Origin of the sequence: Pseudoxanthomonas mexicana (genome assembly GCF_014397415.1) — a bacterium.
Lineage (GTDB): Bacteria > Pseudomonadota > Gammaproteobacteria > Xanthomonadales > Xanthomonadaceae > Pseudoxanthomonas_A > Pseudoxanthomonas_A mexicana.
Window position 1 is genome coordinate 1287384 of record NZ_CP060731.1, and the last position, 222155, is coordinate 1509538.

General features: G+C 66.2%; 226 protein-coding genes, 2 tRNA genes and 1 pseudogene (2 of these 229 cut by a window edge). 120 read left to right on the top strand and 109 right to left on the bottom strand.

The annotated features are described in order from the left end of the window. The 4 genes in view from IAE60_RS05775 to IAE60_RS05790 are tightly spaced (at most 60 nt apart) and all read left to right on the top strand, a layout consistent with a single transcriptional unit that may run on beyond the window. A protein-coding gene (locus IAE60_RS05775; protein ID WP_187574207.1) for a DUF4136 domain-containing protein crosses the window boundary here: on the top strand, positions 1 to 206 show its final stretch. The gene continues 394 nt to the left of window position 1, outside the view; 206 of the gene's 600 nt are visible here — the last part of the coding sequence; the start codon falls outside the window, past its left edge; the stop codon is at positions 204 to 206. Then, on the top strand, positions 203 to 370 hold the full coding sequence (locus IAE60_RS05780) for a hypothetical protein (RefSeq protein ID WP_175502053.1): 168 nt from the start codon (positions 203 to 205) through the stop codon (positions 368 to 370). Before IAE60_RS05775 ends, IAE60_RS05780 begins: the two co-directional genes overlap by 4 nt. A gap of 16 nt (positions 371 to 386) precedes the next feature. Continuing rightward, entirely contained in the window at positions 387 to 1076 is a 690-nt protein-coding gene (locus IAE60_RS05785; protein WP_187574684.1) for an ion channel, read from the top strand. Positions 1077 to 1136: 60 nt separating this feature from the next. After that, positions 1137 to 3017, top strand: coding sequence for a sulfotransferase (locus tag IAE60_RS05790; RefSeq protein ID WP_187574208.1), 1881 nt, complete (start codon positions 1137 to 1139; stop codon positions 3015 to 3017). A 60-nt stretch (positions 3018 to 3077) separates the two neighbouring features. Here the strand turns inward: IAE60_RS05790 and ppa are convergent, their stop codons facing one another. Then, a complete protein-coding gene (gene ppa, locus IAE60_RS05795; protein ID WP_093295280.1) occupies positions 3078 to 3632 on the bottom strand; it encodes an inorganic diphosphatase in 555 nt (184 codons plus the stop codon). A 155-nt stretch (positions 3633 to 3787) separates the two neighbouring features. Here ppa and IAE60_RS05800 point away from each other — a divergent pair, with 155 nt between their 5' ends. The 3 genes from IAE60_RS05800 to IAE60_RS05810 all read left to right on the top strand — a co-directional run bounded on the left by IAE60_RS05800 (position 3788) and on the right by IAE60_RS05810 (position 5667). Next, on the top strand, positions 3788 to 4573 hold the full coding sequence (locus IAE60_RS05800; protein WP_187574209.1) for a lytic transglycosylase domain-containing protein: 786 nt from the start codon (positions 3788 to 3790) through the stop codon (positions 4571 to 4573). A gap of 88 nt (positions 4574 to 4661) precedes the next feature. Next, positions 4662 to 5165, top strand: a complete 504-nt coding sequence (locus IAE60_RS05805) for a hypothetical protein (RefSeq protein ID WP_187574210.1) — start codon at positions 4662 to 4664, stop codon at positions 5163 to 5165. Between the two features lie 37 nt (positions 5166 to 5202). Beyond that, the gene (locus IAE60_RS05810; RefSeq protein ID WP_187574211.1) at positions 5203 to 5667 is read left to right on the top strand and encodes a DUF4920 domain-containing protein; all 465 of its coding nucleotides are present in this window, start codon (positions 5203 to 5205) and stop codon (positions 5665 to 5667) included. Positions 5668 to 5678: 11 nt separating this feature from the next. On the opposite strand, the gene IAE60_RS05815 is transcribed toward IAE60_RS05810, so the two are convergent. Beyond that, a complete protein-coding gene (locus tag IAE60_RS05815) occupies positions 5679 to 6314 on the bottom strand; it encodes an NAD(P)H-binding protein (protein ID WP_187574212.1) in 636 nt (211 codons plus the stop codon). Between the two features lie 144 nt (positions 6315 to 6458). Here IAE60_RS05815 and IAE60_RS05820 point away from each other — a divergent pair, with 144 nt between their 5' ends. The 6 genes from IAE60_RS05820 to IAE60_RS05845 all read left to right on the top strand — a co-directional run bounded on the left by IAE60_RS05820 (position 6459) and on the right by IAE60_RS05845 (position 9585). Then, positions 6459 to 6854 (top strand): hypothetical protein, encoded by a 396-nt coding sequence (locus tag IAE60_RS05820; RefSeq protein WP_162108078.1) that lies wholly within the window; start codon positions 6459 to 6461, stop codon positions 6852 to 6854. 205 nt (positions 6855 to 7059) lie between these two features. Continuing rightward, the gene (locus IAE60_RS05825) at positions 7060 to 7437 is read left to right on the top strand and encodes an EF-hand domain-containing protein (RefSeq protein WP_187574213.1); all 378 of its coding nucleotides are present in this window, start codon (positions 7060 to 7062) and stop codon (positions 7435 to 7437) included. Between the two features lie 131 nt (positions 7438 to 7568). Next, on the top strand, positions 7569 to 7889 hold the full coding sequence (locus IAE60_RS05830; protein WP_187574214.1) for an EF-hand domain-containing protein: 321 nt from the start codon (positions 7569 to 7571) through the stop codon (positions 7887 to 7889). Positions 7890 to 7913: 24 nt separating this feature from the next. After that, positions 7914 to 8231: a hypothetical protein gene (locus tag IAE60_RS05835; RefSeq protein ID WP_162108015.1), complete on the top strand. Its 318-nt coding sequence runs from the start codon at positions 7914 to 7916 to the stop codon at positions 8229 to 8231. Positions 8232 to 8360: 129 nt separating this feature from the next. Next, positions 8361 to 9083: an HAD family hydrolase gene (locus tag IAE60_RS05840; RefSeq protein ID WP_187574215.1), complete on the top strand. Its 723-nt coding sequence runs from the start codon at positions 8361 to 8363 to the stop codon at positions 9081 to 9083. 43 nt (positions 9084 to 9126) lie between these two features. Next, on the top strand, positions 9127 to 9585 hold the full coding sequence (locus IAE60_RS05845; RefSeq protein ID WP_185895086.1) for a hypothetical protein: 459 nt from the start codon (positions 9127 to 9129) through the stop codon (positions 9583 to 9585). Between the two features lie 53 nt (positions 9586 to 9638). On the opposite strand, the gene IAE60_RS05850 is transcribed toward IAE60_RS05845, so the two are convergent. The 8 genes from IAE60_RS05850 to IAE60_RS05885 all read right to left on the bottom strand — a co-directional run bounded on the left by IAE60_RS05850 (position 9639) and on the right by IAE60_RS05885 (position 17634). Then, on the bottom strand, positions 9639 to 10763 hold the full coding sequence (locus IAE60_RS05850) for a GDSL-type esterase/lipase family protein (RefSeq protein WP_187574216.1): 1125 nt from the start codon (positions 10761 to 10763) through the stop codon (positions 9639 to 9641). Between the two features lie 110 nt (positions 10764 to 10873). Then, positions 10874 to 11632 carry a 2-dehydro-3-deoxy-D-gluconate 5-dehydrogenase KduD gene (kduD, locus tag IAE60_RS05855; protein ID WP_187574217.1) on the bottom strand — a complete coding sequence of 253 codons (759 nt, stop codon included), beginning with the start codon at positions 11630 to 11632 and terminating at the stop codon, positions 10874 to 10876. A 116-nt stretch (positions 11633 to 11748) separates the two neighbouring features. Further along, the gene (gene kduI / locus IAE60_RS05860; RefSeq protein ID WP_187574218.1) at positions 11749 to 12597 is read right to left on the bottom strand and encodes a 5-dehydro-4-deoxy-D-glucuronate isomerase; all 849 of its coding nucleotides are present in this window, start codon (positions 12595 to 12597) and stop codon (positions 11749 to 11751) included. A gap of 233 nt (positions 12598 to 12830) precedes the next feature. Continuing rightward, entirely contained in the window at positions 12831 to 13886 is a 1056-nt protein-coding gene (locus IAE60_RS05865; protein WP_187574219.1) for a LacI family DNA-binding transcriptional regulator, read from the bottom strand. A gap of 83 nt (positions 13887 to 13969) precedes the next feature. After that, positions 13970 to 15253 carry a TRAP transporter large permease gene (locus IAE60_RS05870; RefSeq protein WP_187574220.1) on the bottom strand — a complete coding sequence of 428 codons (1284 nt, stop codon included), beginning with the start codon at positions 15251 to 15253 and terminating at the stop codon, positions 13970 to 13972. A gap of 3 nt (positions 15254 to 15256) precedes the next feature. After that, positions 15257 to 15775: a TRAP transporter small permease gene (locus tag IAE60_RS05875; RefSeq protein ID WP_187574221.1), complete on the bottom strand. Its 519-nt coding sequence runs from the start codon at positions 15773 to 15775 to the stop codon at positions 15257 to 15259. Positions 15776 to 15784: 9 nt separating this feature from the next. Further along, positions 15785 to 16780, bottom strand: a complete 996-nt coding sequence (locus IAE60_RS05880) for a TRAP transporter substrate-binding protein (protein WP_185895094.1) — start codon at positions 16778 to 16780, stop codon at positions 15785 to 15787. Further along, complete coding sequence (locus IAE60_RS05885; protein ID WP_187574222.1) at positions 16777 to 17634, bottom strand: 2-keto-4-pentenoate hydratase; 858 nt, start codon at positions 17632 to 17634, stop codon at positions 16777 to 16779. The genes IAE60_RS05880 and IAE60_RS05885 overlap by 4 nt, the downstream gene beginning before the upstream one ends. Positions 17635 to 17785: 151 nt before the next feature. On the opposite strand from IAE60_RS05885, the gene IAE60_RS05890 reads away from it, so the two are divergent. Next, complete coding sequence (locus tag IAE60_RS05890; RefSeq protein WP_187574223.1) at positions 17786 to 19138, top strand: pectate lyase family protein; 1353 nt, start codon at positions 17786 to 17788, stop codon at positions 19136 to 19138. A gap of 708 nt (positions 19139 to 19846) precedes the next feature. Here the strand turns inward: IAE60_RS05890 and IAE60_RS05895 are convergent. After that, on the bottom strand, positions 19847 to 22645 hold the full coding sequence (locus tag IAE60_RS05895; protein WP_187574224.1) for a TonB-dependent receptor: 2799 nt from the start codon (positions 22643 to 22645) through the stop codon (positions 19847 to 19849). A gap of 232 nt (positions 22646 to 22877) precedes the next feature. Between IAE60_RS05895 and IAE60_RS05900 the strand changes: the two genes are divergently transcribed. The 17 genes from IAE60_RS05900 to IAE60_RS05980 all read left to right on the top strand — a co-directional run bounded on the left by IAE60_RS05900 (position 22878) and on the right by IAE60_RS05980 (position 47347). Further along, positions 22878 to 23894, top strand: coding sequence for a sugar kinase (locus IAE60_RS05900; RefSeq protein WP_187574225.1), 1017 nt, complete (start codon positions 22878 to 22880; stop codon positions 23892 to 23894). Between the two features lie 132 nt (positions 23895 to 24026). Next, positions 24027 to 24875, top strand: a complete 849-nt coding sequence (locus IAE60_RS05905) for an HpcH/HpaI aldolase/citrate lyase family protein (RefSeq protein WP_187574226.1) — start codon at positions 24027 to 24029, stop codon at positions 24873 to 24875. A 71-nt stretch (positions 24876 to 24946) separates the two neighbouring features. Further along, on the top strand, positions 24947 to 27316 hold the full coding sequence (locus IAE60_RS05910; RefSeq protein WP_244966671.1) for a sodium:solute symporter: 2370 nt from the start codon (positions 24947 to 24949) through the stop codon (positions 27314 to 27316). A 70-nt stretch (positions 27317 to 27386) separates the two neighbouring features. Continuing rightward, on the top strand, positions 27387 to 28262 hold the full coding sequence (locus tag IAE60_RS05915) for a LysR family transcriptional regulator (RefSeq protein ID WP_187574228.1): 876 nt from the start codon (positions 27387 to 27389) through the stop codon (positions 28260 to 28262). A 243-nt stretch (positions 28263 to 28505) separates the two neighbouring features. Continuing rightward, a complete protein-coding gene (locus IAE60_RS05920) occupies positions 28506 to 30797 on the top strand; it encodes a TonB-dependent receptor (protein WP_244966672.1) in 2292 nt (763 codons plus the stop codon). An 89-nt stretch (positions 30798 to 30886) separates the two neighbouring features. Further along, a complete protein-coding gene (locus tag IAE60_RS05925) occupies positions 30887 to 32101 on the top strand; it encodes a serine hydrolase domain-containing protein (RefSeq protein ID WP_187574229.1) in 1215 nt (404 codons plus the stop codon). After that, entirely contained in the window at positions 32098 to 33042 is a 945-nt protein-coding gene (locus IAE60_RS05930; protein ID WP_187574230.1) for a ribokinase, read from the top strand. Before IAE60_RS05925 ends, IAE60_RS05930 begins: the two co-directional genes overlap by 4 nt. Positions 33043 to 33063: 21 nt before the next feature. Then, a complete protein-coding gene (locus IAE60_RS05935; protein WP_187574231.1) occupies positions 33064 to 35253 on the top strand; it encodes an SUMF1/EgtB/PvdO family nonheme iron enzyme in 2190 nt (729 codons plus the stop codon). Further along, the gene (locus IAE60_RS05940; protein WP_187574232.1) at positions 35250 to 37094 is read left to right on the top strand and encodes a glycoside hydrolase family 127 protein; all 1845 of its coding nucleotides are present in this window, start codon (positions 35250 to 35252) and stop codon (positions 37092 to 37094) included. Before IAE60_RS05935 ends, IAE60_RS05940 begins: the two co-directional genes overlap by 4 nt. 122 nt (positions 37095 to 37216) lie before the next feature. Further along, positions 37217 to 38404 (top strand): CaiB/BaiF CoA transferase family protein, encoded by a 1188-nt coding sequence (locus tag IAE60_RS05945; protein WP_187574233.1) that lies wholly within the window; start codon positions 37217 to 37219, stop codon positions 38402 to 38404. A 123-nt stretch (positions 38405 to 38527) separates the two neighbouring features. Continuing rightward, complete coding sequence (locus tag IAE60_RS05950; protein ID WP_187574234.1) at positions 38528 to 39250, top strand: TorF family putative porin; 723 nt, start codon at positions 38528 to 38530, stop codon at positions 39248 to 39250. A gap of 120 nt (positions 39251 to 39370) precedes the next feature. Next, a complete protein-coding gene (gene kdpA, locus IAE60_RS05955; protein WP_187574235.1) occupies positions 39371 to 41074 on the top strand; it encodes a potassium-transporting ATPase subunit KdpA in 1704 nt (567 codons plus the stop codon). A 10-nt stretch (positions 41075 to 41084) separates the two neighbouring features. Further along, a complete protein-coding gene (gene kdpB, locus IAE60_RS05960) occupies positions 41085 to 43151 on the top strand; it encodes a potassium-transporting ATPase subunit KdpB (protein WP_187574236.1) in 2067 nt (688 codons plus the stop codon). Positions 43152 to 43160: 9 nt separating this feature from the next. Beyond that, complete coding sequence (kdpC, locus tag IAE60_RS05965) at positions 43161 to 43763, top strand: potassium-transporting ATPase subunit KdpC (protein ID WP_187574237.1); 603 nt, start codon at positions 43161 to 43163, stop codon at positions 43761 to 43763. Positions 43764 to 43769: 6 nt separating this feature from the next. Then, complete coding sequence (locus tag IAE60_RS05970; RefSeq protein WP_185895111.1) at positions 43770 to 43925, top strand: hypothetical protein; 156 nt, start codon at positions 43770 to 43772, stop codon at positions 43923 to 43925. A gap of 57 nt (positions 43926 to 43982) precedes the next feature. Further along, positions 43983 to 46628, top strand: a complete 2646-nt coding sequence (locus IAE60_RS05975; RefSeq protein ID WP_187574238.1) for a sensor histidine kinase — start codon at positions 43983 to 43985, stop codon at positions 46626 to 46628. Further along, positions 46625 to 47347, top strand: a complete 723-nt coding sequence (locus tag IAE60_RS05980; RefSeq protein ID WP_187574239.1) for a response regulator — start codon at positions 46625 to 46627, stop codon at positions 47345 to 47347. Before IAE60_RS05975 ends, IAE60_RS05980 begins: the two co-directional genes overlap by 4 nt. Positions 47348 to 47377: 30 nt before the next feature. Here the strand turns inward: IAE60_RS05980 and IAE60_RS05985 are convergent, their stop codons facing one another. Next, positions 47378 to 48982, bottom strand: coding sequence for an FG-GAP repeat domain-containing protein (locus IAE60_RS05985; RefSeq protein WP_187574240.1), 1605 nt, complete (start codon positions 48980 to 48982; stop codon positions 47378 to 47380). Between the two features lie 216 nt (positions 48983 to 49198). Between IAE60_RS05985 and dusA the strand changes: the two genes are divergently transcribed. From dusA to IAE60_RS06010, 5 genes are all read left to right on the top strand, one after another. Beyond that, complete coding sequence (gene dusA / locus IAE60_RS05990) at positions 49199 to 50197, top strand: tRNA dihydrouridine(20/20a) synthase DusA (RefSeq protein ID WP_187574241.1); 999 nt, start codon at positions 49199 to 49201, stop codon at positions 50195 to 50197. 3 nt (positions 50198 to 50200) lie between these two features. After that, positions 50201 to 51124 (top strand): arginine deiminase-related protein, encoded by a 924-nt coding sequence (locus IAE60_RS05995; protein ID WP_187574242.1) that lies wholly within the window; start codon positions 50201 to 50203, stop codon positions 51122 to 51124. 148 nt (positions 51125 to 51272) lie between these two features. Continuing rightward, complete coding sequence (locus IAE60_RS06000; RefSeq protein ID WP_187574243.1) at positions 51273 to 51659, top strand: hypothetical protein; 387 nt, start codon at positions 51273 to 51275, stop codon at positions 51657 to 51659. A gap of 74 nt (positions 51660 to 51733) precedes the next feature. Next, positions 51734 to 52420 carry a response regulator transcription factor gene (locus tag IAE60_RS06005; RefSeq protein WP_055937106.1) on the top strand — a complete coding sequence of 229 codons (687 nt, stop codon included), beginning with the start codon at positions 51734 to 51736 and terminating at the stop codon, positions 52418 to 52420. A 28-nt stretch (positions 52421 to 52448) separates the two neighbouring features. After that, on the top strand, positions 52449 to 53900 hold the full coding sequence (locus IAE60_RS06010; RefSeq protein ID WP_187574244.1) for an ATP-binding protein: 1452 nt from the start codon (positions 52449 to 52451) through the stop codon (positions 53898 to 53900). Between the two features lie 33 nt (positions 53901 to 53933). Here IAE60_RS06010 and IAE60_RS06015 read toward each other — a convergent pair. Both IAE60_RS06015 and IAE60_RS06020 read right to left on the bottom strand, forming a co-directional pair. Next, positions 53934 to 54738 (bottom strand): annotated as a pseudogene (locus IAE60_RS06015) (M90 family metallopeptidase). Continuing rightward, positions 54705 to 55025 (bottom strand): hypothetical protein, encoded by a 321-nt coding sequence (locus tag IAE60_RS06020; RefSeq protein ID WP_162108016.1) that lies wholly within the window; start codon positions 55023 to 55025, stop codon positions 54705 to 54707. Before IAE60_RS06020 ends, IAE60_RS06015 begins: the two are co-directional and overlap by 34 nt. A 192-nt stretch (positions 55026 to 55217) precedes the next feature. Between IAE60_RS06020 and IAE60_RS06025 the strand changes: the two genes are divergently transcribed. The 10 genes from IAE60_RS06025 to IAE60_RS06070 all read left to right on the top strand — a co-directional run bounded on the left by IAE60_RS06025 (position 55218) and on the right by IAE60_RS06070 (position 62232). After that, complete coding sequence (locus IAE60_RS06025; RefSeq protein ID WP_187574246.1) at positions 55218 to 57038, top strand: DegV family protein; 1821 nt, start codon at positions 55218 to 55220, stop codon at positions 57036 to 57038. A gap of 30 nt (positions 57039 to 57068) precedes the next feature. Further along, the gene (gene plsY, locus IAE60_RS06030; protein WP_187574247.1) at positions 57069 to 57695 is read left to right on the top strand and encodes a glycerol-3-phosphate 1-O-acyltransferase PlsY; all 627 of its coding nucleotides are present in this window, start codon (positions 57069 to 57071) and stop codon (positions 57693 to 57695) included. Then, on the top strand, positions 57692 to 58654 hold the full coding sequence (gene birA / locus IAE60_RS06035) for a bifunctional biotin--[acetyl-CoA-carboxylase] ligase/biotin operon repressor BirA (RefSeq protein WP_187574248.1): 963 nt from the start codon (positions 57692 to 57694) through the stop codon (positions 58652 to 58654). The genes plsY and birA overlap by 4 nt, the downstream gene beginning before the upstream one ends. Next, positions 58651 to 59400 (top strand): type III pantothenate kinase, encoded by a 750-nt coding sequence (locus tag IAE60_RS06040; protein ID WP_187574249.1) that lies wholly within the window; start codon positions 58651 to 58653, stop codon positions 59398 to 59400. The genes birA and IAE60_RS06040 overlap by 4 nt, the downstream gene beginning before the upstream one ends. A 19-nt stretch (positions 59401 to 59419) precedes the next feature. Next, entirely contained in the window at positions 59420 to 60088 is a 669-nt protein-coding gene (locus IAE60_RS06045; protein ID WP_187574250.1) for an SPOR domain-containing protein, read from the top strand. Between the two features lie 13 nt (positions 60089 to 60101). Continuing rightward, positions 60102 to 60177: transfer RNA gene (locus tag IAE60_RS06050), tRNA-Thr, on the top strand. Positions 60178 to 60271: 94 nt separating this feature from the next. Next, positions 60272 to 61195 (top strand): arginase, encoded by a 924-nt coding sequence (rocF, locus tag IAE60_RS06055; protein ID WP_162108121.1) that lies wholly within the window; start codon positions 60272 to 60274, stop codon positions 61193 to 61195. A 146-nt stretch (positions 61196 to 61341) separates the two neighbouring features. Continuing rightward, on the top strand, positions 61342 to 61494 hold the full coding sequence (locus tag IAE60_RS06060; protein ID WP_056879413.1) for an entericidin A/B family lipoprotein: 153 nt from the start codon (positions 61342 to 61344) through the stop codon (positions 61492 to 61494). Between the two features lie 176 nt (positions 61495 to 61670). Beyond that, complete coding sequence (locus IAE60_RS06065; RefSeq protein WP_162108122.1) at positions 61671 to 61805, top strand: entericidin A/B family lipoprotein; 135 nt, start codon at positions 61671 to 61673, stop codon at positions 61803 to 61805. 205 nt (positions 61806 to 62010) lie between these two features. Further along, complete coding sequence (locus IAE60_RS06070; RefSeq protein ID WP_187574251.1) at positions 62011 to 62232, top strand: CsbD family protein; 222 nt, start codon at positions 62011 to 62013, stop codon at positions 62230 to 62232. A 61-nt stretch (positions 62233 to 62293) separates the two neighbouring features. Here IAE60_RS06070 and IAE60_RS06075 read toward each other — a convergent pair whose 3' ends face one another. After that, positions 62294 to 63100, bottom strand: a complete 807-nt coding sequence (locus IAE60_RS06075; protein WP_187574252.1) for a hypothetical protein — start codon at positions 63098 to 63100, stop codon at positions 62294 to 62296. 191 nt (positions 63101 to 63291) lie between these two features. On the opposite strand from IAE60_RS06075, the gene IAE60_RS06080 reads away from it, so the two are divergent. From IAE60_RS06080 to IAE60_RS06100, 5 genes are all read left to right on the top strand, one after another. Then, positions 63292 to 64587: a tryptophan--tRNA ligase gene (locus IAE60_RS06080; protein ID WP_187574253.1), complete on the top strand. Its 1296-nt coding sequence runs from the start codon at positions 63292 to 63294 to the stop codon at positions 64585 to 64587. Positions 64588 to 64590: 3 nt separating this feature from the next. Beyond that, the gene (locus IAE60_RS06085; protein WP_187574254.1) at positions 64591 to 64890 is read left to right on the top strand and encodes a hypothetical protein; all 300 of its coding nucleotides are present in this window, start codon (positions 64591 to 64593) and stop codon (positions 64888 to 64890) included. Positions 64891 to 64982: 92 nt separating this feature from the next. Beyond that, positions 64983 to 65912: an MBL fold metallo-hydrolase gene (locus IAE60_RS06090; protein ID WP_187574255.1), complete on the top strand. Its 930-nt coding sequence runs from the start codon at positions 64983 to 64985 to the stop codon at positions 65910 to 65912. Between the two features lie 187 nt (positions 65913 to 66099). Then, a complete protein-coding gene (locus IAE60_RS06095; protein ID WP_187574256.1) occupies positions 66100 to 67746 on the top strand; it encodes a M28 family metallopeptidase in 1647 nt (548 codons plus the stop codon). Positions 67747 to 67818: 72 nt separating this feature from the next. Beyond that, on the top strand, positions 67819 to 68253 hold the full coding sequence (locus tag IAE60_RS06100) for a BLUF domain-containing protein (protein WP_187574257.1): 435 nt from the start codon (positions 67819 to 67821) through the stop codon (positions 68251 to 68253). A 6-nt stretch (positions 68254 to 68259) separates the two neighbouring features. On the opposite strand, the gene IAE60_RS06105 is transcribed toward IAE60_RS06100, so the two are convergent. From IAE60_RS06105 to IAE60_RS06135, 8 genes are all read right to left on the bottom strand, one after another. Then, positions 68260 to 68646, bottom strand: coding sequence for a VOC family protein (locus tag IAE60_RS06105; protein WP_187574258.1), 387 nt, complete (start codon positions 68644 to 68646; stop codon positions 68260 to 68262). Beyond that, a complete protein-coding gene (locus IAE60_RS06110) occupies positions 68643 to 69293 on the bottom strand; it encodes a hypothetical protein (RefSeq protein WP_187574259.1) in 651 nt (216 codons plus the stop codon). The genes IAE60_RS06105 and IAE60_RS06110 overlap by 4 nt, the downstream gene beginning before the upstream one ends. 62 nt (positions 69294 to 69355) lie before the next feature. Beyond that, positions 69356 to 69487, bottom strand: coding sequence for a hypothetical protein (locus IAE60_RS18915; protein ID WP_276509856.1), 132 nt, complete (start codon positions 69485 to 69487; stop codon positions 69356 to 69358). Beyond that, positions 69484 to 70851 carry a dihydrolipoamide acetyltransferase family protein gene (locus IAE60_RS06115; RefSeq protein WP_187574260.1) on the bottom strand — a complete coding sequence of 456 codons (1368 nt, stop codon included), beginning with the start codon at positions 70849 to 70851 and terminating at the stop codon, positions 69484 to 69486. The genes IAE60_RS18915 and IAE60_RS06115 overlap by 4 nt, the downstream gene beginning before the upstream one ends. Next, positions 70848 to 71216, bottom strand: coding sequence for an SH3 domain-containing protein (locus IAE60_RS06120; RefSeq protein WP_187574261.1), 369 nt, complete (start codon positions 71214 to 71216; stop codon positions 70848 to 70850). Before IAE60_RS06120 ends, IAE60_RS06115 begins: the two co-directional genes overlap by 4 nt. Further along, a complete protein-coding gene (locus tag IAE60_RS06125; RefSeq protein WP_187574686.1) occupies positions 71216 to 72247 on the bottom strand; it encodes an alpha-ketoacid dehydrogenase subunit beta in 1032 nt (343 codons plus the stop codon). Before IAE60_RS06125 ends, IAE60_RS06120 begins: the two co-directional genes overlap by 1 nt. 8 nt (positions 72248 to 72255) lie before the next feature. Then, positions 72256 to 73341 (bottom strand): pyruvate dehydrogenase (acetyl-transferring) E1 component subunit alpha, encoded by a 1086-nt coding sequence (pdhA, locus tag IAE60_RS06130; RefSeq protein ID WP_162108133.1) that lies wholly within the window; start codon positions 73339 to 73341, stop codon positions 72256 to 72258. Between the two features lie 262 nt (positions 73342 to 73603). Continuing rightward, entirely contained in the window at positions 73604 to 76849 is a 3246-nt protein-coding gene (locus IAE60_RS06135) for a lamin tail domain-containing protein (protein WP_187574262.1), read from the bottom strand. A 212-nt stretch (positions 76850 to 77061) separates the two neighbouring features. Here IAE60_RS06135 and IAE60_RS06140 point away from each other — a divergent pair, with 212 nt between their 5' ends. The 3 genes from IAE60_RS06140 (at position 77062) to IAE60_RS06150 (ending at position 80307) form a co-directional block, all read left to right on the top strand. After that, on the top strand, positions 77062 to 77922 hold the full coding sequence (locus tag IAE60_RS06140) for a tryptophan 2,3-dioxygenase (RefSeq protein ID WP_187574263.1): 861 nt from the start codon (positions 77062 to 77064) through the stop codon (positions 77920 to 77922). Between the two features lie 3 nt (positions 77923 to 77925). Further along, a complete protein-coding gene (locus IAE60_RS06145) occupies positions 77926 to 78564 on the top strand; it encodes an energy-coupling factor ABC transporter permease (protein ID WP_187574264.1) in 639 nt (212 codons plus the stop codon). Between the two features lie 210 nt (positions 78565 to 78774). After that, positions 78775 to 80307: a peptide MFS transporter gene (locus IAE60_RS06150; protein ID WP_187574265.1), complete on the top strand. Its 1533-nt coding sequence runs from the start codon at positions 78775 to 78777 to the stop codon at positions 80305 to 80307. Positions 80308 to 80488: 181 nt separating this feature from the next. On the opposite strand, the gene IAE60_RS06155 is transcribed toward IAE60_RS06150, so the two are convergent. Then, the gene (locus IAE60_RS06155) at positions 80489 to 80962 is read right to left on the bottom strand and encodes a MarR family winged helix-turn-helix transcriptional regulator (RefSeq protein ID WP_162108139.1); all 474 of its coding nucleotides are present in this window, start codon (positions 80960 to 80962) and stop codon (positions 80489 to 80491) included. Between the two features lie 76 nt (positions 80963 to 81038). Here IAE60_RS06155 and hppD point away from each other — a divergent pair, with 76 nt between their 5' ends. The 3 genes from hppD to hmgA all read left to right on the top strand — a co-directional run bounded on the left by hppD (position 81039) and on the right by hmgA (position 83961). Continuing rightward, on the top strand, positions 81039 to 82136 hold the full coding sequence (hppD, locus tag IAE60_RS06160) for a 4-hydroxyphenylpyruvate dioxygenase (protein ID WP_162108140.1): 1098 nt from the start codon (positions 81039 to 81041) through the stop codon (positions 82134 to 82136). 111 nt (positions 82137 to 82247) lie between these two features. Next, entirely contained in the window at positions 82248 to 82637 is a 390-nt protein-coding gene (locus tag IAE60_RS06165; protein WP_244966673.1) for an endonuclease domain-containing protein, read from the top strand. A 16-nt stretch (positions 82638 to 82653) separates the two neighbouring features. Next, positions 82654 to 83961, top strand: coding sequence for a homogentisate 1,2-dioxygenase (gene hmgA / locus IAE60_RS06170; protein ID WP_187574266.1), 1308 nt, complete (start codon positions 82654 to 82656; stop codon positions 83959 to 83961). Between the two features lie 6 nt (positions 83962 to 83967). Here the strand turns inward: hmgA and IAE60_RS06175 are convergent, their stop codons facing one another. After that, positions 83968 to 84501 carry a hypothetical protein gene (locus IAE60_RS06175; RefSeq protein WP_187574267.1) on the bottom strand — a complete coding sequence of 178 codons (534 nt, stop codon included), beginning with the start codon at positions 84499 to 84501 and terminating at the stop codon, positions 83968 to 83970. Between the two features lie 123 nt (positions 84502 to 84624). Here IAE60_RS06175 and IAE60_RS06180 point away from each other — a divergent pair, with 123 nt between their 5' ends. From IAE60_RS06180 to IAE60_RS06220, 9 genes are all read left to right on the top strand, one after another. Continuing rightward, positions 84625 to 85245, top strand: a complete 621-nt coding sequence (locus tag IAE60_RS06180) for a lectin (protein ID WP_187574268.1) — start codon at positions 84625 to 84627, stop codon at positions 85243 to 85245. 51 nt (positions 85246 to 85296) lie between these two features. Continuing rightward, positions 85297 to 86247, top strand: a complete 951-nt coding sequence (locus tag IAE60_RS06185; RefSeq protein WP_187574269.1) for a calcium/sodium antiporter — start codon at positions 85297 to 85299, stop codon at positions 86245 to 86247. Between the two features lie 91 nt (positions 86248 to 86338). After that, on the top strand, positions 86339 to 89170 hold the full coding sequence (locus tag IAE60_RS06190) for a monovalent cation/H+ antiporter subunit A (RefSeq protein WP_187574270.1): 2832 nt from the start codon (positions 86339 to 86341) through the stop codon (positions 89168 to 89170). After that, the gene (locus IAE60_RS06195) at positions 89170 to 89592 is read left to right on the top strand and encodes a Na+/H+ antiporter subunit C (RefSeq protein WP_185895145.1); all 423 of its coding nucleotides are present in this window, start codon (positions 89170 to 89172) and stop codon (positions 89590 to 89592) included. The genes IAE60_RS06190 and IAE60_RS06195 overlap by 1 nt, the downstream gene beginning before the upstream one ends. Next, a complete protein-coding gene (locus IAE60_RS06200; RefSeq protein ID WP_187574271.1) occupies positions 89589 to 91154 on the top strand; it encodes a monovalent cation/H+ antiporter subunit D in 1566 nt (521 codons plus the stop codon). Before IAE60_RS06195 ends, IAE60_RS06200 begins: the two co-directional genes overlap by 4 nt. 2 nt (positions 91155 to 91156) lie before the next feature. Continuing rightward, positions 91157 to 91657, top strand: coding sequence for a Na+/H+ antiporter subunit E (locus IAE60_RS06205; RefSeq protein ID WP_187574272.1), 501 nt, complete (start codon positions 91157 to 91159; stop codon positions 91655 to 91657). Then, entirely contained in the window at positions 91654 to 91938 is a 285-nt protein-coding gene (locus IAE60_RS06210) for a K+/H+ antiporter subunit F (RefSeq protein WP_187574273.1), read from the top strand. The genes IAE60_RS06205 and IAE60_RS06210 overlap by 4 nt, the downstream gene beginning before the upstream one ends. Next, on the top strand, positions 91935 to 92306 hold the full coding sequence (locus tag IAE60_RS06215) for a Na+/H+ antiporter subunit G (protein WP_185895149.1): 372 nt from the start codon (positions 91935 to 91937) through the stop codon (positions 92304 to 92306). Before IAE60_RS06210 ends, IAE60_RS06215 begins: the two co-directional genes overlap by 4 nt. Beyond that, entirely contained in the window at positions 92299 to 93171 is an 873-nt protein-coding gene (locus tag IAE60_RS06220; protein ID WP_187574274.1) for an SDR family oxidoreductase, read from the top strand. Before IAE60_RS06215 ends, IAE60_RS06220 begins: the two co-directional genes overlap by 8 nt. A 79-nt stretch (positions 93172 to 93250) precedes the next feature. Here the strand turns inward: IAE60_RS06220 and IAE60_RS06225 are convergent, their stop codons facing one another. Both IAE60_RS06225 and IAE60_RS06230 read right to left on the bottom strand, forming a co-directional pair. After that, complete coding sequence (locus IAE60_RS06225) at positions 93251 to 93730, bottom strand: Mpo1 family 2-hydroxy fatty acid dioxygenase (protein ID WP_185895151.1); 480 nt, start codon at positions 93728 to 93730, stop codon at positions 93251 to 93253. 173 nt (positions 93731 to 93903) lie between these two features. Further along, positions 93904 to 94830 carry a phosphoribosylaminoimidazolesuccinocarboxamide synthase gene (locus IAE60_RS06230; protein WP_187574275.1) on the bottom strand — a complete coding sequence of 309 codons (927 nt, stop codon included), beginning with the start codon at positions 94828 to 94830 and terminating at the stop codon, positions 93904 to 93906. A gap of 198 nt (positions 94831 to 95028) precedes the next feature. On the opposite strand from IAE60_RS06230, the gene IAE60_RS06235 reads away from it, so the two are divergent. From IAE60_RS06235 to IAE60_RS06260, 6 genes are all read left to right on the top strand, one after another. Continuing rightward, a complete protein-coding gene (locus IAE60_RS06235) occupies positions 95029 to 95358 on the top strand; it encodes a J domain-containing protein (protein ID WP_162108152.1) in 330 nt (109 codons plus the stop codon). 8 nt (positions 95359 to 95366) lie between these two features. Beyond that, complete coding sequence (gene rpe, locus IAE60_RS06240; protein WP_187574276.1) at positions 95367 to 96044, top strand: ribulose-phosphate 3-epimerase; 678 nt, start codon at positions 95367 to 95369, stop codon at positions 96042 to 96044. Between the two features lie 283 nt (positions 96045 to 96327). Further along, on the top strand, positions 96328 to 97266 hold the full coding sequence (yegS, locus tag IAE60_RS06245; protein WP_187574277.1) for a lipid kinase YegS: 939 nt from the start codon (positions 96328 to 96330) through the stop codon (positions 97264 to 97266). 145 nt (positions 97267 to 97411) lie between these two features. Further along, on the top strand, positions 97412 to 98884 hold the full coding sequence (gene trpE / locus IAE60_RS06250; protein WP_187574278.1) for an anthranilate synthase component I: 1473 nt from the start codon (positions 97412 to 97414) through the stop codon (positions 98882 to 98884). After that, the gene (locus IAE60_RS06255; protein WP_187574279.1) at positions 98884 to 99975 is read left to right on the top strand and encodes a threonine aldolase family protein; all 1092 of its coding nucleotides are present in this window, start codon (positions 98884 to 98886) and stop codon (positions 99973 to 99975) included. The genes trpE and IAE60_RS06255 overlap by 1 nt, the downstream gene beginning before the upstream one ends. Before the next feature lie 186 nt (positions 99976 to 100161). Next, positions 100162 to 101442, top strand: coding sequence for a tyrosine-type recombinase/integrase (locus IAE60_RS06260; RefSeq protein WP_003060765.1), 1281 nt, complete (start codon positions 100162 to 100164; stop codon positions 101440 to 101442). A gap of 83 nt (positions 101443 to 101525) precedes the next feature. Here IAE60_RS06260 and IAE60_RS06265 read toward each other — a convergent pair whose 3' ends face one another. Continuing rightward, the gene (locus IAE60_RS06265; RefSeq protein ID WP_020307796.1) at positions 101526 to 102173 is read right to left on the bottom strand and encodes a substrate-binding domain-containing protein; all 648 of its coding nucleotides are present in this window, start codon (positions 102171 to 102173) and stop codon (positions 101526 to 101528) included. Between the two features lie 106 nt (positions 102174 to 102279). Between IAE60_RS06265 and IAE60_RS06270 the strand changes: the two genes are divergently transcribed. Then, entirely contained in the window at positions 102280 to 102573 is a 294-nt protein-coding gene (locus tag IAE60_RS06270) for a helix-turn-helix domain-containing protein (RefSeq protein WP_003050003.1), read from the top strand. 18 nt (positions 102574 to 102591) lie between these two features. Here IAE60_RS06270 and IAE60_RS06275 read toward each other — a convergent pair whose 3' ends face one another. The 19 genes from IAE60_RS06275 to IAE60_RS06365 all read right to left on the bottom strand — a co-directional run bounded on the left by IAE60_RS06275 (position 102592) and on the right by IAE60_RS06365 (position 128609). After that, positions 102592 to 103482, bottom strand: a complete 891-nt coding sequence (locus tag IAE60_RS06275; protein WP_003050005.1) for a LysR family transcriptional regulator — start codon at positions 103480 to 103482, stop codon at positions 102592 to 102594. 187 nt (positions 103483 to 103669) lie between these two features. Continuing rightward, positions 103670 to 105187, bottom strand: a complete 1518-nt coding sequence (locus IAE60_RS06280; protein ID WP_020307800.1) for a thymidine phosphorylase family protein — start codon at positions 105185 to 105187, stop codon at positions 103670 to 103672. Continuing rightward, positions 105184 to 106542: an MBL fold metallo-hydrolase RNA specificity domain-containing protein gene (locus tag IAE60_RS06285; protein ID WP_026320714.1), complete on the bottom strand. Its 1359-nt coding sequence runs from the start codon at positions 106540 to 106542 to the stop codon at positions 105184 to 105186. The genes IAE60_RS06280 and IAE60_RS06285 overlap by 4 nt, the downstream gene beginning before the upstream one ends. A 35-nt stretch (positions 106543 to 106577) precedes the next feature. Beyond that, positions 106578 to 108956, bottom strand: coding sequence for a phosphoketolase family protein (locus tag IAE60_RS06290; protein WP_187574280.1), 2379 nt, complete (start codon positions 108954 to 108956; stop codon positions 106578 to 106580). 38 nt (positions 108957 to 108994) lie between these two features. Then, positions 108995 to 109891, bottom strand: a complete 897-nt coding sequence (locus IAE60_RS06295) for a ribose-phosphate pyrophosphokinase (protein WP_003050021.1) — start codon at positions 109889 to 109891, stop codon at positions 108995 to 108997. Positions 109892 to 110094: 203 nt separating this feature from the next. After that, positions 110095 to 111168: a lipid A deacylase LpxR family protein gene (locus IAE60_RS06300; RefSeq protein WP_187574281.1), complete on the bottom strand. Its 1074-nt coding sequence runs from the start codon at positions 111166 to 111168 to the stop codon at positions 110095 to 110097. Next, on the bottom strand, positions 111165 to 111659 hold the full coding sequence (locus tag IAE60_RS06305; protein WP_018715727.1) for a universal stress protein: 495 nt from the start codon (positions 111657 to 111659) through the stop codon (positions 111165 to 111167). The genes IAE60_RS06300 and IAE60_RS06305 overlap by 4 nt, the downstream gene beginning before the upstream one ends. 87 nt (positions 111660 to 111746) lie before the next feature. Further along, positions 111747 to 113498, bottom strand: coding sequence for a PHA/PHB synthase family protein (locus tag IAE60_RS06310; protein WP_187574282.1), 1752 nt, complete (start codon positions 113496 to 113498; stop codon positions 111747 to 111749). A 143-nt stretch (positions 113499 to 113641) separates the two neighbouring features. Beyond that, the gene (gene gltS / locus IAE60_RS06315; RefSeq protein ID WP_187574283.1) at positions 113642 to 114847 is read right to left on the bottom strand and encodes a sodium/glutamate symporter; all 1206 of its coding nucleotides are present in this window, start codon (positions 114845 to 114847) and stop codon (positions 113642 to 113644) included. Beyond that, complete coding sequence (locus IAE60_RS06320; protein ID WP_187574284.1) at positions 114844 to 116082, bottom strand: acetate/propionate family kinase; 1239 nt, start codon at positions 116080 to 116082, stop codon at positions 114844 to 114846. Before IAE60_RS06320 ends, gltS begins: the two co-directional genes overlap by 4 nt. A gap of 79 nt (positions 116083 to 116161) precedes the next feature. After that, a complete protein-coding gene (locus tag IAE60_RS06325; RefSeq protein ID WP_018715730.1) occupies positions 116162 to 116914 on the bottom strand; it encodes an SDR family NAD(P)-dependent oxidoreductase in 753 nt (250 codons plus the stop codon). Positions 116915 to 116957: 43 nt separating this feature from the next. Then, positions 116958 to 118379 carry a bifunctional enoyl-CoA hydratase/phosphate acetyltransferase gene (locus IAE60_RS06330; protein WP_187574285.1) on the bottom strand — a complete coding sequence of 474 codons (1422 nt, stop codon included), beginning with the start codon at positions 118377 to 118379 and terminating at the stop codon, positions 116958 to 116960. Further along, positions 118376 to 120880 carry a DUF3141 domain-containing protein gene (locus IAE60_RS06335; protein ID WP_187574286.1) on the bottom strand — a complete coding sequence of 835 codons (2505 nt, stop codon included), beginning with the start codon at positions 120878 to 120880 and terminating at the stop codon, positions 118376 to 118378. Before IAE60_RS06335 ends, IAE60_RS06330 begins: the two co-directional genes overlap by 4 nt. Before the next feature lie 85 nt (positions 120881 to 120965). Continuing rightward, on the bottom strand, positions 120966 to 121712 hold the full coding sequence (gene phbB / locus IAE60_RS06340; RefSeq protein WP_088137971.1) for an acetoacetyl-CoA reductase: 747 nt from the start codon (positions 121710 to 121712) through the stop codon (positions 120966 to 120968). Beyond that, positions 121702 to 122163: a phasin family protein gene (locus IAE60_RS06345; RefSeq protein ID WP_003050047.1), complete on the bottom strand. Its 462-nt coding sequence runs from the start codon at positions 122161 to 122163 to the stop codon at positions 121702 to 121704. The genes phbB and IAE60_RS06345 overlap by 11 nt, the downstream gene beginning before the upstream one ends. A gap of 47 nt (positions 122164 to 122210) precedes the next feature. Continuing rightward, positions 122211 to 123209 carry an ABC transporter permease gene (locus IAE60_RS06350; RefSeq protein WP_425504458.1) on the bottom strand — a complete coding sequence of 333 codons (999 nt, stop codon included), beginning with the start codon at positions 123207 to 123209 and terminating at the stop codon, positions 122211 to 122213. Positions 123210 to 123342: 133 nt separating this feature from the next. Next, on the bottom strand, positions 123343 to 126108 hold the full coding sequence (gene rbbA / locus IAE60_RS06355) for a ribosome-associated ATPase/putative transporter RbbA (protein ID WP_151606183.1): 2766 nt from the start codon (positions 126106 to 126108) through the stop codon (positions 123343 to 123345). Positions 126109 to 126111: 3 nt separating this feature from the next. Continuing rightward, entirely contained in the window at positions 126112 to 127191 is a 1080-nt protein-coding gene (locus IAE60_RS06360; RefSeq protein ID WP_018715737.1) for an HlyD family secretion protein, read from the bottom strand. Positions 127192 to 127205: 14 nt separating this feature from the next. Continuing rightward, positions 127206 to 128609 carry an efflux transporter outer membrane subunit gene (locus tag IAE60_RS06365; protein WP_244966674.1) on the bottom strand — a complete coding sequence of 468 codons (1404 nt, stop codon included), beginning with the start codon at positions 128607 to 128609 and terminating at the stop codon, positions 127206 to 127208. Between the two features lie 535 nt (positions 128610 to 129144). Between IAE60_RS06365 and IAE60_RS06370 the strand changes: the two genes are divergently transcribed. From IAE60_RS06370 to IAE60_RS06395, 6 genes are read left to right on the top strand one after another with little or no spacing between them, the layout of a single operon-like run. Then, positions 129145 to 129783 carry a TetR/AcrR family transcriptional regulator gene (locus IAE60_RS06370; RefSeq protein ID WP_151606187.1) on the top strand — a complete coding sequence of 213 codons (639 nt, stop codon included), beginning with the start codon at positions 129145 to 129147 and terminating at the stop codon, positions 129781 to 129783. 8 nt (positions 129784 to 129791) lie between these two features. Then, positions 129792 to 130826, top strand: coding sequence for an Lnb N-terminal periplasmic domain-containing protein (locus IAE60_RS06375; RefSeq protein ID WP_013520791.1), 1035 nt, complete (start codon positions 129792 to 129794; stop codon positions 130824 to 130826). After that, complete coding sequence (locus tag IAE60_RS06380; RefSeq protein ID WP_013520790.1) at positions 130823 to 132763, top strand: esterase/lipase family protein; 1941 nt, start codon at positions 130823 to 130825, stop codon at positions 132761 to 132763. The genes IAE60_RS06375 and IAE60_RS06380 overlap by 4 nt, the downstream gene beginning before the upstream one ends. Before the next feature lie 55 nt (positions 132764 to 132818). Further along, a complete protein-coding gene (locus IAE60_RS06385) occupies positions 132819 to 133025 on the top strand; it encodes an IS66 family transposase (RefSeq protein ID WP_199917100.1) in 207 nt (68 codons plus the stop codon). Beyond that, a complete protein-coding gene (locus IAE60_RS06390; RefSeq protein ID WP_003050070.1) occupies positions 133022 to 133291 on the top strand; it encodes a hypothetical protein in 270 nt (89 codons plus the stop codon). Before IAE60_RS06385 ends, IAE60_RS06390 begins: the two co-directional genes overlap by 4 nt. A 47-nt stretch (positions 133292 to 133338) precedes the next feature. After that, positions 133339 to 133821, top strand: a complete 483-nt coding sequence (locus tag IAE60_RS06395; protein ID WP_013520789.1) for an AAA family ATPase — start codon at positions 133339 to 133341, stop codon at positions 133819 to 133821. Between the two features lie 50 nt (positions 133822 to 133871). Here IAE60_RS06395 and mobH read toward each other — a convergent pair whose 3' ends face one another. Next, positions 133872 to 135734 carry a MobH family relaxase gene (mobH, locus tag IAE60_RS06400; RefSeq protein ID WP_003050081.1) on the bottom strand — a complete coding sequence of 621 codons (1863 nt, stop codon included), beginning with the start codon at positions 135732 to 135734 and terminating at the stop codon, positions 133872 to 133874. Positions 135735 to 136049: 315 nt separating this feature from the next. Between mobH and IAE60_RS06405 the strand changes: the two genes are divergently transcribed. The 3 genes from IAE60_RS06405 to IAE60_RS06415 all read left to right on the top strand — a co-directional run bounded on the left by IAE60_RS06405 (position 136050) and on the right by IAE60_RS06415 (position 137765). Then, positions 136050 to 136676, top strand: a complete 627-nt coding sequence (locus IAE60_RS06405) for a hypothetical protein (RefSeq protein ID WP_003050085.1) — start codon at positions 136050 to 136052, stop codon at positions 136674 to 136676. 12 nt (positions 136677 to 136688) lie between these two features. Next, positions 136689 to 137321: an RES family NAD+ phosphorylase gene (locus IAE60_RS06410; RefSeq protein ID WP_003050087.1), complete on the top strand. Its 633-nt coding sequence runs from the start codon at positions 136689 to 136691 to the stop codon at positions 137319 to 137321. Between the two features lie 84 nt (positions 137322 to 137405). Further along, the gene (locus IAE60_RS06415) at positions 137406 to 137765 is read left to right on the top strand and encodes a DUF3742 family protein (protein WP_013520788.1); all 360 of its coding nucleotides are present in this window, start codon (positions 137406 to 137408) and stop codon (positions 137763 to 137765) included. 6 nt (positions 137766 to 137771) lie between these two features. On the opposite strand, the gene IAE60_RS06420 is transcribed toward IAE60_RS06415, so the two are convergent. The 55 genes from IAE60_RS06420 to IAE60_RS06690 form a co-directional block, all read right to left on the bottom strand. After that, positions 137772 to 139295, bottom strand: coding sequence for a conjugal transfer protein TraG N-terminal domain-containing protein (locus IAE60_RS06420; protein ID WP_003050092.1), 1524 nt, complete (start codon positions 139293 to 139295; stop codon positions 137772 to 137774). A 15-nt stretch (positions 139296 to 139310) separates the two neighbouring features. Beyond that, complete coding sequence (locus IAE60_RS06425; RefSeq protein WP_003050094.1) at positions 139311 to 139658, bottom strand: hypothetical protein; 348 nt, start codon at positions 139656 to 139658, stop codon at positions 139311 to 139313. Continuing rightward, positions 139655 to 141049: an integrating conjugative element protein gene (locus IAE60_RS06430; protein WP_003050095.1), complete on the bottom strand. Its 1395-nt coding sequence runs from the start codon at positions 141047 to 141049 to the stop codon at positions 139655 to 139657. Before IAE60_RS06430 ends, IAE60_RS06425 begins: the two co-directional genes overlap by 4 nt. Before the next feature lie 10 nt (positions 141050 to 141059). After that, positions 141060 to 141977, bottom strand: coding sequence for a TIGR03756 family integrating conjugative element protein (locus tag IAE60_RS06435; protein WP_199917180.1), 918 nt, complete (start codon positions 141975 to 141977; stop codon positions 141060 to 141062). Positions 141978 to 142003: 26 nt separating this feature from the next. Beyond that, complete coding sequence (locus IAE60_RS06440) at positions 142004 to 142450, bottom strand: TIGR03757 family integrating conjugative element protein (protein ID WP_013520787.1); 447 nt, start codon at positions 142448 to 142450, stop codon at positions 142004 to 142006. Between the two features lie 163 nt (positions 142451 to 142613). After that, positions 142614 to 143108: a JAB domain-containing protein gene (locus IAE60_RS06445; RefSeq protein WP_003050103.1), complete on the bottom strand. Its 495-nt coding sequence runs from the start codon at positions 143106 to 143108 to the stop codon at positions 142614 to 142616. A 176-nt stretch (positions 143109 to 143284) separates the two neighbouring features. Next, the gene (locus tag IAE60_RS06450) at positions 143285 to 144049 is read right to left on the bottom strand and encodes a DsbA family protein (RefSeq protein WP_003050104.1); all 765 of its coding nucleotides are present in this window, start codon (positions 144047 to 144049) and stop codon (positions 143285 to 143287) included. A 24-nt stretch (positions 144050 to 144073) separates the two neighbouring features. Next, on the bottom strand, positions 144074 to 146956 hold the full coding sequence (locus tag IAE60_RS06455) for a conjugative transfer ATPase (protein WP_003050106.1): 2883 nt from the start codon (positions 146954 to 146956) through the stop codon (positions 144074 to 144076). Continuing rightward, positions 146956 to 147405, bottom strand: a complete 450-nt coding sequence (locus tag IAE60_RS06460) for a TIGR03751 family conjugal transfer lipoprotein (protein ID WP_003050109.1) — start codon at positions 147403 to 147405, stop codon at positions 146956 to 146958. Before IAE60_RS06460 ends, IAE60_RS06455 begins: the two co-directional genes overlap by 1 nt. Continuing rightward, positions 147386 to 148804: a TIGR03752 family integrating conjugative element protein gene (locus IAE60_RS06465; RefSeq protein ID WP_013520786.1), complete on the bottom strand. Its 1419-nt coding sequence runs from the start codon at positions 148802 to 148804 to the stop codon at positions 147386 to 147388. The genes IAE60_RS06460 and IAE60_RS06465 overlap by 20 nt, the downstream gene beginning before the upstream one ends. Next, positions 148794 to 149708 carry a TIGR03749 family integrating conjugative element protein gene (locus IAE60_RS06470; protein WP_013520785.1) on the bottom strand — a complete coding sequence of 305 codons (915 nt, stop codon included), beginning with the start codon at positions 149706 to 149708 and terminating at the stop codon, positions 148794 to 148796. Before IAE60_RS06470 ends, IAE60_RS06465 begins: the two co-directional genes overlap by 11 nt. Beyond that, positions 149705 to 150397 carry a PFL_4703 family integrating conjugative element protein gene (locus tag IAE60_RS06475; protein WP_013520784.1) on the bottom strand — a complete coding sequence of 231 codons (693 nt, stop codon included), beginning with the start codon at positions 150395 to 150397 and terminating at the stop codon, positions 149705 to 149707. The genes IAE60_RS06470 and IAE60_RS06475 overlap by 4 nt, the downstream gene beginning before the upstream one ends. Then, positions 150394 to 150804 (bottom strand): TIGR03750 family conjugal transfer protein, encoded by a 411-nt coding sequence (locus IAE60_RS06480; protein ID WP_013520783.1) that lies wholly within the window; start codon positions 150802 to 150804, stop codon positions 150394 to 150396. The genes IAE60_RS06475 and IAE60_RS06480 overlap by 4 nt, the downstream gene beginning before the upstream one ends. 11 nt (positions 150805 to 150815) lie before the next feature. Continuing rightward, on the bottom strand, positions 150816 to 151175 hold the full coding sequence (locus IAE60_RS06485; protein WP_013520782.1) for a TIGR03745 family integrating conjugative element membrane protein: 360 nt from the start codon (positions 151173 to 151175) through the stop codon (positions 150816 to 150818). A 16-nt stretch (positions 151176 to 151191) separates the two neighbouring features. Beyond that, positions 151192 to 151425 carry a TIGR03758 family integrating conjugative element protein gene (locus tag IAE60_RS06490; protein ID WP_013520781.1) on the bottom strand — a complete coding sequence of 78 codons (234 nt, stop codon included), beginning with the start codon at positions 151423 to 151425 and terminating at the stop codon, positions 151192 to 151194. Continuing rightward, entirely contained in the window at positions 151422 to 151805 is a 384-nt protein-coding gene (locus IAE60_RS06495; RefSeq protein ID WP_013520780.1) for an integrative conjugative element protein, RAQPRD family, read from the bottom strand. The genes IAE60_RS06490 and IAE60_RS06495 overlap by 4 nt, the downstream gene beginning before the upstream one ends. Before the next feature lie 98 nt (positions 151806 to 151903). Then, a complete protein-coding gene (locus tag IAE60_RS06500; protein WP_013520779.1) occupies positions 151904 to 152665 on the bottom strand; it encodes a TIGR03747 family integrating conjugative element membrane protein in 762 nt (253 codons plus the stop codon). Next, complete coding sequence (gene traD, locus IAE60_RS06505; RefSeq protein ID WP_013520778.1) at positions 152662 to 154854, bottom strand: type IV conjugative transfer system coupling protein TraD; 2193 nt, start codon at positions 154852 to 154854, stop codon at positions 152662 to 152664. The genes IAE60_RS06500 and traD overlap by 4 nt, the downstream gene beginning before the upstream one ends. A 4-nt stretch (positions 154855 to 154858) precedes the next feature. Continuing rightward, a complete protein-coding gene (locus IAE60_RS06510) occupies positions 154859 to 155407 on the bottom strand; it encodes an integrating conjugative element protein (RefSeq protein WP_013520777.1) in 549 nt (182 codons plus the stop codon). Beyond that, positions 155404 to 156006: a transglycosylase SLT domain-containing protein gene (locus IAE60_RS06515; RefSeq protein ID WP_013520776.1), complete on the bottom strand. Its 603-nt coding sequence runs from the start codon at positions 156004 to 156006 to the stop codon at positions 155404 to 155406. Before IAE60_RS06515 ends, IAE60_RS06510 begins: the two co-directional genes overlap by 4 nt. Continuing rightward, the gene (locus IAE60_RS06520; RefSeq protein WP_013520775.1) at positions 155988 to 156713 is read right to left on the bottom strand and encodes a TIGR03759 family integrating conjugative element protein; all 726 of its coding nucleotides are present in this window, start codon (positions 156711 to 156713) and stop codon (positions 155988 to 155990) included. Before IAE60_RS06520 ends, IAE60_RS06515 begins: the two co-directional genes overlap by 19 nt. A gap of 14 nt (positions 156714 to 156727) precedes the next feature. Beyond that, positions 156728 to 157372 (bottom strand): hypothetical protein, encoded by a 645-nt coding sequence (locus IAE60_RS06525; RefSeq protein WP_013520774.1) that lies wholly within the window; start codon positions 157370 to 157372, stop codon positions 156728 to 156730. Next, complete coding sequence (gene pilL2, locus IAE60_RS06530; protein ID WP_013520773.1) at positions 157369 to 157968, bottom strand: PFGI-1 class ICE element type IV pilus protein PilL2; 600 nt, start codon at positions 157966 to 157968, stop codon at positions 157369 to 157371. Before pilL2 ends, IAE60_RS06525 begins: the two co-directional genes overlap by 4 nt. A 137-nt stretch (positions 157969 to 158105) precedes the next feature. After that, the gene (locus IAE60_RS06535) at positions 158106 to 160385 is read right to left on the bottom strand and encodes a helicase-related protein (RefSeq protein WP_013520772.1); all 2280 of its coding nucleotides are present in this window, start codon (positions 160383 to 160385) and stop codon (positions 158106 to 158108) included. A 132-nt stretch (positions 160386 to 160517) separates the two neighbouring features. Then, a complete protein-coding gene (locus IAE60_RS06540; protein WP_013520771.1) occupies positions 160518 to 160823 on the bottom strand; it encodes a hypothetical protein in 306 nt (101 codons plus the stop codon). 89 nt (positions 160824 to 160912) lie between these two features. Beyond that, a complete protein-coding gene (locus tag IAE60_RS06545; RefSeq protein WP_003050315.1) occupies positions 160913 to 161233 on the bottom strand; it encodes a hypothetical protein in 321 nt (106 codons plus the stop codon). Between the two features lie 49 nt (positions 161234 to 161282). Next, positions 161283 to 162392 (bottom strand): DUF6094 domain-containing protein, encoded by a 1110-nt coding sequence (locus IAE60_RS06550; RefSeq protein WP_013520770.1) that lies wholly within the window; start codon positions 162390 to 162392, stop codon positions 161283 to 161285. 64 nt (positions 162393 to 162456) lie between these two features. Continuing rightward, on the bottom strand, positions 162457 to 163104 hold the full coding sequence (locus tag IAE60_RS06555) for a hypothetical protein (RefSeq protein WP_054667822.1): 648 nt from the start codon (positions 163102 to 163104) through the stop codon (positions 162457 to 162459). Between the two features lie 77 nt (positions 163105 to 163181). Beyond that, entirely contained in the window at positions 163182 to 163442 is a 261-nt protein-coding gene (locus IAE60_RS06560) for a hypothetical protein (RefSeq protein WP_018715755.1), read from the bottom strand. 16 nt (positions 163443 to 163458) lie between these two features. Next, on the bottom strand, positions 163459 to 163866 hold the full coding sequence (locus tag IAE60_RS06565) for a hypothetical protein (RefSeq protein ID WP_018715756.1): 408 nt from the start codon (positions 163864 to 163866) through the stop codon (positions 163459 to 163461). A gap of 103 nt (positions 163867 to 163969) precedes the next feature. Beyond that, the gene (locus IAE60_RS06570) at positions 163970 to 164308 is read right to left on the bottom strand and encodes a hypothetical protein (protein ID WP_113639715.1); all 339 of its coding nucleotides are present in this window, start codon (positions 164306 to 164308) and stop codon (positions 163970 to 163972) included. Between the two features lie 94 nt (positions 164309 to 164402). Further along, a complete protein-coding gene (locus IAE60_RS06575; RefSeq protein WP_003050344.1) occupies positions 164403 to 165092 on the bottom strand; it encodes a DUF3275 family protein in 690 nt (229 codons plus the stop codon). A 94-nt stretch (positions 165093 to 165186) separates the two neighbouring features. Then, on the bottom strand, positions 165187 to 166014 hold the full coding sequence (locus IAE60_RS06580; RefSeq protein ID WP_003050347.1) for a DUF932 domain-containing protein: 828 nt from the start codon (positions 166012 to 166014) through the stop codon (positions 165187 to 165189). A gap of 144 nt (positions 166015 to 166158) precedes the next feature. After that, positions 166159 to 167064, bottom strand: a complete 906-nt coding sequence (locus IAE60_RS06585) for a DUF3577 domain-containing protein (protein WP_003050351.1) — start codon at positions 167062 to 167064, stop codon at positions 166159 to 166161. 228 nt (positions 167065 to 167292) lie between these two features. After that, positions 167293 to 167829 (bottom strand): XF1762 family protein, encoded by a 537-nt coding sequence (locus IAE60_RS18745; protein WP_026320720.1) that lies wholly within the window; start codon positions 167827 to 167829, stop codon positions 167293 to 167295. Positions 167830 to 167979: 150 nt separating this feature from the next. Then, on the bottom strand, positions 167980 to 168333 hold the full coding sequence (locus IAE60_RS06595; RefSeq protein ID WP_003050357.1) for a DUF3085 domain-containing protein: 354 nt from the start codon (positions 168331 to 168333) through the stop codon (positions 167980 to 167982). Between the two features lie 124 nt (positions 168334 to 168457). Further along, a complete protein-coding gene (locus IAE60_RS06600; protein ID WP_003050359.1) occupies positions 168458 to 169282 on the bottom strand; it encodes a hypothetical protein in 825 nt (274 codons plus the stop codon). A 288-nt stretch (positions 169283 to 169570) separates the two neighbouring features. Further along, entirely contained in the window at positions 169571 to 169849 is a 279-nt protein-coding gene (locus tag IAE60_RS06605) for a hypothetical protein (RefSeq protein WP_003050361.1), read from the bottom strand. 96 nt (positions 169850 to 169945) lie between these two features. After that, on the bottom strand, positions 169946 to 170677 hold the full coding sequence (locus tag IAE60_RS06610) for a DUF5983 family protein (RefSeq protein WP_018715758.1): 732 nt from the start codon (positions 170675 to 170677) through the stop codon (positions 169946 to 169948). An 83-nt stretch (positions 170678 to 170760) separates the two neighbouring features. Then, on the bottom strand, positions 170761 to 171447 hold the full coding sequence (locus IAE60_RS06615) for a hypothetical protein (RefSeq protein ID WP_003050366.1): 687 nt from the start codon (positions 171445 to 171447) through the stop codon (positions 170761 to 170763). Between the two features lie 180 nt (positions 171448 to 171627). Beyond that, entirely contained in the window at positions 171628 to 172020 is a 393-nt protein-coding gene (locus tag IAE60_RS06620; protein ID WP_003050375.1) for a hypothetical protein, read from the bottom strand. A gap of 21 nt (positions 172021 to 172041) precedes the next feature. Further along, positions 172042 to 172263 (bottom strand): hypothetical protein, encoded by a 222-nt coding sequence (locus IAE60_RS06625; RefSeq protein ID WP_003050378.1) that lies wholly within the window; start codon positions 172261 to 172263, stop codon positions 172042 to 172044. Between the two features lie 333 nt (positions 172264 to 172596). Beyond that, a complete protein-coding gene (locus IAE60_RS06630; RefSeq protein ID WP_003050381.1) occupies positions 172597 to 173154 on the bottom strand; it encodes a hypothetical protein in 558 nt (185 codons plus the stop codon). 929 nt (positions 173155 to 174083) lie between these two features. Continuing rightward, positions 174084 to 176129, bottom strand: coding sequence for a DNA topoisomerase III (locus tag IAE60_RS06635; protein WP_187574287.1), 2046 nt, complete (start codon positions 176127 to 176129; stop codon positions 174084 to 174086). 276 nt (positions 176130 to 176405) lie between these two features. Further along, positions 176406 to 176858 (bottom strand): single-stranded DNA-binding protein, encoded by a 453-nt coding sequence (locus tag IAE60_RS06640; protein WP_003050391.1) that lies wholly within the window; start codon positions 176856 to 176858, stop codon positions 176406 to 176408. Positions 176859 to 176931: 73 nt separating this feature from the next. After that, positions 176932 to 177459: a DUF3158 family protein gene (locus IAE60_RS06645; protein WP_003050393.1), complete on the bottom strand. Its 528-nt coding sequence runs from the start codon at positions 177457 to 177459 to the stop codon at positions 176932 to 176934. After that, a complete protein-coding gene (locus IAE60_RS06650) occupies positions 177456 to 178250 on the bottom strand; it encodes a PFL_4669 family integrating conjugative element protein (RefSeq protein WP_003050396.1) in 795 nt (264 codons plus the stop codon). Before IAE60_RS06650 ends, IAE60_RS06645 begins: the two co-directional genes overlap by 4 nt. A gap of 419 nt (positions 178251 to 178669) precedes the next feature. Further along, the gene (locus tag IAE60_RS06655) at positions 178670 to 179902 is read right to left on the bottom strand and encodes an STY4528 family pathogenicity island replication protein (RefSeq protein ID WP_003050398.1); all 1233 of its coding nucleotides are present in this window, start codon (positions 179900 to 179902) and stop codon (positions 178670 to 178672) included. Positions 179903 to 179905: 3 nt separating this feature from the next. Further along, positions 179906 to 180466 carry a DUF2857 domain-containing protein gene (locus IAE60_RS06660; RefSeq protein ID WP_003050401.1) on the bottom strand — a complete coding sequence of 187 codons (561 nt, stop codon included), beginning with the start codon at positions 180464 to 180466 and terminating at the stop codon, positions 179906 to 179908. A gap of 14 nt (positions 180467 to 180480) precedes the next feature. Next, positions 180481 to 182154, bottom strand: coding sequence for a ParB family protein (locus tag IAE60_RS06665; RefSeq protein WP_187574288.1), 1674 nt, complete (start codon positions 182152 to 182154; stop codon positions 180481 to 180483). Beyond that, positions 182147 to 182416, bottom strand: a complete 270-nt coding sequence (locus IAE60_RS06670) for a hypothetical protein (protein ID WP_003050422.1) — start codon at positions 182414 to 182416, stop codon at positions 182147 to 182149. The genes IAE60_RS06665 and IAE60_RS06670 overlap by 8 nt, the downstream gene beginning before the upstream one ends. Next, positions 182400 to 183275 carry a ParA family protein gene (locus IAE60_RS06675; RefSeq protein ID WP_003050424.1) on the bottom strand — a complete coding sequence of 292 codons (876 nt, stop codon included), beginning with the start codon at positions 183273 to 183275 and terminating at the stop codon, positions 182400 to 182402. Before IAE60_RS06675 ends, IAE60_RS06670 begins: the two co-directional genes overlap by 17 nt. 42 nt (positions 183276 to 183317) lie before the next feature. Next, positions 183318 to 183530: an AlpA family transcriptional regulator gene (locus tag IAE60_RS06680; protein ID WP_003050427.1), complete on the bottom strand. Its 213-nt coding sequence runs from the start codon at positions 183528 to 183530 to the stop codon at positions 183318 to 183320. Positions 183531 to 183649: 119 nt separating this feature from the next. Then, the gene (locus IAE60_RS06685) at positions 183650 to 184396 is read right to left on the bottom strand and encodes a hypothetical protein (RefSeq protein WP_003050429.1); all 747 of its coding nucleotides are present in this window, start codon (positions 184394 to 184396) and stop codon (positions 183650 to 183652) included. A gap of 228 nt (positions 184397 to 184624) precedes the next feature. Next, positions 184625 to 184978, bottom strand: coding sequence for a hypothetical protein (locus tag IAE60_RS06690; RefSeq protein WP_128457255.1), 354 nt, complete (start codon positions 184976 to 184978; stop codon positions 184625 to 184627). A gap of 540 nt (positions 184979 to 185518) precedes the next feature. On the opposite strand from IAE60_RS06690, the gene IAE60_RS06695 reads away from it, so the two are divergent. The 5 genes from IAE60_RS06695 to IAE60_RS06715 all read left to right on the top strand — a co-directional run bounded on the left by IAE60_RS06695 (position 185519) and on the right by IAE60_RS06715 (position 189133). Then, the gene (locus IAE60_RS06695; protein WP_187574289.1) at positions 185519 to 186100 is read left to right on the top strand and encodes an anthranilate synthase component II; all 582 of its coding nucleotides are present in this window, start codon (positions 185519 to 185521) and stop codon (positions 186098 to 186100) included. Positions 186101 to 186165: 65 nt separating this feature from the next. Further along, positions 186166 to 187212: an anthranilate phosphoribosyltransferase gene (trpD, locus tag IAE60_RS06700; protein WP_187574290.1), complete on the top strand. Its 1047-nt coding sequence runs from the start codon at positions 186166 to 186168 to the stop codon at positions 187210 to 187212. Position 187213: 1 nt separating this feature from the next. Beyond that, complete coding sequence (locus IAE60_RS06705) at positions 187214 to 187573, top strand: antibiotic biosynthesis monooxygenase family protein (protein WP_187574291.1); 360 nt, start codon at positions 187214 to 187216, stop codon at positions 187571 to 187573. A gap of 46 nt (positions 187574 to 187619) precedes the next feature. Next, on the top strand, positions 187620 to 188414 hold the full coding sequence (gene trpC, locus IAE60_RS06710; protein WP_187574292.1) for an indole-3-glycerol phosphate synthase TrpC: 795 nt from the start codon (positions 187620 to 187622) through the stop codon (positions 188412 to 188414). Next, on the top strand, positions 188411 to 189133 hold the full coding sequence (locus tag IAE60_RS06715; protein ID WP_187574293.1) for an HAD-IB family phosphatase: 723 nt from the start codon (positions 188411 to 188413) through the stop codon (positions 189131 to 189133). The genes trpC and IAE60_RS06715 overlap by 4 nt, the downstream gene beginning before the upstream one ends. Positions 189134 to 189145: 12 nt before the next feature. Here the strand turns inward: IAE60_RS06715 and IAE60_RS06720 are convergent, their stop codons facing one another. The 3 genes from IAE60_RS06720 to IAE60_RS06730 form a co-directional block, all read right to left on the bottom strand. Then, the gene (locus IAE60_RS06720; protein WP_187574294.1) at positions 189146 to 189478 is read right to left on the bottom strand and encodes a hypothetical protein; all 333 of its coding nucleotides are present in this window, start codon (positions 189476 to 189478) and stop codon (positions 189146 to 189148) included. A gap of 120 nt (positions 189479 to 189598) precedes the next feature. Further along, positions 189599 to 191269 carry a type IV secretory system conjugative DNA transfer family protein gene (locus IAE60_RS06725; RefSeq protein ID WP_187574295.1) on the bottom strand — a complete coding sequence of 557 codons (1671 nt, stop codon included), beginning with the start codon at positions 191267 to 191269 and terminating at the stop codon, positions 189599 to 189601. A 56-nt stretch (positions 191270 to 191325) separates the two neighbouring features. Next, positions 191326 to 192015 (bottom strand): hypothetical protein, encoded by a 690-nt coding sequence (locus IAE60_RS06730; RefSeq protein ID WP_187574296.1) that lies wholly within the window; start codon positions 192013 to 192015, stop codon positions 191326 to 191328. A gap of 519 nt (positions 192016 to 192534) precedes the next feature. Between IAE60_RS06730 and IAE60_RS06735 the strand changes: the two genes are divergently transcribed. From IAE60_RS06735 to IAE60_RS06835, 21 genes are all read left to right on the top strand, one after another. Continuing rightward, the gene (locus IAE60_RS06735; protein ID WP_162108165.1) at positions 192535 to 192951 is read left to right on the top strand and encodes a TcpQ domain-containing protein; all 417 of its coding nucleotides are present in this window, start codon (positions 192535 to 192537) and stop codon (positions 192949 to 192951) included. A gap of 13 nt (positions 192952 to 192964) precedes the next feature. Further along, a complete protein-coding gene (locus IAE60_RS06740; RefSeq protein WP_187574297.1) occupies positions 192965 to 193894 on the top strand; it encodes a VirB8 family type IV secretion system protein in 930 nt (309 codons plus the stop codon). Between the two features lie 14 nt (positions 193895 to 193908). Beyond that, complete coding sequence (locus IAE60_RS06745; protein ID WP_244966675.1) at positions 193909 to 194655, top strand: TrbG/VirB9 family P-type conjugative transfer protein; 747 nt, start codon at positions 193909 to 193911, stop codon at positions 194653 to 194655. Further along, positions 194652 to 195860: a TrbI/VirB10 family protein gene (locus IAE60_RS06750; RefSeq protein ID WP_187574299.1), complete on the top strand. Its 1209-nt coding sequence runs from the start codon at positions 194652 to 194654 to the stop codon at positions 195858 to 195860. Before IAE60_RS06745 ends, IAE60_RS06750 begins: the two co-directional genes overlap by 4 nt. A 12-nt stretch (positions 195861 to 195872) precedes the next feature. After that, the gene (virB11, locus tag IAE60_RS06755) at positions 195873 to 196910 is read left to right on the top strand and encodes a P-type DNA transfer ATPase VirB11 (protein ID WP_187574300.1); all 1038 of its coding nucleotides are present in this window, start codon (positions 195873 to 195875) and stop codon (positions 196908 to 196910) included. A 159-nt stretch (positions 196911 to 197069) separates the two neighbouring features. After that, on the top strand, positions 197070 to 197837 hold the full coding sequence (locus IAE60_RS06760) for a lytic transglycosylase domain-containing protein (RefSeq protein WP_338052638.1): 768 nt from the start codon (positions 197070 to 197072) through the stop codon (positions 197835 to 197837). 87 nt (positions 197838 to 197924) lie between these two features. Continuing rightward, entirely contained in the window at positions 197925 to 198284 is a 360-nt protein-coding gene (locus IAE60_RS06765) for a TrbC/VirB2 family protein (RefSeq protein ID WP_244966676.1), read from the top strand. Beyond that, positions 198277 to 198591: a VirB3 family type IV secretion system protein gene (locus tag IAE60_RS06770; protein WP_185895169.1), complete on the top strand. Its 315-nt coding sequence runs from the start codon at positions 198277 to 198279 to the stop codon at positions 198589 to 198591. Before IAE60_RS06765 ends, IAE60_RS06770 begins: the two co-directional genes overlap by 8 nt. A gap of 4 nt (positions 198592 to 198595) precedes the next feature. Continuing rightward, complete coding sequence (locus IAE60_RS06775) at positions 198596 to 201109, top strand: VirB4 family type IV secretion/conjugal transfer ATPase (protein WP_187574303.1); 2514 nt, start codon at positions 198596 to 198598, stop codon at positions 201107 to 201109. A gap of 21 nt (positions 201110 to 201130) precedes the next feature. Beyond that, complete coding sequence (locus IAE60_RS06780) at positions 201131 to 201907, top strand: hypothetical protein (RefSeq protein ID WP_187574304.1); 777 nt, start codon at positions 201131 to 201133, stop codon at positions 201905 to 201907. Positions 201908 to 201967: 60 nt separating this feature from the next. Then, entirely contained in the window at positions 201968 to 203047 is a 1080-nt protein-coding gene (locus tag IAE60_RS06785; protein WP_187574305.1) for a TrbL/VirB6 family protein, read from the top strand. Between the two features lie 183 nt (positions 203048 to 203230). Beyond that, positions 203231 to 203548 carry a DUF4189 domain-containing protein gene (locus tag IAE60_RS19005; protein ID WP_187574306.1) on the top strand — a complete coding sequence of 106 codons (318 nt, stop codon included), beginning with the start codon at positions 203231 to 203233 and terminating at the stop codon, positions 203546 to 203548. 86 nt (positions 203549 to 203634) lie between these two features. Further along, the gene (locus IAE60_RS06795; protein WP_187574307.1) at positions 203635 to 204054 is read left to right on the top strand and encodes a hypothetical protein; all 420 of its coding nucleotides are present in this window, start codon (positions 203635 to 203637) and stop codon (positions 204052 to 204054) included. Between the two features lie 185 nt (positions 204055 to 204239). After that, on the top strand, positions 204240 to 204557 hold the full coding sequence (locus IAE60_RS19010; RefSeq protein ID WP_187574308.1) for a DUF4189 domain-containing protein: 318 nt from the start codon (positions 204240 to 204242) through the stop codon (positions 204555 to 204557). A gap of 82 nt (positions 204558 to 204639) precedes the next feature. Beyond that, positions 204640 to 204861 (top strand): hypothetical protein, encoded by a 222-nt coding sequence (locus tag IAE60_RS06805; RefSeq protein ID WP_187574816.1) that lies wholly within the window; start codon positions 204640 to 204642, stop codon positions 204859 to 204861. A 74-nt stretch (positions 204862 to 204935) separates the two neighbouring features. After that, complete coding sequence (locus IAE60_RS19015; RefSeq protein ID WP_425504465.1) at positions 204936 to 205373, top strand: DUF4189 domain-containing protein; 438 nt, start codon at positions 204936 to 204938, stop codon at positions 205371 to 205373. Positions 205374 to 205677: 304 nt separating this feature from the next. After that, positions 205678 to 206034 carry a hypothetical protein gene (locus IAE60_RS06815; protein WP_187574310.1) on the top strand — a complete coding sequence of 119 codons (357 nt, stop codon included), beginning with the start codon at positions 205678 to 205680 and terminating at the stop codon, positions 206032 to 206034. Positions 206035 to 206101: 67 nt separating this feature from the next. Next, positions 206102 to 206971: a hypothetical protein gene (locus IAE60_RS06820; RefSeq protein WP_187574311.1), complete on the top strand. Its 870-nt coding sequence runs from the start codon at positions 206102 to 206104 to the stop codon at positions 206969 to 206971. 96 nt (positions 206972 to 207067) lie between these two features. Then, complete coding sequence (locus tag IAE60_RS06825) at positions 207068 to 208903, top strand: peptidoglycan-binding protein (protein WP_187574312.1); 1836 nt, start codon at positions 207068 to 207070, stop codon at positions 208901 to 208903. Between the two features lie 242 nt (positions 208904 to 209145). Further along, the gene (locus IAE60_RS06830; protein WP_187574313.1) at positions 209146 to 209703 is read left to right on the top strand and encodes a hypothetical protein; all 558 of its coding nucleotides are present in this window, start codon (positions 209146 to 209148) and stop codon (positions 209701 to 209703) included. A 2-nt stretch (positions 209704 to 209705) separates the two neighbouring features. Next, positions 209706 to 210926: a Tle-like phospholipase domain-containing protein gene (locus tag IAE60_RS06835; protein WP_187574314.1), complete on the top strand. Its 1221-nt coding sequence runs from the start codon at positions 209706 to 209708 to the stop codon at positions 210924 to 210926. Positions 210927 to 211176: 250 nt separating this feature from the next. Here the strand turns inward: IAE60_RS06835 and crp are convergent, their stop codons facing one another. Further along, positions 211177 to 211863, bottom strand: a complete 687-nt coding sequence (gene crp, locus IAE60_RS06840; protein WP_185895178.1) for a cAMP-activated global transcriptional regulator CRP — start codon at positions 211861 to 211863, stop codon at positions 211177 to 211179. Positions 211864 to 212050: 187 nt separating this feature from the next. On the opposite strand from crp, the gene speD reads away from it, so the two are divergent. Both speD and sugE read left to right on the top strand, forming a co-directional pair. Further along, on the top strand, positions 212051 to 212845 hold the full coding sequence (gene speD, locus IAE60_RS06845) for an adenosylmethionine decarboxylase (protein WP_185895179.1): 795 nt from the start codon (positions 212051 to 212053) through the stop codon (positions 212843 to 212845). Between the two features lie 181 nt (positions 212846 to 213026). Next, entirely contained in the window at positions 213027 to 213347 is a 321-nt protein-coding gene (gene sugE, locus IAE60_RS06850) for a quaternary ammonium compound efflux SMR transporter SugE (RefSeq protein ID WP_187574315.1), read from the top strand. Positions 213348 to 213457: 110 nt separating this feature from the next. On the opposite strand, the gene coq7 is transcribed toward sugE, so the two are convergent. Beyond that, on the bottom strand, positions 213458 to 214099 hold the full coding sequence (gene coq7, locus IAE60_RS06855; RefSeq protein WP_187574316.1) for a 2-polyprenyl-3-methyl-6-methoxy-1,4-benzoquinone monooxygenase: 642 nt from the start codon (positions 214097 to 214099) through the stop codon (positions 213458 to 213460). 187 nt (positions 214100 to 214286) lie between these two features. Between coq7 and rplM the strand changes: the two genes are divergently transcribed. The 6 genes from rplM to maiA all read left to right on the top strand — a co-directional run bounded on the left by rplM (position 214287) and on the right by maiA (position 217842). Then, entirely contained in the window at positions 214287 to 214715 is a 429-nt protein-coding gene (gene rplM, locus IAE60_RS06860; RefSeq protein ID WP_055936916.1) for a 50S ribosomal protein L13, read from the top strand. 2 nt (positions 214716 to 214717) lie between these two features. Then, positions 214718 to 215110, top strand: coding sequence for a 30S ribosomal protein S9 (rpsI, locus tag IAE60_RS06865; protein WP_162110517.1), 393 nt, complete (start codon positions 214718 to 214720; stop codon positions 215108 to 215110). A gap of 33 nt (positions 215111 to 215143) precedes the next feature. Then, a tRNA-Gln gene (locus IAE60_RS06870) sits at positions 215144 to 215218 on the top strand. A 76-nt stretch (positions 215219 to 215294) separates the two neighbouring features. Then, positions 215295 to 216032 (top strand): 2OG-Fe dioxygenase family protein, encoded by a 738-nt coding sequence (locus tag IAE60_RS06875; protein ID WP_187574317.1) that lies wholly within the window; start codon positions 215295 to 215297, stop codon positions 216030 to 216032. A 62-nt stretch (positions 216033 to 216094) separates the two neighbouring features. Then, positions 216095 to 217084: a fumarylacetoacetate hydrolase family protein gene (locus tag IAE60_RS06880; protein ID WP_187574318.1), complete on the top strand. Its 990-nt coding sequence runs from the start codon at positions 216095 to 216097 to the stop codon at positions 217082 to 217084. A gap of 98 nt (positions 217085 to 217182) precedes the next feature. Then, the gene (gene maiA, locus IAE60_RS06885) at positions 217183 to 217842 is read left to right on the top strand and encodes a maleylacetoacetate isomerase (protein ID WP_187574319.1); all 660 of its coding nucleotides are present in this window, start codon (positions 217183 to 217185) and stop codon (positions 217840 to 217842) included. Between the two features lie 47 nt (positions 217843 to 217889). On the opposite strand, the gene IAE60_RS06890 is transcribed toward maiA, so the two are convergent. Then, positions 217890 to 219026 (bottom strand): PilT/PilU family type 4a pilus ATPase, encoded by a 1137-nt coding sequence (locus IAE60_RS06890; protein WP_162110521.1) that lies wholly within the window; start codon positions 219024 to 219026, stop codon positions 217890 to 217892. 95 nt (positions 219027 to 219121) lie between these two features. Between IAE60_RS06890 and IAE60_RS06895 the strand changes: the two genes are divergently transcribed. From IAE60_RS06895 to IAE60_RS06910, 4 genes are all read left to right on the top strand, one after another. Then, positions 219122 to 219517, top strand: a complete 396-nt coding sequence (locus IAE60_RS06895; protein WP_185895185.1) for a DUF4398 domain-containing protein — start codon at positions 219122 to 219124, stop codon at positions 219515 to 219517. Then, entirely contained in the window at positions 219514 to 220401 is an 888-nt protein-coding gene (locus tag IAE60_RS06900) for an OmpA family protein (RefSeq protein ID WP_187574320.1), read from the top strand. The genes IAE60_RS06895 and IAE60_RS06900 overlap by 4 nt, the downstream gene beginning before the upstream one ends. A gap of 356 nt (positions 220402 to 220757) precedes the next feature. Then, a complete protein-coding gene (locus IAE60_RS06905) occupies positions 220758 to 220976 on the top strand; it encodes an HP1242/YdcH family protein (protein WP_162110524.1) in 219 nt (72 codons plus the stop codon). A gap of 115 nt (positions 220977 to 221091) precedes the next feature. Then, a protein-coding gene (locus IAE60_RS06910) for a pyridoxal-phosphate dependent enzyme (RefSeq protein WP_162110525.1) crosses the window boundary here: on the top strand, positions 221092 to 222155 show its 5' portion. 307 nt of this gene lie beyond the right edge of the window; only the first 1064 of its 1371 coding nucleotides appear in the window; it begins with the start codon at positions 221092 to 221094; its stop codon lies off the right edge, out of view.

Consider the following 222155-nt stretch of genomic DNA (forward strand, 5'->3'; position numbering starts at 1 on the left):
ACGTGTACAAGTACACCGAAGGCACCCTCAACGTGGATCTGGTGGATGCCAAGCAGAACCGCCTGGTCTGGACCGGGGTTGCCGTGGGCCGCGTCGGACGAACCAAGCCCGAGGAGCGGGGCGCGAAGATCGATGCCGCCATCGCGGACATCTTCATGCGCTACCCGTATCGCGCGGGTGCCGGTACGCCGGCGGTGGCGCCGTGAAGGGCAGCGGCAGCGGCATCGCCAAGGCGGGCATCGGGTTCGGTACCGCCCTTGCGATCACCATCTCCTGGAGCGCCAACAAGTCGCTGCTGTGGGCGGTGATCCACGGCGTGCTGTCATGGGTCTACGTGGTGTATTACGCACTGGTCTACCACTTCAAGTGATGCGCGCCGCATGACGATGCCGATCGCCTGGCTGCGCTGGCTGGTGACGCTGCGCCGCCATCCCTCCGCCTTCCTGCTCATCGTGCAGTTGGCGGGCATCCTGCTGTACCCGGTGATGGAGGATACCCAGGCCGGCCGCGCGCTGTTCGGCGCGTTCGGCATCCTGGTGCTGTCGCTGGCGCTGTGGGTAGTCAACCGAAGCGCGGCGGTCAACTGGATCGCGTGGTCGCTGGCGGTGCCTTCCGTGCTGCTGTCGCTGTCGGCGGCGCTGTTCGATCAGCCTTCCCTGGGCATCTACGCCCATTTGCTGGAAAGCGCGCTGTACTTCTACACGGCCGGCAGCCTGATCGCCTACATGCTGCAGGACCATGCCGTCACCAGCGACGAACTGTACGCCGCGGGCGCCACATTCACGCTGCTGGCGTGGGCGTTCGCGTTCGCCTTCTCGGTGTGCCAGCAGTGGTATCCGGGCAGTTTCACCGCCGCGGTTGACCCAACCTCCGCACGCAGCTGGATGGAGCTGCTGTTCCTGAGCTTCAGCCTGTTGTCCGGCGTGGGCCTGAGCGACGTGGTGCCGATCCTGCCGCAGGCGCGCGCGCTGGTGATGCTGGAGCAGTTCGCAGGGGTCATGTACATCGCCGTGGTGGTGTCGCGGCTGATCGGGCTGACCATCCTCAGGGTCAAGCCGGCGCCGCCTCGCGACTGAGCCGGTGCCGGTATCATTCCCGGGCAGCCGCCATGCTGCTTCGATCCCGGACACCCTCCCATGAAATTGCAGGTCCCGTTCATCCAGCTCCCCATCACGTTCGATGCCGCCGCGTTGCTGGCCGAGGTGTCCGCGATCGAGGAAAGCGCTTGGCGGGGGCGGACATCACGGGACGACGGCAACAGCGCCCTGACGCTGATCACGACGGAAGGCGACCCTGCCAGCGACGCGCTGTCCGGCCGGATGCGGCCGACGCCGTGGCTCGAGCGGTGCCCTTATCTGGGCCAGGTGCTTGAAGCGATCGGCGCCACCTGGGGGCGGGCGCGCCTGATGCGGCTCAACGGCCAGGCGGAAGTGAAGGCGCACGTCGACATCAATTACTACTGGCGCGAGCGCATGCGCGTTCATGTCCCCATCGTCACCACGCCGGGCGTGCGCTTCCAGTGTGGGGATGCCGAGATCAACATGGGCGCGGGCGAATGCTGGATCTTCGATACGTGGCGCAGGCACCGGGTACTCAACGAAGGGAGTGCCCAGCGCATCCACCTGGTCGCAGACACCGTGGGAGGCGAGCGATTCTGGGATCTGCTGTCCGAAGGCCGTGCGCCGGGCCAGGCGTATCACGGCGAGTGGCGCCCACGTCTGCATCCACCGGTGGCCGGAAAGCAGGCGAAGCTCGACTTCGAACAGGTCAACGCACCCGCGGTCATGTCGCCCTGGGAAGTACGCGAGCACATGGTGTTCCTGCTCGGAGAGTGCGTGGCGGATCCCCGGCTTGGCGCGATCCAGGCCGCGCTGCTGCGCTTCTCGCGCCGATGGCAGGCGCTGTGGGCCTGCCATGGCGAGGATGCCGCCGGCCGCCCCCGCTACCAGGCGTTGCTGGATGCGACCAGGCGCGAGCTGCTGGGCCTCGGTGCGGACCGCATCGACCTGCGCAACAACGTGGGTTTCTGGCATGCGCTGAATTCGCATGTCTTCGACATGGCGCTCTCCGACGAGAGCCGACCGGCCCAGACCGATGTCCATGGCCAACCCGAGGTGCATGCGGGTGCCGTGGTGGTGCCGGAACCCGCCGCGCCCAAACGCAGCGGGGTTTCGTCCTCGCGTGTCGGGCCGGCGCTGGAGCGTCCGGTCTTCATCGTCAGCCCGCCCCGATCCGGGTCCACCCTGCTGTTCGAAACGCTCGCGGGCGCGCCGCAGGTCTACACGATCGGCGACGAAAGCCACCAATTGATCGAGGGCGTGGACGGGCTTTCGCCCGCGCAGCGCGACTACCATTCCAACCAGTTGGGTGCGGACGACGCGACACTTGCGGTTGTCCAGGAACTGCAGAGTCGTTTCCGGAATGCGCTGCGTGATCGCGAAGGTCGCGTGCCGGAGCGCGAATCCGCGGTCCGCATGCTTGAGAAGACCCCCAAGAATGCACTGCGCATCCCGTTCCTCAAGGCGGTGTTCCCGGATGCGAAGTTCATCTACCTGCACCGCGACCCGCGGCAGGTCTGGGGCAGCATGATCGACGGATGGATGTCGGGCCGGTTCCGGATGTACACGCTGCCGGGATGGCAGGGGCCGACCTGGTCGTTCCTGCTGACGCCGGGCTGGCAGGCGCTGAACGGGCAACCGCTCGGCGAGATCGTGGCGCGGCAATGGGAAACCGCCACGCGCATCATGCTGGATGACCTGCAGGCGCTGCCCGCGGACGACTGGGCGTCCATCGACTATGGGCGCTTCCTCGCCGATCCCCAGGGCGAAGCCCTCCGTCTCAGCGCATGGGCCGGTTGGCCCTGGGACCGGGAACTGGGGGCCCAGCTCCCGCTGTCGCGCTACACGCTGTCGCAGCCGGACCCCGACAAATGGCGCCGGCATGCAGCCGAGATCGAGCCGCGCCTGGCGCAGTGGCGCGCTACGCTCGATCGCGCGGCCCGCGCCGCCGGCCTCTGACGACGCAACAAAAGAAAGGCCGCCCCTTGGGCGGCCTTCGTCACTGACGCGCAGGCGCGCTCAGAACTTGTGCTTCTCGTCTTCCGGCTGCGCGGCCTGGCGGGCGATGGCGTCGACCAGGACGGCCTTGGCTTCGGCCGCGTTGCCCCAGCCGTCCAGCTTGACCCACTTGCCCTTCTCCAGGTCCTTGTAGTGCTCGAAGAAGTGGCCGATGCGCTCCAGCCAGTGCGGGCTGACCTGGTCGATGTCGCTGATGTGGCTGTAACCGGCGAACACCTTGTCCACCGGCACGGCCAGCAGCTTCTCGTCGCTGCCGGCTTCGTCGCTCATGCGCAGCACGCCGACCGGACGGCAGCGGATCACCGAGCCGGGGATCAGCGGCAGCGGCAGCACCACCAGCACGTCGGCCGGGTCGCCGTCGCCGCACAGGGTGTGCGGCACGTAGCCGTAGTTGCAGGGGTAGCGCATGGGGGTGGAGAGGATGCGGTCGACGAAGATCGCGCCGCTTGCCTTGTCCACTTCGTACTTCACCGGCTCGGCGTCCTTCGGGATCTCGATGATGACGTTGATTTCGTCCGGCGGGTTCTTGCCGGCGGTGACCAGATCCAGGCCCATTGCGTGCTCCGAAGGGGGTGCGGTGAGTGAGGGCCGGCATTTTACGCGCTTGGCTGCTGCGGCGCAGCAGGAGCGGGCCAGGACTGGCCGGCCGTCGGCGCCCGGCACGTGATTCAGGCTGTCTTACAGCTTCCGGGCCCTAGAATCCGCCGCCCATGCATCCTCTCCGACCCGCCGCCGGCTTCCTCCTGGCGGTGCTGGCCCTGGCCAGCGCCGACGCCGGCGCGCGCACGGTGTACCGCTGCGTGCAGGGTGGGACGGTCAGCCTGGCCACCGCGCCGGAGCCCGGCTCGAAGTGCACCGCCAAGGAGATCGACGACAACGCCGTCAGCACCCCCAACCTGTGGGGCTCGATGGGCGTGTTCAGCGGCACGCTGTACGAGCGCGAGCAGGACGGCCAGAAGGTCTATTCCACCCGCAACCTGCCGGGCTCCACGCCGTATCTGAAGTTCACCGTGCAGACGCCGCCCGGCGAACCCGCGCATCCGGGCCTGGGCAAGGTGGGCAAACCCCGGCTGGACCGCTACCCGTCCGAGTTCAAGGCCGCCGCGCGGCAGACCGGCGTCGACGATGCCTGGCTGCGTGCCGTGGCGCACGCCGAAAGCGATTTCGATGCGAAGGCGCTGTCGCCGAAGGGCGCCATGGGGGTGATGCAGCTGATGCCGGAGGTGGCGAAGGAATACGGCGTCGCCGACCCTTACTCCTCCGCGCAATCGATCAATGCCGGCGCGCGTCACCTCCGCGCGCTGATGCACCGCTACAAGGGCGACCTGACGCTGGTCGCGGCCGCCTACAACGCCGGCATCGGCACGGTGTCGCGCTATGGTGGGGTGCCCCCGTACGCGGAGACGCAGGAATACGTCTCCAAGGTCACCGCGCTGTACGAGCTCTACCTGCGCGCACTGGGACGCAAGCAGGTGCCGGAACGGCCCGCGCTCTAGGCTGGACCCGTGTTCTTCACCCGGCGCTCCCATGGCTGGGCCTACGGTGTCGCCACGGCCGGACCCACGCGCCGGCCAGGAGACCGCCATGAAGACGCGACGCGTATTCAGCGCCCCGGATATCGGCACCGCCGAAGCGGCGCTGCATGTAGCCCTGCACATGGGCATCCAGCCGGACCACGCCGCCCTTGTCGGCCGTCCGGAGATCGAGATGACGCAGATGCCGGATGACGAGAAGGAAGGCTCTCCCACCGACTTCATGCCGGCCGCCATGCGCGGCCTGATCGGTGGTGGCGTGGTCGGCCTGGTGGTCGGCCTGCTTGCGATGGCCATCCCTGCGGTGGGCATTCCGCTGGTCGCCGTCCTGCTGTGCACGCTGGTCGGCGCGCTGGTGGGTGGTTGGGCCGCGGCGTTGGCCGGTTCGTCCGTACCCAGTGAGGTCCGCCGCGATTTTCGCAGCGAGATCGAAGCGGGCAAGGTGCTGGTCGTGATCGACGACCAAGACGAGCGCCTGCTGGAGCGGGCGAGCGACGCCATCACCGCCGCCGGTACACAGCGTCTCCGCCTGGTCCATCACGGGTTGCTGCACTGAGCCACTCCGCCGGCGCACGGCTATGATGCGGGCTTTCATGGAAAGGGGACGTGCGATGCGTCGTGTGCTGGTGATGGGCCTGATGGTGTCCGCGGCTGCCGTGGGCGCGAAGGACGCCGCATGGGAGAAGTTCGGTGCCGACGTGCCCGCCGGGCCGGTGGTGCCGCTCGCACAGGCGTTGGCCGATCCCGCCGCGCACGAAGGGCAATCGCGCATCTTTAGCGGCCGCGTGGTCGACGTGTGCCAGAAGAAGGGGTGCTGGGTGATGCTGGAGGACGCGGGGCAGGGCGCGCGCGTGTTGCTGGGCGACCACGACTTCTACGTGCCGAAGGATGTACGCGGCCCCGCCCAGGTGCATGGTGTGCTGGTGCGGGCGACGCTGTCGCCCGCCGCCCGTGCGCATACCGCTGAAGAGACCTCCACGACTGCGCCGGTGCCGGAAGTCGAATACCGCATCCTCGCTGACGGGGTGCAGGTGCTCGCCGACGATCCCGGCGCCTGAGTCGCCCCTGCTCAGTCGAGCAGCTGTTCCGACGACACCACATGGTGTCCCGGGCGTGCCTCCAGCGCCGCATCCAGCAGGACCGCCGCGACGCGCTCCGGCGGCACCACACGGTAGCGGCGCGGGAGCGCGGGCCCAAGCGCTCCCAGAAGCCGCTGCGCCCAGCGCTCGCCCGCGCGGTGCTGCGTGCGGCGGCCTCCCAGCAGCCCGGGCCGCAGCAGGGTCAGCGAGTCGAATCCGATCCGCCCCAGCGCCTGCTCCACTTCACCCTTGGTGCGCGAATAGAACACGCGTGATGCCGGATCCGCGCCCAGCGCCGACACCAGGGCGAAGGCTTGCGCGCCATGCGCATGGGCATGGCGTGCGATCGCCAGGCAGTAGTCGTGGTCCACGCGCCGGAACGCCTCCCGCGAGCCTGCATCGCGGATCGTCGTCCGCAGCGCGCAGGCCACCGCGTCCACCTGCCACCACGCGGCATCGCCCGGCAAGGCGTCGAAATCGACCACCGGGTTGAGCAGCTTCGGATGCGCTGGCAGTGGACGCCGTGTCGGCGCCACGACCTCACTGACGGCCGTCGAAGCGAGCGCCCGTTGCAGCGTCGCCTGTCCCACCAGTCCGGTCGCACCGGCCAGCAACACACGTTTCATGGGGGGCTCCGGATACGTCGGTCGGTGCATGATGCCAGCCGGACCGCCGATACCATCGGTTACGCTGTACCGGCAGGCGCCGCCATGGTGCCTTGGAGCCCCATCCATGCCCTGCCGCAGGCAATCCTTCACGGTCATCGCGCGATGAACCTTCCGCTCCACTACGGCGTGCTGGGCGCGCTCGAAGCCGGCCTGATCGCGCTGCTCATCGGCGTGCTGTGCTTCTGGGTGTGGAACGCGGTCTGCCACAGGGCGAACGCCGCGATGGGCCATGCCATCGGCTGGGCCTGCGTATCGGCCGTGATCCTCGGTGCCGGCGTGGACCTCTGGAACATGTTCTACCTGGGCATTTCCCGGCTGGAGTCGCCCCTGTATGCGCGCCTGGCCCTGAAAGGCATCCACGATCCCGATGGTTTGGGCGCACGGGTGGTGCTGGAAGTCGCCGGTGCACTGGCGGGCGTCGTGATCGGTTGGCAATGGTTCAGGAAAAAATCGGCGGATGGAACCACGCGCAGTGGTGCTGAAAAAACGGATCCCTAACGCCGAAGCCTGCGCGCCGTCACGCATTCCACGCGCGGCCCACATCGCGATCACGAGCCGCTAACACCGGGCTAGCCGAAGCCGGTAACGGCGTGGTTAAGCATGCGTGCACGTTCATTTCGCCGCGCAAATTTCGTTCAGATGCCGGGTTGCAAGGTGGGGCCGTGCGCAATCGGACGCACTCCCTACGGAACGGAGCACACCCATGAAGAACAACACCCGCAAGCCGCTGATCGCCCTGGCCGCACTGAGCGCCGCGCTGGCCATGCCGCTGGCATTCGCCCAGGAGAAGGCCGAGGACGCCGCTGCACAGGCGCAGACCCAGCAGAGCGAACCGACCGCCGAGCAGGCGACCGGTTCCACCACGCAGAGCCCGACCCAGAGCACCCAGTCGGCCACGCAGGGCAAGCAGGGATGGGCCGACGTCGATACCGATGGCGATGGCGCCATCAGCAAGCAGGAAGCCACCGCCAACGCCGGCCTCAGCCAGGTGTTCGACCAGGCCGATGCCAACGCCGACGGTTCGCTGAGCGCCGACGAGTACAAGGCGTTCGTCAGCAAGAACTACGGCGAGCAGAAGTAAGCATCGCCGCCCGGTGGCGTGACGGCGCGATCCGGCACCCCACGCAAGCCGAAGAGGCGGCCGCGCGCCGCCTCTTCCTTTTCAGGTCCGGTCTCACTGAGAACGTTGCCGTGCCGGATCAAGGAGGTTCCATGACGCACACGACACCACGCAGCATCCTGCCGTTGGCCACCGCCTGCATGTTGATGGCTATCGCGGCATCGTCTTACGCACAGGCGCAGCGCACCCCCCAGGTCACTGACGGTGCGCAGGCCACGTCACCGCGTACCGCACCCGCGCCCTCTTCCCCCAAACCGTTCGAAGACCTGGACACGAACGGAGACGGAGCGATCAGCAAGGATGAGGCCGCCGTCGATCCGCCCCTCGCGCAGGCCTTCGGCACGCTGGATACCGATGCCGATGGTCGCCTGACCCCCGAGGAATACGCGGTCTACGCGCAGGGCCAGTCCTGATCCCTTTCCCTTCTGGAGAACACCATGAACACGCGCATTCATCGACTGCTCGACAAACCGCTGCTGCTTCTGGGCACGGCCGTGCTTGGCGCGGGCCTGCTGACCGCCTGTGGTCCCAAGCCGGACGAGATGCCGGCCGCTGCGGCGCCGGAACCGGTCGAAACCACGCCGCCGGCCGACGTTGCGCCGCCACCCCCGGCACCGACCGATCCGACCATGCCCACGGATCCCAATGCTCCCCCCAGCGATCCGAACCTGCCGCCGCCCGCGAATCCCAACGCGCCGGAAACCACTCCGCCGCCGACCGACGACAGCACCACGCAACCTGCCAGCGGCGGGTAAGCCCGCACCGCACGGCGATGAGCAAACGTCGACCACGATGGCCGCTTTCGGGTGGCCATCGTGGTGAGGCGTCGAAAAGTCCGGGCTGCTATCCTGCGCGCCCCTCCAGCAACGACGGCAGGCTTCCGCATGGCGCGCATCCAATGGGTCGGCTTCGACGGCGACGACACGCTGTGGAAGAGCGAGGATTACTACCGCCAGGCAGAAGCGGACTTCGAAGCGATCCTCGCCGCATACATCGACCTGGCCGATCCGCGCACGCATGGCCAACTGCTGGAGGTGGAGCGTCGCAACCTGAAGATCTTCGGTTACGGCGTGAAGGGCATGACCCTGTCGATGCTGGAAACGGCGATCCAGCTGACCGACGAACGCATCAGCGCCCGCGACCTGCATCGCGTCATCGAGATCGGGCGGGCCACGCTGCAGCATCCCGTCGACCTGCTGCCGGGCATCCGCGAAGCGGTGGCGCAGATCGCCTCGGATCATGAGATCGTGCTCATCACCAAGGGCGATCTGTTCCACCAGGAAGCCAAGATCGCGCAGTCCGGTCTTGCCGACCTGTTCCACCGCATCGAGGTGGTGTCGGAAAAGGACGAGGCCACCTACGCGCGGGTGCTGCGTGAACTCGACGTGGCGCCCGGCGCGTTCGCGATGGTCGGCAACTCGCTGCGGTCGGACATAGAACCCGTGCTCGGCCTGGGCGGTTGGGGTATCCACATGCCGTACCACGTGACGTGGGCACTGGAGGCCGAACACGGCGTCGCCCACGACGCGCCACGCCTGCGCGTGGTGGAGAGCGCCGGCCAGCTGGCTGCCGCGCTGGCGGCGATCGAAGCGACCCCCGTCGCCTGACGACGATGAAGCGTGCGCGACGGCCCTGCGGCACAATGGCGGCATGAAGCGCGCGCTGCCCGTCCTGGTTTTGCTGGCCTGCCTCGCGATCACCGCGCCTGCCGGTGCGCAGGATGCCGCGGCCTACACGCCCGCGACGGGCGACCCCGCGGTGGATCGGCACCTCGCCGACATCAACGAGTACGCCGCGCGTTACCCCGCCGCTTTCGCCGACGAGATGTCGCGCTACTACGCCGTACCGCGTGCGTATGTGGAAGCGATGCAGCAACAGCCGGACTGGACCGCCGGCGACATCTTCATGGCGTGCGCGCTGGCGCAGATCGTCGGTCAGCCGTGCCGTGCCGTCGTGCGCGAATGGTCGCGGGACCATGAAGGCGGCTGGGAAGCGGTTGCCGGCCGCCTGCAGGCCGAGCCGGGCAGCCCGCAGTACCGGCGACTGCGCAGCGCGCTGGAAGCGACCTACCGGCGGTGGGACCGGCCGGTGCCTGAGGGCGAGAAGTGAGTGGAAGGGAGTGAGGAGCGGGAGGGGCCGCGCTTCTGCTCACTCCTCGCCGCTCACTGCTGCTTCTTCCCGTACATGATCAGCAGCACCAGATCCTCTTCGCCGTCCTGGCGGATGGCGTGGGTGCTGCCGGGACGGGTCAGCATGGCGTCGCCGGCCTGCACCGCTTGCGCGGTGCCATCCAGCTCATACACGCCGCGACCGCCGAGCACATAGTAGATCTCGTCCTTGTGGTGCTGGTGCAGGCCGATGCCGGCGCCCTTGTGCAGCACCCGCTTGCGGAACTCGAAGCCGAGCGCCGGCGCGTCGCGGAAGAACGGGTAGGCCGTGGTGGTTCCCGCGCCGCCGTGCGGGCCGGACTGCTGCACTGCGATGTCGTGTTCGTGCACTATCAGGGATGGATTCGGCTTCGCCTTGCGGTCGGCCAGCGCGGTGGCCGGTGCACCACAATCCGTATCGCGGACCACGTGCGCCGCGAGCGCAGGATCGATCTGCTTCCAGCCTCGCACCACCAGGCACGCCACCATCACCGCGCCACGTCGCTGGAAATGGGTGTCGTCCTGCTGGTCCTGTTCCGGCACATGCATGAAGTACGCCTTGCTGGCCTCGTCGCCGGCCGCGCGCAACCAGTCCATGCTCAACGCCGTGAGGTCGATCAGGCCCACGTTCTCCCGCGACGCAAGATCACGCACGGCCTGCGCGTACAGCCCGTGCGTGTCGAGCAGCTGCCCATGGTCGAACTTTCGGCGCGCGACCGGCGTCACCAGGATCGGCGTGGCGCCCTTTGCGCGGGCGAGTTCCACATAACGCATCAGCCATTCGGGAAACGCGCGCAGCGGCTCGTTGTAGCGGCTGGGGTCTTCGATCTTCTCGTCGTTGTGGCCGAACTGGATCAGCAGCACATCGCCGGAACGCATGTCCTTCGCCATGCCGTCGAACCAGCCCTCGGCGATGAAGCTGCGTGAGCTGCGTCCGCTCTGCGCATGGTTGCGGACCACGTAGGCGTCGTCGTCGAGGAAGCCTTGAAGCTGCTGGCCCCAGCCCTCGCGGGGCGCGCGCTCGGGGCCGTAGTGGCTGGCCGTGGAATCGCCGGCGATGAAGACCTGGCGCGGCGGTGTTCCGGCCGCCGTCGGCGCACAGCAGGCGAAAATCGCCACGAGGATGAACATGCGCGCCATTGGCAGTCTTCTCCGTGCCCTTGTGGGAGCGACGTCAGTCGCGATGACGGATCGGAATGCTCATTTCGCGACTGACGTCGCTCCCACAGCATCCCGTGCGGAGGCGCGCGTCAGCGCGCCAGCCATCCGCCATCGACGGGGATGACCGCGCCGTTGACGTAATCCGACGCGCGCGAGGCCAGGAACACCGCGGTGCCGCCGAGGTCGGAAGGCTCGCCCCAGCGACCGGCCGGGATGCGGTCCAGGATCGCCTTGTTGCGGTCTTCATCGGCACGCAGCTGCGCCGTGTTGTCGGTGGCCATGTAGCCCGGCGCGATGGCGTTGATGTTCACGCCCCTGGCGCCCCATTCGTTGGCGAGCAGGCGGGTGATGCCTGCGATGCCGCTCTTGGAGGCCGTGTACGACGGTACGCGGATGCCGCCCTGGAACGACAGCATCGAGGCGATGTTGATGATCTTGCCGCTGCCCTGTGCGATGAAGTGGCGACCGGCGGCCTGCGACATGAAGAACGCCGACTTGATGTTGACGTTCATCACGTCGTCCCAGTCCTTCTCGCTGAAGTCCACGGCGTCGGCACGACGGATCAGCCCGGCGTTGTTCACCAGGATGTCCAGCCCGCCCAGGCCGGCGACGGTTTCCTTCACCAGGCGTTCGACCGGATCGATGCTGATCAGGTTCGCCTCCAGGTTGAGGAAGCGGCGGCCGAGCGCACGCACCTTCTCGCCGGTTTCCGTGGCTTCCACGATGCCGGCTGCGGCGATGTCGGCGCCGGCTTCGGCCAGCGCCACGGCGATGCCCTGGCCCAGGCCGGTGTTGGCGCCGGTGACCAGCGCGATCTTGCCTTCGAGACTGAACGGGTTGCTTGCCATCGTGGATTCCCTCGGTGTGGTGCGCTTCGGGTAGAGCGGAGCGTGCTCCGCTGCGCGTGCTGTATCGAATTCTGTTGGCGGTTCAGCCGAGCAAGCCCGGCTCTGCATGGCGTGGGTTACTTCAGCTGGCAGATGTCCAGCACGTGCATGTCGGTGTAGTCCAGGTTCTCGCCGCCCATCGCCCAGATGAACGCGTAGTTGCTGGTGCCTGATCCCATGTGGATCGACCATGGCGGCGAGACCACGGCTTCGTCGTTCTGCACGACGATGTGGCGCTGGGCGTCCGGTTCGCCCATGAAGTGGTAGACGCGGTCGTTATCGCCCAGGTCGAAGTAGAAATAGACCTCGCTGCGGCGGTCGTGCAGGTGCGGCGGCATGGTGTTCCACACGCTGCCGGTCTTCAGCACGGTCAGACCCAGCAGCAGCTGCGAGGACTGGCAGGTCGCCGGCACGATGAACTGGTAGATCGTGCGCTCGTTGCTGGTTTCCAGCGCGCCGCGCTCGAGCGCGACGGCGTCCTTGATCGAGAGCTGCTTGGTCTCGAAGCGCGCATGCGCCGGTGTCGAGGTCAGGTAGAACTTGGCGGGGTTGGCCGCCTCATCGGATTCGAACGCCACGTCCGCGCTGCCCATCGCCACGTACAGGCCATCCTTCGGGCCCAGCGCATAGGTCGTGCCGTCGACGGTGACCTTGCCGGCACCGCCGCCGACGTTGATGACGCCCAGCTCGCGGCGTTCCAGGAACGGCTTGCCGGCGGCCGAGGCGGGCTCGGTCTGGCGCGGCAGGTCGACCTTCTTCGACACCGGGGCGGCGCCGCCGATCACGAAGCGTTCGTTGTGCGAGTAGTTCAGCTGCACCGTGTCGGCGACGAACAGGTTGCCGATCAGGTAACGGTCGCGCAGCTGGTCGTTGCTCGCGCCGTCCATCATGTCCGGGTGGGTGGCGTGGTAGGTCTTGCAGAACATGGGCGGGGCTCCGTCGGTGCGGACGCCCGTGGACCGGGGCGTCGGGATAGGTCGTGGGTGATTCTACGGCCTTTTGGTAACCGGTGTCATTTTGCGGTGCGGCAGGGGACGGAGCGGGACCAGGGAATGCGGAATCCGGGAATGAGGGGCGGCGAGGGCGTCGCGCGCGGGGACTCTCCGGGGGCCATAGGTTTCAGGGAGCGATCATCCCTATCCCCCGCTTTCTATCCCCGCTACTCCGGCGGCTGCGAAGAATCCCGGATGACCAGATGCGGCCGGATGCTGGCGGCGGCCAGCATCGGTGTGCCCTCGGGCTGGATCAGCATGGCGGCCGCGGTGCGGCCGGTGTCGCGGGTGTTGCGGCGGACCGAGGTCAGCGAGGGCCACAGGCGCGAGGCCAGCGGACTGTCGTCGAAGCCTACCACCGACAGCTGGCGCGGGATGTTGATGCCCGCGCGCATGGCGACCTTGTACACGCCGGCGGCCATTTCGTCGTTGCCGGTGAAGATGGCGGTGGGGCGGTTCTTGCCGGACAGCAGCTTCTCGGCCGCGACCACGCCGGATTCGAAGGTGTAGCCCGCTTCGATGATGCGCGACTTCGGAATCTCCAGGCCCCGCTTGGCCAGTGCCTGGACGAAGCCGTCCGTGCGCTCGATCGAAGAGCGGTACGCGCTGGGGCCGGTGATCAATGCGATGTCGGTGTGGCCGAGCGAGAGCAGGTACTCGGCCGCTTCGGCCGCGCCGTCGCGGTCGTGGGTGACCACCATGCGCGAGGGCTCATCCATCGAAACCGACGCAATGCGCGAGTAGCGGCAGCCGATCTCCGCCAGCATGTCGGCCAGCGCCTGGTCTTCCGAGGCGCGCGGCACCAGCATCACGCCGTGCAGCTTCTGCTGCTGGACGAAGCGGCGCACGCCGTCGATGTAGCCGGGGCTGCGGCTGTCGCAGGGATGCACCACCAGTTCGAAGCCGGAGTCGCGCAGGGCATCCAGTGCGCCGTACTGCATGTTGACGATGTACTGCGCCGTCGGGTTGTCGTAGACCATGCCGATCAGGAACGAGCGCCGGAACGCCAGCCCGCGGGCCATCGGATCGGGGGAATAGCCGACCTCGCGCATCAGCGCCTCGACCTTCTCGCGCGTGTCCTTCCGCACCAGCGGCGAGTGGTTGATGATCCGCGACACCGTCTTCTTCGAGACGCCGGAGAGCCGTGCGATGTCGTTGATGGTCGCGGCCTTGCCACCGGTGGGCAGGCTGGCAGGGCTGTCGGGCTTCTTGCGCGCGGGCATGGGGCGGTGCGGGTCCGTTCGTCGTTTCGGGGGATTCTAGCGGCTGGGGGTGGTCCTGGCGTGCGGTAGCGCCGATTACGGAATCATCCCTCCAGCGCCTTCGGCAGCCACAGCGAAAGCTCGGGGAACAGCGCCACGACCAGCAGCACCGCCAGCCCCGCCAGCCAGAACGGCCAGATCGTGCGCATGCTCTGCGCGATGGTGATCTTGCCGATGGCGGTGCCGATGAACAGCACCGAGCCCACCGGCGGTGTCACCAGGCCGATGCCGCCGGTCAGCACCAGCACCAGCCCGAAGTGGATCGGATCGATGCCGTAAGCCCTCGCCACCGGCAGGAAGATCGGCGTGCAGATCAGGATCATCGGCGCCAGGTCCATGAACGTGCCCAGCACCAGCAGCACCAGGATGATCAGCAGCAGCACCGTGTACTTGCTGTGGGCGATGGACTGCAGCGCCTCGACGGCCGCAGCGGGCACCTGCAGGTAGGCCAGCAGCCAGCCGAACACGGCTGCGGTGGCGATCACGAACAGGATGACGCCGGTGGTGCGCGCGGCATGCGTCACCGTGGCGAAGAATTCCTTCAGCGAGAGCTGGCGATACAGCACGCTGGTCACCAGCAGCGCGTAGACCACCGCGATGGCGGCGCTCTCCACCGCCGTGAAGATGCCGGCACGGATGCCGAAGAAGATCAGGCCCACCAGTCCCAGTCCCGGCAGCGCGGAAACCAGCCGCAGCAGCACCGCCTGCAGGCCCGGGAACGGTTCCGTGCCATAGCCGCGCTTGCACGCCACCGCCCAGCCCGTGAACATCAGCACGATCGTCATCAGCAGCGCGGGCACGATGCCGGCAGCGAACAGGTCGGCGATGGACAGGCCACCGCCGGCCGCTGCGGAGAACAGGATCAGGTTGTGCGAGGGCGGCACCAGCAGCGCCACCAATGCGGCGGTGATGCTGACGTTGACGGCGAAATCACGGTCGTAGCCGCGCTTGACCATCTGCGGGATCATCGTGCCGCCCACCGCCGACACGTCGGCGATGGCCGAGCCCGATACACCACCGAAGAACAGCGAAGACAGGATGCTGACCTGGCCCAGTCCGCCGCGCAGGCGGCCGACCAGCGACGCTGCCAGGCTGATGAGACGCTCGGAGATCCCGCCGCGCAGCATGATCTCGCCCGCGAAGATGAAAAGCGGAATCGCGATCAGCGATGCCGACCCGGTGCCCGATGAGATCTGCTGCACCAGCACGATGCTGGGCAGGTCCAGGTAGAGCAGTGTGGCCAGCGACGCCGCCGCCAGTGCGTACGCGACCGGCACGCCGATCAGCAGCAGGATCGCGAAGATCGAGAAGAGCAGGGTGATCGCCATGGGTCAGCGGGCCTCGTCGGTCGGCGGCGCGCGCAGCACCAGGAACAGGCGGTACAGGGCGAACACCACCATCAGCAGGCCACCCAGCGAGAGCGGCAGGTAGCCGATGCTCTGCGGCATGGGCGCACCGGCGATGCGGATGTCCAGGCCGTCGAACAGCAGCACCGCGCCCCAGTACGCCATCACCGCGCCGATGGCGGCGATCACCAGCGGCGAAACGGCATGCAACGCCTTCTTCAGGCGCGGACCCGCCGCATCGGCCAGCAGGAAGAAGCCAAAGTGCCTGTTCGTATGCACACCGGCTGCGGCGCCCAGGCTCATGGCCGTGGTCAGCAGCAGCACGGTCACCGGTTCGGTCCAGCTGGGCGAGTCGTTGATGACGTAGCGGGCGATCACCTGCCAGCCCTGCACGACCACCAATCCCAACAGCGCGGCGACCGCGACGGCGATGGCTACGTTGGACAAAGCATCCATGCCGCGTTGAAGTGGCGTGGCGGGAGCAAATGCGGCTTCTTCTGACATCGTCGGTCCTCAGGCCAGGTCGCGGATGCGGCGGTAGAGCGCGTCGATCGCCGGATCCTTGCGGTATTCGGACAGCAGCGGCTGCGAGGCACGCGCGAACGCGGCAAGGTCGGCTTCGTTATGCTCCACGCCCGCGGCGAAGACCGCTTCGCGGGCCTTCGCTTCGGATGCATCCCAGAGCGACCGCATCACGCCCACCGACTGCCGGGCGGTTTCGACAAGCAATTCGCGGTCGCGCGGTTGCAGGCCATCCAGCGTGCGCTGCGACACCAGCAGCACGTCAGGTGCGTAGGAATGGTTGGTCTGCGACCAGTAGCGCGCGGCTTCGAAGTGGCGGCTGGAATGGAAGCTGCGGATGTTGTTCTCCGCCCCGTCGATCATGCGCGTCTCCAGCCCCGAGAACACCTCGCCCAGCGACAGCGGTGTGGGATTGGCGCCGAACAGGCGCAGCATGCGGATGAAGATGTCCGATACCGGTACGCGGACCTTCAGTCCATGCAGGTCGGCGGGCACGCGGATCGCGTGCTGGGTGTTGTAGAAGCAGCGCGCGCCCGAGTCGTAGATCGCCAGGCCGACCAGGCCGCGCTTGGCGAAGCCTTCCAGCACCGCCTTGCCCACGCCCTCGTCCATCGCGCGACGCATGTGCGGCACCGAGTCGAACACGTAGGGCAGGCACAGGGCCTGGGTCAGCGGGAACGCGTTGTTCAGCGCGCCCGCGTACACGCGGGTCATGTCGATGGCGCCGAAGCGCGCCATGTCGATGGCCTCGGACTCGCGGCCCAGCTGGCCGGAGTGGTACTGGCGCAGGGTCACCCGGCCGCCCGTCTCGCGCGCCATCGTCTCGCCGATCCAGCGGACCGCCTCGACGGTGGGATAGTCCTTCACGTGCACGTCGGTGGCGGTCAGCACGTGCCTGCCCTCGTCGGCCAGCACGTGACTTCCCGCCAGCGGCATGGCGGCCGCGGCCCCGACACCGGCGGCCAGGAAGCGACGACGGTTCATCATGCGCGCCAGTCTCCTTCGTCCTTCGGGCTGGCCGCCACGGCCAGCGCCTCGATGCTGCCATGGCCGTGGAACTCGATGCGTGCCTGCTGCCCCGGCAGAATGTCGTGGATGCCGGTCGCGTTGCCGGTGGCGATCAGGTCGCCGGCTTTCAGCGGACGGCCGCGGCGGGCAGAGCGCGACAGTGCGAACGCGAAGGCCGCCCGCAGGCCGCCGGGCAGCGTGGTGGCGCCGCCCTGGCCGACCTGCCGGCCGTCTATCGAGGTGGTGCAGGTCAGCGAGGCGTCGCTGCGGTCGGTCCAGGCCGGGATTTCGGCGCCCATCACCAGGCCATTGTTGTTGCCGAAGTCCGAGACCACCACACGCGGGCCGAGCTGGTTGATCGTCGCCAGCGGGCTGCTGGCCACTTCCATGCCGATGAACAGGGTCGACGGTACGGCAGCGGCTTCGGCCGGCGTCCAGTCGGTCTTGTCCGCAGGCACGTCGACCTCCAGACGCAGCACGTATTCGGCTTCCACCGCGCCGAAGCCCCCCGAGAACACCTCGAACGTGGGCTGACCACCGGTAGCCAACTGCAGCTGGCGCGCGAAGATCGGGCCGAGCAGGCGCTCGTCGCCTGATATGTCGCGCCGTTCCGGTGCGATGAAGCCCACCTTCCACCCGACCACGCGGTCGGGCCACTGCGCAATGGCCAGATCCTGCACGCGATACGCCGTAACCAGGTCGTCGGGCACCTCGCCGGGAAAGCCGGGCAACGCCCGGCCCTGGCGGCGCGCGCCGACGAAGCCGTCCGCGATGGCAGCCAGCGCGGGCGCCGCGGAACGCGCGTCGGCGAGGGCGTTTGGGTCGTTACTCAAGTGGGTTCTCCCCGCTGCGTTTTGTTGCACTGCCGAGTGACAGCGCAGGTTGATGGCCTGTATATGGTAAACCGGTGTCATTGACAATGTGCACTGCCGCAAAATCCATCCCGATGCCACGATGCGTCGATCCACTCCTGGGAGGGAGCCAATGTTTCACGACCGTTTCCCCACGTGGGCGCGCGCCCGCGGGCTGAGTCGCGGCCTGGCCGCGATGCTGGTGCTCGCCATGGCGCCGGTGCTCGCCACCGATACCCGTCCGCTCGCATTTCCTGGCGCCCAGGGCGCGGCGGCGCACACGCCCGGTGGGCGCGGCGGCAAGATCGTGCGCGTGACCACGCTGGCGGCCGACGGTCCCGGATCGTTCAAGGAAGCGGTCAGCACCAAGGGGCCGCGCATCGTGGTGTTCGAAGTGGGCGGCGTGATCGACCTGGGCATGAAGGAGCTGCGCATCGACGAGCCGTTCCTGACCATCGCCGGCCAGACCGCGCCGCATCCCGGGGTGACGATCATCAAGGGCGGCCTGACCATCGCCACCCACGACGTGGTCATCCGCCACCTTCGCATCCGGCCGGGGGATGGCGGCCTGCCCAAGCGCTCCGGCGACATCGACGCCATCACCACCGTGCGCGGTGCGCACGACGTGATCGTGGATCACTGCTCCCTCACCTGGGCCACCGACGAGAACCTGAGCGCGTCCAGCACCCGCTTCCATGGCGAGAACGAGGCCGAATGGATGGCCAACGCCTCGCGCCGGATCACCTACAGCAACAACATCGTCGGTGAGGGACTGGCCAATTCGATCCATGCCAAGGGCGAGCACTCCAAGGGCTCACTGATCCATGACCATGTGAACGACGTGCTGATCGTCGGCAACCTGTACGCGCACAATTACGAGCGAAGCCCGCTGTTCAAGGGCGGGGCGCGCGGCCAGGTGATCAACAACCTGATCTACAACCCCGGACAGCGCGCCATTCACTACAACCTGATCGCGGAAGAGTGGTTGGGCCATCCCTATTCGAAAGGCCAGATGGTGGTGCGGGGCAATGTCATGCGCGCCGGCAGGTCGACCGAGCCGCTCGCTTTCCTGATGATCGGTGGTTCGGGCGACCTGGACCTGTATGCGCATGACAACCTGGTGGTCGATCGCATCGGCAACCAGAGCATCCAGGAAACCGGCAGCTACACCACCGCGCCGGTGAAACTCAATCGCGTCAAGACCGCGCCCGCGCTGCCGTTCGGTGTCGCGCTGTTGCCGTCCGCCCAGGTACAGGATGCGGTGATCGAGAACGTGGGCGCCACGCCCTGGAACCGCGACCTGATCGACCGCCGCATCGTCGCCGATGTCATCGAAGGGCGAGGCGAGATCATCGACAGCCAGGAGCAGGTGGGCGGCTATCCGCGGTACAAGGAAGTCCGCAAGCCCTTCGTCGAGAGCAAATGGAACCTGGACGTGATGGAGCCGAAATCGGGCAGCTACCCGCGCGGTGAACCGCTGCGCTGACGCGGCGCGGCGCGGCGTTTGAAGTCTTGATTTCTTCTGGGGCGCCCCCGCTGCTGGCAGGGGCGCATCCGTCCAGCGACATGCACCCGCCTGGCCGGGGTGGTCGCGCGCTCCATCCTGGGCAGGAAGCGTTAGCGCCGGAGCCCGTTCGAGTCGCATGGACAGACGTGTGGGTTCCTGCAGCGGGTGCATGAGCGCGCCGGTCGGCCGAACCGGCGGCCGGACTCGATCCCACGCATGATGCGGGCTGGCACAAGCCTCTCTGCCTCGGGAAGAGGGCAGACCATCCCCCTCGACCTCCGCTTCGCACGCTCTTGATCGAGAACCCCGGCACGAGGCGTCTGCGGGTCGCGCGGATCCGGGACTGCAGTTCGTAAGCGCCAGTAGTCCTCCCCGAGCGGCCGGGATGGCGGATCGCGTGCGAACAGCGGCATGCGGAAGGGCCGGGGAGCGGTGCTGGCTCGAGTGCGCGGCATGGGTGCCGTGCTCTTGACACATCGGGATCCGGCTTTGGCGGACGACACGCGGTCGCTCCCGTATACGGCTGTCGATCGGACCATCCCGCACTTCCATGGCCTTTATGCCCAGCGCACTTGGGGTGTGGCGCCACGTTCGACACGGCTGCGCTTTGCGCCAAAAGAGAAGCCCGGCCGGGAGAGGCGGCCGGGCTTCGGTGCACCCCGGTGAGGGTGCGGTACAGTCAAGTCATCAGAACTTGTAACGCAGGCCCAGCAGGTACTGACGGCCGGTCTCGCTGTACTCGAGAGGCAGTTCTACGGCGGGGTTGGACACCCAGGACTCCTGCGCCTCGTTGGTCAGGTTGCTGCCTTCGAGACTGACCTCGAGCCTGTCGTTGATCTTGTACCGGATCGACGCATCGAGCACGGTAGTGCCGCTCTGCCCGTGCACGCCGTTGGCCGCGCTGTTGAAGCCCGCTTCAGTGCCGGGCACCTGGATCAGGTAGTCGGAACGGTTGGTGGCCGAAATCCGTCCCGAAAGGCGCTCGCCTTCGTAGTACAGCGAGGCGTTCCAGCTCCGCCGGGAGGTACCTGTCAGCTCTTCCTTCTGCGCCAGGGCACCGGAGGACAGCAGGTACTGCACTTCCGAATCGACGTAGGTGTAATTCAACTGCATGCCGAAGTCGCTGAGGAAGCCGGGCAGGAAGGTGAACGGCTGCGTGTAGTTCAGCTCGACGCCGCGCAGTGCACCGCCCGGGGTGTTGATCGGAACGGTAAAGACGAAATCATCCGTAGGCAGCGCCGTGGTGCCATCCAGCAGGCTGTTGGGCAGGCCGCTGGTGTTGTAGGGGCGGGTTTCGCGCGTGTTCTGGATGAAGCTGTCGATGTCCTTGTAGAACAGCACGGCACCCAGCATCGCGCCTTCGTTGAAGTACCACTCCAGGCCCAGGTCGTAGGTCTTCGCGCGTTGCGGATCCAGCAGCGGGTTGCCGGCCGAGACGGTCCTGGCGGAACCGCTGACGCTGACGGTCACGCCCGGGCTCAGGTTGCCGAGCGGCGGACGCGCCATCACCTTGGCGGCGCCGAAGCGGATCAGGAAATCGGGCGTGATCTCGGCCACCAGATTCAACGATGGGAGCGTATCGCTGTATTCCCGGTCCACGGTGATCACGGTCGGCGTGCCGTTGACCGTGCCGACGCCGGTCGAGTTCTGATTCGTGCGCACGTAACGCACGCCGAAATTGCCGGAGAACGGTACCGGTCCCAGGTCCGTGCTGAACTCGCCCATCAGGTAGACGCCGCGATCCTGCTCGCCGACGCTCTGGTCGCTGGGGTTGTAGTTGGCCATCGTGAACGTGCCGCTGTCGCTGAAGATGCCGTACATGTTGGCGATGGCGTCGAAGTCCGGCACCACCCACGTACCCGGCGACCCGCTGACGCCGCGGAGCCTGGCCAGGACGATCTGGTCCGTCGGCAACGGCACGGGCGAAGTGGACGTGCCGCCGGTGGTGTTGGTCGGCACGATGGTCTCGGTGGCGGCGCGCCGGCGCTCGCTGGACACGAAGCCGAAATTCTTGGCCTGGATGCCGCCCTTCAGGGTGAAGCTCGGCGACACGATCCAGGAGAAATCCAGCTGGCCGGTGTCGTAGTCGTTGGTGACGTAGTTCTCGCGAAGCCGGATGACCGACAGGTTCCATCCGTTCGGATCGGTCGGATCGATGCCGTAGTTGAAGACGGGGAGATTGCGGTTTCCGCGATAGTCGTAGCTGTAGCCGTTCACCCCGTACCGATCCATCATGACCGTCGCCTGGATCGGGTTGCGGTGTTCGGATTTCGAGGTGCCGACCTTGCCGCTGATGCGGAAGCTGTCGCTGAAACGGTGTTCGCCGTCCAGGCTGATCTGCCTGAACGTCGTTTCCCATTCGTCATGGCGGTTCTCGGCGCGCAGGCCGACGTTGTCCATTACCGCGTAGACCAGCGCGCCGTTCTCGATCACGCCATCGATCACCCGGATGTCGTTCTTCCTGCCGGCACCGCTGGACTTGCTCAGGCTGTTGGCCTCGATGTAGCGCTCGTCGCGAACCGCGTCGATCTTCGAGTACAGCGCGTCCAGGCTGAACGTGGTGTCGGACGAAGGTTTGAACTGCAGCGCACCGGTCACGCCAAGTCGCTTCTGATCGTGCTCCATCAGCGTATAGCGCGGGAAGCGGGGCGCGTAGACGTCGGCAGCCAGCGCCGGCGTGAAGGGCGAGGCCGCATTGAATCCGCCGTTGGTCGTTCCGCCGGCCCAGCGCACGGTTCCCGACCCCTCTTCCACGGTGTCCCGCTCGGAATAGGCGACCGAGAGCAGGGCGCCGAATCGGCCATCGGCCCAGCTGTTCGAGATCAGGCCGGCGAAACGCGGGCTGGTGGTTTCCGCAGCGTCGTTGAAGCTGCCCTGCAGGTTGCCCGTGGCGGTGAAGCCATCGAAATCGAAGGGGCGTGCCGTACGCAGGTCGACCGTCGCACCCAGCGATCCCTCCTCGACATCGGCCGAGGCAGTCTTGCGTGCGATCAGCTGCGAGAACAGGTCGGATGCGAACACGTTGAAGTCGAAGCTGCGGCTGCGGTTGGCGCCGCCCTGTCCGTCGCTGCTGCCGACCGAGCTCATCGCCTCAAGGCCGTTCAGGCGCACGCGGGTGAACTGCGGGCCCAGGCCGCGCACGGTGATGTTGCGTCCCTCGCCTGCATCGCGGGTGATCACCACGCCCGGAATGCGCTGAAGCGACTCGGCGAGGTTGAGGTCGGGAAACTTGCCGATGTCCTGCGCGACGATGGCGTCGACGATGCCTTTCTCGCCGCGCTTGATGTCGAGCGCTCTCTCGAGACTGGCGCGATAGCCGGTCACGCTGATCGTATCCAGCGTGGTATCCACGTTTTCCTGTGCGTCTGCGTCGGCGGATGGCTCGGTCTCCTGAGCATGCGCCGCGGCACCCAACTGCAGAGCCAGACCGATCGAGACGGCAAGTATGGTAACCGGTGTCTTCCGGCGATGATGGCGTACTGGCATGTTCCTCCCCTCCTCAAGGGACCATGGCCGCATGGAGCGAAAATTTGTTGGTAAAAAAGCGTGTTTTCCGTGCTGTGACCCTGTCCAACTGATAAAATGACACCGCTGGTCAAAAACAACGCTAACAGAGTGTGCGCTGCAACAACAACTGTCAGATGAGCCGGTTTATCTTGTCCCATGGACAAGGCCTGGCGGGTGGCGCGCGGCATCCACGCACGGGAGGAGAAGGGGAATGGGAACCATCGTCTGTTTCGGTGAGCTGCTGCTGCGGCTGGGTGCGCCCGGCCGTCAGATGCTGTTGCAGTCGCCGGTGCTGGATGTCCACGTCGGGGGCGCGGAAGCGAACGTGGCCGTGTCGCTGGCGCGCTTCGGCCATGACGCGCGCATGGTCGGCGTGGTCGCCGACAATGCGCTGGGCGAAGCCGCGCTTGGCGAGCTGCGCCGGCATCGTGTCGACACGCGCGCGGTGCAGCAGGTTGCGGGACGCATGGGGCTGTACTTCCTCACGCCCGGCGCGATCCAGCGGCCGAGCGAGGTGCTCTACGACCGCGCGGACTCGGCCTTCGCTCGGGTCGGCGGCGGCACCCACGACTGGCCTGCACTGCTGGCGGGCGCGGACTGGCTGCACGTCTCCGGCGTGACGCCCGCGCTGGGCCAGCGGGCGGCGGATGTTGTGCTGGCGGCGGTCAGGGCCGCGCGCGCCGACGGGACGAAGGTGTCCTTCGACGGCAACTTCCGGCCGAAGCTGTGGGAGGCCTGGGGGGGCGATGCGCCCACGATCCTGCGCGCGCTGATGGCCGAAGCCGACCTGTTGTTCGCCAGCCATCGCGACCTGCAGGTGGTGCTGGGCCTGGAGTTCCCGCAGGCGACGCCGCAGGAGCGCTTCGCTGCCGGCGCGGCCGAGGCTTTCCGGGCGTTTCCGCATCTGCGCCAGATGGCGGCCACCGTGCGCGTGCAGCGCAGCGTGGACCACCATGTCATCTCCGGCATCACAGCCTTGCGCGATGGCGCGCTGCATACCACGGCCGCGCGCGACGTCTCGCCGATCGTCGACCGCATCGGCACCGGCGATGCCTTCGCGGCGGGTGTGCTGCACGGCGGCCTGACGGGCCTGTCGGCGCAGGAAGCCCTGGACTTCGGCGTGGCGGCGGCCTGCCTCAAGCACTCGCTGCCGGGCGACTTCAACCTGGTGGGTGCGGACGACGTGCATGCGCTGCTGGGCGAGAACGCCCTGGACGTGAAGCGCTGATCGGTCCGGAATGCAGGGAATGCTGCGTTGCGGCATCTTCGGACGCAGGAAAAACTATCGTTTGAAAATGCCCGCACGGGCTTTGCCCTCCGCACGATTCCCGCAGACTGCGCGGCATGAAGAGTGCCGTCCATGCGTAGCAAGCTGTTCGTCCCCGGTAACCGGCCCGCGTTGTTCGCCAAGGCACTGGCGAGCGCGGCCGAGATGCTGTCCTTCGACCTGGAAGACGCCGTGGCCGGCGACGACAAGGGCGCGGCACGCGCGCAGGTCGCCGCCTTCCTGCGCGGCGTACCGCACCGCGCTGCGGACAAGCAGGTCGTGGTGCGGGTGAATGCATGGCACACCTCCGGCTGGGAAGACGATCTGCGCGCGATCCTGCCGCTGGACATCGACCTGCTGAACCTGCCCAAGATCGAATCGGTGGAACAGCTTCGCCAGGCGATCGGCGAGATCGAAGCGGTCGAGCTGCAGCTGGGCCTGCGCCGGGCCGTCGGCCTGCTGATCAACATCGAGACACCGCGCGCCCTGCGTCATGCCGCGCAGATCGCCCGGGCGCATCCGCGCGTGCGCGGCCTGCAACTGGGCCTGGGCGACCTGTTCGAACCGCACGGCATCCGTCGTGCGGACCTGCGCAATGTGCACGCCGCACAGTACGCGCTGCGGATGGCGGCCGCGGAAGCCGGCGTGTTCGCCTACGACGCCGCATTCCCCGGGCTGGACGACGAAGCGGGCTTCATGGCCGAGGCCGATTCGGCGCGTGCGCTGGGTTTCGCCGGCAAGAGCTGCGTGCATCCGCGCCAGGTGGCCTGGGCCAACGCCGCGTTCTCGCCGTCGGAAGAGGAGATCGAGGCCGCCCGTCGCATCGTCGGCGCGGCGACGGCGGACGGAAGCGCGTTCGCGGTCGATGGCCGGATGGTGGACGCGCCTTTCCTGGCGCGCGCGCGGGCGGTCCTGGCCACGCTGGACCGGGAGCCGCGGTGATGCAGGGCGGAACGGTCCGATCCTGGGCGCGAGGACGTGGGCGCCGCGCGTCGCATGCGATCTACCTGTTGATGCTGGTCGTGCTGGCGATGGCGTACCGTCCCGCGATGGCGGAGAGCCTGACGCGGCTGAACGCGTCCACGTTGCCTGCGCCACCGGAGCCCGTGCGGGGCCTGTACACGCTTGACGACACCCTCCTGGCATCGGGCGATGCCGGGGCATCATGGTGGGATCGCACAAGCTCGCGCTGGCGTCCGCTGCGGGTGCCGCCCGTGTCCGCGGGCGAGGGCGCGTGGCGCAACGCCGCACCGGGACGCCTGTATCGACTGCAGCGCACGCGCGACGGCACCGACATGGCCGGCCTGGAGCGTGCATCGCGAACCGGCGACACGCTGGTATGGCGCGCGCTGCCTCCCTTCCCACGGCACCTGCGGCACGTGCAGGTCGCCGAAGGCGGAGACACGCTGTATGTGTCCGGGCAGGATGGTGCCGGGCATGTGCTGTTCCTGCGGCGTGCGGTGACCACGGACACGGTGCCTTGGGAGGCATTGCCGCCCTGGCCAGGCACGGGCGTGCCCGCTTCGCTGGTCGCGCAGCGCGGCGAACTGATGACCACCGTGTCGGGTGCGGCGGCTGATGTGCTGTGGCGCTGGTCGCGCGACGGCGGCTGGCGGATGTTGCCGCCGGTGCCGGGGAAGCTCGTCGCCGATGGCCCGGCGCGGGCGGTCGGCCAGGCGCACGTGCTGTATGCGTTGCAGTCCCACGACGATCCGGCGGCGGCCCACCTCGCCACCTTCCATACCATCACCGGCGCGTGGGCCGAGCTGGATCCGCCCGATGGGGGACTGCCCGCTTCGATGACGGCGTGGGGCGATGGCGTGGCCGGCGTGGACGCCCGCACCGGCGCCGTGCGCACGGTGGCGCTGGTCGGCAACACCTACCTGCTCAAGTGGCTGGACTGGCTGGTCATCGTGGTCTACCTGGCGGCCATGGTCGGCATCGGCCTGTACTTCTACCTGCAGGAGAAGCGGGCCTCCACGGCGGACTTCTTCGTCGGCGGACGCAGCATCCCTTTCTGGGCCGCGGGCGTCAGCCTGTATGCCACCAACACCAGCTCCATCAGTTTCATCGCCATCCCGGCCAAGGCGTTCGAGACCAACTGGCAGTACCTCACCAACAACCTGATCGCGGTGCTCGGCCTGATGTTCGTCGCGGTGTGGATCGTGCCGCTGCTGCGCCGGCTGGACCTGATGTCGGTGTTCTCCTACCTGGAGAAGCGCTTCCATCCGGCCATCCGCATGCTGGCCAGCGCGTTGTGCATCGCCATGCAGATCGGCAGCCGGATGAGCGTGATCCTGTTCCTGCCGGCGCTGGCGATCGCCACCATCACTGGCATCGACGTGGTGTGGAGCATCCTCATCATGGGGGTGTTCACCATCCTCTACACCACGCTGGGCGGCATGAAGGCGGTCATCTGGACCGACTTCGTGCAGGTCTTCGTGATGTTCGGCGGCGCGATCTTCGCCATCGGCTTCATCATCTACCACCTCAACGGCGGCGTGCCGGAGTTCGTCCAGGTGGCGATGGCCGAGGACAAGACCCGGCTGTTCGATTTCAGCTTCGACCTGACCAAGGCGACCGTCTGGGGCTTCATATTCCTGGTGCTGTTCGACGTGGTGCTGACGTTCCCGAAAGACCAGGTGCTGATGCAGCGCGTGCTGTCCACCAAGTCCGACAAGGAGGCCGGCCGCTCCATCTGGACCTTCGCAGCCATCATGATCCCCGGCGGGTTCTTCTTCTACGCCATCGGCACCGCGCTGTACGTGTACTACCAGTCGCACCCGGAGCGGATGAATCCGCTGCTGCCCATCGACGCCACGTTCCCGCTGTTCATCGCGGCGGAACTGCCGATGGGCGTCACCGGCCTGATCATCGCCGGCATCTTCGCCGCCGCCATGTCCACGCTGTCCAGCATCATCAACAGCGTGTCGACGCTGGCTTCGGTCGACTTCTACGAGAAGCTGGCCCGCAACCCGACGCCGAAGAAGAGCGTGCTGTTCGCGGAAATCATGGGCGTGCTGGTCGGCCTGGCGGGCATCGGCATCGCGCTGCTGCTGTCGCGCTACGACATCCATTCCCTGTTCGACGTGTCGATCGAGCTGGCGGGCCTGCTGGGCGGTGGATTCGCCGGTGCATACACGCTGGGCATGTTCACCCGCCGCGCGAACGCGCAGGGCGTGGCCATCGGCATAGGCGGCAGCATCGCGCTGACCCTGCTGGTGTGGTCGATGGACCTGGTGCATCCGTACTTCTACCTGGGCATCTCCATCCTGCTGTGCATCGTCATCGGCTACGCCGCCAGTTGGCTGTTCCCGCCGCCCGCGCAATCGCTGCAGGGCCTGACCATCCATCGCCAGGATGCGGTGGCTGCGTCGGGGTGAGCGCATGGGCCATCGGTCCTGTCGCCGCCACCGGTCGGCTCGTGTAGCCTGAAGACGACAGGGGAGACGCGTGGATACCCAGTTCCTGAATACCTTCGTGGTGGTGGCCGACCGCGGCTCGATGGCCGCGGCCGCACGCGTGCTGAACATCACGCCGGCCGCGGTGGCGCAGCAGATCCGCACGCTGGAGCGCGAACTCGGCGCACCGCTGATTGCGCGCGCTGGCCGCACCGTCAGCCTGACCGAGGAAGGCTCGCGCATCCTGCAGCGTGCCCGCGACCTGCTGCGCGACGTGGCCGACATGCGCAGCGTGGCCAACGACAGCGAGGTCTCCGGCGAACTCCGCCTGGGCGCCTGCCCCACCGCGCTGGCCGGCATGCTGCCGGACATCCTGGCGCGGATGGTGGAGGCCTTTCCGCAGATCAACGTCTACATCCGGCCGGGCTACTCGGCCGAGCTCTACCGCGCGGTGGAAACGGGCGAACTGGACGCCGCCGTGGTGCTGCAGGCGCCGTACAACCTGCCCAAGACCTGTGACTGGCAGCTGCTGCGCGAGGAACCGCTGGTGATGATCGCGCCGGCGCGCCTGGCCGGGCGCGACCCGCACGAACTGCTGCGCACCGAGCCCCTGATCCGCTACGACCGCAACCAGTGGGGCGGGCGCGTGGCGGACGACTACCTGCGCCGCGCCGGCATCGTGCCGCGCGAGCGCTTCGAACTGAACGGACTCAACGCCATCGCGGTGATGGTCGACCGTGGCCTGGGCGTGTCGCTGGTGCCCGACTGGGCCAAGCCCTGGCCGGAAGGCCTGGACCTGGTGCGCATTCCGCTGCCGCTGCCCAGCGAGCCACGCCGGATCGGCATGGTGTGGTCGCGTTCGACCGTGCGCATCCGCCTGGTCACCGTGCTGCTGCAGGAGAGCCGCGCCGCCACCGGCCACGCGTGAGCCTTCGCCGCGGTGGCAATGTTGCAGTGCACGCTACAAAAACTAGCCTGTGAACATATCCGCGGGCGATTCCTCCGCGACATGCGCTTGCCTAGGCTGTGGCCATCGTCGGGTTCGAGCGTCTGGGAGGAACGCTGGGCACGCCGGCCGTCGTCGCGGCCTTCTCGCACACACATCCTTGTCAACGGAGCGGGCGCCTGGTGCGTGGCCGCACCGTCCACCGAAGCATTCCGAGAATCGATCATGAAACAGGTACCCGCCGCGTTCGGCGTTTTCCTGCTGGCCGCCGCCGTGAGCGCCAGCGTCAAGGCCCAACAGAACACTCCACCGCCGCCGCAGGACGCAGCGAATGAAGAAGAACGGGCGAAGGACGCCGTCGACCTGGACCAGGTGATCGTCACCGGTGTGCGCGCGCCGAAGGCCGTGGACAGGATCCCGGGCGCGGTGTCGCTGGTCAGCAAGGAAGAGATCGCGCATACGCTGCTGGTCACCGAGGATGCCACCGCCGTGCTGGCGCGCACCGTGCCGGGTTATGCGGAGGCTTCGCAGGCCATGAGCAACAGCGGCGAGACGCTGCGCGGCCGCGTGGCGCTGCGCCTGTTCGACGGCGTGCCGCAGGGCTCGCCGCTGCGCGACGGCAGCCGCAATGCGACCTTCACCGACATGGGCATCGTGGGCCGCGTGGAAGTGATCAACGGCCCGTCCGCGTCCGAGGGCATCGGCGCGGCGGGCGGCATCATCAACTACATCTCCGCCGTGCCGACCAAGGAGGGCAGCGAGTTCCGCTTCCTGTCGCGCTACTCCACCCAGTTCAAGGACGACAGCGCCGGCTGGAAGCTGGGCCTGAACTACGCCTACAAGCAGGACAACTACGACCTCATCGCCGGCGTGGCGCAGATCGACCGCGGCATGGGCTACGACGCCGATGGCGTGCGCCTGGGCATGAATACCAGCGGTTCGGTCAACGATTCGGTGGCACGCAATGTCTTCGTCAAGGGTGGCTTCAATTTCGGCGAGGATCTGGAAAAGCGCCTGCAGCTGAGCTACAGCCATTTCAAGATCGAAGGCAACGGCAACTACATCCAGGTCGACGGCTGCCGCTACGAGCCGGGCTGGTGCGAGGACCCGCGCCCGAACACCTCCGAACGCGGCCAGATCTTCGGCAGCAAGGCCGAGTTCAACGACTTCCGCCAGGTCAACCTGCAGTACACCGATGGCGACTTCCTCGGCGGCACGCTGAACCTCAACGCCTACTGGGCCGACCAGGCCATGCGCTATCCGCCGGAGAACGGCAGCGACCGCCAGGATCCGCTGATCCCGCCGAACGGCCCCGACGGCCTGATCTGGGACCAGTCGGAGATCAATTCCGACAAGGTCGGCTTCCGTCCTTCGTGGGTGCGCGGCGAGCTGTTCGGCGTGCCCGGCCTGGAACTGCGCACCGGCGTGGACTGGGTGCGCGACAAGGCGGACCAGCGCCTGGCGTTGACCAACCGCGTGTGGGTGCCGCCGATGGAGTACGAGAGCATCGCGCCCTACGCGCAGCTGAGCTGGGACATCGGCCCGGTGACGCTGAGCGGCGGCCTGCGCCGTGAAGACGGCGAGCTGAGCGTGGACGACTACACCACCACCTGGTTCCGCGACCGCCGCTTCGTGCAGGGCGGCAAACTGAGCTACCAGGAGAACCTGGTGAATTTCGGCGCCATCTGGCGCATCACCGAGCAGTGGTCCGTGTTCGGCGCCTACGGCGAGGGCTTCGGCCTGCCCAACGTGGGCATTCCGCTGCGCAACATCTCCTGCCCGGACGACCCCAACGACACCAAGCCGGATGGCTGCCCCGGCGATCCGCCGGTCTCGGTCGATTCGACGTTCCGCGAGCTGTCCGCGGTCGTGGTCGACAACCGCGAGGTCGGCGTCAACTGGCGTGGCGATACCACCTCCTTCAGCGCGTCGTACTACGACTCGCGTTCCGACTACGGCACCTCCTTCGCCATCGATCCTGCCACGAACGACTATGTGCTGTTCCGTGCGCCGACCCGGATCAAGGGGTTCGAGTTCTCCGGCGACTGGAACATCAACGAGGACTGGAAACTCAGTGGCCTGTACTCGCGCATTCGAGGCAAGACCGCGTTCTGGACGGAGGATCCCGCCGGCCGGTTCGGCGCGGGCGGACTCAACAAGCCGATGGGCGCGCTGGACATCAATCCGGACAAGATAGGCCTGTCCGTGCGCTGGAAGTTCAACGAGGCCGGCGATGTCACCCTGGGCTCGACCACGCTGCTTTCCCGCGACCTGTCCGGCAGCGACGTGCGCGAATTCGACAACCGTACCTTCAGCTACGAAGAGCATACGACGGGTTACACGCTGTTCGATCTAGGCATGAACTATCGGGTGGAGAAGTGGGGACGCTTCTCGCTGGGCATCGAGAACCTGACCAACAAGCAGTACATCCTGACCTGGTCGCAGGTGCCGGGGTTCCGCAACTACTGGGCCGGCCGTGGCCGCATGTACTCCTTCACCTACGAGTACACGTTCTGATCCACCATCCGCGGATGCCCGCACTCTCCCACGTTGCATCCACCCGCGCCGTCCCCTCTCCAGGGCGGCGCGGGCTCTGGATGGTCCTGATGCTCTCGCTCGCCGCCTGCGCGACCGCCGCTCCGACCCCGAAGGCGCTGCCGCCTGCGCCGATGGATGCGGTGCTGGCGGATGCCGTGGGCCCTGAGGGCTACCTGGGCACCGTTGCCGTGGTCGCCGAGCGCGGAACCGTGGTGTACCGCGGTGTGTTCGGCCATGCCGACCTGCAAGGCCGGCAGCCGCTGCGCGAAGACGCGATCTTCCGCCTCTATTCGATGAGCAAGCCCGTCACCTCCGTGGCGGCGCTGATGCTGGCGGAGGAGGGCAGGCTGCAGCTCGATGCTCCGGTCGCCACTTACCTGCCGGCATTCGCCGGCCTGCAGCGCGTCGCCGGCGGCAGCGTCGAGGCGCCTGAACTCGTCCCGGTGCAGCGCGTGCTCACCGTGCGGCACCTGCTGACCCACACCGCCGGATTCGCCACCGGTGGCGACGATATCCGTGTGGCCTCGGCCCTGCTGCAAGCCGAGGCGCCGGAAGATGCCACGGACCTGGCCGGCTACGCGCAGCGTGTCGCACGCGCGCCGCTGGCGACCGAACCGGGCACGCGCTTCCGCTACGACGGCGTCAACACCGAAGTCCTCGCCCGCGTGGTCGAAGTCGCTAGCGGGCAGCCGTTCGATGTCTTCCTGCGTACACGCATCTTCCGGCCGCTGGGGATGCACGACACCGGATTCGAAGTGCCTCTCGCGCAACGTGGCCGCATCATGGCGCTGACCACGCGCGATGCCGAAGGTCGGCGCGTGCTGGCCGATACGCCGTCCGCACGCGAACCCGGCATCCGGCTGCGCGCCTACACCAGCGGAGCGGGCGGTCTGTACTCCACCGCGGCCGACTACCTGCGCTTCGCGCGCATGCTCGCGGAAGGGGGCGCGCTCGAGGGCGTCCGCCTGCTGCGCGAGGACACCGTGGCGATGATGATGTCCGACCAGCTGGACCGCTTCGATCCGCCCGTGCCCGCGCCCGAGCCGGGCGAGGGCTTCGGTCTGGGCGGTTACGTCGTCACCGATCCGGCCGTCGCCACGCGGCCGGGATCGCGTGGGCAGTTCGGTTGGTCCGGCGCGGCCTCCACCTATTTCACCATCGATCGGGAGCGGGGCCTGGTGATCCTGTTGATGTCCCAGCACCTGCCCACCGAGGGCGCGCCGGCCCCGCCCAAGCTGGCCGCGCCGTTCTATCGCGCCGTCTATTCGGCGGTGACGCGATGAGCCGCGGGCAGGAAGGCGTATTGGTGGCGGGATCGGCCAACCTCGATTTCGTGGTTCGCGCCGACCATGTACCGGCGCCGGGCGAGACCGTACTCGGGCGCGACTTCGCCACGTTCCCGGGCGGCAAGGGCGCCAACCAGGCCGTGGCCAGCGCGCGCGCCGGCGGCGTACCCACGCGCATGCTGCTGGCCCTGGGCGACGATCCCTACGCCGTGGTGCTGGAAGCCGCGCTGGCCGATGCCGATGTCGCGCTGCATATCGTGCGCGTGCCGGACGCCGCCAGTGGCACCGCCTTCATCTGCCTGTCCGACGACGCGGAGAACGCGATCACGGTGGCACCCGGCGCCAACGCGGGCCTGCGGCCGCACCACCTGCCGTCGTTGCGCGGCATCGCTTATCTGCTGCTGCAACTGGAGACACCCCTGGACAGCGTAGCCAGCTATGCGCGACTGGCCCGCGAGGCTGGCGTGCGCGTGGTGCTGAATGCCGCACCCGCCGCCGCGCTGCCGCCGGGCCTGCTGGACAGCATCGACGTGCTGGTCGTCAACGAAGGCGAACTGGCCACGCTGGCGGGCGAGGGCGGCGTGGCGGCGCAGGCCGCGCGCCTGCCGGTGCCCTGCGTGGTCGTGACCCTGGGCGCGCGCGGCTGCTTCGCGCGGCGCGGTGCGGAAATCTTCCTGCAGCCCGCGTTTCCCATCGAGGCCGTCGACACCACCGCGGCCGGCGACACCTTCTGCGGCGCGCTGGCGGCGCGGCTGGCCGAGCATGCGGGGCTGGAGGACGCGCTACGCTTCGCCAGTGCGGCGTCCGCGCTGGCCTGCACCCGCCTGGGCGCGCAGGCCAGCATCCCGATGCGCGCAGAGGTCGAGGCCTGGCTGGCCGGGCATGCCGATGAACCCGCGCGGCGGGCCGCCCTGGCGGCCTACTGCGGCCTTTCCTGATCCCGATCAAGATCCTCACCCATGAACACCCCCGTTCCCCCCGGTTCCCACGCAGCGCCCGAGCGCGACGATACGCCGCACGTGGTGAAGACCGAATACAAGTTCTCGCACGTCACCACCCAGCGCTACCTGCCCACGCCGGGCAAGGCGCCGGGCTGGCCGTTCGCCGACATCGGCCAATGGAAGATCGACGCCAACGCCTCGGCCGACGACTGGGTCGCCGAGTTGAAGGACTGGCGACGCGAGCACCTCACCCGCATCGGCTACGACGACGCCAACTACCGCCGGCCGGAACTGCAGTGGGCGCAGCGCAACTTCGTGCATGCACAGGTGATGGTGGAGGACCGCTATCTCTACGATCCCGCCGCCGCCCGCTACACCGTTGATCGCTACCTCGATGATCTGGAAGCGCGCTACGGCGGCCTGGACAGCGTGCTGCTGTGGTGCGTGTACCCCAACATCGGCGTGGACGACCGCAACCAGTTCGACCTGGCCCGCAGCCTGCCGGGCGGGCTGGAGGGCCTTCGCGGCGCGATCGACGATTTCCACCGCCGCGGCGTGCGCGTGTTCCTCACCACCATGCCGTGGGACAACGGCACCCGCGACGAAGGCGAGCCCGACTGGCAGGCCATCGCGAAGATCGTCAAGGCGGTCGGCGCGGACGGCATCAACGGCGACACCTACAACGGCGTGCCGCGCGCGTTCTTCGATGCCTGCGATGCGCTGGGCCATCCCGTGGTGGTGCAGCCCGAGTCCACGATCAGCGCCGAGGAGCACCTGATCTGGAACGTGCAAAGCTGGGGCAAGAAGGCGCCGAACGAAGTCGTGCCGCCGGTGGCGAAGTTCAAGTGGCTGGAACCGCGCCACATGATCAACTATGAGAACCGCTGGGGCCGCGACCGCATCCACGACCTGCAGTACATCTTCTTCAACGGCGTGGGCTACAACGCGTGGGAGAACGTGTGGGGCCTGTGGAACCAGCTGACCCCGCGCGATGCCGAGTCGCTGCGCCGCATCGCCACGATCTACCGCCGGTTTCCTTCGCTGTTTGTCAGCCTGGACTGGCGCCCCTACGAGCGCACGTTACAGGCCGGCATCTTCGCCAGTCGTTTCCCGGGCGAGGGCCGCACGCTGTGGACGCTGGTCAACCGTCACGAGTACGTGATCGGTGGCGAGCAGCTTGCCGTGCCGCATGTCGAGGGCACGCGCTATTTCGACCTGTGGAACGGCACCGTGCTGGAGCCACGCATCCTCGACGGCCGGGCGATCCTGGAGACGACGCTGGAAGGCCGTGGCTTCGGCGCATTGCTGGCGCTGCGCGAAGGCGTGGAGGAAGCCGACCTGGAGGCATTCCTGGCGAAGATGGCGGAGTACGCGGCCACGCCGCTGGCCTCGTTGTCGGCGCACTGGAAAGCCCTGCCGCAGACGCTGCAAGCGATCGCGCCGACCGCGCCGCAGGCCGTTGCGCCCGACGGCATGGTGACGATCCCGGCGGGCGAATTCCTGTTCGCCGTGCAGGGCATCGAGATCGAAGGGCAGGTGTGGGAAGGCGTCGACGTGCAGTTCCCGTGGGAGCCGACCGCGCGCCGCCACCATCGCCACCGCATGCAGGTGGCAGCCTTCCACATCGATCGCCATCCGGTGACGAACGCGCAGTTCAAGGCGTTCGTCGACGCCACCGGGTATGCGCCACGCGATGCGCTGAACTTCCTCCGCGACTGGCGCGACGGTGCGCCGCAGACCGGCTGGGAGAACAAGCCGGTCACCTGGGTGTCGCTGGAGGACGCGCGCGCCTACGCTGCCTGGGCGGGCAAGCGCCTGCCGCATGGATGGGAATGGCAGTATGCCGCGCAGGGGACCGACGGCCGCCTGTATCCCTGGGGTGATACGTGGCGGGAGGATGCCGCGCCACCGGTGTTCCGCGGCCGCACGTTGCCGCCGCCGGCCGATGTGGGCATGCATCCCGCAGGGGCCAGCCCGTTCGGGGTGCAGGATCTTGTCGGCCATGTCTGGCAATGGACGGACGAATTCCACGACGAGCACACGCGTGCGGCCATCGTGCGCGGCGGCAGCGATTACGAGCCGCGCACCTCGCACTGGTATTTCCCGCAGGCCCGGCGGCTGGACCAGCACGGCAAGCTGCTGCTGATGGCGCCGGGCAAGGACCGCTCCGGTCGCATCGGCTTCCGCTGCGTGGTGGATGCCGCATGACGACGGTCGCCGCCACTGCGTCGTCGTCGGTCGTGCTTGGCGGCCTCCTCGGCGCTGCGCTCGACGCCAACCTGCGCGGCCGCCTGTCGCACTTCATCACCGCGCCAGACAGCCCCGCCATCGCGCTGTTCTCGCCGGAACACCGCGCACGCAACACCGAAGGCGACTGGTACGGCGAGCACGCCGGCAAGTGGCTGTCGGCCGCGGCCCGTGCGTTCGTCCGCAGCGGCGATGCCACGCTGGGCGACCACCTGCGGAAGGTCACCGATTACCTGCTCTCCGTGCAGGAAGCCGACGGCTACCTGGGCACGTACGCGGAAGAACGCCGCTTCACCCATCCACAACCGCCGAAGCCGCCGAGCTGGGACGGCGCCCCGGCGCTGCGCACGTGGGACATCTGGGTGCATGCCTACCTGATCCTCGGCCTGGTCGAAACCGCGCGCGCATTGCAGGACGTGCGCTACACGCGGGCCGCCGGACGCATCGCCGACCTGTGCGCGCAGGCACTGGCGTCGGGCATCGACATCACCACCCTGGGCAACCATCACGGCATGTCGGCCACCGTGCTGATGGATGCCGCGCTGGAGCTGCACGAGGAAACCGGCGAGCCGCGCTTCCTCGCCCTCGCGCAACGCGTGCTGGAGCAGGCCAACGCGCATCCCGCACTGCGCCTGCTGCCCGCGCTGGAAGCCGGTGCCGACGCCTCCGAGATCGCCACCGGCAAGGCTTATCAATTGCTGTGGAACATGGTGGCGCTGGTGAAGTTGTGCCGCGTCACCGGCAACGGGGACCTGCGCGACACGCTGGAACGCATCTGGCAGAACATCCGCGATCATCACCTGACCCTGGGCGGCGGTCCGTGGGGCGGCGTGGCGCACCGTTCGCGCGAAGTGTTCAACGCGCGTGGCAGCTTCAGTCCTAACGCCTACGTGGAAACCTGCTCGCTGCTGTCGTGGATCCAGTTCAACCGCGAGCTGCTGCGGCTCACCGGCGAGGCGCGTTTCGCCGAAGAGATCGAGCGAACCGCCTACAACGACCTGATCGGCGCGCAGGCGCCGGATGGCGAGGACTGGTGCTACTACTCGTTCCCGAACGGGCGCCGCGTTCATACCACCTACTGGCGCTGCTGCAAGTCCAGCGGTGCGATGGCGCTCGAGGAACTGCCGGCGCTGGCCTATGCCGTGGAGGGCGAAGCGGTCCGCGTGCAGCTGTACGGTCAGGGCGAAGCGCGACTGGCGCACCCCCGGGCCGGAACGGTGGCGCTGCGCCAGCACACCGGCTATCCGTTCGACGGCGAGGTGTCGCTGGACGTGCGTCCTGAACACGAAGCGACCTTCGACCTGCACCTTCGCATCCCCTCATGGGCCGAGGGCGCTACCGTGTCGGTCAATGGCGAGCCTGTGGACGTCGCCGTTGTTCCCGGTGCCTTCCTCATCCTGCGCCGCCTGTGGCGTTCCGACGACCATGTGCAGCTGGCGTTCCCGCTGCGGCCGATGCTGCACCGGCAGGTGCTGCGCAACGTGCAGGAATCGCGCGCGCCGGACGGTTCGGAGGTCCACCAGCAGGTGCTGGATCTGCACTACATCGGCCTCACGCGCGGCCCGCTGGCGTATGCCACCGAGCTGATCGACGGCTTCAAGACCGAAGAGACCATCCGCTTGCCCGACGGTCCGCAGGACGACTGGCTGCAGGTGCTGCCGGTGACCGACGATGAGGAGGGCCCGGCCATCTCGCTGCAGCCCGCCAGCCGGCCTCCGCTGCTGTTCTGGCCGTACTACCGCGCCGGTGGACGGCATGATGGCGCTTGGCGCCTGACCTGGCTGTCGCTGCCGCCGCCATGACCGCCTGCGCGCTCGCAAGAATTTGTGGCAGCAGAAGTTACGGCCGCTGGCTGTATCGCGCCCGCCACGTGGCACAGACTGGCCACCGCCCTTGCGGCGACGGCTGAAGGAGCCTCTTTCCCATGGACAATCCGTCTCCCTTCCGCTCGCGCCTGCGCACCGGCCCTGCCGGTCCGTTGAACGGGGTCAAGGTGCTGGACCTGAGCGCCTACATCGCCGGACCCTACGGCTGCACGCTGCTGGCCGACCAGGGCGCCGACGTGATCAAGGTCGAGCCGCCCGATGGCGACAACCTGCGCCAGTACCCGTCCACGCTGGAGCGCGAGAGCCGCGCCTTCCTCGGCGTGAACCGCAGCAAGCAGGGCATCGCGCTGGATCTCAAGCAGCCGGCCGATCATGCGGCGCTGCTGCGCCTGGTGCGCGAGGCCGACGTGCTGGTGCACAACTTCCGTCCCAGCGTGCCGAAGCGGCTGGGCATCGATTTCGACCGCCTGTCGCTGATCAATCCGCGCCTGATCTACTGCGCGGTGACCGGCTACGGCGAAACCGGGCCTATGAAGGACAAGGCCGGCTACGACCAGGTGCTGCAGGCCATGACCGGCATGTGCACACTGCAGGGCAAGCGTGGCGGCGCGCCGGAGATCATCTACGGCTCGGTGGTGGACTACTACGCGGCGGCGCTGCTGGCCGCGGGCGTGTCATCGGCGCTGTATGAGCGCGAACGCAGTGGGCGCGGCCAGTTCGTCGGCATCTCGTTGCTGCGCAGTGCGCTGACCATGCAGTCCGCGCGGATGATCTGGGCCGAAGGCGAAGCGCTCGACATCGGCCGCGACATGCGCTCCGGCGGCGTCACCGGCATCCATCCGGCGCGCGAGGGTTACCTGTACCTGTCCGCCAACACGCCGCGGTTCTGGAAGGCGCTGTGCCGGCTGACCGGCCTGGATGTGCTGGCCGACGATCCGCGCTACGACAGCGTGCGCAAGCGGGCCGAGCGTGCGGCCGAAATCGTGCCCCAACTGCACGCCGCGCTGCAGGCCCGCACGGCCATGGAGTGGGAAACCCACTTCGGCGACGAGGTGCCCTGCGCGGCCGCGCGACGCGTCGAGGACATGTTCGAGCATCCGCAGGTGCTGGCCGAGGACATGGTGGCGGAGATCGCGCATCCCGTGGTCGGCAGCTACCGCGGCGTCACCCGGCCGATCGCCTTCGGGCGCACCCCCGGGCCGGTGCCGTTCGCGGCGCCCACGTTCGATCAGGATGCCGAGCACGTACTGGGCACGCCGTCACCGCAGGCGCGCACGGCCGGCTGACGCGGGGCGCGCGGCGGCTTTACGCCGAATTTACGGCGGTGCGCGGGAAGCGCATGGCGGCTTTACGCGGTGCAGGACCAGACTTTCGCGGTCGGCGGAACGTCTTCCGCCTGGATCGCACGCATGTCTTTCATTTCCTTCGCTTCACGCAGGCGCGTGCCTGCGCTCGTCGTTTCTTCCCTCGCCGCCGGCCTGCTGTTGGCCGCCGTCTCGTCCGCCACGGCTGCCACCTTCACTGGTTCCGGCGCCATCAGCACCGACTACGTGTGGCGTGGCACCACGCAGACGCATGGCGATCCCGCGGTGCAGGCGGGCTTCAAGGCCGCAGCCGACAACGGTCTGTACGGCGCGATCTGGGGCTCGAACGTCGAGTTCGCCCCGGAAACGAAGGCCAGCAGTGAGATCGACGTCGCCGTCGGCTGGGGCGGGACGCTGTCCGAGGACTGGGCGCTCGACGTCAACCTCACCCACTACCGGTATCCCTCCACGACGGTCGACCTCAACTGGACCGAGGCCATCGGCACGCTGACCTGGAAGCAGAACTACTGGGCGCAGCTGGGATACTCCACCGAAGCGCTCGCCACCGACGAAGCGGGCGCCTACGCGCAGCTGGGCGCCAGGTTGCCGCTGAGCGAACAGGTCCGCCTGGAAGCCGCCGCCGGCTACTACTGGCTGGACGACGCCTACGACGACAGCTACGCACATGCCCAGCTGGGCGCCGTGTGGGCGTTCAAGGCGCCGTTCGAGCTGCGCGTTACTGCGCACGCCACCGACAGCAGCGCGAAGACGCTGTTCCCGGGCCTGGCCGGCTCGCGCGTGGAAGCGGCGCTGCAGGCCTCGTTCTGACGGCGGCCGTGCTCGCGTCCTTTCTCTGCATGTTGCTGGCGCTGGCGGGTTTGCTCGCCGGCGCCGGCCTTCTGTTCCTGCTGATCACGCGGCGCGCACGCACGCCGATGGATGACTCCCATGACTGAATTCCTTCTCGTTTTCGCGCTTGCGATCGCACTGGGCTGGCCTTTGGGCCGCTACCTGGCCGCGGTGATGCGCGGTGCCCCGATGCGGGGCGACCGGCTGTTCGGCCTGATCGAACGCCCCCTCTACGCGCTGCTCGGCGTCGATCCTTCGCGCGGCATGGGCTGGAAGGTCTACGCCAAGGCCTTCCTGCTCAGCAACCTGGTGCTGGGCGTGATCGTATGGGTCGTCCTGATGACCCAGGCCTGGCTGCCGCTCAATCCCAACGACATCCCCAACATGCGCTGGGACCTGGCGCTGCACACGATGGTGTCGTTCCTCACCAACACCAACCAGCAGCACTACTCCGGGCAGGCGCAGCTGTCGTACCTGGCGCACGCCAGTGCGATCGTCGGCCTTCAGGTGGTCACGCCGATGATGGGCCTGGCGTTGGTGGCGGCGACGCTGCGTGGGCTGTTCGGTGGGCGCGAAAAGAACGCCACTCCCGTGCGCGACGGCGCGGAGGCCGATGTCGGCAACTACTGGGCCGACGTGATCCGTCCTGCCGTGCGCTTCCTGCTGCCGCTGTGCCTGGTCTGGTCGCTGGCGCTGACCAGCCAGGGCGTGCCGGCCACGCTGCAGGGAGGTCCGGTGGCGACGCCGGTCGATGCTTCGGCGCAGATGGCGGAACAGAAGATCCCGCTGGGTCCGGTCGCGCCGATGGTGGCCATCAAGCAGCTGGGCACCAACGGCGGCGGCTGGTACGGCCCGAACAGCGCCGTACCGCTGGAAAACCCCACGCCGTTCTCCAACCTGCTGGAAACGCTGGCCCTGATCCTGATCCCCGTCAGCATCGCCTTCATGGTGGGCAGCTTCACCGGGCGCAGGAAATTCACCGCGCTGGTGTTCGGCACCATGCTGACGATGTCGCTGGTCTCCTCCGGCACGGCCGTGTGGTCCGAAAGCCTGTCCGGCACGTCCAGCGACATCGCGCTGATGGAGGGCAAGGAAGTGCGCTTCGGCGCCGCGCCGTCCGCGCTGTGGGCGGCCTTCACGACGCAGACGTCGAACGGCTCGGTCAATGCGATGCACGACTCGCTGGCGCCGCTGACCGGCCTGGTGACGATCAGCAACATGCTGGTGAACGCGATCTGGGGCGGCGTGGGCTGTGGCCTGCAGCAGTTCCTGGTCTATCTGCTGCTCAGCGTGTTCCTCGCCGGCCTGATGACCGGCCGCACACCGGAACTGTTCGGGCGCAAGATCGAGGCGCATGAGGTGAAGCTGCTCGCCGCACTGGTGCTGCTGCAGCCGCTGGCGCTGCTGACCTTCACCGCCATCACGCTGGCGGTGCCCTCGATCACCGGCAACTCCAACCCGTCGTTCCACGGCATCAGCCAGGTGTTCTACGAGTACGTCTCGGCGTTCGCCAACAACGGTTCCGGCTTCGAAGGCCTGGGCGACGCGACCCACTGGTGGAACCTCAGCGCCTCGCTGATGCTGGCGCTGGGCCGTTACCCCCCGCTGATCATCCCGCTGGCCATCGCCGGTTCGCTGGCGCGCAAGCGCGCCACCCCCGAAGGCACCGGCACCCTCAAGGTGGAAACCCCGACCTTCGCGCTCACCCTGATCGCCGTGGTCGTCATCCTGACCCTGCTGCAGTTCATGCCCGTGCTGGTCCTCGGCCCCGTCGCCGACCACCTGGCCCTGAGCGCGCTCTGAGAACACCGACATGACCCATTCCACATCTTCCGCACGCCACGCCGGCCGGGCGCCGGCCCTGCTCGACAGCGCGGGCTTCCGCGCCGCCGTGATCGGCTCCTTCACCAAGCTGGCCCCGCAGCACGCCTTCCAGAACCCGGTCATGGCCGTGGTCTGGCTGGGCACGCTGCTGGCCGCCGGCCTCACCCTGGCGGGCACCACCACACCGGGCATCGGCGGGTCGGCGACCGCGCTGCTGTTCGTCACCGTGCTGTTCGCCAACTTCGCCGAAGCCGTCGCCGAAGCGCGCGGCCGCGGCCAGGCAGCATCGCTGCGCCGCGCCCGCAAGGACCTCGTCGCGCGTCGCATCGACACGCCGCTGGGCGGCGCCGAACGCCGGCTTCCGGCCGCCGAACTGAAGCCGGGCGACTACGTCATCGTCTCCGCGGGCGAGCAGATCCCGGCCGACGGCGAAATCGTCAAGGGCCTGGCCACGATCAACGAATCCGCCGTCACCGGCGAATCCGCCCCCGTGCTGCGCGAAGCCGGCACCGACCGCAGTGGCGTGATCGGCGGCACCAAGGTGCTGTCCGACGAGATCGTGGTGAAGATCACCGCCGAGCCCGGGCACAGTTTCCTGGATCGGATGATCTCGCTGGTCGAAGGCGCCAACCGGCAGAAGACGCCGAACGAGATCGCCCTGGGCCTGCTGCTGCTGACGATGACGCTGACGTTCCTGATCGTCGTCGTCACGCTGCCCTTCATCGCCGGTTTCGTCGGCGCCAAGCTTGATCCGATCCTGCTGGTCGCGCTGCTGGTCTGCCTGATCCCCACCACCATCGGTGGCCTGCTGCCCGCCATCGGCATCGCCGGCATGAACCGTGCGCTGGCCGCCAACGTGCTGGCCAAGTCGGGCAAGGCGGTCGAAGTCGCGGGCGACGTCGATGTGCTGCTGCTCGACAAGACCGGCACCATCACCCACGGGGACCGCCAGGCCACGCTGTTCCATCCGCTGGCCGGCATCGACCGCGAGCAGCTGCGCGACGCGGCCATGCTGTCCTCGCTGGCCGACCCCACGCCGGAAGGCAAGTCGATCGTGAAGCTGGCGCGCGAGCAGGGCGCCACGTTGGTTGAGCCCGCGCGTGCCCAGTTCGTCGCCTTCACCGCACAGACCCGCATGTCCGGCGTGGACCTGCCGGACGATGGCCGCGGCCACGCGCGCCTCATCCGCAAGGGCGCAGCCGACGCCATCCTCAAGCACGTGCAAGCCCATGGTGGCGCCGCGCCGGCCGAACTCGCCGCACGTGTCGAACAGATCGCCCGCAACGGTGCCACCCCGCTGGTCGTCAGCGACGGCAGCCACGTGCTCGGCGTGGTGGAACTGTCCGACGTGGTCAAGCACGGCATCAAGGAGAAGTTTGCCCACATGCGCGCCATGGGCATCCGCACCGTGATGATCACCGGTGACAACCCGTTGACCGCCGCCGCGATCGCCGCCGAAGCCGGCGTGGACGATTACATCGCCGAGGCGCGCCCCGAGGACAAGCTGGCGCGCATCCGCCAGGAACAGGCGGGTGGCCGCCTGGTCGCCATGGTCGGCGACGGTACCAACGACGCGCCCGCGCTGGCACAGGCCGACGTCGGCCTGGCGATGAACTCCGGCACGCAGGCGGCGAAGGAGGCCGGCAACATGGTCGATCTCGACTCCGATCCGGCCAAGTTGCTGGAGGTCGTGGAGGTCGGCAAACAGCAGCTGATCACGCGCGGCGCGCTGACCACGTTCTCGCTGGCCAACGATGTGTCGAAGTACTTCGCCATCCTGCCGGCGCTGTTCGCCGGGGCGATCCCGTCGATGGCCGCGTTGAACGTCATGCAGCTGTCCAGCCCGACCAATGCCGTGCTGGCGGCGCTGATCTTCAACGCCCTCATCATCCCGCTGCTGATCCCGCTGGCGCTGCGCGGCGTGCGCTTCCGTCCGTCCGGCGCCACCGTGCTGCTGCGCCGGAACATGCTGGTCTACGGCGTGGGCGGCGTACTGCTGCCGTTCGCCGCGATCAAGCTCATCGACCTGTTGCTGGCCGCCGTCATCGGCGCCTGAGGACTTCCCATGACAATATCTTCTCCTTCTTCCACCGCCGCCGCGCCGGTCTGGCGCCCGGCTCTCGCGCTGGCGGGCGTGTCGCTGCTCGGGTTCGGTCTGCTGTACTCGCTGGCCGGCGTCGGCCTGGGTTCGGTGCTGTTCCCGCACCAGGCCGGCGGCAGCCTGATCGAGCGCGACGGCAAGGTCATCGGCTCCTCGCTGGTCGCCCAGCCGTTCGCCGACGACCGCTATTTCCAGTCTCGCCCGTCGGCGGCGCGCTACGATGTGATGGCGCTGGCCGGCAGCAACCAGGCCCGTACCAACCCCGACCTGCGCAGCCGCATCGATGAAGCGCGGGCCGCCGTCGTCGCGCGCGAGGGCGTGGCGCCAGATACCGTGGCCAGCGACCTGGTGACCCAGTCCGGCGGGGGCATCGACCCGCATCTCTCCCCAGCCGCCGTGCGGATCCAGATCGCCCGTGTCGCCCGCGCGCGCGGGCTGCAAGTGGACGAGGTCGAGCGCCTGGTCGCCGAGCACACCGCGGCGCCTCAGTTCGGCCTGCTCGGCGCACCGCGCGTCAACGTGCTGGAACTCAACCTGGCCCTGGATGGGGCCGGAAAACCGGAGTAATGCACCATGGACCACGACCGATGTCCCAAGGGCCTGGCCGGCCATAAACGACGCCTCGGCGCCTGGCGCCGCGAGGTGGCGTTCCGGACCATCCTCTTGATGGCCGCCATCGGCTATGCCGTGGTGGTCGTGGCGCTGGCTCACCATGTGCCACTGCGCTGACCGCATTCCGGACGCGGCGCGCGGTGGACGCATGACGACAACAGGCAGAATAGGCCCATGACCGACGCCCGCGAACGCCAGGCCGATGCCCTGATCGACCACCTGCAGCGAGAGCAGGGCGGGCGGATGACGATCTTCCTCGGCGCGGCGCCGGGCGTGGGCAAGACCTACACCATGCTCTCGCGTGCCCGCGAACTACGCCGCCAGGGCCGCGACGTGGTGGTGGGCATCGTGGAAACGCACGGCCGGGGCGAGACCGCCGCCCTGACCGAGGGGCTGGAGATCCTGCCGCGCAGGCGCATCGCCTACCAGGGCCGCTGGCTGGAGGAAATGGACCTGGATGCGCTGCTCGCCCGGCGCCCGCAGATCGCGCTGGTGGACGAGCTTGCCCACCGCAATGCGCCCGGCAGTCGTCACGAGCGGCGCTGGCAGGACGTGATCGAACTGCTGGACGCCGGCATCGACGTCCACACCACCATCAACATCCAACACCTGGAGAGCCTCAACGACGTCGTCCACCGCATCACCGGCGTGCGCGTCAGCGAGACCGTGCCGGATGCCGTGTTCGACCGCCTACGCGACATCGTGCTGGTGGACCTGCCACCGCGAGAGCTGATCGAGCGACTGCACCAGGGCAAGGTCTACCTGCCGGAGCAGGCATCGCAGGCGCTGCAGGCGTTCTTCTCGCCGTCCAACCTGATCGCATTGCGCGAACTGGCCATGCAGACCGCGGCCGATCGCGTCGACGCCGATCTGCGCGAGGACCAGGCGGCGCGCGGCCTGCCGGGCATGCCGCTGCGCCGGCGCGTGCTGGTGGCGATCGACGGTCTGGGCCAATCCGAGTACCTGGTGCGCGCGGCACGCCGCATTGCCGAACGTCGCGACGCACCGTGGAGCGTGGTGACGGTCCAGGTGTCCGATACGGTGGACGAGGTACGCCAGCGCGAAATCGACCAGGCGTTCGCGCTCGCGCGCCGGCTGGGCGCGGAGACCGACGTGCTGCGCGGCACGCGCATCGCCGACGCGCTGCTCGATCACGCCACTCAGAACGGCACCTCGACCCTGGTGCTGGGGCGAACGCGCGAGCGGCCCGTGGCGCGCATGTTCAACCGCACCCTGACCCAGCAACTGCTGCAGCGTGGCGCGCACTACGAACTGGTCATCATCAGCACGCCGGAGGCCCGGGCCCGCGCGCGCCGTGGAGGTCCGCGGCCCTGGGACCTGCTGGGCCGGCACGATCTGACCTTCGCCTTGATGGCGTCGATGCTGGCGGTCGGCGTGGCGGCGGTCGCGGAGCGCTGGGTCGGCCTGGACGATCTGTCGATGGTGTTCATCGTCGCGGTGGTGCTGGTGGCGGCGCGCACGCGCATGACGGCTGCGATGGTGGCCGCGCTTCTGAGCTTCCTGGCGTACAACTTCTTCTTCATCGAGCCGCGCTTCACTTTCAACATCGGCGCGCGGCAGGGCGTGACCACGGTGTTCCTGTTCCTGGTGGCGGCGCTGGTCGCCGGGCGCCTGGCCTCGCGCCTGCGCATGCAGGTGGTGGCGTTGCGCGCGGCCAATGCGCAGGCCACTGCGTTGCAAGCGCTGGGCCGGGACCTGGCGGGTGCGGCGGACCTGGGGCAGGTGCTGGCCGCCGGTCGCAAGGCGCTGGCGCGCGCGTTGTCGGCCGAGGCGTGGCTGCGGGTGCAGGGGCGGGAGGAACCGGACGGCGTCGCGTTGAGCGAGCTCGACCGCGCCGCCGCCGACTGGGCGCAGCAGCATGGCCAGCCTACCGGGCGCCATACCGACACGCTGGCCGGCGCGGGGCGCTGGTTCCTGCCGCTGCGCGGCGATCGCGGCAGCCTGGGCGTGCTGGGACTGCGCTTCGACGACGAGGCGCGCCTGCTGCCCGAGCAGCGCCGGCTGGCCGAGGCGATGGCCGAGGACATCGCGCAGGCGGTCGTGCGCACGCGCCTGGTGGCCGAATTGGAAGACGCGCGCGTCGGTGGCGAGACCGAACGCCTGCGTTCGGCGCTGCTGTCGTCGGTCTCGCACGACCTGCGTTCGCCCTTGGCCTCGATGATCGGCTCGGCCAGCAGCCTGGCCAGTTATTGGGACGCGATGAGCGGAGACGACCGGCGCGCCCTGCTGGAGACTATTCAGCAGGAAGGTGAGCGGCTGGACCGCTACATCCAGAACCTGCTCGACATGACCCGCCTGGGCCATAGCGGGTTGACGCTCAACCGCGACTGGATCGGCGTGGACGAACTGCTGGGCTCGGCGGTGCAGCGCCTGCAGCGCTACCAGCCGGGCGTACAGGTGCAGACTACGGTGGCGCCGGACCTGCCGGCGATCTGGGTGCACCCGGCGCTGATCGAGCAGGCGGTGTTCAACGTGCTGGAGAACGCTGCGAAGTTCTCGCCGCCGGATGAACCGGTGCGGATCGATGCGAAGCTCATCGACGGCGTGCTGCGCATCGACGTGAGCGACCGTGGGCCCGGCATTCCGGAAGACGAACGCGCGCGCATCTTCGACATGTTCTACAGCGTGGAGCGCGGCGACCGCGGTCGGCAGGGTACCGGCCTGGGGCTCGCGATCTGCCAGGGCATGGTGGGCGCACACGGCGGCAGCGTGCAGGCGCTGCCGGGGCCCGATGGCCGCGGCACGGTGATCCGGATTACCCTGCCGCTGCTGACGCCCCCGCCACAGGAATCGGTTTGACCTACAGCGCGCCACCGCCCGCATCCGCACCGCCGCCCCGCGTCCTGGTGATCGACGACGAGCCGCAGATCCGGCGCTTCCTCGACATCAGCCTGCGTGCGCAGGGGTACGTGGTGGCGCTGGCCGAGAGCGGCCATGCCGGACTGGCCGAGCTGGCGGCGCACGGCGCCGACCTGGTCGTTCTCGACATCGGCCTGCCGGACCTCGACGGCCACGACGTGCTGGCCGAGTTGCGCCAGTGGTCGCAGGTGCCGGTCATCATGCTGACGGTGCGCGACGGCGAAGCCGAGAAGGTCGCCGCACTCGACGGTGGCGCCAACGACTACGTCACCAAACCCTTCGGCGTGCAGGAACTGATGGCGCGCATCCGCAGCCTGCTGCGCGCGCGCATCGCCCCGGCGGATACGGCGATGGCGCTGTTCGACGACGGCCACCTGCACGTGGACCTCGGCCGCCGCGAAGTGACGCTGGACGGCGAGCCGGTGGCGCTGAGCCGCAAGGAGTTCGCCCTGCTCGCCCTGCTGCTGCAACACGCCGGCCGCGTGGTCACCCAACCGCAACTGCTGCGAGAACTCTGGGGTCCCACCCACCAGGACGACACGCATTACCTGCGCATCCTCGTCGGCAAGCTGCGGCAGAAGTTGGGTGATGATGCGACGGCGCCCAGGTATATCGCGACAGAGCCGGGAGTGGGGTTGCGTTTTGTGGGGGCGGGGTGAGGCACTAGCCTGTGTCCTTGCCGGGCGCAGCTACGGAGTCAGAACCGGTACGTGCGCCCGCTTGTGGAGGAAATCAGGCGTGCCGCGCTCGTTGCGTCCGGGGCGCGGTCCAGCACCGCGGACCAGATCTCCTCCGCCGTTGTCGCCCACTTGGTTGTTGGGGCGTACCAGCGGCAATGCCGGCCTCGTAGCGCTGGGTGTGGGACCCTCCATGAGGATTGGCTGGGAGCAGCAGGCGACCACTCGTGGAGGCGCACATCCTTGGCCATACAGAAGCACGGGCGATTGACTCCATCGAGCGATCGCCAGATCGACACATCCGTCCTGGTTAAGGTCGCCCGCGGCGAAGTAGTCCTTCCTGCCCATCCTCTGATAGGCATTGATGAGAACTTCGGGGGCCAAGCCGTAATTGGTCTGAAGGTAGTAGCCGATGTAGCTCCATCCCGTGTGTGCGGTCGCCAGGTCGGTCCGCCCATCGCCATCGAGATCCGTAGCAATCAGGGGGCCGGAGCTCGAATACCTGGCGATTTCGATGCTGGGGGCGAGATTGCCCTGCCCGTTCTGGAGATACAGGCGGAGGTTCGCTGAGTTTCTCGCTTCATCCAGCACCAGATCCCCGCGGCCGTCCGAGTTGAAATCTCCAACGACGAGCGATGCCGTGGGGTTGGATCCCAATGGCAGGGAGAGCACGATCGGTGAGGCATACCCGCCTCTGGCCATTGCCGGGTAGATCCGGAACTCCTCCAGTGGCCTGTTGAAGATCGTGCCAAGAATCAGATCGTCCAGACCGTCTCCTGTGACATCGCCGGTCGTTCGGGCGGCGGCCGAAGGCAATGGCAGCGTCGATACGCGGTCGAATGCGCCGTGGCCGTCGCCATGGATCACCGTAGCCGACATGTCGCTGGAATCGACGAGAACGTCGAGGTAGCCGTCCCGATCGACATCGGTGGCCACGATGTCATACGGATCGCCGGCCGCTGTCGTCTTCGATGCGAACGTACCATCCGCGTTCAAGCGGAGAATCATGATGCCGGTTCCGGTGGAGGTGATGATGTCGCCCACGCCGTCACCATCCAGGTCGGCGATCAGGAGCTGGTAAGCGAGATTGTTACCAGACTCTCCAATCTTGACGGCCGCATCCAGGTGACCATCGTCACCCTGATAAATGGCGTAGATCTCCATGCGGTTATTTGCCGGATTGGGGGCGTAAACCAGCGACAGGAACACGATGTCGTCCCGACCGTCGCCGGACACATCGCCCACGGCAATGGAGCGCGCCTGAGCGGTTGCCGGATCCGACAGGAAAACCGGTGCAGACATCGAATAGGTCTGCTGAGTCACGGCCATAGGGGGCATTGTTGCAAGCGGCGCGCCTACCCGGTCAGGCGAGGGGGCACTCGACCGGCCCGTCCGAACGCTGGCCCAGAAGCCGGAGGTACGGCGACTAAAGGTCGACGGGATGGCGGCCTCTTCCTGTTCGTCGGCGCGCGCGTAAATGAGAGCGCTTGCCGGAGCGCTGGACCAAAGGCGGGGAGAACGGTGGATGACGTCGCCCAGACTCTGCGACACCCAGAGTGCGCCCGCGCACGCCCCGCCAGCCACGATCATCAGCACCGCACTCGATCGCTTGTGCATCTCCTTCCCCTGCCCCTGTCCTGTCCGTGCGGAGTATATCGGCGATCAGCGGTTTCCTAGCTGCAGCGCGATAGGTTGGGCTGAGCCTGCGATGCCTAACATATGGATGTGCGATGCGTACGGTGTTGGGCTTCACTTCGTTCACCCCAACCTATGAGGCGGCAGGCCCGGCCTTGTCGGAAGAAGCGGAAAATGGCGGCGCGGTACAATGGCCGCATGACGTCCCCCCCGATTCTCCACGAAACCCTGCGCCTGTCCGTCGCCCCGATGATGGACTGGACAGATACGCATTGCCGCGTGTTCCACCGGCTGCTGGCGCCGAATGCGCGCCTGTATACCGAGATGGTGCACGCGCAGGCGGTGATCCATGGCGACCGTGATCGGCTGCTGGGCTTCGATACCGTGGAGCACCCCGTCGCCGTGCAGCTGGGAGGCAGCGAGCCGGCACACCTGGCGCAGGCGGCGCGTATCGCCCAGGACTGGGGCTACGACGAGGTGAACCTCAACGTCGGCTGCCCGTCGGACCGCGTGCAGGCCGGGCGTTTCGGTGCCTGCCTGATGAAGGAGCCCGCGCTGGTGGCCGAGTGCGTGGCGGCGATGATCGATGCCGTCGACATCCCTGTCACCGTGAAGTGCCGCCTGGGCGTGGACGAGCAGGAGGACTACGACCTCTTCCGCGCCTTCATCGATACCGTGGCGGCCACCGGCTGCAACGTGTTCTTCGTGCACGCGCGCAAGGCCTGGTTGCAGGGCCTGTCACCGAAGGAGAACCGCGAGATCCCGCCGCTGCGCTACGACTGGGCCTACCGGCTCAAGCGCGAACGACCGGAACTGACGGTGGCGATCAACGGCGGCATCACCACGACCGCGCAGGTGCACGAGCACCTCCAGCACAGCGATGGCGTGATGATCGGCCGCGCGGCGTACCACGAGCCCTACGTGCTGCACGAGATGCAGGCTTCGCTGTTCGGTGGCGAGCCCGCGCCGCGCGCGGACCTGCTGCGCGCATGGCGCCCCTACGTCGAAGCCCAACTCGCGAAGGGTGTGGCACTGAAGCACCTGACCCGTCACGTGCTGGGCCTGTTCCATGCACAACCGGGCGGTCGCGCGTTCCGGCAGGTCCTCAGCGAAGGCGCACACAAGCCCGGTGCGGACTGGTCGCTGGTGGAGCAGGCACTGGCGGCGACCCAACGCGAACTGCGGCCGGCGGCCTGAGCGATGATCACGCGCGACATCGACGCTTTCATCGCCGTTGCGTGCACGTTGAAGCCGGACTTCGGCCCCGCGACGGCGCGGGCGGCGTTCCTGGTGTCGCCGGACGGCTTCGTCCGGGCGGAGCAGTCGGCGCAGGACAACCGCTACATGGCCGACCCGGGGGCGTTCGACGCGGACGCCGCGTTGCGCGAGCACCATGCGCTGCACCGCGCGCTGTCGCAGGAACTGCCCGTGGTCTGCTTCCCGGGCAGCGAGGCCACGCCGGACGCGGTGTTCCCCAACAACGTCTTCGCCACGACCCAGGTCGATGGCGAGCCGCGGCTGATCGTCGGCCGCATGCGCCATCCTGTACGCCAGCGGGAAGCGGAACGGCCGGACATCCGGGGTTACTTCCGCGACCTGCTGGGCTATGCGGAGACCGACCTGTCCGGCCAGACACACCCCTGCGAGCTGACCGGCGCGCTGGTCATCGACCGCGCGCGCGGTATCGGCTTCTGCGGCCTGTCCGAGCGCTGCGACGAAGCCGGCGCGGCGCTGATGCATGCGGCGTTCGGGCTGCGGGTCACGCTGATGTTCGACCTGGCGCCCGGGGAGTACCACACCAACGTGCTGCTCGCCGTGCTGGCCGGCCGGGCGGCCCTGGTGTGTCCGCACGCGCTGCAGGGCGATGTCTCCCGCGCCCTGCATGCGCTGTACGGGCCGCATGTCGTGACGCTGTCGCGGGCCGAGCAGGCGGCCTTCGCCGGCAATGCGATCGCCCTGACGGACCGGTCTGTCTGGATGAGCCGGCAGGCTCACCACCGCCTCGCGGAAGCGTCCCGCCGCCAGTTGGAAGAGGGCGCGGGTTTCTCGGTCCGCAGCGTACCGCTGGAGGCCATCGAGGCCGGCGGCGGGTCGCTAAGGTGTTGTGTGGCCGAGATTTTCTGACCATTCAGCTGCCTGAATGGGGCCCTCCGGGCTGTGGATAAATTCAGAACGGATTCACCGCCGGGGGCCAAGACTCTGCCTCCATATCCACAGAGGCGGTTTCGGGCTTCGTTCAGTTTCGCGATCCCAGTTCCGTTACGATTCCGTTATGCGCTTTCGTACTCCCCTTCTCGCCGCTGTCGCCCTGGCCGCCCTCGTTTCCGTCGCTGGAGCCGCGGGTGCGTGGGCGCAGGATGAGCAGGGTGGCCCGCCCTCGCGCGAGCGGGCGTTCCCGCGGGCCGAAGAGCGCGCGCATCGTTCGTCGATGTCCGACTCGGTGCGGCGCGTACGCAACGAAACCGGCGGGCAGGTGCTGAGCGTCGAGCGCATGCAGTACGACGGTCGCGAGATCAACCGGGTGAAGTACGTGGACGACCGCGGACGGGTACGTGTCATGGACGATGCCGGCCCCGCCCGACGCGGTGCCGATGCGCCGGCGCGTCCGCGTCGTGACATGACCCCGCCTCCACGCGGCGATAACCCCCCGCGCCCGTAGTCTTACGTAGAATCACGGCTCACACGAGCACGTCCCGCGCGGCCTGGCGCCGCGCCGCATTCCAAGGAGAGTCCATGCGTATCCTGCTGGTCGAAGATGAAGCCCCCCTGCGTGAAACCCTTGCCGCGCGCCTGAAGCGCGAAGGCTTCGCGGTGGACGCGGCCCAGGACGGCGAGGAAGGTCTGTACATGGGTCGCGAAGTGCCGTTCGACGTGGGCATCATCGACCTCGGCCTGCCTAAGATGTCGGGCATGGAGCTCATCAAGGCCCTGCGCGACGAGGGCAAGAAGTTCCCGGTGCTGATCCTGACCGCGCGCAGCAGCTGGCAGGACAAGGTCGAGGGCCTGAAGCAGGGCGCCGACGACTATCTGGTGAAGCCGTTCCATGTCGAGGAACTGCTGGCCCGCGTCAACGCGCTGCTGCGTCGCGCCGCCGGCTGGAGCAAGCCCACGCTGGAATGCGGTCCGGTCGCCCTCGACCTGGCGGCGCAGACCGTCAGCGTCAACGGCAGCAACGTGGACCTGACCAGCTACGAGTACAAGGTGCTCGAATACCTGATGATGCACGCGGGCGAACTGGTCTCGAAAGCCGACCTGACCGAGCACATCTACCAGCAGGATTTCGACCGCGATTCCAACGTGCTGGAAGTCTTCATCGGCCGCCTGCGCAAGAAGCTGGACCCGGACGGCGAACTGAAGCCGATCGAAACCGTGCGCGGCCGCGGCTACCGCTTCGCCATCCCGCGCAGCGGCGAAGGCTGATGCATCGCGCCGGCATCGCCTGCACTTGATGCCCGCGCCCCCCGCCGGCGCCGCAGCTTCCGCCCCCGTCGGCCGTGACCGGTTCGACGGGTGGCGGCCGCGTTCGTTGCGTGCGCGCCAGTTGCTGGCGGCCAGTCTGGCACTGCTGGCGTTCCTCGCCCTGGCCGGTTACGCGCTGGACCGCGCCTTCGTGGATACCGCCGAAGACAACCTGCGCCAGCGCCTGAAGAGTTACGCGCTGTACTACACCGACAAGGTGGAATTCGGCCGCAACGGCACGCTCATCCCGCCGTACAACACGCCCGATCCGCGTTTCGACATGCCCGACAGCGGCATGTATGCGCAGGTGGTGCTGCAGGGCGTGCCGCCGTGGGGGTCCAATTCCACGCTCGGCCCCGAGCTTCCGGTGCCGCAGCTGCTGGGAGCGCTGGAGGAGTCGTTCGAGGGGCCGTTGCCGATCCGCCGCGCCGACGGCAGCGAGAGCCAGGCCTACCGGTACGGCGTGGGATACGCCTGGCCTGCGACCCACCAGCACGCCGAGATCCCCTACAGCATCTATATCCTGGAGGACGCGCAGGCGCTGAGTGCACAGATCCGCGTGTTCCGCGGCTCGCTGTGGGTCTATCTGGGCGGCGCGGGCGTCATCCTGCTGCTGCTGCAGATGCTGGTGCTGCGCTGGAGCCTGCGTCCGCTGCGGCGCGTGATCTTCGAACTCAGCCGCGTGCAGCGCGGCGAACTGTCCGGGATGACCGAAAGCCATCCGCGCGAGCTGGAGCCGCTGACCGACAGCATCAACGCCTTCATCGAGAGCGAACGCGAGAACCTGGAGCGCCAGCGCAACACCCTGGCCGATCTGGCGCACAGCCTGAAGACACCCATCGCGGTGCTGCGCACGCAACTGGACAACACCGCCGATCCGGATGCGTTGCGGCAGGAGCTGGACGTGCAGCTCAAGCGGATGAACAACCTGGTGTCGTACCAGCTGGCGCGTGCGGCTTCCAGCGGGCACAAACTGTTCTCCGCGGCGGTCGAGATCGAGCCCCACGCCGAAGAGATCGTGCGCGGCCTGGAGAAGGTCTACGCGTCAAAGGGTGTGATCTGCGAGTTCGAGATCGACCCGCGCGCACGCTTCCACGGCGAGACCGGCGACCTGCAGGAACTGATGGGCAACCTGCTGGAGAACGCCTTCAAGTGGGCGCGCTCGCGGGTGCTGCTGACGGTGGAGGTGGGTGCTACCGCACCGCAACGGCGTGCGGGCCTGTTCCTGGCGGTGGACGATGACGGTCCCGGCATCGCCGAGGACGATGTGGCCAAAGTGCTGCAGCGCGGCGTGCGCGGCGACGAGCGCGTGCAGGGTCACGGCATCGGCCTGTCGATCGTGCAGGACCTGATCCGCGACTACCGCGGCGAGCTGCAGGTGAAGCGTTCGGAAGAACTGGGTGGCGCCCGCTTCGAGGTGCGCCTGCCGCCGGGTCTGTAGGGGTGCCGCGGAGCGCCTGCGGCGCGTCCGCGATCAGGCGGCGAACGGCGACGGTCCGTAGAACCTGCGCAGGTGCCCGGCTACCGCCGGCATCGATCCGGCCAGCACGTCCGGGGCGGAGAAGTGGTACTCGGTGACGACCGCGAAGAACTCCTCGGGCGCTTCGGCGGCATACGGATCGATCGCGGTCTCGCGCCCCAGGTCCACCTGCATGCAGAAGTCGTCGTAGGCGCGCTGGAAGTCGCGCGCCCAACGGCCGTGCCAGGCGTCGGGCAGCGGCGGCGTGCCGTCGAGTTCGCCGTCCAGCACATCCAGCTTGTGTGCCATCTCGTGCACGGCCACGCAGAAGCCCGCATCGGGCTCGGCCAGGTCGGCCTGCACGTCGGCCCAGGACAGGATCAGCGGCCCCTGGTCCCAGGCTTCGCCGGCCAGGTCGTCTTCCCATTCGTGGAGGACACCGGCCGCATCGGTGTGCGTGCGCCGTACGCGGAAGGCGTCCGGGTAGACGATCAGCTGCGACCAGCCGCGCAGTCCCGCTTCGCCGAACTCCAGCAGCGGCAGGCAGCACAGCGCCGCCAGTTGCAGGCGTTGACCGTCGTCCAGGTCCAGCCCGGCCAGCGGCGTGATCGTCTTCTGGTGCAGGAAGCGTGCGGCCAGCCCGCGCAGGCGATCCGCGCGGGCGTCGTCGAGGGCCGATACCCAGGGCGTTCCGGCGCGCATGGCGCGCCAGAGGGTTTCGTCAACGGACGGGGCGGGGCGCCGCAGGCGGCGCAGCAGGCCGATCACCGGGTGTTGCCGTCCGCGTCAGCGGAACATGCCCGGCAGGAAGCTGTGCCACTTCGAACCACGACTGCGCGGCAGCGGCGTCTCGTCGTCGTCGCCACCTCCGCGCGGGGACGGGGACAGCACGGCGGCAGGGGCGGCGTACTTGCTGCGGACCGCCGTGGCACGCGCCCGACGCGCATCCGGCGCGGCCGGTATGGTGTCGGCTGCGCGCTCAGGGACCGCGCGGTCGCTCAGATCCTGGCAACTGGTGGACGCGTCATTGGCGATGCCGCGGCCGTTCTGGGCGAGCACGGCCGCCGAGGCACCGAGAAGCATCAGGGCAAGGCTGGCGCGAAGCATCGGAGGGACTCCTGTCGGTCGGGTACAGCGGCCAGGGAACACCGCCGACTATAGCCTGAATGGCATCCGCCGGCACCCATCCGACCGTTCCGTGCGACGAAACGCGGGCCTGCGGCGACGGATCGAGGAAAAGCCGGCATCGGCTGCTGCGACGCAGCAGCTGGGTCGGACCGCTTGCGGCAGACTGCGCGCATGCCCGAACCCCAGAACCGCCCACTGACCGCACCCGCCCTGCGCCTGGCGCTGATCGCCGGCGCCAGGCGGGTCATCGCCGCGCGCGACGGACTGAACCGCATCAACGTGTTCCCCGTGGCCGACGGCGACACCGGCAACAACCTTGCATCGACCCTGGGCAGCGTGCTGAACGGGGCGCTCAGCCAACCCAGCCAGCACGCCGGCGACCTGCTGAGCCGCGTCGGCAACGATGCCATCGACGGTGCGCGCGGCAACTCCGGCGCGATCCTGGCGCAGTTCCTGTATGGGGTGGCCGAGCGCGTGCGGACCCTGCCGGAGCTGGACAGCCGCTCGCTCGCCGCGGCCGTCCGCCAGGGCGCGCAAAGCGCCCGCCAGGCCTTGGCGCAGCCGGTGGAAGGCACCATCCTCAGCGTCATCTCGGCGTTCGCCGACGAACTGGAGGCCGCCGCGGGCGAAGTCGATGCCCCGGCCGATACGCGCAGCGGCTTCGCACGTGCGCTGGACCGTGCGCGCCGCGCGCTGGCCGACACCCCACGGCAGATGGCGCTGCTGCAGAAGGCGGGCGTGGTGGACGCGGGCGCGCAGGGATTCGTCGACCTGCTCGAAGGCATCGCCGAGTTCGTCGAGGGCGGGCCCCGCGCCGTGCGCATGCGCGGCAGCGCGCCACCGGCCGCGAACGATGCCACCGATCCGCTCGGTCATGACCACGACATCGATCCGGCGCGTCGCTGGTGCACCGAATGCCTGCTGCTGGGCGAAGGACTGGACCGGGAACGTCTTCGTACCGCATTGGAAGCGGTGGGCGCGGACTCCATCGTGATCGCAGGCGGCGCGTCGCGGTTGCGCGTGCATGCGCATACGGGATCGCCGCAGGCATTGTTCGACGCCTGCGCGGCGCAGGGCCAGGTCGAAGGCATGAAGGCCGACGACATGGTCCGCCAGCAGACCACCGCCGGATTGGCCCAGTCGCTGGTGATCGTCACCGACAGCGCGGCCGACCTGCCGGAGGACATCGCCGAGCGCTACGCCATCGGCGTGGTGCCGGCGCGCGTGGATCTGGATGGGCGCGACTACCTGGACAAGGTGGGCCTGTCCACGGCCGAGTTCTACCGGCGCATGGCGGCCTCGCGCCAGCTGCCCCGCACCAGCCAGCCGCCGCCGGGGGATTTCCGTCGGCAGTTCGAGCTCTCGCTCGCGCACCATGCGCGCGTGCTGTACGTGGGCCTGTCGCGCGCGCTGTCCGGCACGCTTCAGTCGGGCGAGCACGCCGCGGCACGCGACCCCGGAGCGCGCGTGCGCGTGTTCGACACCGTCAATGCCGCATGCGGGCAGGCGCTGCTGGTCTGGCGCGCGGCGGAACTCGCCGCACAGGGGCAGGGCGAGAGCGAGGTGGTGGCGGAACTGGAGCGCCTTCGCCCGCTCACGCGGATGTGGGCGATCGCGCCGGACATCTCGCACGCGGTGCGTGGCGGACGCATTCCGCGCTGGGCCGCGCCGATCGCACGCCTGACGGCGTTGACCCCCATGGCGAAGATGAGCGCGGACGGCCGGATGGTCGTGGCGGGTCTGCTGCTCACGCGTGCGAACGCGCCGGAAGCGTTCGCACGGCGGGTCGCACGGGCATTGCCGGGCGGCCGGCGCTGGCGTCTGATCGTGGGCCACTGCGATGCGCGGCCGGATGCGGAGCGCCTGCTGGCCGCGTTGCGCACGCGTCTGGATATTTGCGAGGACCGGTTGGTGGAAACCGGCGCGGCCATCGGCGCGCATGCGGGACCGGGTGCGCTGATCGTGGCCGTGCAGCCGGCCCCGGATGGCTGAGCGCGCCGGCACCTGGCCCATAATGGCGCCATGCTGATCGTCTGCTTCCTGTTGCTGCTGGCCTACCTGTCGGGGTCCGTCTCCGGCAGCCTGACCCTGGGCCGCCTGCGTGGCGTGGACATCCGCACGCAGGGCAGCGGCAACGCGGGTGGCACCAATGCATTCCGTACCCAGGGCGCGAAGTTCGCCCTGGGTGTGGTGCTGATCGACATCGGCAAGGGTGCGCTGGCGGCGTGGCTCGCGCTGCGGTTCGCGCCGGCGGAGGGTGTGCTGCCCGTGCGCACGGTCGCGTGGCTGGCCGTTCTGGCGGCCGCGCTGGGCCACGTGTGGCCACTGTGGCACGGGTTCCGCGGCGGCAAGGGTGTGGGTACGTTGCTGGGTGGCGTTGCGGTCCTCTGGCCGGTCGCGTTGTTGCCGTTGTTCCTGGTGTGGGTGTGCGTGCTGGTCGCCAGCGGTTACGTCGGGCTCGCCTCCATCATCGCCACGGCCTGCCTGCTGCCGTTGGCCGTGTGGCTGAGAGCGGATGTCGCCACGCAGGCCTTCGCGGCAGTGGCGGCGCTGCTGGTGCTGTTCACCCATCGCGCCAACGTGCAGCGTCTGCGCGCGGGCACCGAGTCGCGCTTCGAGCGCGTGCGCTTCTGGCGCCGTCGCGCATGAGCGGCGAGCGCGACCTGCTGGTGCGTCTTGCGGAAGGACCGGTCTCCGGCGATGCGCTAGCACGTGCCGTCGGGCAGACGCGCGCGGCGGTATGGAAGCGTATCGAAACCCTGCGCGAGGGGGGTGTACGCATCGATGCGCGGCCGGGCCGGGGCTACGCTCTCGCGGCGCCGGTCGAACTGCTGGAATCGCAACGCATTCTCGCGCGGATGCGGCAGGCAGGTTCGGTGTCGGCCCTCGACGTGGCATGGTCGCTGGACTCCACCAACAGCGAACTCCTGCGCCGCAAGGCGCCCGCGCAGGGCGCCGCGGTGTTGCTGGCCGAACAGCAGACCGGCGGGCGCGGACGACGCGGCCGGCATTGGGCATCGCCGATCGCGGCGAACCTGTACCTGTCGGTGTCCCGGCAGTTTTCTGGCGGCCTCGCACGGTTGGGCGGCCTGAGTCTGGTGGTCGGTGTGGCCGTCGCCGAAGCGCTCCGGCAGGCGGGCTACGACGGCGTCGGCGTGAAGTGGCCCAACGATCTGCTGGCCGGTGGCGCCAAGCTGGGCGGCATCCTGGTGGAAGGCGGGGGCGAGCATGCCGGGCCGGCGCGCGCGGTGATCGGCATCGGCCTGAATGTGCGCATGCCTGCCGACTTCGCCGCCACGATCGACCAGGCCTGGACCGATCTCGCGCGCCTGGGTGTGGATGCGCCTTCGCGCAACGCGCTGGCCGCCTGCCTGCTGGATGCCTTGCTGCCGGCGCTGGACCTGTTCGACGACGAGGGTCTGTCGCCCTTCCTGGCACGCTACGCCGCGCTCGATGTGCTGGCGGGTCGCGCCGTGACCGTGCATGGCGCGCAGGGCGACGAACACGGGATCGCCGACGGCATCGGCGAGGATGGCGCGCTGCGCGTGCGCATGGGGCAGGCCGTGCGCCGGGTGCATGCGGGCGATGTCAGCGTGAGGGCCTCATGACGCAGTGGGTATTCGACCTGGGCAACTCCCGGATGAAATGCGCGCCGCTGCAGGCGGACGGTCGCCTGGGCGAGGTGCGGGCGCTCGGTTACGGCGACGACGTCGCGGGCGCACTCGATGACGCCGTTCCCGCCGCGGTCACCGGCGAAGCGGCCTCCGCCGTCTTGGCCAGCGTCGCGTCGCCAGCGCGCACGGCGGCGGCGGTGGACTGGCTGACCCGCCGTTTCGGCTGCATCTCCATCGTGCGTACGCAGCCGACGCTGGCGGGCGTGCGTATCGCCTATGCCGATCCTGCGCGCCTGGGCGTGGACAGGCTCCTGGCCTTGCTGGCTGCGCATGCGCGCGGCACGCGGGCCTGGCTGGTGGTCGGCGTGGGCACCGCGGTGACCATCGACCTGCTGGACGCGCAGGGTCGTCATCACGGGGGGCGCATCGCGCCTTCCCCCCGGCTGATGCGCGAGGCGCTGCAGCAGGCGGCGGCGCAGCTGCCGGCCCAGGGGGGCGACTATCTGGAATTCGCCGCCGACACCCGCGATGCGTTGGCGTCCGGCTGCGAGGGGGCGGCGCTGGGGTTGATCGAACGTAGCCTGGCGCAGGCCGAACAGCGGCTGGGCGAGCGCCCCGCGTTGCTGCTGCATGGCGGCGGCGCAGGGGAGCTGGCGTCGCACCTGGACCACGCCATGCTTGCGCCTTCGCTGGTGCTGGAAGGCGTGGCCCTCTGGGCACGGCTCGGTGCCGACGGCTGAGCACGGCTAGAATCGGTGCATGCTGATCCGCGCCCTGATCGTCCTGTTGGTGGTGTTGAACCTGGGAGCTGCCGCCTGGTGGCTGACCCGTCCCGCGCCGACGCCGCCAGCAGAGCCCGCACTGCCCGCGGGTGTGGCTCGCCTGCAACTGGTGAATGAAGCCCCGTCGATGCCGACGCAGGCGCCGGTCCCGCAAGCGCGCGATGCGGTGCCGCCTGCCGCCCTGGCCGCATGCTTCAGCCTGGGGCCCTATACCCGCGAGTCCTCGGCCCTGCAGGCACAGGCGGCCCTGGCCGGCCGGCTCCTGCACGCGCGCCTGCGCGAAGTTCCCGGCGCCGGCACCGGGGGATACCAGGTGGTGATGCCGCCTGCGGCATCGCTGGAGGAAGCGCAGGCGACGGCGGGCCGCATCGGCGCGGCCGGCTTCGACGATTTCCTGGTCGTGCGCCAGGGCGAGCAGGCCAACGGCATCGCCCTGGGCCGTTACCGCAGTCGCGAAGCGGCGGAACGTCGCCTGACGCAGTTGCTGGCCGCCGGTTTCCCCGCGCAGATGCAGCCCGTGGGACGTGCGGGCCCCAGCCTGTGGTGGCTGGATGCGGGCGCGGCCGCCGGCGCAGACGTGGACGCGCTGGCGCGCTTGGCATCCAGCGGCGCGCCGCAGCCGCTCGAATGCGCTGCGCTGCGCTAGAATTGCCGCCCACGCCGCTTTAGCTCAGCTGGTAGAGCAACCGCCTTGTAAGCGGTAGGTCATCCGTTCGATTCGGATAAGCGGCACCATCAAGACCTGCCACGCGCTCCGCGTGTTGCGATGCCACAGGGCCGTCATCGCCTCCGGCTTAGACTGTGCGCCTGTTTTCCGCAGGACGTATCCATGAGTCGAACCTTTCCCCCCGTGTCCCTGATCGGCGTGCCCACCGACGTCGGTGCCGGCCATCGCGGTGCGCGCATGGGACCCGATGCGTTGCGTATCGCAGGTCTGGGCGAGGCGCTGCTGGCGCGCGGCGTGGATGTGATCGACACCGGCAACGTGCAGGGGCCGGCCAATCCGTGGACCGGGCCGGTCGACGGCTATCGCCATCTGGATGAAGTCGTGGCCTGGAACCGCGCCGTCATGGACGCGACGGCGGCCGAACTGGCACGTGGACGCCTGCCGATCATGATGGGCGGCGACCACTGCCTGGCGATGGGCTCGATCACCGCCGTGGCGCGCCATTGCCGGCAGGCCGGCAGGAAGCTGCGCGTGCTCTGGCTGGACGCGCACTCGGACTTCAACACCAGCGAGGTCACGCCGTCGGGCAACATCCACGGGATGCCCGTGGCCTGCCTGTGCGGCATCGGCCCGGATGCGCTGACGAAACTCGGCGGCGACGCCCCGGCCATCACCCCGGCGATGGTCCGGCAGATCGGCATCCGTTCGGTCGATCCCGAAGAAAAGAAGCTGATCAAGGACCACAGGGTCGACGTGTACGACATGCGCTACATCGACGAGGTCGGCATGAAGCGCACCGTGGAAGCCGCGCTGGAGGGCATGGATGCCGACACCCATCTGCACGTCAGCTTCGACGTGGATTTCCTGGATCCCAGCATCGCGCCGGGCGTGGGCACCACGGTACCCGGCGGTCCCAATTACCGCGAGGCGCAGCTGGTGATGGAGATGATCGCCGACACCGGCCTGATGGGCTCGCTGGACATCGTCGAACTCAACCCCGTGCTGGACCGGCGCAACCGTACCGCCAAGCTCACGGTGGACTTGGTGGAGAGCCTGTTCGGCAAGTCCACCCTGATGCGCGACTGAGTCGGGCGGGGCAGGAAAACTGCGACTGAACGGGTCGCTGCGGACTTCACGCGCCCTATACGGCGCCGCGTCGAAGGTGGACGCACACGCCGCCGCGGAGTGGGACGCACCCGCGACGGCACCGCTATCCACCAAGGAGAAGACCCATGAAGCGTGCGATGACCCTGCTGATGCTGGCCCTGTTCTCGACGGCCGTCCTGTCCGGTTGCAACACCATGGCCGGCGCCGGCAAGGACGTCCAGAAGGTCGGCGAGAAGGTCGAGGACAAGGCCCAGGACTGCAAGGACGGCAAGTGCTAAGCCGGCGGACCTGACGCCTCGTCCGCGACAGCCTGAGCAAGGGCCGGGGTAGCTCCCCGGCCCTTGTTCGTTCCTGCGTGGTCAGCCGCCAGCCAGTATGGTTGAATCAGACTGCGCGGCCGGTCCGGTGCGGACCGCCGGCCGCTGACCGTGAATACCGTCCACAGGAGTCGCCCATGAAGCGTTTCGTCGCGTTGATGCTGTTGTCCCTGTTCTCCGTCGCCGTGCTGTCCGGCTGCAACACCGTCAAGGGGTTCGGCAAGGACGTGCAGAAGGTCGGCGAGAAGGTCGAGGAATCCTCGGGCAAGTGACCCGCGGCTTCCGGTGAATGGACGGGCCGCATCGCGGCCCGTTTCCATTTCAGCGCGTGTCAACCGTCCTGCGCCTCGTCATGCCGCTGAACCATTCAGCGTCTTCTAATGGCGCGTTGACGCGCAGTTGATCAGATGGGAACGCACGGCCTGCGACGCTGCGCACGCGGCAACCCCCTGCCGCGAAACACGAAGAGGAAACGCCATGAACCAGGACGTCATCGCCGGCAACTGGAAGCAGCTGAAGGGCAGGATCCAGGCCAAGTGGGGCGATCTCACCGACGACGATTTCAAGGTGGCCCAGGGCAATGCGGAGTATCTGGAGGGCCGGTTGCAGGAGCGCTACGGCTACGACCGTGATCGCGCGCATACCGAAGTCGAGGATTTCCAGCGCACCTTGCGTTCGGACAAATCCATGAACCATTGACCGGCTGATGCCGCGTCGAGCAGGACGGGCCGCCTCGCGCGGCCCGTCTGCGTTTTCGCGCTCAACGATAGCGCGGCGGATCGGCGACAAAGCCGCCGGGGAACGCGGAAGGCGCGTTCTCGCGCCAGATCGGACCATGGCGCCGCGGTACAACGCCGAGCGCCACCAGGCGACGATAGTCGTCGTAGCGCACTTCGCTCACCTGCTCCGGCTGGCGGGTCGCGCGTTCGAAACCCGTGCGCGAGGTCGGGGCCCATTCGCGGTCCCCGTGCCCGGTGCCGATGCTCTGCTGGCGCATGGATTCTTCGGCCGCAAGGCCACGTGACGTGTCTGCGGGCGCGGCGGCGGCGTCATTGGCTTCGCCACGCTTCTCCATCCGTCCACGCGCGATCGGCGGCGGCGTGTACTGCGGATAGTGGGTGCGGGCTTCGCGGAACGCCGCTACGCCGATCACACCGACGTTGCGCGGCCGGCCGGTACGTGCGGCGTAGCTGTCGCCGAGGTCGGTGAAGACGAACTGCGCCACGTCGTGCATCGACTTGCGCCAGCCGTTGATCTCCGTTGTTTGCCACGGTTCCAGCACGTAGCCGGCCTGCGAGGGGTGCGCAGTCTGGCCCGTGATCGCGTTGACCCCATCGACCGACAGCACGACGAGCACGCGCTCGCCGGTGGTGTTGGTCAGGCGGACGCTGTAGCGATGGCCGGGCGAACCGGCCACCCAGACATCGCCTTGGTGGGGATGTTGGGACAGCCATTCGCCGGTGTCGCGGTCGACCACGCTGACGTCCACTAGGGGGCGGGCATGGGACGGGGCGCACGCGGCGAGCAACGCCAGCGTGGCCAGGGAAGCAAGGAAGCGATGCAGCATGTCCGTTCTCCAGGTGGGGACGATGCTGGGAACGGACGGCCCATGGCAGTGGGGTTGCCGGGGACGGCGACATCTACGCCGGTTAAGCGGCCAGTGGAGCGTGCCTGCGACGCCGTGTCGCACGGCCCCGCCGGCAACGCCTGGCCCCAGCCGGTAAACTTGCCCCTTTCCCGCATTCCCCAGCTTCGCACATGACCACCCGCGTCCTTACCGGCATCACTACCTCGGGCACCCCGCATCTGGGCAACTACGTCGGCGCCGTGCGCCCCGCCGTGGCCGCCAGCCGTGCCGCGGACACGGAGAGCTTCTACTTCCTGGCCGACCTGCACAGCCTGATCAAGGCCCAGGACCCGGCGCGCACCCAGCGCTCCACGCTGGAGATCGCGGCGACCTGGCTGGCCTGCGGCCTGGAGCCGGACAAGGTCTGGTTCTACCGCCAGAGCGACGTGCCCGAAATCACCGAGTTGACCTGGTTCCTGACCTGCGTGGCGGGCAAGGGCATCCTCAACCGTGCCCACGCCTACAAGGCCGCGGTGGACAAGAACGTCGCCGAGGGCGAAGACCCGGATGCCGGCGTCAGCGCGGGGCTGTTCATGTATCCGGTGCTGATGGCGGCGGACATCCTGATCTTCAACGCGCACCAGGTACCGGTGGGCCGCGACCAGATCCAGCACATCGAGATGGCGCGCGACTTCGGCCAGCGCTTCAACCACGTCTACGGCAAGGCGTATTTCACCCTGCCGGAAGCGCTGATCGACGACAACGTGGCCACGCTGCCCGGCCTGGACGGGCGCAAGATGAGCAAGAGCTACCACAACACCATTCCGCTGTTCGCACCACGCGAGGAACTGAAGAAGCTGGTGTTCTCCATCCTGACCGACTCGCGCGGCCCCGGCGAGCCGAAGGACACCGAGGGTTCGGCCCTGTTCCAGCTGTACCAGGCCTTCGGCAGCACCGAGGAAACGCGCGCGTTCGCGCAGAAGTTCGCCGACGGCATCAGCTGGGGCGATGCCAAGCAGCAGCTGTTCGAACGCATCGATGCGGAAATCGCGCCGCTGCGCGAGAAGTACGAAGCGCTGATGGCCAGGCCGGCCGACATCGAAGCCATCCTGCGCGATGGCGCCCGTCGCCTGCGCGAGCGCTATGCCACGCCGCTGCTGGCCGAGCTTCGCCATGCGGTGGGCCTGCGTGACCTCTCGCAGCAACCGGTGGTCGAGGCGAAGGCCACGGCATCGAAGGCCGCGCTGCCGGCGTTCAAGCAGTACCGCGATACCGACGGCCGCTTCTACTTCAAGCTCACGGACGCCGAGGGCAACGTGCTGGTGCAGAGCAACGGCTTCGATTCGCCGAAGGACGCCGGCAAGCTGATCGGCGTGCTGAAGCAGGCCGAGCAGGCCGATGCGATGGAGACGCCGGAGATCGTGCTGCAGGTTCCCGCCGGCGACGTGCTTGCGGCGTTGGCCGCGTTGCGCGCCGCGGAGGCCTGAGTCATGCCTTACCTCGCGGTCATCCTGTTCCTGCCCTGGTTCCTGTTGCTGGGATCGTTGTACTGGCTGTTCCCGCGCCAGCCGCGCACCGCACGCCGCAAGGGCTTCGATCTCGCGGCGCTGGTGGTGGCCTTCGTGCTCAGCTTCATCGGCATGCAGTGGGGGTATGCGCTGGGCGCGTCCGACGTCGGCACGGGCGCCATCTGGAAACAGGTGCTGGCCACGCTGGTGGCGTACGGCGCCTTCCTGTTCGTGCTGACACTGGCGGTACCGCTGCGCGGCTGGTGGCTGTCGCGCGGCTGAGCCGCGAGGACGGCGTGTTCCACCAAAGGCGGGTCGTGCCGGTGCGACGCGGGGACTAGAATCGGTCCATCCGTTCCCACACAGGCCCGCGGATGAGCCTCCACGGCATCCACACCATCGACACCGCGTTCCAGCGCGACCACTTCGACGCCGCCTACCTGATCGTCGAGGAAGGGCGGGGCGCATTCGTCGATTGCGGCACGAATCATTCGGTCCCGCACCTGTTGGCAGCCGTGCAGCAGGCGGGCATCACGCCCGCGGACATCGACCTGCTCATCGTCACCCACGTGCACCTGGACCATGCGGGCGGGGCTGGCTTGCTCATGCAGCAGTTGCCGAACGCCACCCTGGTCGTGCATCCGCGCGCCGCGCCGCACCTCATCGACCCGGAAAAGCTCATCGCCGGCGCCACCGCCGTCTATGGCGAAGAGGAAATGCAGCGCAGCTACGGCACCCTCCAACCCGTGCCGGAGGCGCGCGTGCGCGTGGTGGAGGACGGCGAGAAGGTGATGCTGGCGGGCCGCGCGCTGGAGTGCATCGATACGCCGGGCCACGCGCGCCACCATCACTGCATCTGGGACGCGCGCAGCCGCAGCTGGTTCACCGGGGACACGTTCGGGCTTTCGTATCGCGAGCTGGACGGGCCGCAGGGTGCCTTCATCCTGCCCACGACCACACCGGTGCAGTTCGAACCGCAGGCCCTGAAGGCCAGCATCGCGCGCATGGTGGAGCGTGCGCCCGAGGCGATGTACCTCACCCATTACGGGCCTGTATCCGATGTACCGCGCCTGGCGCAGTCGCTGTACGAACAGATCGATGCGATGGTGGCCATCGCCGACGCCTGCGACGGGCGCGCGGATCGCCATCGCTGCATCGCTGCCGCATTGTCGGCGCTGTACCTCGAGCGCGCCCATGCCCAGCAGGTGCCGCTGGCAGACGAGGACGTATTGCGCCTGCTGGCGATGGACATCGAGCTCAACGCGCAGGGCCTGGGCGTGTGGCTGGATCGTGGGCGGCCGTGAGGTGCTGCGCCTACCTGTAGGAGCGACGTAAGTCGCGACCGGAAGGAAAGGTGGCCTTGGCCTTTACGAAAGGCGCCGCGTCTTGCGCATCTTGCCAACCGTGTTCGCAGGGCCTGCGGTCGCGACTTACGTCGCTCCTACAGCGATCCTTTAGACTCGGGGCGCTGATCGAATGAGGGGGAGTTCCATGAAACGCGCCGTTCCTTTTCTGCTCCTGCCACTGGGCTTCCTTCCCGCCTTCGCCGCCGACATCCCCGGCGGAGGCATCAACCCCGACCATCTGTCGCGGCATGTGCGCGTGCTGGCCTCGGACGCGTTCGAAGGCCGGGCACCGGCTACGCCCGGTGAAGAGAAGACGATCGCCTACGTGGTGGACGAGTTGAAGAAGGCCGGCGTTCAGCCCGGTGGCGAACGGGGCACCTGGACCCAGGACGTGCCGCTGGTGCGTGCGCAGGTGGAGGGCGCGGTGAGCGCATCGCTGCGCATCGGTGGCGAAACGCAGACGCTGACCAACGGCGATGACGTAGTGCTGCAGAGCCTGAGCCCGGTCGATCGTGTCGCTCTGGTGGACGCGCCCCTGGTGTTCGTCGGCTATGGCATCACCGCACCTGAGCGCGGTTGGGACGATTACAAGGGCGCCGACCTGAAAGGCAAGGTCGCCGTGGTGCTGGTCAACGATCCGGATTTCGAGACCGACGCGCCGGGCGCGTTCGACGGGCGCGCCGTGACCTACTACGGACGCTGGACCTACAAGTACGAGGAGCTCGCGCGCCAGGGCGCCGCGGGCGTGCTGATCGTGCACGAAACCGTACCGGCCGCCTACGGGTGGGCGACGGTGCGCGCCTCGGGACTGTCGCCGGTGTTCGACATCCCGCGTCCCGACGCGCCGACGTACCACACGCTGCTGCGGGGCTGGATGCAGCGCGATCTGGCCGTGTCGCTGTTCAAGCGTGCGGGGCTGGACTTCGAAGTGGAGAAACGTCGCGCGCAGACGAAAGCGTTCACCCCTGTGCCGCTCGGCGACGCCACGTTGTCCGCCGCGTTCGACGTCGAGCGCGACCAGGTGGTCACCCGGAACGTCATCGGCCGGCTGGAGGGGGCGCAGCGCCCCGACGAGACCGTCATCTATTCCGCGCACTGGGATGCGTTCGGCATCGGCGAGCCGGATGCCGTCGGCGACGCGGTCCGCCACGGCGCCGTCGACAACGCCACCGGTGTCGCGGCGGTGATCGAACTGGCGCGCGTGTTCGCCGCCGGCCCGCGGCCGCGGCGCACGCTGCTGTTCATGGCGCTGACCGCGGAAGAGAAGGGCTTGCAGGGTGCGGCGTTCTACGCGGCGAATCCGCTCATGCCACTGGCGAAGACCGCGGCCGTGCTGAACATCGAAATGCTCAGCCCCGATGGTCCCACGCGCGATATCGCCTCCTGGGGCAAGGGTCGGGTCTCGCTGGAGAACGACCTGAAACGCGTGGCGGAAGCCCATGGGCGCACGTATTCGCCGGATCCCAACCTGGAGGCCGGCTTCTTCTACCGTGCGGACCACTTCGCCTTCGCGCGCGCCGGTGTTCCCGCGATCACCGTGGGCGCGGGACTCGACCGGATCGATGGCGGTGTCGCGAGCGGAAAGGCGCTGCGCGATGCCTACTTCGCCCGCTGTTATCACCAGCCTTGCGATGCCTGGACAGCGTCGTGGGACGCCCGCGGCCAGGCGCAGGATGTCGCGCTGCTGTACGCGCTTGGCCGCGAGATCGCGGACAGCGATGCATGGCCGCACTGGCTGAACGGTTCAGAATTCAAGGCCGTGCGCGAACGCAGCGAGACTGAACGAAAATAACGGCGCGGGCGCACGCCGTTCATGGGATCCGCTGCGCTATGCTGCGCTTCCTTTCGCGCTACCGGAACGCACGTGGCCCCTCTGCACGCCCTGGTCTATCAGAGCCAGGCCACGCGTCCGCTGGATGCGAACGACCTCGACCGGCTGCTGCTGGATGCGCGTGTGGCGAACGAGCTGGCCGACGTGACCGGTGCACTCCTGCATGGCGGTCAGCGCTTCGTGCAGTACCTGGAAGGAACGCGCGCGGACGTGGAGCAGATCTACGCCCGCATCGCGCGCGCCAGCCAGCACCATCGGCTGGAGATCCTGGAGCAGGGCAGGGTGGAAAAGCGCCTGTTCCAGCGCTGGCACATGGGCTTCGCCACCGCACCGCAGACGCTGGTGCAACAGCTCAGCCAATCGCAGTGGCGTCGCGAGATTCCGTGGCTGGAAGACGAGTCCGCTGCGTCCTCGGGTCTGACGCGCCTGCTCGCCTTCTGGAAAGAGGAAGCCGTGCTCGCGCACTGAGGCGAGTCAGGGCCAGCGGTTGGGTTTGCCGCGGGTACTGTCCTCATCCATCGGCACCACGCAGAAGCGGTGGCCGGTGGGCGCTTCCATCACCCACCAGCGGTTGCGCACGTGCTGGACGCGCTTGGCGCCCAGCGCTTCCAGGCGCGCGACTTCCGCTTCGATGTCGTCGGTCTCGATGTCCAGATGCACGCGCGCGTCGTGCTTCACCTTCTGCACTTCGATGTGCAGGCCGCCCGGGCCGGGTTCGAACTTGTCGTAGAGCCCAAGGTCGCCGTCATCCGGGTGCGTGACCTTCAGTCCGAGCGCGGCGCTCCAGAACGCCGACGCGGCATGCAGGTCGTCGACCTGGCTGTCGATGATGAATCCAGCCAGACGGCTGCGATGGCTCATGGCGCGGGATCCTTCTCGTCCTGCGTGTAAGGAAAATGCTCGAGTTGTGGCGCATCAGGCGAGGGGCCGTGCCAGTAGGCGGTCTGACCCGCAATCATCAGACACTTGCCGACTCCAACATTCGTCAGTACCACCGTAATGCCACTACCTTCCCTCTGATAGATGGAGACTCCATCCTCGGGTTTGGAAGAAAGCTCGTACTGCCGAAGCCATTCGGATTTCCGGTGCAGGCGGTCGCATGATGTCCGCCAGACGCGGGTTGACGTCCACTTGGCGAAGCACTTCCCGGATCCATCCAGTCCGGCTGATACATCCGAGTGCACAGCGTCGCCATCCTCCATGAAGATCACCGTAGCGTTAGCAGTGCGTCGATCCGTTTCATCCCGAGACCACCCGGTGAACGAAAAATCCTCGCGCCCACCCGTGGCATGCAGGATGGCGTCTTCCATGAGGTTGCGGCAGGTGCCGAAGCCCGCCGCGAGTATCTGGTCCAGAGCGGCAGACTTCTTCCCGCTCACGTGGAGCGCTTCCCAATCGGTGTCGTCCTTGAAGTAGGTGGACGAACAGCCCGCCGCCAGGAGGGAGGCGGCAACTATCAGGGGGACAAGACTTGTCCGCGCAGGTGTAGGAAATGACACATCGTGCATGCCGGTCTCCCGTGGCGCATGAAGGATAGCGGACAGTCTCCGTGACCTGCCAGCCACAGGGCCTAACGGACCGGGGTGCCGAACTGCAGCAGGTGGCCGTTGTTGTCGTAGATCGCGAACTCGCCCATGTCGTAAGAGAAGGTCTCTGGTAGGTCCGGCGTACGCAACATCGGCGTCAGCCCTCGGAGGGTCATGCCGGCAGAGCCAGGTCGTCGATCAGCGCCTTCAGGAAGCGCGCCGCCTCGCCGCCCGTGCAGGCGCGATGGTCGAAGGTCACCGACAGCGGAATGACCTTGTGCGATTCGAATCCGCCCATCACCGGGGTGACCTGGTGGCGGGCGCGACCGGCGGCGACGATGGCCACGCAGGGCGGTACCACCACGGGGGTGGCGTACCGGCCGGCGAACATGCCGAAGTTGCTCAGCGAGATGGTGTAGCCGGTCAGTTCGGACGGCGGGATGCTGCGGTCTTCCACCTGCGCGCGCAGGCGGTTGATGCTCTCGCGCACAGCGCCGGCTTCGAGCAGGTCGGCGTTGCGGAGTGCCGGCACGAACAGGCCGTCATCGGTATCCACCGCGATGCCGATGTCGACATGCGGGTGCAGCGTGCGGGTCAGCTTGTCGCCGTCGAACCAGGCGTTCATCGCCGGCACCGTCTTGCAGGCGCGCACGATGGCGCGGACGAGACGGCCGGTGACGTCGTTGCCGGGCGTCCAGGCGTGGATGTCGGCGTCGTCGCTGAGCGTGGTCGGCACGACCTTGGCATGTGCATCGGCCATCACGCGCGCCATGTTCCGGCGCACGCCCTTGAGCTGTTCGGGCTGGCCGCTGACGGACACGCCCGGCGGCTGCGTGCGCATCGGCTTGCCGGTGGCGGACAGTGTGGTGCGCTGCGGGTTCACGACCGGTGCCGCCGCGGCGACCGGCGCGGTGGTGCGTGCGGGTGCGGCGGTCGTGGTGCCGTGCGCGGACCCGTCTGCGGCGGCCTGCTTCACGTCCTGCATCGTCACTGCGCCGTCGGCGCCGCTGGCGCGCACGCGCGACAGATCCACGCCCAGCTTCTTCGCCATCGCGCGCACGGCCGGCATGGCCTTGACGCCCCCCACGGCGATCGCCTGTTCGGTGTGCACCGCATTGGACGACTGCATGGCACCGACCACGGTGCCGGCGTCGGCCTCCGTGGGAGCGACGTCAGTCGCGACGGGCGATGTGTCGGTAGCAGCGTTCGCGACTGACGTCGCTCCCACGACAGCGGATTTCGGCGGCCCGTGGTGGTGGCCGGTGTCCTGGCCTTCCGCGCGCTGCGGCAGCTTGGCGTCGGGCTCGAACACGGCCAGCATGCTGCCGGTGACGACGACATCGCCCGCCGCGCCGGCCAGCTTCACCACCTTGCCGGACACCGGGGAGGGCACTTCGACCACGGCCTTCGCGGTCTCCATCGATACCAGCGGTTCGTCCAGGCGGATCACGTCGCCTTCCTTGACGAACCACTCGACGATGGTCGCGTCCGGGAGGCCTTCGCCCAGGTCGGGAAGGTGGAAGGTCTTGCTCTCGCTCATTCGGATGTCTCTTCGGAAGTCGTGTCGTTGATCAGGTCCAGGTCGCGCGCGGGCAGCCAGCCGCTGCGTCCATCGGCATGGGTGCACCACCACCAGTCGCCGAGTTCATGATGGAGTTCGACGGTGTCACCCGCCTGCGCATCCAGTTCCTGGGCGGAATAGTCGCGCAGGGCGACGGCATGGCCGTCGTCCCGCGGCTGCAGCCAGTCCACCGGCGCCCAGCCGGCATTGCCGTCGGCGGTGGTGGTCCAGGCGAAGGCCGGCCATTCGGTGTCGCGCGCGCCGAGTGCGACCACGTCGCCGCGCGCGAACCGGATCGGGTTCGCGTACTGCGTGCGGTAGTCGCGGACGACACGGGCGCGCATCAGCCGGCCGCCATCGCCCGCTTGGCCGCGGCGACGATCTTGTCGACGCTGGGCAGGTATTTCATTTCCAGGCGGAACAGCGGGATGTGGGTGTCGTAGCCGGTGACGCGCTCGACCGGGGCCAGCAGGTCGTACATGGAGTGTTCGGCCAGGCGAGCGGCGATCTCGGCGCCGAAGCCCGCGGTACGCGGCGCTTCGTGCACGATCACGCAGCGGCCGGTCTTGGCCACCGACTCGGCGATGGTGTCGAAATCGAGCGGACGCAGCGTGGCGACATCGATGACTTCGGCGCTGATGCCTTCGCCAGCGAGTGTGTCGGCCGCTTCCAGCGCTTCCTTCACCTGCGCGCCCCAGGTCACCAGGGTCACGTCGGTGCCGTCGCGCAGCACGAAGCACACGTCCAGCGGCAGCGCTTCGCCGTCGTCGGCGACCACTTCCTTGTACTGGCGGTAGATGCGCTTGGGCTCCATGTAAATGACCGGGTCCGGGTCGCGGATCGCGGCCAGCAGCAGGCCGTAAGCGCGCTGCGGCGAGGACGGCATCACCACGCGCAGCCCGGGCACGTTGGTGAAAATGGCCTCGTTGGCTTCGCTGTGGTGTTCCGGCGCGCGGATGCCGCCGCCCCACGGCACGCGCAGCACCATCGGGCAGTGCAGGCGGCCGCGCGTGCGGGTGCGCAGGCGGGCGGCGTGGCAGATGATGTGGTCGACCATCGGATAGACGAAGCCGTCGAACTGCGCTTCGGCCACGGGCTTCATGCCCTGCGCGGCCAGGCCTATGGTCAGGCCGGCGATGGTGGTCTCGTCCAGCGGCGTGTCGAGCACGCGCTCGGGGCCGAACTTCTGCTGCAGGCCGGCGGTGGCGCGGAACACGCCGCCGTTCACGCCCACGTCCTCGCCCAGCACCAGCACGGATTCGTCGTGCGCGATCTCCCAGGCCAGCGCCTGGGTGATGGCTTCGATCAGGGTGATCGCGGTCGGGGTGGCCACGGTCTCGGCGTTCTGGGTCTTCGCCACGGTCTTGGTCTCCATCACGGCGCTCATGCGCGTCCCTCCGCGGCGATCGCGGCGGCGCGCTGCTGCAACAGTTCCGGCGGCGGATCGGCGTAGAGGTAGTCGAACATCGCCTCGACCGGCTGCACCGGCGTGTTGAGGTAGGCGTTGACCTCCTCGTCCACGCGCGCGCCGCATTCCTCTTTCCACGCGGCTTCGTCGGCTTCGCTCCAGGCGCCCTGCGCGGTCAGCCAGGTGCGCAGGCGCGTCATCGGTTCGCGTTCCCAGCCGGCCTTCACTTCGGCATCGTCGCGGTAGCGGCGCGCATCGTCGGCGGTGGTGTGGTCGGACAGGCGATAGGTGACGAACTCGATCACCGTGCCGCCCTGGCCCTTGCGGGCGCGCTCGCTGGCGCGGCGCATGCCCTCGAGCACGGCGATCAGGTCGTTGCCGTCCACCTGCAGGCAGTGCAGGCCGCCGGCCAGGCCCTTCTGCGCCAGCGTCTGCGCACCGGTCTGCGCGCTGCGCGGCACCGAGATCGCCCAGCCGTTGTTGATCACGCCCAGCACCAGCGGCAGCTCGTAGGCGCCGGCGGAATTCAGCGCGGCGTAGAAGTCGGTCTTGGACGAACCGCCGTCGCCGCAGGTCGCCACCGCGATGTGCGGTTGCTTGCGCAGCTTGAACGACAGCGCCGCGCCGGCGGCATGCAGGCACTGGGTGGAGATCGGCACGCAGAACGGGAAATCGCTGCGCGCATCGCTGTCGCGGTCGAAGTCGCTGCCGCGCTCGTCGCCGCCCCAGTACATCAGCACGTCGCGCGGCTTCACCCCGCGCATGAACATGGCGCCGTATTCGCGGTAGCTGGGCGCGTACACATCGCCCGGGCGCATCGAGGCGCCGATGCCGACGTGGGTGGCCTCGTGGCCCAGGCAGGCGGCGTAGGTGCCCAGCTTGCCGGTGCGCTGCAGGGCGATGGCCTTGGTGTCGAAGGTCCGCACGAACAGCATCTGCTTGAACAGCTCGCGCAGGCGGGCGACATCGCGCCCGGCCTCGGGCAGGTCGTTGCGCACCAGGGTGCCGTCGGGGCCCAGGTACTGGAGGTATTCGATCTCGAAGCTTGCGGCGATGCTCATCTGGACGGTTTTCTCGTCAGTGGCGGAATTGGTTTCAAATGTAATTTTAGGAGCTGAGCGCCCGGCAGCTGTCGTGCAATGCAACAAGACGGGGGTGGATGGCGCGGGCCCCACGGTGAAACCGGTGCTGAAACAGCGGCTTGGACGACGGTCGTCCGACGGCAGTCCGTCTGTTCCCGGACGTGACGCGCGTCGCGGCCTGCGCAAACGACAAGGGGCGCGGTTGCCCGCGCCCCTGTCGACCCCACGATGACGGGAAAGTTCAGCGGATGCGCTGGATCAGGCGATCGTGGTTGTTGGTCGGGTTCGGGTCCGTCGTCGTGCTGCTGACGGTGGCGTCGAACTCCAGTTCGGTACCGCGCTTCGGCTTGCCCGGCACCACCAAGGCGAAGGCCAGTGTCTGCACGCCGCGCGGCATGGCGCCGCGACGGGTGCAGTCGGCGGCGGCGCCGTCAGTGGTGTCCTGCACACGCGTGCAGCTCCAGCCGTTAGGGGCGGCGACGGCGGCGTAGCGGGCATCGACGTTGCTGGTCAGGCGCACGGTCACCTGCTCGGCTGCATCCGGCCCGGCGTTGCGCACCGGCACCAGCAGCGTGGCGATGGTGCCGCGGCGCAGCGGCAGGGCGGCGCCGAGCAGCTTCACCGACAGGTCGGCGCGGGTCTGCGGCAGTGCGGCCACGGCCACCGAGACGGCAGCGGTGTTGTCGCCGTTGGCCGGGTCGAGCACGGTCGAGTTGGCCGACACGCCCAAGCCGAGCGTGGCACCCGCTGTGCTGGCCGGGACGACGGCGTCGACGGCGAAGGTCGCTTCGTCACCGACCGCCAGCGACGGCACGGTGCAGGCCACGCGGGTGGTGCCCGCCGAGACTTCCGGTGCCGCACAGCTCCAGCCGGCTGGCAGCGTGGCCAGCGACGGCGACAGCTCGGCCGAGAACACGAACGCGAACGCGGCCGGCGATGCCGCACCCGGGCCCGCATTGCGGACGGTGGCGGTGTAGCGCACGGTGTCACCGACGTTGGCGTCGGCACGGTCGGCCGACACCGTCGCCGACAGGTCGGCGCGGGCGAAGGACGGCACGCGGATGCTCAGGCGCACCGGATCGTGGTCGGACGAACGCACGGCCAGCGAGGCGTCGCCGAAGTTGTCCACGCCGAAGTCCGCATTGATGCGCGCATGGTCCACGCGCAGCGCGGCGTCCATCACCAGCGACTCGTTGACCAGCACGTGGTCCAGCGTCTGCGCGTTGCCCTCGAACGAATACGAGTAGCGCTGCGCCGGATCGGCGATCAGCTGCGACCCATCCACCAGCGGCACGGTCAGCGGGCTGGGCATCCAGGTCAGCACCTGGTCCTCCGGCGCGGCGTCGCCCCGGATGATGCCCATCACGTCCACGTAACCGTCGTTGAACTCGAACGCATTGAAGTCGCCGACCAGCACGATCTTCTCGTCCGGGTTCGCCTGCTGCATTTCCTCGACCAGCTGCGCCAGGTAGACGGCCTGCGCACCGCGCTTCACCCGCACGCGCTCGCCGCCGGTGGCCCAGCCGCTGCTGCCCGGCAGGGTGTCGTTGATGTCATTGAGCGAACGCAGGTGGTTGACGATCACCGTCAGCGGATAGCTCGAGGTCGCGTCCTGGTGCACGCGGGCGCGCAGGCGCAGCGGCGGACGGTCGTTGAGCAGGCTGGTGGTGCCGTTCGGGTTGGCAAGGGTGGTCTCCTTGCCGAACTGCGCCACGTCCAGCACCTCGACGCGGGCCACACCGTCGGCGGTCAGGCGCGAGCTGACCAGGAAGCCGACGTTGATGCCGCCCACGTCGTTGCCCGGCTGCAGGTACGGCACATAGCCCGGGCGCGCGGCGCAGGTGGCGTCGATGCGTTCGGACAGCAGCTGCAGCACGCGCAGGTTCTCCACTTCCACCGCGCCCAGGATGTCCGGGGTCTTCAGGTAGTCGCAGATCGCCAGTGCCGCCTTGGCCAGCCGCTTGTCCAGCGCTTCCGGCGTCAGCGTCACCGCGCCGTTGCTGTCGTTGACCTCGTCGAACAGACGCAGCAGGTTGAAGCTGCCGACGGTGACTTCGTCGTAGTGGGGGTCGTTGACGGCTTCCGGCAGGCGGCCACCGCTGACGGTCGGCGGCGTGGCCACGTCGGGCAGCAGCGCCCAGGTGCCGGCGAAGTAGTCCAGCACGCCCAGCAGGCCCGCGACTTCCGCCCCGGTGTCGACCGACAGCGGCTGTGCGCCGACCTGGCCGCGGCTGCGCACCATCAGGCGTTCCTGGTTGGTGTCGAAGCGCGGCGGGTTCTTGCCGGCCGGCAGGGTGATGGCATCCATCACACCGATGCCGGCTTCGCGGAACGGACGCGCCACGCCGGGCAGGGCGACGTGGAACACGCCGTCGCTGAAGGACAGCGCGTCGTTCTCGTCGATGCTGCCGCCGGACGGGGCGATCACCACCGACTGCGCCACGCTCACGCGCATGCCTTCCAGCCGCTCCAGCGTGCCGGGCAGGGCGTCGGGGCTGAGTTCGGCGGCGGTCAGTTCGATCGCGGCGGGCAGGGCGAGGCCGGTTTCCAGCACCTCCACCGTCGGCGTGACGATCTCGGTGATCGCCAGTTGATGCGGATTGGACGACGGGGTGTATTCCTCGACCGTGCCGGTCACGCGCACGCGGTTGCCGACCGCGGCGGTGGCGGGCGGTGCGCTGCTGGTGAACACGAACACGGCATCGGACGTGGCCGGGTCGCCGTCGTCGTTGGCGGCCTGCAGGAAGAAGCCGTTGTTGAATTTGATCGCAGTGACGATGCCCTCGGTCACCACGCGCTTGCCGTTGTGCGGCGACAGCAGGCCGTTGCCCTGGATCTGGGCGATGGTCAGCGCCAGCGGCGGATCGGGCGGTTCCGGCGGCTCTGCGCCGCTGTTGCGCGGGTTCGGTGCACCGACCGCGAAGTCGGCGCCGTTGTTGTTGGTGTCGATGCTGCCATCGCCGCCACGCAGCGCAGCGGTGGTGTTGCTCAGCGTGCCGGTCGGCGCGCTGCCTTCGAAGCAGTTGGCCGCGCTGCCGAAACCGACGAAGTCGACCACGTTCGCATCGGCGGTCGGGCAGGCACCGGTCAGCGCCGTCGTGCTGCGGCTCAGCGCGACCTTGCCGGCCGTGCCGGCCATGGCGATGGTACCGGTGGCGTCGGGCGTGGGCAGGTCCACCGTGCCGCCGGCGCCCTGCGCCTGCTGGATCAGGTAGAAACCGCCGGCCGGGATGCTGCCGCTGAGGTTGGTGCGGCCATTCCAGGTGGTACCCGTGGAGGAGGCGTACTGCACGCTCCAGCCGGTCAGGTCGACCGCGGTGGGTCCGTTGTTGCGCAGCTCGATGAAGTCGTTCTTCAGCGTGGCGCCGCTGTTGCCGCCGCCGCCGTAGACCTGGCTGATGACCACCTGCGCCTGCACCGACGACGCGGCGAAGAGCAGGGCGAAAGACGCGAACACGGCCGCAAGGCGGCCCCGTGGCATTTCCATGTAACGGGTTCTCCCTCAGTGGATTGGATGCCGCCCCCTGTCGGGGGCGGATCCGCCCCCGGCCGGCGCAATGTAGCCCAAGCCTGTGGTACACGCATTGCATGGGCATGACATAAGTGCCGGTTTTCCATCGTCTTGCCAGGGTCGGCCACCGGCATCGGTTACGCTGGCGCCCTCGCCGCCCCCAGGGCGGTGCCCCAGTTGATCGACGGATGGCCGTAGAAAAGAACGAGCGCCCGCTGGAAGCGGGCATCCACACCGACCTTGCCGGCCGCATGAGCTACGGCGGCTACCTGCAGCTGGACCGCCTGTTGTCCGCGCAGCACCCGGTCTCCGATCCGCCGCACCACGACGAGATGCTGTTCATCGTGCAGCACCAGGTCTCGGAGCTGTGGATGAAGCTGATGATCCACGAGCTGCGCGCCGCCATCGGTTTCCTCCAGCACGACCAGGTCTGGCAGTGCCGCAAGGTGCTGGCGCGCGCCAAGCAAGTGATGCGCCAGCTGACCGAACAGTGGTCGGTGCTGGAGACGCTGACGCCCTCGGAATACATGGGCTTCCGCGACCTGCTGGGGCCTTCGTCGGGCTTCCAGTCGCTGCAGTACCGCACCATCGAGTTCCTGCTGGGCAACAAGAATGCGGCGATGCTGAAGGTGTTCTCGCACGATCCGGAAGGCCATGCCGGTCTGGAGGCGGTGCTGGAGGCGCCCAGCCTGTACGACGAGTTCCTGATGTATCTCGCCCGCTGGGGCCACGCCATCCCGGCCCAGCACCTGAAGCGCGACTGGCGCCAGTCGCACGCCGCCGACACCGCCCTGCTGCCGGTGTTCGAGGCCATCTACGAAGACACCGACCGCTACTGGCGCGAGTATTCGCTGTGCGAGGACCTGGTGGACCTGGAGAGCCAGTTCCAGCTGTGGCGCTTCCGCCACATGCGCACGGTGATGCGCATCATCGGCTTCAAGCGTGGTACCGGCGGGTCCAGCGGCGTGGGCTTCCTGCGCCAGGCGCTGGAGCTGACGTTCTTCCCGGAGCTGTTCGACGTGCGCACCTCGATCGGACCCGGCCGCTGAGCGATGGACGCGATGGCCGCGCTGCAGTGGCTGGCGGGCGCGGTGGCGCTGGCGGTCCTGGCGTTGGCCGTGCCCCGGCTGCCCTGGCACAAGTTGCAGGGCGATCCCGAGGCCCAGCGCGTGCTGGGCATGGCGACGATGGCGCTGGTGCTGTTGCGCGTCTTCAACACCCATGGCCTGGCCGGCGTGCAGCTGAACTTCACCGGCGCGATGGTGGCGGTGCTGATGTTCGGCCCGGCGTTCGCCCTGTGGGCGCTGGCGGTCGCCTCGCTGGTAGCCTGGCCGTTCGGTTACGCGTGGCTGGGGCCCGGCCCGGATTTCCTGGCCACGGCGGCTGTGCCGGTGGCACTGGGTTGGGCCTGGTCGCGGTTCTGCGAACGCCGCTTGTCGGCCAATCTGTTCGTGTACGTGCTGGTGCAGGGGTTCCTGGGCGGCGCCCTGGCCATCGCGGCCAGCAACCTGGGCAAGTACTTGGCCGCGGCCTGGCTGGAGCTGCCGGGCGCGGGGTTCTACCTTCTGGCCACGCCCTTGATGATGTTCGGCGAGGCTTTCCTGACGGGTGGGGCGATGGCGCTGATCGTGGTTTACCGGCCCCACTGGTGCAGCACGTTCGACGATGCACGCTATCTCCGGCCGCGTTGACGCACGCAGTCCGGCGGTATTTCCCCCGTCGCGCAGGACGTCAATTCCCTGCGCAATCAGTCATTTGCGTCGCTGAATAGGCCGAAACGCCGCCCGCGGGGCACTGTTTCATCGATTTGACGGGGGCTGGCCGTCTCGGTGATCCTCGCCCGTCCCGTGCGGTTGCACGGGAAACCGAAATCCTGAACCACTTTTCTAGGGGGAGCCCGCATGAGCGGAGCCGTCGACACGTCAACGCCGGAACGGATACCGGAATTCAAGCAAGTCCTGGGACATCCGCGTCCGCTGTGGATGCTGTTCATGTCCGAATTCTGGGAGCGCTTCGCGTTCTACGGCATCCGCTGGGCGATGGTGCTGTACATCGTGGCGCAGTTCCACGGTGGCGACGCCAGCGGCGAGAAACCCGCGAGCGAGCTCTACGGCGCCTACCTGGCGCTGGTGTATGCCGGTGCCATCTTCGGCGGCTACGTCGCAGACAAGCTGATCGGCTTCCAGCGCTCCATCCTGCTGGGCGCAGTGTTCATGTCGGCCGGCCTTTTCCTGCTGGCCCTGCCGAGCGAGGCGATGTTCAAGCTGGGGCTGGCCACGATCATCGTCGGCAACGGCCTGTTCAAGCCGATCATCTCCACCATGGTGGGCAAGCTGTACGCGCAGGGCGACGCACGGCGCGATTCGGGCTTCACCATCTTCTACATGGGCATCAACATCGGCGCGTTGCTGGCCCCGATCGTCACCCAGTATCTGGCCAAGAAGGTGTTCGGCATCGAGGACATGCCCGCCTACAAGGTGGTGTTCATCGCCGCCGGCGTGGGCATGCTGCTGAGCCTGGTGTGGTTCTGGTTCGGCCGCAGGCAGCTGCAGGGCATCGGCCTGCCCGCCGAGCACCAGACCGGGATGCGCAACGTCAGCCTGGTCGTGCTGTTCGGTGCGGTGATCGGCGTCCCGATGTTCTACGCCCTGCTGACCATCGACGCCAACCTGCTGCAGGCGATCCTGATGGCGCTGTTCGTGATCCCGGCGGTCATGCTGGTGGTCGAGGGCCTGCGCGAGGGCAAGGTCGCGCGCGATAAGGTCGTGGCGATGCTGGTGATCTTCGTGTTCAACGTGCTGTTCTGGATGTTCTTCGAGCAGGCGGGCAGTTCGTTCAACTTCCTGGCCGACCGCATCGTCGACCGCAACATCGGCATGGAAGGGTTCTTCCAGGCGTTCGCCGGCACCAGCGACTTCCCGGTGTCGTGGTTCCAGTCGGTCAACTCGGTGGCGATCATCGCGCTGGCACCCGTGCTGGCGTGGCTGTGGGTGAAGATGGGGAAGAACAACCCGATCATCCCGCGCAAGTTCGGCCTGGGCCTGATCTTCAACGGCCTGGCCTTCCTGCTGCTGATGTACGCGCTGTCCAGCCTGGTCGACGGCGACGGCAAGATCCCGTTCTGGACGCTGTTCATGGTGTACGTCATCCAGTCCGTCGGCGAGCTGTGCCTGTCGCCGATCGGCCTGTCGATGACGACCAAGCTGGCGCCGTCGCGCCTGGCGGGCATGGCGATGGGCTGCTGGTTCCTGTCGATCGCGATCGGCAACAACCTGGCGGGCATCTTCGCTGGCCGCGTCAGCGGCGAAGGCGGCATGACCGTGCAGTCCGCGCATGCCGGCTATACGTTCGGCTTCTGGGCACTGGTGGGATCGGGCGTGCTGCTGTTCCTGGTCGCCCCGCTGGTGCAGCGACTCATGCATGGCGTGAAGTGACGCATCCGCGCGTGCCCCAAGGGCGCGCGCCTTTGCCGATGCGTCATCTCCGCGCAAGCGGGGATCCAGTGAAAACGGCGGCCATGGGCCGCCGTTTTTTTGTGGAGCGGAGCTTGCTCCACTGCTGTCGGGTTGGTACATCGCGCAGCCGAGCAAGCTCGGCTCTACGAAAGCGGGCTGCTCAGCCCTCGATGCGCCTGACGCCTTCCCCGGCCAGCTTGTCGATCAGCCGGTCCAGCATCGTCCGCTCCTCTTCGGTAAGCGGTTCCAGCATGCGCTGGTGGTATTCGATGACCATCGGCGCGACCTCGTCGTAGACCCGGAAGCCTTCATCGGTCAGCGCCAGCACCGAGCGGCGGCGGTCGTCGCCGTGGATCTCGCGCTGGATCAGCGCCCGTTCCAGCAGGCGGGCCACCGCCCGGCTGACCGCCACCTTGTCCATCGCGGTCCGGGCGGCCACCTCGCCGGCCGACAGGCCCGGGAAGCGCCCCAGCACCGCCATGACCCGCCATTCGGTGATCGCCAGGCCGAAACGGCGGTGGTATTCGCGGGAAATCGCCCCGCTGATGCGGTTGGACAGCACGCTCAGCCGGTACGAGAACAGGCGGTCGAGGTCGAAATCGGCGTGGACGACGGGGTTGGCGGGTTCGCTCATGCTGCGCTGCTACTTGTGGGTGGTTTCAGCTGAAACTATATTGGAGCGTATTCCGGCAAGCCTAGCGAGGTGCCCCATGAACGCACAACCCAACCTGGGCATGCAGCCCACGACGTTCGACAACCCGATGGGCATCGACGGCTTCGAATTCGTCGAGTTCGCCGCACCCGCCGGCCAGGTCCACCACCTGCACGACTACTTCCGCAAGCTGGGCTTCGTCCAGGTCGCGCGGCACAAGACGCGGCCGATCAGCACCTACCGTCAGGGCGACTGTACGTTCCTGATCAACGAAGATCCGGACTCCTTCGCCGCCCGCTTCGCGGCCCAGCATGGTCCCAGTGCCTGTGGTTTCGCGATCCGGGTGAAGAAGCTGGCCGAGTGGGCGCGCGTGCAGGCGCTGAAGAACGGTGCCGAATCGTTCGACGCTGCCGACGAACTGACCAAGGCCGTGGCCGCGCCGGTCATCAAGGGCATCGGCGACTGCATGCTCTACATCGTCGACCGTTACGACGACAAGGGCACCATCCATGACCCGGACTACGAATACCTGCCCGGCGTGGACCTGATGCCGAAGGGCTTCGGGCTCACCTTCATCGACCACCTGACCCACAACCTCTACCACGGCAACATGGCCAAGTGGGCGGACTACTACGAGCGGTTGTTCAACTTCCGCGAAATCCGCTACTTCGACATCAAGGGCGCCAAAACCGGCCTGCTGTCCAAGGCGATGACCGCGCCGGACGGCATGGTGCGCATCCCGCTCAACGAGTCCAGCGACCCGAAGAGCCAGATCAACGAGTACCTGGACGCCTACAAGGGCGAGGGCATCCAGCACATTGCCTGCTTCACCGACGACATCTACACCACGGTGGAGAAGATGCGCGAGGCGGGGGTGGAATTCCTGGATACGCCGGACACGTACTTCGAGGTGATCGACCAGCGCATCCCCAACCACGGCGAGGACGTCGCGCGGCTGGCGCGCAACAAGATCCTGATCGACGCCGACGTGGAGACCAAGCAGCGCAAGCTGTTGCAGATCTTCACCCAGAACGCGCTGGGGCCGATCTTCTTCGAGATCATCCAGCGCAAGGGCAACGAAGGCTTCGGCGAGGGCAACTTCCAGGCGCTGTTCGAGAGCATCGAGCGGGACCAGATGAAGCGCGGGGTGCTGTAGGCTCCCGCTCCAAGCCCCTCTCCCTGCGGGAGAGGGGTTGGGGTGAGGGACGGCGAAGTCTTAGCGCTTACGACGCCAGGAAAGCGGATCAGCAAGGACAGGAGGTCCTGCGTGAGCAAGCCACGCTTGCCGACCCAAACGCTCGATCATGCCAAGCAGCTACGCAAGGGCATGACCGATGCCGAGCGCCGGTTGTGGCAGTACCTGCGGGCGGGACGCCTGGAGGGCATGAAATTCCGCCGCCAGCATCCAGTGCCGCCCTACATCGTCGATTTCTGCTGCGTCGAAGCGGGTCTGGTGGTGGAACTGGATGGTTCGCAACATTCGCCTGCTGCGGATGCCGCAAGAACGCGATACTTGCAGTCTCAGGGGTGGCGGGTCGTGCGGTTCTGGGACAACGATGTGCTGAGGGAGGTGGAGGTGGTGGTCGCGGCGATCTGGGATTTCACCTCGCGGCCGGCCCTCTCCCCAACCCCTCTCCCGCCGGAAGAGGGGCTTTGATCGGGACATGATGAGCATGAATGCGAACAGCGCCAATAACTACATGACCGGCTTCGGCAACCACTTCGCCAGCGAGGCGATTCCCGGCACGCTGCCGGAAGGCCGCAACTCGCCGCAGCGGGTGGCGCACGGGCTGTACGCCGAACAGCTCAGCGGCACCGCCTTCACCGCGCCGCGGGCGGAGAACCGGCGCAGCTGGCTGTACCGCATCCGCCCGGCGGCGATGCACGGGCCGTTCCAGCCCTACGCGCAGCACCGCCTGCACAGCGATTTCAGCGCCGGACCGGTGTCGCCCGACCAGATGCGCTGGTCGCCGCTCCCCATGCCGGAGTCGCCGACGGACTTCGTCGACGGCCTGTACACGATGGCGGGGAACGGCGGGCCGGAAGGCCAGCACGGCGTCGGCATCCACCTCTACGCCGCCAACCGGTCGATGCAGGGGCGCTACTTCTACGACGCCGATGGCGAGTTGCTGATCGTCCCGCAGCAGGGTCGGCTGCGCATCGCCACCGAATTCGGCGTGATCGATATCGAACCGCAGCAGGTCGCCGTGATGCCGCGCGGCGTACGCTTCCTGGTCGAACTGCCCGACGGCGAGGCGCGCGGCTATGTCTGCGAGAACTTCGGTGCAGCGCTGCGCTTGCCGGACCTGGGGCCCATCGGCTCCAACGGCCTGGCCAATCCACGCGATTTCGAGACGCCGGTGGCGGTCTACGAGGACGTGGAAGGCGAGTTCGAACTGATCGCCAAGTTCCAGGGCCACCTGTGGCGCGCGGACATCGGCCATTCGCCGCTCGACGTGGTGGGCTGGCATGGCAACTACGCGCCCTACCGCTACGACCTGCGCCGGTTCAACACCATCGGCTCGATCAGCTACGACCATCCGGATCCGTCGATCTTCCTGGTGCTGACCTCACCGAGTGATACGCCGGGCGTGGGCAACATGGATTTCGTGATCTTCCCGCCGCGCTGGCTGGTGGCGCAGGACACCTTCCGTCCGCCGTGGTTCCACCGCAACATCGCCAGCGAGTTCATGGGCCTGATCCATGGCGTGTACGACGCCAAGGCCGAGGGCTTCGCGCCGGGCGGTGCGTCGCTGCACAACTGCATGACGGGTCATGGGCCCGATGCGGCGACCTTCGAGAAGGCGTCGAGCGCCGACCTGTCGAAGCCGGATGTCATCGACGACACGATGGCTTTCATGTTCGAGACGCGCGCGGTGATCCGCCCCACCCGCCAGGCGGTCGAAGCCGCGCATCGCCAGCGCGACTACCAGGCCTGCTGGGCCGGCCTGCGCAGGCACTTCGTGCCGCCGCAGGCCTGAGATCCGTCAGGACAGGGACGCGTCGGCGCGGGCGTCCAGCAAAGCCTGCATGCGCCGCAGCGGCGCGTGCGGCAGCGCTTCGAACAGCCTGTCGCGGATGCGGCCGGCCAGCGTGGGCGCGACGCGGCCCTCGAGGAAGCCGTACGCATCGGCCAGCGCTTCGAGCAGGGCCTCGTCATCCAGTCGTGCCTGCAGCCGGCCGCGATGATGTGCGGCCTCGGGGTCGCGCTGCAGTTCCAGCATGCCCGACAGGTAGACCTTGGCCGCCACCAGCGAGCGACGCGTACCCGTCGAAGGCGTGACGGGTACCGCGCCCGAGGGCGGCGGCTGCAGCGCCCGCTGCGTGGAGGGAGTCGCCAGATACCCCGCCGAGACCAGGCGCTGCACCAGCAGCGGCGCGTCCTGTCCCAGCAGTCGCACCAGTTCGGCCAGGTCGCGTTGCCCATCGCAGAGGATCAGTGCGCGCCGCTCGCGCATGCCCAGCGCACCCGAGTGGGTCTGCAGCGTCTGCCGGGCGAGGTCGGTCTTGATCGGGCGCATGGCGGGCGGAGGGCGGGTGCGCGCGCAGGCTAGGCCGCGGTGATGAAGTGCGGATGACAGCGGCATTCGCGGCGACTTAACGCCGCGACGCTAGGATTCAGGTTTGTGCAATGGAGAGAGCCGATGAAGTCGTTGTTGCCCCTCGTGATGGCGGTCACGCTGTTGTCCGCGTGCCAGCGCGACCCGGCCGCGGCGCCCGCGACCGAACCGCAGACCACCGCGACCGCCACGCCGATGGCCGAAGCTCCCGCGCCCACGCCTGCCGCCGACGACACGGCGGCGCCGGCCGGACCGGTCAGCCAGGCGAGTTTCCTGGGCTATGGCGACATGAAGCTGGGCAGCACCGTCGATGAGGCGCGCGCTGCCTGGGGTGGCGAACTCAACGGCGCACCGATGGAGGGCACGACCTGCCACTACCTGTGGCCGAAGTGGATCAGTCGCCCCGCCGACTTCGCCTTCATGATGGAAGACGGCAGGTTCGTCCGTTACGACGTGGGCACCGACAAGGAAACCGCACCGGGTGGCGGCAAGGTCGGCATGAGCGTGGAGGAACTGCAGAAACTCTACGGCGGCGCGCTGAAGGCTTCGCCGCACAAGTACACGCAGGGTGGCCAGTACCTGTCCATGGACGCCGGCGACGTGGCGCCGACCAGGCTGGTGTTCGAAGTCGACGCAGCCGGCAAGGTCACGTCGTGGCGCGTGGGCCTGTCGCCGCAGGTGGAGTACGTCGAAGGCTGTTCCTGAGGAAGCGGGGCGGCATAGAATCCCTGCCATCCACGAGGGGAGGGCGGGGCGATGACGGAAGCCTGGGGATATTTCGCGCTGGGCCTGCTGCTGCTGGCGCTGGGCGGCGACTCCATCGTCAAGGGCGCATCGGGCCTGGCGCAGAGGATCGGGGCGTCGCCGTTCGTGGCGGGCCTGCTGCTGATCGCCTTCGGTACCTCGCTGCCGGAACTGGCGGTCAATGCGCGCGCAGTGTGGGTCGGTTCCCAGGAACTGGCCCTCGGCAATGCCGTCGGCAGCAACATCGTCAACCTTGGGCTGACGCTGGGGCTGGCCGCCGTGGTCGCGCCGATCCTCGTGCGGATGCGGGTGCTTTCGCCCCTGCTGGTACTGCTGGCGCTGGCCTCGCTGGCGCTCATCGTGTTCGGCCTGGACGGCGTGGTGGGGCGGGGCGAGGGAATGGCCCTGCTGCTGGGCTTCGTGGCGGCCCTGGCATTCCTGCTGGCGCGCGCATCGCGCGAAGACGCGGGCGTGCGCGCGGAGGTCGAGGCGTTCGCCGCCACGCGCACGGTGCTGTGGATGAACCTGCTGCGCTTCGTGGTGGCCGCTGCGCTGCTTTACTACGGCGCGCGCTTCGTCGTGCAGGGTGCGCCGGTGATCGGTGCCCATTGGGGTCTTTCGCCGCTGCTGACCGGCCTGCTGCCGGTGGCCATCGGCACTGCGCTGCCGGAGATCGCGGCCGCCTCGATGGCGGCGCGGCGCGGGCAGGGGGACATGGTGGCCGGGCACGTGATCGGTTCGAGCCTGTTCAATCTGCTGGTGGTGGTGGGCGGCATGGCGGCCTTCCGCCCCATGGCGCTGCCGGAGTCGTTCGTCCGGCTGGAACTGCCCGCCGCCATCGCCTTCGTGCTGGTGCTGTATCCGATGCTGCGCGGCGACCTGCGCATCAGCCGTACGGAAGGCGGTCTGCTGCTGGCGGCCTTCGTGGGATGGGTGCTACTGGAGATCGCGCTGCTCGCCTGACTGAATGACGGCTCAGGCAGCTGTGAACGGGTTTGTTAAACTCGGGGCGATTGCTCGCGAATGACGCATTCCCTGCAACGCAAGGCGGTTGATGATCCCTTTCCTTGAAATCCTGCTGGCGCTGCCGTTCGTGCTCGCGCTGGTGGTGGCGCTGGCGCGCGGCCTTCCGCGCGGCGCCACCGCATGGCTGGCCGGCCTGGCACCGCTGCTGGGCCTGGTGCTGCTGGCGTGGATGACGCCCAGTGTGCTGAATGGTTGGGACCTGCGTGCCGACCACGCCTGGATTCCCCAGATCGGCCTGTCGTTCACCCTGCGGCTGGATGGGCTGGCGTGGATGTTCGCCGGGCTGGTGCTGGCGATCGGCGGGCTGGTGGTGGTGTACGCGCGCTACTACCTCAGCCAGAAGGACAGCGCGCCGCGGTTCTTCGCCTCCCTGCTGTTGTTCATGGGTTCGATGCTGGGCGTGGTGCTGGCCGGCAACCTGCTGCTGCTGGTGGTGTTCTGGGAGCTGACGAGCATCAGCTCGTTCCTGCTGATCGGGTTCTGGTCGCATCGGCAGGATGCGCGCGAAGGCGCGCGCATGGCGCTGGCCATCACCGGTGCCGGCGGGCTGGCGCTGCTCGGCGGCGTGCTGCTGCTCGGGCGCATCGTCGGCAGCTACGACCTGGACGTGGTGCTGGCCTCGGGCGACCTGATCCGTGGCAGCGCGCTGTATCCGTGGGCGCTGGCGCTGGTGCTGGCCGGCGTGTTCACCAAGAGCGCGCAGTTCCCCCTGCATTTCTGGCTGCCGCACGCGATGGCCGCGCCCACGCCGGTATCGGCCTACCTGCACTCGGCCACGATGGTGAAGGCGGGCGTGTTCCTGCTGGCGCGCCTGCACCCTGCGCTGGCGGGCACCGACCTGTTCTTCTACGTGGTCAGTACCGTCGGCGCGTTGACGCTGCTGGTCGGCGCCTGGTACGCGATCTTCCAGCACGATCTGAAAGGCCTGCTGGCCTACTCGACCATCTCGCACCTGGGACTGATCACGCTGCTGTTCGGCATCTCCACGCCGATGGCGGTGGTGGCCGGCGTGTTCCACATCCTCAACCACGCCACGTTCAAGGCCTCGCTGTTCATGGCGGCGGGCATCATCGACCACGAGACCGGCACCCGCGACATGCGCCGGCTGGGCAACCTGCGCCATTACATGCCGTGGACCAGTGCGCTGGCGATCATCGCGTCGCTGGCTATGGCGGGCATCCCGCTGCTCAACGGCTTCCTGTCCAAGGAAATGTTCTTCGCCGAAGCGCTGGATATCCCCGGGCATCGCGCGATGCGCGACGCGATCAGCGTGGCGGCGTTGCTGTACGGCGTCTTCGGCGTGGCCTACAGCCTGCGCTTCGTCTACGAGACGTTCTTCGGCGATGGGCCGCGCGCGCTGGAGGTGACGCCGCACGAACCGCCGCGCTGGATGAAGATCCCGGTGGAAGTGCTGGTGGTGCTGTGCGTGGCGGTGGGCATGTTCCCGGCATGGACGGTGGCGCCGGTGCTGCATGCGGGCGCCGCCGCGATCCTCGGCGAGGCCATGCCCGACTACAGCCTGGCGGTGTGGCACGGGATCAACAAGCCGCTGCTGATGAGCCTGGCCGGCATTGCGGGCGGCATCGCGCTGTATTTCGGACTGCGGCGCTTGTTCGACCTGCATGCCATCGTGAGGCGCTCGCTGGGGCGCAAGGTGTTCCGCTGGAACATGGAGGCGTTGTACGGGCTGGCCGGCCGGTTCACCGATACCCTGGCCAACGGCAGCCTGCAGCGCAGCCTGCTGTGCCTGGTGCTGGCAGCGGCGGCGGCCGGTGCCGCCCCGTTCGTCGGTGGCGAGGCGTCGCCGCTGCAGTGGCGCGCGCCGCAGCCGATGCCGCTGCTGGGCTGGCTGTTGTGGCTGGTGCTGGTGGTCTGCGCGCTGTGGACGATCCGGCTATACCGGCAGCGGCTGCTGGCGGTGGTCGTGCTGGGCGGTGCCGGCCTGATGGTGAGCCTGGCGTTCGTGTTCCTGTCCGCGCCGGACCTGGCGCTGACCCAGCTGATGGTGGAAATGGTCAGCCTGGTCCTGCTGCTGCTCGGCCTGCACTACCTGCCGCCGCGCTCGCCGCCGGAGCGCACGCCGCGCCGGCGGCTGCGCGACATCGCGGTGGCGCTGGTCGCGGGCACCGGCGTGGGCCTGCTGGCCTACCAGGTGATGACGCGGCCGGGCGATACGATCAGCGGCGAACTGCTGGCGCGTTCGCTGCCCGAAGCCTACGGCGCCAACGTGGTGAACGTGATCCTGGTGGACTTCCGTGGCTTCGATACCTTCGGCGAGATCACCGTGTTCGGCATCGCCGCGCTGATCGTGCACGCGCTGCTGCGGCGTGCGCGCATGGCGCCGGAAAAGGTGATGTCGGGTCCGCCGATCAAGCTGCCGGTTCCCGCGGATCTCGCGCAGATCATGTTCCCGCTGACGCTGACCGTGTCGGTGTTCCTGTTCCTGCGCGGTCACAACGCGCCGGGCGGCGGCTTCATCGCGGGGCTGGTGCTGGCGGTGCCGCTGCTGGTGCAGTACGTCATCCAGGGCGCGGCTTCGGTGGAGTCGCGATTCGGGTTCGACTACGTGCGCTGCGTCGGCACGGGCCTGATCGTCGCTGGCGTGAGCGGCGTGGCGTCGATGGCCTTCGGCGTGCCGTTCCTGACCAGCGGGCACCTGGACCTGGAGCTCCCGCTGATCGGGACGGTGCCACTGGCCAGTGCCATCGGCTTCGACACCGGCGTGTACCTGGTGGTGTTCGGCGGCGCCATGTTGATCCTCTCGATGATGGGCACCATCCGCCCGTCGCGCACGCGCGTGTCGCACCTGGGGGTGATGGAACCGGGTGAGCGTTCCACCCGCACCGGAGAACTGCGCTGATGGAACTGGCGATGGCAAGCGCGATCGGCATCCTCACCGCCGCGGGCGTGTACCTGCTACTGCGCGCGCGCAGCTTCGATGTGATCCTCGGACTGACGCTGCTGTCCTATGCGACCAACCTGCTGATCTTCTCTGGCGGACGGTTGGTGCCGGGAAAGCCGCCGGTGCTCCGCGACGGCGTGCCGGCCGACCTGGCGCACTACACCGATCCGTTGCCGCAGGCGCTGGTGCTGACCGCCATCGTCATCGCTTTCGCGATGACCGCGGTGACCGTGGTGCTGGCGATCCGCAGCCGCGGCGACAACGACAGCGACCATGTTGACGGCTCCAAGGCCGAGCGCGAATTCCTTGCCAGCGAACAGCGCCGGCATGAGGAAGCCCGCGACGCCGCGAAGGCCGACGAGGCGGAGCCGCGCGCATGAACCACCTGCCGGCCCTGCCCATCCTGATCCCGCTGTTCGCCGCGTCGATCGCGCTGTTCTTCGAGCATCGCCGGTTCGGCATGGTGCCGCAGCGCATCGTGGCGTGGACCTCGATCGCGGCGATGCTGGCCGTGACCTGCATGCTGGTCGGCTCGGCGGCGTCCGGCGAGGTCTCGGTCTACCTGCTGGGCGACTGGCCGGCGCGCCTGGGCATCGTGCTGATGGTGGATCGCCTGTCCGCGCTGATGCTGCTGGTCGGGCTGTTGCTCGGTGCGGCGTGCCTGCTGCATGCCTGCGCGGGCTGGGACCGCCGTGCGCCGCACTTCCATGCGTTCTTCCAGTTCCAGCTGATGGGTTTGAACGGGGCCTTCCTGACGGGCGACATCTTCAACCTGTTCGTGTTCTTCGAAGTACTGCTGATCTCCTCGTACGGGTTGATGCTGAGCGGCGGCCGCGGCGAGCGCATGCGTGCCGGCCTGCATTACGTCGCCTTCAACATCGCGGCATCCACGCTGTTCCTGATCGCGCTGGGCCTGCTGTATGGCCTGCTGGGTTCATTGAACATGGCCGAGCTGTCGGTGCGCGTGGCCCAGCTGCCGCCGGACGACGTGGCGCTGGTGCAGGCGGCCGCCGGCCTGCTGTTCGTGGTGTTCTGCGCCAAGGCCGCGCTGCTGCCGATGTATTTCTGGCTGCCGGAAACCTACACGCACGCACCGGCCGCGGTGGCCGGCCTGTTCGCCATCATGACCAAGGTCGGGCTGTACGCGGTGTTGCGGCTGGGCACGCTGAGCTTCGGCGCGTTGGGTCCGCTGGAAGGCTTCGCCTGGCCGGCGCTGCTGGTGCTGGGTGCGGCCACGCTCGTGCTGGCGTCGCTGGGGGTGCTGGCGGCCACGCGGCTGCGCGCGCTGGCGGCCTACCTGGTACTGGGGTCGGCGGCGACGCTGTTCGTCGCGTTCTCGCTGGGAACGGCAGGCACGATGGGCGCGGGGTTGTACTACCTGGTGCACAGCAGTTTCGCCGGTGCGGCGCTGTTCCTGCTGGCCGACCTGATCCGGCGTCGTCGCGGAAGCGCGGGCGATCGCAAGGACGTGATCGCGGCGTTGCCGGACAAGACCGTACCCGGCCTGCTGTTCCTGGTGGCGGCGGTGTCGCTGGCGGGGCTACCGCCCTTGTCGGGTTTCATCGGCAAGCTGTTGCTGTTGGAAGCCGTGCCAGCCGGTCCGCGCACGTTCTGGGTGTGGCTGCTGGTGCTGGGTACCAGTTTCATGATGCTGGTCGGGTTGGCGCGCGCAGGCACGCGGCTGTTCTGGCGCGTGGCGCCGTGGCCGGACGCCGGGCAACACAGGCTGGAAGCCTTCACGCCCGAGCACGAGATGGTGCCCGCGCCCTCGCGTCCCCTGGAAACGGCGGCCATCGTGCTGCTGCTCGCTTATGGCGTGGCGCTGGTGGTGGCGGCCGCCCCCGTGCTGGACTACACGCGCGCCACCGCCTTGCAGCTGCTGTCGCCCGGCGACTACGTGGAGCACGTGCGGGCCGCGCTGCCGATCCTGAGGGAGCCCTGAGCATGGCCGCGACGTGGCGCAAGCGCTGGTTGCCGTCGTTGCCGTTGAGCATGACGGTGTTCTGCTTCTGGCTGCTGATGAATGACGAGATCAGTGTCGGCCAGGTGGTGATGGCGCTGGTGCTGGGCCTGGTGATCCCGCCGTTCGCGGCGCGGCTGGACCGCGAGTTCGCCCGCATCGGCCGGCTGCGCAGCGTGCCGCGCATGCTGGGCGTGCTGCTGTGGGACATCGTGCAGGCCAACGTCACCGTCGCGCTGCAGGTGCTGGGGCCGGAACGGAAGATCCGGCCGGGTTTCATCTGGGTGCCGCTGGACATCGACAACATCCACGGCATCGCCGCGCTGACCAGCATCATCACGCTGACGCCGGGTACGGTGTCGTCGGCCCTGTCGGACGATCGCCGCCACCTGCTGGTGCACGTGCTCAACCTGGACGATGCCGACGACGTGATCCGGCAGATCAAGACGCGCTACGAGGCACCGCTGATGGAGATCTTCCCATGACCCCGCAGACCCTGGTGATGTACGCGGTGATCGGCGCGATGCACGTGGTCGGCGTGGCCATGCTGCTGGCGCTGTACCGGCTGGTGCGCGGTCCCAGCGTGCCGGACCGCATCCTCGCGCTGGATACCCTGTATGTCTGCGCGATCGCGCTGCTAATGCTGTTCGGCATGTACCTGGGCACGGCGGTGTACTTCGAAGCGGCGCTGATCATCGCCATGCTGGGCTTCGTGGGCACGGTGGTGCTGAGCAAGTACGTGCTGCGCCGGGACATCGTCGAATGAGCTGGGTCTTCGCCATCCTGCTGGTGCTGCTGCTCGCGGTGGGCAGCTTCTTCATTCTCGTGGGCTCTTTCAGCCTGGTGAAGTTGTCGGAGTTCTTCAAGCGGCTGCACGGACCGACCAAGGCCAGCACGCTGGGCGTGGGCTGCGTGCTGATCGCCTCGGTGGGGTACCACGCGCTGGGCGGCACGGATCCGCAGCCGCGCGAACTGCTGATCACCGCGTTCCTTTTCATCACCGCGCCGATCAGTGCGCACCTGATGGCGAAGGCGGCGCTGTCGCTGCACATGGCCGAGCGTCCGCCGATGCCCGACGGCGAACCGCCGCAACCGATCGATGCGGTCGACGAAGACGCCCGCCCGGATGCCTGACGCGCCGACGCGCACGGCGCTGGTGTTCGGTGCCAGCGGCCAGATCGGGGAGGTGCTGCTGGCGCGGCTGGCGGGCGGGGGATGGCAGGCGTTCGCGGTGTCGCGTCGGCCGCGTCCACCGGCAGGTGGGGTGACCTGGCTGACCGGCGAGTTCGCCAACGTCGGCGGACTTCCCGAGGCTGTCGACGTGATCTTCAGCACCGGGCCGCTGGACGGCTTCGCGCAGTGGTATGCGCGCGGGCATCTGGCCACGCGACGCGTGGTCGCGTTCGGTTCCACCAGCCTGGATACGAAGCAGGCGTCGGCCGACGCCTACGAACGCGACATCGTTGCGCGCTTGCAGGTCGCGGAGCGCATCGTCTTCGACACCGCCTCGGCCAACGGGGCGGCGGCGACAGTGCTGCGTCCGACGCTGGTCTATGGCGCGGGACGCGACCAGACGCTGGCACGCATCGCGGCGATGGGGCGACGCATGGGTTTTTTCGTGCTGCCGCGGGGCGCCAACGGAAAGCGTCAGCCGGTGCACGTGGACGACCTGGCGCACGCAGCGCTCGCGGTGGTGGACGCGCCTGCCACGGATGGCAAGGCGTATGCGCTGCCGGGGGGCGAGACGCTCGCCTATCGCGACATGGTGGCGCGTACGCTGGCGGCGCTGGACCCGCCCGCAAAACTGTGGGAGGTGCCGATGCCGGTGTTCAGGACCGCGTTGTGGCTGGCCCGCAAGGCCGGCATGATGCGCGGCCTGACCGATGACGCGGTCGCGCGCATGCGTGAAGACCTGACCTTCGATGCGTCCCCGGCACTACACGACTTTGGTTATGCGCCGCGTTCTTTCATTCTTGACGCGCGGGCGGTCGGTTCGTAGGGCGGAGCTTGCTCCGCTGCTCCCGGGAAAGTCGATGCGATCCCAGGCCAGGCTTCAGCGGGCGAGTCCGGCCCGTCGCTCAATACTTCCAGCCCATCTTCCGATAGAACTTGCTGAGCACCCACACCGGTCCGATCAGCAGGTAGGTGAGGTCGGTCAGGAAGCTCGGCTTCTTGCCTTCGATCTTGTGGCCGATGAACTGCGCGATCCAGGCCAGCACGAAGACGGCGATGGCGAGGTAGAGCAGGTTCTGCAGGCCCAGCAGCGCTTCCAGCCAGCGCGTCAGCCAGGCCATCGCGATGAAGATGGCCAGCATGCCGAAGCCCAGTGGACGGGACAGTTTGTAGTAGTACATCCAGGCGGCGAACATCGCCAGGGCCGCCCACGCGCCGGACTTGATCCAGGTGCCGAACACCGGGATGCACCACAGCAGCGCCACCACCGTCCACAGGATGGTGGGCACGGCGAACACATGGATCAGCTGGTTGGTGTCGTTCTGGTGGTCGCCGGAATAGCTGGCGAACCAGCGGTCCACCGGACGTTGCGCGGTCGCGTTCATTCATCCCTCCCGAGGGTGGCAGTGCGGCAGGGTATGGAGCATACCCCAGCCCGGACAGGACGGGCGGGCCGGCCATCGCAACATCGTAGGAGCGGGCCATGCCCGCGATGCCCTTCGACCAGCGTGCGCAAAAGCATCGCGGGCATGGCCCGCTCCTACAGGGCCGCGTTCGCTCAGTCGACCGTGATGCCGGCCAGCTTCTGCAGCGCCTCGGCGTACTTGGCGCGCGTGCGCTCGATGACCTCGGCTGGCAGCGACGGCCCGGGTGCGGTCTTGTTCCAGTCCAGCGTCTCCAGGTAGTCGCGCACGAACTGCTTGTCGTAGCTCGGCGGGCTGGTGCCGACCTCGTACTGGTCCGCGGGCCAGTAGCGTGAGGAATCCGGCGTCAGCATCTCGTCCATGATGTACAGGCGGCCGTCCTCGTCCGTGCCGAATTCGAACTTGGTGTCGGCCAGCAGGATGCCGCGTTCGGCGGCGAAATCGGCGGCGAAGCGGTAGATGCGCAGGGTGGCGTCGCGCACGCGTTCGGCCAGCTCCGCGCCCACGGTCTTCACCATGGCGTCGAAATCGATGTTCTCGTCGTGGTCGCCGACGGCGGCCTTGGTCGACGGGGTGAAGATCGGTTCGGCCAGCTTCTCGGCCTGGCGCAGGCCGTTGGGCAGCTCGATGCCGCTGACCTTGCCGGTGCGCTGGTAGTCCTTCCAGCCGCTGCCGATCAGATAGCCGCGGGCGATCGCTTCCACCGGCACGGGCTTGAGCTTCTTCGTCACCACCGCGCGCCTGGCATACAGCGACGCATCCACGCCGGCCGGCAGCACCGACGCGACATCGATGCCGGTCAGGTGGTTGGGCATCAGGTGCGCGGTCTTGGCGAACCAGAAATTGGAGATCTGGCAGAGCATCTCGCCCTTGCCGGGAATCGGGTCGGGCAGCACCACGTCGAACGCGGACAGGCGGTCGGTGGCCACCATCAGCAGGCAGTCGCCCTCGGGCGCATCGGCGGGCAGGCGGTCGCGGGGCAGGTCGAACACGTCGCGGACCTTGCCGCGGTGGCGCAGGGTGAGGCCGGGCAGATCGGATTGGAGCAACGTCGTGGGCACAAACACTCCTTGGGGAGTTCCGGAAACCAGCGAGGCGTACAGCGTCGTGGGGGCGTGCGGCAGGCCGTGCGCCCGTGCCCCGGGGTGGCCCTTCACCCGCTGCTGCGGGGCCAGGTACCGGACCGGGCCGCGTAGTGTACGGCGCTTGGGGCCCGCGTGTGCCGTAAAATGACGCGATTGCCGGAGAAGGCGGGCCGAATGAAGCGCTGGTACGGAAAACTGCTGGGATTCGTGGCCGGTTGGCTGCTGATGCGCCACCCGCTGGGCGGCCTGGTCGGCCTGATCATCGGCCATGCGTTCGACGAGGACTGGTTCAGGCTCAGCCGCGACAACCCGTACCGGGTGTTCGACCTGACCAGCGATGCCAGCGACGCCGAGATCGACCAGGCCTATCGCCGGCTTATCTCCCAGTACCACCCCGACAAGATGGCCGGCGCCGCGGATGATCTTCGCCGCCAGGCCGAACGCAAGGCCGGCGAGATCAACGCCGCCTACGACCGCATCAAGACCCTGCGCAAGCGCAAGTGAGCCCCTCCATGTCGAACTGCATCATCGCCCCGTCCATCCTGTCCGCCGACTTCGCCCGCCTGGGCGAGGAAGTCGACAACGTGCTGAAGGCCGGCGCCGACTGGGTGCACTTCGACGTGATGGACAACCATTACGTGCCCAACCTGACCATCGGCCCGATGGTGTGCAGCGCGCTGCGCAAGCACGGCGTCACCGCGCCGATCGACGTACACCTGATGGTGGAGCCGGTGGACCGCATCGTGCCGGACTTCGCCGAGGCCGGCGCCAGCATCATCAGCTTCCACCCGGAAGCCTCGAAGCACGTGCACCGCACCATCCAGCTGATCAAGTCGCTCGGCTGCAAGGCCGGCCTGGTGCTCAACCCCGGCACGCCGGTCGAGGTGCTGGACTGGGTGCTGCCGGAACTGGACCTGGTACTGCTGATGTCGGTGAACCCGGGCTTCGGCGGGCAGACCTTCATCCCGTCGGCGCTGGACAAGCTGCGCGCCGTGCGCGCGATGATCGACAAGACCGGCAAGGACATCCGCCTGGAGATCGACGGCGGCGTGAAGGCCGACAACATCGGCCAGATCGCGGCGGCGGGCGCGGATGCCTTCGTCGCCGGTTCGGCGATCTTCAACGCCCCGGACTATGCGGATGTCATCGCCCGCATGCGCGCCGCGGTCGCCGACGCGCGCGGCGCCTGACAAAGCAGAAGGGCGATGGCCTTCGCCACCGCCCCGGAAGAATTGGAGGCTGATCCTGCCTCCGCCCGTCGTCCCTGCTATGGCCTTTCACGTTACGCGGGATCTGTGACGGACAGATGACGATGGCTGGGCAGTTGTAGGAGCGACGTGAGTCGCGACCGCATGCTGTCGCCGCCAGCGAACCTGTCTACCCGAGAACCCTGGGACTGATGATCCGCGGTCGCGACTCACGTCGCTCCTACAGGAGAGCGGCTATCCTCGTGCGTCCCCGAAGGAACCTCCTATGCCCCCACCGCACTGGCGCCTGATCCTCAACGGTAAATCCGCCGGTGACGATGACCTGCGCGCGGCCGTGCAGACCCTGCGCGAGACAGGCATCGTCCTGGACGTGCGCGTCACCTGGGAAGACGGCGATGCCGAGCGCTATGTCGCCGAGGCCATCGCCGACGGCGTCGATACGGTGATTGCGGCCGGCGGGGACGGCACCTTGAGTGAGGTCGCCACCACGCTGGCGCATCGCGACGCGACCGCCGACGCGCTGCCCTCGCTGGGACTGGTGCCGCTGGGCACCGCCAACGATTTCGCCACGGCAGCCGGCATCCCCGACGGACCACTGGCGGCGTTGCAGCTGGTTCGCGAGGTGGGGGCCGCGCCGCTCGACCTGTTGCGCATCGACGCCGACGATGGCACCCACTGGTGCGCGAACCTGGCCAGTGGCGGCTTCGGTACCGAAGTGACGGTGGAAACGGACGAGGGGCTGAAGAAGATGCTCGGCGGCCTGGCGTACCTGATCACCGGCATCGCCCGGCTCGGCCGCATCGATCCCCTGCAGGCCCGGCTGCGCGGACCGGACTTCGCGTGGGAGGGCGACCTGATCGCCCTCGGGATCGGCAACGGCCGGCAGGCCGGGGGAGGCCAAGCGCTGTGCCCCGATGCGCTGGTCGACGACGGCCAGCTGGACCTGACGATCGTCCCCGACCTCTCCGGCGATGTCGCGGCCACCGTGGGCACCCTGATCAAGGAGGGCAAGCATGCGGCACTGGACCGGGTGGCGACCCGCATCCGCCTTCCGTGGGTGGAGCTGGCCTCCGACGAACCGCTGACGCTCAATCTGGATGGCGAGCCGGTGGCCTCCCGCCGCTTCCGCGTCGACTGCGTGGCGGGGCGCGTGCGGATGCACCTGCCCCTGGCATGCCCGTTGCGCCTGAAACCATGCGCATAGTGGTCGGTCGGCGGCCGCATCGGGTAGAGTAGGGGCGTGTCCCACCCCACGCGCCCGCTTTCCCAATTTTCCGCACGCCGCAGCTGGCGATGGTGGCCCGTAGCCGTCGCCCGCCTCGCCATCGCGTCCCGGAAGGAAAGCCCGCTTGATCCCGCACGACCCGTTCCAGCAGTTCGCTGCTGAAGGCTTCAACCGCATCCCCGTTGTCCGTGAAGTGCTGTCCGACCTGGACACGCCGCTCTCGGTCTACCTGAAGCTCGCCGACGCGCCGCACACCTACCTGTTCGAATCGGTGGAAGGCGGCGAACGCTTCGGTCGCTACTCCATCATCGGCCTGCCGGTGCGGCGCGTGGTCACCTTCCATGGCCATCGCCTGGAAATCCGTGATCAGGGCCAGCTGGTCGAGGCGCGCGAGGTCGAAGACCCGTTCGCCGAAGTCGAGGCGCTGCGTGCGGCGTATTCGGTGCCGCGCCTGCCGGACCTGCCGGGGTTTACCGGCGGCCTGGTGGGCTGGTTCGGCTTCGAGTGCATCGGCTACATCGAGCCGCGGCTCGCCACGGGCGACAAGCCGGACGAACTCGGTACGCCCGACATCCTGCTGATGCTGTCGGAGGAAGTCGCGGTCTTCGACAACCTCAAGGGCCGTCTCTACCTGATCGTGCACGCCGATCCACGCGAACCGGGTGCGTGGGAACGGGCGCAGGCGCGGCTGGATGCGCTGACCGCCAAGCTGCGCCAGCCCGGCTCCTATCCCGCGCCGATCACCCGCGACGTGCTGGACGAAAGCCACTTCGTGTCCGGCTTCACCCATGACGGCTTCATCGCCGCGGTGGAGCAGTCGAAGGAATACATCCGCGCCGGCGACATCTTCCAGGTGGTGCTGAGCCAGCGCCTGAGCGTGCCGTTCAATGCGCGTCCCGTCGATGTGTACCGCGCGCTGCGCGCGCTGAATCCGTCGCCGTACATGTACTTCCTCGATGTCGGCGACGTGCAGGTGGTGGGTTCGTCGCCGGAGATCCTGGTGCGCCTGGAACGGGGCGAGGTCACCGTGCGACCGATCGCCGGCACCCGTCCGCGTGGGAAGACGCACGATGAGGATCTCGCGCTGGAAGCCGAGTTGCTCGCCGATCCTAAGGAACGTGCCGAGCACCTGATGCTGATCGACCTGGGCCGCAACGACACCGGCCGGGTGTCGGAGGCCGGCACGGTGCAGGTAGGCGAGCAGTTCGTCATCGAGCGCTACAGCCACGTCATGCACATCGTCAGCGAAGTCACCGGCAGGCTGCTGCCCGGACTGAGCTATGCCGACGTGCTGCGTGCGACGTTCCCCGCCGGTACGGTCAGCGGCGCGCCTAAGATCCGCGCGCTGGAAGTGATCCGCGAACTGGAGCCGATCAAGCGCAACGTCTATGCCGGCAGCATCGGCTACATCGGCTGGCACGGCGATGCCGACACCGCCATCGCCATCCGCACCGCCGTCATCAAGGACGGCCGCCTGCACGTGCAGGCCGGCGCCGGCATCGTCTACGACTCCGATCCCGAGAAGGAATGGGACGAGACGATGAACAAGGGCCGTGCGCTGTTTCGTGCGGTCGCGGAAGCGGCGAAGGGATTGTGATGGAGATCGCCACAGACAACGCCAGGATCAGCCTGCGCAACGACTACAGCGAGGGTGCACATCCACGCCTGCTGCAGGCGTTGGCCGTCGCGAGCGCCGAGGTCAACCGGGGCTATGGTCTCGATGTCCACAGCGCACGCGCCGCCGCGTTGATCCGCGACCGCCTGGGTCGTGACGCCGACGTCCATTTCCTGGCCGGCGGCACCCAGACCAACCTCGTCGCGCTGGCGGCTTTCCTCCGTCCGCACGAAGCGGTGATCGCGCCGGCCAGCGGCCATATCGCCACGCACGAGACCGGCGCCATCGAGGCCAGCGGCCACAAGGTGCTGACGGTCGCCACGCCGGACGGCAAGCTGAGTCCGGCGTTGATCCGGCCGTGTATCGACGGCCACCACGGCGAGCACATGGTGAAGCCGCGGCTGGTCTACATCTCCAACAGCACGGAATGGGGAACCGTCTACAGCGCCGAGGAACTGCAGGCGCTGGGCGGCTTCTGTCGCGATCACGGCCTGCTGCTCTACGTCGACGGCGCGCGTCTTGCCTCGGCGTTGACGACCGAATGCAATGACGTCGACCTCGCCTTGCTGGCCGGGCAGGCCGATGCGTTCTACATCGGTGGCACCAAGAACGGTGCGTTGCTGGGCGAGGCGCTGGTCATCGTCAATCCGGTCCTGTGCACGGATTTCCGCCACATCATCAAGCAGCGCGGCGCGATGCTCGCCAAGGGCATGGTGGTGGGGGCGCAGTTCGAAGCGATGTTCGAGGACGGCCTGTACTTCGTGCTGGCCACGCATGCGAACGCCATGGCGGCGAGGCTGCGCGAGATCCTGCAGCGGGCCGGCGTGCCGTTGGCCGTCGAATCGCCCAGCAACCAGGTGTTTCCGGTGCTGCCGGACGCGGTGGTGGAGCGCCTGCGGTCGTTCGTCGAGTTCGAAACCTGGGAGCGGCGAGGCGACGGGACCACGGTGATCCGGCTGATGACGTCGTGGGCGACGCCGGAGTCCGACATCGAGGCGTTCGCGGCGACTTTCTCCGCGCTGTATACAGAGGGTCGGGCCGTTGGTGCCGCCCAGCAGGCACAAGGAGCCTGACCGATGCTGTTGATGATCGATAACTACGATTGAGGTCTACTGGCGTCTATCAACCTCCATGGAACAACTCTAAGTCTATGTTTTTAAAGGGTTGATCGTCCATCGAGCGATTCTGAAAGCTGGACAAATCCAGTGCTCATGTGTGTAATGGAGTGTGTAACGGGCCAAACTGGAGGCGTTATACACATGGCACTCACAGCACTCAATCTTCTCTCGGCGCGCAAAGTGGAAACGGCGCAGCCCAGGCCCAAGGTGTACCAACTCCGGGACGGAGGCAGCCTCTTTTTGCGCGTTCAGCCCAACGGCTCCAAGCTCTGGTGGTACCGCTACCGGCTGGGCGGCGCTGAACAGGTGTACTCAATCGGGGTGTACCCAAAGGTCACGCTGGAGGCAGCCCGTGCGGAACGGGACCGGGCAAAGGCGTTGGTCAAGAAGGGCCTCGACCCCATCGTGGAGAAAAAGGCGGCGATCGCCCTCCAGGCCGACACATACGAACGCACGTTCGAGACCGTTGCTCGGGAGTGGATCGTCAGCAATGCTCACTGGAGCGAGTACTACACCAACCAGGTCACCAGCTACCTTGAGAAGGATGTTTTCCCCCGGATTGGCAAGTTGCCGATCAGCAGCATCAGGGCTCCACATCTGCGCCCCATCATCAAGGATGTGGCGGCTCGTGGCGCGAAGACTGTGGCGATCCTCATCCGCCAGTGGTGTGGGCAAATCTTCAGTTATGCGGCTGCCCAAGGTCTCTGCGAATACGATCCTGCCGCCTTGCTCAAGGGACTGGTCAAGCGCCCTCAGGTCCGCCACAACCCTCCGTTGACATGGGCAGAGATCCCGGACTTTCTCAATCGTGTGGACAACGAAGGGGGTTACCAGACGACAGTCCTCGCCCTCAAGCTGATGGCTTTGACCTACGTGCGCACCGTAGAACTGCGCAAGGCCTCCTGGGAAGAGTTCGACCTGGACAACGCCATGTGGTCGATTCCGTCCGAGCGCATGAAGATGCGACGCCCCCATCTGGTTCCCCTGTCACGGCAGGCGGTGGCCGCTCTTAGGGAACTACATGCTCTAACTGGCGGCGGCAAAGTATTGTTCCCGAGCTACAGAAAGCCGGGACAAGTGATGTCGGCAACGACGCTCAATCAAGCACTCAAGCGCATGGGTTATGGCGGACGGTTTTCGTCCCATGGCTTCCGCTCGACCGCAACGACGATCCTTGGACTGTTGGGATATCCGGAGAAGCGGGTCGATCTTCAACTCGCTCATTCCAAAAAGAGCAAGGACTCATCGCGCGCGCCCTACGATCACACGAAGTTTGTGGAGTCCCGCAAGGTAATCATGCAGGACTGGGCTGACATCCTTGACTCATTGCAGGCAGGGAAACCCGTTGAAGGGGTCACGAAGGCGTTTGGCCCCATGTCGAAGCGTAGAACGGCGCTGCTCCGTGTCATAGAGCGCGAGTGATGTCTGCTGCTTGGCGAGTGGAATGCCTAATGCACGTGTAGCACCTTGAACTGAAGACGCAGAACGAGGACATTGGCACTCGACTAGGTTGGAGCATTCTTGGCGACCTGCAGTGCTCTGCGCTCGAACCGCTCTGAAACAACGTCGGCTTGTCCGCAGGGCCGCTGCAGGTGGGTCACGATCTCGTAGGGTCCGTCAGACAGCGGCCGTGTGTGAATGCCCCATCCCTGCGCATGCTCAATGCGCGATTGCGCGGATACCCCGACGCCGTAGCCGGCAGCGACCCATAGCGCGATCATCTCGAAGGAAGAGACACGCTGAATGTTCTGTTGACTCACCGCGGGAAGAGAAGGCAGCCGCTGATCCAGCAAAGGGCAATTCTCTGCAGGCCAGCGAAAGACGGAGTAGTCCAACAGTTCGGCGATCGTGAGCTTCGCCTGGTCAAGTAAGGGAAAGCGCAACGGCATGGCGACGGCCATGTTCTCGGTCCATAGAGGTTGGCTTTTCAGCGACGGATCGCTCGATCCTTCAAGCGTCATGCCCGCGTCGTAGCGGCCTTCCCGAAGTCCCGCAATCAAATCATCGGCTGTGACCTCATGAAACGAAATGGTGACTTCCGGCTCTTCCGCACGCTGCAACGCAAGCAATGCCGAAAGATGCGATGACGGTACGCCAGGCGCTATGGCAAGCCTGAAATTGGAAAAGGAAAACTGGCTGGTGGCGTCGTGCATGAGAGCCCCCACAAAGCGATCGGATCAAAAAGGCGAGCCACCATGATAGCCAAAAGAGATATCTTTAACGTGGTTAAATTCGGTCGATTGATCGACGCTTCTGGTGATGCAGAAGCGCAGCGTTCAACCGGGCCGCCCCCCTGGCACAACCACCTATGAAGCCGAGCCGGCACTGGCCTTCGGCCAAGCGGTGCGTGCTGCCCGCTTGGCGCAGGGAGTCGCTCAGGATGAATTCGCGTCCATGGCTGGTATAGCTCGCTCGCATATGGGCAAGATCGAGCGTGGGGAGCACATGCCCACGCTCGCATTGATACTGAAAATCTCCGCTGCCCTCAGCATAAGTGCGGCAGAGCTGATGAGTGCAACGGAACGCAATCTTCGTGCCGATGCCCAATCTTAAGTGGTGCGGTCCGTTGCGTCAGTCGCTCGAAGGGTCCCGGAGGCGGTCGATAAATCGCACCAGCGAAGCCGATGAGTTGCTGCTTTCGAGTCGAAGCAGGTAGGTGGTGATCACGGCTGTATCCAGCGCCAATGGACGGATCACCACGTCCGGTCGCTGGCTGACCGGAATCTTGGTCGCCGTCATGAAGCCCACGCCGTAGCCGGCACCGACCAAGGTGAGCATCATGTCCAGCGAGGAAACCTCCTCAACGACATTCAGTTTGTGTTCCTGGGTCTGCAGGAGGCGCGCCAACTCGCGGCAGTAGCCTTCGCACACCTGGGGATCGCACAGGACAAGAGGATGCCCCCGGAGTTCATGGAGTGGAACCTCCTTGTGGACGAGCAGTGCGTGCCGGGCTGGCAAGGCGACCACCAGCGGGTCCTGCCAGATAGGTTCGGCGACGATGCCATCACCGACGTCGGCGGTATGAGCGAATCCGATGCAGAAGTCGCCCGAGCGCAGGCCGCGCAACTGCTCGGCCAAAGGCACTTCGGACATCCGTATCTCGATCTCGGGTTCTTCGGCACGGCAACGGGCTAGAAACGCCGACAGCCGGGGATCGAGCGCGCCGTCGGATACGGCGATGCGCAGGCTGCCTCGCAAGCCCGCCGCGACAGCCTTGACGTTCTCGCGGGCCTGCTCCAGGACGGTGAATAGCCGGCGAGTGTCCTGCAGGAACACGGCACCCGCAGCGGTCAGTCGGGTGCCCCGGCGGTCCCGGTCGAAGAGCACAGCGCCTAACTCGTCCTCAAGCTCCTTGATGGCGCGGGACAGAGGAGGTTGCTCAATGTGAAGACGCTCAGCCGCCCGTGTGAAATGAAGTTCTTCGGCCAAAACGATAAAGCAACGCAGGTGCCGCAGTTCCATGAGCAATGTTCCTATTCAGGCGCTGACGACCTCCTTCTGTTTGCTCCACGCGATGCAGGTTGAAAACTTCTTTTAAGCGATGTTTTTTCATATGTTCTTGAGCATGAGATGTAGGCGTTCAACTTTTCCAAACGAGAGGCCGGGCTGTGTTTGACCGAGCATTCAAGAGCCCTGTTTATCCACGGCGCTAAGGTTCAATCTTTACAATGTCCCCAATGCCTTGTACGTATGCGAGTGCATAGGCCATCTCTCCAGAGGTTTGCGCATGCAAAAACATCAATGGTTGTCCGCGTGTTATCTCGTCACCTAAGCGCACCTGCAATTGAATCCCTGCGGCTGGACTCTCAGGCGCACCGGCCAATTTGGCTAAACGAGAAAGCTTACGGTTGTCGATGTGTACTGCTCGGCCTGAAGTGGTTGCCAAAAGCGGTTCGACATAGAGAGCTTGGGGCGGCTCACGAAATCCCCCCTGAGCCGCGCAGATTCTCTGAAATTTTTCCCACGCGCGGCCACTGCTGATCGTCTCATGAGCCAACCGAAGTCCCTCCCCTTCTTTGGCGACGCCGCCAAGCTCAAGCACCGCGCCCGCCACCAACGCCACGCGGTCACATAGGTCTTGCGGCGCATCCGCCTCGTTGCGCAATACGGCCAACACGTCGCGCGCCTCCAACGCCGGGCCGATACCTCTGCCGACAGGCTGATTCCCGTCTGTAAACAGGCAACGCAATACAAGGCCAAATGACGCGGCGACTTCCGAAAGGTGATGCGCAAGATGCTCGGCAGTTTCCCGGCTGCGGACTTTTGCGGTTGGCCCAACCGGAATATCGATCACGATGTGGGTCGCCCCTGCTGCAATCTTCTTGGATAACACCGAGGCAATCAGTTGTCCTTGCGTGTCGATATCCAGTTCACGCTCAATACGCACGAAGATGTCGTCCGCGGGGCTGAGGTGCATCGCGCCGCCCCACGCCACGCATCCACCCTCTTTCTCCACGACCTTTCTGAGCGTATCCAGGTCCAGGTCTACAGGAGCCAGCGTTTCCATGGTGTCCGCGGTGCCAGCGGGAGAGGTGATGGCGCGTGATGAGGTCTTGGGCATCACCAATCCATTGGCTGCGGCGATGGCAACCACCAACGGCGTGGTGCGATTTCCCGGTAATCCGCCCACGCAATGCTTGTCCACAACAATCGGAGCCTGCCATTGCAGGTGATCCCCGACATCGACCATCGCACGGGTGAGATGGATGGTCTCTTGCATATCCAGAGGCAGTACCGCCGTTGCGGTCAGGAAGGCCGAAAGTGCGACATCGGTATAGCGACCATCGACCACATCACGGACGATCGCCTGCAACTCCGTCGTTTGCAGTCGGTGGCCGTGAATTCGCGCACGCACGGCCGACAACGATTCGAGCAGCGGAGGATGCCGAACCTGCACAAGATCGCCCTCATGAATGTCCAGGGCATCCCAGGCGGCCTCGGACAGAGCGATCTGTCCGGTTTTGAGCAGATCGCTGTCGATTTGGTACAGTAGCGCTTGCACAGTGCGGTCGCCGGCAATGATCAGTACCTGTGACCGCGGTGCCAGCCCTTCGGCACGGCAGACATGGCAATCGGTACGCATCAAGACGACGGGTTGATGCTGGGCATGCAGTCGCATGCGCAATGCTTGCAAGGCGGGTGTCTGGGGAGTGATGCGGGCACTCACAGGGCGAACTCCTGGTTTTGCATGGGCACCGATGCGTGCCATTTGAGTTCGCGCTGGATACGTTCGCGCAGCGCCTCGGAGGCATCGGATTCACCGTGAACAATGAACACCCCTTCCGGCGCCCGGGTAAAGCCGCCCAGCCATCGCATCAGTTCATCGCTGTCGGCATGAGCCGACAACATCGGAAGCTCGGCGACCTCCGCATTGATCGGCATCCAGCGTCCATGAATCTTGACTTCGCGAGCGCCCTCAAGCAGTTTGCGTCCGCGCGTACCTGCGGCCTGAAATCCAGAGAACAGCAGCGTGTTCTGATGAATGCCGCCAAACGCTTCTATGTGATGCAACACGCGGCCACCGGTGGCCATGCCGCTGGCGGAAATAATCACCTTGGGGTAGCGATTCGCCGATAGTGCCTTGGACTCTTCAACGTCGCGCACGTATTTGACTTCCGAAAATGCGGCCTCGAAATCGTGTTGCGTGAGCTTGTGGTCGTCGGAGTGGCGGTGCAGCAGCACAGTTGCGTTGGTGGCCATCGGACTGTCCAGATAGACGGGCACGTTGCGGAGCCGACCGCGCTGTCGCAGCAGCCACAAGTCGTAGATCAACGACTGCGCTCGTCCCACGGCAAAAGCGGGAATTACCACCGTGCCTCCGCGGCGAGTCGTGCGCTCGATGATGTCGCCCAGCGCTTCGACGGCATCGGAACGGTCATGACGACGATTGCCATAGGTGGACTCGATGATGATGTAGTCCGCTTCCGTGACTGGTTCAGGATCAGGCATGACCATGTCGTCAAAGCGTCCCAAGTCGCCGGAGAACACCAAACGCTTGCCGCCAATGTCGATCTGAGCCGTCGCCGCCCCAAGAATGTGACCGGCGCTGCGCAGCAGTAGACGGGCATTGCCCGGCAATTCAGTCTCTTGATGCAGCGGCACCGGTTTGAACTGCAGGAGCGTACGTTCTGCATCCCGAACCCGATACAGCGGAAGGGCTGGCTTGTGTTTGGAAAATCCTTTTCGATTGGCGAAATCGGCGTCCTTCTCCTGCAACCAGGCGCTGTCGAGTAGGATGAGTTCGGCGACATCTCGCGTGGCTGAGGTCGAGAAAATCTTCCCGCGGAACCCGTCCAGCACCAATCGGGGCAGATACCCACAATGATCCAGGTGCGCATGCGTTAATACGACCGCATCGATGTCCTTGGGCTCAACTGCCAGGCGCTGCCAGTTAAGTTCGCGCAGGTTTTTCAATCCCTGGAACAGTCCGCAGTCGATCAAGATGCGGGTATTGCCATGGGTGATAAGGTGTTTGGAGCCGGTGACGGTGCCGGCACCGCCCAGGCTGGTCAATGAGAGCATGTATTTGTCTCCCCTCTTGTTTGTGGGTTGTGAAATCAGGAACCGGCGCGGTCGCCGCGGACCGCGTCAGAACCACTTGAAATTCGCTCGTCGGTCGCGGCCGCAGCAACCTGCGAACTGTTCCGGCCGGTCACTTGCGCAGCGGCATAGATGGCGTCCACCCAGGTGCAGCGGTTGGCGATCAACATTCCAGCCACATCGAGCGTGCCGCCGCGGTTGATGTAGCCCAAAGCCCGCGTCTTCGAGGTGCCGCTGTCAATGCGGCGCAGCACACCCAGCATCGGCTCTGGGCGGGTATGGCTTATTAACACGCGAGGCAAGTGAGGCGGGAAGAGTGCTTGCAGGGCTTCGTCACCGACCACGAAGGTGGCCTCAAGGTCATCTCGCGGAATGCGCAGGCGGCCGGGTTCGATCACTACAGTGACGCACGACGCAAGTCCATGGCGCTCCAGGCGGGCGTGGGCTTTGAACGCTTCCTCCAACTGGTAGGCGCCAATCACCACGAACTGCAGTTGTGCTGTAGCCGGATCGCCGGCTACATGGGCTGCTCCGTGCTCAACCAGCGATTGAGCGGCGGCGGCGTTGAAGTGATTCGGCGTGTCGCGCTTGGAGACCACCACACAGGCCACTTGGCCCCGGCTGGCGTAGACCGCTCGCAGCGCGGCGGACGCCGTGTTGGCATCCACCGGGAACAACACGCGTGCGGTGTCCGACATCTCCCCCAGCAATGCTTCGCCAATGGTCGGGTCCTGGTGTGACTGCTCGTTCTTGCTGTTCTCCCAGGTGTGGGATGTGACGATCAGCGGGACGGAGATCCAGCCTGGCGGCTGGCCCAGCTCCTTCTGCCGACGCGCGAAGATGATCTCCTGGCGCATCAATCCAAGCATCTTGACCGCGAATGCCTCGTAGCTGACGATCAGGTTCAGCCCCCCTTTGTTGGCGAGGGCGGCGGCCGCAACGGCTTCTTCATTGAGTGCGGTGACCACCGAGCCATCCGTCGATTCCGGGACGCCGGGTTCGGGCACGTTGACGCGGTGCTTGAGCAGCGCTAGCGTGGTCCCCATCTTGTTGCTGGCCAGTTCATCGGGATTGCCGATCCGGATGCGCAACTGTGGATTTGCCTGCACTAGCTCCACGAACCAACGGTCCAGTGCGGACATGGCGCTGCCCGATACCTCAGTTGGCGCCCAGGCCGGCATCGGCAGATGAGGGCTCGCTGGATGGCGTAGGGCCATGGGGTGCTCGCTTTCGCGCGAGCGCTGGCTCTGGCCGTGATTCGCAAGGACGGTGAGCGCGTTTTCCAGTTCGCTCTCGGGCACGAACAGCGCCGCAGCCCCTGCGTTGAAGGCCTCGCGTGCCTGCGCATCCTCGCGCGGATTGCCGTTCAGCGGCAGGTTGTGGGCGGCATTGGTCGCCGCGCCCGGGAAGCCAAAACCTTTCTCCGTCTCGGCGATCACGTAGGGCAGCTTGACCGGATAGCGCCGATCCGAGCGTGCGGCGAAGGCGCTCAGCGTGTCTTCGGCTTCAACAATGGCCCATGCGATCGCCATCGGATCACGTCCATCAACGATGACGGGATCGAAGCCGTTGTGGCGCAGATCTTCGGCCAGCCAGGTAGCGCCACCTTCCTGCACGATCTGGGTGCGCTGCTCGATGCGCCGTCCGTTGAGAATCATGACCGGGATGGCGAAGCCGCAGTCCTCGGCGCGCCACCAGCGCGGCGCCCAGTCCGAGCCACGTTGTTCCTCGAAAGCGCCATCACTGAGGAATGCCACCAGGCTTTCTCCCGGCAACGGCGTGTGCACATACTGCAGCCCGGCGAACCCCAGATAGCCGCCTTCGGAGATCGCGCCGGCCGTGTTCGGCCCGGCATGGCTACCCAGCGGTACCGCGGGCCGACCCTGCTTATCGATGGCATAGGAGTAGAAGTCCGCGATCAAACGCGACAGGCCCGCCTCGCTGCGGTCGTAGCGTCCACGCTGGGCGGCGGATACATCGCCGGTCAGTGCGTTCACCGCCTCGATCGCGGCCACGCAGTGCCCCTGCCCCATGAGCCAGCCGCGTGTCGTCCCGGTCAGCGCGTTGGCCAACAGATAACCCACGAAGGCTGGCACCATGTTGAGCGAGCCGCCGGTGTGGCCTTCGGGCGTTTGTTTGAAATCATCGGAGCCCAGTGGGCAGCCGCTTCGGTCGATGCGCCGGGCATAGGTCATATGCGCCACTACGCTCATGGCCGTGCAGGCCACCCGGTCGGCTGCAGCCAGCAGCGCATGGGCCGAGGCTTCGTCTGCTATACGCCTTTGCGCGACCAGACGTTGCACTAGGGCCTGCATACGTTCGATGGTTTCAGACCTGTGCGCGATGGGCCCGTAACCAGCACGCCAATCGGTTGCGAGGTTAGCTTGAGAGGACATTTCAGGTCTCCTTGAAAATAGTTGGATCGATAAAAAGATCAGCCTCGCGGATCGGTTTTCCCGCTAGAGAGAGCGTCGGCAATCAGCGAAGCGAGACCAATCCGGTTGCTCGGATGCGGTACTGCGTCGGTGGACGTAATTCGGGCAAACAACGGTGTCAATTGGGCCCAGGCATCCTCGGCGAACAGGGCATGCACCACTACGCACTCCGGCTTGCGCATTCCTTGCTCGGCGAGCTTGCGCGCCGCGACGGCGAGCGTGCGGCCTGATGATGCGATGTCGTCCACAAGCACCGGCGTTCTGCCGCGCCAGATCGACAGGTCGGGAACATCGATGTCCACGCTGCGATCGCCATGGCGTGTCTTGCGAAGCACAGCGTGCGGTACGCCGATGCGGGACGCGATGGCGCCGGCCCACTGCTCGCTTTCCTCGTCGGGGCCCACGATCAAAGGTTCTTCGACATGATTCGCGATCCAGTCGGCCAGCAGTGGTGCGGCATGCAAGGTGATGGTGGGGATCGTGTAGACCGCTGATAGTGTCGGATAGCGGTGCAGATGCGGATCCACCGTGAGCAGCTTGTCGAAGGTCGATGAGACCAGACGTGCGAAGGACCGCGACGTCACGCTTTCTCCGTCATGGAATCGCTTGTCCTGGCGCATGTAGGCCAGATACGGTGCTATCAGGTTCACCTCTTGCGCGCCAAGTTCGCGCGCCGCGTCAGCGGCAAAAGCCAGAAGCAGGAACTGCGGATCAGGATGGGCCAGCGTGCAAATCACATCCACGATCCGATCGGCAGGTTCGCCATGCAACCGGACATAGCTCTCGCCATCGGGGAATCGGCGCGTTTCGATGCGGCCGGCTTCGCTGCCGCATGCCTGCGCGATGCCGCGGGCCAGATCTTCATTGCCGGGTAGGGCCAGGGTGAGTCGTTGCATCCATTTATCTCCTTATTTGTTGTCCTTGGTCTCTTATCGAGCGCGGGTGCCTTATCGTTCAGCTCGCTGTGTTCACCTTGCCAACTGGCTAATGACGACGGCATTGGCAGTACTGCGTCGACGTGGTAGCTCCACAAGCAACCAGGCTCTTGTCATGAACAGCAACAGAGTGGCTTGCATGGCGTTCAAGGAATCGATCTGCATCAGAATCGCCGTCCTACGGTGATCGTTCCGTAGACCGGGATTTCGTTTTGTCCCCGGAATTCGCGTGTGCGGTGGTAGCGGGCTATCGCGATGCGCCAATTGCCCTGGGTAATCGCGACGCCGTAGCCGACATCCGCCACGAGTGACCGTTTATCCACGCTATGGCTGGACTTGAAGGTATTGCCGTCCAACGTGATGTCGTGCAGAACCCAGCGAGCGTCTAGCGCCACGAAGAGGTGGCCGTTCCAGTTGCTGCCAGCGGTCGTGCGCACGGGCGAGGTGTTCTCTCCGGCAGGCCGTAGCGGTGCCGTGCCTAAATCATCAGGCAGGCGCAGCCCATAGCGCAGTTCTCCACCGACATTCGCGTAGGTGGCGAAGTTGCCGAAGCTGCCACCCCAGTGGCGGGTCAGATCCCAGCCCCAACCGCTGACGTCTTCTTGCCTGAAGACTCGTGTTCGGCGTTCGTGCAGCAACTGCAGCACAGGCTCGTCGCGCAGTTGGTGTCGCCAGCCATTGAATTTGTCGACGCCGATGGTGTCATGCCACCAGTTCTGGGTTTGCCTGGCCAAGGAGGAGGGGCCCACAACACCGACGCGGATTTGTGAGGTACGCAGCGTATCGCCGCGCCGCGCGTTGTAGCCGAAGCTCAACATCATTGCGCCCGCGAAAGGACGATCATCCTTGATGAGATCGCTGCGCGTTTTGTCGTTCGGGGTGTACATCATCTGCCCGAAGCCGATGGTCATGTTCTGTTCGTCGAAGCCTTGGGGTTGGAGCATCGTGAGAAAGCGATTCAGCCCACGGACGAGACGCGGTAGACAAGGGTCATCGCTATAGTCCACGAGGTTGGGGGAAACCCAACTGGCGAGAAACCCGTTGGAGTACCCTTGGTCTTGTCCAATGCCGCCGAACATGTCGTTGTCGATCCGCAGATTGAGCGTTCCCGTTGAGCGCAGCGGGTTGTCCTGGTGGCAGGACTGGGCCTGTGCGGAGGCGCTCAGCAATAGCAGCAGCAAGGGGGCTGCGACTTTCAGCCTCCATTCAGTTTGGTCGGTGGACTGAACCTTCGTCACGCTGGCGTGCCACCCTGCCCAGGGGTTGCAGTCGCAATGACCGATTGGGGCTGGCGCACCAGCATCACCGGAACTGGTGCGATGCGAGCGAGCTGCTCTGCATCGCTTCCCATCAGCAGCCTGTCCACGCCCCGGCGTCCGTGAGTACCCAACACCACCAACTCGCATTGAGTGGTCAGTGCCTGCTGAGCGATGAGCACCGAGACGCGCTCGCCCTTGCTTTCCAGAAGGACGGTCTCAACCGCCAGGCCTTCCTGCCTCAGCCGCAGCGCCGCCTCGTCCAGCAGCTTCTGCCCGGCCGCCAGGAAGCCCGGCCTCACTTCTTCAATATAGATCCTCGGCCTCTCGAAGCCGTTGCTGTGCTTCATCTCCTCGATGACGTGCAGCAAGACGATGGTTGCGCCATTCAGGCGTGCCAGCACCGCAGCGTGGTGGAGCGCCAAATCGGCAGTAGGACTTCCGTCGAGCGGAACCAGGATTCTTGAGTACATGAATGTCTCCAGTTATCAGAGTAGAACGGGATGACGAACAGATATTGCGTATACCGTGTCGCAATAGCGGACGCGGGATACGCTTATTCAGTTGCGTACATATTCCCCTGGGGCGTCGCAAACAGTGGGGTATCCACTGGATTCAGCACCTATGAGCGGAGGCGCAACAACATCACCGGAACGCTCTCGCAGCCACGCCGACCATGCGGGCCACCAGGAATCCGGATGCGTCTGCATCGTCGCTTGCCACTCATCCGGCGCCATGTATCCATCACCGGCCGCGCGGGTATGGATTTGATATTGGCGGTTACCTCGGCCGGGCTCGCTCACGATGCCGCCGTTGTGTCCTCCAGTGGTCAGCACGAAAGTCAGCTCGGCCGAAGACAGGAGATGCAGCTTGTAAACCGAGCGCCAAGGCGCAATATGATCCGAGGCAGTGCCGACGCAAAACACCGGTACAGCGATGTCTCCCACTGAAACGGGGCGACCCGTGACGGGATAACGCCCCGCGCTGAGATCGTTATTCAGGTAAAGGCGTCGGAGATACTGCGAATGCATCTTCGCGGGGAGGCGAGTCCCATCGGCATTCCAAGCCATCAGGTCGGTCATTGCCCGGCGATCGCCCAATAGGTATTCGTCAATCTTGCGAGACCATATGAGATCGTAGGAACGCAGTAGCTGAAAAGCTCCGCTCATCTGGTCGGAGGTCAAATAACCGGTTTGAGCCATGCTGGCTTCCAACAGCGCCACTTGACTCTCGTTGATGAAAAGACTCAGCTCGCCCGGTTCGCTGAAGTCCGTCTGTGCGGCAAGCAGGCTTACCGACACCAGCCGCGTATCGCCATCACGCGCCATGGCTGAAGCACCAATGGCCAGTAGCGTTCCGCCCAGGCAATAACCAGCCGCGTGGACTCCATGCCCGGGGACGACGGAAGTCACAGCGTCCAGCGCTGCATGCAGGCCGAACTCCAGGTACTCATCCATGCCCAAATCTCGATCCTCAGCATCCGGATTTCTCCAGGAGATGCAAAAAACCGTATGCCCTTGCGCAACCAGATACCGTATCAGCGAGTTATGCGGTGACAGATCCAGTACGTAGTACTTCATGATCCAGGCAGGAATGATCAGGATCGGTTCGGGATGGACTTTCTCGGTAGTGGGCGTGTACTGAATCAGTTCGATCAGTCGATTTCTCAGAACGACTTTTCCTTCCGTGACCGCTACGTCGCGCCCAACGACGAAGTTCTCCGTTCCCGCAGGAGGCTCACCGGATAGTTGCCGACGCAAGTCGTCGAGAAAGTTGGACGTCCCCCGCGCTAGATTGGCGCCTTGCTCTGCGATGGTTCTTTTCAGGACAACGGGGTTGAAAACCGCAGCGTTGGCGGGCGAAAGCATTTCCAGCCACTGTTTGGCGCCAAACGCCAGCAGGCGTTGGTGTTTCGGATCCACTCCCCACACCCCCTGCGTGGCCTGCTCCCACCATTTGGTCTGATTGACGAATGAACTGCGGAAAAGGTCGTAGGGCCATTGATCCCATGCAGGATCGTTGAAGCGGCGGTCATTGACAGGTGACCGGTCAGGAGCGGTGGCTCCCCGGTCCGGGTTGGCCGGATTCTTCTTCAATACGGCCATCCATTGCTCGGACAGGGAGGCTGCAAACGCCAAAAGCTCGGCTTGCTTGCCAGGACTGTTTGCTAAATGGCTCGCCCAGTCCACCCACGCGAGCAACGATGTCTCCGGCGAAATAGACGACCAAGCCTGTGCCCAAGCGACATGGGCATCCCCATCCAACTTCGGATTGATGGCTGAGTCGATATTGCCGTTCTTTTTATTCGTCAAAGCGTATTACCTCTATTTCTGCACAAGTAGAAAGAGCCCCTTGCTTGAAAACGGGAGTCGATTGCGATTTCCTGGGCGACGACGCCTCGCCAGCGCGTCAGCGATGTATCCATCTGCCAGCTCGCTCCGCTGTTTCGCTTCGCCTAACCGGCCATCAGGCTGATTACCAGTGCGTTCGCAATATCGATGACGAACCCACATACCAAGGGCACCACAATGAACGCCTCGCGTGCCGCACCATGCTCCCGAGTCACCGCCGTCATGTTGGCGATGGCAGTGGCGGTAGATCCCAGCGCAATACCGCCGAAACCCGCGCACACCACGGCGGCTTGGTAATCCTTGCCCATTGCCCGAAAAACAATCAGCAAAACGAATGCGATGACCAAGGCAATCTGCACCAGCATCGCCGCCGTGATGAAGGCGAGCACGGGCTGCAGTTCCCAGAGCCTGAGTCCCATCAGCGCCATGGTCAGAAACAGGCCCAATGACATGTCGGAAACCAGGGCGATGCCTGGCTGCATGCTCGGCCAGTTCCATAAACGTCCGCGCCCACTTGGCCTCATCCAGTCGGCCGCCATGCGCAGGAGAATTCCGGCCAGCAGGCAGCCCACAAAGGCGGGCAGCGTGACGGCGGTACGCGCGACCAAGGCATTGATTCCGTATCCCAACATCAAGGCGAAGTTGAGCCAGAGCAATGCCAGCAGCACGCCGTAGTAGTCCAGGCGGGCATGCTGCTCATCCCTGTGCAGCGTGCCAATTTCCAGGGCGCTGTCCCCAGAGGCTTGAAGCCGATGCCTACGCATGAGCAAGCTTGCGACTGGGCCCCCGATGGTGCAGGCCGCGATCAGGCCGATCATGTTCGCTGCCAATCCCAGTTCCTGCGCTTGCGCAATGCCGAGGTTGTGAACGAAGTGATCGGACCAGGCCAAGGTGGTGCCCACGCCTCCTGTCAGGGAAATCGATCCCACCATCAGCCCGGTGCGCGGATCCAGGCCGAAGGCGCGTGCCATCTCCATCCCGGCCAGGTTCTGCAGCACCATGAACCCGATGGCCAACCCCGACAGGATCAGCAAGGGCCGTCCACCATGGCGCAGCGTGCGGGCGTCGGTACCCAGGCCAATGGCCGCAAAGAAGTACAGCAGCAGCGCGTCACGCGCTTCGAGATCGAAACTGATGACGATCCCCGCACCGTAGTACAGGGCGAAGACAACCAGGGCGCAGGCCAAGCCGCCCACCAGGGATTCCGGGATGCTGTATCGACGCAAGATGCCCCAACGCGCAACCAAGCCCTTGCCCACGAACAACAGCAGGATGGCGAGCGTGAATCCATGGAAGGCATCGATCGTCATCGCGCCTTCTCCCTGTCCAGGCAGGACAGCGCATGGCTGGCGGCTATCCACTCTTCGTTGGTGGGCTCGACCGCCACGGTGACCTGACTGTGATCGCTGGAAATCGTCGCCGCGTGGCTGGCGTTGGCATCGGTATCCAAGGCAATGCCCAAAAAGCCCAGCGCCGCACAGATGCGCTCGCGAATGAACGCATTGTGTTCACCGACACCCGCCGTGAACACCAGCATGTCCAGGCCACCCAGCACGGCGACCAAGGCCCCGATCTCGCGTACGATGCGGCGCACGTAAAGGGCCAGTGCCAAGCGCGCTCGCTCCCCCGTTTCGCCTGCATCGTTCTCGTGTCCGACAATGACGCGCGGCTCGGCCGAGATTCCCGAAACGCCGAGCAGGCCGGACTCGTGATAGAGGACGCGCCCCACTTGCTCCAGTGAGAGCTTCTCGATTTCCATCAGGTAGAGCACCGCACCCGGATCGAGCGCGCCGGTGCGGGTGCCCATCATCAGGCCGTCAAGCGCGGAGAAGCCCATGGTGGTGGCCGCGCTTTTGAGTCCACGCATGGCGCACAGACTGGCGCCACTGCCCAGATGGGCAACGACGGTGCGACCGCGCGCGGCGTCGCCATGGCGTTCGGGCAAGGCCACTGCCATGTACTCATACGACAGGCCGTGAAACCCGTACCGACGCAGACCGCGCTCCCATGCGGCATAGGGCAACGGCAGGACCTTCTCGACCTGGGGCAAAGTGTGGTGGAAGGCCGTGTCGAAGCAGGCCATCTGTGGCAGATCGGGCTGCTCCCGCAGCAGGATCTCCACGGCTTCGAGCGCGAATGGCTGGTGCAGCGGGGCCAGAGGAATGTAGCCCTTGAGGTCGGCCAGGACATTCGCGTCCACGCGCACGGGCATGAAGTATTTACTGCCGCCGTGGACGATACGATGGGCGACCGTACCTACGTGGCGGCCGTCGAGCCGCTGGCTGACACGATCGCGGATGAGGCGCAGTGCGGCGCGATACGGATGTGCCGTTTCCAGTTCGATCGGGAACGGCGCAACCCCCGTCTCTCCGAAATCCGGGTTGGCGCCACCGATTCCCTGCACCTTGCCATTCCACAATGCCTGGCGCGGCAGTGGCGCGGCCGAGGAATCGAACACCGCGAACTTGATACTGGATGAGCCGCAGTTCAGCACAAGGATCAGTCTGTGTTCGTGGCGCCTAGAGCGGGCCATGGTGACGTCCATCAGGTCGTCCTCTCTGCGCGCCGTCCGTGCGACCTCGCCAAGGTGTGCGCGGTTGTCTGCGGTCTCATCGTCTTCAGACTTAGCGCGCTGTGTAGCCGCCATCGGCGATGAGCTGGGTGCCAGCAAGGAAGCTGCTTCCTTCCGATAGCAAAAACGCCACGGCATGGGCGATTTCGTCCGGTGTACCCAGGCGACCGATCGGATGCAGGCCAACGGCCTCTTGGAGGGCCGATTCATCCAGGAAATCCAGGATGGGCGTACGTACGTAACCGGGATGGATCGAATTGATCCGGATTCCCTTGGGGGCATAGGCCAGCGCTGCCGACCGGGTCAGCCCGGTAACAGCATGCTTGGCTGCGACGTACGCGGGGTTCGCTGCGTCGCCCACCACTCCGAGGATGGAGGAGACGTTGACGATGGCGCCGCCTCCAGAGCGCAGGATGGCGGGAATCTGATGGCGCAGGCCATAGAACACGCCGTTCAGGTTGACATCGATCACCCGGCTCCAGGCGGCAGGGTCCAGTTCCCCCACAGGACTCTGGTCGCCACTGATACCGGCGTTATTGACGGCAAAATGAAGGTCGCCAAACGCATCGACCGCGCAGGCCACGGCAGCCTGGACCTCATCGATGCGTGCCACGTCGGCCACATTGGCCACGGCGTGGCCGCCCTCGGCGTTGATGAGACTGGTGACGCGCTGCGCATTGTCGGCGCTGACGTCCGAGACCACGACATTCAGACCGTTGCTCGCAAGAAGCCGGGCGATGCTCTCGCCAATGCCGGATCCTGCACCGGTGACCAGGGCTACGCGGCCAGAGAATGAATACTGCATGGTGTTTTCTCCAAAGGGGTGGTTAAGTTGCTAACAAGTCCGCTCAAGGGGGCGACAGCCGATAGTGATGGGCCAGCATCAGTGCAATCGCGCATGAGGCGATGCGCGTATCGCGCGAGTCGGCACGGCTGGTCAGAATGACCGGCACCTTGGCTCCAAGGACGATCCCGGCGCTGGCTGCTCCGCCCAGGAAGATCAACTGCTTGGCAAGCATGTTGCCGCTCTCCAGGTCAGGCACGGCGAGGATGTCAGCCTGCCCGGCAACCTCGGAGACGATCCCCTTGGTACGCGCAGCGGCGATGGAGACCGCGTTGTCGAAGGCGAGCGGCCCGTCGAGCAGGCCGCCAGTGATCTGGCCGCGATCAGCCATCTTGCACAGCGCCGCCGCGTCCAGCGTGGCCGTCATCGTCGGGCTCACCGTCTCGACCGCGGCCAGGATCGCGACCTTGGGTTCGCGCACGCCGATTACCTGCGCCAGCTCGATGGCGTTGCGGATGATGTCCGCCTTCTGTTCCAGAGTCGGGGCGATATTGATCGCCGCATCGGTGACGATGAACGGGCGCGGATAGGCCGGTGTCTGCAACAGGAAGCAATGGCTGACCCGGCGCTTGGTGCGCAACCCCGCTGCTGCCGAAACCAGCGCGGACATCAGTTCGTCGGTGTGCAGGCTCCCTTTCATCAGGGCTTCGACTTCACCTGCGGCTGCCAAGGCGACGGCTTGCTGCGCAGCGGCGTGGCTGTGCGGGACGTCCACAATGGCGACGTCGGCCAGATCCAGCCCGGCCTCGGTGGCGACTGCTTCGAGCCGCCCTCGTGGCCCGACCAGCACCGGCTCGATCAACCCCGCGTGGCGCGCTTCGAGCGCAGCGGACAGGCTGGGGACATCGCACGGATGGGCGACGGCTACCCGAATCGGTTGCAAGTGCGCGACATGCGCCAGCAGGTGCTGCAGGCCTGTGCGGCCCTGCGCATCCGGATGGATTTCCGGCAACGCCGTGCGCGTTCTTTCAATGCGCTCAGTGGGCGCTACGACCTCTACCTGGCCTTGGAAAATCGCCACCCCCTCCTGGCTGGTGCAGGTGCAGTCCAGCGTGACGTGATGGGTGGCCGTGTCTTTGCTGCTCACCTGCATCTGCACGGTCAGCCTGTCGCCGGGCCGAACGGCTCCGAGCAAGCGCAGGTTCTGGCTGACATATTGGGTTCCAGGCCCCGGCAGGCGTGTTCCCAGCACAGCCGAGATCAGGGCGTTTGCACAAATGGCCTCCGTGGTGCCCCGCGAGGGCGAAGACACCGAAGATTCCGGATCCACATCGCCCGATTGCAGCGCGAACATGTGGATGTCTTGCGGCGAAAACGCGCGTTCGAGGCTGGCGCTGTCGCCGATGGCGATCTCGTCGAAGGTGCGGTTGCGCAGAACCTGCAATGCGTCGGCGGCGCCATCGACCGGTGCGGAGGACGTCGTCATTTGCCTTTCCCTCGCCGTGTTTGACTTGTCCGCGGGGCGGCTGGCGTCTTGGACACAGTTTTCTGCGTAGCAGTTTTCTTCTGAGGCGCCTTAGGCTTTGGAGAGGATGTCTTGGAGGTCGTGTTTATGGCCGGAGCGGAGGTGTCACTGGCGGAGCTCGGCATGGCTGGCGCCGCATTCGCATCCTCGACCGCAGCGGATGTGCCACTGGCAGAGCGTGGCATGGCGGTTGTCGACTTCGCGTCCACGACCGTAGCGGAGGTATCAGTGGCGGGACTTATCACGGCGGGCGCCGAAGCCGCCTGCGCTTGGCGCTCGGCCTGCTCGAACAAGGTAGAAACCTGTTCCAGCCTGGTTTGTTCTTGTGCGGACAGCACACCGCCGCTGCCAATCACTTGCACGATCATTCCCGCCACCTGGCGGATGTCATCAGGCGCTATGCCGTTGAGCAATCCGGGGATGGCGGACACCGTGGCGTCCTCGTCGAGCCTCATGAGCAAAGCCTGCCGACGAATGAGGTGGCGAAAGACCTGCATGTCGAAGTCGTTTGCCAAATGGGGGCGCGCGAGTTCCTCTGCGTGCCGGAAGTGCCGCTCGTCGGCCTCGCCACGCGCGGCCAGCACAAAGAACAGCGCCCGTATGGAGGCTTCGGTGATCCCGCCGCTGTGAATATCCGCTTCGAGCCGTGTCAACTCTTGCGCCAGATACTGGCGGTGCTCGGGCGTCTCGCTGGGATGGGGTCGCGGCGGTGCATCGTCGTGCAGGCTCTGTCCAGTCATGGCCTGCACCAGCGGCAGGCTGTACAGCGTGTCAAACGCCTGTGCGTAGATCTGGTCGCGGCAATCACGGAATTGATCCAGCATCTGTTCGACGGCGGTGGAAAACTGCGCCTGCAGTTGCAGGAAAGGGTTGGCCTCGGAGACGGGCTGACGATGGTCGCGCACGTGTTGCGCAGCCTCATGTACTGCGGCGGCGAGCGGATGCCTGTCAGACCACAATTCATAGCCCATGCGCAGCGGATGCAGCGGCTCCAGCCACTTCGCACCCTGGTCCGTGACCAGGGCACGCATCCATGGCTGCACGAAGCTGCGGTAGCAAGCCAGGTTGACCTCGGAGATCCGCGCAACGGCGGCGAACCGGCGATCGTTCTCAGGGTCGGGACGGACGATCTCACGGACTTCATCGATGTTGCTGCGCTGGATCCGAGTCAGGTAGGCGTTCCCGGTCGGCTCGCCTTCCTGCGACCCGTCTGGATTTTCATCGACCAGCATGCGGTGGATACCGGCCGGCAGCACGTCGATGATGTCGATGTTCTCAGCGAACTCCTGGTGCTCTTTACGCCCGACGCTGCCGGAGACGAAGATTCCCAGATGTCCGATGCTGTCATGGGTAGCGTAGACGATGGTCTGGTCATGTCCCAGCACGTCCAGGTCGTTGCGGTACAGGTCGGTGATCCAGCCCAGGGCCTGGGGCGGCGGGGTGATGTTGTCCCCATAGGAGCAGAACACCACGATCGGCGAGCGAATATTGCGCAGGTCGATGCGCACGCCATCGGATGTCATCAGTTGGGCGGTGCTCAGCTTGTTGCCGATGAACAGGTTATCGACGATGTACTGCATCTCCACGTCATTCAGGAAGACGTGGCCGCCCCAGTACTTTTCGAACTGCAAGTAGCGCGGGCCTTCCGTGTCGACATTGGCGTACAGGTTGTACTGTTTGCTCCAAAGCGTATTGGCCGGGTCCAGGTTTTCAAAGTTCTGTACCAGCCAGGCACCGTCGAACCGGCCGGCGCCCAGATCGCTGGTCAATGCCGTCAACCAGCTACCGCCAGTGAGGCCGCCCGCGTAGCGCATCGGGTTATCACCGGCCCAGTAGGACAGCGGCGCGCCGGCTACGATGATCGGCCCGAACAGCTCGGGCCAGACAGCGGCTGCCATCAGAATCTGCCAGCCCGCCTGGCAATTGCCGATGACAGCGGGCTTGCCGCGGCTGCCGGGGTGCAGCTCGCCGACCCTGCGCACGAAGGCCGCTTCGGCGCGCATGACGTCCTCGACGGTCTGGCCGGGAACGGGATCGGGCAGAAAGCCAACGAAGTAGCAGGGATGACCAGCCTTGAGGGCCGCGCCGACCTCACTATCGGGTTTGAAGCCGCCAATGCCTGGGCCGTGGCCCGCGCGGGGATCGACCACCACGAACGGCCGCTTCTTGGGATCGGCCGGCGCGTCGGCTGGCGGCAGGATGCGCACGAGGCCATAGTTGACTGGCCGCGGAAGCTCCAGCCCGGACATGATGACCTCTGAGGCGAAGTCGAGTACGTTCGGCGTCTGCTCCTGCAAATGCTCCAGGTACTGGTTGCCGCGTTGGCGGCGAACGTCGGCATACAGAATGGATCGCTGCCAGGCATCCACTGCATACTCGGTTGCCATCGCCGATAGTCGCAACGGGTCCCACAGCAACTGCCCCCAATCGGCCGCTGGTGATGTCGTGGTGTCTCGATTCATGGCGATGGGCACTCCTTCTGTGATGAAACTGAAAAATTGAATGGCAAGGGGCCGCAGGCACATCGTCTTGCTGGCCCTTCCTCACTCAGTACATATGCTGGCCACCGTTCATCGATACATTGCTGCCGGTCATGAACCCCGCAGATTCACTGACGATGAATGCAACCAGTGCAGCGATTTCCTCAGGCCGTCCCAGACGACCCACGGGAATACCGGCAATCACTTGCTTGACCACTTCTTCCGACATGCTCGTCACCATCTTCGTATCCAGATACCCCGGCGAGACGGTGTTGACCGTCACGCCCTTGCGCGCCACCTCCTGCGCAAGGGCTTTAGTGAAGCCATGCATGCCGGCCTTTGCGGCGGAGTAGTTGGTCTGGCCGAACTGCCCCTTGGAGCCGTTGATGGAGGCGATGTTGACGATCCTGCCCCAGCCGCGTTCGAGCATGCCGTCGATGAATGGCCGGGTGACGTTGAAAACGGAGTCGAGATTGACGCGCAGGACCGCATCCCAATCGGCGTAGCTCAGCTTGCGGAACGTAGCATCGCGCGTGATGCCCGCGTTGTTGACCAGAATGTCGATGTGGTAACCGTCTGCTTGAATGAGGCCGGCCAACTCCTGGCAGGAGGCATGGTCGGCCACATCCGCGCCGTAGGCGATGAAGTTGTAGCCTTCGTCCGTCTGGGCTTCCAACCACGCGCCGATGCTGGCATTGCCTGGCGAGTGGACGACGAGCACGGTATGGCCAACATCGTGTAAGGCTCGTGCGATGGCCTCGCCCAAGCCACCGTTGCCGCCCGTGACCAGGGCGGTACGTTGTTCAGCCGGCATTGCGGCCACCGGTCTTGCCCGGTGCCTCCTTATCCTGCGCCGAGGCCCACACGGCTCCCCACTGTTTGAAGATATCCTGGAACGGGAGTACCGCATCGCCCTGGCCTACGGCCTGCGTAACCGATTTCTGCCAGTCTTGAATAGCTATTTGCAGGCCTTGGGTGAAGGTTGTCTGGTTTTTGATCGCGACTTGTGTCAGCGCCTGCGCGCCGCCCACGTGGTACTGGAACTGACGCCAGAAGGCTTGTGCGGGCAGCGTGGCCAGTTCCTGCCAATTCTGGGCCTTGAGCAGGCTTTCGATTTCGGCGCCGGACTCGGCAATGCTCTCGCTGCCCGCGCGCGTGGCGTTCTCCAGCCATTGCTGGCCGTTTTCCTGCATCAAGCGCTGTAGGCGTAACTGCAGTTCCACGTTCGCCTTGAACAGGTTCAGGGGGATAGTTTCGTTGCTCATGGTCAAGCTCCTTACTGGTTGAAATGCCCAAGTGGGCGGTGAACCGATCAGGCCATCTGGCCGATGGTTTTGCGAAAACGCGCCAACGACAGGGAAAACAGCACCGTGCCGATCAAGGCCAGCGCCAGAAAGGGCTGCCACACCGTCTCCAGGCCCGCACCCCGGTAGAGAATGGCCTGGCTCAATTCCACGAAATGGGTGGTGGGCGCGATCAGCATGATGTTCTGCACGATCTCGGGCATGCTTTCGCGCGGCGTGGTGCCACCCGAGAGCATCTGCAGCGGCATGATGGTGAGCATCATCAACATGCCGAACTGCGGCATGTTGCGCGCCAGCGTGGCGATGAAGATGCCCATCGACGTGGTGGCGAAGAGACTCAGCGCCGCGCCGGCGAAAAACAGCGCAAGGGAGCCCTCGATGGGCACGCCCAGGACGCCGCGCACCATGAGGTTGAGGGACAGGAAGGAGGCGATCAGCACGACCAGAGCCATCGACCAGACCTTGGAAAGCATGATCTGCGCGGGCGTGACCGGCATCACCAGCAGGTGCTCGATGGTGCCGTGCTCGCGCTCGCGGATCAGCGCTGCGCCGGTCAGGATGATGGACAACAGCGTGATGTGGTTGATGATCTGCACCACCGAGCCGAACCAGGCCTTGTCGAGGGCGGGGTTGAAGCGCGCGCGCAAGGCCAGATCCACGGGTGGCGCGGTGGTGCTGCGATAACGCTTGACGAACTCGTTGACTTCACCGGTGAAAATTTGTTGAACATGGCCACTGCCGGTGAAGGCCTGGCTCATGCGGGTGGCGTCGACATTGAGCTGCACGGCAGGCGATCGCCCCGCCAGCACGTCGCGCTGGAAGTTGGGCGGAATGACCAGAGCGAAGGTGTACAGCCCCGCGTCCATGCCCGGGTCCACGTCCCCATAGTCGATCATGGCCGGTGGCGTGAACTGCGGGGGGTAGAAGGCCGAGGCAACCCGCTGGGACAGCGCCGAATTATCCTCGTCGACGATGGCGATGGGCGCGTTGTGCAGCGTCTCCGGCATGGACGTGGCCTTGGTGTAGACCGACGCGGTGAACACGTAGACGATGAGCACAAGCATCATCGGATCGCGCCAAAGACTCCACAGCTCCTTGACACCAAGGTCGTAGATGTTGGCCAGGTTTCTTCTGCGCATCTCAACGCTCCTGCTTCTTGAGTAGCAAAACAGCCACGCCGAGAATGACCGGAACCGAAATGAGCATCGACCACAGCGGCCCTGTCAGGTCGGCCAGGCCAAGCGCTTTGCTGAATACGCCACGGCTGATGGAAATCATGTGCGTGGCGGGGTAGATCTCGCCGATGAACTTGCTGGAGCCTTCGAGCGAGGACACGGGATCGATCAGGCCGGCGAACTGGGTGGCCGGTATGAGGGTGCCGATCATGGCGAAGAACATGGCCGCGATCTGGCTGCGTGTAACGGCCGAGGCCAGCAGCCCCATGCCTGTCGCGGCGAAGGAGAAGATCAGCGCGGCCAGCGCCAGGGTGAAGAAGCTGCCCTTGACCGGCACACCGAAGATGGTCACTGCGAGCAGGCTCATCAGCAGGAAGTTCACCATGGCCAGGCCGACATAGGGCAGTTGCTTGCCAAGCAGGAACTCGATGCGCGTGACCGGCGTCACGTAGAGATTGGTGATCGATCCCGTCTCTTTCTCGCGCACCACCGCCAGCGCGGTCAGCATGGCCGGCAGCATGAGCAGCAGCAGAGGGATCACCGCAGGCACCATGGCCGGCAGGCTCTTGACATCGGGGTTGTAGCGAAAGCGCGTCTCGACGTTGGTGTTGCCAGCCATGCTGGCGCCGCCGCGCTCGCTGGCCTGTATCTGCAGCCAGTGCTGGTGCATGCCCTGAACGTAGCCCTGGACGGTTTCCGCGCGCTGCGGCATGGCGCCGTCGAGCCAGGCGCCGATCTGCACGTTCTGGCCCCGCAACACGTCGCGGGCAAAGCCAGCGGGGATTTCGATGGCCAGCGACAGTTCGCCGTTGCGCATGCGTCGATCAAGGTCCTCGTAGTCGATGATCGGCGCGTGCTCGGTGAAGTAGCGCGATCCGGCCAAGTTCAGCGTGTAGTTCTGGCTAAGCGTGGTCTGGTCGCGATCGAGCACCGCATAGCTCAGGTCCTCGACGTCCATGGTGATGCCGAAGCCGATCACGAACATCAGCAGCAGCGAACCGCCCAGCGCCAGCGTGGCGCGCACCGGGTCGCGCTGCAGTTCCAGCGTTTCGCGCCATAGATAGCTGAACATGCGCTGCAGACTGAAACCGCCAGCGGAGTGACCGCCGCCGTGTTCGGCGGGCACCGCGGGTGGCTGATCCGCCTGGTCGGCAGCCGGAGGCTGGCTGGCCGGGGCGGCCGTGCCGCCCTCCGCTTCGACGAGGTAGCCGATGAAGGCCTCTTCAAGGGTTTTGGCGCCGCGCTTCTCGACCAGTCTGGCGGGCACGTCGCTGTCGAGCACCTTGCCCGCATGCATCATCGACATGCGGTCGCAGCGCTCTGCCTCGTTCATGAAGTGGGTGGAAATGAAGACCGTCACCCGGTCGCGCCGCGACAGCTCGATGAGCAGTCGCCAGAACGCATCGCGCGCCACCGGGTCGACGCCCGAAGTCGGTTCGTCCAGAATCAGCAGTTCTGGCTTGTGCACCATGGCGACCGCCAGCGACAGGCGTTGGCGTATGCCCAGAGGCAGACTGGCCGGCAGGCTGTCGATGACGTCCACCAGCCCGAAGCGCTCCACCATCTCATCGACGCGAGCAGGAATGTCCTCCGGGGACACACTGAAGAGCTTGGCGTGCAACTCCAGGTTCTGGCGTACCGTGATTTCGCTGTAGAGCGAGAACGCTTGGGACATGTAGCCGACGCGGCGGCGGGTGCCCAGATCATGCGGGTTCACTTCATGGCCGAACAGCCAGGCCCGACCCTCGCTCGCCGGCAACAGGCCGGTAAGCATCTTCATCGTCGTGGACTTGCCGCACCCGTTGGAGCCGAGGAAGCCGAAGATTTCACCGCGCCGGATGCGGAAGGACACGCTATCGACGGCAACGAAGTCGCCAAAGCGCATGGTCAGCCCCTCGGCCTCGATGGCGATATCGTCCGCGCCGCCATCCGACAAGGGGGGAATGACTACCGCTTGGTGTCCGCGCTTTTTCTCTTCCGGGAGCAGGCGGATGAATGCCTCTTCCAGGTTCGGGCTGCCTGTTCTTGCCAGCAATTCCTTCGGCGTGCCGGTGGCGAGGACCTTGCCGTCGTCGATGGCGGCCAGCCAGTCGAAGCGCTGGGCCTCATCCATGTAGGCCGTGGCCACGATCACGCTCATGCCGGGGCGGTCGGCGCGGATGCGCTCGATCAGATCCCAGAACTGTGCGCGCGCCAGCGGGTCCACGCCAGTCGTCGGCTCATCGAGAATCAGAAAATCCGGGTCATGAATCAGCGCGCAGCACAGGCCGAGTTTTTGCTTCATGCCCCCGGACAGCTTGCCTGCCGGACGTGCTAGGAATTTGAACAGGCCAGTGGCCTGGGTGAGCTCATCGATCCGCTGGCGGCGCTCTGCGGCGCCATGACCGAACAGGCGCGCGAAGAACTGCAGATTCTCCTCGACCGAGAGCGTCGGATACAGGTTTTTGCCCAGTCCCTGCGGCATGTAGGCGATGCGCGGGCACACCAGCTTGCGGTGGGCCTTGCTGGCCATGTCGCCACCGAGCACCTCGACCGTGCCTTCCTGGATGATGCGCACACCGGCCAGCAACGAGAGCAGGCTGGACTTACCCACGCCGTCGGGGCCGATCAGACCGACCATCCGTCCAGCGGGGATGTCCAGGTCAATGCCATCCAAGGCAATGACGTCGCGGTAGCGCAGTCTTACCTGGCGGACACTTGCAACGGTCGCGAGCTGCGCGCTGTGGCTCATACCTTACTCCGGCACACGAACGGAGAGGTTCTGAGGCCACTCGGCCTTGGCGTCGAGCTTGACCCAGGCTACGCCGGGCAGACCGGTCTTGACCTGGTTCAGGTGCTTACGCAGCAGCTCCTGCGAGATCTGTGCGCGCACGCGAAACATCAGCTTTTGTCGCTCACTGGCGGTTTCCACCGTCTTGGGGGTGAACTGCGCTGCGCTGGCGACGAAGGAAACGGTGGCTGGAATCACATACTCGGGCGCGGCATCCAGAATGATGCGAACCTCCGAACCCAGCGCAACGCGGCCGGCCACGGTTTCGGGCAGGAAGAAGGTGATGTACACGTCCGACAGATCAAGGAGGTTCAAGACACGTCCGCCCGCTCCAAGCACCTCGCCGGGTTGCGCGACACGCACCTGAACCCGTCCGTCGCGCGGAGACCGCAGTTCGCTGTCGCGGATGTCGGCTTCGATGCGGCTGATACTGGCCGTAGCGGCGGACACGCTGGACTGCGCGCCGACAAGCTGCGCCCTGGCGGCTTCGACCGCGGCGCGGGCAGCGGCGGCCTGTGCCTTGCTGGCCGCGAGGGTCGCCTGGGCGCCCCGTACGCGCGCCCGGTCATCGTCCAGTTCCTGGATCGAGGCGGCTCCCTCACTCGACAGCGTGCTGGAGCGTGTCAGGCGCCGTTGCGCGGCGTCCAGTTCCGACTCGCGCTGACCAACCAGAGCCAAGGCGGCAGTCACGTCGGCTTCACGCAGCGCCACCTGTGCCTGCGCCGCGGTCACCGAATGCTCAGCCTGCTGACGCATGGCCAGGGCCTCGTCGCGCTGCGCTTCCAGCGTTTCCAGCCGCATCTTGGCCAGTGGCTGGCCGGCTGTGACGAAATCGCCTTCACGCACCAGGATGTCTTCGATGCGGCCGGGAAGTTTGGTGGCCACGTCGATCTCGGTGGCTTCGATGCGGCCATTGCCGTTGACGAATCCTTCGCCCGGGCCGCTGTCGGTAAACCTCGTCCAGCTCCACCAGGCCAGCGCGGCAACAACCGCTGCAGCGAAAGCGACCAGGAGTTTTTTCTTGAGAGAGGGGGAGACAGTCATGGGTTCGGCGTGCCTTAACGGGTTGATGGGGTGGAAGCGGGAGTCGAGGCCGCACCCTGTGCCTCGCCGGCTGCGGCGAGGGTGCCGCCGCCGAGCGCGGCATACAGCGCCACCTGGCTGGACAGCAGCGCGCGGCGCGCCTGTACCAGTTGTTGCTGGGCTCCCAGCAGATCGCGTTGGGCATCCAGCACTTCCAAGAAGGCGGCCGAGCCGTTGTCGTAGCGCAACTTGGCCAGGCGTGCGCGTTCGCTTTGCGCTTCCAGGTTGGCTCTCTGGATCGTCAACTGCTCAGCCAGCCAGTGCTTTGCGCTCAGCGCATCGGCCACCTCGCGGAAGGCCGTTTGAATGGTTTTTTCGTATCCGGCGACGGCGATGTCGCGGCGCACTTCGCTCAGCTCCAGATTGGCGCGGCGGCGCCCGCCATCGAAGATGGGCAGCGACAGGGTGGGCATGAAGGTCCAGGCGCGACTGCCGGAATCGAACAAGCCATTCAAGTCGGAGCTGGCCGTGCCGAAGCTGCCGGTCAGCGCAATGCGCGGCAAGAACGCCGCGCGGGCCGCGCCGATGTGGGCATTGCTGGCACGCAATTGGTGTTCGGCGGAAATGATGTCCGGGCGACTGACCAGCAGCTCCGAAGGCAGACCGGCCCGCAGCTCAGCCAGAACCGTCGTTTCATCGAAGGGTGCCTTGGCGGGCAGCGGGCCGGGATCAGCGCCTACCAGCAGTGCCAGGGCGTGCAGTTGCGTGGTGCGAGCTTGCTCAAGCTGCGTCAGCAGCGCCTGAGCTTGGTTCAGCAGGGTCTGGACCTGGGTGAGATCCAGCTTCGAGGTCGAGCCGACTTCGAAGCGACGCTGGAAAATGCGATAGGACTCTTCGCGGGTGGTCACGGTTTGCCGGGCGATCGCCACGCGTTCGTCGATCTCGCGCAGGCCAAGATAGCCGTCTGCCACCTGGGCGATCAGCGCCAAATGGACGGCCTGGCGAGCCGCGTCGGAAGCCAGCCAAGCTTGCAGGGCGGCGTCTTCCAGGTTGCGGATCCGACCCCACAGATCCAGTTCCCAGGTGGTCAAACCCACCTCGGCCCGGTACTCGCCGCCCACCAGCGATCGGCCCGACATGTTCAGGTCGCCAGGGACCCGCGCGCGTCCACCTTGGGCGCCCACGCCCATGGCAGGAAAACGATCCGAGCGCTGAATGCGGAATGTGGCGCTGGCTTCCTCGACGCGCAGCGCGGCCACGCGCAGGTCGCGGTTGTTTTCCAGCGCAGTCTCGATGAGGCGTTGCAGCAGGGGGTCGGTGAAGTACGCCTGCCAGGCAAGCTCTCCCGCGTGGGCGCCGTCGGTGCCTGATCCAAGATGCGCGGGCCAGGCTTCGGGCACGGGCAATGGCGGGGTGTCTGGCGCCGGAGCGAGCGACATGCAGCCGGTCAAGACGACGGCGCTCAGGGCCAACGAGGCAGCGCGCAATCTGAACGCGGGAAACAACGGGGAAGTTGGGAGCATGGTCACGTTCCGTACAGGTATCGGGCTGAAGAGGGTCTGGTCGCAGAGGAGGGAATGGCTGCCACCCCCGCAATGCGGGGTTCGTGGCTGGTGTCCGCAGGCCCTACTTTCTTGCTTGCAAGTGCTGTCAAGCCCACTTCATCTCCTTGTTGATATGTGCATCCCCGTGTTCCCCGGCTGGTTGATAGGGCGCTCTTCCTGTGTCGTAACCCGATGTGCCGGGTTCACTCGCGCCCTGTGTTGATCTGCATTGTGAAATCTGAAAACAAACGACTGGACGGTTGCTTTCAATTATACGTTACAATCCAAGAACCGCAATCAGCGGGCTCGTCGGTCATTGACGCAGGTCAATTCGAGCTGCCGGCTTGGGTTCAAGGAAGGCCCTGATTCTTGGTAGAGCCGGTGACAGGCCCATGGGAACACCCCTCAGATCTTTGAACAGAGCCTTTGAATGCCACCCAAGAAAGATGACGCGCCAGACAACAAGCGCCGCTACCTGTCCTCTGCCGCCAGGAAAGAGGAAATACTCGACGCGGCCCTGGTCGAATTCGCGGATCGGACATACAAAGCAGTGTCGATGGAGCGCCTGGCGGAATGCGCGGGCTTGTCCAAGGCTGGCATCTATGCCCACTTCAAAAGCAAGGAAGAAATTTTTCACGCCTTGCTCGAACGTACGACGAAGCAGATTTGTGATTTCCAGGGCTGGCTCCCGGATGAGGATCTGACGTTGCCAGAGCTGGTAGATGTCTACCTGGATCGCCTGTACGCGACCTTCAGCTCCCCTGCCACGATGTCGATCTACCGGCTGCTTCTGGCCGAAAGCGCCCGAACTCCAGAGCTGGTGCAGCGTTGGCACAACGAAGTTGCGCTCGGGCTGAAAGAGCGGGCGCAGACCATCATCCACCGCAACATACGCCGAGGCGTCATTCGCCCAGGCGTCTTGACCGAACACTTCTTCCCGTTGGCGCTCGCGCCCGCAGTGCTGTGGCTGAGTTCCTCGATGCTGTCCAAGGGCAGTCCTTCCATCTCGCTGGTGCAGTTACGGGATGCGCACCGGCAACTGTTGCTTGAGCTTTTGCAGCCTCAATGAGCGGAGTGATGCACATAGTCCTGCGCGCCCTTGCAGGCTTGGCGATCGGCTTTGTGGTACTGCTGCTGACTGTGTGGGGTGCGCTGGCTCTGTGGCATCAGATGCCGGGACCTTCGGTGGTGCGATGGTTCGTCATTGCCATGTGGTCTACGTTGGGTGTGACCGTTGTCTTGTCGCGGGCGGGCTTGCTTGGGCGGCGCAATCGCAACATCGCCGGATTCGCATTTGTGATCGCAGCCGCCTCCCTGCTCATGTGGTGGGGGACGCTGCAGCCGTCACACCAGCGTGTATGGGCTGACGATGTCGCCCAGTTGCTGGAGGCCAGGATCGACGGCAACCATGTTCACCTGAATAATGTGCGCAACTTCCAGTGGCGCAGCGAAACCGACTACACCCCGCAGTGGGAGAGCCGCACATACGACCTGGATCGTCTGCGCAGCGCCGACTTGGTGCTTTCCTACTGGATGGGGCCGCACATCGCCCACACCCTGGTGTCGTTCGGCTTCGATGGCGGTGATCGCGTGGTGTTCTCGCTGGAAATTCGCAAGGAACGCCATGAGTCCTTCTCGGCGGTAGGAGGATTCTTCCGTCAGTTCGAGCAGATCCTGGTAGCCGCCGATGAGCGAGACATTGTGCGTACGCGCAGCAACGCGCGAGGCGAAGATGTTTATCTCTATCGCTTGCAGATGAATCAGGCGAGTGCCCGCGCGTTGTTTCTGGAGTTTCTGAACGCGGCCAATGAACTGCGGCAGAAACCGCGCTTTTACAACACGTTAACCAGTAACTGCACGACCATCGTATTCGAGCTGGCCCGGGTCATTGCGCCCGCATTGCCAATGGACTATCGCCTGCTGCTGTCTGGATATTTTGCGCGGTACGTCTACGACATGCATGGATTGACGCCTGGCTATCGTTACGATGAATTGCAGGCACTGGGGCATATCAACGAACGTGCCCTTGCTTCCGATGTGTCAGAGGATGACTTCTCGATGTCGATTCGACAAGGCGTGCCAGGCATCCCTGCCAACGAGGTGAATCCATGAGGTTCCCGCAGGCCTGCCTTCTCATTACATGCGCCGCTCTTGCTCCGCTGCTGCTGGGGGGCTGCTCGATCCTGCGCGAGTTCGGCCCAGTGGTTGAAGTTCATACGCTACCTACCAGGGAGGCCATCGAACTCAAGCGCGGCGACATCCTGACACGTGGCAAGCTCAGCGATGCGACTGTCCAGACCATCAGGGTGGCGGCATTGGATGAGCAGGCATGCGCAAAGCCGATCTCCTCGGAGTGCGCGGAGGCCTTGGCTACCGTGACGGGGGTTGCCACGGATAGACGCCTGGCTGCACTGTCCGAACTATGGCTGGCGCAGGCTCAGGCCATGAAGCCCGGTTCAGCGCAGCAAGCCGCCTGGCTTGAGACGATTCGCTATGCCTATGCTTATCTGTTCCTTGGTGACCATACTCCGGGAGAGCGGGCCTTCGAGGATCGCCAGACCCAAGTGCGGGATTGGTATAACTATGCCGTCGAGCATGCGGCCACCGGCATGTTCGAAGTTCGGCAACAAATGCCGACGCAGTTGCCCGACCAGACCAGTTGGAACATTGCAGGCTGGGAACTGAAGCTGGATATGCGCGGCGCGCGCTTACCGGGCAGTACGGCGGTGCCAGCCGAACTCCTGCCAGCCTCGTCCCTGTCTTTCCGTGGATTGCGTAGCCTCTACCGGCGCGACGGCTTTGGCGCCGAGCTTGTGGCGGTCATTCCGGACGAGTCCCTGAGCGCCGCCCCAACTCGGGGTGGTCGCCCAGCGGCAAAACATGATCAGCAACCGCTGCCCTGGAGCGAGATGCCCGCGCCGTCCATGACGGTTCTGCTGCATCCCGACGGAGACAACTTGGACAGCGTGCTGCATGCTCGTACAGCCCGTCTGACGGTGCATGACCCCTATGTGGAATCGGCCATTATGCTGCGCGGCCAACGTGTGCCGCTGGCGGCCAATTTCACGGCCGGCTATGGCGTATGGCTGGCCCGTGCCAATTTCAACCGCCAGTCGCTGCGCAGCCTGCTCGGGCGCGAGGGTGGCATCGACCGCCCGCACGTCTACTTGATGCAGCCCTACGATCCGAACAGGCGGATCATCGTCATGCTGCACGGACTGGCCAGCAGCCCTGAAGCCTGGGTGGAACTCGCCAACGAAATCCTGGGCGATGAGGCGCTGCGCCAGCATTACCAAATCTGGCAGGTCTACTACCCGACCAATATGCCGATCGCATTGAACCACGCGATGATTCGCAGAGCGCTCGGGGATACGCTGGCGCATTTCGATCCTTCCGGCCAGGCGCCGGCATCGTCCGACCTTGTACTGGTGGGGCATAGCATGGGCGGGGTCATCGCGCGGTTGATGGTGTCGTCAACCGACCAGTCGCTGGTGCAGCTGGCTGCGGATCGCAGTCGGCTGACGCCGCAGCAGATCAAACGCATAGATCCGATGTTGCGCTTCGAGCCCTTCCCGAATGTCAGCAGTGCCATCTTCATCGCGGCGCCTCATCGGGGCACATCGGTCGCGGGTGGACGCCTGGGGCGCTGGATGGCGGGATTTATCCGCTTTCCCATTACGGTGCTCGAAGAACTCGCCCATACACTGGCACCCAATGCGGCCGCCAGCAGCCGTGAAAGCCTGGCAACCATTCCCAATAGCGTGAACAATCTCGACGAAAACGATCCGTTCGTGCGTACGGCGGCGGGCTTTCCCATCTCATCCCAGGTGCGCTATCACTCGATCGTGGCCCAAGCCAATTCCGAAGTGGCCCTCGATGATTCCGATGACGGTCTTGTGCCTTATCGCAGCGCACATCTTCCCGGCGCACAGTCCGAGAAAGTCATTATTTCGGGGCACAGCGTGCAACAGAGCGCGGCCGCGATACTGGAGATCCAGCGTATTCTGAGAGAGGACATGGCTCTGCGGGAAGCGCATTTACAGCCATAGACAACTGCCATCTGCTGTGCGCGGCCGAGCTGATTTCGGATTTCGTATGGGCGTAATGCATTCATCTGAATGCGCAAAGAGCATCAGACTTACTGTTGCCCGCTCGACGCTGGCACAGTGGGTCGGTGCGTGCGGCGCGCAACTGCAGCCGATGGTAAAGGCGCTGGATGACGAACTGCGTCGCCACGTGGTGCTGCACGCCCACGAGACGCCGATGCTCAAGCCCAAGCATCTTGGCGACGGCAAGGCGTACCCAACGTGATCCGCCGTCTGGCGGCGACCCAGCCCATGCTCGACAAGATCGTCGGCCACCAACGCCACATCGCTCAGGCCTACGGCATATCGATGGAGCATGCGCGCTGGCTGTTGACCACCGTGGCGTTCCACTGCCTTGCCGTGGCCGACACGGTGTACTCGGTCGCCGAACGGGAACCCGTCGTGGATGCAGACCGTGCGACGGAGGAAGCCGAGATGGAGGCCGAACTCAACAGGGCATGCACGCACTCATTGTTGGCATGCTGGCCTTGATGGATGCTGATGGCCTTTCAGGAGATAGTTGATCGTCGTTCTCGTTTGTGGGGGTTGAATGGAAATCCAGGGATGCCGTAATTGAGGAGCCTGGACGGCGTATCGTTCAGGAACAAACACGCACGGGCGGCCAGGCCCTGCCGTGGCTCGACATGACGGCCTTCCTGCGCGGGGCCATCGACCTTGCGCTAGACAACCATGCCAATGCGCCACGCAGCAATACGCAATGGGTGTTCTTCGACCGTGGCCTGATCGACGCGGCGGCAGCACCCCAGGCACTGGACGGCACTACTATTCTGGACACGATTGCCCAGTCGCATCGCTACCACTCGCGCATCTTTCTGGCCCCGCCGTGGCCTGAAATCTATGTGCAGGACGAAGAACGCCGTCACAGCATGGATGAAGCGCGGGCTGAATTCGAGCGGCTTCAGCGCACCTATCCAGCGCTGGGCTATGCGGTATCGCGGTTGCCCAAGATCAGAGTGGCGCAACGCGCTGACTTTGTGCTGGACACCTTGGCTAGCCGCTAACCTACCAAGGCGAACTCTACCGTATCTCACCGCCACGTAGGACTCCATGCTCAAATCTCTTGCGTAACTCTGAGATAAGGATTGTTGGGTGGTACTGCATCGAACAACCAATTCGCATCGATCAGCAAATACCCATGCAGCTTCCGGGACTTGCGCGGCCCGGTGACTTCACAGATCCAGATGTTCAAGCCGCTGTCGTGCTTTCGATGCAACCCCAGTTTCTCAAAGCGCTTCTGCACCCACTGCCAATCCGGCATCTTGTCCTGCCGTGCCAGCGTGCCGACATGAGGGTGCTCCTGGACGTAGCGCTGGAACACACCTGGGCTGACCAAGTAGGCCGTGTCATTCACGGAATGCACGAGCGCTTTTGCGTCGTTGATGATGAGCCGGCGCGAAGCAATTCCCTGTTTCAGCCACATCATGAAATGTTCGCCTGACGGGGGCGCTGCTGTTAGGGGTGGTTTAGCAGTAGATGGTGGTGGCGAAGGAAGCACTGCGGCAGTCGCTGGCATAGGAGTGCTGGGGTCTGCGGGGTAGCTTCTCTGTGCAACCGGCTCCACATCCTGCTCGGCACCAGGCGAGCCGCTCGTGCTCACCATTGCCAGCATGTCCTCCATGACATCGGACACGGGCTGGGCCTTAGGCGGTGAGGCGGTGACGGTACTACTGCCTTCCCAAGATGGAAGTTTCTGACCGTTCGGGGCTGCCTTCGCCATGGCCGCAGGCGGCATTTTCGGCGCCTCGGCGTCGTTTTCGGCGACTGCCGCGTCGATCGCTACCGTGCCTGCAAAAGGCGTCGGTCGCTCGCCAGATTCCCAGATCAGCGCAGGAGCGAGGCGCAACAGGGTGAACGAGTGGGACCAGCCGGTGGAACTGGTTATGGTCGCGCGCCAAATAGCCTTGCCGTCGGGCGCCGGCTGCAACATGCCGTGATCCTGGAGGACGTTGAACACCGCGGTGTTGTTCGCAGGGATGCCATCGACGCCTTGGGACAGCAGGTGCGCACGCAGTTTGTCCGAGACCGTTTTGCTCACCAGCCACAGGGCATCGTCGGTGAGCCAGCCATCGGAGGCTTCCGGCTGGTTCAGTTTCAACTGTTCCTTGAGCAGGTAGCGCAACCCGTCGAGCAGCTTGCGCTGCAGCGCGTGCTTGGGCGCAGCCATGGCGCGGGCCGGATCGCCGCCCAGCTCCTGGGCCACCGAGGCCCGGTCTGCCTGCACGACAAGTTCGCCCAGTACGCCGGCGTGCTCGTACTGCCCGGCCAGGACGTAGAGCAGTGGTGCCCACAGGGACGGATAGCCGCTGAGCCAGTCCAGGGCCTCACGGTCGAGCAGTTGGTGGTAGAGCAAACCTGTCGCGGCGCTGTGCAGGCGGTACTCGCGATCGTCGCGGTAGCGGAATCGGTATGGCTGGCGCAGCGGGCCGTGCCAAGGGTGCCAGATGCTGCCGTCGGCCAGCTCGACGTGCAGATCGACGGCGATCTTGCCGATGTCGTGCAGCAGCGCGGCGTAGGCGACGGCGGCGGTCCAGGCTTCGGACTGTGCCGCTTGGTCTTCGGGGCTGGCGCCGATGGGCAGCAGATGGGACTGCCGCAGTTTCAGACTGTAGGCGACGATTTCGAGGCCGTGGTCGAGCATGCCGCCCAGATAGGCATGGTGATGCGCCTCGGAGGCCGGGAAGGCCTGGACCAGCTCGGCGTAGCGTTCCAGGGGCGCTCGGTACAGCGTGGCGAATTGCCTGCGCGACAGCGAGGTGCGCTGCCAAATGTGCTCCAGCAGCTTCTGCCGGCGCGGGGTGGCCAGCAGCGATGCGGCCGACTCGGGCCGCATCAACCCTTTCGGGAGGACGGTGGCGGGTGCTGGCGGTGGCGCGCCGGCGACCGGGGGCCGTTTTCGCTGGAACAGGGAGAGCATGCGGGTGTCCTGTGGCGGGCCGACCGGGAGGCCTTTTTGCCTTTTCGAGGTAGGGCCTTTCCCCTTGCACCCCATTCCCTTGCCGTTTCGGCCCTTTGGCCTTTAACCGTTTCGGTATAGCGGGGCCTGGGTTGCGGTTCCAGCGTCAATGTGGAACCCGCACGAATGGATTGCGCGGCGACCAGCCGCTGGCCTCGGCCTATGCTGCGGAGACGCTGTTTTCGCCAGGTAGGTTGCTCTCTAGGCGTCAAAGTTGACAAATGCGACAAAGGCGACTAGAGTAAGTCCTGTCTCAAACCTACCTGGGAGATGACCATGCCCACCGCCATTGAATTCATTGCCGACCGTCTGCCGCGTGTCACCGTGGAGGATGTGCGCCGCTTCGCGGATACCGTCGAAATCCGGGATGCGCCGGCTTTCGCGGCCGAGTTGCAGGCGTTCATTCACGAGCGCGTGGAGGCGGTAAAGCTGCCAGCCAACCTCGAAGGTGAAACGGTGGAGCACGCCTTGAAGCGTAAGACGGCTGCGCTGCGCGCTGAGACGCGCTGGGCGCCGACTGAAACCGACGTCCAGCGAGGCCGCGCCGTGCTGCTGGAAACCTTCAACCAGCCGCACAACCTGCCGCCCGCGGAGTACGCCAAGCTGGCGGACAAGTCGCGCCAGCAGATCTACAAGGACATCCTCGCCCGTCGGCTGCTGGCGCTGAACGTGGGGCCGCGAGGCCAGAAACTGCCCGACTGGCAGCTCGACCCGGTGAAGCAGCAGTTGACCCAAACCGTGCTTCAGGAGGTCGAGGGCATCGACCCTTGGACGATCTACCGCGCACTGTCCGAACCGCTCGAAGGCTTGGGCGGCCGCTCGCCAGTGGATGCGGTGACGCATGGCACGATCGACGACGTGGCCGAGGCCGTGTTCAACGTGCTGGGCGTTCAGGTGCATTGAAGCGAGATCGCCATGAGCCACGAGCTGCCTTCGTTCCTGATCGATGCCGGTGAGCTGCTCCAGCATGTGAGCCGCGTCGTCTATCGGGGCAGCCCGCTGTACTATGGCCGCAGCAGCACCAATCGCTACGATGACCCGGCCCAGGCCTACGGGGTGCTCTACCTGGGGCGCGACCTGCCCACGGCGCTGATGGAGTCGGTGTTTCATAAGCACCAGTGGCTTGCGGACACGAAGCGCTCGATCGCGCTGAAAGAAGTCCAGAGCCGGATGGTGCGCGCAGTGGGCGTGATGGACGACGTGCTTCTGGCCGACCTCACGGCGCCGGGCGTCATGGCGGGCTACTTCGGCCTGAACCTGGAGCAGTTGGCCAGCCGCGACTACACGCACACGCAGCAGGTGTCGGCCCAGGTGCATGCGATGCTTGGAGATGACGGCCAGGTGCTGTTCGACGGGGTGCTCTATCCGTCGCGCAACAACTATCCCGCCAAGAGCATCGCGCTGTTCGAGCGTGCCAGCGCGAAGGTCAGTGTCATCGAGGACATCGATCTCGTTGACCATGTGGACTGGCCGCGTTTCGTTGCTACATACCGCATCGGCGTGGAGCCCGACCCTGGCCCGTTGGAACCGGATGACGAAGCGTCCTGAAGCAGCAAGAGAACACATTGAAGCCCTAAACAGAATGAAATGGACCAAACTGAAATAGGCATCCCTCAGCAGTAGGAGACGACCATGAACACCACGACTCGCACCAGCACCGCAGAACGCCTCGGCCGCGCCTTTGGCCGCGGATGGCGTGCCTACGCGCGCTGTGAACGGCGGGCGTCGAACTGGTTGGTTTCCAAGGGCATGCCGACGGCTGGAGCCACCGCGCTCGTGTGGATGGTTAAGCTGGCTGCGCTCGGGGTGCTGCTGTACACCACCTTCTGGCTGGCCCTGGTGATGGTGTGCGTCATGGTGGTTGCCTGGATGGCCCGCAACACCGACTTGGGCGAGGAGTTGCCCGAGCCAGAGTGGCGAAACGGACCAGCAGGATTCGGCCTATACACCTACGAGGGTTTCCGCATTGATCCTCATGTCGAGGACGACTAGCAGCGATCACTTCTTCGACACTGCATTGATCGCAATGCTTCCTCCCCTTCCGCCAGCAGCCTTGGCATCTCCGGTGGCTCCTGCGAGGCCTTGCAACACGTTGCCGGCACGAACGCCCGCCCAAGCCAAGGCCATGATCCAGAACGTAGGCAGTACGATGAACATCGTGCCCGTGACAAACATCAGGAGCATGTCTCCGAAGGCGTTGTTCAGCCCCACCAGCGGGTCGAAGTTGGTGTGCGGCCGATTCCAGCCGAACCCCCAGCCATAGAGCGCATCCAGGATCGTCGAATCGATCCAGCGCGCAAGCTGAAACCAGAAGTCCGTGAAGAAGAGCGCGAACTGCACGACGCTGACGGTAACGACCGTCTTCAGATCGTAGGTGCCTACGACCAGCACAAGCGGGATGCAGATGACCAGCGCCATCTTGAGCAAGGCGAGGACCATGGGCAGAGACTGTCTCACGACGTCCATGGCGGGAAACGCGGCAATCGCGCCGACGGCCATCCCAACGTCTCCCGTGGCCCGCGTCACGATGTTCGGCAAGGTCTTGTCGATCTGGCCGCCATAGTCCGTATAGACGCTACCCTGGTTCAATTTCTGTTGCCGCGGTGACGCGATGGCGCGGATCACCGAGTCGTCCACCTCGGCCCTGCTCAGGAACCCGGCCCAGCCTGCCAGGCGATTCAACAGGTTCGGGTCCACCTGTCCCAGCAGGCGTGCCCGCAGGCCATTGCCGCCATCGGCCCACCACTGCCTGCAGGTCGGGTAGCCGCCACCGCTGCCCACCTGTGCAAGCCCCGCATCGCGGGTGCTGTCGTAGGGCCAGTCGTCGCGCGGCGTGCTTGAGCGGTAGGTGTCGTAGTAGCCGCCCGTGTCCGTGAAAAACCTCGACCCTATCCAGGTCACGTCGTGCATCTGCTGCTCATCAAGCTGAGGGCGCTGCATGAACAATTTGGCCCGCGCAGGCCCATAGCAATCCCGCGAGAAATCCGCTACTTCCTGAGCCAGTACCGGGTCGTCAATGCGGGTCGCGTCGATCTCCATGCGCATCTGCCGCAGGTCCGTGCCGCATGGGATCGCCGCCACCGAGGCGCTCGTGACGGCGCGCGAGAGCGCGTGCATGAAAGCCCACCAGACCGGCACCTTCGCCGACTGGTTGTTGATGGTGCTGAAGGACTGCGACCAGCCGGTATCCGTGGGCTGCGGCACGCTGACCTGGCACTGGGCCGAGCGCGAGCTGTCGTACTGGATGGTGTTGAGGTCCACGTCGATGAACGGGATGCCAGCGAACATCACCACCACGATGGCGACGAAGACCCGGTTCTCGATGCGCGCAGCCGAGAGCACGCCCTTGTTGCCTTCGTCGGCACCTTCCGCACGGGCCTTCAACCACTCCTGCACGATGATGGCGACGAACGGCAGCGCGAATACTCCGCTCGACACCAGCACCGCCCAGATGCCGTTGTTGACGATCCAGGACACCAGCGTCAGGTAGTACTCCAGGTAGTCGGTCGTAAAAAGCGTCATGGCGCGGCTCCCTCTTCAGCTCTGCATCAGCAGGCTGGCTTCCAGCGCCACGATGGCGACGACGCCGGCGATCTCGCTGCGCACCAGGCGTCGCCGCGCTTGCGCGTCTTCCTCGCGGGCCAGCAGCCGGCGGCGCATCCAGACCCAGCCATAGACCGTCGCGCCGTACAGGCACAGCCGCCACACCAGGAAGTAGCCCGCGCTGGCAGCCAGCCACCGCTCCCAGCCGGCAACGCTGCCGACGAGGTAGATGCCGACGAGATTGGCGCCCACGGCCGCGGCGATGATGACCACCGCCAGGAGCAGCGCCTTTGCCGCGCGCCGGCTGAAAAGCCAGCGCGGGCGCAGCCAGGCCGCGTTCATGGCGTGCCTCCCGGGTTGCCCCGCTGCAACCGATCGAGGCGGTCGGGCACCGGGTCGCCTTCGTAGATGCCGCGCGAGCCGGCCGCGCGCGTCCCGTGGCGCTGGATGATGGCCATGGGCGAGTTGTTCGCCAGTTCGCGCCGCAGTTCAAGTTCGGTCTTGAGGTTGCGGATCTCCTGATCGAGCGTGTCGCTCTCGTGGTTCACGGCCTCGACCGCCAACTGGTTGGCCGCCACGTTGGGTTCCTTCTTGCCGGTCAGCAGGGTCCGCTGGAGCAGCAATGCCTTCTCCAGCACGGACGACAACGCGACCTCGGACGCGAGACGTCGCGCCAGCAGGTCTTGGTCTGGCTCGTCGCGCAGCGCCTCGATGACGCCGCGTGTAATGGGCAGCGAGGTGCTGCCGGCTGCATGCAGGTTCTCGAACGTCGTGTTGCGCGTCCCAGAGACCAGTTCCTGCAAGGCCTCCAGCTTGGTCTCGTACTCCTCCTGGATCAGCGGCGTCAGCCCGACGCCAGGCACGGTCTCGGTCTTGGTGCAGGAATCACACGTGCGCTGTACCTGTTCCCCGAGAACCCGCGTCGCCCATTCGGTCGCCTGCTGCGGCGACGTCCAGGTCTGGCAGGACAGGCTCGCGCAACTGGCGGGCGCGATGGAGGACGTGTCAGTCACGCTGCGCCCGTTGACCAGGTTGTAGCCCGCCCGCGTCACGTCACCGACCACCCGGATGGCCGACTGGCCCGCGCCGCCGGCATTGCTGCCGCCCACCCAGGGCACGCCGTCGTTGCCGCGGCGCGTCTCGGCCTGCTCGATCGCCGATACGGCATCCGTGCTCGACACCGCATCGCGCAGCGCCATGCCTTCCGCCATCTGGCTCCATCCGAGCTGGCCGCCCGCCGTCTCGGCCATCTTCTCGGCCATCGCGCGACACGTCAGCTTGGAGCGGTCGAAATCCAGCCTCGCCTGCAGCACACCATTGGTCAGCAGGTTGTACAGCCCCGGATCGGCACGCTGGATGATCAGCGCCGGCAGCGATGCCACGGCACTGGTCGCGCTCTGGATCACGTTGCTCATGATCTGCTGGAACCCATTCGTGATCCCATTGAGCTGATTGCGCAGCGTGGTCTGGATGCTCATGTCGCCGCAGATGAGGTTGCTGTTCCAACCCAGGCCGACCCCGATCGAACGCATGCCAGCGGCGCGGCCCATGGACACCGCACTGCCACCGCCGATCGAGTACATGACCTCATCGCCGATGACGGGGCCGCTGGTCTGGAAGCCGGCCTGCGCCCACGCGAGGCCACAGACCAGGGCGAGCGCGCCGGCTAGCGCCGTGGGGCGCAGCGGGCGGCGAACCTTGGCGGATGGGTTCATCAGTTCAGGACGCTTCATCGCCGTACCCTCAATAGAAATCGACGCTGCCGAGGAACACCTGGCCCCGGCGTTCGCAGCACGCATAGGGCCGCCACAACGCCCAGGCGTAGTCGCCTTGTTGGGCCTGTGTCAGGAAGCCGTTGCGCGGGAAGACCGTGCAGGACGAGGACAGGACGGGCGTGAGTTCCTGCCACTTGCCGGTCGAGGCATCGCCCTCCATCAGCGCGCCGGCCGGCCAGTAGCCATCGCGGGAGTTGGCGAGCAGCGGCTGATAGACGTGGATCTGCCCGCGGCGCGTGACCACATCGCCGGCCCGTTGGGCCACCACGGCACCGGCCTTGTGGTCGTCCGTCTGGTGCAGGAAGCCGCCGCGCGGATAGACGTTGCCCCAGAGGTTCAGGGTCGAGCGCGCGCCGACCTCGCGCATGCCCGGGATCAATGCCTCCGGGTACACCATCTCCGGTACGTTGTAGCGCCAGGCCGGCGTGTCCAGCGTACTGAGCAGGTACGGCATGAAGGCCGTGCCTGCGCCCTCGCAGAAATAGCCCGAGGACGAGACGAACTGGTTGAACACCTCGACGCCGGGGTGGCCGATGACGTCCGCGTTCTTGAACTTCGCGAGATTGTTTTCGTGATCTTCATTGGTGGTGCCGTCCCCGCCGGCCTGGGCCGAAGGGTTGGGCGTGCTCATGGCGCGCACTTCGACCCAGGGGTTCTCGCCGGTGTTCGAGTAGGACGAAACCACCGCATCGGGGATGTAGTGCCTGACCTTGACGGACGTGCGCACCGTGCAGCCGGTCCAGGTGCAGTAGAGCCAGTAGCAGATACCCACCACCCGGTACTCCAGGCAATCGGGCGAAGCCACTGAACCCACGATGGTCGCCGTGTTCAGGGCGTAGCTGCCCGTGGCGCTGAGCAGCAGCACGGAGGTGACGGCAGCCCGCATGCGGCGCAGAAGGTCGAATGAGCGGATCACGGTTCGGCCCTCCGGTGCTGTTCGATGCGCGCGATGGCGCGGGCCACGTCAGGCTCGCCATAGACCACGTAGCGCTGATCCACCACGACAGCCGGAATGGTGGTGATGCCCAGGCTCCATGCGTCGGCAACGCCCTGGTATGCGGTGGCGATGCGACGCTGGAGGTCAGCGCCCCCCTGGCTCAGCCGGCGCTTCACGATGGCTGTTGCCTGTCCGGGATCGGCGGGCAGCGCCGCAGAAAGCTCCGCTTCGATCCGGGGCGCTTCATCCAGCTCGATCAGCTGCTCGCCACCCATGGTCCTGACCGGGTGACGGCTGTCGGTGATGATCACCACATCGGCGGCGAAGCTGGCCGGGCTGAACACGGCCAGGGAAGCCGGCAGCGCAACGGCCAGGCCAAGGGTTCGCCAGCCCGATGCGAACCTGGATGAAGATGCTGGCATGTCGAGCGCCCCCAAGAGTTGTCAAGGGCCATAGTCAAACGCCGAACGCCATGCGGCCCCAACAAACAATGCGCATCGCGGACTGCCCGCATACCTGCTTGTCTTGCGCCAATGAAAAGCGGAGGCCGAAGCCTCCGCGTGGATCAAGGAGCCGGTGCCATTGCTACAGCAGGCCGGATTCCGCAAAGGAGAACGGGGCACCCTGGCCGACGATGATGTGGTCCAGTACCCGCACATCGATGAGCGCCAGCGCGGCTTGCAGTTGCTGGGTCAGCATGCGATCCGCGCTGGACGGCTCGGAGACGCCCGAAGGATGCTGGTGGGCGAAGACCACCGCGGCGGCATTCAACTCCAGCACACGCTGCACGACGACACGCGGATAGACCGAAGTCGCGTTGATCGTGCCCCTGAACAGCGGCTCGTAGGCCAGCACCTGGTGCAGGCTGTCCAGGAACACAGCGGCGAATATCTCATTGGGCTCAGCGACCAGTTTCAGACGCAGGTAGTCCCGTACAGCGGCCGGTTGGCTGAGGCACGGTCCAGCTTTGAAGACCCGTCTCTCCAGCAGCACGATGGCTTGCTGGATGATCCAGTCCTCGTGTTGGGCAGCGATGGCGGAAAGCGACTCCAGGCAGGAGTCATTGACGGCGAAAGACATGGCGAACCTCCAGACGGTGAGATCGGAGGGCACTCGCCCTGGGAGGGCAAGCCCTCCTGGGGAACGAACAAGGTGCATCCATCACCGCGGCAGCGGTGATCGTTCGCGGCCAGGATGCGAGGCGAACGGGGTTGTGGTCAGCGCAGCGGACTGCGCCGTAGCCTTGAAGACCGGGGCTACCTGGGCATGTCGCCGACGACGTCGGCAGGCATTTCCGATGTGGGTGTGGCGGCGGGATCGCCGGCCGCGAGCATGTCCATGGCCGACAGCAAGGCATCGCCCTCGATCGGGCCCTGCAGCAGGATCGCCTTGCCGGTTTCGCGATCGTGCAGCCGCAGCGACGGCGTGGCGGTCACGCCGCTGTTCGTGGCTTCCGCAGTTTGGGTACGAATCGCCGCGTCGGGCCGCTCGCTCGCAATGCACTGTTCGATGGCTGGCGTCAGGGCGGGGTGGCGCAGGTCTTCGGGCAAGCCCTGGCCGTCGCTGTGTGTGTGGACATAGACCCACTCGACAGCCTGCCAGAAGGCGGGATGGCCGCCGGCTTCGCCCGCGCATTCCACCAAGCGCGCTTCGGCGGACGCGGCCGGCTCATGCGCGGCCAACGGCAGGTGGTGCCATTGCAAGGCCACGTCCGCATTGCCGGCTACCCAACGCTTGAGGACAGGGAAATAGGACCGGCAGAACGGGCATTCGAGGTCCGCGTAGAGCGTCAGCGTGAAACGACCTGCCGGGTTGCCCATCTGCCAAGGAGGCCCGGCCACCTGCGTCTCGCTGACAGGCGCCGAGGTTTGGGGCGTGGACTCGCCTGGCGAACGGGACACGAGCCAGATCAGCAGCAGCGCAACCAGCACTGCGCCTAACGCCCATGGCCAGCGGGCCCGCCAGCGCCGACGGCGGAACGCCTGGACCTGCATCGGAATGGATGAGCGTTTCTGTTCCATGGCGTTCTCCGGTGCACGGCAGATTCAGGGCAGGGCCAGGGCCGGCGACTCGATGCCGCGTGCCCGGTCGATCTTCTCGGCCACCTTGAAGGCGGCATCCAACTCGCTGACGCCGTGCTGCTGCATGAGCTGGTAGCGCTCGGCCTTCTCTTCGGGTTCGGTCTGCGCGAGCGCGAGATACAGGCTCGGCGGCACGGCGCGGAAGAGCACCTCCATGCTCTTGGAGAGGATGACGCCCTCGGTGAACTTGCCCGCTTCCTTGCGTGCCGAAAGCATCAGCGCCTTCTGCGCCGGCGAGAGTTCGCGGAATCGTGCGATCTTCTCCACCTCGTCCGGCGGCATCGACAGGCAGATCCACCACTCGATCATGTTGAGCATGGGCTCTGCGGCGCGCGGCAGATCGTCGATGTTTTGCGTCGCCAGCCAGAACCAGGCGCCCAACTTGCGCCACATTTTTGTAATTTTCACGACATACGGCGCGAGCAGCGGGTTCTTCGTGATGATGTGGCCTTCGTCGGTCACGTTGATGATCGGGCGGCCGAGATACTGGTCACGCTCCGCGATGTTGTTCACCGTGCTGATGAGGCTGATGTACGCGATCGAGAGCTGCGCGTTGTAGCCCTCACGGGCATAGGTCGCGAGATCCACCAGCGTGATGTCGGCCTCGGGCCACGGCGTGCCGTCGCGGTCGAACATCTCGCCGTCCGTGCCTTGGCAGAACATGTCCATCGCGTCCGCCATCTCCAGCAGCCGCACGCGCCGCATCTCGGGCAACGTCGGGTCCTGGCCGCGGGTGCGCAGCGCATTGCGCACGTCGCGCGTGAGCACCGTGCGCTTCTCGGCCACGCAGTGCTCGGCGGCGTCGAGGATGCACTGGCGGATCAGCGAGCGGTCGGCGCGCGTCATCCTGGCTTCCTCCTTGTCCTCGCCGCCAGTGATCATCAGCCGCGCCGTGATCTCCAGTTCGCCCAGCACGTCGCGCTGTTCGTCCGCCTCCATGGCTGAGGCATCGGGTGGCAGGTCTTCGTCCAGCGCATCGGCATCGAGCGTTTGCACATCGCTGGGCGTTTCGATCAGCCGGCGCGCGTCGGCGAACGGCGCTAGGCTGATGCCCGATCCGGGGGCCAGCTTGACCCGATTCACGGTCAGGCCCAGGCGCCTGGCGAAGTCGCTGAACAAGCCGAAGCTATTGCCGGCTTCCACGATGAAGAGGCGCGGCCGATAAATGGCCGTGACCTGGTTCAGCAGATTGTTGAGCGTGGCCGATTTGCCGGAACCCGTCGGGCCGAACAGGAACAGGTGGGCGTTCATCTGCCGGTCCAGGCGATTGAGCGGATCGAAGGTGATCGGCCCGCCGCCGCGGTTGAACATCGTGATGCCTGGATGCCCCGTACCCTGGGCACGGCCCCACACCGGCGACAGGTTTGCCGCGTGCTGGGCGAACATCAGTTGCGTGTACCACCGGCGCCGATCCTTGCCGGGGTTGTAGCAGCACGGCAGCCAGCGCAGGTAGCTGTTGAGCGGCGCCACCTCATCATCCTCTCGCACCGGCTGCAAACCAGCGTTGAGCATCACGTTCGCCAGGTCCAGGCCGCGCCGATCCAGTTCCGCCTCGTCGCGCCCGCGCAGGTAGAACGCCAGCGTGCCCCGGTAGAGCTTGTGCGCGCTGCCGATCAGCGAGCGGGCTTCATGCACGTCCTTGAGCGTCTGCTCCGACGCCAGCGTCTCGCCCACGGCCTTCTTCGCCAGGTGGTTCAGATCCGATTCCAGGACATCCTGGGGCGTGGCAACCATCGTGAGACAAAGCAAGGTGTCTTCCGGCATCTGGTCGAACAGCGTGTTGATCGCATCGCCCTTGCGGGTCTCGCCGGTTAGATGTCCCGTGCCGGGCGGCATGCGCAGCCGGTCGGTGATCAGCACACGGTGCGGCATGCCGTCGAAGTACCAGGTGCCGTGCTCCACGTCGGAGCGTGGCTGGCCGAAGAACAGCCGCTGGCTGAAATCCCGCCCGCTCGCCAGTTCGATCTCGCCGGCCTCAGTCTCGTCCGGGTAGCGCGCCAGTGCGTAGAAGCGCTCCCGGTCCTCTGTACTGGGCCCGAGCATCGCGGGGCGCGGATTGAGCCACCGCAGCAGCCAGTCGTGGACGTCGGCTGCGACCATGCGCCGTGCCTGGATGCCGGCGTTCGCCAGCCCGCCACACAGGCGGTCGCAGACGATGTTCAGCATCTGCTCGGGCGTCTGGCCGCGGCGGCTTGCCTGCCCGGTGGCACGTCGATAGACCACCATGCGCACGCGCCGCGTCTGCCCGCGCCAGCGCAGCCGCGTGACCACCGTGTCCTCGAACAGGCCGCCGGGCTTGGCCACCGCACGCAGATGGTGGCCGAAGAAGCGCAGGTAGAACTCGGTGAACGCTGTCCCGCGGGCACGTGGCTGCACGTAGTCACGCAGGGTCTGCATGTACTGGTCGAAACTCGGCTCGTCCTGGGCATAGAGCTGGAGCACCCAGGGGTTCTCGTCCAGCTCATCGAAGCTGTCCTGCAGCGCGTTCTCCAAGGCGTCGCGGGCGTGGGCAAGCCAGCCCGGTTCCCGGCCCTCGGTCCCCAGCGGCACCAGCTCGAAGAAGGCCGCCACCGATTGGCCGTCCTCCAGCAACATGGACCTTGACTCGGGCAAGAACTCGACCCAGGGCAGCAGTTCCACGAAGGACGGTGCGACCTCGTACAGCGCCTGCTCGTCGGCCTCCGTCGCCGGTTTGCGGCCCCGGACTGCCGAGCCGGGTTCGGGGATGCCGGCTTGGCGCAAGGCCTCAATGTGGCGCTGCCAGCCGTCCGGCTGCTCGTCATCACCAGCGCCGGATGCGGCCAGCTTCAGCGCGGCCGGCTTAGGCCAGGGAAGTTTCCAGCGCATCAGTAGTCCTCCACGCGCTCACCCGGCATCGCGTACTGAATGCGCTGGTACAGCGGGAAGACGGTCGTGTAGCCGGGCACCGGCACGGGATCGGTGCCGGCCAGGTGCGGGTACACGTACATCACGAGATCGGGATTGGGCAGGCGCTGGAACTGGCGATGGACCTCGTTGCGCGCGGTGCGCGTGTAGCGCATCTGCTCGGCAGGTGCGGCCTGCATATCGGCGTCGGTCAGCGGCCGACGCAGGCTCTGGCGCGCATCGAGCAGTTGGCCGCCGGCGTTCCGTCCGGCTGCGCCACCGCCGTCCCCGGCCTCCTGCTGCCAGATGTCCATCATCGTGCGGTCACCGTGGGTCAGCAGCTTTTCCTTGCTGGTGGCGCAGCCGGCGAGCGCCGCGACGGCGAGGACCAGCGCCAGGCCACGGGCCAAGCTATTCAAGTTCGAGAGCATGGCTTTCTCCTGTGCGGTGATCGACCTTGCGGCCTTCGGGATCGAAGTCGATGGCGAGCGGCTTTTCGAGGTGGACGGCGACCTTCGCGCCGGGCTGGACATAGACGGCGGCGAACGCTTGGCCGTAGAGCTTGTTGACCCAGGCCGACATGTCCCGCACGCCGCCCGCCAGAATCTGGCCGACCGCCTCCTGGCCGCTGATGCCCACGGTGCCGATGGAGCCGTCCGAGCCGACATAGGACATGCGGCCGCTGTCGCTCTCGATGAGCGAGGCCACGCCGGCACCGGCCGCGGTGATCAGGGCCTGCGAGCCGAGGTACTGCTGGGCGTTGCTGCGCCGCTCGCCGCTGACGCAAGGAATGCCGTGGGGATCGCTGATCCAGCCCAAGCCATCGCGCTGCTGGTTGTTCTGCTGGTTTCCTTCGCGGTCTTCGGGGATCGTGCGAATCGTGCCGTCGTTGAAGACGAACGTGATGCTGCGCACCTGGCCGCGCACGCAAGAAAGCGTCCAGTCGCCCGAGGCGGTGCCGCTGAACACGGCGCCGGCCACATCGGGAATGTCGATGCCGTTCGCCGTGAGGTTGTCCGGCCCCACCAGCACCTTGAAGGGGTACGGGTCGTTGACGGTGCCGTCGATCGGCACACGCCCGATCAGCGCTGTCATCGCCACCGAGCCCATGAGCGTGGAGTTCGTGGGGACGGTATAGACGGGCTTTGCGGTCTTGACGCCCGCGGCGCGTGCCCCGGCGTTCGCCACGGTTTCCGCCGTGGTTTGCAACGTGCTCTGCTCGGGGCCGAAGCTCGTCGGGAAGCTCATGCCGCCAGCCGTGCCGCGCCCCCTGTTGCGTCCCTCGGCAGGCTTCGCGTCATCCGGTTCAACCCAGCGCATGCCGCCTTCCATCCCGGCCTCGTCGCCCCCCTGCAGCCCCAGGCCCACGGGCAGATCGGCATGGCTGCCACCGCGCCCACCAATGCTGTCCAGGCGCCGCTGTAGGTCGGCGAGTAGCCCTTCGGTCTGCTGGCGCGTGCTGGCCGCCTGCTCCTGGTCGCGCCGCAGGTTGGAGCGCTCGGACTCCAGCGCAGAGTTGATGCGCTGGTCGATCGAGTTCTCGCGCTGACGCAGGCGCTGGTTCTCTTCGCGCTGGGACTTGTTGTCCGAGAGCGCCGTCTGAAGCTCGGTGCGCAACTGCTTCACTTGGGCGACGAGCGTGGCCACGGTGTCGCGCGGGGTATCGCCTTCGATGCCCAACGCCTTCATTTCTTCTGGCGTGAGCTGGGCGCCGGCATCGCTAGCGGGCGGCGCCGACGTGCTTCCACCCGAGAACAGGCGGATGCCGACGAACAGCACCAGGATGGCGACGGGGATCATCAGCCACTTCAGGAGTCCGTTACTGCGCATGATCGGCCTCCTTGCGTTCGGTGGCTTCGGCTTCTGGCTGCGGCAGATGCACGGCTGGGTCGAAGCGGTGAATGGCCGGCAGCAGCGACTGCGCCAAGCCGTGCCCGCGCGTCACCAGGTACAGGACGGTCGTGTCCTCGGGCACGCCGTGCGGCCCGAGCGCCTCATGCTGGAAGGTCGCCGTCAGGAAATCGCCCTGCAGCACACGCGGATCAAGCGTGACCCAGCCGGCGCTGGTATTGGTCAGGCGCACGGCCGTCACCCATTGGTCTTCCAGACGCCACGACGCGAGCGCGAGTGCGCGCACGGGCAATGTCGGCATCAGCGTGCCGAGGTCCATGTCGCGGCGCAGGTTGATGCGCATGACGCCCGGCAGTGGCTCCACGGTGCGCAGCGGCGCGTAAAGGCTCTGCGCGGCGAAGCGGGTCAGCACCACGGGGATGGGGGTTTCGCGCCGCGCCGGCCGCGCACCCGACTGGTCCTGGGCGCGCGCCGGGGCCTCGGCACCGTTGGACTGATCGCCATAGCGAGCCGGAGTGCTGCTGTCCTCGACGATGCGCACCGGCTCCAGTTCGGCTTCGCCGTCCTTGGGCGCCTCGGCCGCAATGTCCAGCAGGATCAGCGCGCCGGTGTCGGCGTCCTGCAATTGCAGCCGCGTGGGCTCGATTGGCTCGCTGGCGCGCAGGTACACCGCGCCGCCTGCGCTCTGTACGCGCAGGCGTTCGCCCACGCCCGCAGGCACTCCGACGCGGACGTTGCGGTCGATGAACACGATCCGCTCCTGGCCGACCTTCAGCGGCACCGCCAACGGCATGCGTTCCCAGCGCAGGATCTCCACCGCCTGAGCGGCGGGGAACGCAGCCACGGCCAGCAGCCCCAGCAGCATGAGTACAGGGTGCTTCATGGGGTATTTCCTCCTTGAGGCGCGTGCGGAGACAGACCGCCGGATGCCGGGCGCGTCGGTTCCGGGGTGCTGATGCGCTGGGGCGTGCCGTCGTAGCAGTCGAGCGCCAGGCCGAAGGGGTTGCGTGCGGGGTCGATGTCCACCTTGGTGACTTTCACCGGGTAGCGCACCAGGGCGCGCTTTACCTGCTCCGCGCCGTAGTACTCGTCCGCCGTGATGTCCAGCGTCACCACCCAGTCGCGATCGGAGACCGTGCGCACGCGCGCCGTAGGGTCGTCGCCGTAGCCGCGGCCGGGGATTTCGTAGATGCCGCGCACGCGCTGGCGCAGCTCGCCCGTGCTGCGGCGGTAGTCGTAGTCCGCGCGCAGGAAGGCCTGGCAGGACGGCGTGAGGTACGGCGAGAGCGTGTGGAGGTTGCGGGCATAGTCCTCCTCGCCATTCGTGGGCCAACGGTTGAGGGTCTGGAACACGTAGAACGTGAACGCATAGACCGATTCGGGCGGCACCTCCCACCATTTCCGGGTGCTGCCGGAGCGCAGGTCGGGCGGGACATGGATGGTCAGATCGCGTGGCGCGCTCCACCAGCCGCCGCCCATCACGAGGGCGACGATGACCAGCGCGCCGGCACCCAGGCGAAGCGTCTTGATGTGCGCCTGCAGGTGAGCGATCTCGTTCTTGAAGCGGCTCATCGCGCACCCCTTGAAGCAGACCTGCGGGTGGTCCAGAAGCCGGAGCGCGAGATCAGCACATGGCCGCCCACCCAGCCCGCCATCAGCGGATGGCGCGTGGCGATGCGCCATTGCAGTTGCCGGTACAGCCAGGTGTCGGGGCGCCCGCGCTTCAGGCGCCGCAGGATGCCGCCGCCGATGAACACGCCCAGCGCCACGCCCAGCACAACGAACGTCGGCGCCAGCGCGATCGTGCGGAACATCCAGGACAACGGCGCGCCGACCAGCAGGCCGGCGGCGCCGGACAAGCCGCAGCAGATCCACAGCTCGTCGGCGGTGAGGCCGCGCACGACAACGGGGTGGCGGTTGAGCCGATGCGGAAGGAACGTCACGGTCCCGTCCGCACGGACGTGCTGCTGCTCGGACATACCGACCTCACTTACAGGATGCCGGTGGCTTCGGTGAGCAGCCAGATGCCGATCACGAGCAGCACGGCGCCGATGGCGACCGTGAGGCCGAACTGGCCCCACGTCTTGCGGCCGGTGTGGATCTCCGCGTAGGTGCCGTAGGCGTGGTAGCAGACGCCGATAAACATCGACGCCACCACCAGCAGGGCCACAAGCATGATGATGTCGTAGCCGTAGTTGCGGATCGTCTCCATGATGCCGTTGCCGGTGCCGCGCGTCGGGTTCTCCAACTGCGGCAGACCTTGCGCGAACGACAGCGCCGGCAGCGCGGTGGCGCCCAGGGCCACGGCGGCCCGCTGGGCGAGACGGGAAGTGAGGATGCGGTTTGGCATGGTCAGGCCTTTCAGGTCAGGAGAGGAGGAAGAAGGTCAGGACGAGGTACATCGCGACGAAGCGGATGCAGACACCGAGGAACTGGCGCTGGTTGAGGCGGCTCTCGGACCACCCCACGTAGGCCGTTCGGATGGCCCAGACGCCCCACACGAGCAGGACCGCGAACACGACGCCGACCAGGACGGTCGCCATCGCGGAAGGCGCGATGCCGCTGTTGGCTTGAAATGCCGAGACCTGTGCGCCGTTCATGGCTTGCCCTCCGCAGTCGTCGCCGGCAGCGGCTCGGACGCCCGCTCGGTGCGGTAGTCGCCGGCCAGTTCGGAGGGGTCGCGCGGCTGGGCGCGCGACGGTGTGAGATGGGCTCGGATGCCAGCGCGCACGCGCGCCAGGTCAGCCAACAGCCTCGGGTAGTCGAAGTGGTAGCGCTCGCCCGGCGTGATGGGGGTATGCGCGGCGCTGTCCGCGACGGTGCGCTCCAGCGCGTCGAGCTGGCGCAGCGCGGCGATCAGTTCCTGGCGCTGCGCCGGGGACTCGGCCAACGCCATCGGGGACTGCCCCAGCACGAGGGCCGTCACGAGAAAATTGGGCACGCCGCGATGCGCGGCGCGCAGCCAGATCGAAGCCACCATCGCGCCATTCCTGTGTGATCAGCAATGGGTTGATCGTGGAGATCAGGGCTGTTTTAGGCCGCAAACAATAGGAACCTGCGGATGACCGGATTGATGGCTTAGAGGTACTTTTTGAAGCTGCCCGCGGTCAGGCTCACCGCGAGTCCCAGCAAGGCCGCGCTGGGCAGCAGAATCACCAGCGGATGCACCGAAATCGGCAGCGCGAGGTAGGTGACCCACGGCAGCACGGCTAGCGGCATCAACGAGGCTTTCGCACGGTGGTAGATGAAGCCCGATTCGCGGCCCGCGCCGAACCGGCGCACGTCGCGCCGCACCAGCCCGTCGATCAAGCCGACGAAGGCCGCGGTAAGGATCAGCGGTAGCGTGAGCACCAGGACCAGCAGGCGCACCAGGAACGTGAGCGTCGTGAAGGCTGCGGCGATCAGGTAGCTCTCGGCCCAGACATAGACCTGGCTGATGTAGTAGCGGAAGTTGCGCACGCCGTCCTGGCTCTTGCCCTGGCTGGGCGCACGGGCGCGCTCTGCGGTCTGGCTCGTGCGCTCCAGCAAGCCTGAGCGCACGAACACCCATTCGTAGCCGGTATCCACCAGTTGGTGTGCTGTACGCCCTGGCTCCTGCACGACCACGCTGCGCGTGAAGTGGTTCGACAGGTGCCCCAGCTCGTACTGCAGCATCTGCTGGGAATGCCGCCAGCCTTGATCCTTCCAGAACAAGTGCATGCCGACGCACTCCACCACGATCGAGAACAGCAGCGAGCCGATCAGCACCCCGAGCAGCCGGAACGGCAAGGTGATGGTGCCGACGATCAGGCCCTGGCGCTGGTTCTGCTCCCGTTGCGCGGTTGAGGCGGCATCCTTCATGGCGATGCCTCGTTGCCTGCGCTGTCCTCGGCGCCGGTGACCACCGCGCCAGGCTCGGCCGGAGCGGCGTCATCCAGCAGATCGTCGGGCAAGGACGCATCCTGCAAGGCCGGGGAACTGGTGAACTCCCACCACTGCGTGGCCTCGCTGTAGCTCCGGCGCATGTACCCCGCGAGTTGCTGCAAGTCCGCCGGCATCACTTCGTCCGGGTCCGGCGCCGGCAGCGGCATGCGCACCTTCCAAAGCTGGCCGCCCTGCAGCAGCGCGAAGCATTGGCCTTTGGGCAGGCCGACGACATGCGACGGCTCGATCATCGGTACGCTGGTGCTGCTGATCCGGTCCTGCGTGTTCGACGTGAAATCCGTCGCCCCACGGATGTCCGAGCTGTCGGTGGCGCCCGAGACGATGGTGGTCGTATAGACCTCGACCTTCGGCAACTGCCGGGTCAGCAGTTCGGCCGTGGCGGTCTCCCTGACCCTGAGCATGAACAGGTTGTTGAAATTTCCGATCACCTGGCCGGCCTTGGCCCGGTTGCCGATGCGGGCCTCGATGTCCGAGAGGGTCTGCGTGTACGCGGTAACCTGTAGCCCGGCACCACCGCCCTTGTTGATCAGCGGCACGAATTCGTCACCCATGAGTTCATTGAATTCGTCCGCATGGACATTGATCGGCACGCGCGCGCCGGCCGATGCACCCGGCAGGCCGTCGTCGATCCCGTGCTTGTAGATGTGGCCGGCGACCGACACGAGATCGCTGAACATCGAGTTGCCGACTGCGGCGGCGACCTCGGCGTCGGAGAGCGCATCCAGGCCCACATAGACGATGGCGCGCTTTCGGATGACCTGCATCCAATCGAAGATCGGACGTGGGTCGGCCAGGTCGGAGTAGTTCGGTGCCAGAAGCTGGGCGATCTTGCCGCTCGTGAGCTTCTCCAGCAGCGGCAGCAGCGATGCGACGATCTTGTCGAAATAGGTCTTGTCGTAGCGGACGGCACTGCGCAAGCCGTCGAGCACCGGGTCGTAGTTGCGCGCCTGGGAGAGGTACTGCTCCAGCGCCACGACGCGCTTCTCGCGCCCGATCATGTTCCTGGGGATGTTCTTCTCGTTGAGCTTGGCCTCGATCTGGACGATCACCTCCCAGGCCTTGGGCTCCGTCTTGGCGAAATAGTGCTGGGCGTACTCGATGAACAGCGCGTCGATGTTGATGACGTGGCGCTGGATCAGCATGTAGTCCGGGCGCTGCCCCAGTTCCACCAAGGCGCGCGCGATGATGTTGACGAACCGCCACGCGAACTCCCTGAAAGCGGCACTGTTGCCTTCGCCGGAGAGCTGCCCCGCGATGCGCGTCGCCACTTCCGAGATCCGGCCGAAGCGGCCCACGGCGTTGTAGCGGGCGCTGATTTCCGGCCAGCCCAGGTGGAAGATGTAGAACTCGCCTTCGCGGCCCGCGCGTTGGGCCTCGACGTACATCCGCTTCAAGAGATCGGCATCCCCCTTGGGGTCGATGACGATCACGACCTCGTGCTCGCCCGCGGCGTTCTTGCGGCGGATGTCCTGGGTGACGAACAACTCGGCGAGCCGCGTCTTGCCCACGCGCGTGGTGCCCAGCACCAGCGAATGCCCGACGCGCTCGCCCAGCGGCAGGCTGACATCCACCTCGTCGGGTTCGATGCCATGCAGCCGCGGCAGGCCGCCGACCGGCGGCAGCGGGCGCACCGGATTCATGGGCACGTCCCAGCCCGTGAGCGCGGGCAGCCGGGACAGCGGGAACGGCGCGAACTCCAGCCGTTCCTCCAGGCGCCTCGCCAGCCGGTAGGCCGGCGTCGGCTCCACGTACCGGCGAAACTCCGGCCGGTACGTCTGCATCAGCCTATGGGTGTGCTTCTGCTCCCAGAGGAACCCGCGCCCCACGAACAGCCGCTGCTGGCTGACCGGCACGTCCTTGCTCGTCATCACGTACCGCGGCAGGCGGCGGATGTTGCGCCGGTAGCGCAGGATGACGCGGGCATCGCGATAGCGGATTGCGCCGTAGGCGCCGAACGCCAGCGCGCTGCCGACGCCCATCGCTGGGCTCAGCGCGAGCGACCATGGGGCCACCAGGCACAGAAACGCGGCGCCTGCACACGCCGCGACGGTGTATAGCTCCACCGCTGGACGTAGCAGAACCTCGACCGGCTGTTTCCCCGACATGGCTTCATTGCTCGATGCCGGTGGCCGTGATCAGCGCCGGGTAGTGCCGCAGGCCCAGGCGATCGGCCAGGTCGTCTCCGGCCACGGGCGCGAGGGGCACGCCCGGCGCCAGGGTACGCAGCCGTGCCAGGCCCTGCACGGTCTCGACGTTGACCACCAGGCCGACCGCGCCGCGTTCGCGCAAAGCCGCGCCGCGCCGCTGCAACCAGGCCCGGGAAGCCTCGTCGTCGCCGATGACCGCGAACGGCCGCAGGCCGGGCGCTTCGATCACGCGCCGCGCGACGGTGCCGGGCGTGAGCTTGGTGCTGCGCACCGGCAGCATCGCGGCTTCGTCCGCTGGCGTGGCGGGAACCCGGGGCGTCGGGATGGGTGGCCGGGCCGGCGCGTTGGCGCGCGGCTGGAGGTTCAGGGCCTCGTAGTACGGCAGCGCCGACGTGCCGCCATGGTCCTCGACCACGATCAGCGGCTCGCCGGCACGCGAGGCCAGCGGCAGGCCTGCCAGCAGCACGAGCAGGACCGTGAATGCGAGATGGGCCGGATGGGGTTTCGTCATGGGGAGGTCTCCTGGCGCGCGGCGAGGACCGCGGCGGTTGGGCGTGCGCCCTGCACGCGGGCAAGGTGGCGGGACACGCTGCGCCGATAGCGGGCGGCGGGCTCGCCACCCGCAGGACGGTGGTAGCGGCCGATCGCCAGCAGCCAGTCCTCGCCGGAGGTGTGCTGCTCCTTCAGGATCTCGGCGGCGATGGCGAGGTTGCGGTACGGGTCCAGCAGGTCGCACGCGCTGGTGAAGCGGTGCTTGTGGTAGCCGAGGTTGATCTGGCCCAGGCCCGCGTCGATGCGCGTGTGCGGCGTGGCGCGCATCGCCTGCTGCAGGCCGGCGCAGGCATCGGCCCGCGTGGCGAAGCGGCGGGACTGGCCGGCGACGTTGAGGGACCACGGCCATGGGACGATGCGCCCGTTGCGCCGGAGGCCGCTCTCCTGCAAGGCCACGGCGTAGAGCACCGTCGAGGGGATGCCTGCGCGCTGGGCGGCAAGCTGGTAGGCCGGTGGCGGAACCTCCTGGGCATGGCCCGTGCAGGTGTACAGGCCAGCGGCGAGCACCAGTGCGCGCAAGAACTGCGATACGCGGGCGGCTACGGCTGGCGCTGCCATTGGCCGTTCACCTCGCGCACGGCGGCGGGCAAGTCACCGGACAGGCCGAGCGCCAACCAACGGCCACTGTCGTGGTTGAGCGTGATGCTGCCGGCCCGCACGCGCGCCGGGTCGATCTGCGCGCGCTTGGCCCAGTCCCGAATGCGCGCGTCGTCCTGGCGGCTGCCCACCATGTACAGGTCGAACTCCGCGCCCGAGGATTGCAGGCGCTGCACGAGCTGCCCGCAGGCGGCGCAGCCGTCCTTGACGAACACCGCCATGCGGCCGCTGCCGCGCGTGGCGACAGCGCCCGGCTTGTCATCAGGCAGGTTCACGCGCTGCATGCCCGGATTCAGACGCTGCCAGGCTTCGTCGTAGGCGCGCTGGTAGGCGAGCAGCTTCTCGACGCGGCGCGCTTCGACCTGCACCTGCAGTTCTGCGTAGCGCCGCCGCTCTTCGTCGGTGCGTGCCTCGATGCCCAGGGCGGAAAGCGGGTCCAGGTTGGGCGAGTAGATACCCAGCGGCCCGTCCATCAGCTCGCGGTAGCGTTCCCATTCCTGCCGTTGCAGACCCCATTCGCTGGCCGTCCGGTCGTCCAGCACGCGGGCGGCCAGCGGGCGCTCCTGGCTCTGTGCATTGCGCGCGGGTGCCGTGGCGGGTTGCTGCGCCCAGGCGGGCCACTGCACCGACGCCAGCACGAGTACGGAAAGGAGGATCGACGGCTTCATGGGGTGTGCTCCGGTCAGGGGATCGCCACGCGGCGCGTCTGGTCGCCGGCCTGGAACACCGCGGTGTTGCCCTCGACCGCCTGCAAACGCCATGGGCCGACCGCATCACCGGGCAGCAGCACCTGAAGCTGGTCGGGTGTGAGGTCCCCGGCTGTCGGCGCGACCGACACGCTGCGCTGGCCGGCGCGCAGTTCGGCGCCGACGACGCGGAACGGCAGTGGCGGCGGTTCGGCCTTGGAGGCGGCGGGCTTGCTTGGTGCGCGTGCTTGGACGGGCGCTGCGGCACGCGCGGCGGTCTGGCGTGTCTTGATCTGCTCGATCTCCGCGCGCAGTGCCTGAAGATCGTCGGCGGCGGCATAGCCGTTCAGCGACTTCTCCACCTGGGCGGCGCGCGCTTCCAGGATTTGGCGGGTATCTTTGAGGTCAGCGGCCGTTGCGACGGCAGGACGCTGCTGGATAGCCTCGATCGTCTCGGCCAGGCCAGTCGCCTGCGCTTCCAGGCGTTGCAGGCGTGAATCCAGCCGGTCCTGGTCGGTTTGGTCGCGCATCGCCAGGTAGCCGAGCGCCACGATGACGCTGAGGCCGATCAGCCAGAGCCAGAGCAGGCTTTGCACCACCACGGCGGCGGTCGGGCGCCGCGAAGGTTGCGGAGCATTCATGGCTGGCCTCCTGGAATGGAAGGCATCAGCGGGAAGGTCTGCACTGCATCGGCGGCGCTCGGCTCGGGCGTGGGTTCGACGGCCACGCGGTCGCCGGGCCGGTCGAAGCAAATCTGTCGGGCGCGGTCATCCGCGTGCAGTTCCCAGGCCGGCCCAGCCAGGGTGAGCAGTGCATCGCGCAAGGTCATGGGACCGAGATGCAGGTGCGCCGCCGGCAGCGGCAGCGCGTACAGTTCGATCACGGCATGCGCGGTCTGGCACAGGCCGTAGCCGCTGCGTTTGAGTACGTGCCGCAGCCCATCCCCGACCGTGGCGCGTGCATCCTCGGGCATGGACACGTCGATGGTCTGCAACAGCAGGTCGCGCTGCGCTGCCATGGGTGCCAGTTCGACCAGTGTGTAGCGGGCGTAGCGCACGACCGGGATGTACTCGGGCGCTTCGGGTTCGGGCGCGGCCGAGACTTCCTCGATGGTGTCGAGCGCGACCGGCGCAGTCGTCGTCGCGCAGCCACCGGCCAGCACCGACCACAGCAGGCCGAGAAATCCCGCCAGCAGGCGGCGTTCGGGATGGTGAAACCAGGGTGGAGAGGGGCACATAGCTCGGCGTCCTGAAACATCGAGCCCTCACCATCGCCGCTCTGGCCACGAACGGCAGCAAACAATGCGAACCACGCAGCGCCCGATTTACCGGGAGCGGAAAAAAAACGGCCCCGAAGGGCCGTAAGTGGAACGTGTCATGCGGCGACAAGCTGCCGGGCCAGTGCGACCTCGACGGAATCGCCGTCCTGGTTCAGGACATCGAGCCCCGATTCGGGCACGTCGCCCGAGGTGGACTGCGAAACCATGATCTTCTTGGCCATCAGCTCCAGGCAGGTCATCTGCGAAGTGGCAGCGTAGCCGAGGTAGATCACGCGCACGTGCTGTTTCTGCCCGATGCGCCAGGAGCGGCGTGCCGCCTGTTGAAGGCTATAGACGTTGTAGCCAGACTGCATGAACACAATCGTCGGGAAGTCCAACAGGTCCAATCCCGTCTTGACCAATTCGGGATTGGTGATGAGCACGTCGATGCCACGGTCCAGTTGCTCGGCGATCCAGTCCTCGCGACGACTGGCATCCACGCTTGCGCGCAGCACTGCCACCCGAAAACCTTCCTGCTCCAGCAGCACCTTCAGGCGCGACGTGGTGTCGCGCGTGCCGGTATAGACCGTGTAGGCGAGGACCTTGCGCCCCTGCGCCTTCTCCTCTTTGCAGATGTCGATCAGCTCACGCTCCTTGGGGCTGATCTCGAACTCGTTGAACTGAGCCGGGACGAACGCCAGGGTGTTGCGCGTGCGCGGATGCACCACGGTCTCCGACCGGAAGCAGCAATCCGGCCAGGCCAGCAGCACGTTGAGGACCACACCCAGCAAGGTCGTATCGCGTCGCGCCAGAGCCTGTTTCAGCTCCGCGGTCAGCCGACCCGCCAGATCGCGGTAGGCCGCGGCTTGCGCCGTGTCCATCGCGACTTCGCGGAACTCCTCGTCATACGGCGGCAGGACGTTGCCGCCGATGTCCTTGAGCTTGAGGAAGATCGTGAACGGCAGGATGCAACGAAGTACGCCCTTGGGGCCGAAGCCCGGGGCCTTGACCGTGCGCACCGATACCTTGGTGCCCTTGGCCGTCTTGTGCGCCGTGCCGGTGCTCTCGGAATAGATGTCCTTCAAGACCCCGTGATCGCGCATGAACGCCATCGCGGCCGAGGTCATGCTGCCGCTCGTGGTCGGGCGGTAGCCGTCTTCGATCATCCGCCCCGGAAGGGCTCGGAACAGCAGGTGAAAGAGATCATCACCATAGCCGCCCATCAGCGTGCCGGTCAGCAGCAAGGTCTTGCGAGCCTTCGCCGCCAGCACGCCCATGGCCTGGCCTTGGGCACTGCCACCGTTCTTGTACTCATGGGCCTCGTCGGCGACGAGCAGGTCGAACGTGCCTTGCGGAAGGTATCTCTTGATAAACTCGGACGGTTGGTAGCCGCCCTCACCGAAGCCAAACTCCATGCTGGCCATCGCACGTTCCATGCGCGTGGCCTGACGGTCGGAAAACACCAGCTCGCCGTTGCCGTCCATGAGGTTGATGAACTCATGCACGTTGTCCCCCAACATCGAGGCAAGGAAACCATCACCGAAGCGCTTCATGAGCTTCTGCGCGGTGATTTCCCCGATGGTCGGGATGCGCTTCAAGGCTTTGAGGACGGCCGAGGATTGGTCGCTGCCGGACAGGCTTCTCGGGCGGATCAGCGTCCACAGGGGCGCAGCGCAATGGCCACACTTCCTGCGGTACTCCTCGGCTTCGAGCGCGACCGGGTTGACCGGCTCGCCGTCGAGGTCGGTGATGACCGTGCCGCAGTCCGGGCACGCTGCCACGTCGCCGTGGCGGGTGCGCCGCGTGGTGAAGACGGGCTTCCAGTGGAAGCCCATCCGCATCCTCACGCGGCCCAGGACGAAGAACTCCTGACCCGTGGGCTGCACACCCAACTGCTCACGCAGCTTGATGAGCTTGACGAGCGTATCCGGCCCGTTGAGCACCCACACTTTGGCGCCCGCTACCGTCTCCTGGATCTCGCGCCGCCACTTGTAAACAAGGTGCGGTGGCGAAAGCACCAGGGTGCGGCGGTAGCCTTCGGCGTTGAGGACGGCGGCCGTGGCGATGCCGACGGTCGTCTTGCCGCAGCCCATCTCGCCGTTGACGATCGCGGCGCGTTCGCCACGGTCGATCAGCAGTTCGGCAGCAGCGTGGACGACTTCGGCCTGGGCCGGGAACAGCTTGCGCTTGAGGCTGGCGACGATGACTTGCCGGTGCGCCTGCGGTTGGCCGGTATAGACCGGCGGATTGGCGCTGTTGAGGGCGTCGAGCAGTTCGTCGCCGAACTCGCCGACGAAATCCTGAAGGCTCAGGGTCAGAGGGTTGGATTCCGCGTCGAGCAGTTCGCCCTGCACGGGCGTGGCTTCAGCGGTAGTGGTTTCGAGATCGAGGGACATGGTGATGCTCCAAAGAAAATGGGGCATGCACCACCCCCAACGGGGCAATGGCATGCCCCGGAGTGGGAAGAGAATCGGCGCGTGGCCGAAGGTTGAAGGTGCGGGCCTGGGTGGCCTGCGGGTGAACCGTGCTCAGTCCTCGGACGGCAACACGATGACGGTGGCGCTGCGCTGCGCGTCGGTAACGATGCGAATGGCCAGCCCTGGGTGGATCACGTAGTGCGACTCCAGCGAAGCACCTGATTGAAGCGCGGTGCTGTTGGCCTGCCATTGCTGGACGTTGACGTCTCCCCAGTCGCCACGGGTGTGGCGCCTGAAGTACGGGATCGGGTCGAGCCGACCTGCGCGGACCAGGTGGTCAACGGCTCTGCTGAAGATAAGCGCCCCGATGGGGAACGCCAGCCTCTGGCAGTAGGTTTCGATGCGATGTGATGCCATGGGCTCCTCCTTGAAAGGTTATTGAGCCACGACACCCCTGGCGGAGTGAAGTGGCTCCGTCAGGTGGATGGGATGACGAGGCGGTGCCTTCAGATCAGGTCGCGCTCTTCGGGAAGCTGGACCACCGTGGTCTGGTGGTCTTCGCTGGTCTTCACGATCAACACCAGTTCCGGCGTGATCCGGTACTGGGAGATCATCAGGTTGTCCTGATCGAGTGCGACATCGTTGGCCTGGCGGGTGGCCTCGTCGATCTCGCCCCAGTCGCCGCGCACGTGGCGCTGCACATAGGACAAGGGGTCGATGAGACCTCGGCGGGCCAGCCAATGCACCTTCTCGCTCAACTGCAACGAGGCCGGTGCGAACAAGGGTTGCTTGTGCGGCGCGGGCCGCTTGAACGGATTGGGGAACATGGTGTTTCTCCTTCGATGAAGTGCAGCGGGACGTCGGGCGTCCGGTGGATCAGCGGATGGTCAGCACCTCGCCCCGTGTCGGGGAGCCAGGCGTCATGTCCCATGCGCGGATGACGGGCACGAACTTGTCGGTGAGGATGCGGGTCTCGGCGATGGAGCCGTCTTCCCGTTCGGTGAATTCCCGCTGGAGCGTCTTGTCCTTGTGGGTGTCACCTTTGACGACGAGCACGCGCCCGGTCTTGGAGCGCACAACCCCCGAGATCGCGCCCGCGGCCAGAGCCAGGGCGAGATGCCAGTGGGACAAGGCCCGCGCCGGTGGACGCAGCGACTGCTGCGCGGCCCCCAGGTGCGTGTCCAGCGACGGCCAGAGGCCTTGCAGCCTGCCGACTTCATCGGCGAACTGCTCGGGCTCCATCGTCACGCGGAAGAAATACTCCGGCTCGGCCGGACTGGCGGGGACGATGTACGGCAGGAACGGCCAATCGCTCGGCAGTTCCTCGGGTTCGACTTCGCCAAGCCCAATCTGCAGCAGCAGATTGCGCACGGCCTTGCCCGAATCCGACGCCAGCTCGCGCTGGCGCACCCGGCGTCCGAAGATCACCACCTGCTTGAACTGCGTCTCCACCGCTCGGTAGATGCGCAGGTCCGTGTAGTGGCGTGTCAGCCAGCCGACCAGTTCCGCGTCGAGCACGTAGCCGGGGACGATGAAGACCAGAACGCCGCCGTATTGCAGCAACGACAGACTGCGCTGATAGAACAGCTTTTCGAGGCGGGCACGTCCCTGACCTTGGTAGCCGATGTTGCCGTTGACGTCCTTGGACAGGTCGCCATACGGCGGGTTGAGCCAGAGCAGCCCGAACGACTGCTTGGAGACCATCGTGTCCATCAGGTCCGCGTGCAGGCAGTGATCGACCAGGCCGCGGGCATGGCGTGCCCGCTCCGCGTCGAACTCGACGGCGAACGCCTTGGCCTGCTCGCGCCCGAGGGCATGGGCGGCTTCGGCGATCGCCACGCCTTCGCCGGCGCAGGGATCGAGGATGCACATCGGCCCGTCGCTGGGCATCAGTGCGTTGAGGGCTCTTTCGAGCGTGGGTTCGTCGGTCGGGTAGTAACCGTTCTTGGCGAAATTGCGGGCGAGCCGCGGGAACATGAGGGCCATGGAAGTCTCCTGGTTGGCGGGAAGGAATGGCGGAAGCACGCCAAGGCGTGCCTCCGAGGGTGGGTCAAGCCGCTACCGCTTCCGGCGTCCAGATCTTGGCCGGATAGGGATAGGCGGTGAGCACGTCACTGCGGATCAGGGAACCCAGCGCCAGGGTCAGCGCCGGCACGTCGATGGCGAGCCGATGGCCTTCCAGTGGCCCGAGGGCGAACGGAAGGCGGGCCAGCATCTCGCGGGTTTGCAGCAGTTCCAGCACGGTCTCGCGCCAGTGGTCGAGCAGCGGCAACGGGCAGGTGTCCCGCACCAGCATCCACAGGCGGTCAAGCCGGTGGGCGCTATCGCGTGGCAGCAATGCCAGCGCGCTGGCGTTGGCCTTGTCGGGCTTGACGCAGCGCCGGTCGAACAGCCACACGTTGGAGAGCGATCCGAACAGCGTTCGCCGGTAGGCGCGCGTGATGCGCTTTTCCAGTCGATCGACGTTGCCGATGAACACCGGGACGCTGCCGCCCTGGTTGGTGATGACGTGGAACTGGTCCAGTCCTTGCTCGTCGCGCCCGAGGGTCAGGCGAGCGAGGAACTGCTGGACGGCGGTGTCGCGTGCCCAGATGGACAGGAAGATCAGGTTGCCCTGGTCATCGCCGACGCAGGCGTCGGCCATCACGTCCGGGCATTCGTCGATGCGGTACAGCGTGGAAGAAGTGTTTGCGGGCATGGTGGTGTCCTCGGATGAACGGGAACAGCACCGCCCCCCTGGGGCAAGTACTGCCCCAGGGGGTGGGAGAAAGTCGCTCAGTCCGGCTCGAACTGCCGGGTGTGCGGATTGAAGTGAAGCGCCTCGTCCACCGCGGTGATCGGCGTGAAGCCGTCCAGGTAGATGTTGTTGAGGTACTGGTCGCGGTAGGTCAGTGCCTGCCGTGCCTGCTCCTCGGTGAGGCCGTTGTCGATGAAGTACCCCAGCATTTCCTCGTCGGAGGAAACTTCGTCGTTGGACAAACTGCCTTCAACGAGTTTCAACAGCGAGGCGGGGAGCGCAGCCAGGATCGGGTCCATGTCGGTTCCTCCTGGCTCAGGCCAACAGCGCCGCGGCGGGTGCCGTGGATGCCGTGGGGGTGCGCCGCCGCGCGTGGTAGGCGCGAACGCCTGCACGCCAGTCGGCGGACTGCTCCGGCGCCATGTCGAGGTAGCTCAACGGGCACGAGTAGTAGTACGGGTGCATGGACTCGTCCAGCGGCTTGTAGCCCCACTGGTTGCCGCTGCGTTCCAGCAGATCGCAACGGATGTAGCGCAGGGACTGGCCCGGTGCGAGATCACGATGCACGCCTTCGGCCCTGGCCGTCACTTCCGCGACGGACCAGAGGACGTTGCCGCGCAGCGCGTGGGCGATGACCTTGACGCTGGCGCGCTCGGTCACTTGCGGTGCGATCAGTTCCGCGATCAATTCAGACCGCGATTGGGGGGAGAAATACCAGCCCATGAGAGGCCTCCTGAAGAATGGAGCCGGAAGCCTCCCCGTGGGGGAGAACCCCCAGCGGGTGATGGAATGCCGCGTGTGCGACGAAGGAACCTATGCTTTGCCCTCAGTCCCAGTCGTCATCGTCGCGATCACAACCGGCCGGGCAGTAGCCGAACTCGATCCCATGCGAGCAGTAGCCATGCTCCGCATTCCAGTCCTGGGTTTCCTGCCGTTCGGCCGGTGTTGCGTAGTCCCATTCCTGTGCGATCTTCAGCGCCTGTGCGTGCTGTTCTTCCGGCAATCGACCGAGTTGCGCGTCGATCGCCGAACTGAAGCGTTCGACGTAGTAGTCGTGAGACAGTCCGCAACCCTTGGTGGCTTGTGCGGCTGCCGTCTCGCAGAGAGCCCGCCACGCGGGTTCATCCAGCGCGGAGCGGGGGATATCGCAAGCGATGGTGGACATGATGAAGACCTCCAGAAGATGGCCAGGGCCTCCCCCGCATGGGGAAGGAACCCCGGCGGGTGGATGAAGAACACCGCGCATGCGGCGTCTACGATCACGCAGGTTGCAGTTCGGCCTGGCGGCTCCACTCCTGCGTCTTGAAGTCCAGCGCGTAGCCCAGCTCGCCCAGGCGGGCGATCTGTGCACGCAAAGCGCGGCGGTCGATGGTCGAATCCAGTTTCACGGACTCGCCCAGCGGCCACAGCAGGCCGAAGAGCGCGGGGTCACCGTCTTGGGTGCTGCCGGGGGCAGCAGCCTCAGCAGGTGGCGGCGCATCCACGCCAAAGGGCGTGGTATCGACCATCGGGTCCGCGGACGCCTGCACGGGTGCGGGCTTGGCGGGCCTGGACGCTTTGGTCGGCTTGGCCGGCGTTGTCGCAGGCTGCGCCCCTTGCTCTTCATCGAGCGGATCGACGTCCTGGGTGGCGAAGCTGCGGGCTTCGTCGCGGCTGAGTTTGTCGATGCCGTTGAGCGTCATGCCGTCGAGGCTGGCACGGATCTCGAACCGCATGCCGCCGCCGACCGGATAGGACTTCGGGAAGATGTACCTGATGATGAATTCCCCGTCGTACTTGCCTTCGGGGTACTGCTCCAGCTCCGGGTCTTTGACCTCGAAAGTACCGAGGTGCGTGGCGAGGCGGCCAACCGTGAACGGGCCGTTCTTGCCGCGGATGGTACGCAGCGTGAGCTGGCCGGGGACGACGATGGGCGCAACCGATTTCTCGGAAGCCGATGGGGTTGCCATGATGGTTCTCCTGATGATGAATGACGGGCCGCCGACGGCACCCGGTGGATGAGAGGAAATGGCCTCGCCCGAGGTGGGCGAGGTCCGCGTGGCATCACGCCTTGAGCTGGCGCATGCCTTCGGCCAGCAGCCACAACGCCCGGTTCAGGCGCAGGTTCTGGTCGATGCCTTGCACCGGACGGGTGCGCTGATTGCGGCCGTTGGCCGTGCGTCCGTTCAGGCCCCCTTTGACGAGGTTCTCCTGGACGCGGTTGAAGACGGCCCACAAGTCGTTCTTGCGGTCGTCCCATCGCCGGGGTGCCAGCAGTTGGCTCTCCGTGACAGGCGTGGACTTGGCTGGATCGTCGTACTTGAGTGCGAGCGCGGAGTTTGCAAAGACCTCCGCTTCGCCCTCATCGAGGGTGATGGTGCGCATCGCATCGCGCGCGTTCTGCACGCGCTCGAAGCCTTCGAGGACTCCGTAGGCACCTTCGATCACCTGGCTGGCCACGTCGCCCTTGTGGGGAACGCGGATGTCGGCGGTGGTGTCACCGCAAACCAGGCCGTTGTGGCAGACGAACCGGAACATGCCGGCGAGCATCTGATAGCTGCTCGTGCCGTCGTGGCTGTTGAGCAGGATGATCTCGTTCGCCTCGTCGCCGTTGATCTGGCTCGCATGGCGAAGTCGGATGAGGTGCTTCGTGTACTCGCGCCGGTCTTCGTTGCGCACGCGTGTCTGGCACACCATGAAGGGCTCGAAGCCCTCCTGGCGCAGCTTGGTCAGCACGGTCGAGGTCGGTATGTAGGCATACCGATCGGACCGGCTCCCATGCGGAGCGTCGGCGAAGATCGACGGAACGACGGCACGAATGCGGTCGTCCGAGAGTGGACGATCGGAGCGCAGGATCGGGGATTGCGGAGCAAAACGGGATGCCAGAGACATGGCTGATCTCCTTTGAGAAATGCGGTAACCGCGCGGCGGTGAGACCACGCGGAACTCGGGGGATGAAATGCGCAAGCGCGCGTCATGGGGACGCGGCGGATGCGGGAAGAGAAGCGACAAGGCCCCGTGAGGGGCCATGCCGTATCAGAACGAAGCAGCCAATGCCGGCTCCTGCTCCTCGACTTGCGCCTCGGGCTCGCGCTCGGCGGGCTCGGTGGCCGTGTCGATGGCGTCGTCGGCTTCGGACGCGGATGCGTCTTCGGCCGGCGGCGCCTCGGGTTGCGCCTGGCTCGTCGGATAGACCTGGGTGCCGTCGATCTTGATCAGACCGATGTGGACCAGCGTCGATTCCAGGCTTGCGGCCGGTTCCCCGGCGTGCTCGCCCTTGGTGCGGATGTACGGATCGATCTTCATGTCGTTCAGACGGAAGGCGATCAGCACCTTGCGGTCACCCTCGATGGCCTGAACGCACCGGCGAACCAGATGCTCGGCTTCCGGGGTGGCGACGATGGTGTCGAAGTACCGATACTCCGGTTCATCGACAGGCCCGGCCAGTGCTGCGACGGTGCAAGAGAGGAACGAGTCGCCAGCCTTTGGGGTGACGTCCTTCACACGATTGAGATAGCCGATGCCGCGGGTGATCAGCTCGTGCTGCTCGATCGAAGCCAGTTCGGCCCGGTCGATCAGTTCGGCCTTGAGCAGTCGCGCCTTGAGGGACGCGGCGGCCTGACCCTTCTGCTCACCCTTGTCGCGGATGTACGCATCGCCCCACAGGTCACCGAGGCGAAATCGCACCAGCGGGCGCTGCTTGGGATCGTCAACGCCGATGTAGCGCTGAACGAGCTTCTTGGCCTCGGCACCCGAGACCTTGACGTCGAAGTAGCGGTAGCTGGGGTCCCGGGCGGGGCCGACCAGCGCGGCGATGGTGCAAGCAAGGAAAGGCTGCGCACGGCGGCCGCCCCGGACGGGCACTTCACGGACACGCTGGACGTAGCCGATGCCCGAGGTGTGGAGGTCGAAATACGATTTCTCGTTGGACGTGGTGTTCATGGTGAATCTCCATTGGGATGAAGCGGAGACACACCGGCCCACGCATGCGGGGAAGGTGCGTAACCCCGCGGTGGGTTGATAAGGCGAAAGCATCCGCCACCAGAGGCTGGTGGCCGCTCGCGGATGGATGCGGTGCGAGCTGGCTCGGTCACGCAGTGGGAACTGCGCCGCAACCTCGAAGACCGATGGTTGCCTGGCATGTCGCTGACAACGTCAGCAGGCATGGGGTCAGCATGGCCGGGCCTCGCGCGCGCGGCAGCAATCAATCGGCATCCGGGTGCTTCCCTTTGTCCGCGCCGCCCGGCGCCTGCCACAGGCATTTGGGGCGGCGCAGGTGCTCGGGGTATCGGCGAGGGGGAGGCTGGGACGGCTCCAGGCGCCGCCGCCGCGCGCGCCAATCAGCCGCCAGCCGGCGGCGCGCGGGCTGGCGCCGCCTTCGTCGGGTAAGGTGTAGGTGATCAGGCGGATGTAGCCCAGCGACTTTGCCGCCTGCCAGGCCGCGCCGTATAGCTTGCTGCAGGCGTTGGGTGTGCTGTCGGTGCACAGCCGTGTGACTTCCCGCGTCCAGCCATCGTCCAGGTGCCGCGCGACCGGCCGGCCGACGATGGCCACGCCGCGGATCAGGTCGCTGTCGACCAGCGTGACGGCCAGGGCGAACTTCGCAGCCTGGACCGGACGGTGATGGTGTGCCAGCACGAAGACGTTGGCCGTGCGCAGCGACACCGGCAGCAGGTGCAGCCTCGGCGAGGTCGATGATGTGTTCATGCGGTCGTCTCCGGTGGCATGCCGGCGCTGTGGCCCGCGGGGCGTGCCTTGGCGGCTGGAGACGAACGCGCATGCGCGGCGATGGCCGCGGTGCGAACAAAAGAAAGCCCCCGGTGCGGGGGCTGCGAGGGCTGCGCGGCGGTTGCCGCTTCAGGCGGGAGGCACCACGGCCAAGGACAGGTGCGTGGCGGTGGCGGACAGCACGAGATCGTCCGCCGAGTGCAGGAGGCGCGTGAACAGGCCGTCCTTCGGGTCGAAATACTCCGCAAAATCGTCGCCACCCAGCTCGCGGCCGGCGAGGTGCCACCAGTCATCGAACGGGTCGGTGTCCGGGTTGCAGCCGACGGCGTAGGCGAGCAGTTGCTGGCGTCCATCCGGGCGACGCTCCCCACGCTCGGCGAGGAAGTACACGCCCTGGTCCTTGACCAGGACGATGCGGCACTGATTGGCGATGGCTTCGGTCAGCACGGGGCGCAGGTCGGCGCCTTTGAATCGCAGTGACATGGATGAAATCTCCTGTGTTAAAAAAAGAGAAAGGCCCTCCACCCGATGGGATGAAGGGCCTGTAGGTCACGCGGCCGGAATGGCTGGAACGCCGTGGCGGGTGCCTCGGGTCAGCCGAGGGGCGTCATGCCGGGACGGCTTGGCGCTTACGGGCCGCCTTCGCGTCGAGGATGCTCACGTCGATCTGGCGCCAGCGCCCGTCGTCGATGAGCCGCTCCAGCACTTCGCCGAGCATGTCGAAATACACCTCGTCGTGCCGATCGACCAGTTCGACCGATTCACCGTTCTGACGGTGCAGTTCCACCACGTAGGTGTCTCCGCCGCGGTCGTAGAGGATCGTCACCCGGCCCTCGAACTTCGCGGTCGAGACCGTGAAGCTGATCGCCGGCGGGGTCTCGATGATCTTGGAGGGCGTGGGATCGACCCAGGTGAAGTCGCGGGCACCGGCATCCACCAGCATGTGGGTGATGCGCCGGAAGCGATCGGGGGCCGGCATCTCTTCCAACTGCTCGATGAGCTGGCCCAACTCCATGCACTGCGGCGTGGGAATGGGCAGCTTGGCCGGCGCCGAGCCGAGGATGTGCCTCGTGATGGTGTACGGCGTGCCGTCCGAAGTCTTCTCGGTGATGACCTCCGGCGTGTCCGCGCGCAGTCCGTCGAAGCGACGACGGGCATAGGGTTGGACATGCACCTTGGCGCCTTCGGCAGGAACCGTGGTCACCAGGCTGGGATCGAGCACCGCGAACTCGGAAGGCTTGAGCTTGACGACGATGGCATCGTCGGTCGCAGCGACCACCTTGCCGTCGAAGGGTTGGGGGTCGATGGCAAAGCCCAGCGTTGAGGACAGCGGCTGATCATCGAACACGCGGTACTTGAACGATCGCACGTTACGGGGCACATGGCCTGCGACCAGCGAAGGCATCATGGATTTGATGAGGGAACGGTCCATGGGGAAACTCCTTGAGAAATAACAAGGGATTCCCCGCCCGCAAGGGAGAGGTCCCTTGTGGGTGGCGTGGATGGACGCGGTAGGTCCGTAGGAAGAAACGACCAGCACGGTTTCCCGTGCTTGCAGCCTCGAAGGTCTCGACTGCCTGGGCATGTGTCGGCAGCGCCGACGGACATGGGGTAAGCATGGCCCCGGGGTGGTCGGCCTGCCCGCAGGAAACGGCACCGCAACATGCCCGCATTCCTGTGCTGCGTACAAGAAAAAGCCCCTCGAAAGGGGCCGGAGGGGTCAGGCTTGGTACACGAAGTAGTGCTCGCGCTGACGCGGAAAGAACACGTGCTTCCACGTGTCCCCGCTTGTGTTGCCACCGTCGAAGATGACCATTTCGTAGTCGTCCACGTCGGTGTCCATCAGGTCGGCGCTGGCGATATGGCGCATGTGCAGCATGCCGCTCATGCGCTCGACTACCAGGATCTGGCCGATGGCATCGTCCTGGCTCATGGCATTGAAGCAGGCTCCAAGCTGGTGCTCGAAGTCCGATACGGGCGAGATGAGATCGGGGAACATGGGATCGCTCCTATGAAAGTGAACCGGCCCGGCTCCCTGGCGGGAGACGGGCCGGCATGCGGTGAGGAAAAGGTAGGCTGGGGATGTGTCTGGCAGTTATTCGCCGGCCAACGGCAGGCCCGGCAACACGGGTGCGTCGGCATCGAGAATGAGGATGCGCACATCGGCCTGGCCGGCCAGTGCAAGGATCTGTGCCAGGTCGTCCGGCATGCCCTTGCTGCAGTGCTCCTGCCGAAGCTGCTCGGCGGAGATCTCCTCGACGTCCTGCAGGTGCTGGCCCGTCCAGGGCGTGGAAATCAGCTTGACGCCGATCGCCGGGCTGTAGGGAACCCGGAACGCAATGAACAAAAAGGCTTCCGGCGTCGCGAGGTCAGCCAGGTTGGCCAGGTACTGGCCGGTTTCGTGGCTGATGTGCGCGCTGCTGATTTCCCAGCACCGGCTGTAGTAGCCGGTCTCGAAGCTCAACCGCTGCACGACTTCCCGTGCGGCCTCGGCCGAATAAGTGTCGCCAATGTGGACGGGGCGGCCGTCGAAGTCGTCGCCGTGGATCGCGTACACCACGGCACCCACCACGCCGTAGGCGCCTTCACCGGCATCGCGTTCGGCCAGCACCTCGGCACTCACGGAGTCTGGGCCATTGCTGACTACGGCGAAATCGCTGGTGACGATGCAGGATGCTGAAACCAGCTCCTCATCGGAGAGGTGTTCTTGGCTCTGGTGGATGTTTCGCCAGACATGCGGGCTTCCGTCCTCGTGGCTGATGGACAGCGTGCGGACGATTTTCAGATTCCAGTAGCCGCGTAGAAAGGGATTGGGATTCTGGGACATGGGATTTCTCCAACAGAATAATGATGGAGCCAATCCCCGCCACCGGGAATTGACCCCGGTGGGTGGAAAGAAAGGAAACAGCGTCAGGTGACGCTGATCGTTGGCGTTTGGGCCAATCGCTCGGCGACGCGTCGGCGCAAATTCATGCGGAATGGCTCGTCGCTGACGCCCGCCAGCAGATTGATGGTCTCCAGCGCAATCAGGGCCGAGGCCTCTTCGATGTCGGCGGCCACAATGGCCTTGCGCAGTTGGTCGCCGAGCTGGAGGGCCTGCGAGGAGGAACTGATGACGCGGACCTCGCGGCTCAGGTAGCAGCCGTTGCCGCCGAACTCGAACAGCCGCGGCTTGCTGCAATACCAGCATCCCTCGAACTGGATGGCGGTCAGGTGGTGGCCGTCATCGAATCGGGTGGCGATCAGAAACAATGCGTCGAGATCGGCGGTGTCCTCGAACGAATGACGCTCGATCAAGTTCCCCAGCTCTTCGTCCTCATCGGCACCGAAGTGCACGGCGAGCAGTTCGAGCAGCGGCGGGATCGAAAGCCCTTCGTCGTCCGGCATCGGAATGCCGAGTTGCGTGGCCAGGTCTTCCAGGCCATCGAGCACGTCCGGCCATTGCGGATTGGTGGTCTCGGCGATCTGGGCGATGTAGGCCTGCCCGTTGCCGGGATGGCTCTCGTCCAGCGCGAAGGCGCCGAACAGCGCCTGGATGACGGGCGTCACACGGTCGAGCACGAGAACGCCGGTGGCTTCGTAGTAATTGTTGGCCATGAAGGCTCCTTTCGATGAATGAACGGAGCCAGCCCTTGCGGACGATGGCATCCGCAGGGGAACCGCCTGATGCCGGATGGCACTGGGCGGGGAGAAACGCGAGGGACATGGCCTCGGGCGAGGCGCATGTCCCTCATGGGGTCGCGTGAACGCAGTGATGAAGGTGTGCCGGGGACCGGCTCACCAACCGCTGTAGTTCAGCAGCAGGTCGGCGATCACCTGGCGACGAGGCAGATCGAGGCCGTCGAAGTCCGACAACCCGTTGAAGTGGCAGCGCTTGAGCATGGCACCGCCCTCGCGCGCGTTGTAGAAGCTGACCATCGCGGACAGGAACATGCGTTCCCCGCTGCTCAGGACGCCGAGGGCGTCGTTGAGGCGCAGCATGTCGGGGCGCAGATCCCACTTGCTCTTGGCCTGGTTCAGACCTTCACGGGTGCCATCGCCAAACCATTGCGGGCCGGCGATCTCGACACCACGCTTCCATGCCTCGAAAAAGGCTTGGGGCGCGGCGCTGAAATGCCGTTCTTCCCGAACGATCTGATCGACGACTTCCTGCGGCAGTAGCTGGTTCATGACGTGATTCCTCCAGTTGGATCAGGGAACGGCGAGCTGGGACCAGCCGCCTCTTTCGAGGGCACGTTGAGCCGCGGCATGGCTGCGGAAGTACTCACGAGATTCCCGCGAAACGGGACCTTCGGTATCGCGCGTGCCGATGTAGTGGCCGGCGGCGCTGTGCAGGACTTCGAGCGGCAGGAACTTGCCGCAGTAGGTCAAGGCCAATTGACCGAATCGGCCGAAAGAGGCTTGCTGGGACATGGATGGGCTCCTTGGAAAAGCGGGGCCCTGTCCCTCACGGGATGGCAGCTCCCGCACGCGGTTGAAAAAAAGCATCAGCGTCTTGGCGACGTGCGTCCGCGCAATGGATGCGATGCGGACTGGTGGGTTGCGCGGGGAGAACCCCGCGGCAGCCTGAAACCCTGGCTGCTGGCATGTGCTGACGAATCAGCGAGCATGCGGGCAGCTTCGTGGGGGGGGCGCGCCACGTCAGTTGGAAATCGGCATCTGGTCCAGCCCCGATTGATGTACGCAGAGACAAAGAAAAGCCCCGCAGCAAGTGCGGGGCGGTCATGACGGTGCGGTGAGGCTGGATCAGCGGGGCTTGTCGCCCAGGACATGCTGCTTCCAGATGGCGAATGCCTCGTCCGCTGGCAGCTCGGCCAGGATGACGATGGGCTGGTCCTGTCGGCTGCGCAGCTTTGCGAAATACGCTGCGCGGTCGGCAATGGCCTTGAGCTTGATGCCCTTGAGGAACAGCAGCCTGCCGTCCTTGATGAACAGCACCTTGTTGCCGATGTCGCGGTTGAACGCGGTGCGCAGCTTGCGCTCCGCGTGCATGGCATCGGCCAATTGGTCCACTAGGAAGTCGAGCGTCATGTCGATGAGAAGCGGCTCGTCGTCTTCGCGTTCGACGTCGAGCGATGCCGGCGGCAGGCTCTTGGCGAATTCCTCGGCCTGGGCCAGCAGCGCGGCCTGGCCTTGCAACGCGCGCACGAACGTCGAGCCGCCGTGTCCGTCGTTGCGGGCTTCGGCGATGGGCCTGCCGTCGAACATGACGGTGGCGGTGAAGCACAGCGTTTCCTCGCTCGCGAAATCCGCGACCTTGAGGTTCTTGAGGGTGATGCGGTCTTGTCGGGTGATGGTGTCCATGGGAAGTCCTGATATCGACCGGGTTGACGACACGCCCCTGACGGGACGCGGCATACATCCCGTGGGTTGGAGGAAGGTGGCATCGATGCCCGGTGGGCAGCGTTCGCCGGAGAGATGCCGGGGCGAACTGGCGGGTGGCGTGGGCGGAACCCACGGCAGTCTGGACACCCTGGCTGCTGGCTGTTGCCGATGCGTCGGCAATGCAGGAGGGAGGATCGCGCGACCCGCCGGCCGCGTCTTGCATCAATCCGAAGCGATCGATCCCGTCTTGTGCAGGTACTGCACCAGCCGGCGTCCCCAGCCACGCGACGCACAGCACGGCCATGGAATTGCCGATCGCCTTGCAGTTCGGTGCATCGGCGGTGCGTAGTGAGGCGGATTGCAATGTTGGCGGTCATGTGGGTCTCCCGTTCGTGTGGCGCAGGGCCATCGCCCTGGCCGGGGCGTTGAAAGGCAGGAGAAAGGCGCCGAAGGCCCCAGGGGCCTTCGGCTCGGGAGGAAAGAAGAACCACCCGTGGGCTGATTGGCAGGCCCGGTCGTCGCTAGAACCGTCTGCTCATCCAGCAATCACACCCGGCCCATGTCGTGGCTGGGGCCGGCATCGTCTGGCGCACATCCGCGCACAAAGGGAGCCCGTTTTTGCGCCGGCGGGCACCGGCACCGAATACCGCTGACCGCGAAGGGTCTCCGGATGGCTCGCACAGGCAAGCCATCGGGGGACCCTTCGCAGCGGCGGAAGGAATGCAGACGAGGAGAACGCGCGGGGTGCGGTTCGCGGAGAAGCCACCTTCAGGTCCCGCGGCCGGGGCCGGCCGGACGGGACGCGCACACGGAGCAAGAAGGCGTTGCGCGCTGGGGCGTCCCGCAGGGCATGCGGGACACGGGCCACGCCGCCGATGGCGGGCATGGCTCACGGGGAACGGGGGCGGTCAGGCGCCTTTGCGGCCACCGCCACTGGTACGGCGTGGACGCGAGGCACCACGCCTGGACGTGCCGGTTGCCACCGGCAGCGTGCCTTTGCAGTCGGGGTAGCGACTGCACGACCAGAACGGGCCGCTCTTGCCGGTTCGCTGGCGCGTGGGTGCGCCGCACTGCGGACAAGCCGGTCCTTGGGGAACCTTGATGGACAGGGACGTGCTGCCGTATTGCGCGATCAACTGCGAAATCCAGGCGGCCTGCTTGCCGATGAACACATCCAGGGTGAGTTGTCCGCCCTCGATCATGTCCAGCGCCTGTTCCCAGACGGCGGTGGTGCCGGGGTCGGCAATCGCCGCGGGCACGGCGTCGATCAGCGTGAACGCCGCATCCGATGCGCGGATGGAGCGCCCCTTCTTCACGATATAGCCGCGGGCGATCAGCCCGCTGATGATGTTGGCCCGCGTCGCCTCGGTGCCGATGCCCGTCGTGTCCTTGAGCTTCTGCTTCAGGCGCGGGTCGGTCACGAAACGCGCAACGCCCTTCATCGCCTTGACCAGTTCGCCCTGGGTATAGGGCTTGGGCGGCATCGTCTTGAGGGCCTTGATGTCGGCCCCGGCGACCTGGCATGCCATCCCGTCACGCAGCGATGGCAGCACCTGGGTGCGCACGGGGGCGTCGCCATCCTCATCGGCGCTGCCTTCACGTTCGGACTCGGCCAGCACCAGGCGCCAGCCGCGGGCGACGACCTGCTTGCCCGTAGCCACCAGCTTCTGCTGGCCGCAGGAGAGATCCGCCACGGTGCGGTCGAACTCGTGGTGCGGGAGGAACTGGGCCAGGTAATGTGCCCGGATCAGCCGGTACAACGCCCGTTCCTTCTCGCTCATGGCGGAGAGATTCGCGGGTTCGAGCGTCGGGATGATGCCGTGGTGCGCCGTCACCTTGCCGTCGTTCCAGGCGCGCGAGCGCTGGGTGCGGTCGAGCTGGCCCATGATCTGGGCCAGCGTGGGATCGGTCTTGAGCAGGCTGTCCAGGACCGTGGGCACTTCGGCGAACATGCTTTCGGGCAGGTAGCCCGAATCCGAGCGCGGGTACGTCGTGGCCTTGTGCGTCTCGTACAGGGCCTGGGCGATCTCCAAGGTTTCCTGCACGTCCAGCCCAAGCTGCTTGGAACAGACTTCCTGCAAGGTGCCCAGGTCGAACAGCAGCGGCGGGCCTTCGCGCACGCGCTCGGTCTCGACCGACACCACCTGGGCACTGCCCGCGGCGCGGATCTGCTGCGCGGCCTGCTGTGCGGCCTGCTGTGCGACGGGCTGCCGCAGGCAGCGGCCGGCGTCGTCGGTGCTGGCATCGGGTGCCACCCACTGCGCGGTGAACGTCTGACCGCCTGCGGACAGCGACACGTCGATGGCCCAGTACGGCACGGACACGAAGGCCGCGATCTCTCGGTCGCGGTCCACCACGAGTTTGAGCGTCGGGGTCTGTACACGCCCGACCGACAGCACGCCATCGTAGCCGGCCTGCCGCCCGAGCACGGTGAACAGCCGGCTGAGGTTCATGCCCACGAGCCAGTCGGCGCGCGAGCGCGCCAGCGCCGAGTAATACATCGGCAGCGTCTCGGCCGAGGGCCGCAGCTTGGCGAGCGCGGTGCGGATGGACGCATCGTTGAGCGCCGACAGCCACAGGCGTTCGATGGGACCGCGGTAGCCGCACAGGTCGATGATCTCGCGTGCGATCAGTTCGCCTTCGCGGTCGGCGTCAGTGGCGATGACAAGCTGGGTCGCCTTCGCCAGAAGCGCTTTGACGACCTTGAATTGCGTGGCGGTCTTCGGCTTGACCTCGACCCGCCACTGCTGGGGAATGATGGGCAGCTGTTCCAGCGACCAGCGCTTGAGCGCCGCGTCATAGACCTCGGGTGCTGCCGCTTCGACGAGATGGCCGATGCACCAGGTGACCGTGACACCGGAGCCGTTGAGGCAGCCTTCACCGCGCTGCGTGGCGCCGAGAATCCGGCCGATGTCTTTGCCCTGGGAGGGCTTCTCGCACAGAAACAGCCGCATGTCCGTCCATCCGCTTCCCGTTGTTCATGGAGTTGCTGGGATCGAGGATGCCGAGCGCCTGTTGGGGCAGCAGCAAACAAGCTGCATGCGGCAGCGACCGCTTTCACGCCGATGGAACGGCTTGGGCGGGATGGCGTGCGGCCGGCGGTGTGCGAGCCGGGAGCCGCGATGTTCGGGAGCGCGCGGAAGCCGGTGGACGCTGATGGAGCTATCCCCTGGGGATAGCTCGCGAGGACATGGGGGGCGGCAACGTACTGCGGCCGCCCCCACGCCGGATCACTTCCTGCGCTTGGGCTCCTTCGACGCTGCCGGTTCCTGGGCGGCCTGGGGCTTGGGCTGCGCGTCCTGTGCGGTCTCCTGCGATTTGGGGCTCAGAACGACGGACTCGATGCGGAACGGCAGGATGCCGACGCTGCGCGCGTTGATCTGCCAGGTCTCGCGCGGCTGATCCTCGTTGTCGGTCCAGGGTTCGCGCTCCATGCGGCCGACGACCAGCACGCGCATGCCCTTCTGGTAAAGGTCCTTCCAGTGTGCGGCGTCGCGGTGCCAGATTTCCACCGGCGCCCAGAAGCCGCCGCGGTCCTCGAAGTCACCGCCCTTGGTGGGAACGGGGTTGTCGAAATACACGTTCAGCCGCAACAAGCGCCGCGGTTCGTCGTTGCCGTTGGGGAACTCCCGGTACTCGGGGGGCGAGCCGATGTTGCCTTCGCCCGAAAAATGCGTGCTCATGGTGCAATCTCCTTGGTGGTTGAAATACCCGTGCCATGTCGGCGTCGGGCGCGTGCTGGGGTGCCCGACGCGATCACCGATCGCGCACTCCGGGGGGTATGGACGCGAGCCGGCGCAGGTAGGCGTCTTCCGCCTCGGCGGCCTTGCTGGCGCACTCCTGGGCCTGCCTACCCAGGGTGTGCAACAGGCTGATCTGCATGTTCAGCGTGATGCGCTGCAGCTCGATCGCGTGCAGGTCGGCCAGCAGGTTGACCGGCGTGCTGGTGCTCGCCATCAGCTCCTGCCACAGGGCCACGCCCATGGCCGAGCGGTCGTTCCTGCGCCAGCGCAGGAACGTCGTTCCCGCGCCAGTGGTCTGCTGGGCCAGTTCCACGGGCAGCAGATGGAAGGGATGCCCACCGGCCTGTTGCAGCACTTGTCGCTGCGCCAGGCCGATCAACTCGTCGCGCATGGCGAAGCACTGGCTGGCCCAGGCCTCCAAGTCCCCTTTACCTTTAAAAGGCTTTAAAAGGCCTTTTAGAGAGGCCGCGTGTTCCAGGCGCATGAAGGCTCCCTGTTGCAGGCCCCGGAAGTAGCGGGTCGGCTGGTTCAGATCGCTCATGCGGATTCGTCCTCGCCGGCAGTGGCTGCGCCTTCGGACGGGTCGGCAGCAGCGGCCGCATCACCATCGACGCTGGTAGCGGCTGCGGCAGGATTCTCACCGCGCTGTTGCAGACCACGGCGCACCATGGGTGGCGCAAACGTCGAGCGGCGCGTGCCTTCGAGGACGTCCTGCGGCAACTCGCCGAACTTCTCCAGCGCGACCCGCGCTGCGGCATTCTTCGCCGCGAAATCGTCGCGGGTGCAGCCCGAGTAGCGGTACTGCTGGGCCAGCGAGAACAGGCTGCGCAGCGCGTGCGCGCCCTCGTTGAGCCAGCGCTCCAAAGTGCTGCGGTCGATCAGCGCGGTGTGGTGGGCGAGGATCAGCTTGCGCGCGATGTCGTCGTAGTCGGCCAGGAGATAGACGGCGGCAAAGCCCAACTGCGCATTGACGAACAGCGGCAGCTTGACGGGCTGCACGTTGAGGTTCTCGCCCAGGCTCAATGCCGCAGGCACGCCCGCCAGTGCCTGGTCCACTTGTTTGCGCAAGGTCTGCAGCGTGGTCCTGGTCTGGTCGAGCTTGTCCTCGATGCGCAGCATCCACCAGTCGCTGTAGGGGTCGTCCTGCTCCGAGCCGCGCTTCATCTTATTCATCACCGCGATGTAGCCGTTCAGGCCGACGATGCCGGGTCGCCCTTCGGCGGCGGCGCGGCCGTGCCAGATGCGGGAAGCGTGATGCGTGTGCAGCGTCAGCGACATCGCGCTGCGCAGGGAGCCGAGGTTGAGTTGCAATGGTTCGTTGCTGGTTGCCATGGTGAGCGCTCGCAGTTGGACAGGGAGCCGCCAGCATCCGCATGCAGCGGAAGGCAGTCAGTCAACAAACCGAAATGAGCCGGCCCCCGGTTCTATGCGCGCTGGCGGCGCAGCGCGCAACGGTCCCTTGGAGGCCGGAGCATTCACGTTGGCGCTCCGTGCCTCGGTCGTTGACGGTATGCGTACTGCACCGCACGTCGCGCTGCCGTTCGACACGATCCTTCGCCGCGCAGCCGTCCCCAGGGGACCGTTCCGTTGAGCGCCATGGAGGTCTGCTTCATGGTCTTGCAGGCGCTCTACTCAGGTTTTGCGCAGCATGTCGCGCCGTCGTCCGGCGTTTCACCACACAGCCGTCCCCTGGGGACCGTTTCTGCCGACCGCCAAGGAGGTCTGCTTCATGGCCTTGCCAGGCCCTGCGCTCAGGATTTGCGCAGCAGATCGCGCAGGCGCTCGATGTGCTGCCGGGCCACCGCGGGCGGCACGACGTTGCGCGGCGGCTCGGGCGGTGGCGCTCGCGCCGCCGATGGTGTTGGCGCTGCCGGGCTGGTCTGCTTGGCCCACGCATTGAACTCGCCGCGCATGGCGCGCTGGATGATGCCGAACAGGTACCCGGCGGGGTTGCGGATGCCATGCTTGCCGCACCGTGCGGCCCACTCGTCCAGCACAGCCTGCCGCAGGGCAGCGTCCACTTGCTGCAACGCCATCCTGGCGCCGGCTTGCTGTTCCGCCTTCAGTTCCGCGAAACGCTTGGGCCATTGCAGGTCGCCCAGCGCGCGCGCCTGCGCGGTAGTACGTACTTCATCAATACGACTACTACGTACTGTACGGTCCTGCTTCGGATTCCGAAGAGCGCCGTCTGGCGCGGGTTTCGGCCCTGCTTCGGATTCCGAAGAAGGGCGTTCGCCATTCCGAAGAAGGCTGGCGGGCCCTTCTTCGGAATCGTGGATCGCATCCTCCTGTGGATAACTTGCGGTGGCGGTGATGCCCTGGTCGGCCAGGCGCTCGGCGAGCACTTGCAGCCGCGACGGCAAGGTGCGTCCGGACAACATCGGGTCGTCCGCGATCTCCTGGAGGGTGTTGAGTCCCACCACCTGGACGGCCTTGGCGGAATGCCCCAGCGACTGGCTGACCAGGGCCAGGTAGTCGGCGTCGAGCTGCATGGCCTCGAACAGTGTCAGGGGTTCGTCGTGCAGGACGTAGAGGTTTCCGAGGATGCGGCCGGTCTTGGGGTCGCGCCGTCGTCGCACGAGGCTCAGCCAGCGCGTCAGGCGCAGCAGCGTCAGCGCCCGCGCGACGGTCTCGTGGGAGGCTTGTCCCGCGCAGGGCATGGACGCCAGCCATGGGCGCAACTGCTCATAGGTCGGGAACGTCGTGACGCCGTCGTCGTTGAGCATCAGCCGGAACACCTGCCAGGCGTTGCGCTCCAGCGGTGTCAGGCGGCGGTCGACGAACAGCCGCCGCGGCACGCTCTCGTGCCGATTGCCACTGAATAGGAAGGCGTCGCCGGACGCCGCAGGCGTGGGCACTGCCATGGGCGCTGGCGCGCGGGGATTTGGATTGGGCGTGAGGTCCTTCAGCGCAGCGTCGAACAGGTCGGCGAGTGCGATGGGGCCTTGACGCGGGGCTCGTGGGGCGGTGTCGTCCACGGCCATGGCCTAGTCCAATCCCTGATCGACCCAGTTCCTGATCGCGGCCCAGACCACCGAGAGCGGCAGTGACATGCCCTCGGCCAGGTCCATGGCCGCATCGAGAATCGAGGTCTCATCCTCCAGATCGACGTTCCTGCTGCTGGTCACGGCTTTCCATTGCCGCCAAAGTTCGGTGTCCTGGGTCTCGTCCAGGACGGGGTGGCGCCCCTTGCGCTTGGGCAGGCCGAGGATCTCCCGCCGCAGGGCGACTTCCTGATGGGTCAGGCCATAGAAGCGGCTGACCATCTCCGTGCTGGCCCCCAGCCGCAGCATGCGATCGACCGTGGCGATTTCCTTCTCCACGTCCTGTGCCTGGTTGAGCAGGCGCTGCAGCACTTCGCGGTTGACCGTGACCGAGCACCACGAGACGCTGGCGTTGGCCAGCACGCTGATCAGCGCGGGGTGCTTGAGCGCATCCAGCTCGGCCTCGCCGAAGCCCATGGCCTTGCAGCGGCGCAGTTGGCCGTTGCGAAGGTCATACAGCGCCTGGGCAATCACGGCCTGGTTGAGCGGATGCGATGTGGACATGCGGCCTCCCTCGCTCACGTCCCGGGCGCCGTGGTGCCGGCTTCCAGGTCCAGCAGACGCCGGGCCAGGCGGAGCAGCCGAAATAGCTTGACCAACGCCGTGTCGCTCAAGCGCCTTGTGCAGTCGCCGTGGTGTTGACCCTGGCCGTGCAGCAGTGCTGGCAAGTCGGCGGCGAGCTGCGCGCCATCCACGCCCGCTTCAGCAGTGGGCTGACCCGTCAGAGTGATGAGCAGCGCCAGCACCGCCCGGCCGAGCGGCGATGGTGCATGGGCGGGCGCGCAGCAAACGAAGCCGATGCCATCGGAGTGATCCTCGATGCACTCGTCCAGGGCTGCCTCCCCGGCGATCTCGCGCGCGAACTGCGCGATGTGGATGCGCAGCCGATCGGGCGTGTCCAGGCCGGCGTCGATGTACCAGACGTCGGAGATCGGATAGAGCCCGCCGGCTTGCACCGGGATGGACTGCAGCACGCTCGCCGAGAAGTCGGGCGGCAGCGCATCGCCCAACTGGTCGGCAACCATGCGCTGGATCGACTGCAGCCGTTCGGTCGTCGGTGCCGGCGAGACGATGTGCTCGAGAAGCAGATCGCCTGGTGCGGCCGCGGGGCTTTCCGTTGTCGTCTCTCGGGCCGTATCCTCGCGCAAGGTGGGCTCGGACGCCGGAGGGCTGGCGGGTGGAGGACTGGCCGCCGCTGCAGGCTTGGCGATGGACGATGCTACGCCCGGGGGAGGCGGCGTGCCGGCGGTGGGCGAAGGCAACGCCGGCGGCGCCGCAGGTGGCGTCGGGTCACTGACCAGCGCCCGGTGGCGGCTTTCCGATTCGGTCAGGTCCAGCGCCAACACGTCGTAGCCGATGCCCAGCAGCTCGGACATCTGGCCGATCAGCTCGTCCTGCACGCGCTGCGTCGCGAACTCGTCGCCCTGCGTGTCGAACTGCGCCAGCACCTCCTGAAAGAAGCTGTCGAAGTCCAGCGGCAGCGTGCGGTCCTTGGCATAGTGCTCCCAGGTGCGCTTGCAGGCCGTCCGCATGACCGACAGCCGCTCGACCTGGTGGCGCCCCAGGCCGCCATAGAGCACAGTGGGAATGGCGGGCAGCAGGTAGCGCACCGCGTCGGCCATGCGGGTGATGTGCGACCGCTGGACGGGGAACCCATCGGCCGCCAGGCGGCGGGCCAGTTCCGACTGGCTCAGGGCGGCGCTACTCTCCTGCTCGTAGAACTCGCGTGCTTTCTCGACGCCGAGCGCGCGCTCGATGAACGTGAGGCCACCGCGCAGTTCGTTCTCGGCAAGATGCCCGGTCAGCGCGACGATTTCACCGCGCTCCGGCCATGGCCGAAACAGGCACGATATGCGGAAGAAGCGTTCGTCCTTGGTCTCCGACCAGAGTTCGCGCAGGATCGCCAGCCGCGTGTTGCCGCCGTTGCGGATGATGTAGTGGTCCTCGCCGGGCCGGCGGGTGATGGCTGGCGCCGCGTCCAGGCCGCGCTCGCGGATGGACGCCTTGATTTCCTCGTAGGCGGGGTTGCGCTTCATGCGCGGGTCATGGTCGTAGGGCCGCAGCTGGTCCAGCGTCACGACCATGGGCGTGTCCGCGATCGGGTCGCTCAAGGCCGTAGCCGCTGGGCCGCTGCGCTCGAAGCCGGCCGCGAGCAGCTTGCCGGCCATGTCCTGCGAGGTCATGTCAGCCATGGCCGCACCCCTCGCAGTCCCCACGACCGCCGGCCGGCGCCATGCGGGCCTCTCGCTCGGCGCGGCGGATCTGCGCACGGGCGTTCAATTCGGCCCGGTGGTCGCTCGCGGTCGAACTGGTGTAGATCGCCGCGCAGCCGGCCTTGGTGAACTTGAGGTGCCCGCCCGGCGTGCGCTTGACGTGCCAGCCTTCACCGACCGCGAACTCGATCAGCGCGCGCAGCCGCTTGTGGCCGCGGGCCAGTTCATGTGCGTTCGCCATGGGACCTCCCGGCATCAAGAGGACGTGGCGGGCGACCGGACATTGCGGCAAATCTGTCCTGCCATTGCGGGAACAGCTCGCTCGCGAGCGCGCGCATCGTGTCGAGCGAGGCCGGCGCGACCCTGCCGGGCGGCTGGCGGTGCTCGACCCGATGCACCGGCAGGCCGCGCGTCGCGGCGCGCGGATAGGCTTCGATGGCTGGCACGTCGGTGGCGAGCACGCGGATGCCGGCATGGTCTTGGAACAGGTCGCGCAGGGCCTGCTGGATCAGTCGGGCGTTCGCCGACACCGGGTGGACGCGGTTGATGAGCAGGTGCAGCGGCGGCGGTTCGATGCCCAGGTGCCGGTACGGCGCGATGTCTTCGAGCAACTGCATGGTGCCGCGTCGAAGCTCCCGGGCCGCGAGGATTTCCGGCGTGACGGGCGACAGCGCAAGGTCGGAGGCGAGCACCGCCATCTCCAGCAGCACGGAACGCGCGCCCTGGGTGTCGATCAGCACCAGGTCGTAGAGGGGAGCAAGTGCTGGCAGCAGATGCCGCAGCCGCAGGCGGCCATCCGGCGCATGCAGCAATAAGGTGTTCAGCTCGCCCCGGTGGTCGTTGGACAGCACCAGGTCCAGGCCCGCGATGATCGTGCGGGACACGAGCTGGCCAAGGTCGCGCTCGTTGAAGGCCAACAGCTCATAGATGCCGCCCGGCGCGCGCTGGGTCAGTTCGTAGTAGGAGGACAAGGTGGGCTGCACGTCGAGATCGAGCAGCAGCACGCGCAGGCCCGCGTCCGCGGCGAGCCCGCCCAGGTTGGCGGCCGTCGTGGTCTTGCCGACGCCGCCCTTCGTTGAAATGATGGATACGACCTGCATGGCGCTCTCCGGCTGGGAATGGGAAGTCCGCGGGAGAACGGGTCAGGTCCGGTGGTTGAGGCGCTCGGCGATCCACTGGTCGATTTCGATCGAATCCCAGCCGACGGCGCGCACGCCCAGGCGCAGCGCCTGGGGAAACTGGCGCTTCTTCATCAGGTTGTAAATGTGGGCGCGTTTGAAGCCGGACTTGGCTTCGACTTCATCGAGCCGCAGGATGCGGCGCTCGTTCGGCGGGAGTACAGGGGGCTGCGACATGGCGGTCACTCCTGAACGCTCGGTGGCGTTTGTTGGCGTGACCTCTATTCAATAGACCTGGCTGCGGAAAGACATTGCAAATGCAATCTCCGCGGTTGCACATACAAGCTGGAAAAACCTCATGCGCTTGCGCTACGGACGTACTTCCTGGCGTTGGCGAACTTGCCGTTCAAGGTTCGCTCCGTGATGCCCATGGTGCCGCCGAAGTGGGCGACCAATGCCGAGACGAGTGCCTCCTGTGTTTTGAAGCTGGAATAGGGCACACCCGAAGGGGACTGGCCCAGCATCAGCGTCAGCATCCCGCCGATGATGTTGAGATACGTCGTCTCCGCTCGCTCGCTGATCTCGCATTGCTTGGAAGCCAGCAGCGCGGTGGACTGCTTGAGCAAGGTGTCGCGCTGCTCCTGCAATTCCTGCATCTGGCGACGCGCATGCTCCAGGGCCGCCTGAAGGGCCAGTCGCTCGATCAGGATCGCCTGTCCTGTTTCCAAGGTGATAAAAGGATGCGCCATGCGTTCGCCACGGCTGAACAGGAATCCTGGCCGGTGCTCGGGATAGTGGTTGCGCATCCAGCGCTTCAGATCGACATGGCGAACGGTCAGATCCGGCGACTGCAGCAGCTTCGGATCATTGAGCGTGATGCCGTTCTGGCCGTAGGGCAGCTCCCCGTTGAGGATGCCGTCATAGATACGCTCCGAGTACAGCCGGCACTCATTCCATCGCGGGCAATTCAACGATGGAGGCAGGAAGCGCGGTGACGCGATCGCAGCCAGGATCATCGGCAGGTACCGCAGCAACCCGGCCCACCGTATGGCAGCCTCGATGGGACGATAGAACACCTTCGATGTTGGAATGTCCTTGTGCATGTCTTCGTCTCCTTTCGGAAGCGCTACATCACCGGCTCCTTTCTTGCCCTGCCAAGGGCTGCTGTGTCGTTATGACCTTCCGCGGGTGCCTGGGAAGATGCCCTGAACGTAGACGGGCGAGGTGATTGGTTTGGCGTCCGCTGTAGGTGGCCTCGTCTTGCTCGTTGTGCAAGAATCGATCGGTTGCCGGCCCATCGAGCGATGAGGACGAAAGCTCGATATTGGCGCTCACGGTACCAGCGTCATGCGCTGCGCTGTTCCCCGCAAAACCGATTTGGTATGGTCTGATACGGCGATGGTTTCAGAAGCTGCGATCAACGGCTTCTGTTCTCCGGGACCTAGGGTCGGCAGAGAAAATCCGGCGGTGTCATATCTGCCCCGGATGCTGATATAGCGATATAGCATCACCCGCGCAGGTCCAGATGACTGCCAACCTGAGATTCGATGCTCACAAGTCCGTAGCAGTTGGTCTACTTGCTCTCTGGTTTCGAGACTGGAAGTGTTGTCGTCCGGTCCGAGGTAGATGGGCGGGGTGATGAATGCCCTGGCATTCCAGGAAGTGGCTTTGCCTAACATGCTCATGGTAAAATTCCCCAGGCTTACTTTGGAATTCCGTTCGGGTGTACTCGGGCCGAGTTCTGGCTTTTAAATTCAACACTTTGGTCTGTCCATGACCCGTACCGCTTCGACCAACATCGCTCTGTGGTGGCGCTTCCAATAGGAAGCGGCATGTCGTTGCGGTCTTGACCGCACCTTGCCGCCGTACCGGCAGGCAAGGTTTCAAGAAGGCTCCCCGGCACGGCGGCTCCAAGATTTGAGGAGATTGCCCGATGCCCTTGGCACCCCAGCCCCGTCGTAGAACTGATGCCCCGCGCGCTGTGTCGCCGCGAGGGGTAGGTCTGTCCGCCCAGTCTCAGCACTTGGCCCTGGCATGCGGGCGCCGTCGCTGCGTCAGTACACCGCACTGGCGCACGCCAAGACATCTCTCAGGAGCCCTTGCTACCTTGAGCCAGCACATGCTCGCGCTTCGTCCATCGCAATCAACTGTCGATGTGTGTAATAAAGTGGGTAATGGAGGTTGTGTGTAATGGAAAACATTAATGAAATCAAGGACTTAGAATCATGAGACTCCTGATGGTGGACAACTACGACAGCTTCACCTACAACCTCGTGCAGTACCTGCAGTCGCTGGGTGCCGAGGTGAAGGTGGTGCGAAACGATGCGATGACCGTGGACGAGATCGCGAAGCTCGCGCCCGAGCGCATCGTCATTTCGCCCGGTCCGTGCACGCCGAACGAAGCCGGGGTCTCGCTGGAGATCATCGAACGGCTGGGCGCGAACACGCCCATCCTCGGTGTCTGCCTCGGTCACCAGAGCATCGGCCAGGCTTATGGCGGCAACGTCATCCGCGCGGGCCGCATCATGCATGGCAAGACCTCGCGTATCCGTCACAAAGGCAAGGGCGTGTTCGCCGGCCTGCCGGATGCCTACGAGGCCACGCGCTACCACTCGCTGGTGGTGGAGCGCAGCAGCCTGCCGGATGCACTGGAAGTCACCGCCTGGACCGAGAACGAGGACGGCAGCTTCGAGGAAATCATGGGTCTGCGCCATCGCGAATATCCCGTGGAAGGCGTGCAGTTCCACCCCGAGTCGATCCTGACCGAGCACGGGCACGCGCTGCTGAAGAACTTCCTCGAACGATGACGCAGGGCGGGCCTCGGCCCGCCATCGCCATGCCGGTGGGCCAGGGCCCACCCTACGGAGCCGACATGCCACTGACCCCACAAGAAGCCCTCCAGCGCACCATCGAGCACCGCGAGATCTTCCACGACGAGATGGTCGACCTGATGCGCCAGATCATGCGCGGCGACGTCTCGCCGACCATGACGGCCGCCATCCTGACCGGGTTGCGCGTGAAGAAGGAGACCGTCGGCGAGATCGCCGGCGCGGCCACGGTGATGCGCGAGTTCTCGCGCACCGTCGAAGTCGCCGACCGCACCCACCTGGTCGACATCGTCGGCACCGGCGGCGACGGTTCCCACACCTTCAACATCTCCACGTGCTCGATGTTCGTCGCGGCCGCTGCCGGCGCACGCATCGCCAAGCATGGCAATCGCAGCGTGTCGTCGAAGTCCGGCAGCGCCGACGTGCTGGAAGCGCTGGGCGTCAGCATCGAACTGCAGCCGGAGCAGGTGGCGCAATCCATCGCGCAGACAGGAATCGGCTTCATGTTCGCGCCCATCCATCACCCCGCGATGAAGGTGGTCGCGCCGGTGCGGCGCGAAATGGGCGTGCGCACCATCTTCAACATCCTCGGTCCGCTGACCAATCCCGCGGGTGCGCCCAGCATCCTGATGGGCGTGTTCCACCCGGACCTCGTCGGCATCCAGGCCCGCGTGCTGCAGGAGCTGGGTGCCGAGCGCGCGCTGGTGGTCTGGGGTCGCGACGGCATGGACGAACTTTCGCTCGGTGCCGGCACGCTGGTCGGCGAACTGCGCGACGGCGAAGTGCGGGAATACGAACTGCACCCGGAAGACTTCGGCATCGCGATGGCCGCCAGCCGCAACCTGCGCGTGGCCGACGCGGCCGAGTCGAAGGCGATGCTGCTGGGCGTGCTGGACAACAAGCCCGGCCCCGCCCGCGAGATCGTGGTGCTGAACGCGGGTGCGGCGCTGTACGTGGCCGGCGTGGCGGAGAGCATCGAGGATGGCATCGCCCGTTCGCGCGATGCCATCGCCAGCGGCCGGGCCCTGGAGCGCCTGCGGCAGTTCGTTGCGACCACGCAGGCCCTGGGCCTGTCGCATGGGGAGGCATGAGATGGCCGCCAGCGGATTCGCCTGCCTACCCAAACCCCCTTATTACGCGGTGATTTTCTCGTCGCTGCGCAACAGCCAGGATGAGGCCGGCTACGGCGCCATGGCTGAGCGGATGGTCGAACTGGCGCAGCAGCAGCCGGGGTTCCTCGGGATGGAATCCACCCGCGGGGCGGATGGCTTCGGCATCACCGTGGCGTACTGGGAAAGCGAGGCCGCGATCCTCGCCTGGCGCCAGCATGCCGAGCACACGGCCGCGCGCGAGCGGGGCCGGCGGGACTGGTACGACCACTTCGAACTGCGGGTCGCCAGGGTCGAGCGGGCCTACGGCTGGGACCGCGGAACCGCCGAGGGCCGCGGATAGTGCGAAAATACGGGCCCCGTACGGGCGGTATCCGCCTGAGGACTGCATGAGCGACATCCTGACCACCATCCTCGCCCGTAAGGCGGACGAGATCGCCGAGCGCAGCGCCCGCGTCTCGCTGGCCGACCTGCGCGCGCGCGTCGCCGATGCTTCGCCGACGCGCGGCTTTGCCGACGCACTGAACGCGATGATCGCGCAGGGCGATCCGGCGGTGATCGCCGAGGTGAAGAAGGCCAGTCCCTCGAAGGGCGTGATCCGCCCGGACTTCCGTCCTGCCGATATCGCCGTCAGCTACGAGTTCGGCGGCGCGGCCTGCCTGTCGGTGCTGACGGACGTGGACTTCTTCCAGGGCGCGGACGATTATCTGCGCCAGGCGCGCGACGCATGCACGCTGCCCGTGCTGCGCAAGGACTTCACCGTCGATCCGTACCAGGTGTACGAAGCGCGTGCGTTGGGCGCGGACTGCATCCTGCTGATCGTGGCGGCGCTGGACGACGGCCAGCTGGTCGACCTGTCCGGCCTGGCCATGCAGCTCGGCATGGACGTGCTGGTGGAAGTGCACGACATCGACGAACTGGAGCGCGCCCTGCAGGTGCCGGTGCCGCTGGTCGGGATCAACAACCGCAATCTGCGCACCTTCGAGGTCAGCCTGGACACCACGCTGGCGATGAAGGACGCGGTGCCGAAGGACCGGCTGCTGGTCACCGAAAGCGGCATCGTGGTGCCGGAGGATGTCGCCACGATGCGCGATGCGGGCGTGAATGCGTTCTTGGTGGGCGAGACCTTCATGCGCGCCGAAGAACCCGGCGAGGCCCTGCGTCAGCTATTCTTCGCGACATGACGGACGCTCCTTATCCGACGCCGCGTGCCGATGCGCCGGTTGTCGTCTTCGACTTCGACCATACGCTTTACGATGGCGATTCCGGCGGCCATCTGGTCAAGTGGCTGATCCAGCGCAATCCGCTGCGCATGGTCGCGGCCTTGGCCGCATCCGTCGTGCTGGGCCCGATGGTGGCGTTCCTGCCGACGCGGCGTCGCGGCATCTCCGGGTATATCTGGATCGGCACGTTCGGCCTGCATGGCCGGCGCAGCTTCGATGCGCTGATCGACCAGTACGTGGCCATCCATCGCGAGGACGTGCAGCGACGCCTGCTGCCGCATGCGCTCGAGGTGTTCCGCGAGCATCGGGCCACCGGCGACCGCGTCGTCGTCGCGACCGGCGCCCCGCCCGAACTGGCGCGCGCCATCCTCAGTTTCGTCGCCCACGAGGATGTGCCGGTCATCGGCACGGCCGTCGGCCCGCGCCTGGGTGCGGTGGTGGCCACGCGCCACTGCCACAACGAAGAGAAGATGCGCATGCTGCGCGAGCGCGGCTATGGCGAAATAGCGGTGGCATACTCCGACAGCAGCGCCGACCTGCCATTGCTGAAGGCGGCACGCGCGCCCGTGGTGGTCAACCCGAAGCCGGCGCGCGTAGACATGTTCAGGCGCGTGCTGCCGCCGGGAACCCCCATCCTCAACTGGGGCTGCAGGGAGCGGGGCGGGGCGGCGGCGTCCTAGGCGCCCGCCGCGTCAGAGGCGCTCGGGCGCGTTCCAGTCCTTGATCAGGTCGGCGAACTCGATCTCCGCAAAGTCTCGGTACTCGCCTGCATCGTAGAAACGGCCGTAACACCCCTTGCAGCTCTCGAACCAGATGTGAGGCTGCAACGGGTCGACCATCCGGATCAGGTCGCGATGGCCCACGCACGCGGGACATTGGATCCGGTCGATCTTGTTGTACTGCTCGCCCTGGACCGGATCGCCGACATCGAGCTCGGCAGCATGGTCTTTCAGCGTCTCGTGATCCACCATCTCGAACCACAGGCCTCTGCACCCTTCGCAGCGATGCACGTTCGCTTGCGCCATGGCGATCGGCTCTATCGCGCTGTGGCATTTCGGGCATTGCATGAAAAGACCTCGGGGCGCGGTAGGCAGACCGCTGGATTCTAACCGGGCGCCGGTTTGCCGTGCGAACGGCTGCGATGGCTAGAGTCGCAGGGGTTCCACCGCCACCTTCGGCAACAGCCGCCGGGTGAAGTAGCTCTCTTTGTAGTAGCGCACCTTCCGGCACAGGATCGGATGGGCCAGACCTTCGTACAGCACGATTTCCTTCTCCGGCCCCATGGCCTTGAGTTCCTGGGGCAACATCAGGGCGCGCTTCTCCAGCACCTCGTTATCCGAGACATTGCGCCCCTGTCCATGCGAGCGGGTCCGTGCGCGGCGACGGATCGTCGTATAGCCCAGCATTTCCGAATAGTCGTTGGCGTCCTGCTGCTCGCGGGGCGCATAGATGATCTGCAGCGCGTGGTTGGTGATGATGGTGCGCGAAAGCTCCTTGCCGTAGACCGCATCCAGCTGCGCCATCGACTGGATGATGGGCAGCAGCCGCAGGTTGTAGCCGGCCATGTAGGCGACGGCCTTGGAGATGATGTCCACGCGTCCGATCGAGGTGAACTCATCCATCAGCAGCAGGCACTGGTGCTTCAGCGACGCGTCGTTCTGCGGCAACGTCTTGGTATTGACGTTGATCAGCTGGCTGAAGAACAGGTTCACGATCAATCGACTCTCGGCAAGCTTGTTCGGCTGGATGCCGACGTAGATCGTCATCCGACGCCGACGCACGTCGTCGAGGCGGAAATCGTCCTCGCTGGTGGCCGCGTCGAGCACCGGGTTTAGCCACGGATTCAGTGGCTCCCGGAACGAACCGATGATGGACGCGAACGTCACGTCGGCCTGCGAGAGCAGGCCGGAGAACGCCGTACGGGACTGCTGGCTGAGGAAGGGCGCTTCCACGAGCTTCTGCAGGTAGGGTTTCAGCTCTCCGCCGTCACCGGATGCGAGCCGCAGCACCGCGCCCAGGGTGGGCTTCTCGGTAGTGTGGTCGTGCTCGTGTCGCTCGAACAGATACAGCGCGAACGCCAGAAACGCATTGCGCGCCTGGCTGACCCAGAACTTGTCCTTGTCGTCGCCATCGGGGTAGAGCATCGCGGCGATGCTCTGCAGATCGGAAACGCGGAAGGCAGGGTCCGGCGACACGTAGGTCATCGGATTCCACCGATGGGTCCGGCGATCTTCCGCGAACGGATTGAACAGGTAAACCTCGTGCCCGATCGATTGCCGCCAACCCGAAGTGAGGTCGAAATTCTCCTGCTTGATGTCGAGCACCACTGCGGATTCGCGATAGTCCAGGAGATTCGGTATCACGACGCCCACGCCCTTGCCCGAACGGGTGGGGGCGGCAAGGATCACGAACTGCTGGCCGCGCAAGCGCAGCAGCTTGCCGTTCATCTGGCCCACGACGATGCCGTCGTCCCCGCCGCCGAGGAATCCCTTCCTGCCAAGATCGATCATGCCGGCGAACCTGGCCCGGCCGTGCAGGTTACGGTGACTGCGCAACTTGTAGATCATCACCACCAATGCAGCCCATGCAAGCAGCATCAGTCCGCCGCCGATCGCGCCCGCAGTCTTGATGCGCCAGGCGTAAGGCTGTACGCGCGGGTGGTCCAAGTGCCTCAGATAGTCGAAGTAGGTGCTCCCTCCGACCTGCCCACCATCCAGGCCGAGGAACAGCAGCGAGAGATAGCCGGCCAGATAGATCGCCGCCAAGAGGGCGGCGATGCCGAGCACGACGCTTGCCAGAATACGCACGTTTCCCAAGAGTCCCCCTGTCACCGATTCCATTCACACGGCCGCGAGCCGCCTTTCGCCCGTCCTCAGCGCCGCCCTGCGGGTTCGCTTCCGCCCGCGGCTGCGCCATCGACCAGCACGTACTCCCCGTTCTTCTCCCACCGGCGCAGACCCTCCTCGAGCTTGATGCAGGGCGCCCCATCGCAGGCAGTGATCGTCACGTGACGCAGGGCTTCGAGCACCTCCGCATCCACGTGCGCGCGCTGAGCGCGCTGCACGTTGTGCCATGACGCATAGCCGGTCCCTGCCACCAACAGCAGGCATGCCACTGCGATAGCCCCCAGCGTACCCGCACCCAGGAAGCGCAGCCGCCTTTCGAGTGCCGCCTGCTCGTGTTGAAGACGATCCGTTACCTGCTTCAGGCGCGCCGTGGTGTCGAGAATCGCCTGCGTCGCAGCGGGCACCTTCTCCGACAGCGCCGAGGAAACGGCAGAACCTGCGTGCTCGACAAGCTCGCGCTTCCCTTCCTCGATCGTCCTTCGTACCACGATCGCTGCGCCCTGAAGATCCTGCGCCGAGGCCTGCTGCGAAGCCGCTGCCTGCTCGCACTTTTCCTTGAGGTGGGCGGCGAGCAGTGCTGCATTGGCGACGAATTCATCCATCTTCGACGAGTCCATATCCATCCCTGTTCGATGTGAAGCGAGGTGATCGACCTTTTTCAGAATGCTGCACAACGTTAGGTACTTCAATATCCAGATGATGCTGGTCGCACGCATGTCTCAGTCATCTAGGTGAATCCGATTTTCACATTGGATGTGACGCGGTGCGTACTTTCACAATCACCTTCACGTCCATGAGTGAAGTAATGATCGTCGCTTCACGAATATGCAATAAACAGCTTGTTTTATGGGGTTTCGTGCGCATGCTTCGGGGGCAGCGAATGTTCATACACATGTTTACTCGAGTAAGTGTCTTGACGGCACAAAATCGCGTGGATATGTTCGGCGCGAATGTCGTGATGCAGTACGCGGATCGGATGTGATTCGCGAATGCCACAGTTTCAACGGAGCGTTAACCACATGGATGCGTACAGGGGGTATGGCACGGGCCTTCAATCCGTGCGCGGTGAAGATCGCGGCTTGCCCGCGGATCCCGATGCGCGTTCGCGCACTGCCGCCCACACACAATCTTCAGTACCGCGGAGCGTCCAGCGATGGGGCGCAGCGGATGGGTGTTGCCGACGATTGCAGGGTGGTCTACACGTGAGTGGAAACGCTGTCTTTCGCGCGTCTCTGATGGCGGGCGTGATCTTTGCGGTGATGGCAATGGCGGGGTGCGCGACGCCCACGCCGAAGGACGTAGGTGGCCGTTGGCGTCCGGTGAACCGTTTCGCTGAGGTGCCTCAGGCTATTCCACTTCAGCAGGCCTACATCTATCAGGCGTCCCCGGCGGACTCCACCCTGAAAACCATGCTCGGCCGGTGGGCAAGGGATGCGCGCCTCACGCTGTCCTACCTGCACCCGAACGACTACACGCTGCATTCGCCGGTTGCGCAGATCCGGACCGGCAGTCTCGAGGATGCGGCGAGTGCGCTTTCGGCCGCTTATGCCGAACAGGGCGTCCGGGTGGTGGTCGAGCGTCCGCGGATCATCGTGAGCCAGTCGTTGCCGCCGCCCGCGGACGCAGCGCCTTCCGCGCCCACCGGTGACTGAGGGCGAACGTCCCATGTTCAAGAAGAAGACCTCGTCGCCGGACATCGATCGCGCCGTAGCACAGGGCGTCAGCTTCGAGCTGACCCTGGCAGAACGCGCGCGGAAGAGCGAGCGCAGGGCCTGGCTCGTGGCGTGGTCCGCGATCGTGATGTCGCTGATCCTCGCGGGCGGCTACTTCATCTTTCTGCCATTGAAGGAGAAAGTGCCCTATCTGGTGATGGCCGATCCCTACACGGGCACGGCCAGTGTGGCGCGCCTGTCCGGCAACTTCCAGGACCGCGACGTCACCACGGAGGAAGCGATCAACAAGAGCAATGTTGCGCAGTTCGTGCTGGCGCGGGAATCCTACGATTCCGGATTGATCGGCCAGCGCAATTGGAGGACCGCGCTGTCGATGGCGGGGCCGACCGTGGCGCCGGCGTACATCGCGCTGCACTCGGAGAGCAATCCCGAGCGGCCTTTCCGGCTTTACGGTGGCAGTCGCGCGGTGCGTGTGCGCATCCTCAGCATCGTGCTGATCGGAGGCGCCGGAGGCAAGCGTCCGACCGGCGCGACGGTGCGATTCCAGCGCAGCGTATACGACAAGGGTCGAGGCGCGTCGCAGGCGCTGGACAGCAAGATCGCCACGATGGAGTTCACCTACAGCCCCGATCTCCGTCTCAACGAAGAGGACAGGCTACTCAATCCTCTGGGGTTCCGGGTCACCAACTATCGCGTGGACGACGACTTCGCATCCGCGGCGCTGCCGGAGCGGGAGTTCCCCGCGCCTCCGTCCTCTGCCGACATGGCGCCTGCCGTGCCCTCGGCCGCGGCAAGCGCGGACGGAGCGGTCGCGACGGCGCCTGGCCCGGCCCAGGTGCCAAGTGAGAACGATGTGTCGACAGCGCCGCTGCCTGCGGAACAGTCGGAATCCGAGACCGGAAACGGAGTGCCCCAACGATGAGGTGGAAGGACACCATGATGCGTTTGGCCACGCTAGGCGTGCTACTGATGGCAGCGCCCGCGTCCGCGCAGGTGATCGAGCAGTACACGTACGCGCCGGACAAGGTCTATCCGGTACGCACGGGCCTGGGCATCACGACCCAGATCGAATTGTCGCCGCACGAGGAGATCCTGGACTTCAGCACCGGCTTCAGTGGCGGATGGGATATCAGTCGCCGCGGTAACGTGTTCTACCTGAAGCCAAAGAACGTCGATGTCGACACCAATCTGCTGGTGCGCACGGCGGCGCATTCCTACATCTTCGAGCTGAAGGTCGTCGCCACGGACTGGCGCGTGCTCGACCAGGCGAGGGCGGCTGGTGTGCAGTACCGCATTACTTTCGCCTATCCGGGCGATACCAGTTTCGCGGGTGCGGCGGACAAGCCGCAGGAAGTCGCGTCCGAGCTGAACACCGACGTCGAGCCGGGACGCGCATATCACTTCAACTACGAGTACGCGCAGCGTAAGCGTGGCCCCGCGTGGCTTGTCCCAGCCACGGTCTACGACGATCGCCAGTTCACCTACATTCGCATGGGCAACCGCACGCGCTTTCCCAGCGGCAACTTCCCTGTGGTGTTCGCAAGAGAGAGCGAGCAGGGCGACGAGTTCGTCGTGAACTCCACGGTGCAGGACGACACGATCGTCGTGCATGGCACATACCCGTACCTGGTCATCCGCCATGGCGACAACGTGGTGGGCCTGCGCAGGAGCCCAGAGCAATGAACCAGACGCCCAACGACCATCCTGACAAGGGACCGGACCACGCCGGCCCCCGGAATCCCTACGAGACCGCGCGGCATGTGCCGGAGCCCGACCTCGACGCCAATGCGCCCTACCTGCGATCCGCCGATGTGCAGCGGCTCAATCGGAAGGCGCTGATGTTCCTGGCGGGCATCATCGTATTGATGCTGCTCGTCGTGTTCTGGATCTTCAGCGGCGGCCTCTCGTCGAAAACTGAGGAGGCGCAGGCCCGGGCGAAGGGCGAGCAAGTGGTCATTCCCGCCGCACCGCGGGATCTGCCCGAACTCCCTCCGGAAGCCGCACCCGTCGCCGTAGAGCCAGACCTCCCGCCTCTGCCGGTCGTCGAAGGCACCGCGCCTTCGGCCGCCTCCATGATGGCAATGCCCTCCGGCATGCCCGAGCGGCAGGAGCTGTCGCTGCGCGAGCGCCGCATGCTGGACATGGCGACGACCTTCGGCGAGGGAGGGAATCCCGGCGCCATCGCGCCTGCCGAAGCAGCGGACCCCGGCATGGCGCAGTACGCGGCTCTGATGGGACAAGGCCAGGCGCCGGTCGCGCCGCGCGAACCGCCCGATGGCGTGACCAGCGCAAAACCCCTTTACAACCCCAATACGCTGCTGCTGCGCGGCACCTACATCCGGTGCGTTCTTGAGTCGCGCGTCATCACGGACGTGCCCGGGTATACCTCGTGCGTGGTGACTGAGCCGGTCTACTCGGTCAACGGCAAGCGCCTGCTGCTGCCGCGCGGCTCCAAGGTCATGGGGAGCTACAACTCCGATGCGATCATCGGCGAGCGCGCCGCCATCGTGTGGGATCGCATCACCACGCCGACCGGCATGGACGTGAACATGCGCAGCCCCGGCACCGACATGCTCGGGTCGGCCGGCAATCCGGGGCACTACTCGGCCCACTGGGCGCAGCGCATCTCCTCCGCGCTGCTGATCAGTCTACTCAGCGACGCTTTCAAGTACGCGGGCGCCAAGAACGGTCCCCAGGAAACGGCCGTCGTCAATGGCGCGATCTACCAGAATCCTTACGAGAGCAATACCGCCCGCACCATGGAGCGACTGGCGAACATGGCGCTGGACCGCAACATGGCGCGTCCGCCGACGGTGACGATCAACCAGGGCACCATCCTGAACGTCTACGTGGCCCGCGACGTGGACTTCTCCGCGGTGATGCGCTGACGGCATGCCGGCATGGATACGCAGAACGAACCCCTTGCCCGCGTCTCCAACGAGTTCCTGGACTACCAGTACCGGGTGCTCGGCATCGGTGAGCACATGCATTCCTCGGACGTCACCGAGATCTGCATCAATCGCCCGGGCGAGATCTACCTGGAGACGGCGCGCGAGGGTTGGCTGAAAGCCGACGTGCCCACCTTGACCTTCGAGCGCGCCCGCCAGTTCTGCACCTCCGTCGTCAACGAGAGCAATACCGGCCAGCGCATCACGGACATCGACCCGATGGTGTCGCTGACGTTTCCCACCGGCCAGCGCGCGCAGTTCGTCATCCCGCCGGCCTGCGACGCGGGCAAGGTGTCGATCACCATTCGCCTGCCCGCCAAGTTCAGCAAGACGCTGGAGCAGTACGAGCAGGACGGGTTCTTCGACGAAATCCTGGAGCAGCAGCAGTCGCTCGGCGACCACGACCAGGAGCTGCTCGAACTTCGACGCAGCCGCAACTACGCCGAGTTCTTCCGCAAGGCGGTGCTGTATCACAAGAACATCGTGGTGGCCGGTGCCACGGGCAGCGGCAAGACCACCTTCATGAAGTCCCTGGTCAACCATATCCCCGATCAGGAGCGCCTGGTGACGATCGAGGACGCGCGGGAACTGTTCATCCGCCAGCCGAACGTGGTTCACCTGCTGTACTCCAAGGGCGGACAAAGCGCCAGCAACGTCACCGCGAAGAACTGCATGGAGGCCTGCCTGCGCATGAAGCCGGACCGCATCATCCTGGCCGAGCTGCGTGGCGATGAATCCTTCTACTTCATCCGCAACTGCGCATCGGGCCATCCCGGCTCGATCACCAGTTGCCATGCAGGCAGTACGGCCCAGACCTGGGACCAGCTCGCGCTGATGGTCAAGGCGTCGTCGGAAGGGGCGGGGCTGGAGTTCGAGGTGATCAAGCGTTTGCTGAAGATGACTATCGACATCGTGGTCCACATCAAGGCACACGCGGGCTGCCGCTACATCACCGGGATCGATTTCGATCCTGCCCGCGCACTGGCGTGAAAGGAGATTCCATGCGTTGCGTCTTCCTCAAGAACTCCATGTCCGCATCGACCGCTCGCGTCCGAGGCTTCCATCAAGCGGCTTGTGTGAACGGTCGTGTCGTTGCCGAGATCGGCAACCCTGATGTCTGTGGAAGGAGGTAATCGGATGCTGCCTGGCATGGAGCTGATGGGATGCACGGGGCTGGCGGTTCCACCGGCCGTGATGGAGCACGTCGTGAAGGTCGAATCCTCGTTCAACCCCTACGCGATCGGCGTCGTCGGGGGCCGGTTGGCACGACAGCCGCGGAGCCTGGCTGAGGCGCTCTCGACCGCGCGCATGCTGGAAGAACGCGGCTACAACTTCTCGCTTGGATTGGCGCAGGTCAACCGCTACAACCTGGCGCGCCAGGGCTTGGACAGTTATGAGAAGGCTTTCGATACCTGTCCGAACCTTCGCGCGGGCTCGCGCATCCTTGCCGAATGCTATGGCCGGTCGGGCGGGGACTGGGGCAAGGCGTTCAGCTGCTACTACTCGGGGAACTTCACCACCGGCTACCGGCACGGTTACGTGCAGAAGGTCTTTGCCTCCTGGCAGCGCAAGGCGGGGCAGGAGGCAGTGCCGATTCCGATCATCGACCGTCTTACCGCGGCGCCATCGCGCCGCCTGGTGCCAGCGACTGCCCGCGCCGGTGGAAAACCATCGCTAGTGGAACGTCGCATCGCGGATGCGCGGGACGGTCGCGCCACGCCATCGCCCACCGTCATTCCCGCCGCGAGCGATGTCGCTGTCCCGGCGCCGACCATCGCCAGCCCGCAGGCGCCCGCCGTTGTGCAGGCGCTGGATGCACCGGTCATGGTGCAGCCGTATTACCAGAACACCGCCGTGGTGCCCCAGGTGCCGCCGGCCATGCAGATATCCGGGAGGGATGACGCTTTCGTCTTCTAGCAGCAACCGCCACGGATGGCCCATGGCACGCGAAAGTGCCACCTATCGTCACCATCACTATTGGGGTACACCATGAACCACGAGCACATGATCCACGTAAAGCAGTTCTTCGCCACCCTGGCCATCGCATCCGTCGCCATCGCGGCGCTGGCATTCCCGGAGCTGGCGCTCGCGCAGGATGGCTCTGGAGCCGAGGGTCGCGTCACCACGTTCTTCAACAACATCAACAGCTTGTTGAACGTCGCCTCGATCGCGATCGTCACCATCGCGGTGATCTTCGCCGGCTATCAGATCGCCTTCAACCACAAGCGCGTCGGCGATGTGGCGCCAGTATTGATCGGCGGCTTCCTGATCGGTGCGGCAGCGCAGATCGCCAAGATGCTGTTGCCGGATGACGTGACCTCGACGGCCATGGTCGTCGGTCAGATGCTCATGCAGCATGCATAAGAACGTGCTGTTCAGGGGCTGCACGCGCCCGCCCATGTTCATGGGGGTACCTTACGTACCCTTCGCGATCGGGGCAGGCGGCTGCCTGCTGGCCACGTTCTATTTCAACATGTTCTTCCTGGCCCTGCTGCCGGTGGTCATCTTCATCATGCGGCAGATGGCGCGCCGAGACGAGATGATCTTCCGGCTGCTGGGCCTGCGCTGGCAGTTCCGGACCAAGGTCCGGAACCTGCGTCATCACGAAGGCATGTGGGTGTTCACGCCCAACGCCTACCGCAAGCGTTTCGACGATTCGATTCCGGACTGATCCCATGCTCGCGCCCGACCTGTCCATCGCCGAGTTCATCCCGCTGTCCGCCCACGTGTCGCCGCATGTGGTCAAGACGACGGGCGGCGATTTCCTGCTGACGTGGCGACTGGACGGGTTGCCCTTCGTCGGGCGCGAGGAGTGGGAACTGGAGCATCGCCACAACAGCTTCAACCGGATGCTGCAGACGCTGCGCGCGCCGGACTTCGTCAACGTGGCATTCTGGGTGCACGACCTGCGGCGCCGCGGCCGCATACGGTCCGACGCCCGATTCGGGCAGGCCTTCAACCAGTCGCTGTCCGACGAATATTTCGACGCGCTTTCCGCGCAGAAGATCATGAACAACGAGCTGTACCTCACGATAATCTACCGGCCGGTCGTCATGGGGAAGAAATTCGTCGAGAAGTCCGCCGATGTCTCGCGCCTGCAGGCGGAGCAGGATCAGGCGGTCGCCAAGCTTACGGAGCTGGCTGGCAACGCGGAGGCCGTGCTGAAGGACTACGCGCCGGTGCGCCTCGGCATGTACCAGTCCGACACGGGCGGGGTGTTCTCGGAGACGCTGGAATTCTTCGGTTTCGTCCTGAACCGCATTTCGGAACCCGTGCCGGTCCTTCGCGCGCCGGTTTACGACTATCTGCCGGTAAGCCGGCACATGTTCTCGTCGAAGTCGGGCGATTTCGTCGTGCGTACGCCCGATGGGCAGAACCACTTCGGGGCCATCCTCAACATCAAGGAATACACCGACGGTACCTGGCCGGGGATTCTCAACGGCCTGAAATATCTGGACTTCGAGTACGTCATCACCCATTCGTTCAGTCCCATGGGGCGGCAGGATGCACTGAAGGTCCTGGACCGCACCAAGGGCATGATGATCTCCTCGGGCGACAAGGCGGTCAGCCAGATCGCCGAGTTGGATCATGCGATGGACCAGGTCGCATCCGGAAACTTCGTGCTGGGCGAATACCACTTCATCCTGACGTTGTATGCCGAGGATCAGCAGCGTCTCTCGCAGAACATCGCTGTCGCGCGGGCGGAGCTCTCGAATGCGGGTTTCGTGTCGGCCAAGGAGGACCTGGCCGTCTGTTCGTCCTTCTATTCGCAGCTGCCCGGCAACTGGCGCTACCGGACGCGGCTGGCCAATGTCAGCTCGCTGAACTTCCTGGGACTTTCGCCCCTTCACAACTTCGCCACCGGGAAGCGCGACAACAATCCCTGGGGCGAATGCGTCACGGTGCTGCAGACCACGAACGGCCAGCCGTACTACTTCAACTTCCATGCCACCCATCCGGCCGAGAACTCGCTGGGCGAGAAGGCCATCGCCAACACCATGGTCATCGGCAAGTCCGGTACCGGCAAGACGGCCCTGATCAATTTCCTGCTCAGCCAGGTGCAGAAGTTCGATCCGGTGCCGACCATTTTCTTCTTCGACAAGGACCGCGGCGCCGAGATCTTCGTGCGCGCGTGCGGTGGAAACTATCTGGCGCTGGAAAATGGGCAGCCGACCGGCTTCAACCCGTTCCAGTGCGAGCGCACCGACGCCAACGTCCAGTTCCTGGCAGGCCTGGTGAAGGTGCTCGCCGGCAAGACCCATTACACCGCACGCGAGGACGAGGACGTTTTCCGTGCGGTCGAAGCCATGCTCGACATGCCGCTTCACCTGCGGTCGATGACCAACTTCCAGAAGAGCTTGCCCAACATGGGCGATGACGGGGTTTACGCGCGGCTGCGCAAGTGGACGGCCGGCAATGCGCTGGGATGGGTGTTCGACAACCCGGTGGACACCATAGACCTGGGTCGCGCCAGCATCATCGGTTTCGACTACACCGACGTGATCGAGAACGCCGAGATCCGCGTGCCGGTAATCAATTACCTGCTGCATCGGTTGGAAGAGCTGATCGATGGCAGGCCGCTTATCTACGTGATGGACGAGTTCTGGAAGATCCTCGATGGTGGCGGCGCACTGAAGGATTTCGCCAAGAACAAGCAGAAGACCATCCGCAAGCAGAATGGCCTGGGCATCTTTGCCACGCAGAGCCCGGAAGACGCATTGGCGAGCGATATCTCGGCGGCGTTGATCGAGCAGACCGCGACATTGATCCTGTTGCCTAACCCGAATGCCGCCCGAGAGGACTACATCGACGGCCTCAAGCTTACCGATGCGGAATTCGAGGTGATCAAGAGCCTGGACGAACGCTCGCGCTGCTTCCTGGTCAAGCAGGGCCACGCCTCGACCGTCTGCCAGCTCAACCTGCGCGGGATGGACGATGCGTTGGCGGTCATTTCGGCCAGCACGGACAACATCGAGATCATGCACCGGATCGTCGACGAAGAAGCACAGCGGCTTGGCATCGAGAAGGCCGACCTGTTGCCAGAACAGTGGCTGCCGCGCTTCCAGCAGGAGCGGAAAGGTTCGCGAAGCCGTCGCGAAAGAAAGGAGTCTTCGTCATCTCCCGGTCGTGAAGACCATTCCACCGGTCCGCGGTCCCCGCGGCCCACGTACTCCAGCATCCAGCGCTGACGCAGCTCACAGGACTCCCTCATGAAACCGCTGACATTGCACTCGACCGCCCGCGCTCTTGTCGCCTTCCTGCTCATCACCGGGCTGGGAGTAGCCGCCAGCGCCCATGCGCAATGGCGCGTCATCGACCGGGACGCGAATTCCAAGCTCAGGGATATGAACGGACGCATCGGCACCGCCAGTGCGACCGGCAACGGCGATGGCACGGTGAACGGCAACCTGCGCGAACTCTACCAGCAGCAGGTGTTCGAATCGTTCAACGGCAACAACGAGGACAGCAAGGCGGCGCCGGAACCCGAGGAGAAGCTGCAGCACGCGCAGCCTACGCAGAGCGGCGTCAACATGAACGCCGACAACCGCTGCAAGCAGGCCTCCAGCGGTATCGCTCAGCAGCAGTACCAACTGTGCCGCGAGATCGTCAACACGGAACTGGCGAAGTACAACTACTCGCTGAAGATGTACGAGGTCACCACCCAGCGCCAGCGGTACCTGGACGAACTGAAGCGGCAACGCGCCAACATCCGCAGCCACGAGGTCGGCAAGCTTCAGGACAACACGAACCGCATCCTGCTGCTGATGTCGCAGATGGAGATCGACCGCCAGCAGCAGCAGACCTACATGGATGCCTATGTTGCGCGGATCGGCTACCTGCAGGAGGCCAGCAAGACACTGGCCCAGCAAGCATTGGATGGCAAAGGTGAATCAGGCGGGGGGCTGGGCAGTGCCATCGGCGGGGCGGTGGGCATCGCCACCCTGAAAGCGGCGCTCGAAATCGCACAGTCCAAGCGGCGCAACTGACCTTAGACCCGAACCTGCGCCGCGATGCAGGATGCGTCGCGGTGACACGAAGGAATGAACATGGCGCACCTGCCTTCACTGGACAACGGATTCGCCCTGCTGCTGCGCAGCATGGAGGCGGCGATCGGCGCCGTCGAGCGCTGGGCGTTCTTCCGGCTCGTCTTCGACTGGGTCGACGAGGAGATCAACATCTTCCGCGACAACCTGCTCGGCGCGATGGCGGAGTGGATCGGTGGCATCGCCTTCGTCCTGCTGACGCTCTGGGTACTGCTGCAGGGCTACCGCATCGTCACCGGCCAGTCGCGCCAGTTCATGATGGAGCTGGTGGTCCATTCGCTGAAGTGGGTGCTCATCATCACCGTGGCCACCACGTTCACCCTGGGCAGCAGCGATCTCCACCGGCTACTGACCGACGACATGCCGACCACGATCAACGAAATGGTGACCGGTGAGGAGGAGGGCCCCGAGGACACCATCGACGACAACCTGCAGGCCATGGAGGGCGCGATGGTCGCCATCGATGCGCTCTATACCAGCTTCGATGAGACGCTGCAGTCCGCGAAGACGCGGACGATGTGGTTTACCGGAGTAGGGGTGGCCGGTCCCTCGTTGATGGGAGGGGCGATCCTGCTGATGTACAAGATGGCCATGGCGCTATTTATCGGTCTGGGGCCTTTCTTCATCCTGTGTCTGGGGTTCGAGCAGACCAAGGGCATGTTCCAGAAGTGGGTCTGGTACGGCATCGGCACCATGTTCTCGCTGGCGGTGCTGAGCTTCACGGTGTCAATGATCTCGAAGCTGCTGGGCGCGGTGGCGGTCTCGTACGCCGCCCAGTATCTGACCATGCTCGCAGCCAGCGCTTCGCCCCAGGGCGTCAGCAGCATGGCAATGCAGCAGGGCGGCCTTGGATTGCTGATGACCCTGTTCCTGATCACCGTGCCGCCCATGGCGGCCGCCTTCTTCCAGGGTACGGTCGGGCAGTTCATGGCGTACAACGCGTTCGGGCAGGGGCAGGCAGTACAGCCAAGCAGTTCTGGCTCTGGGTACCAGCCAATCCCAAATCAACCTCCCGCGCCGCCTCCTGGAACAACGGCAGTGGCCCCCCATCTCCCCAACAATGGATATAGGAGTATTGGCTGAATGCGCGAACTCCTAAATCTTGCTCTGGTCGCCTTTCTCGCGCTGGCTTCGGGAGTCGCGTTCGGACAAACAGCATGCCCGCACGGTGTAACTCCTGGAAGTTCGCAATGCTTGCCTAGCGGCGCGGGTGCTGCAAGTGTGCCTCCTCCCCCGCGTGCACGCTGGATTCAGACATGGGGTGCGATGGCTGAGGATGCCAGATCTTCCAAGGTTGGCACGGCAAGTGGCGAGACGTCACGCCGGGCAGCCGAGAGAGCGGCAGTAAAGAAATGTGAATCCATGGGTGGAATTGGTTGCAGACCGGTTTTCGCCTACAGGAATACGTGTGCAGTCATCGCGGAGCCTGTAGATCTTCTGCAGATGATGGTGGGGTACTACCAACATGCCCCGACAGTAGAAGAGGCCACGCGTTTGGTACTTCCGCGTTGCCGGATTGGCAACGATGGTCATGAGTGTCGTGTCGTCTATTCGAACTGCACCTCTCCAATACTGCAGCGATGACGAAAGTTTGGATGGATGGTGTGTCGCGGAGCGGTGAGAAGTTGGTCCGAAGGATCTCCCCACCTCCAAGTAGGAATCCAAGGTGGATGAACGGTCATTTCAAAATTTGGGTCGGGTGCGGCATCGGCACCATGTTCTCGCTGGCGGTGCTGAGCTTCACGGTGTCGATGATCTCGAAGCTGCTGGGCGCGGTGGCGGTCTCGTACGCCGCCCAGTATCTGACCATGCTCGCAGCCAGCGCTTCGCCCCAGGGCGTCAGCAGCATGGCAATGCAGCAGGGCGGCCTAGGACTGCTGATGACCCTGTTCCTGATCACCGTGCCGCCCATAGCCGCCGCATTCTTCCAGGACGCCATCGGACAGTTCATGGCGTACAACGCGTTTGGGCAGGGGCAGGTGATGCAACCCGGGCAAGGTAGGCCAATCTATCCGGTTGCACCAGCGCCAATCGAGAGTGCCGGCGCTAGTTCAAGCACACATCAGGTTCCGCAAAGGACGGTCTCATGAGCAGTAGAGCTGCTGCATTTCGAGCATTACTCTCACTAGGCTTGATGTCCGCCTGGTCGATTCCGGCTGTTGCACAGATGGCCTGTCCCCAGGGCGTAACGCCTGGGAGCTCCCAGTGTCTGCCCTCGGGAGGGACATCAGAAGCCCCTACACCGCGGCCGCGCTGGCGAACGGCGTGGGGTGCGATGGTGGAGGATCGGAGTACCGGATATGTCGGTACGTCAAGTGGACACTTCTCTCGTGCGGCTGCGATTCGTGAGGCGAAGCGAAAATGCGTTGCGATGGGAGGGGGCAACTGCAAACCGGTTTTTGATTACAAAAACAACTGCGCGGTGATGGCGGAAACGGAGCCGGACAGTCAGGGCCGCACAACTGCTTACTATCAAGATGGTCGAGACGTGGACGAAGCGTCGAAGCTTGCGCAGGCAGCATGTATGCGAGCAGGAGGTGAGCCGTGCAAGGTCGTTTACTCTGGGTGCTCTTATCCAGTTCTTGTTAACTGAGAGTCTACGGAGGTCACCGGAGTAATGAGTCTCAATGGTTGTTCAGCAGCATGGTCATGCGGCAGACGGCTTAGGCTTGTCGATGACCCTGTTCCTGATCACCGCACCGCCGATGGCGGCCGCCTCGTTCCAGGGCACCGTCGGACAGTTCATGGCGTACAACGCGTTTGGGCAGGGGCAGGCGATGCAGCCGACGCGGCCGGGTGGTGGATACCACCCGGCTCCGGCACCCGCAGAACCTCCTGCAAGCAACGCCGCGCCTATCAATGATCCCACGCAAAGTCGCAGGCCTTCCCTTGTGTGAGAGGTTCAACGATGAAGATCCCCGCATTCCTTGGTTTAGTCTCTATCGCATCGCCATTGACCGCGCTCGCGCAGATGGCTTGCCCCCAGGGAGTTACGCCGGGCAGTCAACAGTGTCTGCCAAGTAAATCTGGTGCGGTAAACGTAGCGCCAGCCCCTCGTCAACCTCGCTGGAAACTCACATGGGGCGCTTTTGCGCTGGATAATGAGGCGGCCGTTATTGGGACATCCACGGGCGAGTTCAGTAAACGTTCTGCTGTTCGCACAGCTATGGACAAATGCGCTGCATCTGGCGGAAGAGAGTGCATCATAACGCTCACGTACAAGAATCAGTGTGCCGTGATCGCTGATCATATAGATAGAGATAAGCAGCCTAGATTCGGATCCCATGCCGGAGGTCCGACTATAGAGGATGCATCTAGGACGGCCCTCGATAGTTGCTATGAGAAGAATGGGCGGAGCCGGTGCGAGATCATCTACTCAAACTGCACTCGTCCCGTACTCGTCAACTGAGGCTGGCCCGGAACTTTGAATAATGATGTTGGATGAAGCGAGAGCGCATTTCTGGTGGCTCATGCAGGAGGCCCCTGTTCTTGGTCGCCGTGCCGCCGATGGCGGCCGCGTTCTTCCAGGGTGCCGTCGGACAGCTCATGGCGTACAACGCATTTGAGCAGGGACGAGCGATGATGAGAGTCGTGCAATCCAAACCTCTTACTCGTGGACTGCAACATTCGCCACATCAGGCGTGTGGTGACATATCGCGGCGTGCAGGTAGCCTGCGATCGTCGATTCCCATGTACTACGAAGGAGTGTAGCCATGAAACGAAGCGTCAGGTTCGCCATCCCACTGAGCCTGCTGGTGCTGTTCGACCTCAGTGCCCAGTCCAGCGGCTATTACCAGCGCTTGTTCTACCGGATGGATGATCCGTTCGTGTTCTGCACGCAGGGGCAGGACATCAGACGGAATCCCGCGCCGTGCTGGAAGCCGATACCGCCCTTCACCGGCGCGTACACGCTGATGCCGTACTGCGATCCGCCGAATCCCTATGGAAAACCATGGACCAAGGACGACACGCTGTCCTTGGCGCAATACAAGACGGTCTGCCCGAAAGCCATTTCCTCCGGGCGTTGGGAAGGCTCCGGACGCCCGGAATACACGCCAATCCGCCATTGACGCATCACCTCCGCCGTGCGCTGGCGGAATCCGTACCCGAGGAATCGTTCACATGAGGTTGCCGCACATGAAACAGCTTTCCTGCCTGCTCCTGGTCGCCATCGCGATAGCCGCCGGCGGTTGCGATGCGCAGGCACCACAAAGCGCGGACGCAGTGACCGGGACACCGCCCCCCCAAACGAAGGAAAAGGATATGTCGGAGCTGAAGCCGCCTTCCGCGGACAGCGTGTTGTATTTCATCTATCAGCGCGACGGCGATGGCGCGGTCAGTTACAAAGTCGATGGCGGTGCCACCGTCAGCTACTGGTACGGCCACGCGTTCGAGTTGAACGGAAAGCACTACTTCACCGGTTTCGCTAGCAGAAGCGTGGGCGAGGGTCCAGAAGGCGACAACGGGATGATGGATCCCGAGCATGTCGCGATCTCCCAGGCGACGTTCACGCGCGTCGAGAAGGATGGCAAGGTGGAGTGGTCGAAGCCGGATACCGATGGCTACGTCGGTGAGTTCGGACGGTTGGGGCGCGCGGACGAGATCGATACGTCGCGCAAGGCGAAGGGATACGCCACTGCCGATGGTCGCTACGTGCTGGCTGTTCCCACACGAGATTTCATGAATGGCGAGGAGGTGCAGTCGTTCGCCATGTTCCTCTTCGATCCCGATGGCAAGGACGCGTTGTCGTTCCGCCAGTGGGGCTACGTTGGCAGTGTGCGCGTTGGCGGGGACAATCAGGCGGCCTGCAGTGACGGTCATGTGATGCCCTGCACCGCCAGCACCGGCGACCTGGCCTTCGAGCCGGCGTCGGATGGCGGACTGCCGGCGTTGAAAGTCACCCCCACGGGGAACACGAATGCAGGCCCCGGCAAGGTACGTGCGCTCGGGCCCGCGGATGCGGTAACCTACCGCTTCGACGCGAATGCAGAGCGTTATACGCCCTGAACCTTTCGAGTTGACCGCCCTTTACAAGGCTCACGGATCGAGCCCGGTTGACGTCCTGCGACCCAAGGTCGCGAACATCAGCAAGAGGAGCCAGTGATGGCCAGTGACTACACCCGTGAACAGATCCTCGATATCGTCGAACGCCAAGCACAGGCGAGCGGCATTCCCCGCGAGGACTTCCTCCGGTTCGCCTACATCGAGACGGGCGGCCGCTTCAATCCCGATGCGAGCAACCCCAGTGGTGCGAAGGGGTTGTTCCAGTTCATGCCGCGCACGGCGGAGGATTACGGCATCGGGGGACAAGAATTCGATCCCGTGCAGAGTACGCGTGCGGCTGCAGCGCTGTACCAGGACAATCTTGCGGACATAAGCCGCAGGCAGCAGCGTAGCGGTCACGATTTTCTGTCAGGAAACGAGACGCCAAGCGGGCTCGATCTTTATCTTGCTCACCAGCAGGGGGCTGCTGGTTATGAGTCCGTGCAAAGCGCCATCGCGACGGGAGAGTTCTCGCTCGCGAGTACCCGGCGGAACATATTGGGGAACATCAGCGCCAGTGATGTCGAGAGGCTGACAGGGCGCAAGCCTGAAGAACTTCGCGGACTCGATGACCGCGAACTGGCGACCACCTTCTCGCAGTACTGGAACACCAAGTACGCCGCCATCAGCATTCCCGATCGCGGCATCCACGCCAGCCAGCCCGATGCGGCCGTGCGCGAGCGCACGTCGCCGCTGGCCGATGGTGTGCTGCAGGTCGGCGAGCGGGGCGAAGAGGTGCGCGCCTTGCAGACGTCGCTGAACCAGCTGGGATTTCGCGATGGCCAAGGCGCAGAGCTGGAGACGCGCTCGGGCATCTACGGCGGCAGGACGCAGGAGGCCATCCGCGCTTTCCAGAGGGCGAATCAGCTGGAAGCCACCGGCAATGCCGACGCGCGCACGCGCGAGGCCATCGCGCAGCAGCTCGCGTTGCCGGAACAGGAGCGCAACCGCGCCCAACCTGTGGAAGCGCAGCCGCGAGAAGGCGAACTGGCGTGGCCGACACCGGGCAATCGCGAGATTAACCAGGCCGACAAGCCACGCGAGGGCCGGGGTGAGTTCGGTACGCCACGCAGCGGTGGGCGGCGCCATGGCGGAATCGACATTGAGGGTGACGTCGGTGATCCGGTGGTGGCCGTCGCGGGCGGTACCGTGGTGGTGCGTCCGAACAACGAGGCGGCCGGCAATACCGTGCATGTGCGGCACGACGATGGCTCGCTCACCAAGTACTTCCACCTGGACGGGTTCAGCGTGCGCAATGGGCAGCGCGTGGAGGCCGGGCAGCAGATCGGCACCATGGGGCGTACCGGCAATACGCCGGCCCAGGGCGATACCCATCTGCATTTCGAGTTATGGCGCGATGGCCGCCAGATCGATCCGTTGCCGCTGTTGCGCGGCGCCGAGCGCGATGCTGCCGTGCCCTCACGCCCGCCCGCGGCCGAGGTGCTGCGCGACGGCGCATCGGGTGCCGCAGTGCGCGAACTGCAGCAGCAGCTCAATCAGCTGGGCTACCACGGCGCTGATGGCAGGCCGCTGGAGACGACCTCGGGAAAGTTCGGGCCGCAGACCGAACATGCCCTGCGCGCATTCCAGGCGGATCGCGGGCTGAAGGTGGATGGCGAGTACGGCGATCGCTCCCGCGCGGCATTGGCCGCGTCCACGCGCGAGGCCGCACGCGATCCCGCCGCGGCCAGCGCCCTGCCGCAGGCCCGCAGCGAGGACGCGCAGCGTTCGTTCGTGGATCGCATGTTCGCTGCGATGCATGGCGGCGATGACCGCGCCATGCGCCAGGCGTTGGACGATTACCTCAAGACGCCGGCAGGTGAATCGTGGCGGAAGGAATCGCCAACGGTCGAACCCTCCGTCACGGACCGCGACCCGACGGGTCCGGCCCGTTGAGTCGCGCGGGGCGTCGGCCAGCGTGCCTCTGCGCCCGCGTTCAACGCGATCGTCAACCGTCAGGGTGTGCGGGTCGCGGTTCTTGTGCCGTGCTGCAGCGCACCCGGAATTCCGAGGACGGCGTCAGTCGTCGATGCGAGTCGAGGAGAATGAAGATGGATCATCTACCGGATGGGCGAAGTAAGGCGTTGACGACGGCCTTCCTTCTCCTTCTTGTTTCCCCCACAGCCTGCAGCGGTGCCATGGACAGTCAGAACAGCCCCCCGACATTCACCGAAAATCCCGCTCCGCGCCAGACCTATCGTCTGACGCTGCGCATCGAGGGAGCCCCCGGTCCCCTGGAGATCGTCTCCAGCGCGGCGCAGTACGACGTCGTCAATCCCGAATGCCTGCCGCCACCGAAGGGCAATCCGGGAGGTCATACCTCGGCCGTGCCGACCCACGACATCCCGCTGCGCCTGCAGCGCGTCTCCGACAACGAGTACGCCGGTGTCGTCCATGTCGACGGCATGGTCGATGCCGACTACCACGGGCGCGGTGTGTGCCGCTGGAAGCTGATCCAGGCCCAGGTGCAGCTTCAGGCGCCGGGTGCCCAGGGCGGCACGCGCTTCGTGGCCAAGCTCAACGGCGACGAGGTGTCGCAAGGTACCGCCAAGGCGATCCACTACTGGAAGGCGCGCTATCCGAGTGAGCCGGGTGCGGACAGCTATCGCGATTACGGGCAGCCGGATCTGCAGAAAGTGCCAGCCGACCAGCGCGAAGAATTCTTCGACATCGTGCTGACCGCCGGGGAGGCCTGACCATGGGACTCACCCCGCAACAGTATGCCTACCTTGCGGATCACAGCTACGACCGTGGCGGGCAGATGCAGGACCTGCTCAACAAGGATGTCGTCATCGGCGGCGAGCGCTACCGCGTGATCGACCATGTGGACAATCCGCGCACCGGTTACCAGGGCACCGTCTATCAGCATGAGGCCAGTGGCGCGGTGGTCGCCGCCCATCGCGGCACCGAGTTCGGGCGGGAGGCGTTCCGTGACGGCGTGGTCGCCGACGGTGGCATGGTGTTCGCGCGCACCAACAGCCAGGCGGCGGATGCGGTGGAGCTGACCCGTCGCGCGGTCGAGTACGCGGAACGGCAGGGACGCGAGCCGGGCAGAACGGTGCCCGAAGTGACCGTGACCGGACACTCCCTCGGCGGCACGCTCGCACAGGTGTCGGCCCACCACTTCGACCTGCGGGGCCAGACGTTCAACGCCTATGGCGCAGCCAGTCTGGACCGGCGCATTCCGGAAGGCGGCGACCGCGTGACCAACCACGTGATGGCGGTCGACGCGGTCAGCTCCGCAAGTCCGCATTACGGGCAAGTGCGCATCTACGCCACCGCGCAGGAGATCGAGACCCTCCACCGCACCGGTTATCACGACAACATGCTGCGGGACCTGCTGCAGCGCGACATGCCGCTGACGGCGTCGGTGATGTCCGCCGACTCGCACAGCATGCACAACTTCCTGCCGGTGGATGGCGAAGGGCGAGCCGATCGCTCCGCACTGTCCGATCCGCAGGCGCGGGGGCTCGCGGAAGATCACCGCGGCATCATCGCGGACTATCGGGACGATGTGGGCGACCTGCGCCGCAGCGTCACGGTCGCGGCGCGCGGCCCCTTGGGTCTGGTGCTCGACGGCATCGATCGCGTTCGGGGGCCGCTGGCCCCCGGCGAGCCGGCAGCGCAAGAGGTGCGCCGTCCGACCGGCAGCCCGCAGGCGACGCCCGGCCCTTCGGTCACGTCGACGGCTCCGGCGGTGTGGCAGCCGAGCCCGGAGATCGAACGTCTGCTGGCGGCAGCACGCGAGGGCAGCCCGGCAGCGCTGCAGACGGCGCAACAGGGGTTGCAGGCATCCGCTCTCGGTCAGGCATGGCATGCCCGCGTCGACGCGCACCAGCAGGCGCTGGACGCGCAGCAACGCGTCGCGGCTCCGGCCGCGGAGCCACGGACGCAGGCGCCGCTGGATATCGCGCGCTGAAGAATTCCGGCGGCGAGAGAGGTAGCAGAACGGGCGCACTCGGTCGCCGCCGCGCGTGCCTGTCCGGGCGTCTCGTGCCGGACGGCTGCGGCATGTGCGGAGGCGGCCTGTCAGCGCGGCTCAAGCGCGCGGGAGGCGCATATGGGCGAGCAAGGTCTGCTTCGGGCGGATGGCCGTGTGGAAGGGCGCGCAGACAGTTGCGGTGGTCAGTGGGCAGGCGACCGTTCGGTGCCTGCCTGGAGAGTTGCAGTCAGCGCGTGCCGTACAGGACGACGGTCTTGCCGCGCGCGTGCAGGGCGCCGTCGGCCTGCAGCTTCTTCAATACGCGACCGGCCATCTCGCGCGAACAGCCGACCAGCCGGGCGAGTTCCTGGCGGGACACGCGCAGCTGGGTGCCCTGCGGGTGGCTCATGGCCTCCGGTTCGCGGGCCAGGTCGTGCAGGGTGCGCACGATGCGGTCCGTAACATCCAGGAACGCCAGGCGGCTGGCCTTGCGGCTGGTGTCCAGCAGGCGGCGCGACAGCTGGGCGCCGATGGCGTACAGGATCTTGGGGGCGTCCGCGGACAGCGTGCCCAGGAACAGCTGGTGCAGACGCTCGTAGCTGATCTCGGCCAGCTCGCACTGGGTGCGGGTGCGCAGGATCACTTCGCGGCGGTCGGATTCGATGAACAGGCCCATTTCGCCGACGAACTCGCCGGCGCCGAAATAGCCCAGCACCAGCTCACGGTCGTCATCTTCCTCGGTGATGATGCTGACCGAGCCGCTGACCACGTAATACAAGGTGCCGGCCGGGTCGCCCGGGCGGAAGACATCGGCACGGGCTGGGTAGCGGCGACGATGGCTGTGGGCCAGGAAGCGCTCAAGCGTGGCTGTGTCCGGCGTCAGGGGACTGGCGGCGGGGCGAGCGGGGGCTGAAAGGGGGATGCCTAGGCTCATGGTGGTCGCAGCTCGTAATTCAGGAAGCTTAGTCCGAATACGTGGCCGACGGCAAACGCAGGCCATGCAAGGGCTGGGCCAGTCCCATGCCGGCCGGCCGACGGGCGGACACGGACATTTCGCTGTCACCCCATATGGCGCATAATCCGCCCCCTCATCCGATACCCCCCAGAGAGGGACCACCGCCGTGGTAAAACCCCTGCCTCGCCTGCGGCTGCAAGGCTTCAACAACCTCACCAAGGCGCTGAGCTTCAATATCTACGACGTGTGCTACGCCTCCTCCGAGGACGAGCGTCGCCGGTACATCGAGTACATCGACGAGGAGTACAACGCCGACCGCCTGACCCAGATCCTCACGGATGTGGCGGAGATCATCGGCGCCAACATCCTGAACGTGGCCCGCCAGGACTACGACCCCCAAGGGGCGTCGGTGACCATCCTCATTTCCGAGGAGCCGGTGATCGACAAGAAGGACGCAGGGAAGGAGATCATCTCCGACGCGGTGGTGGCCCACATGGACAAGTCGCACATCACGGTGCACACGTATCCGGAAACGCATCCGGACAACGGCATCGCGACCTTCCGCGCGGACATCGACGTGGCCACCTGCGGCGTGATCTCGCCGCTGAAGGCGCTGAACTACCTGATCGAAAGCCTCGAGTCCGACATCGTCATCATGGACTACCGCGTGCGCGGCTTCACCCGCGACGTGAAGGGCAAGAAGCACTACATCGACCACAAGATCAATTCGATCCAGGATTTCCTGGCCAAGAACATCAAGTCGCGCTACGAGATGCTCGACGTGAATGTCTATCAGGAGAACATCTTCCACACGAAGATGCACCTGAAGGACTTCGACCTGGACAACTACCTGTTCGAGGAAAAGGCCAAGAACCTCTCGTTCAAGGAGCGCATGAAGATCGAGGCGCGCCTGAAGCGGGAGATCGAGGAGCTGTACCACGGGCGCAACCTGTCCGAGTGACGGGTTGACGGCGGGCGCGGGTTACATCCGGTTCGGGTGGCCTGCGCTAGTCTGCCCACACAACCGGCGGGACGACCCGCCCGCGGCGCGAGCCGCGCATCAGGACCGACGGCGGTCCGGAACGCGAGTTCCGGGCCGTTTCGCGTTATGGCCCGGGCGATCAAACCTGAGGAGGTGACGTATGGCGTGGGTCTGGCTGGTGTTGGCGGGATTGCTGGAAGTGGTGTGGGCCGTAGGCCTGAAGTATTCCGAGGGCTTTACCCGACTCGTGCCCAGCGTCGTCACGGCCGTGGCGGCGGCGGCCAGCTTCTGGCTGCTGGCGGTCGCGCTGAAGTACATCCCGCTGGGCACGGGGTACGTGATCTGGGTGGGCATCGGTGCCGTCGGTACGGCGCTTGTCGGCATGTGGCTGTTTCAGGAGCCGGCCACGGCGGCCCGCCTGGTGTGCATCGGGCTGATCGTGGCCGGCATCATCGGGCTGAAGCTGACGTCCGGCGGGTAGGGCGGGCCCAGGCCCGCCATCCGCATGTCCCTGTTGACGCGGCCTTCCGGGGAAAAGCTTCGATGCAGGTCCTCGTCCTTGGATCTGGCCGCCATGGGGCCAGGAGGCTTCTAAAGACGGTACGCCACCGCCTTCATCAGCTTAGAGGCGCCCGCCATCAGGGTCGGGATCGGCGAGGGCAGGGTGCGTGCGCCGGCCTGTTGCGCATGATCGGCATGGCGGGCTTCGTCGGCCTTCATCACGGTCAGGATCTCGCGGCTGCGCAGGTCGGCAGGCGGAAGGGTCTCCAGGTGCTCGTCAAGGTGCGCCTCCACCTGGCGCTCGGTTTCCACCACAAACCCCAGGCTCCAGCCATCGCCGCGCAGGCCGGCCAGGGCGCCCAGCGCGTAACTGCCGGCGTACCACAGCGGGTTGAACACGCTGGGGCGGCTGTCCAGTTCGCGCAGGCGGTCGGCGCACCAGGCCAGGTGGTCGGTCTCTTCCTGGGCTGCGTCCAGCAGGTGGGCGCGCGTGGCGCCGTCACGGGCGACGGCCGCCTGCCCGAAATACAGGCCCTGGGCGCAGACCTCGCCGACATGGTTGATGCGCATCAGGCCGGCGGCATGGCGCTGCTCGTCCGGTTCCAGGGCCACGTCGGGGGTGTCCCCGGCGGGGTTGGCGCGATGGGCGGGCGGGTTGCCGAAGACGGTGTCCAGCCCTCGCTGGGCCTCCACCAGCCATCCGTCGAGAAGCGAGAGGGTCCGCGTGTTCATGGGTCGTATTGTGCCGACTCGTTTCAGCCGCGTCTGCCCGGCACCCCGATAGGTCGGGTAGGCCCGGGTTGCGCACTGCGGCAAGGCCCCGTACAATCCCGCCTCTTACGTTTCACCCTTCACAACGCGTGGCAAAGTTCCGGCCGAGAAACCGCGGAATCCGCCCGACCAGACACACGAGAGTTCCATGAGCACCTTTACCGCCAAGTCCGAGACCGTCCAGCGCGACTGGTACGTCGTCGACGCAGCAGGCAAGACCCTGGGTCGCCTGTCCACCGAGCTGGCCCGTCGCCTCCGCGGCAAGCACAAGCCCGTCTATACCCCTCACGTTGATACCGGCGACTACCTCGTCGTGATCAATGCCGAGAAGATCCACGTCACCGGCAACAAGCTGGCCGACAAGAAGTACCACCGCTTCACCGGCTACATCGGCAACCTGAAGACCGAGACGCTGGCCCAGGCGCTGGAGCGCCATCCGGAGCGCGTCATCGAGACCGCCGTGAAGGGCATGCTGCCGAAGGGCCCGCTGGGCCGCGACATGTATCGCAAGCTCAAGGTCTACGCCGGCCCGAATCATCCGCACGCCGCTCAGCAGCCGCAGGTCCTGGACATCTAATCATGGCTATCACTCAGAACTACGGCACCGGCCGTCGCAAGTCCTCCACCGCCCGCGTGTTCCTGCGCAAGGGCACCGGCAACATCACGGTCAATGGTCGTCCGCTGGACGAGTTCTTCGGCCGCGAAACCGGCCGCATGATCGTGCGCCAGCCGCTGGAGCTGACCAAGAACACGGAAACCTTCGACATCACCGTGACCACCACCGGTGGCGGCATCACCGGCCAGGCCGGCGCCATCCGCCTGGGCATCGCCCGCGCGCTGGTGGAGTACGATGAAACCCTGAAGTCGGAACTGCGCAAGGCAGGCTTCGTGACCCGCGACGCCCGTGAAGTTGAGCGTAAGAAGGTCGGTCTGCACAAGGCCCGTCGCGCCACCCAGTTCTCCAAGCGCTAACAGACGCGCTACACTATGCGTCACTGGTTACACAGCCCCGTCGCCAAGCGGTAAGGCACCTGACTCTGACTCAGGCATTCGGTGGTTCGAATCCATCCGGGGCTGCCAACTTGAAGTCCACTGGACATCCGCAAAAGCCCGCCTCTGGCGGGTTTTTGCGTTGAGGGGTCTGCCGATGGTTGCGATGTTCCCACCTCCCTTCTGCCCGGTCGCCGACGCGCTGCCCCGCATGCGCGCGCGCGGCTATGCCGTGCTCGCGCCGACGGACATGGCGCAGGGTACCGGCACCGATTTGGCCGGCCTGGCGGCGCTGGTCCCGAGCTGGGACCGCCTGGAGGCCGACGGCTACCTGAAAGACGGCGGGCGTTACCGTCGCCGGCGGCACGCCTGCTTCGTGGTGGAGGGCGACGACGTCCGCCGGGCGCCGCACCGTGCGCACTGGCAGTCGCTGGACTACAACGCCCTGCACGGCGGCATGCAGCGCTGGTTCGAACCGATCGAGCCGGCCGTGGCGGAGGCAGTCGCCTGGCGCCGGTTGCTGGTCGGTCTGGCGCGCTGGTGCTCCGCACTGAAGGGTGAGCGTGCCTGGTACGTGGAAGCGCACCAGTTCCGCATCGACACCACCGACGGTATTGGCCGGCCGACACCGGAAGGCGCCCACCGCGACGGCGTGGATTTCGTGGCCGTGCTGCTGGTGGGCCGGACCGGCATCAAGGGCGGCGAGACCCGGGTGTTCGAGGCGGCCGGACCGGACGGGCAGCGCTTCACCCTGGAGGTCCCCTGGTCGCTGCTGTTCCTGGACGATGAGCGCGTCATCCACGAGTCCACGCCGATCCAGCCGGTGGACGCCACCGGCCACCGGGATACGCTGGTGCTGACGTTCCGGTCCGGGGGCTTCCAGGGCGACGACGAAGTCGGCTGAATCCGGATCGGATTCGTTACAATTGAAACGAAGGCGCGTGCGCGCGGTTGACTGGAGTTCCGATGAAGCTGGGTTCCCTGAAGGAAGGCGGTCGTGACGGCACCCTGATCGTGGTGTCGCGGGACCTGACGCGCGCCGTGCGCGCCACCGGCATCGCGCCGACCCTGCAGCGCGCGCTGGAGGACTGGAGCAACACGGCGCCGCGCCTGAACGCGTTGTACGAAGCACTGAACGCCGGCGATGCCGATGGCGCCTTCGACATGGACGCCCAGGCCATGGCGGCGCCGTTGCCGCGCGCCTACGAATTCGTCGACGGCAGCGCCTACCTGCCGCATGTCGAGCGCGTGCGGCGTGCGCGCAATGCGGAAGTGCCGGCGAGCTTCTACACCGATCCGCTGATGTACCAGGCCACCAGCGCGGCCTTCCTGGGCCCGCGCGATCCGGTCAAGGTAGTCAGCGAGGAGTACGGGATCGATCTGGAGGCGGAAATCGTGGTCGTCACCGACGACGTGCCGATGGCCGTCACCCCCGCACGGGCGGCTGCGCACATCCAGCTGATCGGCCTGGTCAATGACGTGTCGCTGCGCAACCTCATCCCGGCCGAACTGGCCAAGGGGTTCGGCTTCCTGCAGTCCAAGCCACGCTCGGCGCTGTCGCCGGTGTTCGTGACGCCGGACGAGCTGGACGATGCGTGGAAGGACAACAAGGTGCACCTGCCGCTGGTGACGCACATCAACGGCGAGTGGTTCGGCGCGCCGGAAGCCGGCGTGGACATGCAGTTCGACTTCGCCCAGCTGGTGGCGCACGCGGCCAAGACCCGTCCGCTGTCGGCCGGCACGCTGGTCGGGTCCGGCACCATCGCCAACGAGGATGTGTCCAAGGGCGCCTCCTGCTTCGCCGAGAAGCGCACGGTGGAGACGCTGCGGGATGGCAAGCCGTCCACCCCCTTCATGAAATACGGCGATGTGGTCCACATCGAAATGAAGGATCGTGACGGCCGTTCCATTTTTGGCGTGATCGAGCAGCGGATCGAACCGCAGCCCTTGCCTTGATGACCTGCCCGGGCCCAGTGTGACTGGAGGACGGAGCGGAACCGGCATGGACGCGGATTTCTGGCACTTGAAGGGGCATTCCGCAAGGGGCGGTCTGCATGGCTGAGCAACTGCGGCTGTATTCCTATTGGCGCTCAAGCGCCGCTTACCGCGTGCGCATCGGGCTGAACCTCAAGGGTCTGGCGTTCGAGACGCTGCCCGTGCACCTGGTCCGCGACGGCGGGCAGCAGCACGCGGCCGAGTACGTAGCCAAGAACCCCCAGCACATGGTGCCCACGCTGCAGCATGGCGAACGCGTGATCCGGCAGTCGCTGGCCATCCTGGAGTACCTGGACGAGGCGTGGCCGTCGCCGCGCCTGCTGCCCATGACGGCACGCGACCGTGCGCGCGTGCGCGCGCTGGCGCAGATGGTGGCGTGCGACATCCATCCGCTCAACAACCTGCGTGTGCTGCAGTATTTCGAGCACACCTGGAACGTGCCCCAGGCCGAGCGCGAGGACTGGGTCAAGCACTGGATCGTCGAAGGCTTCACCGCCGTCGAGACCCTGTTGGCCGAGGATGCGGCGACCGGCGTGTACTGTCACGGACAGACGCCGGGATTGGCCGACTGCTGCCTGGTACCGCAGGTGTTCAACGCGCGCCGCTTCGGCGTGGACATGGCGGCGTTCCCCACCCTCCTGCGCATCGAGCAGGCCTGTCTCGCCCTGCCCGCCTTCGATCAGGCGCGCCCCGAGAACCAGCCCGACGCCAACGCCTGAAGGAACGGGCGGTCGACCGCCCGTCGTGATGCGTGAGCGCGGCGCCGTCAGCCGAAGCCGTGGGTGATGCGGGGCGAGGCGCTGCCGGTGTCGTAGTCGGCGTAGGGGTCGTGTTCGCCCTTGCTGCCCTCGGACAGGCGGAACTTCAGGGCCAGACCGTCGCGCGAGTCGGCCGCGCGCAGCGCCTCCTCCTGCTCGATCAGCCCCTCCTTCACCATCCGGAACAGGCACTGGTCGAAGGACTCCATGCCTTCCTCCAGCGATTCCTCCATGGCGGCCTTGATCTCGTGCACCTGCCCCCGGCGCAGCAGGTCGCGGATCATCGGCGTGTTGATCAGCACCTCGGCGGCGGGCAGGCGGCGGCCGTCGACGCCTTTCACCAGGCGCTGCGAGACCACGGCGCGCAGGTTCAGCGCCAGGTTCATCAGCACGTTCTTGTGCGCGCTCTCCGGGAAGAAGTTGAGGATGCGCTCGATGGTCTGGTCGGCGTTGTTGGAGTGCAGCGTCGCCAGGCACAGATGGCCGGTTTCGGCGAAGGCGATGGCCGCTTCCATCGTGGTGGCGTCCAGGATCTCGCCGATCAGGATGACGTCCGGCGCCTCGCGCATCGCGTTCTTCAGCGCATTGTGGAAGGCATGGGTATCCAGGCCCACCTCGCGCTGGTTGACGATGGACTGCTTGTGCTTGTGCAGGTACTCGATCGGATCCTCGATGGTGAGGATGTGGCCGGTGCTGGTGGTGTTGCGGTAATCGATCATCGAGGCCAGCGACGTCGACTTGCCCGAGCCGGTGGACCCCACGATCAGCACCAGGCCGCGCGGCGTCATGATGATGTCCTTCAACACCGGCGGCAGGTTCAGCTCCTCGATGCTGGGGATCACGCTGCGGATGGCACGGATGACCATGCCCACCTCGCCGCGCTGCTTGAACACGTTGACGCGGAAGCGGCCGGCGTCCTGCAGGGCGATGGCCATGTTCAGCTCGAGCTCGCGCTCGAACACGGGCACCTGGCCCTCGTCCATCAGCGAATACGCGATCTTCTTGACCATGCCGGGCGGCAGGCCGGTATTGCCCAAGGGGTACAGCTTGCCCTCGATCTTGATGTAGACCGGCGCCCCGGTGGTCAGAAACATGTCCGAGGCGTTCTTCTCGGTCATCAGCTTCAGGAAATAGCCGATGTCCATGTGCAAAGCTCCCCACGTTGCGTGGCACGGCGTTGCAACCGTACCAAAGGCTTCCGACAATGGCCGCGCGCACCCCTCTGAGCCACGGCACCCCAATGACAGCTAGCTTCTCATACTTCCGACGACCCCCGCATGTGATGGCGGCCGCAGTAGTGGCACTGGCCCTGTCGGCGGCGCCTGCATTCGCGCAGGCGGCGTTGACGCCCGAGCTGGAAGCCGCCGTGCAGGCTGTGCAGCGTGCCACCCAGGCCGATGCCGACCAGTACGCGCCTGCCGAACTCGCCGCGGCCCGCCAGTCGCTGGCGCAGGCGCAGGCGGCTCATGCGGCGCGCGAGAAGAAGGCGGCGCTCGATCTGGCCCTGCGTGCCGCCGTCGATGCCGATCTGGCGCGCGCGCGCAGCCAGGAGGCCGTGGCGTCCGCAGAGGTCGCGCAGCGCAAGGCCGAGATCGCCGACCTGCAGGCCCAGATCGGCGCGGAGGGTCGGCGATGAAGGGCCGTCCGCAGATCCTGGCCGGCCTGTTGGGCCTGGCGCTGGCCACCCAGACCGCCGTGGCGGCCGAAAACCCCGTGGTCGTGCAGCTCAACCAGCGGCTGGCCGCCCTGCAGGCCGATCCCGACCTGGCCGAACTGGCCGCCTACGAAAAACTGCAGGCCCAGCACGCCGTGACCGCCTTCAGCAAGGCGCGCCGCAGTCAGCGCGAAACGGCGCAGTACGTGGCCGAGCGCCGCGTGCAGATCGCCGAGATCGCAGCACGCGCGCAGGCGGCGCGCCGCGAAGCCGATCGCCTCGACCGCACGCGCAGCGAACTGCTGGTGGAAGCCAGCCGGCGCGAGGCCGAGCGGGCGCGTCGCGAAGCCGAGCGCCTGCGGGTGCAGGCCCAGATCCAGGCCGAGGAAGCAGAGCGCCTGCGCCTGGCGGCCGAGGCCGAGGCGCTGGCCCGCCAGGAAGCGGAGACCACCCTGGATACGGTGGCCGGCCAACAGGCCAACCGCCTGAGCGCGGCGCGGCAGCGCGAACTGAAGCTGGCCAGGGAGGAGGCCGAACTCGTGTCCGGTGCCAAGCTACCGGCCTCCAAGTTCGAAGCCCGCGGCGAAGTGTTCACGCTGGGGGCGGATGCTTTCGCCAGCGACTCGGCCAAGCTGTCGGCCAGTGGCGCCTCCCGTGCGAGCGCCTTGGCCGCTTACCTGCAGGCCAACCCGAAAGCGCGCGCACGCATCGAGGGCTACGGCGACAAGCAGACCCCGGGCCAGCGCCGTGCCGACGCCCTGCGCGATGCACTGACGGCGGCGGGGATCGCGAAATCGAGGCTGCAGAGCAGCGGCAAGGGCGCGGGCAGCAAGGCGCGTGCGCTGGACGTGATAATCGCGCACTGATTTATTCTTGTAAATCAATAGGATGAGTGGATTCTGGGCACTCTTCGCGGGCTGGGCTGAACGCCGGGCGCATCGTGCGCTGTCATGCAAATCAACAGGTTACGGCGGGTCTTGCCCGCCCCTTGGGGGAGGAGTAGGGTCGTATACCCAAGCGACTCCCGTCGCTTGGCTCACCGGAGAATCGACCCGATGACGCCCGTCCCCATTCCACCGGAGACCGCCGCTGGCAAGCAGATGGCCGCGGGCATTCCGGTGGAGGGTGCTCGCGCCGCCGGCCAGGTCCTCCGCTCCCAAGCCAACGCCCCGTGCCTGTGAAGGCCGGGGCGTTTGTATTTCCGCTGAAGGAGGTAACGATCATGTTCGAAGGTCAACCGCAGGCCGAAATCGAAGCACTCATCAAGGCCGATCCGGAGTTCAAGCAGCTGTACCAGCGCCATCGCGAGCTCGACAAGAAGGTCACCGACGCCGAGCTGGGCGTCCTGCCCATCGACGACAACCTGCTGGGCCAGATGAAGCGCGAGAAGCTGCACGCCAAGGAGCGATTGCTCCGGATCTACGACGCCAAGCCCCACTGACGCCTCCCCCGCGCTTTCTCGTCGCGGGCGGCGACGGCCTCCTCGTCGGCCGTCGCCGTCCGCGTCACCCAGATGCGATAATCCGGGCTATGTTCCGCACCGGATGCACGGCCGCATGGCGATCCACTCCTCCGTACTCGAGCTGATCGGTGACACGCCGATCGTCCAGGCCAGGCGCCTCGACACCGGCCCCTGCACGCTCTACCTGAAGCTCGAGAGCGCCAACCCGGGCGGCTCCATTAAGGACCGCATCGGCATGTCCATGATCGAGGCGGCCGAGAAGCGGGGCGACCTGAAGCCCGGTGCCACGCTGGTGGAGGGCACGGCCGGCAATACCGGCATTGGCCTGGCCCTGGTGGCCCAGCAGAAAGGCTACAAACTGATCCTCGTGGTCCCGGACAAGATGAGCCGGGAGAAGATCTTCAACCTGAAGGCCATGGGCGCGGAGGTCATCCTGACCCGCTCCGACGTGGCCAAGGGCCACCCCGAGTACTACCAGGATCTGGCCGAGCGCATCGCGCGCGAGACGCCCGGCGCCTACTTCATCAACCAGTTCGGCAACCCGGACAATCCGGCGGCGCATGAGTTCGGCACCGGGCCGGAAATCCTACGCCAGATGGAGGGGCAGCTGGATGCCATCGTGTTCGGCTGCGGCAGCTCCGGCACCATGACCGGTCTGTCGCGCTGCTTCGCGCAGCATTCGCCGAAGACCGAGATGATCCTCGCCGACCCGGTGGGTTCCATCCTCACCCAGTACATCAACGAAGGCACGCTGAGCACGAAGTCGGGCAGCTGGCTGGTCGAAGGCATCGGCGAGGACTTCCTGCCGCAGATCTCGGACTTCAGCCGCGTCAAGAAGGCCTATGCGATCAGCGATCGCGAGAGCTTCCTGACCGCACGCGAGTTGCTGGCGAAGGAGGGCATCCTGGGCGGTTCTTCCACGGGCACGCTGCTGGCGGCCGCGTTGAAGTACTGCCGCGAGCAGACCGAGCCCAAGAAGGTGCTGGTGTTCGTCTGCGACACCGGCAACAAGTACCTGTCGAAGATGTACAACGACTACTGGATGCTGGACAACGGATTCATCGACCGGCCCCAGTACGGCGACCTGCGCGACCTCATCCTGCGCCCGTACAGCCAGCGCGACACGGTGGTGGTCAGCCCCACCGACCTGCTGACCAC

What these genes read in the sequence shown, in the direction of transcription:
- IAE60_RS05785 (WP_187574684.1), top strand. Translation starts at nt 387, where the DNA reads ATGCCGATCGCCTGGCTGCGCTGGCTGGTGACGCTGCGCCGCCATCCC.
- IAE60_RS05790 (WP_187574208.1), top strand. Translation starts at nt 1,137, where the DNA reads ATGAAATTGCAGGTCCCGTTCATCCAGCTCCCCATCACGTTCGATGCC.
- ppa (WP_093295280.1), bottom strand. Translation starts at nt 3,632, where the DNA reads ATGGGCCTGGATCTGGTCACCGCCGGCAAGAACCCGCCGGACGAAATC.
- IAE60_RS05800 (WP_187574209.1), top strand. Translation starts at nt 3,788, where the DNA reads ATGCATCCTCTCCGACCCGCCGCCGGCTTCCTCCTGGCGGTGCTGGCC.
- IAE60_RS05805 (WP_187574210.1), top strand. Translation starts at nt 4,662, where the DNA reads ATGAAGACGCGACGCGTATTCAGCGCCCCGGATATCGGCACCGCCGAA.
- IAE60_RS05810 (WP_187574211.1), top strand. Translation starts at nt 5,203, where the DNA reads ATGGAAAGGGGACGTGCGATGCGTCGTGTGCTGGTGATGGGCCTGATG.
- IAE60_RS05815 (WP_187574212.1), bottom strand. Translation starts at nt 6,314, where the DNA reads ATGAAACGTGTGTTGCTGGCCGGTGCGACCGGACTGGTGGGACAGGCG.
- IAE60_RS05820 (WP_162108078.1), top strand. Translation starts at nt 6,459, where the DNA reads ATGAACCTTCCGCTCCACTACGGCGTGCTGGGCGCGCTCGAAGCCGGC.
- IAE60_RS05825 (WP_187574213.1), top strand. Translation starts at nt 7,060, where the DNA reads ATGAAGAACAACACCCGCAAGCCGCTGATCGCCCTGGCCGCACTGAGC.
- IAE60_RS05830 (WP_187574214.1), top strand. Translation starts at nt 7,569, where the DNA reads ATGACGCACACGACACCACGCAGCATCCTGCCGTTGGCCACCGCCTGC.
- IAE60_RS05835 (WP_162108015.1), top strand. Translation starts at nt 7,914, where the DNA reads ATGAACACGCGCATTCATCGACTGCTCGACAAACCGCTGCTGCTTCTG.
- IAE60_RS05840 (WP_187574215.1), top strand. Translation starts at nt 8,361, where the DNA reads ATGGCGCGCATCCAATGGGTCGGCTTCGACGGCGACGACACGCTGTGG.
- IAE60_RS05845 (WP_185895086.1), top strand. Translation starts at nt 9,127, where the DNA reads ATGAAGCGCGCGCTGCCCGTCCTGGTTTTGCTGGCCTGCCTCGCGATC.
- IAE60_RS05850 (WP_187574216.1), bottom strand. Translation starts at nt 10,763, where the DNA reads ATGGCGCGCATGTTCATCCTCGTGGCGATTTTCGCCTGCTGTGCGCCG.
- kduD (WP_187574217.1), bottom strand. Translation starts at nt 11,632, where the DNA reads ATGGCAAGCAACCCGTTCAGTCTCGAAGGCAAGATCGCGCTGGTCACC.
- kduI (WP_187574218.1), bottom strand. Translation starts at nt 12,597, where the DNA reads ATGTTCTGCAAGACCTACCACGCCACCCACCCGGACATGATGGACGGC.
- IAE60_RS05865 (WP_187574219.1), bottom strand. Translation starts at nt 13,886, where the DNA reads ATGCCCGCGCGCAAGAAGCCCGACAGCCCTGCCAGCCTGCCCACCGGT.
- IAE60_RS05870 (WP_187574220.1), bottom strand. Translation starts at nt 15,253, where the DNA reads ATGGCGATCACCCTGCTCTTCTCGATCTTCGCGATCCTGCTGCTGATC.
- IAE60_RS05875 (WP_187574221.1), bottom strand. Translation starts at nt 15,775, where the DNA reads ATGTCAGAAGAAGCCGCATTTGCTCCCGCCACGCCACTTCAACGCGGC.
- IAE60_RS05880 (WP_185895094.1), bottom strand. Translation starts at nt 16,780, where the DNA reads ATGATGAACCGTCGTCGCTTCCTGGCCGCCGGTGTCGGGGCCGCGGCC.
- IAE60_RS05890 (WP_187574223.1), top strand. Translation starts at nt 17,786, where the DNA reads ATGTTTCACGACCGTTTCCCCACGTGGGCGCGCGCCCGCGGGCTGAGT.
- IAE60_RS05895 (WP_187574224.1), bottom strand. Translation starts at nt 22,645, where the DNA reads ATGCCAGTACGCCATCATCGCCGGAAGACACCGGTTACCATACTTGCC.
- IAE60_RS05900 (WP_187574225.1), top strand. Translation starts at nt 22,878, where the DNA reads ATGGGAACCATCGTCTGTTTCGGTGAGCTGCTGCTGCGGCTGGGTGCG.
- IAE60_RS05905 (WP_187574226.1), top strand. Translation starts at nt 24,027, where the DNA reads ATGCGTAGCAAGCTGTTCGTCCCCGGTAACCGGCCCGCGTTGTTCGCC.
- IAE60_RS05910 (WP_244966671.1), top strand. Translation starts at nt 24,947, where the DNA reads ATGCTGGTCGTGCTGGCGATGGCGTACCGTCCCGCGATGGCGGAGAGC.
- IAE60_RS05920 (WP_244966672.1), top strand. Translation starts at nt 28,506, where the DNA reads ATGAAACAGGTACCCGCCGCGTTCGGCGTTTTCCTGCTGGCCGCCGCC.
- IAE60_RS05925 (WP_187574229.1), top strand. Translation starts at nt 30,887, where the DNA reads ATGCTCTCGCTCGCCGCCTGCGCGACCGCCGCTCCGACCCCGAAGGCG.
- IAE60_RS05930 (WP_187574230.1), top strand. Translation starts at nt 32,098, where the DNA reads ATGAGCCGCGGGCAGGAAGGCGTATTGGTGGCGGGATCGGCCAACCTC.
- IAE60_RS05935 (WP_187574231.1), top strand. Translation starts at nt 33,064, where the DNA reads ATGAACACCCCCGTTCCCCCCGGTTCCCACGCAGCGCCCGAGCGCGAC.
- IAE60_RS05940 (WP_187574232.1), top strand. Translation starts at nt 35,250, where the DNA reads ATGACGACGGTCGCCGCCACTGCGTCGTCGTCGGTCGTGCTTGGCGGC.
- IAE60_RS05945 (WP_187574233.1), top strand. Translation starts at nt 37,217, where the DNA reads ATGGACAATCCGTCTCCCTTCCGCTCGCGCCTGCGCACCGGCCCTGCC.
- IAE60_RS05950 (WP_187574234.1), top strand. Translation starts at nt 38,528, where the DNA reads ATGTCTTTCATTTCCTTCGCTTCACGCAGGCGCGTGCCTGCGCTCGTC.
- kdpA (WP_187574235.1), top strand. Translation starts at nt 39,371, where the DNA reads ATGACTGAATTCCTTCTCGTTTTCGCGCTTGCGATCGCACTGGGCTGG.
- kdpB (WP_187574236.1), top strand. Translation starts at nt 41,085, where the DNA reads ATGACCCATTCCACATCTTCCGCACGCCACGCCGGCCGGGCGCCGGCC.
- kdpC (WP_187574237.1), top strand. Translation starts at nt 43,161, where the DNA reads ATGACAATATCTTCTCCTTCTTCCACCGCCGCCGCGCCGGTCTGGCGC.
- IAE60_RS05970 (WP_185895111.1), top strand. Translation starts at nt 43,770, where the DNA reads ATGGACCACGACCGATGTCCCAAGGGCCTGGCCGGCCATAAACGACGC.
- IAE60_RS05975 (WP_187574238.1), top strand. Translation starts at nt 43,983, where the DNA reads ATGACCGACGCCCGCGAACGCCAGGCCGATGCCCTGATCGACCACCTG.
- IAE60_RS05985 (WP_187574240.1), bottom strand. Translation starts at nt 48,982, where the DNA reads ATGCACAAGCGATCGAGTGCGGTGCTGATGATCGTGGCTGGCGGGGCG.
- dusA (WP_187574241.1), top strand. Translation starts at nt 49,199, where the DNA reads ATGACGTCCCCCCCGATTCTCCACGAAACCCTGCGCCTGTCCGTCGCC.
- IAE60_RS05995 (WP_187574242.1), top strand. Translation starts at nt 50,201, where the DNA reads ATGATCACGCGCGACATCGACGCTTTCATCGCCGTTGCGTGCACGTTG.
- IAE60_RS06000 (WP_187574243.1), top strand. Translation starts at nt 51,273, where the DNA reads ATGCGCTTTCGTACTCCCCTTCTCGCCGCTGTCGCCCTGGCCGCCCTC.
- IAE60_RS06005 (WP_055937106.1), top strand. Translation starts at nt 51,734, where the DNA reads ATGCGTATCCTGCTGGTCGAAGATGAAGCCCCCCTGCGTGAAACCCTT.
- IAE60_RS06010 (WP_187574244.1), top strand. Translation starts at nt 52,449, where the DNA reads ATGCCCGCGCCCCCCGCCGGCGCCGCAGCTTCCGCCCCCGTCGGCCGT.
- IAE60_RS06020 (WP_162108016.1), bottom strand. Translation starts at nt 55,025, where the DNA reads ATGCTTCGCGCCAGCCTTGCCCTGATGCTTCTCGGTGCCTCGGCGGCC.
- IAE60_RS06025 (WP_187574246.1), top strand. Translation starts at nt 55,218, where the DNA reads ATGCCCGAACCCCAGAACCGCCCACTGACCGCACCCGCCCTGCGCCTG.
- plsY (WP_187574247.1), top strand. Translation starts at nt 57,069, where the DNA reads ATGCTGATCGTCTGCTTCCTGTTGCTGCTGGCCTACCTGTCGGGGTCC.
- birA (WP_187574248.1), top strand. Translation starts at nt 57,692, where the DNA reads ATGAGCGGCGAGCGCGACCTGCTGGTGCGTCTTGCGGAAGGACCGGTC.
- IAE60_RS06040 (WP_187574249.1), top strand. Translation starts at nt 58,651, where the DNA reads ATGACGCAGTGGGTATTCGACCTGGGCAACTCCCGGATGAAATGCGCG.
- IAE60_RS06045 (WP_187574250.1), top strand. Translation starts at nt 59,420, where the DNA reads ATGCTGATCCGCGCCCTGATCGTCCTGTTGGTGGTGTTGAACCTGGGA.
- rocF (WP_162108121.1), top strand. Translation starts at nt 60,272, where the DNA reads ATGAGTCGAACCTTTCCCCCCGTGTCCCTGATCGGCGTGCCCACCGAC.
- IAE60_RS06060 (WP_056879413.1), top strand. Translation starts at nt 61,342, where the DNA reads ATGAAGCGTGCGATGACCCTGCTGATGCTGGCCCTGTTCTCGACGGCC.
- IAE60_RS06065 (WP_162108122.1), top strand. Translation starts at nt 61,671, where the DNA reads ATGAAGCGTTTCGTCGCGTTGATGCTGTTGTCCCTGTTCTCCGTCGCC.
- IAE60_RS06070 (WP_187574251.1), top strand. Translation starts at nt 62,011, where the DNA reads ATGAACCAGGACGTCATCGCCGGCAACTGGAAGCAGCTGAAGGGCAGG.
- IAE60_RS06075 (WP_187574252.1), bottom strand. Translation starts at nt 63,100, where the DNA reads ATGCTGCATCGCTTCCTTGCTTCCCTGGCCACGCTGGCGTTGCTCGCC.
- IAE60_RS06080 (WP_187574253.1), top strand. Translation starts at nt 63,292, where the DNA reads ATGACCACCCGCGTCCTTACCGGCATCACTACCTCGGGCACCCCGCAT.
- IAE60_RS06085 (WP_187574254.1), top strand. Translation starts at nt 64,591, where the DNA reads ATGCCTTACCTCGCGGTCATCCTGTTCCTGCCCTGGTTCCTGTTGCTG.
- IAE60_RS06090 (WP_187574255.1), top strand. Translation starts at nt 64,983, where the DNA reads ATGAGCCTCCACGGCATCCACACCATCGACACCGCGTTCCAGCGCGAC.
- IAE60_RS06095 (WP_187574256.1), top strand. Translation starts at nt 66,100, where the DNA reads ATGAAACGCGCCGTTCCTTTTCTGCTCCTGCCACTGGGCTTCCTTCCC.
- IAE60_RS06105 (WP_187574258.1), bottom strand. Translation starts at nt 68,646, where the DNA reads ATGAGCCATCGCAGCCGTCTGGCTGGATTCATCATCGACAGCCAGGTC.
- IAE60_RS06110 (WP_187574259.1), bottom strand. Translation starts at nt 69,293, where the DNA reads ATGCACGATGTGTCATTTCCTACACCTGCGCGGACAAGTCTTGTCCCC.
- IAE60_RS18915 (WP_276509856.1), bottom strand. Translation starts at nt 69,487, where the DNA reads ATGACCCTCCGAGGGCTGACGCCGATGTTGCGTACGCCGGACCTACCA.
- IAE60_RS06115 (WP_187574260.1), bottom strand. Translation starts at nt 70,851, where the DNA reads ATGAGCGAGAGCAAGACCTTCCACCTTCCCGACCTGGGCGAAGGCCTC.
- IAE60_RS06120 (WP_187574261.1), bottom strand. Translation starts at nt 71,216, where the DNA reads ATGCGCGCCCGTGTCGTCCGCGACTACCGCACGCAGTACGCGAACCCG.
- IAE60_RS06125 (WP_187574686.1), bottom strand. Translation starts at nt 72,247, where the DNA reads ATGGAGACCAAGACCGTGGCGAAGACCCAGAACGCCGAGACCGTGGCC.
- pdhA (WP_162108133.1), bottom strand. Translation starts at nt 73,341, where the DNA reads ATGAGCATCGCCGCAAGCTTCGAGATCGAATACCTCCAGTACCTGGGC.
- IAE60_RS06135 (WP_187574262.1), bottom strand. Translation starts at nt 76,849, where the DNA reads ATGGAAATGCCACGGGGCCGCCTTGCGGCCGTGTTCGCGTCTTTCGCC.
- IAE60_RS06140 (WP_187574263.1), top strand. Translation starts at nt 77,062, where the DNA reads ATGGCCGTAGAAAAGAACGAGCGCCCGCTGGAAGCGGGCATCCACACC.
- IAE60_RS06145 (WP_187574264.1), top strand. Translation starts at nt 77,926, where the DNA reads ATGGACGCGATGGCCGCGCTGCAGTGGCTGGCGGGCGCGGTGGCGCTG.
- IAE60_RS06150 (WP_187574265.1), top strand. Translation starts at nt 78,775, where the DNA reads ATGAGCGGAGCCGTCGACACGTCAACGCCGGAACGGATACCGGAATTC.
- IAE60_RS06155 (WP_162108139.1), bottom strand. Translation starts at nt 80,962, where the DNA reads ATGAGCGAACCCGCCAACCCCGTCGTCCACGCCGATTTCGACCTCGAC.
- hppD (WP_162108140.1), top strand. Translation starts at nt 81,039, where the DNA reads ATGAACGCACAACCCAACCTGGGCATGCAGCCCACGACGTTCGACAAC.
- hmgA (WP_187574266.1), top strand. Translation starts at nt 82,654, where the DNA reads ATGAATGCGAACAGCGCCAATAACTACATGACCGGCTTCGGCAACCAC.
- IAE60_RS06175 (WP_187574267.1), bottom strand. Translation starts at nt 84,501, where the DNA reads ATGCGCCCGATCAAGACCGACCTCGCCCGGCAGACGCTGCAGACCCAC.
- IAE60_RS06180 (WP_187574268.1), top strand. Translation starts at nt 84,625, where the DNA reads ATGAAGTCGTTGTTGCCCCTCGTGATGGCGGTCACGCTGTTGTCCGCG.
- IAE60_RS06185 (WP_187574269.1), top strand. Translation starts at nt 85,297, where the DNA reads ATGACGGAAGCCTGGGGATATTTCGCGCTGGGCCTGCTGCTGCTGGCG.
- IAE60_RS06190 (WP_187574270.1), top strand. Translation starts at nt 86,339, where the DNA reads ATGATCCCTTTCCTTGAAATCCTGCTGGCGCTGCCGTTCGTGCTCGCG.
- IAE60_RS06195 (WP_185895145.1), top strand. Translation starts at nt 89,170, where the DNA reads ATGGAACTGGCGATGGCAAGCGCGATCGGCATCCTCACCGCCGCGGGC.
- IAE60_RS06200 (WP_187574271.1), top strand. Translation starts at nt 89,589, where the DNA reads ATGAACCACCTGCCGGCCCTGCCCATCCTGATCCCGCTGTTCGCCGCG.
- IAE60_RS06205 (WP_187574272.1), top strand. Translation starts at nt 91,157, where the DNA reads ATGGCCGCGACGTGGCGCAAGCGCTGGTTGCCGTCGTTGCCGTTGAGC.
- IAE60_RS06210 (WP_187574273.1), top strand. Translation starts at nt 91,654, where the DNA reads ATGACCCCGCAGACCCTGGTGATGTACGCGGTGATCGGCGCGATGCAC.
- IAE60_RS06215 (WP_185895149.1), top strand. Translation starts at nt 91,935, where the DNA reads ATGAGCTGGGTCTTCGCCATCCTGCTGGTGCTGCTGCTCGCGGTGGGC.
- IAE60_RS06220 (WP_187574274.1), top strand. Translation starts at nt 92,299, where the DNA reads ATGCCTGACGCGCCGACGCGCACGGCGCTGGTGTTCGGTGCCAGCGGC.
- IAE60_RS06225 (WP_185895151.1), bottom strand. Translation starts at nt 93,730, where the DNA reads ATGAACGCGACCGCGCAACGTCCGGTGGACCGCTGGTTCGCCAGCTAT.
- IAE60_RS06235 (WP_162108152.1), top strand. Translation starts at nt 95,029, where the DNA reads ATGAAGCGCTGGTACGGAAAACTGCTGGGATTCGTGGCCGGTTGGCTG.
- rpe (WP_187574276.1), top strand. Translation starts at nt 95,367, where the DNA reads ATGTCGAACTGCATCATCGCCCCGTCCATCCTGTCCGCCGACTTCGCC.
- yegS (WP_187574277.1), top strand. Translation starts at nt 96,328, where the DNA reads ATGCCCCCACCGCACTGGCGCCTGATCCTCAACGGTAAATCCGCCGGT.
- IAE60_RS06255 (WP_187574279.1), top strand. Translation starts at nt 98,884, where the DNA reads ATGGAGATCGCCACAGACAACGCCAGGATCAGCCTGCGCAACGACTAC.
- IAE60_RS06260 (WP_003060765.1), top strand. Translation starts at nt 100,162, where the DNA reads ATGGCACTCACAGCACTCAATCTTCTCTCGGCGCGCAAAGTGGAAACG.
- IAE60_RS06265 (WP_020307796.1), bottom strand. Translation starts at nt 102,173, where the DNA reads ATGCACGACGCCACCAGCCAGTTTTCCTTTTCCAATTTCAGGCTTGCC.
- IAE60_RS06270 (WP_003050003.1), top strand. Translation starts at nt 102,280, where the DNA reads ATGCAGAAGCGCAGCGTTCAACCGGGCCGCCCCCCTGGCACAACCACC.
- IAE60_RS06275 (WP_003050005.1), bottom strand. Translation starts at nt 103,482, where the DNA reads ATGGAACTGCGGCACCTGCGTTGCTTTATCGTTTTGGCCGAAGAACTT.
- IAE60_RS06285 (WP_026320714.1), bottom strand. Translation starts at nt 106,542, where the DNA reads ATGCTCTCATTGACCAGCCTGGGCGGTGCCGGCACCGTCACCGGCTCC.
- IAE60_RS06290 (WP_187574280.1), bottom strand. Translation starts at nt 108,956, where the DNA reads ATGTCCTCTCAAGCTAACCTCGCAACCGATTGGCGTGCTGGTTACGGG.
- IAE60_RS06295 (WP_003050021.1), bottom strand. Translation starts at nt 109,891, where the DNA reads ATGCAACGACTCACCCTGGCCCTACCCGGCAATGAAGATCTGGCCCGC.
- IAE60_RS06305 (WP_018715727.1), bottom strand. Translation starts at nt 111,659, where the DNA reads ATGTACTCAAGAATCCTGGTTCCGCTCGACGGAAGTCCTACTGCCGAT.
- gltS (WP_187574283.1), bottom strand. Translation starts at nt 114,847, where the DNA reads ATGACGATCGATGCCTTCCATGGATTCACGCTCGCCATCCTGCTGTTG.
- IAE60_RS06320 (WP_187574284.1), bottom strand. Translation starts at nt 116,082, where the DNA reads ATGGACGTCACCATGGCCCGCTCTAGGCGCCACGAACACAGACTGATC.
- IAE60_RS06325 (WP_018715730.1), bottom strand. Translation starts at nt 116,914, where the DNA reads ATGCAGTATTCATTCTCTGGCCGCGTAGCCCTGGTCACCGGTGCAGGA.
- IAE60_RS06330 (WP_187574285.1), bottom strand. Translation starts at nt 118,379, where the DNA reads ATGACGACGTCCTCCGCACCGGTCGATGGCGCCGCCGACGCATTGCAG.
- IAE60_RS06335 (WP_187574286.1), bottom strand. Translation starts at nt 120,880, where the DNA reads ATGAATCGAGACACCACGACATCACCAGCGGCCGATTGGGGGCAGTTG.
- phbB (WP_088137971.1), bottom strand. Translation starts at nt 121,712, where the DNA reads ATGCCGGCTGAACAACGTACCGCCCTGGTCACGGGCGGCAACGGTGGC.
- IAE60_RS06345 (WP_003050047.1), bottom strand. Translation starts at nt 122,163, where the DNA reads ATGAGCAACGAAACTATCCCCCTGAACCTGTTCAAGGCGAACGTGGAA.
- IAE60_RS06350 (WP_425504458.1), bottom strand. Translation starts at nt 123,209, where the DNA reads ATGCCGGAGACGCTGCACAACGCGCCCATCGCCATCGTCGACGAGGAT.
- rbbA (WP_151606183.1), bottom strand. Translation starts at nt 126,108, where the DNA reads ATGAGCCACAGCGCGCAGCTCGCGACCGTTGCAAGTGTCCGCCAGGTA.
- IAE60_RS06360 (WP_018715737.1), bottom strand. Translation starts at nt 127,191, where the DNA reads ATGACTGTCTCCCCCTCTCTCAAGAAAAAACTCCTGGTCGCTTTCGCT.
- IAE60_RS06365 (WP_244966674.1), bottom strand. Translation starts at nt 128,609, where the DNA reads ATGTCGCTCGCTCCGGCGCCAGACACCCCGCCATTGCCCGTGCCCGAA.
- IAE60_RS06370 (WP_151606187.1), top strand. Translation starts at nt 129,145, where the DNA reads ATGCCACCCAAGAAAGATGACGCGCCAGACAACAAGCGCCGCTACCTG.
- IAE60_RS06375 (WP_013520791.1), top strand. Translation starts at nt 129,792, where the DNA reads ATGCACATAGTCCTGCGCGCCCTTGCAGGCTTGGCGATCGGCTTTGTG.
- IAE60_RS06380 (WP_013520790.1), top strand. Translation starts at nt 130,823, where the DNA reads ATGAGGTTCCCGCAGGCCTGCCTTCTCATTACATGCGCCGCTCTTGCT.
- IAE60_RS06385 (WP_199917100.1), top strand. Translation starts at nt 132,819, where the DNA reads ATGCATTCATCTGAATGCGCAAAGAGCATCAGACTTACTGTTGCCCGC.
- mobH (WP_003050081.1), bottom strand. Translation starts at nt 135,734, where the DNA reads ATGCTCTCCCTGTTCCAGCGAAAACGGCCCCCGGTCGCCGGCGCGCCA.
- IAE60_RS06405 (WP_003050085.1), top strand. Translation starts at nt 136,050, where the DNA reads ATGCCCACCGCCATTGAATTCATTGCCGACCGTCTGCCGCGTGTCACC.
- IAE60_RS06410 (WP_003050087.1), top strand. Translation starts at nt 136,689, where the DNA reads ATGAGCCACGAGCTGCCTTCGTTCCTGATCGATGCCGGTGAGCTGCTC.
- IAE60_RS06415 (WP_013520788.1), top strand. Translation starts at nt 137,406, where the DNA reads ATGAACACCACGACTCGCACCAGCACCGCAGAACGCCTCGGCCGCGCC.
- IAE60_RS06420 (WP_003050092.1), bottom strand. Translation starts at nt 139,295, where the DNA reads ATGACGCTTTTTACGACCGACTACCTGGAGTACTACCTGACGCTGGTG.
- IAE60_RS06425 (WP_003050094.1), bottom strand. Translation starts at nt 139,658, where the DNA reads ATGAACGCGGCCTGGCTGCGCCCGCGCTGGCTTTTCAGCCGGCGCGCG.
- IAE60_RS06430 (WP_003050095.1), bottom strand. Translation starts at nt 141,049, where the DNA reads ATGAAGCGTCCTGAACTGATGAACCCATCCGCCAAGGTTCGCCGCCCG.
- IAE60_RS06435 (WP_199917180.1), bottom strand. Translation starts at nt 141,977, where the DNA reads ATGCGGGCTGCCGTCACCTCCGTGCTGCTGCTCAGCGCCACGGGCAGC.
- IAE60_RS06440 (WP_013520787.1), bottom strand. Translation starts at nt 142,450, where the DNA reads ATGCCAGCATCTTCATCCAGGTTCGCATCGGGCTGGCGAACCCTTGGC.
- IAE60_RS06445 (WP_003050103.1), bottom strand. Translation starts at nt 143,108, where the DNA reads ATGTCTTTCGCCGTCAATGACTCCTGCCTGGAGTCGCTTTCCGCCATC.
- IAE60_RS06450 (WP_003050104.1), bottom strand. Translation starts at nt 144,049, where the DNA reads ATGGAACAGAAACGCTCATCCATTCCGATGCAGGTCCAGGCGTTCCGC.
- IAE60_RS06455 (WP_003050106.1), bottom strand. Translation starts at nt 146,956, where the DNA reads ATGCGCTGGAAACTTCCCTGGCCTAAGCCGGCCGCGCTGAAGCTGGCC.
- IAE60_RS06460 (WP_003050109.1), bottom strand. Translation starts at nt 147,405, where the DNA reads ATGCTCTCGAACTTGAATAGCTTGGCCCGTGGCCTGGCGCTGGTCCTC.
- IAE60_RS06465 (WP_013520786.1), bottom strand. Translation starts at nt 148,804, where the DNA reads ATGCGCAGTAACGGACTCCTGAAGTGGCTGATGATCCCCGTCGCCATC.
- IAE60_RS06470 (WP_013520785.1), bottom strand. Translation starts at nt 149,708, where the DNA reads ATGAAGCACCCTGTACTCATGCTGCTGGGGCTGCTGGCCGTGGCTGCG.
- IAE60_RS06475 (WP_013520784.1), bottom strand. Translation starts at nt 150,397, where the DNA reads ATGAGCCGCTTCAAGAACGAGATCGCTCACCTGCAGGCGCACATCAAG.
- IAE60_RS06480 (WP_013520783.1), bottom strand. Translation starts at nt 150,804, where the DNA reads ATGTCCGAGCAGCAGCACGTCCGTGCGGACGGGACCGTGACGTTCCTT.
- IAE60_RS06485 (WP_013520782.1), bottom strand. Translation starts at nt 151,175, where the DNA reads ATGCCAAACCGCATCCTCACTTCCCGTCTCGCCCAGCGGGCCGCCGTG.
- IAE60_RS06490 (WP_013520781.1), bottom strand. Translation starts at nt 151,425, where the DNA reads ATGAACGGCGCACAGGTCTCGGCATTTCAAGCCAACAGCGGCATCGCG.
- IAE60_RS06495 (WP_013520780.1), bottom strand. Translation starts at nt 151,805, where the DNA reads ATGGTGGCTTCGATCTGGCTGCGCGCCGCGCATCGCGGCGTGCCCAAT.
- IAE60_RS06500 (WP_013520779.1), bottom strand. Translation starts at nt 152,665, where the DNA reads ATGAAGGATGCCGCCTCAACCGCGCAACGGGAGCAGAACCAGCGCCAG.
- traD (WP_013520778.1), bottom strand. Translation starts at nt 154,854, where the DNA reads ATGTCGGGGAAACAGCCGGTCGAGGTTCTGCTACGTCCAGCGGTGGAG.
- IAE60_RS06510 (WP_013520777.1), bottom strand. Translation starts at nt 155,407, where the DNA reads ATGACGAAACCCCATCCGGCCCATCTCGCATTCACGGTCCTGCTCGTG.
- IAE60_RS06515 (WP_013520776.1), bottom strand. Translation starts at nt 156,006, where the DNA reads ATGGCAGCGCCAGCCGTAGCCGCCCGCGTATCGCAGTTCTTGCGCGCA.
- IAE60_RS06520 (WP_013520775.1), bottom strand. Translation starts at nt 156,713, where the DNA reads ATGAAGCCGTCGATCCTCCTTTCCGTACTCGTGCTGGCGTCGGTGCAG.
- IAE60_RS06525 (WP_013520774.1), bottom strand. Translation starts at nt 157,372, where the DNA reads ATGAATGCTCCGCAACCTTCGCGGCGCCCGACCGCCGCCGTGGTGGTG.
- pilL2 (WP_013520773.1), bottom strand. Translation starts at nt 157,968, where the DNA reads ATGTGCCCCTCTCCACCCTGGTTTCACCATCCCGAACGCCGCCTGCTG.
- IAE60_RS06535 (WP_013520772.1), bottom strand. Translation starts at nt 160,385, where the DNA reads ATGTCCCTCGATCTCGAAACCACTACCGCTGAAGCCACGCCCGTGCAG.
- IAE60_RS06540 (WP_013520771.1), bottom strand. Translation starts at nt 160,823, where the DNA reads ATGGCATCACATCGCATCGAAACCTACTGCCAGAGGCTGGCGTTCCCC.
- IAE60_RS06545 (WP_003050315.1), bottom strand. Translation starts at nt 161,233, where the DNA reads ATGTTCCCCAATCCGTTCAAGCGGCCCGCGCCGCACAAGCAACCCTTG.
- IAE60_RS06550 (WP_013520770.1), bottom strand. Translation starts at nt 162,392, where the DNA reads ATGGCCCTCATGTTCCCGCGGCTCGCCCGCAATTTCGCCAAGAACGGT.
- IAE60_RS06555 (WP_054667822.1), bottom strand. Translation starts at nt 163,104, where the DNA reads ATGCCCGCAAACACTTCTTCCACGCTGTACCGCATCGACGAATGCCCG.
- IAE60_RS06560 (WP_018715755.1), bottom strand. Translation starts at nt 163,442, where the DNA reads ATGGACCCGATCCTGGCTGCGCTCCCCGCCTCGCTGTTGAAACTCGTT.
- IAE60_RS06565 (WP_018715756.1), bottom strand. Translation starts at nt 163,866, where the DNA reads ATGGGCTGGTATTTCTCCCCCCAATCGCGGTCTGAATTGATCGCGGAA.
- IAE60_RS06570 (WP_113639715.1), bottom strand. Translation starts at nt 164,308, where the DNA reads ATGTCCACCATCGCTTGCGATATCCCCCGCTCCGCGCTGGATGAACCC.
- IAE60_RS06575 (WP_003050344.1), bottom strand. Translation starts at nt 165,092, where the DNA reads ATGGCAACCCCATCGGCTTCCGAGAAATCGGTTGCGCCCATCGTCGTC.
- IAE60_RS06580 (WP_003050347.1), bottom strand. Translation starts at nt 166,014, where the DNA reads ATGTCTCTGGCATCCCGTTTTGCTCCGCAATCCCCGATCCTGCGCTCC.
- IAE60_RS06585 (WP_003050351.1), bottom strand. Translation starts at nt 167,064, where the DNA reads ATGAACACCACGTCCAACGAGAAATCGTATTTCGACCTCCACACCTCG.
- IAE60_RS18745 (WP_026320720.1), bottom strand. Translation starts at nt 167,829, where the DNA reads ATGAACACATCATCGACCTCGCCGAGGCTGCACCTGCTGCCGGTGTCG.
- IAE60_RS06595 (WP_003050357.1), bottom strand. Translation starts at nt 168,333, where the DNA reads ATGTCACTGCGATTCAAAGGCGCCGACCTGCGCCCCGTGCTGACCGAA.
- IAE60_RS06600 (WP_003050359.1), bottom strand. Translation starts at nt 169,282, where the DNA reads ATGGACCGTTCCCTCATCAAATCCATGATGCCTTCGCTGGTCGCAGGC.
- IAE60_RS06605 (WP_003050361.1), bottom strand. Translation starts at nt 169,849, where the DNA reads ATGTTCCCCGATCTCATCTCGCCCGTATCGGACTTCGAGCACCAGCTT.
- IAE60_RS06610 (WP_018715758.1), bottom strand. Translation starts at nt 170,677, where the DNA reads ATGTCCCAGAATCCCAATCCCTTTCTACGCGGCTACTGGAATCTGAAA.
- IAE60_RS06615 (WP_003050366.1), bottom strand. Translation starts at nt 171,447, where the DNA reads ATGGCCAACAATTACTACGAAGCCACCGGCGTTCTCGTGCTCGACCGT.
- IAE60_RS06620 (WP_003050375.1), bottom strand. Translation starts at nt 172,020, where the DNA reads ATGAACCAGCTACTGCCGCAGGAAGTCGTCGATCAGATCGTTCGGGAA.
- IAE60_RS06625 (WP_003050378.1), bottom strand. Translation starts at nt 172,263, where the DNA reads ATGTCCCAGCAAGCCTCTTTCGGCCGATTCGGTCAATTGGCCTTGACC.
- IAE60_RS06630 (WP_003050381.1), bottom strand. Translation starts at nt 173,154, where the DNA reads ATGGACACCATCACCCGACAAGACCGCATCACCCTCAAGAACCTCAAG.
- IAE60_RS06635 (WP_187574287.1), bottom strand. Translation starts at nt 176,129, where the DNA reads ATGCGGCTGTTTCTGTGCGAGAAGCCCTCCCAGGGCAAAGACATCGGC.
- IAE60_RS06640 (WP_003050391.1), bottom strand. Translation starts at nt 176,858, where the DNA reads ATGAGCACGCATTTTTCGGGCGAAGGCAACATCGGCTCGCCCCCCGAG.
- IAE60_RS06645 (WP_003050393.1), bottom strand. Translation starts at nt 177,459, where the DNA reads ATGAGCGATCTGAACCAGCCGACCCGCTACTTCCGGGGCCTGCAACAG.
- IAE60_RS06650 (WP_003050396.1), bottom strand. Translation starts at nt 178,250, where the DNA reads ATGGCAACCAGCAACGAACCATTGCAACTCAACCTCGGCTCCCTGCGC.
- IAE60_RS06655 (WP_003050398.1), bottom strand. Translation starts at nt 179,902, where the DNA reads ATGGCCGTGGACGACACCGCCCCACGAGCCCCGCGTCAAGGCCCCATC.
- IAE60_RS06660 (WP_003050401.1), bottom strand. Translation starts at nt 180,466, where the DNA reads ATGTCCACATCGCATCCGCTCAACCAGGCCGTGATTGCCCAGGCGCTG.
- IAE60_RS06665 (WP_187574288.1), bottom strand. Translation starts at nt 182,154, where the DNA reads ATGGCTGACATGACCTCGCAGGACATGGCCGGCAAGCTGCTCGCGGCC.
- IAE60_RS06670 (WP_003050422.1), bottom strand. Translation starts at nt 182,416, where the DNA reads ATGGCGAACGCACATGAACTGGCCCGCGGCCACAAGCGGCTGCGCGCG.
- IAE60_RS06675 (WP_003050424.1), bottom strand. Translation starts at nt 183,275, where the DNA reads ATGCAGGTCGTATCCATCATTTCAACGAAGGGCGGCGTCGGCAAGACC.
- IAE60_RS06680 (WP_003050427.1), bottom strand. Translation starts at nt 183,530, where the DNA reads ATGTCGCAGCCCCCTGTACTCCCGCCGAACGAGCGCCGCATCCTGCGG.
- IAE60_RS06685 (WP_003050429.1), bottom strand. Translation starts at nt 184,396, where the DNA reads ATGCACAAGGACATTCCAACATCGAAGGTGTTCTATCGTCCCATCGAG.
- IAE60_RS06690 (WP_128457255.1), bottom strand. Translation starts at nt 184,978, where the DNA reads ATGAGCATGTTAGGCAAAGCCACTTCCTGGAATGCCAGGGCATTCATC.
- IAE60_RS06695 (WP_187574289.1), top strand. Translation starts at nt 185,519, where the DNA reads ATGAGACTCCTGATGGTGGACAACTACGACAGCTTCACCTACAACCTC.
- trpD (WP_187574290.1), top strand. Translation starts at nt 186,166, where the DNA reads ATGCCACTGACCCCACAAGAAGCCCTCCAGCGCACCATCGAGCACCGC.
- IAE60_RS06705 (WP_187574291.1), top strand. Translation starts at nt 187,214, where the DNA reads ATGGCCGCCAGCGGATTCGCCTGCCTACCCAAACCCCCTTATTACGCG.
- trpC (WP_187574292.1), top strand. Translation starts at nt 187,620, where the DNA reads ATGAGCGACATCCTGACCACCATCCTCGCCCGTAAGGCGGACGAGATC.
- IAE60_RS06715 (WP_187574293.1), top strand. Translation starts at nt 188,411, where the DNA reads ATGACGGACGCTCCTTATCCGACGCCGCGTGCCGATGCGCCGGTTGTC.
- IAE60_RS06720 (WP_187574294.1), bottom strand. Translation starts at nt 189,478, where the DNA reads ATGGCGCAAGCGAACGTGCATCGCTGCGAAGGGTGCAGAGGCCTGTGG.
- IAE60_RS06730 (WP_187574296.1), bottom strand. Translation starts at nt 192,015, where the DNA reads ATGCGTGCGACCAGCATCATCTGGATATTGAAGTACCTAACGTTGTGC.
- IAE60_RS06735 (WP_162108165.1), top strand. Translation starts at nt 192,535, where the DNA reads ATGGCGGGCGTGATCTTTGCGGTGATGGCAATGGCGGGGTGCGCGACG.
- IAE60_RS06740 (WP_187574297.1), top strand. Translation starts at nt 192,965, where the DNA reads ATGTTCAAGAAGAAGACCTCGTCGCCGGACATCGATCGCGCCGTAGCA.
- IAE60_RS06745 (WP_244966675.1), top strand. Translation starts at nt 193,909, where the DNA reads ATGATGCGTTTGGCCACGCTAGGCGTGCTACTGATGGCAGCGCCCGCG.
- IAE60_RS06750 (WP_187574299.1), top strand. Translation starts at nt 194,652, where the DNA reads ATGAACCAGACGCCCAACGACCATCCTGACAAGGGACCGGACCACGCC.
- virB11 (WP_187574300.1), top strand. Translation starts at nt 195,873, where the DNA reads ATGGATACGCAGAACGAACCCCTTGCCCGCGTCTCCAACGAGTTCCTG.
- IAE60_RS06760 (WP_338052638.1), top strand. Translation starts at nt 197,070, where the DNA reads ATGGAGCTGATGGGATGCACGGGGCTGGCGGTTCCACCGGCCGTGATG.
- IAE60_RS06765 (WP_244966676.1), top strand. Translation starts at nt 197,925, where the DNA reads ATGATCCACGTAAAGCAGTTCTTCGCCACCCTGGCCATCGCATCCGTC.
- IAE60_RS06770 (WP_185895169.1), top strand. Translation starts at nt 198,277, where the DNA reads ATGCATAAGAACGTGCTGTTCAGGGGCTGCACGCGCCCGCCCATGTTC.
- IAE60_RS06775 (WP_187574303.1), top strand. Translation starts at nt 198,596, where the DNA reads ATGCTCGCGCCCGACCTGTCCATCGCCGAGTTCATCCCGCTGTCCGCC.
- IAE60_RS06780 (WP_187574304.1), top strand. Translation starts at nt 201,131, where the DNA reads ATGAAACCGCTGACATTGCACTCGACCGCCCGCGCTCTTGTCGCCTTC.
- IAE60_RS06785 (WP_187574305.1), top strand. Translation starts at nt 201,968, where the DNA reads ATGGCGCACCTGCCTTCACTGGACAACGGATTCGCCCTGCTGCTGCGC.
- IAE60_RS19005 (WP_187574306.1), top strand. Translation starts at nt 203,231, where the DNA reads ATGGCTGAGGATGCCAGATCTTCCAAGGTTGGCACGGCAAGTGGCGAG.
- IAE60_RS06795 (WP_187574307.1), top strand. Translation starts at nt 203,635, where the DNA reads ATGAACGGTCATTTCAAAATTTGGGTCGGGTGCGGCATCGGCACCATG.
- IAE60_RS19010 (WP_187574308.1), top strand. Translation starts at nt 204,240, where the DNA reads ATGGTGGAGGATCGGAGTACCGGATATGTCGGTACGTCAAGTGGACAC.
- IAE60_RS06805 (WP_187574816.1), top strand. Translation starts at nt 204,640, where the DNA reads ATGACCCTGTTCCTGATCACCGCACCGCCGATGGCGGCCGCCTCGTTC.
- IAE60_RS19015 (WP_425504465.1), top strand. Translation starts at nt 204,936, where the DNA reads ATGGCTTGCCCCCAGGGAGTTACGCCGGGCAGTCAACAGTGTCTGCCA.
- IAE60_RS06815 (WP_187574310.1), top strand. Translation starts at nt 205,678, where the DNA reads ATGAAACGAAGCGTCAGGTTCGCCATCCCACTGAGCCTGCTGGTGCTG.
- IAE60_RS06820 (WP_187574311.1), top strand. Translation starts at nt 206,102, where the DNA reads ATGAAACAGCTTTCCTGCCTGCTCCTGGTCGCCATCGCGATAGCCGCC.
- IAE60_RS06825 (WP_187574312.1), top strand. Translation starts at nt 207,068, where the DNA reads ATGGCCAGTGACTACACCCGTGAACAGATCCTCGATATCGTCGAACGC.
- IAE60_RS06830 (WP_187574313.1), top strand. Translation starts at nt 209,146, where the DNA reads ATGGACAGTCAGAACAGCCCCCCGACATTCACCGAAAATCCCGCTCCG.
- IAE60_RS06835 (WP_187574314.1), top strand. Translation starts at nt 209,706, where the DNA reads ATGGGACTCACCCCGCAACAGTATGCCTACCTTGCGGATCACAGCTAC.
- crp (WP_185895178.1), bottom strand. Translation starts at nt 211,863, where the DNA reads ATGAGCCTAGGCATCCCCCTTTCAGCCCCCGCTCGCCCCGCCGCCAGT.
- sugE (WP_187574315.1), top strand. Translation starts at nt 213,027, where the DNA reads ATGGCGTGGGTCTGGCTGGTGTTGGCGGGATTGCTGGAAGTGGTGTGG.
- coq7 (WP_187574316.1), bottom strand. Translation starts at nt 214,099, where the DNA reads ATGAACACGCGGACCCTCTCGCTTCTCGACGGATGGCTGGTGGAGGCC.
- rplM (WP_055936916.1), top strand. Translation starts at nt 214,287, where the DNA reads ATGAGCACCTTTACCGCCAAGTCCGAGACCGTCCAGCGCGACTGGTAC.
- rpsI (WP_162110517.1), top strand. Translation starts at nt 214,718, where the DNA reads ATGGCTATCACTCAGAACTACGGCACCGGCCGTCGCAAGTCCTCCACC.
- IAE60_RS06875 (WP_187574317.1), top strand. Translation starts at nt 215,295, where the DNA reads ATGTTCCCACCTCCCTTCTGCCCGGTCGCCGACGCGCTGCCCCGCATG.
- IAE60_RS06880 (WP_187574318.1), top strand. Translation starts at nt 216,095, where the DNA reads ATGAAGCTGGGTTCCCTGAAGGAAGGCGGTCGTGACGGCACCCTGATC.
- maiA (WP_187574319.1), top strand. Translation starts at nt 217,183, where the DNA reads ATGGCTGAGCAACTGCGGCTGTATTCCTATTGGCGCTCAAGCGCCGCT.
- IAE60_RS06890 (WP_162110521.1), bottom strand. Translation starts at nt 219,026, where the DNA reads ATGGACATCGGCTATTTCCTGAAGCTGATGACCGAGAAGAACGCCTCG.
- IAE60_RS06895 (WP_185895185.1), top strand. Translation starts at nt 219,122, where the DNA reads ATGACAGCTAGCTTCTCATACTTCCGACGACCCCCGCATGTGATGGCG.
- IAE60_RS06900 (WP_187574320.1), top strand. Translation starts at nt 219,514, where the DNA reads ATGAAGGGCCGTCCGCAGATCCTGGCCGGCCTGTTGGGCCTGGCGCTG.
- IAE60_RS06905 (WP_162110524.1), top strand. Translation starts at nt 220,758, where the DNA reads ATGTTCGAAGGTCAACCGCAGGCCGAAATCGAAGCACTCATCAAGGCC.